The 230,686-nt window shown below is 51.3% G+C and carries 175 protein-coding genes and 1 pseudogene (2 of these 176 running past the window's edge); 107 read left to right on the forward strand and 69 right to left on the reverse strand.

Translation table 11 applies throughout. The annotated features are described in order from the left end of the window. From J2Y43_RS19740 to J2Y43_RS19755, 4 genes are all read right to left on the reverse strand, one after another. Positions 1-1,340: the 5' end (the start) of a carboxypeptidase regulatory-like domain-containing protein gene (locus tag J2Y43_RS19740; protein ID WP_309986104.1), read on the reverse strand. The gene continues 1,894 nt to the left of window position 1, outside the view; the window shows 1,340 of its 3,234 coding nt (coding positions 1-1,340); it begins with the start codon at positions 1,338-1,340; its stop codon lies beyond the left edge, outside the window. 189 nt (positions 1,341-1,529) lie between these two features. After that, positions 1,530-2,423, reverse strand: a complete 894-nt coding sequence (locus J2Y43_RS19745) for an RDD family protein (protein WP_309986107.1) — start codon at positions 2,421-2,423, stop codon at positions 1,530-1,532. Positions 2,424-2,526: 103 nt separating this feature from the next. Beyond that, positions 2,527-3,720: a DNA glycosylase AlkZ-like family protein gene (locus tag J2Y43_RS19750; protein ID WP_309986111.1), complete on the reverse strand. Its 1,194-nt coding sequence runs from the start codon at positions 3,718-3,720 to the stop codon at positions 2,527-2,529. Positions 3,721-3,780: 60 nt separating this feature from the next. After that, complete coding sequence (locus J2Y43_RS19755) at positions 3,781-4,635, reverse strand: hypothetical protein (protein ID WP_309986114.1); 855 nt, start codon at positions 4,633-4,635, stop codon at positions 3,781-3,783. Positions 4,636-4,940: 305 nt separating this feature from the next. On the opposite strand from J2Y43_RS19755, the gene J2Y43_RS19760 reads away from it, so the two are divergent. From J2Y43_RS19760 to J2Y43_RS19795, 8 genes are all read left to right on the forward strand, one after another. Beyond that, the gene (locus tag J2Y43_RS19760; protein ID WP_309986118.1) at positions 4,941-7,661 is read left to right on the forward strand and encodes a GH116 family glycosyl-hydrolase; all 2,721 of its coding nucleotides are present in this window, start codon (positions 4,941-4,943) and stop codon (positions 7,659-7,661) included. 243 nt (positions 7,662-7,904) lie between these two features. Then, entirely contained in the window at positions 7,905-8,531 is a 627-nt protein-coding gene (locus J2Y43_RS19765) for a sigma-70 family RNA polymerase sigma factor (protein ID WP_309986122.1), read from the forward strand. An 88-nt stretch (positions 8,532-8,619) separates the two neighbouring features. Next, a complete protein-coding gene (locus J2Y43_RS19770) occupies positions 8,620-9,705 on the forward strand; it encodes a FecR family protein (protein WP_309986125.1) in 1,086 nt (361 codons plus the stop codon). A gap of 351 nt (positions 9,706-10,056) precedes the next feature. Continuing rightward, positions 10,057-13,614 carry a TonB-dependent receptor gene (locus tag J2Y43_RS19775; protein ID WP_309986128.1) on the forward strand — a complete coding sequence of 1,186 codons (3,558 nt, stop codon included), beginning with the start codon at positions 10,057-10,059 and terminating at the stop codon, positions 13,612-13,614. Positions 13,615-13,624: 10 nt separating this feature from the next. Then, a complete protein-coding gene (locus J2Y43_RS19780; protein ID WP_309986130.1) occupies positions 13,625-15,541 on the forward strand; it encodes a RagB/SusD family nutrient uptake outer membrane protein in 1,917 nt (638 codons plus the stop codon). 12 nt (positions 15,542-15,553) lie between these two features. Further along, entirely contained in the window at positions 15,554-16,744 is a 1,191-nt protein-coding gene (locus J2Y43_RS19785; RefSeq protein ID WP_309986133.1) for a DUF5000 domain-containing lipoprotein, read from the forward strand. A 17-nt stretch (positions 16,745-16,761) separates the two neighbouring features. Next, a complete protein-coding gene (locus tag J2Y43_RS19790) occupies positions 16,762-17,457 on the forward strand; it encodes a DUF4998 domain-containing protein (protein ID WP_309986136.1) in 696 nt (231 codons plus the stop codon). A 484-nt stretch (positions 17,458-17,941) separates the two neighbouring features. Beyond that, positions 17,942-21,097: a GH92 family glycosyl hydrolase gene (locus tag J2Y43_RS19795; RefSeq protein WP_309986138.1), complete on the forward strand. Its 3,156-nt coding sequence runs from the start codon at positions 17,942-17,944 to the stop codon at positions 21,095-21,097. 21 nt (positions 21,098-21,118) lie between these two features. Here the strand turns inward: J2Y43_RS19795 and J2Y43_RS19800 are convergent, their stop codons facing one another. Next, positions 21,119-22,630 carry a succinate CoA transferase gene (locus tag J2Y43_RS19800; RefSeq protein ID WP_309986139.1) on the reverse strand — a complete coding sequence of 504 codons (1,512 nt, stop codon included), beginning with the start codon at positions 22,628-22,630 and terminating at the stop codon, positions 21,119-21,121. 248 nt (positions 22,631-22,878) lie between these two features. Here J2Y43_RS19800 and J2Y43_RS19805 point away from each other — a divergent pair, with 248 nt between their 5' ends. The 8 genes from J2Y43_RS19805 to J2Y43_RS19840 all read left to right on the forward strand — a co-directional run bounded on the left by J2Y43_RS19805 (position 22,879) and on the right by J2Y43_RS19840 (position 32,387). Further along, positions 22,879-23,532 (forward strand): Crp/Fnr family transcriptional regulator, encoded by a 654-nt coding sequence (locus J2Y43_RS19805; RefSeq protein WP_309986142.1) that lies wholly within the window; start codon positions 22,879-22,881, stop codon positions 23,530-23,532. Positions 23,533-23,615: 83 nt separating this feature from the next. Next, positions 23,616-24,413, forward strand: a complete 798-nt coding sequence (locus J2Y43_RS19810; protein WP_309986147.1) for a sulfite exporter TauE/SafE family protein — start codon at positions 23,616-23,618, stop codon at positions 24,411-24,413. A gap of 106 nt (positions 24,414-24,519) precedes the next feature. Continuing rightward, positions 24,520-25,998: an MBL fold metallo-hydrolase gene (locus tag J2Y43_RS19815; protein ID WP_309986151.1), complete on the forward strand. Its 1,479-nt coding sequence runs from the start codon at positions 24,520-24,522 to the stop codon at positions 25,996-25,998. A gap of 2 nt (positions 25,999-26,000) precedes the next feature. Then, the gene (locus J2Y43_RS19820) at positions 26,001-26,564 is read left to right on the forward strand and encodes a YeeE/YedE thiosulfate transporter family protein (RefSeq protein WP_309986153.1); all 564 of its coding nucleotides are present in this window, start codon (positions 26,001-26,003) and stop codon (positions 26,562-26,564) included. A gap of 3 nt (positions 26,565-26,567) precedes the next feature. Then, entirely contained in the window at positions 26,568-27,071 is a 504-nt protein-coding gene (locus tag J2Y43_RS19825; protein ID WP_309986156.1) for a DUF6691 family protein, read from the forward strand. Positions 27,072-27,110: 39 nt separating this feature from the next. Next, positions 27,111-27,749: an NAD(P)H-binding protein gene (locus J2Y43_RS19830; RefSeq protein WP_309986159.1), complete on the forward strand. Its 639-nt coding sequence runs from the start codon at positions 27,111-27,113 to the stop codon at positions 27,747-27,749. Between the two features lie 147 nt (positions 27,750-27,896). After that, positions 27,897-31,001, forward strand: coding sequence for a TonB-dependent receptor (locus J2Y43_RS19835; protein WP_309986162.1), 3,105 nt, complete (start codon positions 27,897-27,899; stop codon positions 30,999-31,001). A gap of 15 nt (positions 31,002-31,016) precedes the next feature. Further along, positions 31,017-32,387: a RagB/SusD family nutrient uptake outer membrane protein gene (locus J2Y43_RS19840; RefSeq protein ID WP_309986163.1), complete on the forward strand. Its 1,371-nt coding sequence runs from the start codon at positions 31,017-31,019 to the stop codon at positions 32,385-32,387. A gap of 121 nt (positions 32,388-32,508) precedes the next feature. Here the strand turns inward: J2Y43_RS19840 and J2Y43_RS19845 are convergent, their stop codons facing one another. From J2Y43_RS19845 to J2Y43_RS19890, 10 genes are all read right to left on the reverse strand, one after another. Continuing rightward, entirely contained in the window at positions 32,509-34,287 is a 1,779-nt protein-coding gene (locus tag J2Y43_RS19845) for a RagB/SusD family nutrient uptake outer membrane protein (protein WP_309986166.1), read from the reverse strand. A gap of 21 nt (positions 34,288-34,308) precedes the next feature. Next, on the reverse strand, positions 34,309-37,824 hold the full coding sequence (locus J2Y43_RS19850; RefSeq protein ID WP_309986168.1) for a TonB-dependent receptor: 3,516 nt from the start codon (positions 37,822-37,824) through the stop codon (positions 34,309-34,311). A gap of 210 nt (positions 37,825-38,034) precedes the next feature. Next, complete coding sequence (locus J2Y43_RS19855) at positions 38,035-39,006, reverse strand: FecR domain-containing protein (RefSeq protein ID WP_309986171.1); 972 nt, start codon at positions 39,004-39,006, stop codon at positions 38,035-38,037. 90 nt (positions 39,007-39,096) lie between these two features. Further along, the gene (locus J2Y43_RS19860) at positions 39,097-39,660 is read right to left on the reverse strand and encodes a sigma-70 family RNA polymerase sigma factor (RefSeq protein WP_309986175.1); all 564 of its coding nucleotides are present in this window, start codon (positions 39,658-39,660) and stop codon (positions 39,097-39,099) included. A 165-nt stretch (positions 39,661-39,825) separates the two neighbouring features. Continuing rightward, positions 39,826-40,935 (reverse strand): serine hydrolase domain-containing protein, encoded by a 1,110-nt coding sequence (locus J2Y43_RS19865; RefSeq protein WP_310226587.1) that lies wholly within the window; start codon positions 40,933-40,935, stop codon positions 39,826-39,828. 96 nt (positions 40,936-41,031) lie between these two features. Then, positions 41,032-41,598 (reverse strand): dihydrofolate reductase family protein, encoded by a 567-nt coding sequence (locus tag J2Y43_RS19870; RefSeq protein WP_309986179.1) that lies wholly within the window; start codon positions 41,596-41,598, stop codon positions 41,032-41,034. A 93-nt stretch (positions 41,599-41,691) separates the two neighbouring features. Further along, the gene (locus J2Y43_RS19875) at positions 41,692-42,201 is read right to left on the reverse strand and encodes an SRPBCC domain-containing protein (RefSeq protein ID WP_309986181.1); all 510 of its coding nucleotides are present in this window, start codon (positions 42,199-42,201) and stop codon (positions 41,692-41,694) included. After that, complete coding sequence (locus tag J2Y43_RS19880; RefSeq protein ID WP_106594777.1) at positions 42,198-42,518, reverse strand: helix-turn-helix transcriptional regulator; 321 nt, start codon at positions 42,516-42,518, stop codon at positions 42,198-42,200. The genes J2Y43_RS19875 and J2Y43_RS19880 overlap by 4 nt, the downstream gene beginning before the upstream one ends. A gap of 48 nt (positions 42,519-42,566) precedes the next feature. Beyond that, positions 42,567-42,947 (reverse strand): MauE/DoxX family redox-associated membrane protein, encoded by a 381-nt coding sequence (locus J2Y43_RS19885; RefSeq protein WP_309986185.1) that lies wholly within the window; start codon positions 42,945-42,947, stop codon positions 42,567-42,569. 326 nt (positions 42,948-43,273) lie between these two features. After that, complete coding sequence (locus J2Y43_RS19890; RefSeq protein ID WP_309986188.1) at positions 43,274-44,197, reverse strand: DUF6454 family protein; 924 nt, start codon at positions 44,195-44,197, stop codon at positions 43,274-43,276. A 156-nt stretch (positions 44,198-44,353) separates the two neighbouring features. Here J2Y43_RS19890 and J2Y43_RS19895 point away from each other — a divergent pair, with 156 nt between their 5' ends. The 9 genes from J2Y43_RS19895 to J2Y43_RS19935 all read left to right on the forward strand — a co-directional run bounded on the left by J2Y43_RS19895 (position 44,354) and on the right by J2Y43_RS19935 (position 60,115). Continuing rightward, on the forward strand, positions 44,354-45,007 hold the full coding sequence (locus J2Y43_RS19895; protein WP_309986191.1) for a DUF5683 domain-containing protein: 654 nt from the start codon (positions 44,354-44,356) through the stop codon (positions 45,005-45,007). 114 nt (positions 45,008-45,121) lie between these two features. Then, complete coding sequence (locus tag J2Y43_RS19900; RefSeq protein WP_309986193.1) at positions 45,122-46,111, forward strand: AraC family transcriptional regulator; 990 nt, start codon at positions 45,122-45,124, stop codon at positions 46,109-46,111. A gap of 101 nt (positions 46,112-46,212) precedes the next feature. Continuing rightward, on the forward strand, positions 46,213-47,814 hold the full coding sequence (locus J2Y43_RS19905; RefSeq protein WP_309986196.1) for a Na+/H+ antiporter: 1,602 nt from the start codon (positions 46,213-46,215) through the stop codon (positions 47,812-47,814). Positions 47,815-47,948: 134 nt separating this feature from the next. Further along, a complete protein-coding gene (locus J2Y43_RS19910; RefSeq protein ID WP_309986199.1) occupies positions 47,949-48,992 on the forward strand; it encodes a sensor histidine kinase in 1,044 nt (347 codons plus the stop codon). Next, positions 48,985-49,662, forward strand: coding sequence for a LytTR family DNA-binding domain-containing protein (locus J2Y43_RS19915; protein ID WP_309986201.1), 678 nt, complete (start codon positions 48,985-48,987; stop codon positions 49,660-49,662). The genes J2Y43_RS19910 and J2Y43_RS19915 overlap by 8 nt, the downstream gene beginning before the upstream one ends. A 117-nt stretch (positions 49,663-49,779) precedes the next feature. Next, positions 49,780-50,697 carry an ATP-binding cassette domain-containing protein gene (locus J2Y43_RS19920; RefSeq protein ID WP_309986204.1) on the forward strand — a complete coding sequence of 306 codons (918 nt, stop codon included), beginning with the start codon at positions 49,780-49,782 and terminating at the stop codon, positions 50,695-50,697. Between the two features lie 2 nt (positions 50,698-50,699). Next, entirely contained in the window at positions 50,700-51,476 is a 777-nt protein-coding gene (locus J2Y43_RS19925) for an ABC transporter permease (protein WP_309986208.1), read from the forward strand. Between the two features lie 96 nt (positions 51,477-51,572). Further along, a complete protein-coding gene (locus J2Y43_RS19930; protein WP_309986210.1) occupies positions 51,573-55,829 on the forward strand; it encodes a T9SS type A sorting domain-containing protein in 4,257 nt (1,418 codons plus the stop codon). A 41-nt stretch (positions 55,830-55,870) separates the two neighbouring features. Further along, positions 55,871-60,115, forward strand: a complete 4,245-nt coding sequence (locus J2Y43_RS19935) for a T9SS type A sorting domain-containing protein (RefSeq protein WP_309986213.1) — start codon at positions 55,871-55,873, stop codon at positions 60,113-60,115. 34 nt (positions 60,116-60,149) lie between these two features. On the opposite strand, the gene J2Y43_RS19940 is transcribed toward J2Y43_RS19935, so the two are convergent. Both J2Y43_RS19940 and J2Y43_RS19945 read right to left on the reverse strand, forming a co-directional pair. Beyond that, complete coding sequence (locus tag J2Y43_RS19940) at positions 60,150-63,227, reverse strand: two-component regulator propeller domain-containing protein (RefSeq protein WP_309986215.1); 3,078 nt, start codon at positions 63,225-63,227, stop codon at positions 60,150-60,152. Beyond that, entirely contained in the window at positions 63,220-63,852 is a 633-nt protein-coding gene (locus J2Y43_RS19945; RefSeq protein WP_309986218.1) for a response regulator transcription factor, read from the reverse strand. Before J2Y43_RS19945 ends, J2Y43_RS19940 begins: the two co-directional genes overlap by 8 nt. Before the next feature lie 431 nt (positions 63,853-64,283). Here J2Y43_RS19945 and J2Y43_RS19950 point away from each other — a divergent pair, with 431 nt between their 5' ends. Together J2Y43_RS19950 and J2Y43_RS19955 are read left to right on the forward strand one after the other, a co-directional pair. Next, positions 64,284-66,527, forward strand: a complete 2,244-nt coding sequence (locus J2Y43_RS19950; RefSeq protein ID WP_309986219.1) for a T9SS type A sorting domain-containing protein — start codon at positions 64,284-64,286, stop codon at positions 66,525-66,527. A gap of 90 nt (positions 66,528-66,617) precedes the next feature. Further along, on the forward strand, positions 66,618-69,251 hold the full coding sequence (locus J2Y43_RS19955; protein WP_309986221.1) for a zinc-dependent metalloprotease: 2,634 nt from the start codon (positions 66,618-66,620) through the stop codon (positions 69,249-69,251). Between the two features lie 315 nt (positions 69,252-69,566). Here J2Y43_RS19955 and J2Y43_RS19960 read toward each other — a convergent pair whose 3' ends face one another. Both J2Y43_RS19960 and J2Y43_RS19965 read right to left on the reverse strand, forming a co-directional pair. Next, positions 69,567-70,142: a DapH/DapD/GlmU-related protein gene (locus J2Y43_RS19960; protein WP_309986225.1), complete on the reverse strand. Its 576-nt coding sequence runs from the start codon at positions 70,140-70,142 to the stop codon at positions 69,567-69,569. 120 nt (positions 70,143-70,262) lie between these two features. Beyond that, complete coding sequence (locus tag J2Y43_RS19965; RefSeq protein ID WP_309986227.1) at positions 70,263-71,141, reverse strand: helix-turn-helix domain-containing protein; 879 nt, start codon at positions 71,139-71,141, stop codon at positions 70,263-70,265. Positions 71,142-71,421: 280 nt separating this feature from the next. Here J2Y43_RS19965 and J2Y43_RS19970 point away from each other — a divergent pair, with 280 nt between their 5' ends. Together J2Y43_RS19970 and J2Y43_RS19975 are read left to right on the forward strand one after the other, a co-directional pair. Then, on the forward strand, positions 71,422-72,249 hold the full coding sequence (locus tag J2Y43_RS19970; RefSeq protein ID WP_309986229.1) for a hypothetical protein: 828 nt from the start codon (positions 71,422-71,424) through the stop codon (positions 72,247-72,249). A gap of 122 nt (positions 72,250-72,371) precedes the next feature. After that, positions 72,372-73,187 carry a universal stress protein gene (locus J2Y43_RS19975; protein WP_309986232.1) on the forward strand — a complete coding sequence of 272 codons (816 nt, stop codon included), beginning with the start codon at positions 72,372-72,374 and terminating at the stop codon, positions 73,185-73,187. Between the two features lie 17 nt (positions 73,188-73,204). Here the strand turns inward: J2Y43_RS19975 and J2Y43_RS19980 are convergent, their stop codons facing one another. The 4 genes from J2Y43_RS19980 to J2Y43_RS19995 form a co-directional block, all read right to left on the reverse strand. After that, on the reverse strand, positions 73,205-74,356 hold the full coding sequence (locus J2Y43_RS19980; protein ID WP_309986234.1) for a hypothetical protein: 1,152 nt from the start codon (positions 74,354-74,356) through the stop codon (positions 73,205-73,207). Further along, positions 74,331-74,837 (reverse strand): hypothetical protein, encoded by a 507-nt coding sequence (locus tag J2Y43_RS19985; RefSeq protein WP_309986236.1) that lies wholly within the window; start codon positions 74,835-74,837, stop codon positions 74,331-74,333. Before J2Y43_RS19985 ends, J2Y43_RS19980 begins: the two co-directional genes overlap by 26 nt. A 385-nt stretch (positions 74,838-75,222) precedes the next feature. Then, positions 75,223-77,454, reverse strand: a complete 2,232-nt coding sequence (locus J2Y43_RS19990; RefSeq protein ID WP_309986238.1) for a hypothetical protein — start codon at positions 77,452-77,454, stop codon at positions 75,223-75,225. A gap of 62 nt (positions 77,455-77,516) precedes the next feature. Then, complete coding sequence (locus tag J2Y43_RS19995; protein ID WP_309986240.1) at positions 77,517-77,741, reverse strand: protease inhibitor Kazal-type; 225 nt, start codon at positions 77,739-77,741, stop codon at positions 77,517-77,519. A 162-nt stretch (positions 77,742-77,903) separates the two neighbouring features. Between J2Y43_RS19995 and J2Y43_RS20000 the strand changes: the two genes are divergently transcribed. Both J2Y43_RS20000 and J2Y43_RS20005 read left to right on the forward strand, forming a co-directional pair. After that, a complete protein-coding gene (locus J2Y43_RS20000; RefSeq protein WP_309986243.1) occupies positions 77,904-78,137 on the forward strand; it encodes a hypothetical protein in 234 nt (77 codons plus the stop codon). Between the two features lie 289 nt (positions 78,138-78,426). Continuing rightward, positions 78,427-78,726, forward strand: a complete 300-nt coding sequence (locus J2Y43_RS20005) for a hypothetical protein (protein WP_223407207.1) — start codon at positions 78,427-78,429, stop codon at positions 78,724-78,726. 34 nt (positions 78,727-78,760) lie between these two features. Here the strand turns inward: J2Y43_RS20005 and J2Y43_RS20010 are convergent, their stop codons facing one another. Further along, positions 78,761-79,390 carry a hypothetical protein gene (locus tag J2Y43_RS20010; protein WP_309986246.1) on the reverse strand — a complete coding sequence of 210 codons (630 nt, stop codon included), beginning with the start codon at positions 79,388-79,390 and terminating at the stop codon, positions 78,761-78,763. 81 nt (positions 79,391-79,471) lie between these two features. Here J2Y43_RS20010 and J2Y43_RS20015 point away from each other — a divergent pair, with 81 nt between their 5' ends. The 5 genes from J2Y43_RS20015 to J2Y43_RS20035 all read left to right on the forward strand — a co-directional run bounded on the left by J2Y43_RS20015 (position 79,472) and on the right by J2Y43_RS20035 (position 85,792). After that, positions 79,472-80,887 carry a PLP-dependent aminotransferase family protein gene (locus J2Y43_RS20015; protein WP_309986248.1) on the forward strand — a complete coding sequence of 472 codons (1,416 nt, stop codon included), beginning with the start codon at positions 79,472-79,474 and terminating at the stop codon, positions 80,885-80,887. A gap of 99 nt (positions 80,888-80,986) precedes the next feature. Next, positions 80,987-81,877 (forward strand): EamA family transporter, encoded by an 891-nt coding sequence (locus J2Y43_RS20020; protein WP_309986251.1) that lies wholly within the window; start codon positions 80,987-80,989, stop codon positions 81,875-81,877. Between the two features lie 34 nt (positions 81,878-81,911). Beyond that, on the forward strand, positions 81,912-82,862 hold the full coding sequence (locus J2Y43_RS20025) for a ketopantoate reductase C-terminal domain-containing protein (RefSeq protein WP_309986254.1): 951 nt from the start codon (positions 81,912-81,914) through the stop codon (positions 82,860-82,862). Between the two features lie 189 nt (positions 82,863-83,051). After that, positions 83,052-83,507: a (2Fe-2S)-binding protein gene (locus J2Y43_RS20030; protein WP_223407197.1), complete on the forward strand. Its 456-nt coding sequence runs from the start codon at positions 83,052-83,054 to the stop codon at positions 83,505-83,507. A 32-nt stretch (positions 83,508-83,539) separates the two neighbouring features. Then, a complete protein-coding gene (locus J2Y43_RS20035; protein WP_309986259.1) occupies positions 83,540-85,792 on the forward strand; it encodes a molybdopterin cofactor-binding domain-containing protein in 2,253 nt (750 codons plus the stop codon). Positions 85,793-85,836: 44 nt separating this feature from the next. On the opposite strand, the gene J2Y43_RS20040 is transcribed toward J2Y43_RS20035, so the two are convergent. Together J2Y43_RS20040 and J2Y43_RS20045 are read right to left on the reverse strand one after the other, a co-directional pair. Continuing rightward, complete coding sequence (locus J2Y43_RS20040) at positions 85,837-86,568, reverse strand: LytTR family DNA-binding domain-containing protein (RefSeq protein WP_309986261.1); 732 nt, start codon at positions 86,566-86,568, stop codon at positions 85,837-85,839. Next, entirely contained in the window at positions 86,568-87,614 is a 1,047-nt protein-coding gene (locus J2Y43_RS20045) for a histidine kinase (protein ID WP_309986263.1), read from the reverse strand. The genes J2Y43_RS20040 and J2Y43_RS20045 overlap by 1 nt, the downstream gene beginning before the upstream one ends. A gap of 269 nt (positions 87,615-87,883) precedes the next feature. Between J2Y43_RS20045 and J2Y43_RS20050 the strand changes: the two genes are divergently transcribed. Then, positions 87,884-88,558: a hypothetical protein gene (locus J2Y43_RS20050; protein WP_309986265.1), complete on the forward strand. Its 675-nt coding sequence runs from the start codon at positions 87,884-87,886 to the stop codon at positions 88,556-88,558. Positions 88,559-88,650: 92 nt separating this feature from the next. After that, the gene (locus tag J2Y43_RS20055) at positions 88,651-89,238 is read left to right on the forward strand and encodes a DUF308 domain-containing protein (RefSeq protein ID WP_309986268.1); all 588 of its coding nucleotides are present in this window, start codon (positions 88,651-88,653) and stop codon (positions 89,236-89,238) included. 22 nt (positions 89,239-89,260) lie between these two features. On the opposite strand, the gene J2Y43_RS20060 is transcribed toward J2Y43_RS20055, so the two are convergent. After that, complete coding sequence (locus J2Y43_RS20060) at positions 89,261-89,848, reverse strand: Crp/Fnr family transcriptional regulator (protein ID WP_309986271.1); 588 nt, start codon at positions 89,846-89,848, stop codon at positions 89,261-89,263. A gap of 314 nt (positions 89,849-90,162) precedes the next feature. On the opposite strand from J2Y43_RS20060, the gene J2Y43_RS20065 reads away from it, so the two are divergent. The 6 genes from J2Y43_RS20065 to J2Y43_RS20090 all read left to right on the forward strand — a co-directional run bounded on the left by J2Y43_RS20065 (position 90,163) and on the right by J2Y43_RS20090 (position 99,715). Continuing rightward, the gene (locus J2Y43_RS20065; protein ID WP_309986274.1) at positions 90,163-90,744 is read left to right on the forward strand and encodes a sigma-70 family RNA polymerase sigma factor; all 582 of its coding nucleotides are present in this window, start codon (positions 90,163-90,165) and stop codon (positions 90,742-90,744) included. A 59-nt stretch (positions 90,745-90,803) separates the two neighbouring features. Next, positions 90,804-91,901 carry a FecR domain-containing protein gene (locus J2Y43_RS20070; protein WP_309986277.1) on the forward strand — a complete coding sequence of 366 codons (1,098 nt, stop codon included), beginning with the start codon at positions 90,804-90,806 and terminating at the stop codon, positions 91,899-91,901. 62 nt (positions 91,902-91,963) lie between these two features. Beyond that, complete coding sequence (locus J2Y43_RS20075) at positions 91,964-95,284, forward strand: TonB-dependent receptor (protein ID WP_309986280.1); 3,321 nt, start codon at positions 91,964-91,966, stop codon at positions 95,282-95,284. Between the two features lie 12 nt (positions 95,285-95,296). Next, positions 95,297-96,997: a RagB/SusD family nutrient uptake outer membrane protein gene (locus tag J2Y43_RS20080; RefSeq protein WP_309986283.1), complete on the forward strand. Its 1,701-nt coding sequence runs from the start codon at positions 95,297-95,299 to the stop codon at positions 96,995-96,997. Positions 96,998-97,151: 154 nt separating this feature from the next. After that, positions 97,152-98,414 (forward strand): polysaccharide pyruvyl transferase family protein, encoded by a 1,263-nt coding sequence (locus tag J2Y43_RS20085; protein ID WP_309986285.1) that lies wholly within the window; start codon positions 97,152-97,154, stop codon positions 98,412-98,414. 32 nt (positions 98,415-98,446) lie between these two features. Continuing rightward, positions 98,447-99,715 carry a polysaccharide pyruvyl transferase family protein gene (locus J2Y43_RS20090; protein WP_309986288.1) on the forward strand — a complete coding sequence of 423 codons (1,269 nt, stop codon included), beginning with the start codon at positions 98,447-98,449 and terminating at the stop codon, positions 99,713-99,715. Positions 99,716-99,855: 140 nt separating this feature from the next. Here the strand turns inward: J2Y43_RS20090 and J2Y43_RS20095 are convergent, their stop codons facing one another. From J2Y43_RS20095 to J2Y43_RS20110, 4 genes are all read right to left on the reverse strand, one after another. Then, positions 99,856-100,701 (reverse strand): SDR family oxidoreductase, encoded by an 846-nt coding sequence (locus J2Y43_RS20095; protein ID WP_309986291.1) that lies wholly within the window; start codon positions 100,699-100,701, stop codon positions 99,856-99,858. A gap of 161 nt (positions 100,702-100,862) precedes the next feature. After that, positions 100,863-101,540 (reverse strand): hypothetical protein, encoded by a 678-nt coding sequence (locus J2Y43_RS20100; RefSeq protein WP_309986294.1) that lies wholly within the window; start codon positions 101,538-101,540, stop codon positions 100,863-100,865. 229 nt (positions 101,541-101,769) lie between these two features. Next, complete coding sequence (locus tag J2Y43_RS20105) at positions 101,770-102,462, reverse strand: LytTR family DNA-binding domain-containing protein (protein ID WP_309986298.1); 693 nt, start codon at positions 102,460-102,462, stop codon at positions 101,770-101,772. After that, positions 102,459-103,499 carry a histidine kinase gene (locus J2Y43_RS20110; protein WP_309986301.1) on the reverse strand — a complete coding sequence of 347 codons (1,041 nt, stop codon included), beginning with the start codon at positions 103,497-103,499 and terminating at the stop codon, positions 102,459-102,461. The genes J2Y43_RS20105 and J2Y43_RS20110 overlap by 4 nt, the downstream gene beginning before the upstream one ends. Before the next feature lie 161 nt (positions 103,500-103,660). On the opposite strand from J2Y43_RS20110, the gene J2Y43_RS20115 reads away from it, so the two are divergent. Beyond that, positions 103,661-104,569 (forward strand): ABC transporter ATP-binding protein, encoded by a 909-nt coding sequence (locus J2Y43_RS20115; protein ID WP_309986303.1) that lies wholly within the window; start codon positions 103,661-103,663, stop codon positions 104,567-104,569. Position 104,570: 1 nt separating this feature from the next. Then, a complete protein-coding gene (locus tag J2Y43_RS20120; protein WP_309986307.1) occupies positions 104,571-105,341 on the forward strand; it encodes an ABC transporter permease in 771 nt (256 codons plus the stop codon). Between the two features lie 5 nt (positions 105,342-105,346). Here J2Y43_RS20120 and J2Y43_RS20125 read toward each other — a convergent pair whose 3' ends face one another. Then, positions 105,347-106,129, reverse strand: a complete 783-nt coding sequence (locus J2Y43_RS20125; protein ID WP_309986310.1) for a TlpA disulfide reductase family protein — start codon at positions 106,127-106,129, stop codon at positions 105,347-105,349. 131 nt (positions 106,130-106,260) lie between these two features. Here J2Y43_RS20125 and J2Y43_RS20130 point away from each other — a divergent pair, with 131 nt between their 5' ends. From J2Y43_RS20130 to J2Y43_RS20145, 4 genes are all read left to right on the forward strand, one after another. Further along, positions 106,261-106,896 carry a TlpA disulfide reductase family protein gene (locus J2Y43_RS20130; RefSeq protein WP_309986313.1) on the forward strand — a complete coding sequence of 212 codons (636 nt, stop codon included), beginning with the start codon at positions 106,261-106,263 and terminating at the stop codon, positions 106,894-106,896. Positions 106,897-107,078: 182 nt separating this feature from the next. After that, the gene (locus J2Y43_RS20135; protein WP_309986317.1) at positions 107,079-107,729 is read left to right on the forward strand and encodes a hypothetical protein; all 651 of its coding nucleotides are present in this window, start codon (positions 107,079-107,081) and stop codon (positions 107,727-107,729) included. Positions 107,730-107,829: 100 nt separating this feature from the next. Next, entirely contained in the window at positions 107,830-108,615 is a 786-nt protein-coding gene (locus J2Y43_RS20140; RefSeq protein ID WP_309986322.1) for a PhzF family phenazine biosynthesis protein, read from the forward strand. Between the two features lie 108 nt (positions 108,616-108,723). Continuing rightward, entirely contained in the window at positions 108,724-109,095 is a 372-nt protein-coding gene (locus J2Y43_RS20145; RefSeq protein WP_309986325.1) for a Rid family detoxifying hydrolase, read from the forward strand. Between the two features lie 63 nt (positions 109,096-109,158). On the opposite strand, the gene J2Y43_RS20150 is transcribed toward J2Y43_RS20145, so the two are convergent. From J2Y43_RS20150 to J2Y43_RS20160, 3 genes are all read right to left on the reverse strand, one after another. After that, positions 109,159-110,154, reverse strand: coding sequence for a GRP family sugar transporter (locus J2Y43_RS20150; RefSeq protein WP_309986328.1), 996 nt, complete (start codon positions 110,152-110,154; stop codon positions 109,159-109,161). A gap of 130 nt (positions 110,155-110,284) precedes the next feature. Next, entirely contained in the window at positions 110,285-110,800 is a 516-nt protein-coding gene (locus tag J2Y43_RS20155) for a hypothetical protein (protein ID WP_309986331.1), read from the reverse strand. Between the two features lie 77 nt (positions 110,801-110,877). Continuing rightward, on the reverse strand, positions 110,878-112,308 hold the full coding sequence (locus J2Y43_RS20160; RefSeq protein WP_309986335.1) for a PLP-dependent aminotransferase family protein: 1,431 nt from the start codon (positions 112,306-112,308) through the stop codon (positions 110,878-110,880). A 184-nt stretch (positions 112,309-112,492) separates the two neighbouring features. Between J2Y43_RS20160 and J2Y43_RS20165 the strand changes: the two genes are divergently transcribed. The 7 genes from J2Y43_RS20165 to J2Y43_RS20195 all read left to right on the forward strand — a co-directional run bounded on the left by J2Y43_RS20165 (position 112,493) and on the right by J2Y43_RS20195 (position 122,609). Beyond that, complete coding sequence (locus J2Y43_RS20165; RefSeq protein WP_309986339.1) at positions 112,493-113,125, forward strand: RNA polymerase sigma-70 factor; 633 nt, start codon at positions 112,493-112,495, stop codon at positions 113,123-113,125. A gap of 94 nt (positions 113,126-113,219) precedes the next feature. Continuing rightward, positions 113,220-114,215: a FecR domain-containing protein gene (locus J2Y43_RS20170; protein ID WP_309986342.1), complete on the forward strand. Its 996-nt coding sequence runs from the start codon at positions 113,220-113,222 to the stop codon at positions 114,213-114,215. Between the two features lie 27 nt (positions 114,216-114,242). Continuing rightward, entirely contained in the window at positions 114,243-117,668 is a 3,426-nt protein-coding gene (locus J2Y43_RS20175; RefSeq protein WP_309986345.1) for a TonB-dependent receptor, read from the forward strand. Between the two features lie 11 nt (positions 117,669-117,679). Further along, positions 117,680-119,518, forward strand: a complete 1,839-nt coding sequence (locus J2Y43_RS20180) for a RagB/SusD family nutrient uptake outer membrane protein (RefSeq protein ID WP_309986347.1) — start codon at positions 117,680-117,682, stop codon at positions 119,516-119,518. Then, positions 119,508-120,428 carry a DUF1735 domain-containing protein gene (locus J2Y43_RS20185; RefSeq protein WP_309986350.1) on the forward strand — a complete coding sequence of 307 codons (921 nt, stop codon included), beginning with the start codon at positions 119,508-119,510 and terminating at the stop codon, positions 120,426-120,428. The genes J2Y43_RS20180 and J2Y43_RS20185 overlap by 11 nt, the downstream gene beginning before the upstream one ends. A 74-nt stretch (positions 120,429-120,502) precedes the next feature. Next, the gene (locus J2Y43_RS20190; protein ID WP_309986353.1) at positions 120,503-121,042 is read left to right on the forward strand and encodes a DUF1080 domain-containing protein; all 540 of its coding nucleotides are present in this window, start codon (positions 120,503-120,505) and stop codon (positions 121,040-121,042) included. Between the two features lie 379 nt (positions 121,043-121,421). Next, a complete protein-coding gene (locus J2Y43_RS20195; RefSeq protein WP_309986357.1) occupies positions 121,422-122,609 on the forward strand; it encodes a HAMP domain-containing sensor histidine kinase in 1,188 nt (395 codons plus the stop codon). A gap of 2 nt (positions 122,610-122,611) precedes the next feature. Here the strand turns inward: J2Y43_RS20195 and J2Y43_RS20200 are convergent, their stop codons facing one another. The 5 genes from J2Y43_RS20200 to J2Y43_RS20220 form a co-directional block, all read right to left on the reverse strand. Further along, positions 122,612-124,111, reverse strand: a complete 1,500-nt coding sequence (locus J2Y43_RS20200; protein ID WP_309986360.1) for a hypothetical protein — start codon at positions 124,109-124,111, stop codon at positions 122,612-122,614. A 96-nt stretch (positions 124,112-124,207) separates the two neighbouring features. Further along, on the reverse strand, positions 124,208-124,792 hold the full coding sequence (locus tag J2Y43_RS20205) for an OmpH family outer membrane protein (RefSeq protein ID WP_309986363.1): 585 nt from the start codon (positions 124,790-124,792) through the stop codon (positions 124,208-124,210). Between the two features lie 8 nt (positions 124,793-124,800). Then, a complete protein-coding gene (locus J2Y43_RS20210) occupies positions 124,801-126,372 on the reverse strand; it encodes a M56 family metallopeptidase (protein WP_309986365.1) in 1,572 nt (523 codons plus the stop codon). Positions 126,373-126,382: 10 nt separating this feature from the next. After that, the gene (locus J2Y43_RS20215) at positions 126,383-126,757 is read right to left on the reverse strand and encodes a BlaI/MecI/CopY family transcriptional regulator (protein WP_309986368.1); all 375 of its coding nucleotides are present in this window, start codon (positions 126,755-126,757) and stop codon (positions 126,383-126,385) included. A 125-nt stretch (positions 126,758-126,882) separates the two neighbouring features. Continuing rightward, positions 126,883-127,944 (reverse strand): polysaccharide deacetylase family protein, encoded by a 1,062-nt coding sequence (locus J2Y43_RS20220; RefSeq protein ID WP_309986370.1) that lies wholly within the window; start codon positions 127,942-127,944, stop codon positions 126,883-126,885. 77 nt (positions 127,945-128,021) lie between these two features. On the opposite strand from J2Y43_RS20220, the gene J2Y43_RS20225 reads away from it, so the two are divergent. Beyond that, positions 128,022-128,354 carry a helix-turn-helix domain-containing protein gene (locus J2Y43_RS20225; RefSeq protein ID WP_309986372.1) on the forward strand — a complete coding sequence of 111 codons (333 nt, stop codon included), beginning with the start codon at positions 128,022-128,024 and terminating at the stop codon, positions 128,352-128,354. A 5-nt stretch (positions 128,355-128,359) separates the two neighbouring features. Here J2Y43_RS20225 and J2Y43_RS20230 read toward each other — a convergent pair whose 3' ends face one another. Beyond that, a complete protein-coding gene (locus J2Y43_RS20230; RefSeq protein WP_309986375.1) occupies positions 128,360-129,931 on the reverse strand; it encodes a tannase/feruloyl esterase family alpha/beta hydrolase in 1,572 nt (523 codons plus the stop codon). A gap of 190 nt (positions 129,932-130,121) precedes the next feature. Here J2Y43_RS20230 and J2Y43_RS20235 point away from each other — a divergent pair, with 190 nt between their 5' ends. The 3 genes from J2Y43_RS20235 to J2Y43_RS20245 all read left to right on the forward strand — a co-directional run bounded on the left by J2Y43_RS20235 (position 130,122) and on the right by J2Y43_RS20245 (position 132,603). Then, the gene (locus tag J2Y43_RS20235; protein WP_309986378.1) at positions 130,122-131,105 is read left to right on the forward strand and encodes a glycoside hydrolase family 43 protein; all 984 of its coding nucleotides are present in this window, start codon (positions 130,122-130,124) and stop codon (positions 131,103-131,105) included. 89 nt (positions 131,106-131,194) lie between these two features. After that, on the forward strand, positions 131,195-132,235 hold the full coding sequence (locus tag J2Y43_RS20240) for a methylated-DNA--[protein]-cysteine S-methyltransferase (protein WP_309986381.1): 1,041 nt from the start codon (positions 131,195-131,197) through the stop codon (positions 132,233-132,235). A gap of 152 nt (positions 132,236-132,387) precedes the next feature. After that, complete coding sequence (locus J2Y43_RS20245) at positions 132,388-132,603, forward strand: hypothetical protein (RefSeq protein ID WP_309986384.1); 216 nt, start codon at positions 132,388-132,390, stop codon at positions 132,601-132,603. 325 nt (positions 132,604-132,928) lie between these two features. Here J2Y43_RS20245 and J2Y43_RS20250 read toward each other — a convergent pair whose 3' ends face one another. The 4 genes from J2Y43_RS20250 to J2Y43_RS20265 all read right to left on the reverse strand — a co-directional run bounded on the left by J2Y43_RS20250 (position 132,929) and on the right by J2Y43_RS20265 (position 137,307). Then, positions 132,929-134,308 (reverse strand): hypothetical protein, encoded by a 1,380-nt coding sequence (locus tag J2Y43_RS20250; protein ID WP_309986386.1) that lies wholly within the window; start codon positions 134,306-134,308, stop codon positions 132,929-132,931. Positions 134,309-134,312: 4 nt separating this feature from the next. Continuing rightward, positions 134,313-135,419: a serine protease gene (locus J2Y43_RS20255; RefSeq protein ID WP_309986390.1), complete on the reverse strand. Its 1,107-nt coding sequence runs from the start codon at positions 135,417-135,419 to the stop codon at positions 134,313-134,315. Beyond that, complete coding sequence (locus tag J2Y43_RS20260) at positions 135,416-136,432, reverse strand: hypothetical protein (RefSeq protein WP_309986392.1); 1,017 nt, start codon at positions 136,430-136,432, stop codon at positions 135,416-135,418. Before J2Y43_RS20260 ends, J2Y43_RS20255 begins: the two co-directional genes overlap by 4 nt. Positions 136,433-136,551: 119 nt before the next feature. Then, positions 136,552-137,307, reverse strand: coding sequence for a hypothetical protein (locus J2Y43_RS20265; RefSeq protein ID WP_309986396.1), 756 nt, complete (start codon positions 137,305-137,307; stop codon positions 136,552-136,554). A 322-nt stretch (positions 137,308-137,629) separates the two neighbouring features. Here J2Y43_RS20265 and J2Y43_RS20270 point away from each other — a divergent pair, with 322 nt between their 5' ends. Beyond that, positions 137,630-139,000 (forward strand): TlpA disulfide reductase family protein, encoded by a 1,371-nt coding sequence (locus J2Y43_RS20270; RefSeq protein WP_309986400.1) that lies wholly within the window; start codon positions 137,630-137,632, stop codon positions 138,998-139,000. 63 nt (positions 139,001-139,063) lie between these two features. Here J2Y43_RS20270 and J2Y43_RS20275 read toward each other — a convergent pair whose 3' ends face one another. Together J2Y43_RS20275 and J2Y43_RS20280 are read right to left on the reverse strand one after the other, a co-directional pair. Then, on the reverse strand, positions 139,064-139,990 hold the full coding sequence (locus tag J2Y43_RS20275; RefSeq protein ID WP_309986404.1) for an alpha/beta hydrolase: 927 nt from the start codon (positions 139,988-139,990) through the stop codon (positions 139,064-139,066). A 1-nt stretch (position 139,991) separates the two neighbouring features. Beyond that, the gene (locus tag J2Y43_RS20280) at positions 139,992-143,915 is read right to left on the reverse strand and encodes a PVC-type heme-binding CxxCH protein (protein WP_309986406.1); all 3,924 of its coding nucleotides are present in this window, start codon (positions 143,913-143,915) and stop codon (positions 139,992-139,994) included. Positions 143,916-144,192: 277 nt separating this feature from the next. On the opposite strand from J2Y43_RS20280, the gene J2Y43_RS20285 reads away from it, so the two are divergent. Next, entirely contained in the window at positions 144,193-145,179 is a 987-nt protein-coding gene (locus J2Y43_RS20285; protein WP_309986409.1) for a DUF1259 domain-containing protein, read from the forward strand. 143 nt (positions 145,180-145,322) lie between these two features. After that, the gene (locus J2Y43_RS20290; protein ID WP_309986412.1) at positions 145,323-147,605 is read left to right on the forward strand and encodes a GH92 family glycosyl hydrolase; all 2,283 of its coding nucleotides are present in this window, start codon (positions 145,323-145,325) and stop codon (positions 147,603-147,605) included. Positions 147,606-147,733: 128 nt separating this feature from the next. On the opposite strand, the gene J2Y43_RS20295 is transcribed toward J2Y43_RS20290, so the two are convergent. The 6 genes from J2Y43_RS20295 to J2Y43_RS20320 all read right to left on the reverse strand — a co-directional run bounded on the left by J2Y43_RS20295 (position 147,734) and on the right by J2Y43_RS20320 (position 153,882). Continuing rightward, positions 147,734-148,639, reverse strand: coding sequence for a prohibitin family protein (locus tag J2Y43_RS20295; RefSeq protein WP_309986414.1), 906 nt, complete (start codon positions 148,637-148,639; stop codon positions 147,734-147,736). A gap of 193 nt (positions 148,640-148,832) precedes the next feature. Further along, the gene (locus tag J2Y43_RS20300) at positions 148,833-149,804 is read right to left on the reverse strand and encodes a UbiA family prenyltransferase (RefSeq protein WP_309986417.1); all 972 of its coding nucleotides are present in this window, start codon (positions 149,802-149,804) and stop codon (positions 148,833-148,835) included. A 9-nt stretch (positions 149,805-149,813) separates the two neighbouring features. Next, positions 149,814-150,746: a diacylglycerol kinase family protein gene (locus J2Y43_RS20305; RefSeq protein WP_309986420.1), complete on the reverse strand. Its 933-nt coding sequence runs from the start codon at positions 150,744-150,746 to the stop codon at positions 149,814-149,816. Positions 150,747-150,757: 11 nt separating this feature from the next. Next, entirely contained in the window at positions 150,758-151,705 is a 948-nt protein-coding gene (locus tag J2Y43_RS20310; protein ID WP_309986423.1) for a hypothetical protein, read from the reverse strand. Then, complete coding sequence (locus J2Y43_RS20315) at positions 151,702-152,757, reverse strand: DUF3419 family protein (RefSeq protein ID WP_309986427.1); 1,056 nt, start codon at positions 152,755-152,757, stop codon at positions 151,702-151,704. Before J2Y43_RS20315 ends, J2Y43_RS20310 begins: the two co-directional genes overlap by 4 nt. A gap of 90 nt (positions 152,758-152,847) precedes the next feature. Further along, positions 152,848-153,882 carry a thiamine-phosphate kinase gene (locus J2Y43_RS20320; protein WP_309986429.1) on the reverse strand — a complete coding sequence of 345 codons (1,035 nt, stop codon included), beginning with the start codon at positions 153,880-153,882 and terminating at the stop codon, positions 152,848-152,850. Between the two features lie 176 nt (positions 153,883-154,058). On the opposite strand from J2Y43_RS20320, the gene J2Y43_RS20325 reads away from it, so the two are divergent. Continuing rightward, a complete protein-coding gene (locus tag J2Y43_RS20325; RefSeq protein ID WP_310226590.1) occupies positions 154,059-154,781 on the forward strand; it encodes a hypothetical protein in 723 nt (240 codons plus the stop codon). Between the two features lie 131 nt (positions 154,782-154,912). Beyond that, positions 154,913-158,995: an FG-GAP-like repeat-containing protein gene (locus tag J2Y43_RS20330; RefSeq protein ID WP_309986432.1), complete on the forward strand. Its 4,083-nt coding sequence runs from the start codon at positions 154,913-154,915 to the stop codon at positions 158,993-158,995. A 66-nt stretch (positions 158,996-159,061) separates the two neighbouring features. Here J2Y43_RS20330 and J2Y43_RS20335 read toward each other — a convergent pair whose 3' ends face one another. Next, positions 159,062-159,901 (reverse strand): alpha/beta hydrolase, encoded by an 840-nt coding sequence (locus J2Y43_RS20335; protein WP_309986437.1) that lies wholly within the window; start codon positions 159,899-159,901, stop codon positions 159,062-159,064. 227 nt (positions 159,902-160,128) lie between these two features. Here J2Y43_RS20335 and J2Y43_RS20340 point away from each other — a divergent pair, with 227 nt between their 5' ends. From J2Y43_RS20340 to J2Y43_RS20350, 3 genes are read left to right on the forward strand one after another with little or no spacing between them, the layout of a single operon-like run. Beyond that, entirely contained in the window at positions 160,129-163,137 is a 3,009-nt protein-coding gene (locus J2Y43_RS20340; protein WP_310226592.1) for a hypothetical protein, read from the forward strand. Positions 163,138-163,167: 30 nt separating this feature from the next. Next, positions 163,168-163,788: a response regulator transcription factor gene (locus J2Y43_RS20345; protein ID WP_309986443.1), complete on the forward strand. Its 621-nt coding sequence runs from the start codon at positions 163,168-163,170 to the stop codon at positions 163,786-163,788. Positions 163,789-163,847: 59 nt separating this feature from the next. Next, positions 163,848-167,876 (forward strand): choice-of-anchor Q domain-containing protein, encoded by a 4,029-nt coding sequence (locus J2Y43_RS20350; RefSeq protein ID WP_309986447.1) that lies wholly within the window; start codon positions 163,848-163,850, stop codon positions 167,874-167,876. A gap of 9 nt (positions 167,877-167,885) precedes the next feature. On the opposite strand, the gene J2Y43_RS20355 is transcribed toward J2Y43_RS20350, so the two are convergent. After that, positions 167,886-168,287, reverse strand: a complete 402-nt coding sequence (locus J2Y43_RS20355; protein WP_309986448.1) for a helix-turn-helix domain-containing protein — start codon at positions 168,285-168,287, stop codon at positions 167,886-167,888. An 80-nt stretch (positions 168,288-168,367) separates the two neighbouring features. On the opposite strand from J2Y43_RS20355, the gene J2Y43_RS20360 reads away from it, so the two are divergent. Then, positions 168,368-169,255: an NAD(P)H-binding protein gene (locus J2Y43_RS20360; protein ID WP_309986451.1), complete on the forward strand. Its 888-nt coding sequence runs from the start codon at positions 168,368-168,370 to the stop codon at positions 169,253-169,255. Here J2Y43_RS20360 and J2Y43_RS20365 read toward each other — a convergent pair. Next, positions 169,252-170,328: a dihydrodipicolinate synthase family protein gene (locus J2Y43_RS20365; RefSeq protein WP_309986454.1), complete on the reverse strand. Its 1,077-nt coding sequence runs from the start codon at positions 170,326-170,328 to the stop codon at positions 169,252-169,254. The genes J2Y43_RS20360 and J2Y43_RS20365 overlap by 4 nt on opposite strands. Positions 170,329-170,618: 290 nt before the next feature. Between J2Y43_RS20365 and J2Y43_RS20370 the strand changes: the two genes are divergently transcribed. The 3 genes from J2Y43_RS20370 (at position 170,619) to J2Y43_RS20380 (ending at position 176,732) form a co-directional block, all read left to right on the forward strand. Continuing rightward, the gene (locus J2Y43_RS20370; protein WP_309986458.1) at positions 170,619-173,801 is read left to right on the forward strand and encodes a SusC/RagA family TonB-linked outer membrane protein; all 3,183 of its coding nucleotides are present in this window, start codon (positions 170,619-170,621) and stop codon (positions 173,799-173,801) included. A 27-nt stretch (positions 173,802-173,828) separates the two neighbouring features. Then, positions 173,829-175,391 (forward strand): SusD/RagB family nutrient-binding outer membrane lipoprotein, encoded by a 1,563-nt coding sequence (locus J2Y43_RS20375; RefSeq protein ID WP_309986461.1) that lies wholly within the window; start codon positions 173,829-173,831, stop codon positions 175,389-175,391. 186 nt (positions 175,392-175,577) lie between these two features. Continuing rightward, positions 175,578-176,732: a TlpA disulfide reductase family protein gene (locus tag J2Y43_RS20380; RefSeq protein WP_309986463.1), complete on the forward strand. Its 1,155-nt coding sequence runs from the start codon at positions 175,578-175,580 to the stop codon at positions 176,730-176,732. A gap of 16 nt (positions 176,733-176,748) precedes the next feature. Here J2Y43_RS20380 and J2Y43_RS20385 read toward each other — a convergent pair whose 3' ends face one another. Beyond that, positions 176,749-177,858: a serine hydrolase domain-containing protein gene (locus tag J2Y43_RS20385; protein ID WP_309986466.1), complete on the reverse strand. Its 1,110-nt coding sequence runs from the start codon at positions 177,856-177,858 to the stop codon at positions 176,749-176,751. Positions 177,859-178,315: 457 nt separating this feature from the next. Between J2Y43_RS20385 and J2Y43_RS20390 the strand changes: the two genes are divergently transcribed. Next, a complete protein-coding gene (locus tag J2Y43_RS20390; RefSeq protein ID WP_309986468.1) occupies positions 178,316-178,720 on the forward strand; it encodes a hypothetical protein in 405 nt (134 codons plus the stop codon). 34 nt (positions 178,721-178,754) lie between these two features. Here the strand turns inward: J2Y43_RS20390 and J2Y43_RS20395 are convergent, their stop codons facing one another. Then, on the reverse strand, positions 178,755-179,939 hold the full coding sequence (locus tag J2Y43_RS20395) for a heparan-alpha-glucosaminide N-acetyltransferase domain-containing protein (protein WP_309986470.1): 1,185 nt from the start codon (positions 179,937-179,939) through the stop codon (positions 178,755-178,757). Positions 179,940-180,294: 355 nt separating this feature from the next. Here J2Y43_RS20395 and J2Y43_RS20400 point away from each other — a divergent pair, with 355 nt between their 5' ends. Further along, positions 180,295-182,037, forward strand: coding sequence for a serine hydrolase domain-containing protein (locus J2Y43_RS20400; RefSeq protein WP_309986473.1), 1,743 nt, complete (start codon positions 180,295-180,297; stop codon positions 182,035-182,037). A gap of 29 nt (positions 182,038-182,066) precedes the next feature. Here J2Y43_RS20400 and J2Y43_RS20405 read toward each other — a convergent pair whose 3' ends face one another. Together J2Y43_RS20405 and J2Y43_RS20410 are read right to left on the reverse strand one after the other, a co-directional pair. After that, positions 182,067-182,690, reverse strand: coding sequence for a hypothetical protein (locus tag J2Y43_RS20405; RefSeq protein WP_309986476.1), 624 nt, complete (start codon positions 182,688-182,690; stop codon positions 182,067-182,069). Between the two features lie 79 nt (positions 182,691-182,769). Further along, complete coding sequence (locus tag J2Y43_RS20410; RefSeq protein WP_309986478.1) at positions 182,770-183,351, reverse strand: Crp/Fnr family transcriptional regulator; 582 nt, start codon at positions 183,349-183,351, stop codon at positions 182,770-182,772. Positions 183,352-183,547: 196 nt separating this feature from the next. On the opposite strand from J2Y43_RS20410, the gene J2Y43_RS20415 reads away from it, so the two are divergent. Continuing rightward, positions 183,548-184,144, forward strand: coding sequence for a YdeI/OmpD-associated family protein (locus tag J2Y43_RS20415; RefSeq protein ID WP_309986483.1), 597 nt, complete (start codon positions 183,548-183,550; stop codon positions 184,142-184,144). A 39-nt stretch (positions 184,145-184,183) separates the two neighbouring features. Here J2Y43_RS20415 and J2Y43_RS20420 read toward each other — a convergent pair whose 3' ends face one another. After that, complete coding sequence (locus tag J2Y43_RS20420) at positions 184,184-184,315, reverse strand: hypothetical protein (RefSeq protein ID WP_309986486.1); 132 nt, start codon at positions 184,313-184,315, stop codon at positions 184,184-184,186. 233 nt (positions 184,316-184,548) lie between these two features. Here J2Y43_RS20420 and J2Y43_RS20425 point away from each other — a divergent pair, with 233 nt between their 5' ends. From J2Y43_RS20425 to J2Y43_RS20535, 23 genes and pseudogenes are all read left to right on the forward strand, one after another. Continuing rightward, positions 184,549-187,521 (forward strand): RICIN domain-containing protein, encoded by a 2,973-nt coding sequence (locus J2Y43_RS20425; protein ID WP_309986489.1) that lies wholly within the window; start codon positions 184,549-184,551, stop codon positions 187,519-187,521. A 1,304-nt stretch (positions 187,522-188,825) separates the two neighbouring features. Further along, positions 188,826-191,984: a TonB-dependent receptor gene (locus tag J2Y43_RS20430; RefSeq protein ID WP_309986492.1), complete on the forward strand. Its 3,159-nt coding sequence runs from the start codon at positions 188,826-188,828 to the stop codon at positions 191,982-191,984. Positions 191,985-191,994: 10 nt separating this feature from the next. Then, positions 191,995-193,782, forward strand: a complete 1,788-nt coding sequence (locus J2Y43_RS20435) for a RagB/SusD family nutrient uptake outer membrane protein (protein WP_309986495.1) — start codon at positions 191,995-191,997, stop codon at positions 193,780-193,782. A gap of 167 nt (positions 193,783-193,949) precedes the next feature. Continuing rightward, entirely contained in the window at positions 193,950-194,546 is a 597-nt protein-coding gene (locus J2Y43_RS20440) for a Crp/Fnr family transcriptional regulator (RefSeq protein ID WP_309986498.1), read from the forward strand. A gap of 69 nt (positions 194,547-194,615) precedes the next feature. Next, entirely contained in the window at positions 194,616-195,320 is a 705-nt protein-coding gene (locus tag J2Y43_RS20445; protein WP_309986501.1) for a CPBP family intramembrane glutamic endopeptidase, read from the forward strand. Between the two features lie 159 nt (positions 195,321-195,479). Further along, the gene (locus J2Y43_RS20450) at positions 195,480-195,908 is read left to right on the forward strand and encodes a nuclear transport factor 2 family protein (RefSeq protein ID WP_309986505.1); all 429 of its coding nucleotides are present in this window, start codon (positions 195,480-195,482) and stop codon (positions 195,906-195,908) included. Between the two features lie 238 nt (positions 195,909-196,146). Next, complete coding sequence (locus J2Y43_RS20455; RefSeq protein WP_309986508.1) at positions 196,147-197,433, forward strand: hypothetical protein; 1,287 nt, start codon at positions 196,147-196,149, stop codon at positions 197,431-197,433. A 71-nt stretch (positions 197,434-197,504) separates the two neighbouring features. Continuing rightward, complete coding sequence (urtA, locus tag J2Y43_RS20460; RefSeq protein WP_309986510.1) at positions 197,505-198,809, forward strand: urea ABC transporter substrate-binding protein; 1,305 nt, start codon at positions 197,505-197,507, stop codon at positions 198,807-198,809. 48 nt (positions 198,810-198,857) lie between these two features. Further along, on the forward strand, positions 198,858-200,495 hold the full coding sequence (gene urtB / locus J2Y43_RS20465) for an urea ABC transporter permease subunit UrtB (protein WP_309986513.1): 1,638 nt from the start codon (positions 198,858-198,860) through the stop codon (positions 200,493-200,495). 43 nt (positions 200,496-200,538) lie between these two features. Beyond that, entirely contained in the window at positions 200,539-201,645 is a 1,107-nt protein-coding gene (gene urtC, locus J2Y43_RS20470) for an urea ABC transporter permease subunit UrtC (RefSeq protein ID WP_309986516.1), read from the forward strand. A 42-nt stretch (positions 201,646-201,687) separates the two neighbouring features. After that, complete coding sequence (gene urtD / locus J2Y43_RS20475; protein WP_309986519.1) at positions 201,688-202,443, forward strand: urea ABC transporter ATP-binding protein UrtD; 756 nt, start codon at positions 201,688-201,690, stop codon at positions 202,441-202,443. Between the two features lie 3 nt (positions 202,444-202,446). Continuing rightward, positions 202,447-203,157, forward strand: a complete 711-nt coding sequence (gene urtE, locus J2Y43_RS20480) for an urea ABC transporter ATP-binding subunit UrtE (protein WP_309986522.1) — start codon at positions 202,447-202,449, stop codon at positions 203,155-203,157. Between the two features lie 83 nt (positions 203,158-203,240). Beyond that, positions 203,241-205,070, forward strand: a complete 1,830-nt coding sequence (locus J2Y43_RS20485; protein ID WP_309986525.1) for a PAS domain-containing protein — start codon at positions 203,241-203,243, stop codon at positions 205,068-205,070. Between the two features lie 34 nt (positions 205,071-205,104). Then, the gene (locus tag J2Y43_RS20490) at positions 205,105-205,773 is read left to right on the forward strand and encodes a response regulator transcription factor (protein ID WP_309986529.1); all 669 of its coding nucleotides are present in this window, start codon (positions 205,105-205,107) and stop codon (positions 205,771-205,773) included. An 81-nt stretch (positions 205,774-205,854) separates the two neighbouring features. Next, positions 205,855-206,157, forward strand: coding sequence for an urease subunit gamma (gene ureA, locus J2Y43_RS20495; RefSeq protein WP_309986531.1), 303 nt, complete (start codon positions 205,855-205,857; stop codon positions 206,155-206,157). Positions 206,158-206,168: 11 nt separating this feature from the next. Then, positions 206,169-206,474: pseudogene (gene ureB, locus J2Y43_RS20500) on the forward strand (urease subunit beta); the annotation flags it as partial. A gap of 59 nt (positions 206,475-206,533) precedes the next feature. Continuing rightward, complete coding sequence (ureC, locus tag J2Y43_RS20505) at positions 206,534-208,270, forward strand: urease subunit alpha (RefSeq protein ID WP_309986537.1); 1,737 nt, start codon at positions 206,534-206,536, stop codon at positions 208,268-208,270. 24 nt (positions 208,271-208,294) lie between these two features. Further along, positions 208,295-208,795 carry an urease accessory protein UreE gene (locus tag J2Y43_RS20510; RefSeq protein WP_309986540.1) on the forward strand — a complete coding sequence of 167 codons (501 nt, stop codon included), beginning with the start codon at positions 208,295-208,297 and terminating at the stop codon, positions 208,793-208,795. A gap of 8 nt (positions 208,796-208,803) precedes the next feature. Further along, positions 208,804-209,484, forward strand: a complete 681-nt coding sequence (locus J2Y43_RS20515; RefSeq protein WP_309986542.1) for an urease accessory protein UreF — start codon at positions 208,804-208,806, stop codon at positions 209,482-209,484. 2 nt (positions 209,485-209,486) lie between these two features. Beyond that, positions 209,487-210,122 (forward strand): urease accessory protein UreG, encoded by a 636-nt coding sequence (ureG, locus tag J2Y43_RS20520; protein ID WP_291206704.1) that lies wholly within the window; start codon positions 209,487-209,489, stop codon positions 210,120-210,122. Next, positions 210,065-210,925 (forward strand): urease accessory protein UreD, encoded by an 861-nt coding sequence (locus J2Y43_RS20525; protein WP_309986547.1) that lies wholly within the window; start codon positions 210,065-210,067, stop codon positions 210,923-210,925. Before ureG ends, J2Y43_RS20525 begins: the two co-directional genes overlap by 58 nt. After that, entirely contained in the window at positions 210,901-211,602 is a 702-nt protein-coding gene (locus tag J2Y43_RS20530) for a hypothetical protein (protein WP_309986550.1), read from the forward strand. Before J2Y43_RS20525 ends, J2Y43_RS20530 begins: the two co-directional genes overlap by 25 nt. 104 nt (positions 211,603-211,706) lie before the next feature. After that, positions 211,707-212,105 (forward strand): VOC family protein, encoded by a 399-nt coding sequence (locus J2Y43_RS20535; RefSeq protein ID WP_309986555.1) that lies wholly within the window; start codon positions 211,707-211,709, stop codon positions 212,103-212,105. 30 nt (positions 212,106-212,135) lie between these two features. On the opposite strand, the gene J2Y43_RS20540 is transcribed toward J2Y43_RS20535, so the two are convergent. The 6 genes from J2Y43_RS20540 to J2Y43_RS20565 form a co-directional block, all read right to left on the reverse strand. Continuing rightward, entirely contained in the window at positions 212,136-212,528 is a 393-nt protein-coding gene (locus J2Y43_RS20540) for a RidA family protein (RefSeq protein WP_309986557.1), read from the reverse strand. 93 nt (positions 212,529-212,621) lie between these two features. Then, positions 212,622-213,188, reverse strand: a complete 567-nt coding sequence (locus J2Y43_RS20545) for a Crp/Fnr family transcriptional regulator (RefSeq protein WP_309986560.1) — start codon at positions 213,186-213,188, stop codon at positions 212,622-212,624. A 30-nt stretch (positions 213,189-213,218) separates the two neighbouring features. Beyond that, positions 213,219-213,572 carry a helix-turn-helix domain-containing protein gene (locus tag J2Y43_RS20550; RefSeq protein WP_309986563.1) on the reverse strand — a complete coding sequence of 118 codons (354 nt, stop codon included), beginning with the start codon at positions 213,570-213,572 and terminating at the stop codon, positions 213,219-213,221. 193 nt (positions 213,573-213,765) lie between these two features. Then, positions 213,766-215,007, reverse strand: a complete 1,242-nt coding sequence (locus J2Y43_RS20555) for a hypothetical protein (RefSeq protein WP_309986567.1) — start codon at positions 215,005-215,007, stop codon at positions 213,766-213,768. Continuing rightward, positions 215,007-215,570, reverse strand: a complete 564-nt coding sequence (locus tag J2Y43_RS20560) for a sigma-70 family RNA polymerase sigma factor (RefSeq protein ID WP_309986569.1) — start codon at positions 215,568-215,570, stop codon at positions 215,007-215,009. Before J2Y43_RS20560 ends, J2Y43_RS20555 begins: the two co-directional genes overlap by 1 nt. Positions 215,571-215,642: 72 nt before the next feature. Further along, complete coding sequence (locus J2Y43_RS20565; protein WP_309986571.1) at positions 215,643-216,143, reverse strand: hypothetical protein; 501 nt, start codon at positions 216,141-216,143, stop codon at positions 215,643-215,645. Positions 216,144-216,704: 561 nt separating this feature from the next. Between J2Y43_RS20565 and J2Y43_RS20570 the strand changes: the two genes are divergently transcribed. From J2Y43_RS20570 to J2Y43_RS20585, 4 genes are all read left to right on the forward strand, one after another. After that, positions 216,705-217,100: a hypothetical protein gene (locus J2Y43_RS20570; RefSeq protein ID WP_309986573.1), complete on the forward strand. Its 396-nt coding sequence runs from the start codon at positions 216,705-216,707 to the stop codon at positions 217,098-217,100. 80 nt (positions 217,101-217,180) lie between these two features. After that, positions 217,181-218,005 carry an MbnP family protein gene (locus J2Y43_RS20575; RefSeq protein WP_309986575.1) on the forward strand — a complete coding sequence of 275 codons (825 nt, stop codon included), beginning with the start codon at positions 217,181-217,183 and terminating at the stop codon, positions 218,003-218,005. 6 nt (positions 218,006-218,011) lie between these two features. Beyond that, on the forward strand, positions 218,012-219,151 hold the full coding sequence (locus tag J2Y43_RS20580) for a cytochrome c peroxidase (protein ID WP_309986578.1): 1,140 nt from the start codon (positions 218,012-218,014) through the stop codon (positions 219,149-219,151). 12 nt (positions 219,152-219,163) lie between these two features. Next, positions 219,164-220,075 carry a hypothetical protein gene (locus J2Y43_RS20585; RefSeq protein WP_309986581.1) on the forward strand — a complete coding sequence of 304 codons (912 nt, stop codon included), beginning with the start codon at positions 219,164-219,166 and terminating at the stop codon, positions 220,073-220,075. An 87-nt stretch (positions 220,076-220,162) separates the two neighbouring features. On the opposite strand, the gene J2Y43_RS20590 is transcribed toward J2Y43_RS20585, so the two are convergent. Continuing rightward, the gene (locus J2Y43_RS20590; RefSeq protein ID WP_309986585.1) at positions 220,163-220,687 is read right to left on the reverse strand and encodes a hypothetical protein; all 525 of its coding nucleotides are present in this window, start codon (positions 220,685-220,687) and stop codon (positions 220,163-220,165) included. Between the two features lie 328 nt (positions 220,688-221,015). Between J2Y43_RS20590 and treZ the strand changes: the two genes are divergently transcribed. Together treZ and treY are read left to right on the forward strand one after the other, a co-directional pair. After that, positions 221,016-222,860, forward strand: a complete 1,845-nt coding sequence (treZ, locus tag J2Y43_RS20595; RefSeq protein ID WP_309986588.1) for a malto-oligosyltrehalose trehalohydrolase — start codon at positions 221,016-221,018, stop codon at positions 222,858-222,860. After that, on the forward strand, positions 222,853-225,591 hold the full coding sequence (gene treY, locus J2Y43_RS20600; protein WP_309986591.1) for a malto-oligosyltrehalose synthase: 2,739 nt from the start codon (positions 222,853-222,855) through the stop codon (positions 225,589-225,591). Before treZ ends, treY begins: the two co-directional genes overlap by 8 nt. A gap of 14 nt (positions 225,592-225,605) precedes the next feature. Here the strand turns inward: treY and J2Y43_RS20605 are convergent, their stop codons facing one another. Beyond that, a complete protein-coding gene (locus J2Y43_RS20605; RefSeq protein ID WP_309986594.1) occupies positions 225,606-226,607 on the reverse strand; it encodes a sialidase family protein in 1,002 nt (333 codons plus the stop codon). A gap of 131 nt (positions 226,608-226,738) precedes the next feature. On the opposite strand from J2Y43_RS20605, the gene J2Y43_RS20610 reads away from it, so the two are divergent. Beyond that, a complete protein-coding gene (locus J2Y43_RS20610; protein WP_309986597.1) occupies positions 226,739-227,878 on the forward strand; it encodes a winged helix-turn-helix domain-containing protein in 1,140 nt (379 codons plus the stop codon). Positions 227,879-228,021: 143 nt separating this feature from the next. Further along, a protein-coding gene (locus J2Y43_RS20615) for a two-component regulator propeller domain-containing protein (RefSeq protein WP_309986600.1) crosses the window boundary here: on the forward strand, positions 228,022-230,686 show its 5' portion. 491 nt of this gene lie beyond the right edge of the window; the window shows 2,665 of its 3,156 coding nt (coding positions 1-2,665); the start codon lies at positions 228,022-228,024; the stop codon falls past the right edge of the window.

Consider the following 230,686-nt stretch of genomic DNA (forward strand, 5'->3'; position numbering starts at 1 on the left):
AAAGTCCGGACGTTGGCCAGCGTGTTGCGGTAGTCGTGAATGACGGAATACCCGGCGATGAGGCTGTTGGAAGAGCGGCCGCCGAACTGGCTTTTCAACTCGGCCACGGTGCTGCTCTGGTTGTTATGCTGCTTGAAATCGATGCTTCCGAAGCGGAAGTTCTGCGAATCGCGTTCGAGGTTGGTCGCTTCCGAAAATACGGTATTGTTGCGCAGTGAAAGCTGGTGTTTTGCATTGATGTTCCAATCGATACGATTGAAGAGCTTGGTACTTTTGGAATAGATGGAGTAGTTGCCGTACGAACCCGCATCGAGCCCGTAATTGGTTTTGACAAAATCACTGATCTTCTCCGCCACACTTGCATCCTTGATGAGAGAAGAAGCAGTACCGGCCTGGAACTGAACAGGATCCTGGCGGCGCGTGATCTCCTCATTGGTGAAGAAAAACAGCTTATCCTTGATGAGCGGCAGCCCGACACGCGCACCGGTCTGGTATTCGTAGAATGTGCTGGGAAGTTTTTCTTTCGCATCCGAAGCACCGTTCCATTTGGTGACGAGCGCCGCATTCCGGCCGAAACCGTATACCGAACCCATGAGTTTGTTGGTGCCGCTTCGGGTAACGGCATTCACCGAGCCCCCTAAAAAGTTGCCCAGGCGCACATCAAACGGTGCAACGGCCACCTGAATGTCCTGGATCGCATCGAGACTGACCGGGTTGGTGCGCGTACTCGATCCCGGCTGGCCGGTGGTACCCGTGGAACCGCCCAGCGACGGGCTGAACCCGATGGCGTCGTTGTTGACGGCGCCGTCGACGGTCACGTTGTTATAGCGGAAGTTGGTACCGGCGAAAGAGTTGCTGTTGTTCACCTGCGGGGAAGTGCGGGTGATATCCGTCATACTTCTGGAAATCGTCGGCAAGCGGCGGATCGTCTCCGCATTGATATTGGACCCGGCCCCTTCCCGTTCACCGCCACGATCGGCTTTCACCGTCACCTCGCGGAGGGTCTGGCTTTCGTCTTTCATCGACACATTCAGGCTGGTTGTCTCGCCCAGTTGCAGCACGATGTCGGAGACCGTAGCGGTTTCGAACCCGATATAGGTAACATCGATCCGGTAGGGCCCGCCTGCATTCATGCTGTTGATGCGGTAACGTCCGTCGGGTTCGGTGACAGTGGCATATTTGACGCCGGTGGGCAGGTAGGTGGCCTGCACCGTGGCACCGATCAGGGCTTCATTTTTGGTATCGCTGACGATCCCGCTGATCCCGCTGGTGGTGATCTGTGCAGAAGCCGCCGAAGCGAAGAGGAGGCATGTAAAAAGTAAAGAAACAAAATGCTTCATAACATGTAACTAGCTAATTTGTACGGAACAAAACTTCCGTAAATATCACCAGCACATGTTACGCCAATATTACGCGGACGCCCCTCAGGAAAGTCTTAATCACCTTTTAATTCCGTTTAAATGCATTTTTAATGCAAATCGGCGCTCGCCGGGGTGGTGGGGAGATCTTTCCTTCGGGGCTCCGGAATGCTAGTTCGCGTGCGGCCAGTTCAGGTGTTCTACCCTTGTCTGCATGCTATTACTCGTTTGATAAACATATTTAACCTGTCCGATAAATGTCTTTTCCGGAAACTTTGAAAGAAGTACGGGCATGGTCGTTGTTTTGATCTTCTCAAAGCCCTGGTCATCTGCGAGGTAATTTTCCTTGAGCTGAAAAATCACGGAAACGTATTTTAATGGCCTGTCCTGAATTTGGTTGTAAGTCTTCACGCTCGCAGTCAGATATTGCCCAAGACTATCCGCAAAAAGTTTTTCGGCTTCCTTGCTTGACTGTTCGTCATACGAGGCTTCCACGTAATTGACCTTCTGGCCTTCGTTTGCAGAAGTAAGCCCGAAAAATGGCAATATCAGCAACAAAATTGCTCCATAAGAGATCAAAACCGGAACGATAACTTGCCCAAAATTGACTTTTGGCTGTGCTGCGGTTTTGTCAAATACTACAAGCTTTGTTCCGGCAATTCTATCACCAAGTCGCCTGCTGGTATTACTCAATGCTGCTACCACTTCGATAGGCCACATGATGAGTAGTAAATTTCGGATAAAACACTTCATGGGACTCGCCGCCTGACCCGTCTCGTTGTCGACGACCTGTAAGTTTAAAATGCGTTTTGCAAAACTTCGTCCGTTGATGCAATCCTTACAGAGGTATAGTGCAAAGCCGAATAAATTGAGGTAGAAGAACGGTCCGCCCATTAAATTGAAACTCTCCTGCTCATGTGTTACTTCAAACGCATTGGAGAAAGTCGAGACCATTCCCGGAACTGAAAAGACCATCGCGATCATCGTCATGAAACAATGGTCCATTAACATCGAGCCGAGCCTTGTACCCGTGGAAATCGTGGAGTCTGTACTGATAGCAGTCATTGGGAGTTTGTAAATAAGGGTTTTGTTTATCACAAACCGGCGCCGCAATCCGCGCGGAACACGGTGGTGTTATTGACAAACATAATGAAGCTCTTCGTAAAATCTACCTGGATAAACTTTCGATAATGGATTCCAGCCAGTTTTGGTTGTTCGATTTTTTGAAGACAATATCGTTGCATTGATTGAACCTGACAAAAGCTTTAAGGCTCTGGGCTAGCTTTTCAATAGTGGTTTCGTCCAGGTCCACGGGTTCAAAATGCAGGTTGTGGACGATCAATATTTTTTTCTTACGGTCGGCTTTGGCATCCATGCGGGCGATGAATGTTTCACCGGCGAGAACCGGCAAGGAAAAATAACCGTATTGACGCTTCGGTGCGGGGACGAAGCATTCGATCTGATAGTCGAAATGGAAGAAATCCTTCAAACGGTGGCGAAAGACGTTCAATATATCAAACGGAGAGAGGATGAAAACTTCACCGGATATTTCGGGATGCATTTCAGTGTCGGGGAGCATGTAGATCGGGCCTTTCAGGTCTTCCACGACCACAGTCCTTATTTCTCCGGAACGGGCCATATGCACCAATTCCTTTTTAACCAGGTTGCCTTTCACATAGCGGGCGCGCCAGGCAATCTCCTTCGCGTAGGCAACACCCAAAGCACCTAATGTGCGCCGGATTACGAAACGGGCGTATTCAACATCGCTGGGCATGGTCAGGTCGGTTTCCGGTGGGACGGTATTAACCGGCAGCACGTAAACCTTGTGAAAGCCTTTCGTCCGGTTGATCATCAGTTCACCGTCGAGGTAAAGTCTTTCGAGCGCCACCTTGGCCGGGCGCCAGTCCCACCAGCCGGTGCTTGCTTCTACACGGTCGTTGTCAAAATCACCGACCATGAGCGACTCCTCCCGTTCAGCACGGTCAAGAACCTCTTTCAGCAGTTTGGTTTCCGCCGGGGTTAGGGGCCGGCGCTGTGTTTTGAAAGCCCTTTTCACCGGCAACGAAAACCGGAAATCGTGCATGGGCAAATAGCCCGCGTCGGAAGCGAAATACTCGAAAATACTGCCGTCTTCACAAAGCTGGCCCAGCCATTCGGTCCGATAGCCGGGGATGCGTGCCGCCATGACGTGATGGTGGGCGCGCTCGACGACGTAATTGGTATCCAGCTGCACGAAACCCAGGTGGTCGATCAACCGGTAAACCGCTTCGATTCCCGTGCCGAACTGCGATCTCCGGGCCAGCCCGGCGGCATTCAGGATAATTTTTCTGGCTTGTGTTTTAGTAAGGGTAACAGGTTCCATGTTTGTTGCTTTCGAAATGTTTTCGAAAGTACAAAATAGCGCAGTGCAATAGAACCCGTTTCAGTATTTGAAGCTGATCTCGGACACATCGTCGGCCTGTACAAGCCCGGGGGAATGGACAGTAACTTTCATGCGCTGTATCTTTTTGTCCACCACCTGGAATTGCTGCGTGGTGATCCGCTCGGCTTTGAATACGCCGTTTTTGTCAGGTATTTCATAAGTGATTTGCAGGGGCAGCCGGCCCTTCATGGCGTGGAGTACCGGGAAGTTGAAAATGGCATAATGCGGATTGCTGAAATCTTCGATAAAGAGCCAGGGATCATGATCGAACTCGGGCGAGAAGCCTTTAATGTGCGTCAATGTCTGGTAACCATCCGATTGCTCCGCGCGGACGCGCACCAGCTCACCGGCTTTGTCGTACTCGTAATGATGCACGACCTCCATCCGTGTGCCCGTCGGCGTGACCTGGTAGCGTTCCAGCTTCTGCACAACGCCTTGGTCATCGTAGAGGAACACGATCATGAGAGAATTGTCGTACGGCCCGGCATTTTTCTTCATCATCCGCATGGTTTTGAGCCTGCCTTTGTCGTCGTATTCATACCGTTTTTTCGATATGGAGCCGGCCACATTGATTTCCGAGAGGGTTTTGCTGTCATATTCATGCGTTTTCAGCTCGGTTTGGCCGCGGGAACCCTTGTAAGCAATTTGGTGAATGCTGCTGTCGGCATTGTAGCTCACGGCCGCTTTGTACTCGAAAGTCTCCCAGTCTATTTCCCGGATCAGTTGGCGGATAGGCGGTGCGGTTTCGTCCGGTATCGGGTCGGGGACTGGCGCCTTGTCTTTTGAGCAGGCATTCAGGAAAAGGAGCATTGCCCACAAAATAGCGGTGAGCGCGCGTTCGTGCACGGTTTTCATGGCTGGTAAAGTTGGTATGGAATACGAAACGGGCGGGGATGCGTAGCGAATGCCCTTGAAGTTGCCGGCAAGTTTACCGGTTTGCCGCATGCGTACCAACTTCCGGCGACAGACAGCACGTTTACGCAGACGAATAGCTACGTGGAGCACGTGAGTGCTCGTGCACACACTTTGTTGAAATAAAAAAATGGAAAAATTTCCTGATTAAGGTGAACTTATATAAGTTCGCCGCCATGTGTCCGCAAAAGCGGGCCGGCACGCTGCAAACCAGGCCGATTTAACCCCTTAACGAAATTTTGTTGACAATGGAATCGAGAAACACATCACGCCGCAACTTCATCAGGCAGGGCAGCCTTCTTACGACCCTGCTCTTCGCCAAACCGTTGCTGGGGAGCTCGCGTGCATGGAGGCCCGCCGGCTACCCGGTGCATAATATCCCGGTGAATAAGGCGTTGGATCCGGCCTGGGTTAAGTCGCTGTACCGCAGGGGAGAGCCTGGCACCTATCTGAAAACAAGGAACGAGTTGTCGTTTATCGGTATGCCGGTAGGAGGGCTGCATGCCGGGACGGTTTACATGGGTGGGGATGGCAGGCTGTGGCTTTGGCAGATTTACAATGAATCGGAGGAAGGCAAGAATGAGGGAATTGATCCTAAGACGGTCTTGTGGGAAGACGGCACGTCCACCAGGAAAATCCGTTCGCGTGACGGCGCCAGCTACGTGGAGCCCGCCATCGCAGAAAACAAAAGGAGGCTGGATCAGGGGTTCGCGCTCCGCATCGCGTACCGCGGGCGCACGATCGTGAAGGAGCTCAACGAAAAAGATTGGGACGAGGTAAGTTTTGAAGCAAAATACCCGGTTGCGACGGTGAAATACACATCGCGGTCACTGCCTGTGGAGGTGACACTGAAAGGCTATTCCCCTTTTGTTCCCCTCGATGCGGAGCGCTCTTCGTTGCCCGCTACTATACTTCGGGTGGCTGTTCACAACAAATCCGAGGAGCCGATGCAGGTTTCGGTGCTGGGCTGGATGGAGAATGCGGCTGGCAAGGTTTCGGCCAAGGAAGGCAGCGGGACGAAAACCAACGTGGCGAAGCGGCAGCAGAACCGGACGGAATTGTATTATGAGTTGTTACCCAAAGATGAGTCGCTCAAACAGGCTACCGACTTCGGCACCACCGCGTTGGCCGTCATGAATGCCCAGGCGAAACCGCTGGCCGGCTTCTCGTCGTGGCCGGTAGTTAGCGCCTCTTTTGACCTTCCTGCAGTGGAAAACAGCCAAGCCGATGCGTCGGAGAAATCCACGGGTGCATTGGTCGTTAGCAGCAGCTTAAAGCCGCGGGCGGTTTTGCAGGAAGACTTCATCATTGCCTGGCATTTCAATAACCCGAACCCGAAACTGCGGGAATTGGTGAAGGACGCTCAGGGCGGATATTATTACGGCAAGCGTTTCAGGAATGCCGGTGAAGTTGCAGGCTATGTGGCCGAAAATTTCACTGCACTAACCCGCGACACCGAGCTTTGGCACCAGACCTGGAACGACACTTCCTTACCCCATTGGTTTATGGAGCGGACCTTCGTGAACATCGGCACGCTTGCCACAGCGAACACGTACCGTTTTGCCTCCGGACGTTTCTGGGGGTGGGAGGGCGTAGGAGCCTGCGCGGGGACGTGTACCCACGTTTACCAGTACGCACACGCGATTGCGCGGATATTCCCCGAACTCGAACGGCGTTTACGCACCGAAGTGGACCTGGGCGCCGGGTTCGTGAAGGATACGGGGGCGATTATTTTCCGGGCCGAAAACGAGAGCCGTCCCGCTATCGATGGGCAGGCTGGTACGATTCTGCGGTTTTACCGGGAGCATCAGATGTCGCCCGATACCACTTTCCTTTCACAAAACTGGCAGGGGATCCGAAAGGCGGTGGAGTTTATGCTTGCGCAGGATAAAAATGGCGACGGCATGACCGACACCCCGATGGAAAACACACTGGATGCTGTTTGGGAAGGAGAAATAGCCTGGATCGTCGGATTATGTATCGCGGCCGCACGGGCCGCCCAGGCGATGGCAGAGGAAGTCGGGGATGGAGAAATGGCACGGATATGCAGCGAATATGTGTCGAAGGGACGGGCCAACATGGAGCAGCATCTTTTTAATGGAGAATATTTCATTCACCGGCCGGACGCCGTTCAGGGCCGGAAGAAGCTCGGCTCGTACAACACCTGCCACATCGACCAGGTGTATGGCCAAAGCTGGGCACACCAGGTGGGGTTGCCGCGCGTGCTCGACCGGGCCAAAACATTGTCCGCGCTCAAAGCCCTGTGGAAATACAATTTTACACCCAACGTCGGCCCTTACATTAAAACACACCTTGGCGGCCGGCCTTATGCGGTATCTGGCGAAGGGGGCCTGGTGATGAACACCAACCCACTGAACGAGGAAAAGCCCTTCGGAGAAAACGTTACCTGGCAGCTCGGGTATTTTCATGAATGCATGAGTGGCTTCGAGCATCAGGTAGCCGCGCACATGATGGCCGAGGGCATGGTGGAGGAAGCACTTGTCCTGACCCGCTTCATCCATGACAGGTACCACGGTGCCCGGCGCAACCCCTACAACGAGATTGAATGCAGCGACCATTATGCCAGGGCTATGGCCAGCTATGGTACTTTCATCACGGCTTGTGGTTTCGAATACCATGGCCCCAAGGGAAACATACAATTCGCGCCCAAGTGGAGTAAAGAGAGTTTCAGGGCGCCATTCACCGTTGCCGAAGGCTGGGGGACTTATTCACAGAAGATCACTGGTAACAGGCAGGAGCACAGGCTCGCGCTGAAATATGGTTCATTGCGCTTACAGCAATGCCGGTTCGAAATAGCAGGCAAACGAAATACGCCGTCTGTCTCGGTCATGCTGGGGGAACAAAAAATACCTGCCACATTTGAGCGGCAAGACGGCATGATCAGCGTCCGTTTCAACCGGGAGCTGACCTTTAAACAGGGCCAGCAACTATCGATCGTATTGGGTTGACACCGGTGGGGCCGTCACGTCCCGCTGGTACAATGCCATGGCGTATAAGGATAATCGTTATGGAAGAATCGCCCGTTTTTCCAGTAGAATTGCCCAGCCGGCGGGAGCGCTCAGGTATTAGTGTTTGAAAGAATTTTGCATATTATTTATTTTTTTTGCAATTAAACAAAGATGCTTTTTTAGGAATTTTCTTTTCTTTGTCAAAAAACATCACAATCACTTACTCAACGGAGGCCAACCGGGATGTCTATTTTTACCAGAGTTGAATCAGATACGAGCAGTGAGCTGCCTATCTGGCATCGTTTCAAGCAAGGAGATATTCAGGCTTTCCAGGCGCTGTATCAGCGTCATATTAAGAGCCTGACCAGCTATGGCCACCGGCTGACGGCCGACAGGCAGCTTCTGGAAGATGCCATCCATGATCTTTTCATTGATCTTTGGAGGCGGAGAGAGCACCTGACCGAAGCGGAGAATGTCAGATTTTACCTGTTCAGGGCGTTACGCAACCGGCTTCTGCGCAATGGCAGAAACGATGTTTTTGAGCAGGCCGAGGATATAGACGGCTTCCTGGATTACCTGGTTTCGCTTTCCACCGAGCAGCAGCATATTGATTCCGAGGAAATCCATGCGCGCACCCAACGTGTGCGCAGTGCGGTCGAAAGCCTTTCCGACCGGCAGAAAGAGGTGATTAACCTGCGTTTTTACCACGGAATGAGCCTTGATGAAATTTCTGAGCTCATGGGATTGTCCAAACAGGGCGTGAGCAATCTGCTTTATAAATCCTATGCGGTGCTGCGCACGAAGCTCAGTAAGCTGACGATCCTGTCGCTGCTGGTACCGTTTGGCGAGCTGCCCGGATGGCTTCCTTAAAATGAATTTGAGAAAAATGCCCGGGCATAGGTTAGTTTTCTCCCATTGTTGTACCTGTTAGTTGTGCGCGTACCATTTATCCCTGACCATGAATGATGAAAGTTTAAATATTGAGAATCTTTTGGGGAATGACTCCTTCATCAGCTGGGTGCTGCAAAACAAGGACGCATTGTGGTGGGAAGAATTTATCCGGTCGAACCCGGACAAGCGCGAAGTGGTGGAGAAAGCCTCGAAAATAGTGCTGGAACTGCACCAGGCCGAGCAGGAATTGATTCCGGCTATCGATGAGCAGAAACTCTGGCAAAGGATCGAGTCGTCGGCGGAGAAGCGGGAGGAAGCCGCAGCCCCGAGGCCGGCCCGGAAGCTGTTTATCACGCTCATTGCCGCTGCCAGTGTGGCGGTGGTGGCGGCATTTGCCGTTTTCCAGGCCATGCATTCGGATCCCAGGCGGGTTACCTATAAAGAATTGCTCACCCACGCGAAAGTGGAAAACCAACTGCTTGAAAAGGAGAACCGGGGCGGAGCGCCTATGGAAGTCCGGCTGGAAGACGGAACGGTCATCACGCTGGGTAAAAACAGCAGGCTGAGCTATCCGGCCCATTTTCAAAAACATAAGCGTGAGGTATTCCTGAGCGGCGAAGCATTTTTTAACGTGACCAAAGACCCCGCCCGGCCATTTCTGGTTTATGCCAATGAAACGGTGACGAAGGTGCTCGGGACGAGTTTCGAGATCAGGGCATTTGAAAACAGCCAGGACGTAACGGTGCACGTCAGGACGGGCCGGGTTTCGGTGTACAAGCAAAGCCGGATCCAGATGGACGACCCGGAGACAACCGGATTGCTGTTGCTGCCCAACCAGAAAGGGACATTCAACCGCGACAGTGAGACACTGGTGAAAAACCTGGTACCGGAGCCTTTGCCCATCGCGCCGATCACCGATACGAAAAAGTTCCGGTTCGACGAGGTGCCCGTTACCGAGGTGTTTGCTGAGATTGAGAAGATATACGGCGTGCAGATCCTCTGTGACCATGAGCTGCTGTCCAAATGCATTATCTCTACCACGGTGCGGAACGAATCGTTGTACGACAACCTGGATGTGATCTGCCGCACAATAGGCGGTAGTTACAAGGAAATAGACGCCCAGATCGTGATCGATTCCAAGGGTTGTTTTTGATGAAATAATGCCCTGAGTGGATGTGTAATTGGCTAAGCGGAGGCTTTTAGGGGATTATTGATAAAAAATCGAAAAATAATTTAATAGGGGAGGTTAGTTTTCGCTGAGTCCTGTACCTGTATAAATAGAGCGGCCGGATGTTTTCCCGCGCCGGCCATTTTGCAAACCATGTTTCATTGCCAAAGCCGGCGATCCGGCACGGGATACCTATGTCTTTTTTCGCAATGGGCTCATTGTGATCACCACCTAACTTAATCCATATTATGAAAAACAAACATGCTACCTGAAAAGAGAATGCGCGACCGGTACCGGAACGGATGCTCCCGGAAGCCCCGGATGTTTATTCAACCAATGAAAATCAAAACAGGTATGGGCATTTTTACGAATGAAAAAAAGGTTTTTCAGCTCCTGTGTATGACAGTGAAACAACTTTTAATAGCCGTGTTGGCAACCGGGCTAAGTTACGCCTCCCCGACATATTCACAGGAGCTACTTAAACAACGTATATCAATAAGCGTTAAGAATGCTTCGCTCAAAACGGTCCTGAAAAATATCGAAGAGCAGGGCGACCTTTCCTTTTCCTATCAAAAGCAGGTGGTGGCTTCCGAGGAGAAAATCAGCCTGGAAGCCAGGAACGAACTGCTCGAAGACCTGCTGAAACGCGTGCTTTCACCGAGGAACATCAGCTATCAGGTGGTGAAGAGCAACCAGATTATCCTTTCCAAAACACCCGAGGAGGGAAAGGGCCCAACCGGCGCATTGCCCGGGACCGTCATGGAACCGTTAATGGAGAAGCAGATCGCCGGTAAAATCACCGACGAAAAAGGCGAAGGCCTGCCGGGGGTGAGCGTCGTATTGAAAGGAACGCAAAAAGGGACGACCTCCGAAGCGGACGGTACCTACCGGCTTGCCATACCGGACAACGACGCGGTCCTGATCTTCTCCTTCGTGGGCTATGTGTCCGAGGAGCGGCAGGTAGGGACGCAGTCGATTATGAATGTGGTACTCAAAGTCGATAACAAGGCGCTGGAAGAGGTGGTTGTGACTGCCTACGGGCAGAAACAGCGCAAGGAAGCAGTGGTAGGGGCCGTCACGACGATCCGCCCCGGCGAACTGAAAATCCCTGCGAGCAATCTCACAACCGCCATAGCCGGGCGCCTTTCGGGGGTGATCGGATACCAGCGCAGCGGCGAGCCGGGGGTGGACAATGCCACTTTTTTTATCCGGGGAATCACCACGTTCGGGTACAACAACTCGCCGCTGATATTGGTCGATAACGTGGAGCTTACCGTTACCGACCTGGCCAGGCTGCAACCCGACGACATTGAGAGCTTCTCGATCCTGAAAGACGCGAGCGCCACGGCTTTGTACGGCGCGCGTGGCGCGAACGGCGTGGTGTACGTGACTACCAAGCAGGGGAAAGCGGGTAAAGCGAAGATCAACTTTCGCGTGGAAAACTCCGTTTCGATGCCCACCCAGAACGTGGAGCTGGCCGATCCGATCACATACATGAAACTGTATAACGAGGCACAGCTGACGCGTGACCCGCTCGCGGCGATCAAATACCCGCAAAATCAGATCGAAAACACAGGCAAGGGCAACAATCCCTACATCTACCCCTCGACGGACTGGCGTGATGTGCTTTTCAAAAAATACACGCAAAACCGCCGCGCGAACCTGAGCGTGTCGGGCGGCGGAGAGGTGGCACAGTACTATGTGGCCACGTCGTTCAGCAACGATAATGGTATGCTGAAAGTGGACAAAATGAACAACTTCAACAACAACGTGAAGCTGAACAGCTATTCGGTTAGGTCTAACGTCAATATCAATCTCAGTCCGCAAACGCAGCTGATTGTGCGGTTGTACGGGAATTTTGATGACTATAACGGCCCGATTGACGGCGGCTCCGGCATTTACCAGAAAGCGTTGAAAACGAGCCCGACTTCGTACCCGGCCTACTATGCTCCCGATAAGGCCAATGAGGCCACGGACCATATTCTCTTCGGGAATTTTGACCAGGGACAGTACCTCAATCCCTATGCCGACATGGTGAAAGGATATAAGCAGTATTCGAGATCCAAAATGCTCACGCAGTTGGAGCTGGCCCAGAAGCTCGACTTCGTCACCAAAGGGCTGAGCGTGCGGGGTATGGCGAATATCAACCGGTCGTCGTACTTCGACGTTACACGGGCCTATAACCCTTATTTCTACCACGCCGGGTCGTACGATAAGCAAAGCGATACTTACACGCTCAACTGGCTGAACCAGCAAGCAAGCAATGAGTTTTTCAACGAGCCGGCCACCGAGTATCTCAATTACAACCCCGGAGCCAAAAACCTGGAAAGCTTCCTGTATTTGCAGGGAACGTTGGACTACTCGCGGGTTTTCAGAGAAGTGCATTCATTGAATGCGACGGTCGTAACCACCTTGCAGCAGATCCTGAAAGACAATTCGAGCGCGGGGCAGGCGCAATCCTTGCAGCAGTCGCTTCCCAGCAGGAACACCGGGGTTTCGGGGCGATTGTCCTACTCGTTCGATAACCGGTATTTTGCGGAGTTCAACTTTGGTTATAATGGATCGGAACGGTTTCACAAGAGCAAGCAATTCGGCTTTTTTCCGACCATCGGCGGGGCGTGGGTGATTTCCAACGAAGGTTTCTGGAAACCCATGGAGCGCATTGTGAACAAGCTGAAAATACGCAGCTCCTACGGCCTGGTGGGTAACGACGCCATCGGAAGGCCCGACCAGCGCTTCTTCTTCCTCTCGGAAGTTAACCTGAACAATTCCCAGAGAGGTTCGTCTTTCGGTTTCAATTCGAATTATACCCGAAATGGTGTGTCGATCAGCCGGTATGAAAACAAAGACATTACCTGGGAAACGTCCTACCAGACAAACCTCGGACTGGAATTTTCGATTATGCAAAAGCTGAATGTGATCGCGGAAATTTACAAGCAGCGGCGTTCCAACATCCTGATGGAGCGGGCTTCGATCCCGAGCACAATGGGGTTGGCGGTTACGCCGTCGGCCAACGTGGGCGAAGCGAAATCGAAAGGATTTGACCTGGCGGTAGATTTCAACCAGAACTTCAAAAACGGGGCCTGGCTGGTAGCAAGAGGTAACCTGACCATGGCGCGCTCGGTTTTCTCCATTTTTGAAGAACCGGATTATAAAGACCGCTATTTGTCCAGGGTAGGTCAGTCGATCAGTCAACCCCGCGGCCTGATCGCCGAGCGGCTTTTTATCGATGATAATGACGTGAAGAATTCGCCCCGCCAGAACTTCGGGGTATATGGCGCCGGGGATATTAAGTACCGCGACATTAACCGGGACGGACAGATTACCAATGCGGATTTTGTGGCGATCGGCCATCCCGAAACGCCCGAGATTACCTACGGGTTTGGCTTGTCGGCCGGAAGCGGGCAGTTCGATCTCTCGGTATTTTTCCAGGGCCTGGGACGCGAGTCGTTTTTTATCAATCCCGTCGCTTCTGCTCCTTTTATCGACTATAATAAAGATAACAACGGAGGCAACGATCTTTTCCCGGCTAATCTGATCGGAGAGAACGCATTGCTGAAAGCATTTGCGGACAGCCACTGGTCGGAAGAGAACCGCAATATCTACGCCGTATGGCCGAGAATGTCGACGGTCGAAAACCAGAATAACTCCCAGCGAAGCACCTGGTTCATGCGCGACGGCTCATTTATCCGCCTGAAAACCCTGGAAGCCGGGTACACGGTGAAGGGTCGCGTGCTGGAAAACCTGAAAGTGACCAATTTCAGGATCTATTTCAATGGGACTAATTTGCTGACATTCAGCAAGTTTAAGTTGTGGGATCCCGAAATGGGAGGGAATGGCCTGGGCTACCCGGTCCAGAAAGTCTTCAACATCGGTTTGAATATGAATTTCTAAGCTTCATACTATGAAATTACTGTACACCAGTTTTTACCTTACTGCCCTGCTCGTACTGACGACCGCGGGTTGCCGGAAGTACCTCGACATTGTGCCGGACAACGTGGCGACCATCGACAATGCCTTCAAAATGCGTGCGGATGCGGAAAAGTACCTTTTTACCTGCTACAACAACCTCCCGCAGTTCGGCAACGAGGGAGCGGACCCCGCCTTTCTCACCGGAGATGAGTTTGCAACGGTGTATCCCGTGCTTGGGAATATCAACGGGAGTCTGTACCGGATCGCACGAGGGGAGCAGAATATCGTTTCGCCGATCGCTAACTACTGGGATGGCAAATATTTCCAGGCACTCCGCGAATGCAATATCTTTTTGGAAAACATCGACAAGGTCCGCGACCTCACCGATTTTGAGAAGAAAAGATGGGTAGCGGAAGTGAAATTCCTGAAAGCCTATTACCATTACACCCTCGTCAGGATGTACGGCCCGATTCCGATCATCAAAAACAACCTGCCCATTTCTGCTTCGGCCGAGCAGGTGAAGGTTAAAAGGCAGCACGTGGATTCGGTTTTCAATTACACCGTAAGCCTGATCGACGAGGCGGCCGCCGATCTCCCGGTTATTCTGCCCAATGAATTTTCAGAGCTGGGAAGGGTTACGAAGCCCATCGCGCTGGCGATCAAAGCGGAGATTCTTACCACCGCAGCCAGCCCGCTTTACAATGGGAACCAGAATTACGCCAATTTCAGAAATAAGGATAACGAGCCCCTGTTCAGCAGCACGGCGAGCCCCGAGAAATGGGAGCGCGCGGCTCAGGCCTGCCGCGAGGCGATTACGGCTTGCGAAGCCAACGGGCACCGGCTTTACGAATTCGTGCCTCGCTCGGTAACCACCAAGGTCTCGGATTCGACGCAGCGCCTGATGTCCATTCGCGCCGCCGTAACCGACAAATGGAATGTCGAGCTCATCTGGGGGGCATCCAATTCGACAGGCGGCGGCAGCCGGGGTTTTCAGTCGTTGTCACAGGCCCGGCTAAGCCCTTTTACCGGCACGATACCCAACGAAAGTATTGGCTCGATGCTGGCCCCGCCGCTGCACATTGCCGAGATGTTTTACAGCAGCAACGGCGTGCCGATCGAAGAGGATAAAACTTACCCATACGGCACCCGCTTCACCGCATTACGGAAAGCGCTGAAAAGCGAACGCTACTATGTTAAGGAAGGTTATACGACCGTCCAGCTAAATTTTGACCGTGAGCCGCGCTTTTATGCAGACCTCGGCTTCGACGGCGGAATATGGTTCGGCCAGGGAAAAAACGACGACGATCATACCTGGGTACTGGAAGGAAAATTAGGGCAAACCGGCGGCAGACAGGGCGCTTCCTTGTATTCGGTGACCGGCTACTGGCCCAAAAAACTCGCTAATTATAACAATACCATCAACGACCCGGCGCAGCAATACAACGTGGAAGGCTACCCGTTCCCGATCATGCGCCTCGCAGACCTGTACCTGTTGTACGCGGAGACATTGAACGAATCGAAGGGGCCATCCGCGGAAGTGTACGGCTGGATCGACAAGGTACGCGCCAGAGCTGGTTTGAAAGGGGTAGCGGAGTCGTGGACGAAGTATTCCAACAAGCCATCCAAATTCAGCAGCAAGGATGGTTTGCGGGAGATTATTCAGCGGGAGCGGCTCATCGAGCTGGTTTTTGAGGGAAAAAGGTTTTGGGATCTCCGCAGATGGCGGGTGGCCGAAAACTACCTGCAAAGGTCGGTGAATGGCTGGGATATTGCCCAGCGTGAGGCTGTCAACTACTATCGGGTGAAGCCGATTTACATGAGCAGTTTCAGCCTGAAAGATTATTTCTGGCCAATCTCCGAAAACTCTCTGATTGTTAACCCGAACCTTGTTCAAAATCCTGGCTGGTAAATGCTGTTGTCTATGAAAAAGATCAAGATACTATTCTCTCTTGTATGGGTGTCGGTTTGGCTTTGTTCCTGCGCCGATACGGACGAGATCCGCAAGCCCCTGGGCGCGGATGCGACGAAGCCTGGTGTGGTGACCAACACTTCGGTCGTCAATTTTGCGGGTGGCGCAACGATCTCTTACTCGCTCCCGGCCGATGAAGATCTGCAATATGTCGTGGCCGAATACGTCATTAACAATACTACCAAACAGGTGAGCGAGGCAAAAGCCTCGCATTATACCAACAAATTGACCGTGGAGGGGTTTTCTGCCGCCGGCGACTACGAAGTGAAGCTGTATGCCGTAGACAAAAGCGATAACAAATCGGAGCCGGTGATTGTAAAGATCGCCCCGCAGGCACCGCCCGTCCAGACTGTTTTCAACTCGCTGCAATTGGGTGTCGATTTTGGCGGATTGAACGTCGCATTCAATAACCCGTCGGAGGCCAAGCTGGCTATTGTGGTGATTACTCCTGACAATAATGGTGATTTCATTCCGACCGAAACGCTGTACACGCAAATGAAAGGCGGCTCATTTGCCGCCCGGGGATTTGATACCCTCAGCAGGAAGTTCGGTGTGTATGTGCGCGACCGTTGGAATAATTATTCCGACACCGTTTTTAAGGAAGTGAAACCATTTTTCGAAAAGAAACTGGACAAAACCAAATTCCGGGAATATGTATTGCCGACCGACGAAGAGAGCGGCTATGGCTGGCGCATACCCTTCGTGTGGGACGACCTTACGAACGAGCCAGGCTTCCATACCATCCCGCTTTCCGACCGCGACATGCCGATCCATTTCACGTTCGACCTCGGGACCGTGGCCAAGCTAAGCCGTTTCAGACTTTGGCAGCGGCAGGGCGACTGGTTTTACAAACACGGTAATCCGCGTAAATGGACCATGTGGGGCAGCGAAAAGGCGCCCAACCCGGATGGCAGTTTCAATGGCTGGACCAAATTGATGGATTGTGAGTCGATTAAACCATCGGGGAGCCCATATGGCGTGAATACCGGCGAGGATATCGCCTACATGTCGGCCGGGGAGGAGTTTGTATTCCCGCTTTCGGCCCCTAAGGTGCGATACATCCGGATGCAGATCCATCAGAACTGGTCCGATACCAAGTTCGTCCATTTTACCGAGATCACTTTTTGGGGTGACACCAAATAATTCTAAACTGACATCTTATGGTTATCAAATATAAAATCACTGTGCTGCTGCTGATTGTCTGCGCCCTGGCGTCCTGTACCGATTGGGACGATTTTAAAAAATACCAGGCAGGCGGGGAAATTGTGTACCCGGGACGCGGCGATACAATGCTGATCGCATCGGGAAGAAACCGCACGCAGTTGCTGTGGGTCCTGAGTGCCGATCCGCGCGTGACGGCCTACAAGTTGTATTGGAATAACAAGGCCGACTCCATGGAGGCCACCGTGCCCGCCGACCTGATCGGCGACACGGTGAAAATCATGATCAACCCGCTGCCCGAGGGCTCGTACAACTTTGAAATGTATTCGCTGGATGCGAAGGGTAACCGCTCGGTGCCGCTGCGTTTCAATGGGAGAACATTTGGCGCAAACTACGAGAATGGCTTGTTGAACCGCACGATCAGCGAGGCATCTTACGATTCGACACTCAAAATGCTGAAAGTGAATTGGAACACCCCCGATACGGTGAACATCAACACAGAACTTAAATACATATCAATCGACTCAAAAACCAAATCGCTGTTGGTAGGCCCGGAAGTTCAGGAAAGTAAAATTCCTGACTGGAAACCCGGCACCTTGCTGAACTACCGCTCTTCATTTAAGCCGGACAAAAAAGCCATCGATGTTTTTACCGTCACCCGGTATGACACGATGTCGGTGAAAAAGCCGGAGTGAGCGGCCGTTAGCGATGGCGAGCTAGGCGGGACTGCAAATTTTCCGCATTGCAAAGGTGGGGCGCTGTTTAACGGTCGCCCCACTTTGCTTTCCTAGCAGGTAGAAACCGGTGGTCTTTTACAAACTGCTCAAAACCAATAGGGCTCTTACGCTTAACGCGGGCGACTGCGTCGGACACTGCGGATGCCTCCTCATGTCTTTCTGAAATTTGATGTACCGGCCGGGGTTCAGGTTGAGGTAATGGTTGAAGTCGCGAATGAGCTGGCTTTGATCATATACCCGGTTCGGGCCGCTTTAACGCAAGTTAGGGGAAGAATACTCGCGCTACTTTGTATATACAAACTTATCCATTATACTTGTGCTGCAATTTCCAAGACACGCTTTTTATTTGAAAAAGCTGATTTTGAGCTGCTTTGTGATGACTTTTCATTTATTAGTTTGTATAAACATATATCCGCTTAAAAACCTGACTCATTCCTAACCCATGAAAAACCGTCTTCTCACAAGGGCAATGGCCATTCTGCTATTGTCCGCATTGGTCATCGCGCCGGGCCTCGCACAGCAAAAGACGATCTGGAAGATCGGCGAGGCGGATAATTCCCCGTCCGGGATGGCGCTGGCTCCCGGCGGGTACAAGCGGTTTCTCGAAAAAGACTTCGGGTATGAGGATAATTTCTTCCTTATCGGCCGTTCGCTGGCGCAAAACGACTGGCCCTATGTGTTGCCGGGGCCGGTGAATGGCTGGGGCGGTACGGGAGGAACGTCGGGAATCCGGTCACATTTCCTTACGGTTTTGTTTGATATTAAAAATAAACCGGCTTCCGGCAAATGGCGGCTAGTGGTGGATGTACTCGAAACGGATTCTCTGCACGCGCCACTTTTGAAGGTGCTTGTGAACGGTAAATCCTGGGAGTTCAAGCTGGAAAAGGGCTCGGGTTTTAAAAATCCCGACCGGCTCACCATGAATCCCAGGGAACAACTTGTAAAAGTAGATATTCCGGCTGCGCTGGTGAAACAGGGCGTGAATGAGGTAGTAATGACCACATTGCAGGGCGGCTGGCTGATGTTCGACCAGGTGAAACTGGAAGGGCCGGCTAAGACCACGCTTGCTACTCCGGGAAAAGCATTGCTCCGAAATGTGGAAGCCGCGGACTACGAGCTGAATGTAGACGGCAAGTCCATTCAGCCATTGCTGATCGACGTTACCCAGCTTCAAGGCGAGCCTGTGATCGACGTGAAGCTTGATGGGCAAACGATATTGTCCCAAAAAATAGAGCAGGAACGCTACCTGCTGGAAGCGCCGATGCCCGCGGTCGGTCAGCCGGGTTCCGGTACATTTCAGGTTTTTGTGGACAAACAGCTGGTGAAGTCCGGGAAAGTGAAACGCGGTAAGCAAAAGCTCAAAACACCCGCCGGATATGTGAACACGATGCTGGGCGCAGGCCACTCCCGTTGGATGATCGCGCCGGGGCCTTGGATGCCGTTCAGCATGGTGAAGCTGAGCCCTGATAACCAGAATAGCGGCTGGCAGGCGGGTTATGACCCTACTTTTGAATCAATCGGCACTTTCAGCCACATTCATGAATGGACGATGACCGGCCTGGGTATTTTCCCTACCGCGGGACCATTGCAAACGAAAATCGGCGATGAGGCAGACCCGGATAGCGGCTACCGCTCCCGGTTCGACAAAAGCAGTGAGCAGGCGCCGTTGGGCTATTACAAAGTAAATCTCACCGACAACGATATCACCGCGGAGCTCACCGCGACTACCCGCGCGTCATTCCAGAAATATACCTGGCAGAAAAGCGAAACCGGTCGTTTGATGGTGGACCTGCAAATTCCGACCGAATACGGCTATCAAATCCGGAAAGTGAAGATCGATAAGGTGAGCGACCGCCGCATCGAGGGGTACAGCGAACAACTTTCGCGCAATGTCTGGTCAGGCGGGATCGACCAGCAGTACACGGTGCATTTTGTGATCGAAATGGACCAGCCCATCGTAAACTACGGCACGTGGCTGAACGACGAGGTACATTTGAAAACGAACCTAGCAGCAGACAGCGCCCAAAACGCCGGGCTGTTCCTGGAATTTGATACCAAAACGAATAAGGTTGTGCAGTTGCGCTCGGGTATTTCCTATGTGAGCGTGGAGAATGCATCGCTGAACTTGAAGACCGAAATTTCTGACCCATTTGGCTGGGATTTTGAAAAGGTAAGAAGCAACCAGGAGAACGTCTGGAACAGTCTGTTGGGCCGGGTAGCGATTTCCAGCAACGACAAGCGCGAAAAAGAACGCTTTTACACCAATATGTACCGGTCGCTAAGCAGGAATGCATTCAGTGATGTGGACGGCAGCTGGCGCGATGCGGATGAGAATGTGAACAAATTTCAGGATAAGGACGACATCGCGCTGGGTTGTGACGCGTTCTGGAACACCTTCTGGAACCTCAATCAGTTTTGGAACCTTGTCACGCCCGAATGGTCGAACCGCTGGGTGAAATCACAGCTGGCGATGTACGACCGTGGTGGCTGGCTGGCGAAAGGGCCTGCGGGAATGGAGTACATTCCGGTGATGGTAGCCGAGCATGAGGTGCCGCTCATTGTGGGCGCCTACCAGATGGGCATTCGGGGCTTCGATGTGGAGAAAGCCTATGAGGCCGTTCGGAAAATGCAGACCGTTTCTGCCGCGCCCGTAGGCGGTGGCCGGGCCGGCAATGAGGATCTGCTGACTTATTTGAAACACCAATATGTGCCCTATGACCAGGGACGGTTTTCCAATACCCTGGAATATAGTTTTGACGACTATTCCGTTTCGCAGTTTGCGAAAGCGTTACATAAAACATCCGATTACGAGGCATTTGCAAAACGGGGCAACTGGTGGAAAAATGTTATCGATCCGGCCACCGGCTTTGCGCGCATGAAAGATTCCACCGGACGCTGGTTACCCGATTTCGATCCCTTTAAGTCCGGTGCCAACCATCATTACGTGGAGGGAAATGCCTGGCAGCTCACTTTTTTTGTGCCGCAGGATGTTCCCGGACTCGCTAAGGCAATCGGGGAAAACGAATTCGTGAAAAGGCTCGACTGGGGCTTTAACGAAAGCGTCAAATGGCGCTATAACGGTCCTAACGACCAGTATTGGGATTATCCTGTGGTACAGGGCAATCAGCAATCGATGCATTTCGCATTCTTGTTCAATTGGGTTAAAAAGCCGTGGCTGACCCAGAAATGGAGCCGGTCGGTGGTGGACAGGTACTACGGGCACGAGGTATCAAACGCCTACCTGGGCGACGAGGACCAGGGCCAAATGAGCGCGTGGTTTGTGATGGCCGCATTGGGCCTTTTCCAAACCGACGGCGGGACGCGCGTCGACCCGATTTACGAAGTAGGTAGCCCCATGTTCGAAAAAGCGGTTATCGACCTGGGGCAGCAGTTTGGAAGGGGTAAAACGTTTACGATTGAAGCTCAAAACACTTCTCGCAAGAATTTGTATGTCCAGCGCGCCACCCTCAATGGCCAGCCGCTGAACAGCTTCTGGTTCAAGGCGTCGGACCTGCTGAAAGGCGGATCGCTCGTACTCGAAATGGGGCCGGAACCTAATGTGCACTGGGGGATTGATCGGCTTCCTGCCAACGAGTAACGAGCGAAAAGCAGGCGCCTGTTAAATGGATGCCAGGAGCGGCGTTTTCATGGAACCGGTTTCGGCCAGGCTGGTATGCAGCCTGAATGCCTCTTCCAACAGGTGCGGCGTATGGCCCCCGCGGCGGCAGGCGCGTTCGAAATAGCCGGAGAGCTCCTCGTGGTAGTCCGGGTGTACGCAATGTTCGAGGATCGTTTCGGCTTTCTGTCTTGGGGAAAGTCCTCTCAAATCGGCTAAACCCTGCTCGGTCACAATCACATCCACGTCGTGTTCGGAATGGTCCACATGGGTGACCATAGGTACGATGCGTGATATTTTACCTCCCTTTGTTACGGATTCCGTTACGAAAATACTCAGGTAGCTGTTTTGTGCGAAGTCGGCGGAGCCTCCGATACCGTTCACGATCTGGCTGCCGGCAATATGCGAAGAGTTGACGTTACCATAAATGTCGCATTCCAGGGCGGTATTAATGGCGATAATGCCGAGTCGCTGGATCACTTCCGCGGCGTTGGTGATATCCTGCGGGCGGAGCACAATTTTGTGCCGGTAGTTCTCGAAATCGGCGAACACACGCTGGTAGCATTCGGTCGATAAGGTCATGGAGCTGCCCGATGCGAAATCCATTTTGCCGCTGTCCATCAATTGGAAAGTGCTGTCCTGCAACACTTCGGAATACATGGTCAGGTGCTGGAAATCCCCCTGCGCAAGCCCGCCGAGCACGGCGTCGGCGATTTTACCGATCCCTGCCTGAATGGGCCTGAGGGCAGGAGTAAGCCGGCCAACGGCGATTTCGCGGTTGAAAAACTGCAATAAATGCCCGGCAATGGCTTCGGCTGCCGCATTGCCCGATGTAGTTTCGGCCGGGCTGTCTTTCTGGTTGGTGAACACGATCGCCGCAATCTTCTGCGGGTCGCAGGTAATCACGTCCTGGCCAATGCGCTGCCAAACGTCCGTTATCGGCAGTATAGCTCGGCCGGTAGGGTCTTCGGGCAAAAATACGTCGTGAATCCCCTGGATTTCGACGGGCACAGCCTGATTGATTTCAACAATCACCTGCCTGGCCTGCTGTACGAAGATCGCCGAGTTGCCTACCGAGGTGGTAGGGACAATGCTGCCATCGGCTTCGACGGACGCCGCCTCGACGATCGCGATGTCGATCGGAGGCAGGAAGCCATTGCGGATATGGGCCGCCGTTTCGCTCAGGTTTTCGTCGATGTAAGCCAGTTTGCCTTCATTAATGATTGTCCGCATCACCGGGTCCGACTGAAAAGGCAGCCGCATGGCAATGGCGCCGGCCGTGGCCAATGCGCCATCCGTGCCTTGTCCGAGTGAAGCGCCGGTCATGAGGGTAATGCGGGTATGGTCGTTTTCGGCTTTTTGGGCAAATGCGGCCAGTACGGCTTTGCTGTCGCCCGAGCGCGTAAACCCGCTGGCGCCTACGACCATACCATCGTGGATGAGCGAGGCTGCCTGCCCGGCGGGCATTACCCTGGCAGCGAGGGATGTATGTTTGATTCTGGATGTGTCGTTCATGGCAATTGCTTTTGAGTTTGACGGCTTCCGACCTGTTTCGTGAAGTAGGGTGGTCGCTGGAATCGAATGCAAGTTATGGATGACCAAAGCGGGTAAAGATGATCAATATTATTTCAAAAGACTGACTTTGGTCATGTCTGCACGCCCGCATCGCATGCCAGGCGCGCGGCAATACGGGCCTGTGTGACCAATATCACAAACAAGAAGTTCGTAAATGCTTAACTTAGCCATTTTTAAATCAACAACTAATGGGCATTACGATACAGCATTCCGGGGTGAAGCAACTGCTGGAATCACATTTCGGGCAATTTGAACCGGAGTTAATCAGCAAACTTGCGGAGCATTGCGTTATCCGTGATTTCGAGGCAGACCAGCAGCTCATGCGTCCGGGGCAATATTTCAAATCGACGATGCTGATTGTCGAGGGCGGTGTGAAAATATACCGGGAAGATCAGGATGGCAACGAGTTTTTTATGTACCAGCTCGGTGCGGGGGACGCGTGCGCGCTGTCGATGATCTGCGCCACACGGAAAGAACAGAGCCAGATTTCCGCCAAGGCCATCGAGCCTTCGAAAGCCCTGCTTGTGCCCATCGCATTGATGGATGAACTGATGACCGGCTATAAGACGTGGTACTATTTCGTGCTGGAAACCTACCGATCCAGGTTCGAGGAACTGCTGGAAGTGGTGGATAACATCGCTTTCAAAAGCATGGACGAGCGCATTGAATTTTACCTTAAAAATCAACGTAAGCTTTCGCACAGCGATGAGCTGGCGCTGACCCACCAGCAAATCGCCACCGATATGAACTCGTCAAGGGAAGTGGTTTCAAGACTGCTCAAAAAAATGGAGCAGCGCGGGATGGTGCGGCTGGGCCGGAACACGATCACCGTCCTTTTTTAAATGACTTTTCCTGCTGTGTAACTTTTGTCACAAATCAGCCGGGATCCGTATGGCAATTTTGCGTTCAGTTAGAGCAAATGCATATGGAAACCATTGGTTATATCGCGTCGGTGTTAATCGGCATTTCTTTGGGGCTGGTCGGAGGGGGCGGATCGATCCTGACCGTCCCGGTCCTGGTCTATATTTTCGGCATCAGCCCGGTTATGTCCACTTCCTATTCGCTGTTCATTGTCGGCTCGACCAGCCTCGTGGGGGCTTATGGCAAATACCGTCGCGGGTTGGTCAATGTCAAAACTGCATTGTTCTTTGGACTGAGCTCCATGGTGACCGTCTACCTGACGCGGATGCTCCTGGTGCCTTTAATTCCTCAAAATCTCTTCCATATCGGTCATTTCCAGGTCACCGAGCCGCTGTTGACGATGGCTTTATTCGCCGTACTGATGCTCGTGGCGTCGATCGGGATGATCAGCGGCGGGCAAACTCAGCCCGGCTGCCTCGAATGCGACCTGGGGCGTAATATCGTAAAATTGGGTCTCAGCGCGGTCGGGATCGGCCTCACGACGGGGCTGCTCGGTGCGGGGGGCGGCTTTTTGCTTATTCCTACACTGGTACTCGTGCTGGGTATGCCTATGCGGGAGGCGGTAGGGACTTCGCTATTGATCATCGCGCTCAACTCGCTGGTAGGCTTTGCCGGGGATCTGGGCCATTTCGTCATCGACTGGTACTTTCTGCTGACGGTCACGCTCGTAGCCGTGGCCGGCATCTTCATCGGCGGCCTGCTCGCACGGAAGCTCGACAGCGGGCAATTGAAAAAGAGCTTCGGTTGGTTTGTGCTCGCCATGGGATGCTTCATTCTCTTCAAGGAGCTGATTTTGTCATAACTCCACCAAAAAGACCTGTGTGACAAAGGTCACAGACAATGGCCGGCTGCCTTGCGAACTTTGTCACATGGTTCTCCTACCTATCACTCAAAACGGTTAACAGAAAATGAAACTCGAACAAATCTATACAGGCTGCCTGGCGCAGGGGGCCTATTATATTGAAAGCGACGGCGAGGCGGCTGTCATCGATCCGCTCCGGGAAACAGGCCCTTACCTCGCTCGTGCGGAAAAGAATGGCGCGAAAATAAAGTACGTGCTGGAAACCCATTTCCATGCCGACTTTGTGAGCGGGCATGTGGACCTTGCCGAAAAGACGGGCGCAACGATCGTGTATGGCCCCACGGCCAATCCCGGTTTCAAGGCGCATATTGCGGAGGATCGTGAGGTGCTCCGGCTGGGCGGGATTTCCATCGAAGTTATCCATACCCCGGGCCACACGCTGGAAAGCACCTGTTACCTGGTAACCGACGAAACCGGGCGTCAGGTGGGGCTTTTTACCGGCGACACGCTGTTTATCGGCGATGTAGGCCGGCCCGACCTTGCGCAGAAAGTCGTCCGCGATCTGACGCAGGATAAGCTCGCGGGCATGCTCTACGATTCACTTCACGACAAAATCCTGCCATTGTCCGATGATATCATTGTGTACCCGGCGCACGGGGCGGGTTCGGCTTGCGGCAAGAATATGAGTAAGGAAACCACGGATAGTCTGGGACACCAAAAAGCTACCAACTACGCTTTGCAGCCCATGGATAAGCAGACGTTCATCCAAAAGGTAACCGACGGCCTGACGCCGCCGCCAGCCTATTTCCCGGCAAATGTGATGATGAATATCCAGGGATATGAGCGCATCGACGACGTGCTGAACCGCGGGATGCAGGCCCTCACGGCTGACGCATTCGAGGCGGCTGCCAACGAAACGGACGCGCTTGTCCTGGACACCCGCGCGGCGCAGGTATTTGCCAAAGGTTTTATTCCTAACTCTATTAACATCGGCATCGACGGCAGCTTCGCTCCGTGGGTAGGCGCCCTCATTGAAGACATCCGGCAGCCGATCCTGCTGGTGACCGAGCCGGGCCGGGAAGAAGAGGTGGTTACGCGGCTGGCGCGGGTTGGTTATGATAATGCCATCGGCCATTTGGCAGGCGGTTTTCAGGCATGGGAGGAAGCCGGAAAAGAAATAGACAGCATTCCTTCGGTGGAAGCCAGCGAATTGCCAGCCCTGCTGAACGCCCATCCCGATTGGCAGATCCTGGATGTGCGGAAGCGCAGCGAATACCTGGCCGAGCACGTGGAAGGAGCGGAAAACCTGCCGTTGGATTACCTGAATGAGCATTTGGGAGATATTGACAGTAACAAAACCTACCTCGTGCACTGCGCAGGCGGTTATCGGTCGATGATCTTCAACTCGATTCTCCGGGCACGCGGCTACCATAAGCTGATCGACGTTGCAGGAGGTTTCAAGGCGATCAGCGAGTGGGGCGGTGTGAAAGTCACGGATTACGTATGCCCGACCACGCAGTCGGCGGCTGACAACGATACTGGCAGCGGCCAGGTATTACAGGCACTAAACGGGGGGACGAAATAAGGATGCTGGAAGTGATTAAACAACCCTGGCCGTGGTATGTGGCCGGTCCGCTGATCGGCCTTACGGTACCGGCCCTGCTGATTTTAGGCAATAAGCATTTCGGTATTTCAGCCAATTTGCGGCATATCTGCGCGAGCTGCTTTCCGAGCAATGTGCCATTCTTTCAATATGATTACAAAAGGGAAATCTGGAACCTGTTCTTTGTGGCGGGTATCGTTTTCGGCGGTGTGCTGGCAGCTTACTTTTTGGCAAGTCCCGCGGCGATTCAAGTCGATCCGCGGCTGGCGGAGGAACTCGCGACCTACGGTATCAACGACTTTTCGGGGATGGTGCCTGTGCAGCTGTATTCATGGGATAGCCTGCTCACAGCCCGCGGGCTGATTATGATGGTCGGCGGTGGTTTCCTGGTCGGATTTGGCTCGCGCTATGCGGGTGGCTGCACGAGCGGGCATTCGATCATGGGGCTTAGCACCCTGCAATGGCCTTCGCTGGTTGCGACAATCTGCTTCATGGCTGGTGGCTTTCTGATGGCCAATTTTATTTTACCCATTATTTTAAACAACTAGTCCATGCAACCTTCCTTCATTGATCATACCGCCGGGTTTGAGTCCCGGGCGCAGGATACGATCTGCATCAACGAGTCGCATTTGCAGCATAAATGGTACCATAATTTCAAATACCTGATCGTCGGCGTGCTGTTCGGCGTCGGGTTCGTCAAGGCGGAAGTGATCAGTTGGTTTCGCATTCAGGAAATGTTCCGGCTGCAATCGTTTCATATGTATGGCATTATCGGTTCTGCGGTATTGACGGGCATCATCTCGGTTTGGCTCATCAGGCGGTTTCACATTAAAACCATCTATGGCGAGCCGATCACATTTGCGCCGAAGAAATTCAACAAAGGCCAGGTGTATGGGGGCCTTCTGTTCGGGCTCGGCTGGGCGCTTACCGGGGCTTGTCCCGGGCCATTGTTCGCACAGGTCGGAACCGGGGCAACCGTAGTGGCTGTGGTGCTGGCCAGCGCAGTGGCGGGTACCTGGGTATACGGCCGTTTCCGCGACTTGCTGCCGCATTGATTAATCATTTAAATTTACCCGTGCAACCAACAAGTCGCTATGAAAGCTTTGATTATCGGCGCTACCGGCGCCACGGGTAAAGACCTGGTAAATACCTTGCTGCGGGATCCGGATTACGCCGGGGTGGTGATATTTGTACGCCGTACGAGCGGCATTCATCATCCCAAACTCACCGAAGTCCTCACCGATTTTGATAAAATGGATCCGATAGAAGGGCAGATCAATGGGGATGTTTGGTTTTCCTGCCTTGGAACTACATTAAAAGCCGCCGGTTCCAAGGAGAAACAGTGGCACATCGACTACGAGATCCCACTGGAATTTGCCCGGATTGCCAGACGCAACGGTGTCGGGCAGATGGTGCTGCTGTCCTCTTATGGCGCTTCGCCGCACAGCAAGGTGTTCTATTCTAAAATGAAAGGTGAACTGGAAGAAAAGATGAAAGGCCTGGGATTTGAAAAACTGATTATTTTCAAGCCCGGCCTGCTGCTCCGCAAAGACACCGATCGCCTGGGCGAAAAGATCAGCGCATCCGTGATAGGCTTTTTGAACAGGCTTGGGATCATCCGAAAGTTCCGTCCCATGCCTACGGAAATATTGGCGGAAAAGCTCGCGAAAGTGCCGAAGGTTTGTGCAAACGGAGTGCATGTGATGGAGCTGGACGGAATTTTTGAAATTTAATGCGCCTCAAAATATTATATTTTTTCTAAGCATAATAACAAAATAAATCGTTATAAAAATTCAATAATATCATAACAAAATTTGGTTATTTCATCTACGGCAATATATTTGTTTGTAGTAACCAAAAATAACCAAACCTAACTTGTTATGAGAAGAATTTTTCCGCTAATGCTTCTGGCATGGCTGGCTTGCTGGCTCCCTGTGGCGGCACAGGGCGTCAGGATTACCGGCAAGGTAACCACCAGTGATGACGCCTCACCTTTGCCGGGCGCGTCGGTGCAGCTCAAAGGCACCAACGTCGGTACCCAGACTGATTCGGAAGGAAGTTATGCGATCGAGGTGCCGTCTGCCAATTCCGTGCTCGTATTCAGTTTCGTGGGAATGGTGGCGCAGGAAATTGCCGTGGCCAACCAGAGTACCATCGACGTGAAACTTTCAAGCGACGTCCGGAGCCTCAGCGAAGTGGTCGTGACCGGCTACGGTTCGCAGATCAAACGCGACGTTACCGGCAATATCGCCCAGGTGAAAGGCACCGAAATCCAGAATATGCCCGTCGCGAGCGTCGATGCGGCCATTCAGGGAAGGGCAGCCGGGGTGTATGTCAACAGCGGCACGGGCAAGCTCGGGCAGGCGATCAACGTGCGCGTGCGGGGCAATTCTTCCATCAGCGCGAGCAGCCAGCCGCTGTATGTGGTCGACGGAATGCCCGTTACCACGGCCGACCTGAGCAACAATGGCGGATCCACCAATCCCTTGTCGGACATCAACTCCAACGACATCGAATCCATCGAAATCCTGAAAGATGCCTCCGCGGGGGCTATTTACGGTTCGCGCGCGGCCAATGGGGTCGTGCTGATCACGACCAAGCGTGGAAAGGCCGGGAAGACCAACGTGAGCCTGAACTACCAGCTGGGTTCCTCGGAAGCGACGCGCCGTGTGAAGTTTCTCAATGCGGATGAATACGTGAAGTTTTACACGATGGCGGCCAATAACCGCGACCGTATAGACGGTACCGATACCCAGGACCCCGATTCCTACACCCAATACATGCTCGGGGCGGGCGGCTTCCTCGAATATTACAGCCTGGGAACCTACAACACACCTCAGCAGCAGAATTATTCCTGGCAGGACCAGGCATTCCAGAAAGGCCCGATGCAGCAGCTCGACCTGCAAGTCAACGGCGGAAGCGAAAAAACGAAGTTTTTCCTTTCGGGGCAATACCTGGATCAGACCGGTACATTGGTAGGGAACAAGCTCGAACGCATTTCCGGGCGGATGAACCTTGATCACCAGGCTTACAAATGGTTGCAGGTGGGATTGTCGATGGGCCTGGCACGTACGGTGAACCGCCGGTTGCCGGGGGATAATGCATTTTCCAACCCGTTGCAAATGGCTGCATTGACCCCGCTGACGCCTTTCACCGATCCTAAAACGGGGCTGCCCACCGGAACACCTCCCGGCGATGTGAATGTGCCGCTGTACTTCAACCCGATGATCTCGATCAACTATGCGAAATTCGAAGCGACCTCGTTCCGTAACCTGACAAATGCCTATGCCCAGATCAACATCCTGCCGGAACTGAAATTTCGCAGCGAACTGGGTATCGACCTTCTGAACCAGAATGAGGAAGGGTATTACCAAAGCCAGAATGTGCGGAATGTGAGCACGGCCAGCAGCGGCTTGGGTAATAACTATGCCACATTTGTGACCAACTACAATACCAACAATTTCTTCTCCTATGACAAGACGCTTGGCCTGCACGGGATCGGGGCTACGTTGGGGATGTCGTACCAGCAATCGCAGCGGAAACTGAGCTTCGTGGAAGGCACGCAGTTCCCGTCCGATTCGTATAAAAAGATCGCGAGCGCGGCTACCAAGTCGGATGGAAGTACTTCGGAAACCAATTTCCGCTTCTTATCCTATTTCCTGCGGATGAACTACAAGTTTGCCGACAAATACCTGTTATCGGCAAGTGCGCGTATCGATGGTTCATCACGTTTCGGGGTCAATTCACGTTATGGTTTCTTCCCTTCGGCGTCGTTGGGCTGGGTGGTTACCGAGGAGGGTTTTCTCAAAAACAACAATGTGCTCAGCTTCCTGAAACTGCGCGGCAGCTACGGCTCGACGGGGAACTCCGAGATCGGGGATTTTCCGCAGTTGGGGCTTTTTGCCGGGGATGCCGGCTATGCAGGCTCGGCAGGGCAGCGCCCGTCGCAGATCGGCAACCCGAACCTGAAATGGGAGACCACCCGCCAGGCTGATTTCGGCATCGATTTCGGTTTGTTCAACAACCGGATCAACGGGGAGATCGATTATTATGTCAAAAAAACGAACGGACTGCTCCTCGAAGTGAATGTGCCTGCGACCTCGGGCTTTTCGGTTCAGTACGCCAACGTAGGCAAGCTGGAAAACAAGGGGTTTGAATTTGTATTGAATACCCAAAATACCGTGGGTGCATTCCGCTGGACAACCTCGCTGAACGTGGCTAACAATAAGAACAAAGTGACGGACATCCAGGGCCAGGTGATCGAAGGCGGTATCCGCAGCATGAGCCGTGTTATGGAAGGTCAGCCTGTGGGTGTGTTTTACACCGTCGAGTATGCCGGTGTAGACCGCGCGAACGGAAATGCATTGTTCTACAAAAATACGCCGAATCCCGACGGGACGGTCGACAGGTCCACGGTTACCAATAGCGGCTATAACAGCGCACAGCGTGTCGTGGCCGGCAACCCGAACCCCAAGTTTGTGGGTGGGATCACCAACACCTTTTCCTACAAAGGGATCGATTTGAGCGTTTTCTTTAATGGCGTTTCCGGTAATAAGATCAACTTCTATGGGGTAGGGCAGTACTCGTCGGCCAACGGGATCTATGAGGACAACCAAACGGCCGATCAGATGAATGCCTGGACGCCCGAGAATCCCGATACCGACGTGCCCGAGGCGCGTTTCTACCGGGGTAATGGTAACCAGGCATCCACGCGCTACATTTTCAATGGTTCGTACCTCCGGCTGCGGTCAATCACGCTGGGTTATAACCTGCCTACCGAACTGGTGCGCCGCATTAAAATGGAAAAAGTGCGGGTGTATGTCTCGGCACTCAACCTGGCTACTTTCACCAACTACAAAGGCTGGGACCCCGAGGTTAACACCGATGACCTGAGCGAGAAGGACAGCAAGTTCGCGCTGGGTAACGACTTTTACACCGCTCCTCAGCCGCGCACATTGCTGGTTGGCATCAATGTCGGATTTTAACATTGCATTCTCATCATGAAAAAGAACAGATATATTATACCGGCCTTGCTGTCAGCCATGCTGATGGCTACGGGCTGCGACAACAGGCTGGACGTACAGCCGACCCAAAGTATCGACGAAAATGTGGCCCTGGGTACTTCCCGCGACGTTGAGGTGACGCTCATCGGGTGTTACGACGGCTTGCAGGATGTGGATGTGTACGGGGGGGCATTCCAATATGCGTCCGAACTGCTCGGCAATTCCGACGAGCTGGGCTTCGGCGGTACGTTTCAGAACCTGCTCGAAATGTACAACAAGGAGATGACCACCAACAATGCGACCGCCACCACTACATGGCGCGATTCGTACGTGGCGATCAATCGTTGCAACAATGTACTTTCGGCGCTCGATATTGTCGACGAAGACAAGCGTGCCCGCATCGAGGGCGAAGCCCGGTTCATTCGCGGTTCGATCTACTTTGACCTGGTAAGATTGTATGCCAAAACCTGGGGGGACGGCGATAATGCTTCGAATCCCGGCGTTCCTTTGGTGTTGAAGCCTACGCGCGGCGTTACCGATGCCGATAAAATACCCCGCAATGCGGTAGCGGAAGTGTATGCGCAGGTATTGGAAGATCTTACCAAAGCCAAATCGCTGTTGCCTGAAAGCAATACCATTTACGCCACCAAATATGCGGCGTCGGCACAGCTCTCGCGTGTGTACCTGATGCAGGGCAACTACGCGGCTGCGCGCGACGAAGCCAACGAGGTGATTACATCGGAGGCATTCTCGCTTAATCCGACATTCGAATCACTCTTTTTTACATTTCTTGACAATGGCGGGGCTAATCCGGAAGAGTACATTTTCTCGATGATCGTCACCCAGCAGGACGGTACCAATGACATGAACACATTCTTTGGAACCACCATTTCGGCAATCCCGGGAACTGCGGGCCGTGGCGATATTCGTGTGCTGGCCAAACACCGGGGCCTGTACGAAACCGGAGACAAAAGAGGGGCATTTTTTGTGACTACCAACAACACATTTACCCGGAAACACCTCGATAAATTCGGTAATGTGCTGCAATTCCGCCTCGCGGAAATGTACCTGACCCGTGCGGAAGCAAACCTGCGGCTCAATAGCCAGACAGGCGCCACACCGCTGGCCGACCTGAACTTGATCCGCACCCGGGCCGGTCTGAAAGCGGCTACCACGGTTACGATAGAATCGGTGCTGAAAGAGCGGCATTTGGAACTCGCATTCGAAGGCCATACGCTGCACGACCTCAAACGCACGCGGCAGAATGTGGGTGCTTTGCCCTATAATTCACCCAAGCTGATCATGCCCATTCCGCAGCGGGAAATGGACGTGAACAAACAGCTGGTGCAAAATCAAGGTTACAATTAACAGATTAGCCGGATTCTGGAATCAGAAGTGGTCCTTTTCTTGAATCAAATAAAATGCCGAACGGTGACAGATATATTCTGCTAGCGTTCGGCATTTTGGCGTTTTTTCAGGGAGACCTTCCTTAGTTATATCCCGGGTTTTGTTTGAGCAACGGCGCCCCGTTCACGACGCTCATATCGATCTGATACTGCGGGATCGGGAAGTAGTTGTTTTTACCGTCCAGGTATTTGCCGCCGGCGAGGTCGGAGGTGATTTTGGATTCGTAGCCGAAATAGGCATTAATGGTCGTATTGGCCTTGCCCCAACGCACGAGGTCGAAAAAGCGGTGACCTTCCATAGCCAGCTCGATGCCCCGTTCGTAATAAATCGCGTCGAGTACGCCGTCCTTGCCTTTGGCCGCCAACGTGCCGGCAGGGTAGGGCTTAATCACATAGTTAGCGGCCGGGGTGCCCGAGAAGCCTCCCAGCGGGTTGGAATCGTTGGTGTATTTGTACAGCCAGCCGGTTTTGTCCGCAGCGCGACTTCTTACTTTGTTTACATACTCCTCCGCTTTGGCCAGGCTTCCTCCATTGGCTTCGGCTTCCGCCGCCAGCAATAGCACATCGGCGAAGCGGATAACCAGTACATTGATCGCGTTCCCCGGCGCCCACGAGCTGAGGTCGGCGTAGAGGTCCTGCGTTTTCTGCCGGTGAATGTTCTTTTTAGGTGCATAGGGGCCGCCGTAGGGTTGGTCGCGCACCCAGTTCATGCCCGGGTAAATGCCCCAGTCGTGGTAAGGGATGCCGCGGCGGCCGACGGTCCAGTCCAGGCGCGGGTCCAGGTTACCGGCGTCGGGCGTGAATGCCGTAGCCGAAGTGAGGCCCATGTCGTTTTTAACGGCGTGACTGTTGAAATCAGTCAGGTAGGGCAGCCCGCCGGCATCGGTGCGGTACATGTTCACGAGCATTTGCGTAGGCTGGAAAAAACCGCAGCAGCTGAACGGCGCTCCGGTTCCGTAAGGGAAGTTGAGCATACCGCCCTGATTGGCGTTGGTAATATCCAGCGTCCCGTCGTTGGCTACCATTTGTATCGCAAATACCGACTCCGCATTGTTTTTAGTGGCCGCATCGAAGTTGTCCTTGAACGAAACGAGGTCGTATTTCAGGCCATTGGTAGTCACGCCATTGGCGATCACGTCGGTAAAAACCTTTACGGCGTCAGCGTATTTTTTCTGATACAAATAGGTTTTACCCAAATAGGCCCCCGCAGCCCATTTGTTGGCCCTTCCCACCAGGGTTTGCGTGGCGGGCAGCTGCTCATAGGCCGCTTTGAAATCCGCTTCGATCAGCGGCCAGATGTCCTTGTCGTTGGGCTGGTTGAAATCGGTGGTGGTTTCGTCGATCCAGGGTACCATATTCCACATTTTCTTCAATTCGAAATAGTAATGTGCCCGCAGGAAACGTGCCTGGGCTTCGATGTTGGTCTTATTCTCCGCCGAAACGTCGGTAGCCAGAGCGAGGACTTTCAGCACGGTGTTGGCCCTCGAAACGCCTTCGTACAATGCCTTCCATTTGCTGTTGAAAAAGCCATTGTCGGCCCCGGTGCTGAACGTAGCAATGGCGCTGATGGGCGTCTGGTCGCCGCCGTCGCTGCCTTTATGCGCATCGCCACCGGGAATGGCACCGTACACCCAGTTGTCGGGCGGTGATTCCCAGCCGCTGCCGCCGGTGAAATCGCCCTGGCCGTCGAGTGCGGCGTAGGCGCCCGTGAGCAGGCCGTCGATGCCTTTTGCATTGGCGAGTACATCGTCACCCAATGCACCTTGCACCGGTTTGTCCAGGAAGTCGTCCTGGCAGGCCTGCAACATTGTCAAACCGCCGATCCAGCAGAGAACGGCTATATATTTCATGAACTTCTTCATATCGCGTTGCTTGGAGATGGGTTAAAAAGTGAGGTTCAGGCCAATGGTGTATTGGCGGGAAGAAGGATAGGAACCTTCGTCGATGCCGAACACGGTAGGATTGCCGCTCGCATTCCGGCTCACTTCCGGGTCAAGTCCCGAATAGCCGGTGATGGTGAACAGGTTGGTCGCTTGCAGGTACACGCGGAACTGCTGTGCGCGGATCTTCTTCATCAGCGGGGCAGGGAATGTATATCCGATTTGCAGGTTCTTCGCACGCAGGTAAGAGCCGTCTTCCACGAAATACGAGTTGGGCACATTAATGGTGCTGAACGAGCTGGAATTCTCCTGGATTGGTGCTTTGGCATTGTGGTTTTCCGGTGTCCAGGAGTCGTACAATGCGGTTTTACTTTTCGCTCCCGAGCGCGATGAGTTGAAATCGCTCCACCAGCGGGTCTGGTTCCAGAGCTGGTTGCCCTGAACGCCATAGAGGAACAGGCTGAAATCGAAGCTTTTGTAATTCAAACCGATATTAAGGCCATAGCTGAAATCCGGGTTGGGGTTGCCGAGCATCTGGCGGTCGGCAGCGGTGATCTGGCTATCGCCATTGATATTCTCATACCGGAACCGTCCCACCGAGGCGCCATCCTGGTACACGGCATTCGGGTCGCCGGTTTGCTTTACAGCCTCCGCATTGGCCGTCGCGATCTCTTCTTGCGAATTCCAGAAGCCGATCACTTTGTAGCCGAAGAACTGGCCGATGGAGTTTCCCACGCGGTTGCGCACAATGGAGGCGCCGTCGAAACCCCGGCCTTCCAAATCGAAATAATTGGTGCTGTTGGTGACCTTTTTGATTTTGTTATTGTAGGTCGTTAAAGTCAGTGTCGCATTCAGTTTCAGGTCGCTCGTCAGATCGAATTTGGAATCGATTTGCAGGTCGATCCCCCGGTTTTTCATCTGACCTATATTCACATACGGTACTGAGCCGCCGCCTGCCGTTCCGATCAGCGCCGGGTTGAAGAGCAAATCCTTGATTTCTTTGACATAATAATCCGCGATCACATCCAGCCTGCCTTTGAAGAACGTAGCGTCGATACCGATGTTGGTACTGATATTCTTTTCCCAAACGGCGTTCGGGTTGCCGATCTGGCTTTTTTCGAAACCTTCCAATGCGCCCGAGCCGCTGGTACCGCCAAGGTCGTAGTAAGAGCTGCGGCGGTTGGAGCTGTAAGTGGTGAATGCGTTACCCGAAGTGACGTTGATCTGGTTACCCATGATCCCGTAGTTGGCCCGGAGTTTCAGGTCGTCTATCCACGTCAGGTTGCGCATGAAATCCTCGCGCGAAATGCGCCAGCCTGCGCTTACGGCCGGGAAGAATCCATAACGCTCATTGATGAACTTGGAAGAACCGTCGCGGCGGATGATGGCCCCGAAGAGGTATTTGTCGTTATAAATGTAATCCAGGCGGCCGATGAGCGAATACAAGGCGTCCGCGGAACGGCTGCTCGAATTGGTACGCGTGCCGGAGCCGGTGCCCAGGTTCATATAGTTAGGGTCAAAAGAGAAATATCCCTGCGTGCTGCCGCCCACTTCGTAATACTTGCCGCTGTAAGCTTCGGTACCTGCGGCTACGGTCAGGTCATGTTTGCCCATCGTTTTGTGGAAAGTCAGCAAATTGGTCCACGTCCAGTTAAAGCCGGAATAGGAGCCTTCTGTGTAGGTGTTGGTGTTGCTGTTTTCCTTGTTTTCGTAGGTGGGGAATGCAAATGAGCTCCATCTGCCCGAATAATTCTCGCCGCCGAAACTGGTACGGAATGTAAAATCTTTGAAAAGGTCGAATTCGGCGAAAACATTACCGAACAGGCGATTGTCCAGCCCTTTGTCGTAGCGGGTGCGGTCGCGCATGGCCACAGGGTTGAACGCGTCGCCCATGCCAGAGGCGCGGCTGCCCGCGTAGTTGCCCATAATGTCGTGTACAGGCACAATAGGCTGCATACGGAAAGAGAATGCAATGGCCGAGCCGCCGTCCGACAGGCTGGATTTAGGGTTGTCGGAAATGGAATAGGCCAGGTTTTCACCAATGCGCACGTGCTTGCCGATGTTGTACTGGCTGTTCGACCGGAGCGTGTAGCGTTTCAGGTAAGTGTTGGTCAGGGCGCCCTGCTGGTTGAAATAATTCAGGGAAAACAGGTAGTTGCCCTGATCGCTGCCCCCGCTGAGTGAGATATTGTGACTTGTGGAAGGCGCCGGTTTAAATATCTCGTGAAACCAGTCGGTGCCGTTTTTGTTGGCCTTTACAATCTGGTTAAACGTATTGAAATCATCTACCGAAGTGTAGTTCGGGTTCACGTAATACAGGTTCGGGTTAGTTCGTGGGTCACCTTCCGATGCGCCTGCGGGCAGAATGTAGTCGGGCAGAACGGGAGAGGTGCCGTAGCCGTACTGGTCGTCGCCCACGGTGAGTCCGGAGTTTTTCTGCACCTGGAATTTGAGCTGGGCCTGTTCCTGTGGCGTCAGGGTATTCCATACATTGCCCCCCGGAGGTGTCTGCACCCCGAACCACGCACTGTAATTAACCTTAACCTTATCTTTTCCTTTTTTAGTAGTTATGATAATCACCCCGTTGGCCGCTCTCGAACCGTAAATGGACGCCGAGCCGGCATCTTTCAGCACCTGCATGGATGCAATGTCGTTCGTGTTCAGGTCGGAAATGGAAGTGGTAGGAACACCGTCGACCACGTACAGCGGCGAGTTGTTACCAAATGTATTCAACCCGCGGATGCGCACCTGCGGTGTTTCACCCGGCTGCCCCGAACTGAGAATGGTAACCCCCGAAGCGCGGCCCTGCAACTGGTTCGCAACCTGCCCGTCGGGTGTTTGTTTCAACTGCTCCACATCCACAACGGACACCGCACCGATCAAATCCTTCTTGCGCTGCGCGCCATAGCCGGTCACGACGAGTTCGCTCAATGTCGAAACGTCGGGTTTCAGGGCTACGTCCACGCTGGTACGCGCGCCTACCATCACTTCCTGCGCCACAAAACCAATAAAGCTGAATATCAGAATGGATTCGTCGCCGGCAATGTCGATGGTATAGTTGCCCTCCACGTCGGTCATGGTGCCTTCGTTGGTCCCTTTTACGCGGATCGCCACCGAAGGCAGCGCCTCGCCCTTTTCGTCGGTTACTTTTCCTTTCACCGGCCGGGCCAGCGTTTGCGTTACCGGCACTATTTCACGCAGGATTTCCGTCTTCGGCCGTTCGGTAATCCCGATCATGTTGCCTACCTGCCTGAATTCCAGGCTTGTCTGCTTCTCGATCATTTTCAGGATCGCCGGAACCGGCTGTCCCAGTGCGTAAATGGTGATTTCGGGTGCTTTGCGCACCAGCTTCTCGTCGAAAGCGAAAGTGAGACCGGTTTGTTGCTCGATCTGCCTCAGGACTGTCTTTACCCGGGTTTGCCGCATATCCATGCTGACGTGCTGGGCCTCCGTAGGCCCGGCCATGAGCAAGGCGGTTGTCAGGACATTAATACCCAGTATTAGCGTAGAAATGCGCATACATTTTTTGAATAAGGGGAGTCCCTTATGGTAATAATTCACCATATTTGTCTGATGTTTAATGGTTAAGCTGTTAAACCGCGTCCACCCGCCATTCATGGTTCCAAGCATTGCCTGGCAGGGGACAACCGATACCGGGGACATTCGCAGTGTTCCCGGTATTCACCAGACCAGCCTTCCTGGAAAGCCAGCCCGTATTTTTTGTTCTTCCTATCTGATTACTATCGTGCTGTCGTTTAGTTGTGAATAATTGAAATTCTTGGAGAAGCCCAGGACTTTCAGCACATCGTTCATAGGCTGGTCGTCGAGGGTAAGCGATATTTTTTCGGCAGAAAGTCCCGGTTTTTCGATGACAATATGCTGGTTATATTTTCTTTCCAATGCGTGCAGTACTTCCACCAGCAGTTCATCCTCGAACACCATCCGGTTGTCCTTCCAAGGCGCGATGGCCGGTTTGCTGATCTCGTTTACCTGGATTTTCTGCGTTTTTTCAGGGACGACGGCCTGTTCGGCGGGTAACAGCATGAGAGCGGGTTGCCCCGGATTGTCGCGTACCTGCACGCCTACCTTGCCTGTCTTCACTGTTACCTTGATGTCCGGATCGTTTTTATAGGCTTTCACGTCGAATGAAGTTCCCAGCACGGTAATGTCCAGTGTTTTGGCGTGTACGATGAAGGGCTTGGCCTTATCGTGGGCGATGTCGAAGAATGCCTGTCCCTCGCGTAACACCACTTCGCGGGTTTTCCCTTTGAATGCGACGGGATAGCTGAGTGCCGAACCTGCATTGAGCCAGATATGCGAACCGTCGGGCAGGTTCACCCGCACGGTCTTGCCCAATGGCGCGGTTACCAGCCTGACGTCGCCTGTGGCGGGCTTACGTTCGTGGGTCCACAGCCAAAATCCGATCAGGACGATTGCCGCAGCAGCCGAAGACCAGGTAGTGAACCTTTGAATCCAGCCGAACCGTTTCGAAGGCTTGTGTTGCTGCTGCCGGCTTCGCAGGTTGGCGTGCATCCGGTCGCGGACTTCGGCGGCATCTTCTGCCTTTGGCGTAGCGACGATCTCCGGGCTCTGGTCGTCGGCGAGCCGGTCGTACCACTCGTGCAATAGCTGTTTTTCTTCTTCCGAGGCGGTTCCTTCGAAGAATTTCCTGGCAAGCAATCTGATGTATTCCTGTGTCATTGCAAAGCGGATTGACCCTTTGCAACACATAGAGGGGAGAAGCGGGGAAAACCCCTTAGTAGGGCGGTAAGTTTTTTTGGCCGCAGGCCCTCAAAGCAGCAATGCCACTACGTTACTCAGGCTTGCGCGGACGATTTTTAATGCTTTGGTCAGATGTGCCTCGGCGGTTTTGGGGGAGATGTTCAGTTCTTCGCAGACGTCGGGCAGGGAGCGGTCGTGTAATTTGTTGTACTGGAATACGAGCCTGCATTTTTCGGGCAGGCGGTTGGTGAGGTTGGTAATGATTTCGAGCAGCAGGCGGTTTTCAATCTCCTGGTCCATTGATACCGAAGGCACAGCCTCGTACCGGATCGATTGTTCGATTTCTTCGGCCTGTTTGGATTTGGCCAGGTAACGGTACACCTCGTAACGGAGCATGGCGGCCAGGTAGGGTGCGAGCGATTGTATTTCAAGTGTTTCCCGCTTCATCCACAGGAGCATGAAGGTGTCCTGCGTGATCTCCTCGGCCACAGCCGCGGATTTGACCATCCGGTGGGCGGTGTAGTAAAGCTTATCCCAATACCGGGTGTAGATTTCATCGAACGCCCGTTCCTCACCCTCTCTCAGCAGCGCGGCGAGCTGATCGTCAGGTAAAGTAGGAGGCAGGGTTCTCATGGCAGGTTAGCAGCAAACCAGTTGTTGTTAACCAAATATATGCATTAATACCTTCATAATATTGCTTGATCCTCTAAAAATGCAGAATTAAAACTATGAAATTGAGGTAAAAATGGGTATTGAAGTTTTTAAATTGTAGAATTTCAACATTTTATTCTGTTGAAATTATTTCACGAATAAAGGGTTCAATGCAGCGGCCAGCGCCGGGTGGAAGAGGACATTGCCGCCCGTGTCGCTGTTGGTGAGCATCACAAAGCCCGATTTGCGCTGCACGGAGCCCATCGTAAGGGACCGAAAGCCGGACTGCCCGCCGGAATGCAATATAATGTCGCCGGTGGGACGTTGCCGGATAGCCCAACCTAATGCCCAGGCGTCTGCATCATCCACCTTTTCGCCTTCTTTCAGCCTGATCTGCGGGGTCAGCATTTCGTCGTGGTCTCTTTTGTTCAGCCGGTAAGCATCGGCCGGTTTGGGAGCGAGTACTTCGATGAGAAACTTCGCGTAATCCGCCGATGTGGTGTGCAGCCCGCCCATGGCCGCATAACGCGCCGCATCCGTGGCTTTGGGCTGACTTTTGGGCAACGGCTTGCCGGATACGTCGTGCGGATGGGCCGCGTGGCGCGCGAGGTCGTCATTCCAGACATACCCGCTGGCTTTCATGCCGAATGGAACCAGCAGATTATGTTTCAGAAATGTGTCGATGTCCGTAGCGCAGATATTGACACCCGCCTCATACTCGCCGCAATCGTTGGGATTTTCGCGGCCCGCCAGACGCGTCAATATCGATTGCAGGTACCAGTACCCTTCGCCCGAATAGTCAAATTGTGAGCCGGGCTGAAAGTGGATTTTTAGCGGATCGTCACCCGACCGGACATTCTGAAAGCCCGTCGTGTGTGAAAGTACATGGCGGGCGGTAATGGTGTCGAATCGCGGATCCGCATGGGTGAGGGGCGAGGGAGCATAGCGGCTAAGCGGAGCGTCGAGCCCGATAACCCCTTTTTCGCATTGTTTCAAAACCGCGTAGGCAAAGATCGTCTTGCTCACCGACGCGGCCTCGAATACCGTGTGCCCGTCGACCGGTTCACGCGAGGTGGCGTCTTTCACGCCAAACCCTTTCTGCCAGCTCAGTTTTCCATTTTGGACAATGGCGACCGAAAGGCCGGGAACCGACGCTTCCTGCATGAGCCGGGGGATCAGTTTGGTGAGGGTGGGTATGAGCTGCTCCCCGTCGTAAACCGTTCGCCGGGCGCTGGCCCCTGTCGGAATTAGGCTCATATAGTGGGCTAACCAGGCGGAAAGGGCGACCTGCCCGCTTCCGTGCAAAAATGCGCGACGATCCATACGCAGTCCCGGTGAGGTTGAATGATAGCCTTATCGCTTTGTATAATGCAGCGTAACGACGCCTGAACCGAGCGTTTTCGATTCCTGCAATACCAGATTGCTCATTGGGGCGTCTCTATCGAACAGGCTGATCCCTTCTCCCAATATCACCGGATGCAAAGTCAGCTTGTATTCGTCTATCAGTCCAAGTTTTGTCAAACTTTTGGCCAGACCGGGGCTGCCGAATATGACGAGGTCTTTGCCCGGCTGCTGTTTCAGTTTGTTCACCTCTTCCACCACGTTGTCCCTGATCAGCGTGGTATTGTTCCAATCGGCGCTTGGCAGGGTCGTCGAAAAAACGATCTTGGGGATTTCCTGCACCCATTTCGCGTGCGAGAGCGCGTGGCCGTTCGCGTTAGGGTCGTTCAGTACGGTTGGCCAGTAGCCTTCCATTAAATGGTAAGTATTTTTGCCATACACCGGCGCGCCTACTGTTTTAACCAGTTCATCCGCGAACCGTTGCAGCTCCTCGTTGTAAGACAAAAAGCCGAGGCCGCCGTTCTTATCGCCGGCAAAACCATCGAGGGACATGTGTGCAAATAGAACCAACTTTCTCATTTCAATCGTGTTTCGTCTGTTTTTGAATTAGGGTTTCAATATACAAAACTATTGGCTGGACAGTGACGCTGCCCAGCCAATAAGCCCTGCGTACTATTCCCTTCCAGTCAGCTTAACCAGCAATTCGTCCAGTTTTTCCAGCGTCGCAAGCATGCCTTGTTCCATACCCATCTGAAGTGTCGCTTCCAGATCTTCCAGGGATTTGTAGGTTACTACCGTTTCTACCACCGCGTTTTCGCCTTTGTCGGTGAACGTAACCACCCATTCGGCGCGCGGCAGCGATTCGTTGATTTCGCCTTCTGCATTTGAAAATGCATCAGTGGAAGTGTAAAAATCAATCGGCTGGATTTTAATGTAATCCGTCCAGCCCCAGTATTCGTTGCCGTTTGGTTCTACCATTGCATAATGCCAGTGGCCGCCTTCGCGGAAGTCCATGGACTTGGTTTTGGTAGTGAGCGGCTTGGGCGCAAACCACTGGTCCAGCAGTTCTTTTTTGGTATAACAATCCCACACCAGCTGGCGGCCGGCAAGGAACTCGCGGCGTATGGTCAATGTGTTTTTTACTTTGTCTGCTTCGAAGTCGAATTGAAGGTTGTGTTTCATTGCTGTTGCTTTTTAAGTGTTTCTAAAAGGTTGTCGAGCTGATCGAAACGGCTTTCCCAGATCTTTCGGAACTGTTCCAGCCAGTGATCGATCTCTTTCATTTTATCGATCTGAAGTTTGTAGTAAATCTCGCGGCCCTGTTGCTGAGGCTGGACGAGTTCGCATTCGGTCAGCACTTTCAAATGCTTCGAAACGGCCTGGCGCGTAGTATCAAAATGTTCCGCAATGGCATTGGGTGTCATAGCCTGCACGGCGATCAGTACGATAATTGCCCTGCGGGTCGGGTCGGCGATGGCCTGGAAAATGTCTCTTCTCATGGGATTATCACGGGTAATTTTGTGCAAGATAACTTCACCGGAAGCGCATTATCTGGATACGATCGGCAAATACTTTCCCCAGTTATCGGCGATCACCCACCCGATGACCGCGACGAATATAGCGACGATGGGCAGGCCCGATGGCGCGGCGGTGATATTCGTCAGCAAAACGCCCGCCAATACAGGCAGCAGCACAATGGCGCCGAGCGCCCGCGTTCTGGGAATGGCGAGCAATACGCCACCAGCCATTTCCACGGCGCCTACCAGCGGCATCAGCCAGCCGATCTGGGCGAATGCCATTCCGGTTTTGATCATTTTCTCCGGCAAATCGGCCGGAATGGGCATGTAATGCAGGAATTTGTCCAGGCCCGCATTGATGAACATCAGCCCCGTCAGGAGGCATAGGACGGACAAGATTTTCTGTTTCATAGCTGTTGATTGTTAAAATGTGAAACTGATTGGTTGCAAATATATGCGCAACCGATTGGTTTCACAAGCAAATCCTGAAAATTTTTTTAGAAAATAGCTCACACCAACCTGAGAAGCTTTCAAAACAACACCCAGATAACCTGACTATTCATGACAATACCTGACAACACCTGACTATTAATGACTATGTCGTCATTTGTAGTCAGGTGTTGTCATGAGTAGTCAGGTGTTGTTAGGTGTTGTCAAGTGTTGTTGGCTGTGGGCGATCATTGCTCCCGGTTCTACCTCAACTTGGTGTGGGCTGCAATTCGTCCTGAAAATGCCGTCTAATGGCCTTCGTAAATGTAAACAACCGTGTGGTCGTCATCCGGTGCGAAGGAAAGCCGGAGTTTGCCGTTTTTTATTTCCGGGAAGAAGGGGTTGTTGCAAATACTCGCACCCCGCGGTGTTTTGATCGTCAGAGGCAGCTGGTAGAGGGTTTGGTACCCGTCGGTTCTCATGAGCTGGATGCCGCCTAATGCAAAGCTCTGGTCACCATGTTTCCACCGGTTGAGTCCGGAGCAGAGCATCATCGTGTCCCCCATATACTTCGCGTCCTGGATCTTGAAAGTGAGCATAGGATTGGATTCTTTTGAAATCAGCTCCCAGCCGTGGTGGGTATCAGCCTTGCGCGCCCATTTATAGAACTGCTCGGCGTCCCAGTTCATACCTATCACTTCTTCATTTCCCACGCACACCACTGCACCGAGCGCGTCGCGAACGTCCCACATTTTTTCGACGCCCATCGTCTGCGGGTCCATCCTGTAAACGGTGGAGTTGCCATGCGGGCGGTATTCGCAAACCGGTATCCATATGTACTTTCCATCGAAGTCGATGCCACCAGGGTGGTAAACGCTTTTTTCGCCGATCGTTATCTGGCCGACCAGCTTTCCGCTTTCGTCGAATTTGAAAACCCGGCCAATGCCCTCACCGGTGTCGCGGTCGAAGCCGTCCACCGGGCTGGCGTATTTTTCGGGCCAGCGCTTCACGTCCACGGCTGTCAGGAAGTAATAGCCGCCGACCTTCGTCAGTCCCTGGGTGTGGAAGGTTTGAAACGGTAAAACGATGGAGTCGATCAACGTGAACTGCTTTTCGGAGGTGTACCCGGGCAGTTTTCGGGCTATTTCACCGTGATCGTTCTGGGCGGCGGTCTTTTGCGCCACCAGTGCCGAAACCGCGGCAAGCAGGACGGCCAAGCATTTAAATTTCATAAACGGAACGTTTCAACAGGGTTAGGGTCCTGACCGGCAAATATAGGATGTTGCTGAAAAGAATATTCAGCGGAAAGGGCGAAGCAATTAACATTTTTTATGTTGCGGAAACGGGGTCGGCGTGGTTGCTTGCGACCATTAATCATTTAGCAAGCCATGACTCACATTTTGAAATTTTCGTGCATCGCCGCATTTTACCTTGCATTGACAACGGCGCCGGCGATATCCGCCAACCCTGCATACCCTGACAACTCCGCTACCGCTGACACCGCCCGCAAACCGGGCACGCACGACGTAAAACCTCGCAGTCCCCGTAAGGCGGCGCTCCTCGCCATTGTACCGGGCTTAGGGCAAGGCTACAATGGGGATTTTTGGAAACTTCCGATCGTATACGCAGCGCTTGGAGGAAGCATTTTTACGGTTCATTTGAACGCCCTTAAATACCATGATTACCTGAAAGCATATTGGTCGTTTTATGACCAGAGTACCGGTACACCTGCGCACGGTATCACCGAGGATACCGAAATGCCGGTCCGGGTGAGAAAGCCCCTCAACACAAAAAGTATGGTGAAGCTGCTTACAAAGGATCAGATCGTGAGGAACAAGGACGTGTGGCGCAGGTACCGAAATGTGTCCATTCTCACTTCCGGACTCATTTACGTGCTTACCATCATTGAAGCCAACGTCGCTGCCCATCTTAAGACTTTTGATGTTTCCGATGATCTGTCGGTCAGGATCGGGCCTGGTGCGATAGAGGTGCCGTTTTCGGCGTTTGCTCCCGGTTTGCAGGTTGTCTTCAACTTCAAGTAGCGGGTGGTTACCCGTGAAGCCGTTTGTCTACGGAATCTGCTTTCCGTCGACGAAATATGGCAGTCTCTCGTTTTGCCGCTATTTTACGTCGTTTATTAAAATAGCACATCATCCATGGCCGCAGCCCTCATCCACTCAGCCGATTTCATCCACGCAGATTCCTTTCCCAACCCGCAATTGCTCCGTCCGCAAATAGGGGTAAGCGCTGGCAGGGAAGGCGGTGCCGGGCAGGGTGCAAAAGTGGGGAGTCTTAAATTCAGAAGCTGGCTTTTCCCGGATATCCACGTAATGAACCTGCATTGGCAGGTTGGCCGGGATGTGAGCATTGTTGAAGAGAGCCGTGCCGACACTGTGAATATCAATTTCCAGCTGTCCGGCCATATGAATACGCGGTTCACGGGTATCGCCAGAGAAGTGGGGATGAAACCTCACCAGCATAACCTGATTTTTTCGCCCGAAGGCAGTTTTCGGAACACCGTCCGGGCGGGCGAGCAGGTGGAGATGTTCCATGTCAGCCTGAGGAAAAAGTATTTTTCGGACCTGATCGGCTGCGATGATCGTTGGAGCGAACGCGCGCAGGAGTCGCTGCTGAAAGACAGGCCTTTTGCAGGTGTGGAATCGAATGCGGCCATGACGCCTTATATGCAAAAGCTGATCGCGGACATCAAACAATGCGGGCAGTCGGGGCCCATGCAAAGGCTGATGCTCCAATCGAAGGTGTTGGAACTGGTCGCATTGCACCTGGGGCAGTTGCAGGCAAGTACTTCCTCCGCGCCGGGCCTGACAATGGCGGAAGTCGGGCGGTTAAATGAGTTGAAAGCTTACCTGGACGTACATTTTCTGGAAGATTTCAGCTTGCCGCAACTTAGCCGGCTATGTTTACTGAATGAATTTAAACTCAAAAAGGGATTCAAGGACCTGTTTGGTACAACGGTATTTGCCTATTTACGCAAGCTAAGAATGGATTTTGCGGTGAACCTCCTCCTGGATTCTTCCAAAAGTATCGATCATATTTCCGAGATGCTGGGCTATGAACATCCCCAACATTTCTCGACGGCATTCAGGCGCTATCACGGATCGCCCCCTTCAAGCTTCCGTGCTTGAAAACCGGGGTGGGCTGATGGTGACGACAATTGTTGAAAGGAGCCTTGCCGATCGCAAATAATTTGGCAACTTTCACGGTAAACCGACCGCGAGAGGCTTTTATGATTGACCTGATACCTTTTATTTTCATTGTAGCGACGCTCGCCGTCGTTTCCGTCCTGTCCGATAAAGTACGCATACCATACCCGATCCTGCTCGTCCTGGTAGGATTGGTCATCGGTTTTATACCCGGCCTTCCGCTTGTCGAACTCGACCCGGAGGTTGTGTTCCTGCTCTTCCTTCCTCCACTGCTTTTCAGGGCCGGCTGGAACACGTCCTGGCCGGCTTTCCGGGCTGCGATACGGCCTATTTCGAGACTTTCCATTGGTTTGGTTTTTCTGACAACCTGCGCGGTGGCGGTGGCAGCCCATTATTTCATCCCGGGCATGCGCTGGCCGGTCGCATTTGTGCTGGGTGCCATCGTTTCGCCGCCGGATGCGGTCTCCGCGACCAGCATTATGAAAGGCACCGGGCTGGATAAGCGTGTAATCACGATCCTGGAAGGGGAAAGCCTGGTGAACGACGCCTCCGCGCTGATTGCCTACAAGTACGCGGTGGCGGCGGTGATGAGCAGCACTTTTGTACTCTGGAAGGCGGGTGTTCAGTTTCTGTTGGTGGCCGCAGGCGGGATTCTGGTGGGTACCGCGGTCGGCTACGGGTTTGCCTACATGATGAAGCGCGTCCGAAGCAACGCCATGCTGGAAGGGACAATGTCGCTGCTCGTGCCGTTTATTTCGTACCCGGTTGCCGAGGCCGTCGGGGTGTCGGGCGTTCTGGCGGTGGTGAGCACGGGGCTTGTGACATCGTGGCTTTCGCACGAAATGTTTTCGCACCAGGGGCGCACCCTCGTGACTTCGGTGTGGGATATGATCGAGTTCCTGCTGAACGGAGCGGTATTTGTGCTGATCGGCTTTCAACTCTCTACGATCGTGCACAACACGGTGGAATACAGCTTCGCAGATTTGATCGGCTACGGGCTCATTGTCAGTGCGGTAGTGGTCATGGTCAGGCTGCTTTTCATCGTGCCCACGGCCTACTTTACGGATATGCTGCCGACGGGCGAATACCGGCAACGGGAGTCCGGTTTTGACTGGAAGATGGCCATTGTCCTGTCGTGGACCGGCATGCGCGGTGTAGTGTCGCTCGCCACGGCCATGGCCATTCCATTGGTGATGGAAAACGGGAAGCATTTCCCGTATCGGAAGCTGATCCTCTTTGTGTCGTTTGTCGTGATCCTCGTCACATTGATCGGCCAGGGGCTATCATTGCCGTATTTGATACGCAAGCTGGGGATCCGGAGCTCGGGGCAGGAAGAGGCGGAAGAGGAAACCAGGTTGCGCCTCCTACTGGCTAACAGTTCACTCGATTTTATCCACGATCATTTCTCCGAAACCAAAATGAACCCGGACGTGGCCGATCAGGTGCGTAAGTTGTATGAGCTGCGAAGCAACTGGATCAAAGACAAAAAGTACGGAACAAATCGGCAGGCGCCGGGAACCGCGGACTTGCTGAGCCAGGTCGTCGATGCCCAGCTGGCCGTTACGCAATTCAAGCGGGACCTGCTGCTGCGGCTTCACCGGGAAGCCTCCTTTTCCGAGTCGGCAATTAAAAAGATGGAACGGGAGCTTGACCTGGACGAGGCCAGACTTCGCTCGCATGTATAGGCGCTACGTGTGTGTGCCGCTCGTTCCGTCACCGCCCGATGAAGCCGGTCGGTGCAATGGGTCTACTGGCCGATAAAAAACGGGCGTTGGCGGTGTTTCTTTTTCAGTAAACCCGGAAATGGGTATTATCGCATATGATTGAGCCGACAAAAGAAGCGTGGCAGCCGATACTGGAAAGAAAACTTCCGGTGTTGCTGCATTTGCTGGGATGGGGTATTTATGCTACCCTGGTCTTCTATGGGAACTTCGCCCGCATTTCTCCCTGGGTTTTCTTTGTACACTATGGCCTGGCTTTCGGCACGCACGCGGGTAGTTTTTATCTCAACTATTTGTATCTGGTACCCAATGGCTTGCCTAAGTACAGCTTAGCGCGTTTTTTATCAGCCAATCTGCTCGCAGCGATATGTATGGCTTCCGCCGCAGTACTGTTGGAAGATCGGCTTTTGCCCGGAAGTAATATGATCGGACGGCTGCAAGGAGGCGATTTGCTGCCGCTGCTGACGAGAATCAGCAATTACGTCGTTTTTGCCCTTCTCGGGCTTTTTGTACGGCTGAGTGTAGATTGGTACCGTAAATTGCGGAAGGACAAGGAAATGGAAAATGAGTATCTCAAATCCGAGTTAGCATTATTGAAGGGGCAGATTAATCCTCATTTCCTCTTTAATTCCCTGAACAACCTTTACGCACTTTCCTTGCGCCAGGCTCCGGAGACGCCCGCGGTGATCCTGCGTATTTCCGAAATGATGCGCTATCTGTTGTATGAAACCAACGCGGGGATAGTACTACTTGAAAAAGAGATCGAGATGATACGTACCTATGTGGCTATGAATGAGATGCGGAGCAAGTCTGGCGAGGGGATCAAATTGGAGATTTCCGGAAACCTCCAAACTATAACAATCCAGCCATTGCTGCTGTTGCCGTTGATAGAGAATGTATTCAAGCATGGTGCGTCGCCGGTGACGATCACCATTCATTGGGCTTTCCCGGTGCTCCGTGTTCATACTGAGAATAAAGTACGTGCGGCAAGCCCGGAGACCAGCGGCGGCCTGGGTATTGCCAATCTGCGCCGAAGGCTCGCATTGCTTTACCCGGCTGTGCACGAACTTGCATTTCACCGGGAGGGTGACACATTCATTGCAGACCTGGCCATTCAACTCAACAGCGAGGCTCATGATTAAATGTATCGCGATCGACGATGAATTCCTTGCATTGGAAATAATTGAAAACTACGTTTCCAAATGTCCGTTCCTCGAACTGACCGCTACCTTTTCGTCGCCGTTGGAGGCATTACCGATGCTGAATCGCGGCGGATGCGACCTGCTTTTCCTGGATATCAACATGCCCGAAGTGAATGGCATGGATTTCCTCTCGGCAATCCCCGCTCCGCCGCTGGTCGTGCTTACCACGGCCTACCCCCAGTATGCACTGGCCGGGTTTGAAGCTGGGGTGGTCGATTACCTGGTCAAACCTTTTTCCTTCGAACGCTTTTTAAAGGCCATACAAAAAGCGCAGTCACGGCTGGTACCGCGAATGGAAAGCGGACCGCAATATCTTTTTGTTCGGTCGGCGCACAAAATGATCCGTGTGGATCTGGACGGTATCCTGATGCTCGAAGGCAAAAAGGACTATGTAGCGGTGCATACCCAAAGCAAGGTGATCGACACGCTTACCACATTGACGGCATTTCAGGATAAGCTGCCGGTAAAGGACTTTGTGCGTGTACACAGGTCTTTTATCGTCGCTCTGAACAAGATCAACGCCATTGAGCGCAACATCATTTATATAGATGAAAAGAAGGTGCCTGTCGGCGAGATGTTCCGCGAAGACTTGCTGCGGCGCATCGGCTGATCCCCACATTTTTTGGTCGTCTGTTTCTGGGCGTTGGAAGGCAAAAAAAGCCTGTTGATGATTTTATTTCCGCTTGTAAAAAGCGCTATGTTCCTTTGATACACCATCAAAGCATTCATGGAAATGGAACAAGCGGTCATCGAAACCGACCACCTGGATTACGCCTTTCAAAAGGGCGACAGAATCCTCAATGACATTAATCTTCGCGTGCCGCAAGGTAGTGTGTATGGCTTTTTGGGTCCTAACGGTGCAGGAAAGACGACGACACTGCGTCTTTTGCTGGGGTTGCTGCGCAGCGAAAATCCGGGGATCCACATTTTTGGAAACCAGATGCCCGGCAACCGGATTGATATTTTAAGACGCACCGGCTCGCTGATCGAGCAACCTTCTCTATACCTGCATTTGACCGGTCGGGAAAACCTTGACGTATTCAGACGAGCGTATGAATGCCCGGCAACGAGGGTTGAAGAAGTATTGCGCATTACCGGGCTTTCCGACGCTGCCCATAAAAAGACAAAGGCATATTCGTTGGGCATGAAACAACGGCTTGCGATTGCGATCGCGTTGCTCCACGATCCTGAGCTGCTGATTATGGACGAGCCCACAAATGGCCTGGACCCCAACGGAATTATCGAGATACGCGAACTGATCCGCGATCTTAATCGGCACCAGGGGAAGACGGTGCTTGTTTCGAGCCATTTGCTGGCGGAGGTAGAGAAGCTCGCGACCCATGTGGGCATTATCCACCAGGGCAAGTTGCTTTTTCAGGGAACATTAGCCGAGTTGCAGAGTTTCCAACACCGGCATTCATTCCTGGAAATCGAAGTAGATAATGTTGTCAGAACCGAGCAAATCCTCTCCGGCCGGTTTCCTGTATTCATCAGAGGTGACTCTACGGTACATGTTGGACATTCCAAACCCGCTGAGGCGGCATTGATCAATCACATGCTGGTAGGTGGCGGGGTAGGTGTGAGCCGGTTGTGTGTGATGGGTAACGACCTGGAAAGACTTTTCTTAGACATTATTTCAGCTTAACGATGAAAACGAAATTTTTCGCAAATACAACGGCCGAGTTTATCAAAGCGAAAAGAAGCTTTGCAATGTGGCTGACGATCCTGGCAGCGCTTTTTATGCCGGCTATCAACGTTGTGATCCTGTTGGAAAGGCCCGACATTTTGCTTGTCAAGTTTGAACAGACTCCGTGGCTCACATTCTTTCGGTTCAATTGGAAAAATGTAGCCGCTGTCATCCTGCCGATGTACATTATATTGATCACAAACCTGATTGTACAGATCGAATTTCGTAACAACACCTGGAAGCAGGTATACGCTTCGCCCCGATCGTTTGCCGATATTTTCTTTTCGAAGTTGGTGGTGATCCAGATGCTGGTACCGGTCTACATTCTTTGTTTTGACGGGTTTGTCATGCTGGCCGGCCTGCTGGTGCACAGCCTGAATCCCGCGTACCGATTAATGGCAAGCAGCATCGATTGGAGCAGTTTGCTACTGATATCCTGCCGTGTGTATCTGGGGTGCCTGGCCGTATCGGTCATCCAGTACTGGCTGAGCCTGCGTTTTCGCAATTTCGTTATTCCGCTTGGCCTGGGTTTGGGCTTGTGGATCACTGGCATTGTATTAATGGATTGGGATAAAATCATCTATTACCCTTACGTGTATTCCGCATTTATGTTTTTTATTGATTTCGATAAGGAGCCGCAGCAGCTTGTGGTTCTTACAATCAGCTCTGTCACGGCACTGGTGTTATCCATAGGCATTGCGTACTACGATATTAAATACCGGCCGGAAAGGCCATAACCGCAGTAAGAAAATTTTCAGTAGTTAACTGGTAGAATTACTTTTGGTTACATCCGGGCATTTTCATTATGTTTGGTATCCAAATTCCACCTCTCTATGAAAAAATTTTGCGTGCTGTTTGCATTGTGTTTCCTTGCCTGCTTTTCTCTTTTGGCCCAATCTCCGTCTATTGCGATTACTTACCCCGAAACGGCCTGCCTGAATGCCGTCCAGAAGATCCAGGTGGCGATCACGGGCAAGTACAATGCGGATAACAAGTTCTCCATACAGATCCGGAAGGGCGACAACCTGCCCGTAATTTCGGAAATCCCGGCGCGCCTGGTGGACGGTAAAATTGAGGTGGTACATTCCGATTCCAGCCTTTCGATTCCCCGGTATATACAATTGCGCATTGTGACCACTTCGCCTAAAACCGAAAGCGATTGGAGGAATGTCGAAATAAACACCAAAGGAAGTGTGAACCTGGCCCTGGCGGCTTCGGACACGATCAATCCCGGGGAGGATCTGACACTCAAATTCACGACATTCAGCAAGAGCTCGGCGTCGGTGACGCTCAACGACAGCTCCGATTTTAGCTTGTCTTCGTTCGCGGAAGGCTATTTTGTGAGCTTCCACAACAAAGGTGTGAATGCGACCACCCCATTTTACATCGCGCACGCCGAGAATGTGTGCGGCCCGATGAAAGTGAGCGGGCAGGTAAAGGCCACCCTGAACCCGACAGCGCTGCGGACACTTTCGGTGTCTCCCGCGGCTGTGTGTGAGGGAAGCGAAATTCGTGTGAACTTCTCCACATCAGGCCCGGCGCTGCCTGCCAATGCAAAGTACAGGTTGCGGATCGGCGTTTTTCAAGGGGATCATTCGAATGTAAAAACAGTGGAGGTGCCGGCGCAACTGAAAGACAATGTGCTGGTGGCTAACTTCCCCACATCGTTCAACCTCACTTCACGGAGCTCATACAGCCTCCGTATCGTCGCCGAAAACCCGGCGATCCTCGGTGCCTATACGGATTTCAACTTTGTGGTTTACCCGCGCGCGGGGGCCATTATTAATACCCCGAGCAAGACCATCGAAATGGGCGAGAAGCTGCCGGTCGGTATCACATTTTCGGGCATCGCGCCCTATTCGGCGACATTGCAGGACGGTACGGTGCTCTGGTCGTCGCAGACCAACGGCCAGATAGACGTGCGGCCTGAAAAAACGACTTCTTACACCATTAAAAGTTTTACAAGTGGTTGCGGCAGCCAGGCGGTAAGTTCGGGCGCTACGATGGTGGTGACCGTCAAGCCCGGCATTGCGATGGAACCGTCGGTAGGGGAGCGTTTCCTTTGTGCCGGTTCGAAGGGCAAAATCAGGATATTTTCGAATATCGCACTCAGCGATGGTACCACGTTCACGGTCAACGGCATTGTGAACGAGCAGAAGGTCCATTCATTTCCTGCTAAAAAATCGGGGGATTACCTGGAATTTGATATCCCGGTATTGCCGAAAGGAACCGACCACGCTTTGAGCTACGACAAGATCGGGGCGTTTTACATTTCGAGCAGCAATCCGGCTTACAAATCAGGCTATTACTATGATTATGCGATTAGAAGCATGCCCGAGATGGTGGTTCTGCCGCATTCGGTTTTGAATTACAAAAATCCGTCCGAAGCGGGGTTTGGATACGAGCTGTACGGAAACGGGCCTTTCAAAATCGAGGATGCCGCTGGTAAAATCTACAACATCGAGGGCTACTCGGCCTGGTATCCCAGTTTTTACGTCAACAAAACGCAGGATTTTAAGCTGAGATCGATCAGTAATGCGTGTTTTAAAAATGAAACTGTTCCGGCTGTCCGCCTCACGCTCGATACGGCCGGTGCTGCTCCCGGGATTTATGTTCAGCCGCTGGATAAGGTTATTTGCAAACAGGATAGCCTGGAAATCACTTTCATCAAAACCGGAACATTCAATCCGGGGAATACATTTAAGATAGAAGGGTATATCGATTGCTGTACGTTCCAGACGCTGGCGACGGTGAGCAAGGATGGTACGCACAAATTCAAGGTGCCGGTGGGTCAGAGACAGATCGGCTACGCGAGTTTCAGGGTTGTTTCATCGAGCCCGGCCATTACCAGCAATCAGTTTGAAATAGAAATGCAAGGTACGCCGACCGATTTCAGCGTCAACCCCTCCGGTACACGGGAAGCGCCTGCGGAGTACCTGCAAGGGCAGGAGGTGGGATTATCGCTTTCCAATCGCGAGGGGGGACTTACCGCATTCACCTATTCGGATGGCGTCGGCGAGCATACACAGGAGTTGAACCCCTCAGTTTCTCATGCGGTCGTGCGGCCGCCTGCCGGCATTGTCAGCGGCTACACCGTCAAATCGGCACAGAATAAATGCGGGACCTTTCCCGTCAATCTGACGACCTACATCCGCGTGGTTCCATATCGCATTGTCATATCGGCAGGGGAGAACGGGTTTCCATTGTCGGCCTGTCGGAACGGAAGCCTGACCGTGCCGTTTGTCATTCTGGACGGAGACGCTTCGAAAGCCACTTTTGCATTGCAAATAGCCCGTGATAAAACCTCTGAGTTTACCGACCTGGCAACCGGCATCACCGCACGCACATTTTCCATTGCCGTCCCCGAATCGGTCAGTCCCGGCAGATACCAGATGCGCGTCGCTTCCTCGGACGGCAGCGTTTCCAACGCGGTGGACCTGGTGATCGGCTCTGCGCCGTCGGCGACGATCAGTTCCTCTGAAAAAGATCCTATTGTGCTCAATCCTGGACAGGGTGTTTACGCTATGGTCAATTTCACGGGAACGGCGCCCTGGACGATGATTTACGAAAACAGCGAAAAGCAGAGTACCGACAATAACCCCTATCAGCGACCGATTTCGGCAACCGCGCAGCAGGAGTTTTCGCTTATCTCGATTTACAACAACTGCGGTTACGGGCCGGTATCGGGCAAAGTTTCCGTGCAAGTGAAACCGTCGCTGAGCGTTTTGCCTCAGCAGGAGGAAGTCTGCGCTGGTGGCACCGTGCGGGTTTGGTACCAGTTGCAGGGCGATGCGTCGCTGGATAAGGATTACATCGTTTTCGAACTCGTGAACACGCGGACCGGGAAAGTCACCGGTGTGGATTCTACGCGTGTGCGGGCAAGTACCCTGCAATTGAAAATGCCAACCGAACTGGGCGATGATTACTACCAGTTCCGGGGTGTGGTAAGGAGCTATAACCTTTCCGCGAACTCGGCGTTGAGGATTAAAACAAAAGTGGACGTGTCGATCATCGGCAACACGACGATCAACGCGGGGGAAAGCACCCAGGTGCAGCTCCGCAGCAACAGGACCGCCAATGAGGCCATTAACTATCGCCTGTCCGACGGGCAGACCGGCACATTCTACGGCGGCAGTGGCAATACGGAGTTTTTCCTGAAAGTGAGCCCAACGAAAACCACCACTTATACGCTGGCATCCGTCGATAATGGCTGCGGCGAGGGTAAAAAGTCGGGTAGTGCAACGGTGGAAGTGAATCCGCCCAGCGAACGGACAGTAACCGTTACAAGCTGGGAGCCGTTCGATAATTCGGCTTTCTGCGTGGGCGAAGCCATCCTTGTTCATTATACCCAAAAAGGCAATTTTTCAGCCGGGAATACAATGACTGTCCAGTTTTCGGATACCACAGGACGGAATTTTAAATCGGTTACGACAACCGGCCAGGCCTCTCCGTTGAAAGCCAGCATTCCCGCCGATTTTGTTCCGGGCAAACAATACAGGGTGCGGGTAGTAGCTTCCGACCCTGGAACGGGCAGCGGAGCTTACGAGTTTCCGCTTTCGCCCGGCACCAGGGCAGGCGCTCGGTTCGCTTCCGAATCGATCATTAAGGATGTTTCCGGTACGCCAAAGCTCGTGGTGCTGCTCACCGGAACCGGGCCGTGGGAATACGCCGTGGGCAGTCCGCTCGGTACGACAACCGAGTTCTCAACCTCACCTACCGATACCCTATTCCTTAATGATCGCCCGCTTGCCGATTACTATAAAATACTGCGGGTGTCAAACCGCTGCGGCACCGGCACGGTGGAGAAACCGGACATTGTTCAGGTGGAGGTGATCACGGGGGAGCCTTCGCCAGCCGTTACGCGGGTGGTCGTCGCACCCAATCCCGCAGACCACCGGTTGCTGATCAGGTTTGCCGATGCTGCCGAAAGGACCATACGGCTCGTCAATGCGGGGGGGATTCCCATGCTCATGAAACATAGCGTGTCGATGGAGGATGAGTTGAATATCAGTCAGCTGCCGTCCGGTATTTATGTATTGCGTATTGAAGGCAAAAATTTTAAATCAACTCACAAAATCATCAAACGGTAGCAGCCCACCTTTTTTGACCAGCCATTGAAAAACATCAACCTATGAAGCATATTTTACGGGGACTGCTGTTCCTGGTCCACCTGTCGCTCCGGGCTAATGCGCAAACGCCATCCGTCACAGCAGGTAACCCCGAACTGGCCTGCCTTGGAAAGGCGCAGCGCATTCCGGTTACGATTGCAGGTAGTTTCAATACTGATAACCAGTTTTCGGTACAGGTACGTGAAAATGATAAACCCACCGTGCTAGCGACATTACCGGCCGTTTTAAAGGGCGAGAATATCGAGGTCGTGTACCACGATTCGACGCTTTCGGCGTTTCCGATGTTGCAATTCCGCATTATTTCCTCTTCGCCCAAAACCGAAAGCAGCTGGTCCTATTTCAGGGTCCATTCCAAAGGCACTGTCCAGCTCGCTTCCGCGATTTCGGATACTGTCAATCTGGGAGAGGAGCTGGTCCTGAAATTCACGGCTTTCAGCAGCACGGAGGTGGACGTAACGCTCAACGACGGCACCCAGCTGGAATTAACCCCGTATTCGCAGCCGAATTTTACCGCATACCACACAATAGGTGCCCACACGACGGAGCCATTCTCGATCCGTACGGCCACCAACGTATGCGGTGCCATGCGTACGAGTGGCGTAGTCAAGCCGGTTGCGAACGCGACGTCCGTACGGACGCTCGCGGCGGATGCATTCGATGTTTGTGAGAATAGCCAGGTCAGGATAGCATTCAACACGATGGGTGCGCCGCTGAAACCCGGTAATAAATACCGCGTCAGGTTCCGGTCGTCCGACGCGTCGCCCTTCGTGACCGTCAAAACCATGGAAGCGCCCGCCGAGTTGAAAGACGGCTGGGTGGTAACCCGCGTACCGGACGGCCTGAACCTGACCGCCAAAACGAATTTCAAGGTGATCATCATCGCCGACGAGCATGGCATTGTAGGCTCGCCGGGTGATTTTATCTTGACAGTCCATCCCAAGCCGCAGGTTAGCTTTTTCACACCGGATACCCGCATAGAGCTGGGTAGTGAGACGAGGGTAGGGGTTGTTTTCAAAGGTGTACCACCTTTTTCGGCACAACTGGGCGACGGGACCGCGATCACCGCCAGTTACTCGGGAGAGGTGTATGTTGATAAAAGTCCGGACAAAACTACCACTTACAGCATTCCTTCGATGTCGTCGGGATGCGGCGTCACCAACCTTCCTGCGCCCGCACGTATGACCGTAACCGTTGGGCAGGGCATTGCGCTGGTTCCCTCGGCTAATCCGCAGATACTATGTGCCGGCACTCGCGTGCGGGTCAGGATCAGGTCGAATGGCAATTTCAGCGCGGCCACGTCCTACACGGTGAATGCCGTCTACGGACCTTCCAAATCCTATTCGTTCCCGGCGACACGCGATGGGGATTACCTCGAATTTCTGATTCCCGAGCTGCCCGCGGGAACGCCGCCCGAGCAGCTCTACGACGGTTTGAATAACATGTACATCAGCACGCAGAACCCGGCGCTGAAATCCAGTCCTTCCTACATTTACCTGATCCAGAGCAAGCCGCAGATCGTATCGGGCACGAGCGATTACACATTCGGAGAGCCGGGGCTCATCACGCTCAACTACAAACTGTACGGCAAATGGCCGTTTACAATCGAAGACGAGGCGGGAAACCGTACCGTTGTCAAAAATGACTGGTGGGCGCCCGAAGTTTATCTGGATAAGACGAAGGACTTTAAGATCAGGTCGATCAGCAATGCTTGTTTCAAAACCGAAAACATCCCTGCTACGCGCCTGACGCTCACGAGCAGCGCGGCACCCGACCTGTACCTGGAACGCATACCCGCACGTGTATGCGCGAACGACAGCCTGGAAGTGAAGATTCTGGCCCCGGGTAAGTTCGGAGCAGACAACGAGTTTCAAATTCAGGTCTATGCCGACTGCTGTAATTTCACGACGCTCAAAACCGTAAAAGCAGGAGGCACTTACAAAGTGAGAATTCCCGCGAGCCAGAACGGTTACACGTATCTGGCGGGTATCAAGGTGGTATCTAAAAACCCTTTCCTGACGACCGAAACCTACCAGTTCGGCGTCGATACGCCGTTGACCGACTTTGTGGTTAATCCGGCGGGTACCAGCGAGCAACCTGCCATGCTGCCCAACAACGGCGAGTGGTCCGTGAATTTCACCGCGAAGGGAGGCGGGGCATCGTCCGCCGTTTATTCCGACGGCACTACCGAGCATACCCTTGCTTTCGGAGAGCCATATCAGGCCATTATCCCGATCACTGCAACGCCGGGTGTTACCACGGTTTATACGCTCAAATCCATGGGCAACAGCTGCGGCGTGCAGCCGGCGAATTTGTCGACATACATTAAAGTCCTTCCTTACGAAATCAAGGTCGCCGGTTTTGATTTTACTGCCAACCGGTTTTGTGCCGGTAACCAGATCCGCGTGCCATTTGGGTTTGCCCATGGAAGCCCTGGTAATGGCGTGACGTTCAGTATGGAGCTGTCGCGTGCAGACGAGGTCACCTACCGGGTGATTGCCAGCGGCGAGCATTCCAATGTCATTAGTGGAGTGCTACCGGCCAATCTGGCGGAGGGAAATTATAAAATCCGCATCGTGTCGTCCGACGGCGTCATTTCAAATACAGCCGATTTTTTGGTGGGTGTTTTACCCGGTGCCACCATTTCGAGCGATTTGCCGCAGCCGATCACCATCCCGGGTAGCGGTTATGTCGAGCTGGATGTGCGGTTTACGGGAACCTACCCGTGGACTGCCGTTTATGAAGATAATACCAGCCAGACTGCTACCCATAACATAAGGCGGAGGATTTATCCGAACCAGGGAGGCACTTTTGAGCTTAAAACTGTATACAATCAATGCGGCTATGGCGCGGTTTCCGGGTCGGTGGTTGTGAAAGTACCTCCCCGGCTGACGGCTTCGGCCGACAATTATGCCGCGTGCAATGGAAAGACTTTCACCGTGAACTACGAGCTGTCCGGGGACGTCGAGGCAGGCGACGGCTACATTGCATTCGAAGTGATCGACCCGCAAACTTCCAGGATTATCCCGCTGGATTCGACAAAGGTTAAAAAGGGTTCCATCGACCTGAAAATTCCATCAAACCTCACCGGTGATTTGTATCAGCTTAAATGTACTTTCAAAAAGGGCGGGCTTTCGACCGATTTCTTCATTTACATTACACGGCCTGTGCAAGTGACGATCAGCGGTAATACGGTGATTAACAATGGCGGGCAAACTGCATTGATCCTCCGCACGGATAATACTGTGCCGGATCGGATATTTTATGAATTGTCGGACGGTACCAAAGGCTCATTTTTGGGCGGTTCGGAGCATTACCTGACGGTCAATCCCGACAAAACGACCACGTACACGCTTAGGTCCGTTTCCAATAGCTGCGGCGCCGGTACAACCGTCGGCAGCGCTACGGTGGAAGTGAACCCTCCGGCTGCGCGCACGGTGAGTGTGACGAGTTACGGATCTGCAAGTATGGGAATGTGCGTGGGAGATTCTATGCTCGCCTATTATACGCAAACCGGCACATTTACGGCGGGTAACATCATGACGGTCCAACTGTCGGACACCACCGGGAAGAACTTCCGGGCTATTCCTACCGCCGGCAAATCATCGCCGCTTCGCGCATTGCTTCCAGCGGATCTCTCGCCGGGCAAACGTTACCGCCTGCGTGTAGCCGCGTCCGATGCCGGTACGGCAGCCGGTGCCTATCCCACGCCATTGACTACCGGAGAAAAGGCTACCGCGCGCTTTGCGGCGGATTTTGTGCCTTACAAGGAAGGCAGCGATCCGGTGGCGGTGGTACTGCTATCAGGGAGCGGGCCCTGGCAATACGACCTTGTCCTGGGCAGCAACCGGCAAACACGCTATGCAACCGCCGCAGTCGACTCCGTTGCATTATCGCAGGCATTGCCGGGGCAGGTTTACACGCTGCGGAATGTATTTGGCCAGTGCGGCACCGGCACAGTCGGTACGCCTTCCAATGTGACGGTGACGTTGGTCACAGCAGAGCCGCGTCCTGTGGGCAGCCAGGTGATTGTTGCACCCAATCCGGCACGGGATTACCTGCAAATCACTTTTGAAACAGCGCTTCCGCGAAGCATTACGCTGTTCGACAGCCGGGGTACCGGCATTCGGGAGAAACAGGCACGGGGTCGGCAGGAAAGTCTCGATATCCGAAGTCTTGCGACCGGCGTTTATCTATTGCAGATTAAGGAAAACGGCAGAAAGCAGGTGTTCCGGGTGGTGAAGTATTGATCGCCGCCGGGAGCTTCCTGGTTATCAACTTGGATTAGCTTACCGCCGCACGCCCGAAATTCAAAGCAATGGACGTCCTGCTCCCGTCGATTACCCGGGCGTTGATTTGAATGCCCAGCAGTACGCAAAGATCCTTCACGATCACCAGACCGATTCCCTTCTGCCCGGGGTTTTGAGAGGCGTGCAGCCAGTCTTCATAGGACTGGTATCTTTGGTTAAGCCATTCGACGAGCTCAGCCGGCATACCGCCTCCGTCATCCTCGATGGTGATTTGCCCCGCAGCAGTTTCGCGGGCAGCTATCGTGATCGTGGACTGGGCCACCTTTAGTGCATTGTCGATCAGGTTGTGTATGATGATGGAAAGCAAGTTAGGATCGCTGAGGAAGGTGAGCCTTGGATCGATCATTGCTTTGATTTCCACCTCCCGGTGCGCGGCAATGCCCGCAAACAACCGGGAGGTAGCAGCAACAAGATCAGCTACACTAACAGGCACGATCTCCCAGCGCTCCGAGGGTGATTTGCTTTGTAATTTGATGTAATCCAGGATGCTCCGCGTGAGGGTGTTCAGCCGCTGGGATGTATCGAGGGTTTCGTCGCTGAGCCGGGTAATCAGCGGATCGACGGCCGGTTGCCTGTGGAAATACGCATTGAACTGTTTGAGCGAAAACCCAATGTAGAGCAGGGGCGTCTGGATATCATGGTTCACTGCCGCGATAATCTGGCTGATCACCCGGTAATGCCGGATCAGGTTGGCTTCACGCTCTTTTTTGATGTGGTATGCCGACCGCGCCCTGACCGATATCACGAACAGACCAAGTAGAACCGCTCCGGCCAGCAACCGGAACCACCAGGTTTCGTACCAGGCGCGCGGAACCCGCATATGCACCGTCTTGTAGGTGTAATCGTGCGTCCCGAAGCCGGTAACCTTCCGGATCCTCAGGACGTAATTGCCGTACCCGAGCCCGGGTAACGATACAACAAAATCCGGGTTCACAGGTATCCAGCCATCCGTTCTGCCCGGGCCTGAAAGGGAATACTGCATCCGGATGTTTTTGGGATTGCCCAGATAGGGCGTGGTAACTTCCAGCCGCAGTTGCTCGAACCCGTGCGACATTTCGAGGGTGTCTGCAACGGGCATCGATTTTCCATCTTCCAGCACAGTGCTGATGAAAATCCCGCGGTTGGGTAAGGCCGGTCTTACGTCCTGTGGTTTAAACCAAACCAGCCCATTGATCGACGGGAGCGACACAATGCCGTTGGCAAGGGTTACGGCACAGGGGTAGCAGCCCCCGTTGAACTCGTTACTCCCGAAACCATTGCTTTTGTCGTAGAACAGGTAGTAAACCAGGCTTCGTTTACGGTCGGCGTAGTCGACCAGGTGCTGTTTGGTGACCTGAAACAGCCCACGGTTGGTGGTTATCCAGAAAAACCCTTTCCGGTCCTCGACAATGCAATGTGCCGTGGCGAGAAAACGGTCGTCATCCAGCGGAAACCGTACCGCTTTGTCCCCTTTCAAAAGAAAAAAGCCGTTTCCGTAAGTCGCAATCCACGTGCCTTCCTGCGTGGTGTAGGCGCTCCGCACGACCATGTCTTTCAGCGCTTTGATCAACTTAAAAGTGCCCGTCCGGGTATTCAGCCGGTAGGTATTGCCCTCGGTGGCCAGAAGTATAGTTTCGTCGTTCTCCCTGCCGACGATCTCGTAGTTGTGAATGCTCAATCTGAACCTGAGCTTTGGCACATATTGCCCATTGACTTCGTCCACCGAATACACGGCATTGGTTTCGCACCCTACCCACAACCTGCCGCGTGAATCTATACTAAGCGATTTTGCTTTTTCGGGCAGTTTGATATTAGCCAGTATTTTGCGACCACCCGGGTCCATTTTATAAATGTCAAATGCATATTGAAACCAGAAACTGCCATCGTTGCATGGAGCCATGTGAAACCTGCTTCCGGTTTTTTCCAGGAAGGGTGCCAGTCGTTCGGGGATCGCTTTTATCGTACCTGGCTGGGCCGTGAAGGCATATCCCTGGGAAGTCAGTATCGAAAGCCCGGGGCCGGGAACCTGTGCATAATATACGTTGTCCGCATTGTCGGTTGGGAGCTTGTTGGCATAGAAGTCCTGTTTTTTAAATTGAAATAACCCATTTGTAGTGCTGCCGAGGAAGAGGGCGCCGGCGGCTTCGTCGAAGTAAAACGAGTGAATTTTGAATTTTTCCAGGTCAAAATCCCGCAGGATCAGCTGGGTAGTAAGCTTGCCCGGAGCCGTTGATTTGGCGAGGTACAGTGCGTGGCCCAGGTATAGAAATGCCTGATGGGAGATGTTGTTCCAGAATATTTGGTAATTGCTTTTGTTATTGGAAAACAGGTTGTTATGCTCGATTTCCCCTTCGATAGTGACGTCACGGATCACAGGACCGATCGCTTTGAGATCGCCTTTTGAATCGACCACATAGGGATTTGCTCCGATCAGCAGGAAATGGTTGAAAGGCCCTTTTGATACAAAAACGCGTTTGCCGTCCTTATAGCAGGTAATGATGGGGTTCTGCCAGATGTAGGCAGTGTCGCTGCCCGAGGTTACGAAATAGGGCTCAGTATCCGGAAACACCGCGTGCAGGGCAGGCATACTGGCCAATGCGCTGTTGTACCTGATCTCGTTTTGTGCCAGGGGCTTAAACAGGTTGTAGTATTTGTAAAAAGAGCTGTCCACTGACACTTGTCCGTTGGCCAGGATACCTACATATTCGTTCTTTTCGGACAATGCGTAAAATTCCGGAGAATTGTCGGCGGCGGTTCCCGGAAGGGGGATAAACCCGCGGAACCGATTATTCGAAATGGGGATCACGGATTTTTCGAAAGTCACAAACCGGCGTCCGTCGAAACGCACCAGGCCGGCTTCGGTGGTCAGCCAGATAAAGCCATTCCTATCCTGGGCAATTGCCTTGACGCTGTTCTGGGGAAGTCCGTTTTCGTCGGTAAACTGCTGCATCAGGTATCCCTCGGGCGCCTGCTGCGCACTCGCATATACAGGTACGAGCAAACACATAGCCGATAATGCGAACGCCAGCGCACTTTTAGAAATATACGACCACTTCAATGGCTGCTTAATCATTAACCTGAAAATACTTGGTGAGCTCGATCACATTGTTTACGCCGAGCTTTTCAAAGATCTTGGACTTGTATATACTGATCGAAGAGGACGAAAGGCTTAATTGTTCCCCGATATTTTTGGTGGATTGCCCTTTGACGAGCAATTGCGCCACGTCCAGTTCCCGCTCCGACAGTTTCTCCGTCACATTTTCCCGCGTCTCTTTGGTGCCCAGCAATTTGGCAAATGCCTGTTGCATTACCTCCGGGCTTGCATAAGTGCGGCCGCTCAGGACATGGTCTACGGCTTTGGTAAAATCGTCGTTGATCGCGGTTTTGGAGATATAGCCATTGGCCCCCGCCTTTAAGAACGGCACTGCATAAAGCTGCTCGTCGTAGCTTGAACAAACCAGGATCGGGAGATCGGGCTGCCGGAGCCTGACGGAATGTACCATGGTAACCTTATCACCACCGGGCAGATTGATGTCCATGATCAGTAAATCAAACTTTCGTTTTTCGAGCATCGCGATGGTTTTGTTGAAATCGCTGGTGCAAGTTATTACCGCCTCGGGTTTGTGTGCCATCAAAAGAAATTGAATACCCGCCAGAATCAACGGATGATCTTCTGCGATGATGATCTGAATACTCATGTGTGAAATGAAATAGCTGTCGCCGGAATCTTGTGACAATTATAAAGAAAATCAATGATAGTAGTTATTCGACATCTCGTTAAATTTTTTAAATAGAATTCACGCATTTGTTTAACAGACGATTAAATTTTTGGCAGTGACCCTCCCGGTTACACGTAATACATTTGTCTGGTTGCTAATCCGGAATGGATACGTCGAGCGGCGCATAACAGACCTGGTAACTAACTACGCTGAGTGGTTTTTCTAACGTTGAGTAATATAATCTTCTCCCGGTAATGCCGGGAGATATGATTCTGAATGACTTGCCTGCCAAGCATGCATGCATTCTGAAAATATAGCCCTCCTCCATATCTATAATTCGACATGCAACGGGAGTCGACAGGCCCTGCGGCATGCCTTCGGTAATTTATCGTTATCAAAACAATTTATTTATGAGCAGAAATTTACTTTGTTCGGCACTAAGCTGGGCGGTACTCGTGGCATTTTCATCCGCGTTTACAGGTCCAAACTCACACAAAACATCGGTACCGGCCACAAGCGGTACAAAAGCGAAACCGATGGCCCTCATGACATCCTGCGATCCGGGCGATCCCGCATTTGTGGATACCGACGGCGACGGGGTCGGCAACGATTGCGACCTCGATGACGACAACGACGGTATACTGGATACGAATGAATGCGCCCCATCTGATTTTTTCTGGTCGGGCAAGCCGACGATCGTCGGAAATACGGCAACCGGTACGATTAACGGAATAGGTTATACTTATCAGTCGTCGCAACCGATTGGTGCCACAGGAGGTGTGTTTGGAATCGGTAACTTCCCTGCCTCATACGGGGTACCCAGTGTCAACCCGACGATTCAGAACACCCAGATCACTAATAACACCTTAACATTCGCAAGCCCGATGACCGACCCGGTTTTGGTATTTGCATCCATTGGAAGCGCTTCCATTTCCGTCGGTATCAACTTCGGTGCACCCGTTGAAATATTGTGGTCACAGTCTGTTGTACAGAATACATCCACGAAGATTACCGGAACAGAGGGATATGCCATTGTCAGGATGACCGGTACATTCAGCAGCGTCACCTTCAACTATACCGTAGCCGAGAACTGGGCAAATTTTGTATTCGGGGCAACTGTTCCGAGGGTATGCGACTTTGACGGGGACGGAATTGCCGATCAACTGGATGCGGACAGCGATAACGACGGATGTCCCGATGCCATCGAAGCAGGCGGTACGGATGGCGACGGCGATGGCAAACTGGGTGTCTCACCCGTACAGGTAGATGTCAATGGCAGGGTCACGGGTCAAGGTGGCTATACCGCCAACTTCCAAAACGCGAAACGTGCAACACGCCTGCTCGTGGACACTGCCCCCGGCAATCAGTCGGTGGAGAGCGGTGGTACTACTTCGTTTTCGGTGGCCGCCAATGCTGCTTCTACCACTGCTTACACCGCATCGGTTCCCAACTATACCGATCCCAGCGCGACCAATGTATCAGGCACGATCCAATACCAATGGCAGGAGGATACCGGCTCAGGGTTTGCGAATATTAGTAACGGGGGTATTTACACCGGGGCTACCACCGCCACACTTACATTAACAGGAGTAGGTTTGGTAAAAAATGGCGCGAAATACCGCGTGGTTGTGAAACATCCGGATAATGCCTGTATCCTGGAACAGCGCGAAGCAACCCTTACGGTGACGGGCTGTTTGACCGATATCGGCGGCACTGTTTACGATGATCCTACCATTCAGGATGGTGTGAATGGATCGCCGGCGAACGGGACGACATTGGGCCTTTATGTGACACTGATTACAACAGGGCCGGGTGCGCCTTCACAAGCGGTCGTGCCGGTGAGCGCCTCGGGTACCTTTTTGTTCAGCAATGTTCCGGCCGGCAGCCACCAGCTGGTGCTGGGTACAACAGCTGGCGGTTCTACGGAAGGCCAGATGCCTACGGGATACTTCGCGATCCGTGAAGGCGCGGCAGTTGCCTCGGGCAGCGGAGAGGGTGACGGCACTGCGGATGGTATCATCGGCTTCACAGCCGACTGTGCCGGTATCCAGTACACGACAGCACGTATTGCCGGGGACGTTAGCTACCTGGACAACAACTTTGCCATATCGATCGAAAACCCATTGCCGGTGACACTGATCTCCTTCTCGGTGACCGCGGAAGAACAAAATGTCCGCCTGAACTGGAATACCTCGGCAGAAACCAATAGCGACCGTTTTGAAATTCAGCGCAGCCGCGACGGGAAAAACTGGGCCGCATTGGCGTCGGTGGATGCAAAAGGCGAGAGCAGGGTTAATGAAGCCTACACTTACCTGGACCGGCAAGCCAGGTCGGGCAACAACTTCTACCGCCTGAAAATGATTGATAATGACGGCACTTTTGCATTCAGCAGCCTCAAAGGCATCCGAATAGAAGGCCAAGAGCTGGTCGTCGCATATCCTAACCCTTCCGACGGAGCGGTACAGCTGACGGTCGCCGACTGGAAACGGGTTGTAAATGTCACAGCGGTGGATATGAATGGGCGGAAAGTGTTTGAGACAGGCCGCCCGAAATCGGAAACTGTACCACTCCCGGCGCTGGGCAAAGGGGTAAGTGTGTTGAAGATCCTGTATGAGGATGGGACAGTGGAAGCAGTCAAAGTGGTAAGACGCTAACCTGAGCTTCTCCCGGCATCGCCGGGAGAAGTTTTTAATTTTTTAGAATCAATCAATTCGTTCGTTTATCAAACTAAATTTTGTGCATTTATGAAGAAACTTCTAACCGTTTTATTTGCGCTGTCCTTTCAATTGGCGAGTGCGCAAAAGGGCTTTTTTACCAGGGTAGCATCGGGCGATAATGCTGCTGCCCGCGAAAACGTCCACCTGAACAAGCATTCGGTTTTTCGCATTCAGACGAAAAACCTGCAAAATTATCTGGCCGGCGCACCGCGTGAGTTCAGTGCGAAAAATGCGGCAGGCCGTACGTTGGAAATCCCGCTGCCGAATGGCAATACGGCACTTTTTGAAATTTTCGAATCGCCCATTCTCTCTCCCGAAGTTGCTGCCCGGCACCCGGAGATCAGGACTTACGCCGGCAAGGGGGTAACGCAAAAGGAATATTCGGTCCGTATCAATTTCACCGCCATCGGTTTTAGCGCAGTCATTCTTGGCGTGGAAAATGATGCCGTGTATTTTGAAAAAATCGACACGGATCTCGCCGACAGCACTTACAGAAGCTATTTCTCGCGGGATGCGGTGAGCCCTAAGAATACCACGGAGAAAACGGCTAACAACCGCTGCGGAACGCTCGACAGCGAAAGCCGCGCGAACCGGCAGAACGCTAATGGGGAGAACAAGAGAACTAGCGCGACGGCGTCCTCCGGCGCCACGTTGAGGACATTCCGTTTAGCGATGGCTGCCGATGCGGAGTTTACCGCCCACAAAGGCGGAACCGCGGCGCTTGCCTATGCGGCACTGACCAACTACGTCAACAACATGAATGCCGTTTACAGAAAAGAGTTAAGCGTTTCATTTGTGCTGGTCAGTGATGAAACGATCGTTTACACCGACGCCGCTACCGATCCATACAACAATGACGATCAGGACGCAATGCTCAATCAAAACCAGGCCCATCTCGACAATGTCATCTCGGGCGGTTACGACGTCGGGCACGTGCTGGGGTACGCGGGAGGCTCGGGCGGGGGAATTGCCGCGCGCGGGTCGGTATGCGATCCTGCCTCGAAGGCCCAGGGAGCTTCGGGTATAGGCAGCGGATCCTTTCCGGATGTGTTCGATCAGCAACTCATTCAGCATGAAATAGGGCATCAGTTTGATATGAGCCACAGCTACAATAGCAACGTGCCGGTTTGTACCACGCGGTCATTGGATACTTCGGTAGAGCCAGGATCGGGTACGACCATTATGAGCTACGGTTACACCTGTAACAACACCGAAGCGGCAGACGGGTTGGTTGGTAATGATGATTACGAAGGAAGTTACGGGCCGATCCTGAATTTCCACGTGGTCAATTACGAACAGGCCAATGCATTTATTGAAACATTGTCGTGCTACACGTCGACGGCTACCAACAATGCTATTCCCGTGATTAACCCCATGCAATCGAGCTGGACGATCCCGAAATCGACCCCGTTTGCACTCAGCGGATCGGCGACGGATGCAGATGCGGCCGATGTTTTGAGCTACTCATGGGAAGGGACCAATATCAGCGATGTAGCCGACAAGGCTGCGCTGACCGCTACCATACTTTCCGATCCTTCGAGGCCGCCGTTTTTCCGGTCATATGCTCCCGTTTCCGCTAACGGTAGTTCCAGCCCGGGTACCCGCTATTTCCCGCGACTGGCGGCAATCCTGGACGGTTCAAATTACGCCATTGGCGACAAATTGCCTTCCGTAGGTGTGGTTACGACGCATAAACTGACAGTTCGCGACAACAACAGCGGAGTTAATTCTGCCGCGGTTACGGTAAACGTCGACGGCGGTTCAGGGCCATTTTTGATTACCAATGACACCCCGGGCAGCTTGCTGGGTCCTGTTGGTTCCTATCCGCTGGCAGGCCCGATCACTATCAACTGGAGCGTCAACGGAACAGCGGGCGCACCTGTTAACTGTACGTTGGTTGACATTTTCCTGTCGACAGACGGCGGGCTGACTTTCCCGACGACTCTGGCCTCTGCCACTCCCAATGTGCTGGGAACGGCCCTTGTGACTTTACCATTGGTCAACACCAATAAGGCCAGAATCAAAATAGCGCCCAGCAGCAGTACAGGGGCAGGTAATGTGCCGAACGTGTTTTTCGATATCTCCAATGTCGATTTCACGATCGGCTCGCCAATGCCTGTAACCCTTGTGTCTTTTGAAGTAAAACAAGGCACAGCAAACTCGGCGTCGCTGACCTGGCAGACTTCGGAAGAGCGCAACAATGCCGGTTTTGAAATAGAAATGAGCCTCGATGCGAGAAGCTACAAGAAAGTAGGTTACGTGGACGGCAATGGAAATACTACCGCAAGCCGGCATTATCAGTATTCGGTGAAAGATCTTCAAAGCGGCAGGTACTATTTCCGTTTGAAGCAGCTGGATTACGATGGCAAATTTGAGTATTCCCAGATTCGGGCGATCGAGCTGAAAAGTGCCGGAGAGGTTGTGGCCGTATACCCGAATCCGACCAGCGGTAAGTTGAAAATCCACCCTTCGCTGCATAACGGTCAGGCTTTCGCGGTAAAAATTGTCGATCAGAGCGGCCGTATAGTGGTATCACTCCCGACCAGCGACCGTTATACCAATGGTTATGAACTAGATGCGTCGGGCTTGCGATCGGGCATATACAGCGTAATCCTGACAGGGGTAAATTTTACTGAAAGTATCAGATTTGTAAAACAATAAGCCGGCAGGCAGCCAGCGAATCCGTCTTACAGACATATTATTGAGAAACAGAGCGGGGAATAATTTCCGCTCTGTTCTTCTTACGATTAGGTAGCTATTATGACATGCAGATGCCTGTGAACAACGAAAAATTTCCGGACTTTCCTTACCGCGCAAGCGAGGTGGTCCGGTTTATTCAATCAAAAGAACTGTTCACATGCATGCTGAGCAATGGCCGCGTAATCCATTTCTGCCCCGGGGATGTAGCGTCGTTCAGGCGCTGGCTAGTCGGAAACGGAGTGAAAGATATCAGTGAGGTTTCCTGATACCCCTGCCTCAGGAGGCTACATTGTCTCTGATAACCTTCGCCGGAATGCCTGCTACCACACTGTTCGGTGGCACATCACGACTTACCACGGCACCGGCAGCCACCACCGCATTTTCTCCTACGGTAACACCTGGCAAAATGGTCGCTCCTGCACCGATCCAGGCATTTCGCTTGATATGCACAGGTTTGGGGATCAATGCCGTGCGGTCGGATGGGGGGAGCGGGTGGTTTTCCGAAGTAATGTTCACGCGCGGGCCGATCAGTACATCGTCCTCAATGATAATGCCGCCGATGTCCAGAAACGAGCACGCGTGGTTGATGAACACGTTTTTACCCAAAGTCGTGAATTGCCCGAAGTTGGTATAAAACGGCGGGAATATGGTGGTCGACTCGTCGATACGGGTGCCGATGATCTCGCTAAGCCGCTCACGCACCTGGTCCGTATCGGTTGCCTGCGCATTCATTTGCGTGCAGAGCCGTATTGTTCTGGCCACTATTTGTCCAAACTCGTCATATCCCGGATCGTCCTTGCGGATTACCTCGCCTGCGCGCATACGATCGAAAATATTTGTGTTGCTTTCCATTGTCTGGTGTTTCATATCCGCGATTGCTTTGTCATAAATTCTCTTGCTGATAATCTACGACAAAGTTAGGCGGGCGAGCACCCTACACATTAAAGACAATCAAACCGATCATTAAGAATTTCAAACGGCTTCCATTCTCAGTGCTCTTGGATTTGTACCGGTCAGGCGTTTGAAAAAGTTATTGAAATAGGTGGGATATTCGAAACCCAGCGCGTAGGCAATCTCGGAGATGTTCCAGTCGGTATGCTGCAAAAGCGCCTTTGCTTCCGTCACAATCCGTTCGGTAATGTGGGTTGTGGTGGGCTTGCCGGTGACCTGCTTTACCGCGCGGTTGAGGTAGTTGACGTGCATGTTCAGGTTGGAGGCATAGTCCTGCGCAGTCTTCAATTGCAGCGGTCGGTCGGCACTTTCGATCGGGAACTGCCTTTCGAGCAATTCCAGAAATACCGAAGTGATACGTCCCGCCGCATTCCTTTGCTGATGGAAGTTTTCGGACGGTTGGAGTTTCAGGGCCTCGTGAATGATCAGGTTAATGTAGTTGCGCATCAGGTCGTCCTTGAATGAGTAGTCGGCTTTTTGCTCTTCTATCATTCTCTTAAATAGGGTGTTAAGGAACTCCCGCTGCTGCTCGGAAATGTGCAGGATGGGTGTGCCGCCGATTTTGAACAGGGGCGACTGTTGAAGACTTTCCGTGCGTTCAGCTGCATTCAGGAATTCCTCGGAAAACAGGCAGGTGTAACCTACATAGCTCGTTGAAAGTGTTTCCCATGAATAGGGGATATGCGGGTTCCCGAAAAAAAGCACGGTGCCGTCAGTTTCGAAGCTCCTGTCGGAATAATGTATTTTGCTTTTTCCGGTGGTCAGGCAGATCTTGTAAAAATCCTTGCGGCTGTACACGCGTGTGGCGTTGCCATCTTCCTCAATCTGAAAGACATTAAATCCTTTTAGCTTCAACTCGTTGTTGAACTCGGATAACCTGCGGTGCTTGATGTTTTCCATATCAGAAAATTAAGAATTGCATGACAAACGGGCCCGGCATTACAAAAATAGTAAACCGTTCAGCAAACTATACCGGCGAAGCTGCCGCAGCGGCGGTTTGGTTTGAAATTCTTAACAGATCGTTTGAAAATCTTTATTTGCCCCCGGGCGCCAGTAGGATCTTGTAAAAAGGTGCGCTTTGAGCGAACTATTCGAGCAGTTACATAGTTGGCTTTTTAGTGCCTGGCAGCCAGAAAGCCCAAAGCTGCTCAGCCTTTTTTTAAAGACCCGATTTTATCAGATGATTAGATTTTTTCTTGCGAGCGTCCTGCTTGCATGCAGCAGCATGGTATATGCGCAGTATTCCCCTGTGAGTTCTCACAATCAAAAAGGTAAGGTTTTTGCTTATTGGGGCTGGAACAGAGCTTCTTACACGCAGTCCAATATTCATTTCAAAGGTCAGGAATATGACTTTACGTTAAAAAGCGTCGTAGCCAAAGACCGCCCGACGCATTTTACCGCACGGTATTTCAATCCCTCCAAGATGACAATACCGCAGTACAACTTCCGGATCGGCTATTTTATCTCACCCGAATTCAGTCTTTCCTTTGGTTTCGATCACATGAAATACGTGATGAAGCAGGACCAGACCGTGAACATTACCGGGCACATTTCGGGCTCAGGTACCGAGTACGACCGGGCTTATCAGAACGAGCCCATCAAGCTCACCGGCGATTTCCTCAAATTCGAGCACACCAACGGGCTTAATTACCTCAATATCGAGCTTCGCAGGATGCATAACTTGCTGGATGAGCGGAAACTGAGGATTAAGAACATCGAGCTCAACATCTTCGAAGGGGCGGGCGTGGGTATTCTTTATCCTAAAACAGATGTGACGCTGCTGAATTTCGACGAGAACGACCAGTGGCATATAGCCGGGTACGGTATGAACCTCGTGGGGGGATTAAATGTGACGTTTTTTAAACACTTCTTTATCCAGGCAGAAATGAAAGGCGGCTATATCAACATGCCCGATATCCTGACGACCAATTTCCCGCAGGACCACGCGAGCCAGCATTTCTTCTTTTTCCAGGGTAATACCAACCTCGGTGTGATATTTAAATTGTAGGGCCTGCGCAAGATCATATTTCGTGCTGCCCGGAGTCATCGCGGCAGGGTCCATTGGAAAGTAATTTCGATATTTGGATTGCCAATAACCCGACCTGCCCACGCCAGGGCAGCCATTGACTTATGACAAGTACCAGTATCCCATTCCGCATTCTGATTCCCTGTGATTACTCCGAATCCTGCCGGCAGGCGCTGGACGCCTGCGCAACGTTCGATTGGAAAATGCCTATTGAAGTCTTTGTCCTGACCGTACAAGATCCTTCACGACCTGATAGCGATGGGCAAGACGTCGAGAAGCAGCTCACCGGATGGCTTGCTGCATTTCCGGCCGGGACTTCAATCCAACGGCTAAATGCAAGTGGCCGGTTCGTAAATGTGGTGCTTGAAGCGCTCACGGCTCATGACATAGAACTGGTTATCGTGGGCACGAGAGGTTCCAGGGGATGGGATGGCGTTTTTGTGGGATCGCATGCCGAGAAAATCGTTCGTATTTCCCCTGTTCCGGTACTGGCCATTCAGCAGCAGCCGCGGCTAGCGGGAATACGCGACATCGTTGTTCCCATCGATCTCGATCATGATCCCGGCGCGCTGAGCGCATGTCTGACGAAAATGCGGACATTGTTCAGCGGACGGTTTCATTTTTTAGTGGTAGAAACAAATCCTGCTCAGAACGAAGAAGCGGCTATCGGGTTGCTCTCGGAATACAGCCGGAAACTAGGCGTCAGTCACTACGAAAATGCCATTGTGGTTGCAGGTGAGGTCGCCGAGGGAATACTCAAATACGCCGCGCAGATCGGCGCGGGTATGATCGCGATCGGAACGATGGGTAATCCTGGCCCCGGACACATGTTCCGGCCGAGCGTCGCCGCGGATGTGGTCAATCATGCCAGAATACCGGTTTTTACATGCCCGCTCCGGGAGGTGTCAATGCCTCAATAGGCGTTGACACCTCGCTTTTAAAGGTTACGATCAAAATGCCCACCGCTCCCATTATGCCGGGAACTACGCATTGCGCGTAGCAACTCGAAGCGAAAATCAAGGATAAATACACAAATCACAACCGCCCACAGCGCCACGCTGAAATACAGAAAGCGTACGATTTCGTCCCTCGGGATAAAAATTACGTCGGCGGGTACCAGCGTCCATATCTGAGTGGCCCGCGCAATCAATGCGATCACTATCCAACCGCCGACTATGTAGAATAGGGGTGTCCGCCTTCGGATCGAGTCAGATACGAACGTGTATACACGTGAGTAATCGACAAATGCAAGGTATACGATAGCATTGCAAACAAAGCTAATGTTGAGTACCATGGTATTGATAAGATGAAAAATACAGGCCGCCAACAACCAAACCTTCCACGATAAACGTGACCGGACCAGGAAGAATATAGGGCTTAATTCAAATGTGACGGCAATGAAGTCGAATATTTTATAAGCCCAGAACGGTAATGTATTGATAACTGCCGATGCCAGCAGGTTCTGTCGCCGGACACCGTAAAAGCAATCATAAAGCCACCTGACCGTTCCGCTTTTATTCATATCGAAGTTCGACCACCAGAATCCTTTTTCGAGACCGGCCGAAAAAAAACCGAAGCAAACAAAAATGGCCAGCAGTGAAAGAGCCTGTTCATTGCGAATTTTTTTTGGGGTTCTATCAGGTATTAACGCAAGTTTTGTTCCCCATTCCGAAAATGAGAAACATGCCAGTGTTGCATACACAAGTATGCTATGATCTATTTTGCTGAATGAGAACTGGAAATTGGTCGCAAATATTCCCAGGAATATAAATGCGAACCCCGCGATACGAGCATATATGCCAAATGTAATTGCAATGCCGCAGGCAACCAATATGAAATCAATGGCGAGCAGCAGGACTTTGTCCGGGAAATCGTCGAAAAGGTTTGCAATACTCAGGATCGGCGGATCGAAGTAGAATTGCGGCATATTGCTCAGCCAACCATAATTCGGTCCCCAAGCGATTAGCAGGAATAACCCGAAAATAATCCTGAAAACGCAGATCGACTCGGCACTTTGGCGGGTAGACGCGACCACACGCGTCCAAAAAGCGGCATTAATCCGCTCAATGTAATTGGATACGTCTTTCATCTGTAACGTCTTTGCTAAGAAGTTCTCGGGTGTCAGTGGCAATTGTTTCGGTATAGGTTACAATCCGAATGGTAGAATCCTGCATTTGATGCGAAGCAAGACGTTTTCGTAGCCAATCTGTTAGCTCCTGCTTATCCTTTGGCCTGTCCTTTTTTTTGAGGCCCAGGAACTTGTACACGCGTTTGGCACGGTGCGATTGCGCAAGTGAATCAAAACCAAAATTGGTTGCCGCCAGAAAAGGGAAATACTGTACCGGAATAGGTTTCATAAACGATACCGGATCGATTTCTTGCCACTGGCCTTGCCGATTGGCAGCATACACAACTTTGTAGGATACGCTAATCTTTTGATCCTGTTGCCGGTAAGATCCTCCTCCGTAGGGCAGGATAATGGCAGGATAGGGTTCGGTTCCCAGTATGGTAAGACATAAGGGAACTACCAGCAAAAAAAGCAGGAGAATTGTTCCTTTGACAGAGATCATGTTGAGTCATTTGTTTTGATTGAGGGTTTGCAAGCAAACTGTCGGGGTAATTAAGAAATATTAAATTAACCAATTCTCAGCAATGATATTAGATTGATTTATTTTAGAACTTGTCTGGAATTTTATTCAAAGACAACAATCCCGCAGGAAACGTTGCGGCGTTAAGTGATTCATTGTTCGATGCATAGCAAAGAACTCAAAACGCAATTAAGTTTGCGTTAGGAATATGGATGGGAAATTTGGGGGTGCTTATTTTATTAGCCGAAATCTATTTGTAAAGCGCTTATCGGGCTGGCTTTTACAAATTAAAATTAGAAATAAATGGGAGATTACAGTGTAGTTCCTTTTTTTATGTGGAGGCGATGTGCCGGCTTCCCGCAGAAAATCATTTTTCCTTACCGTCATCTTGCACGGTAAACCCGAATGTGGCAGCCGCCAGCTTGCCGGTTCCGTCGAGCCCCTCGATGTTGCCGATAAATGTTCCGGTGATGTCCGAACAATAAAATTCCAGCGTGGCTTCTCCCTTTTCATCGGTAACGACAGCCGGGTTCCAAAGCAGCGTATTTCGTTGATCGTCGACCGCGTCAAGAGGAGCATTCTGATAATCGGGCTGGTAAAACTGCTTTTTCACCTGGTATCCCGTCGCGCGGGTGAGGTTGAATTTGGCTAAAAGTTCTTCTTCCGTATAAACAGGATATTTATAGGGCTCTTTCACGACGTCCTCAGACTTGAAGGGCCCGTGCTGCGATGGCCTGCCGTCCCTGAACTTCGAATAGCTAACTCCTTCGACGGGCTTCTTGCCGCTGCCGCATGACAAGCAGTTGAGCCAGTTGCAGGCGCCTACAAAATCGGTATTCCAGCTGAACCTGGCCAGACTATCCAGGCCCTGTATGTACTGGTCCGTATAGGTTTTTCCTTTGCCGGTTACGACAAACTCATCCAGCACAATGCTTCGGGACAATGCCGAACGGTAGGCCGTTTCCGGCGGAAAGGGAGTGAAAAATGGCTCGACGACACGCTTGGCAGCCAGCAGGTCGCGGATTTTAGCAAACGGATCATCCAGCCATATTTTGGCCTTTGCAATCTGCTGCTGATCCCCCAGGGATTTGAGGTACATCCTGCCCAGTAGCATATTGTCGATACTCAATGCAAAGCTCCCGTCCGGCCTGATGGGAATGGGGTTCTGAATGCCGGATCCGTCGGGCGCGAAAGCGAGCAGCATCGGAGGGAAGTCCCGGTGACCGCTCAGGTGGCCCGCCATTCGGTTGGAGAGTACCACCTGGCCGGGGACAATGGTGCCGTTTTCGGCCCAGACGTACGGCCGCCAGCCTTGCGTGAGCAGCAGCAGGTCCAGGGCTTGCTCGCGATCTGCATTGTTTGGGTTAAAATAATAGTCGGGGTCGGCAATCGGGCCGCGGATTTGGGAATGTAAATGTGTGTAGGAGACGATGCTCAGCCGGTCGGCGGGACTTTGGTAGAAGCTATCATAAACACTCGCTCCCAAATGGGCTACCACAGGCATACCTTCCGCGTCGGTCACCTTGACGTGCACTTTGACCCGCTCGCGGGGGCGGAATGCGGCCTGCGAGAGCGTAGCGCGCACGACGAGGTTTTGGCCTGCATGCGCGAAAATGAGCCTTTCCGCGAGTGGCCGCAGCTTTTCGTCGTAAACGGTAACCTGGGCAATCCCGTGAGGAAGTTTGGCGGCAGGCAGGTTGAACCGCAGACTGTCACCGGTCATTTTTCCCTGGAACAAGGCACAAACTATCCCCCTTGCCTGGGCCGCGACGAAAATCTGGCCTAACGGGCTATCGGAGGTTTTCGTCAGCAGGAAAGAAAATTGGGCTTTTGACTGACCCGCAAGGTGCAATACAATGCCTGCCGGCAGCGCATCGGGGAGCTTGTATTCCGCGCGGGATTGGGCTGATCGCACCGTATACTTCGCCGATTGTTGAGGGACAAATTGAAACTTCCCCGTTCCCAGCCGGTTGCTCGATACATTCATGATTGGCTGGCCATTTTCTAAGAGCACCGCATTGATTTGTACCGGCCGACCGCCGGGTTTCCAGGCTTTCCATGCGACGAGGTTGGCCACTCCGCCAACCAGATTTCCGCCCTCCGGAAAAAAATCGATAAATATGGAGTCCGAGGCTGCGACCCGGGGTGTTGCAGGAGCGTTATCAGCAATTTTTAACCGCCTGAATGCTTTGAACTCACTCGTATCCTTTAAGATGGAATGGGGTGTAAATGCGGCTAGCAAGTACTCCACGCCGGGTATGGTATTTCTGGTGGAAAGCTGGCCGCTCGCAAAGCCGTTATCGATCAGGATTTTTTCTTCGGATACGATGCGTGAGCTGTCGGCACTCCGTAGCTGGATAAACAGCGTCGTGTCCAGGGCAATGGGTACCAGCGATTGCGCATCCATTATATACGCCTTAAACCAAATATCCTCTCCGCGCTGAAAGACTCCCTTGCTGGTTTGGAGGTAAACAAGTGTTTTGGGCCTGGTACTTGCGGTTTTGTTGATGTCCTGAACGATCTGGTCGGGTGACGGTGCCTGGCCTTTGGCAGCGCAAAAGCCGAGGCAGCCAAAAAGGATAAAAAGCAGTTTTTGCATGGCTAAGTAGTTGATCGAAGCAAAATAGCAACAACTGCCATACTTTGCCAAAATGGGAAGCGTCACTTCTTGTTGCCGCATGCTCCCTGCGTGTAATGGGTAATTCCGTAGGCGCGGGCCTCGCAGTCGTTGGCATAGGTTTTTCCGTTACAACCACAAACGGGCGCCAAAATGTAGTAGCAGCCAGACGAATCCCGTGCCCGCTCCACGCAATCCGGGTCGGGGCCGTTCGATTTTTTGCAGGTAATCAGCGATAAGGTTAAAAGGAAACCAAGCACAGTTCTCATAGCTTCAAGCTTTTAAATGCCATTAAAACAACACGCCGCAGCGTTGTCCAAGACCCATCTCCGGGACGCATGGTTGCAAGGAATTGCAACATCGAATGATTATTGAAACTATCCTGTTGTTGTATATTATGCCCCTTTGGATAATTCTAACTAATTTTGGGCATGAATGAAACGATTATGCTTCCCGTCGAATATCTGGGAGCTTCCCATGAACTGCCACTGACCATCGTGCCGCTCGGCTATACTTATCAGCTCCATATTGAAGTCGAAGGCAAGACGCTGATTTTCGAAAAGGACGACCAGGGCGAATACCGTGTGATTGATACGGCCAACAATAGCGGCGCCGTCAGCAAGGGCTTTGTGGCGGCAATTGTTGCTACGTTGCAGGCGCTTTAACGGAGGGTCCTTTGGAGCGTTTGAGAAAGATGCTCCGGAAAGGCGACAAAATCGTCGTCAACGCACGCAATGACTTACGACAGGGAATTGAACTGGTAGTAAATTGATTGATTTTAATAGTATCAAAAATAAGATAAAAATAATATCAAAACATAGTGCATTTCTCAAAGCGTGATGTTATTTTTGCTGTACATCATCAGCAGCAAACTTTGATCATTATGAGAAAGCTATCAGAAGAGAATGCCCGGAAATCGTTTCAGGAAGTAGCGGGCAGAAGGGAGGTGGTACTATGAGAGCCAGATTCGAGCAGCGCTATGTGGCAAAGGCGCCCAATCCCGACCAGCTTACCACGCCCTACACGCCCGAGTTCTTCAAGGAGCACGGCGCTATACTCTACCAATTTGTGCCAACCATCAGGGGCAACGAACTGCTGCCGGGCGAGGTAAGGTATGGTTACAAATTTTACCTGCTGGACGATCCCGGCAAGGAAGGCGTGTTTTATCTTTCTTCCCACAAGGACATCGAGACGTTAAAATCACGTTCCAAATTCCTGTCGAGGGTACAAAGAGAGATTATGAAGATTTCGTGATCTGATTCGAATTCAGCTCTGGTTTTTTGTGGCGCTATTTAATTCTCTTGCCAATCGACAGAGATATGTTGGTTAACACATCTCCATTTGTATCTACCTGGAATCCTGTGGATAATCCTGCAAATATCGATTTAAAGATGCTTTGTTGGTAAAACATTTCCGGCCCCACTCCAACGGCATAGGTGCGTTGGGGGCTGGTATGGAGGATAAAAGTTGCAGGGTATGGGCCTATTTTTTGAGGATCATAGGTAATGGCGAGGTAGTCGAAATAGGAGGAAGACTGGTACCGCAATATCCCGCTGACCTTGACACCCAACTCGCTTTTGGTTGTCCGCAGAATGCTCCACCCGACGCCGCCGGTGATTTGGATGGCACCCGACGTGTATCGGTAAGAGTGATCCAATACGGTGCCGTCGTCCCGGGTTGTCATGCTTAAAACTTTTCCGTCGTGGATATCGGCTCCAACAGCGGAAAACCAAAATAGTTTTTTTCTGAAATATTGCCCGTACGTTACCCGTTGAGACACGCCTATCATGTCGCCGGTGCCATGGGTGCTCCGTCCGCCCGTTAAGCTTATAAACTTACTGTTGAGTGCCGGGTTAGCAGTCTGCGCGGCAGCCTCGATGCAAACCGAGCATATAAGTATGCTGATGAATGTTTTCATGGTGTAAATTTTTATCCCAAGTGAAATTAGAGGGTACAGCTTTAATTCCGATACCTTTGTAGGGTACAGGCTGGGCTAAATATGCGAAAAGAAATCCTTTATCGGAAAATTGCAAAGATTATTGAGGATCAGATCCTGTCCGAAACGCTGAGAATCGGGGATAAACTGCCTTCGATCCGATCTATTCAGCAGATTTACGGGGTAAGTTTAAATACGGCGATTCAGGCATTTGCGGAACTGGAAAGCAAATCGCTGGTCGAATCGCGGCCGAAGTCGGGTTACTTCGTGAGCAAAACGTCGCAGAGAAAGCTCGCGCTTCCGTCGGTGAGCAAGCTCATTTCACCCGAAAAGGGGAAAAACTCAGAGGATTTGATCAGCAGCGTTTTTGATATATTGAGAGATAAGAGCATCAGGCAGTTTTCCCTGGGGATTCCGGATAACAAACTGCTGCCGATTGCCAAGCTCAACAAAGGCATCATCAAGGCAATGCGGCAACTCGAAGGCAGCGGAATGGATTTCGAGCCTGCGCAGGGAAGCACGGGTTTGAGAAGGAACATTGCCAAGTGGTCGCTGATCTTCGACGGAAGCCTCACTGAGGATGATATTGTCACGACGACGGGAACCACCAACGCCATTTACCAATGCCTGTTGGCAACCACCAAGCCCGGAGATACGATTGCTACGGAAAGCCCGGTGTACTTTGGAATCCTGCAACTTGCGAAGTCGATGGGCCTGCATGTGATAGAGCTACCAACGCACCCGCTTACGGGCATCGAGATCGATGCATTGAAAAAGGTCGTCCATAAAATAGATGTATGCTGTTTTACGGCCAATTTCAATAATCCTTTGGGTAGCCTTGTGCCGGATGAGAATAAGAAAGAGTTGGTGAAACTTCTCACACATCACCACATTCCGCTGATCGACGACGATCTGTTCGGAAACCTGTTTTTCAGCGGCACGCGGCCGAAACCTTTCAAAGTGTTCGACGAGGAGGGGATTGTTATGTGGTGTGGCGGCGTCTCCAAGACAGTCGCACCCGGTTACAGGGTCGGCTGGATCGCGCCCGGGCAGTTTAAGGACAAGATTATCCGCCAGAAACTGGTGCAAACCGTCACGCTTCCTTCGTTGTTTCAGGAGGTGATAGCCGATTTCATGGAACACGGGGGATATGATCACCATTTGAGGACATTGCGGCATACGCTGCACACCAATTGTCTTAAATTTCAGCAGGCCATAGAGGACTACTTTCCCGAAAACACCAAAATATCCCAGCCCCAGGGCGGATTCTTCCTGTGGCTGGAACTGGATAAGCGTTTGGACGCGACCGAGCTCTATCAGACAGCCCTGAGCCAGAAACTGAGCTTCGCGCCGGGAAGCATGTTTTCGCAAAACAGCAACTTCAACAATTGCATGCGCCTGAACTTCGCGCTCCCCTGGGACGACTCATTGGAGAAGGATATCAAACGCCTCGGCAGCATTGTAAAGCAGGCTTTGTAAATCTGTACCCCTAAAAAAACAAAAAACTATATCTATTATCACTCGGTTCTGTTGTGGTAATTTGCATGTAAAGCAGTAAACACTAACAGCAGTTCGATTTTGAAACCCAAGCATCTATTGCTCGCCCTGGTTACGGTCATAGCCTGGGGCGTGAATTTCATCGCCATCCACATTGGTTTGGAAAAATTGCCGCCGATCCTCTTATGCACCGCGCGGTTTGCATTGACGGCCCTGCCGTGGGTTTTCTTCCTGCCAAGGCCCAAAGCGCCATTTAAGCTTATCGTTGGTTATGGCATCTTCACGTTCGCGATCCAGTTCGGACTGCTCTTTGGCGGAATGTACCTCGGGCTTCCGGCAGGACTGTCGTCACTGGTCATTCAGGTGCAGGTGTTTTTCTCGATGGGGCTGGCTGCGTTCATCTTCGGCGATGTGCCGAGCATCTGGAAGGTGTTCGGTGCGCTGATCTCGTTCATCGGTATCGGAATCGTCGCCAGCCACGTGGATGGGAACGCCACATTCATCGGGCTTGCGTTAACCCTGCTGTCCGCACTTTCGTGGGCCACCGGTAATATTTTTTCAAAGAAAATTGCGGCCGAGTCGCCCGTCGCGCTGGTTGCGTGGGGGAGCCTGGTTGCGACGCCCGTCATGATGGCCGTCTCCTATATTTTTGAGGGGCCCGAGCTGATTATGCATTCCATTCGGGGCCTGTCTGCCGAGACGGTTATTGCGGTTCTATATATCGTTTATCTATCCTCGTTCGTAGGTTACGGCATTTGGGGATTCCTGCTCAATACCTATCCGACGGCCGTAGTGACGCCATTCACATTGCTGGTCCCCGTTGTAGGGCTTTTGAGCGCGGCGTTTTTCCTGGGTGAGGAACTGTCGTCGTGGAAGTTGGTAGCGTGTGTCTTCATTATGGCAGGGCTGGTTTTCAATCTCCTCGAAAAGCAGATCCGCGCATTGCTTTCACGTAGAACATCGGTTGGGTAAATCAGGCAATAATCTGACTCAAAATGACTTAGCTATGCAAGTTGAAAAGGGTGTCGACGCGGCGGCGATTGACAAAACTTATATCATCGGCAATGGCGTCATTGCCAAAGCGCTGGCTGTGGCGTTGGCACGCAACGGCCGGAGCGTAACGATTCTCCGCGGCTCGGTAGACAGCCCGGGAACATCCCATGAACTTATTGAGGTCGATACCGGCGGGGAGCTGCTAAGCGCCCGCATCGAGATCGGCTCGATCAGCAACTACGAAACATTGAGCGGGCTAATCGTTTTGACCAATAAGTCATTTGGAAATCAGCAGATTGCTCAGAAGCTTTACCCCAAGGCAAAACATGCACCCATTGTGTTCCTGCAAAATGGGCTGCATGTCGAGAGCTGTTTTTCAGACATGGGCTTTGAGAGGTTGTACCGATGCGTGCTCATGGCAACCAGTCAGGAGGCGGGAGAAAACAAGGTGCGTTTCAGGCTGGTTACCGCCTCGCCGATAGGGATAATCGCCGGTCCCGAAGATATGCTGGCAAGCATCGTAGCGCGGCTGAATACCAACATTTTCTCGTTCAGGCCAGAGCCGGATATACAGTCCTTCATTTGGAAAAAGGTCATTTCCAATTGCGTATTCAACTCAATTTGCCCACTTTTGGAAGTGGACAATGGTGTGTTCCGGCGTAATGCGGCCGTCCTCGACGTAGGAAAGCAGGTGATCCGTGAATGCCTTGCCGTAGCCAGGGAATCCGGGATCGGTTTGACAGAGGATGAAATTGTTCAAAACATACTGAGCATCAGTGAAATGTCCGATGGGCAAAAGATATCAACCTATCAGGATATTTTAAATAAACGGGAAACAGAAATCGATTCCCTTAATCTCGAAATTTCCCGCCTAGCACAACGGTTGGGAAACCTGCCGGTTCCCACCACTTCTTTGCTGGGCGAGCTGATCAAGCTCAAATCGAATATCCGGCAGGCGCATTAACTACCATAGCGCCGTATTTCCGCCCATTTCGTCCAACAGCCGAATTTCTCGACGAACGGCATATGTTTCTCTCAGGATCCGTTCGGGAGGGATTTGGCGCATCTCGTCGAAAATAGCGGTTCAATGTGTCCTTTTTTGCTTCATTTACATTTTATAGGAAAGCTCTCACCAAAAGGAAACATCAATACTGTGGCGACATTCAATCTGAAAATTAACGGAAAATCCAGGACGGTGGACGTGGATCCTGCCACGCCGATGCTCTGGGTATTGCGCGACCACCTGGACCTCCCCGGCACCAAATATGGCTGCGGCATTGCGCAGTGCGGCGCTTGCACAATCCATTTGGAAGGCAATGCGGTCCGCTCGTGCCAGCTGCCGGTATCGGCAGTGGGAAAATCGTCTATCACGACCATCGAAGGTTTATCGGAAAAAGCAGAACACCCGGTGCAGAAAGCCTGGCTCGAACATGACGTGGCCCAATGCGGATACTGCCAGGCCGGACAGATCATGACCGCGGCGGCACTGCTGAAACGCAATCCGAACCCGAGCGACGAGGAAATCGAAGCCCAGATGAGCGGCAATATCTGTCGCTGCGGCACTTATGTGAAAATTAAGGAAGCCGTTAAGTCGGCGGCTAAGAAGTAAATCACCACCCGAACCTGCAAAAGAAATTGACCATGAACAATGATAAAAATGCGTTGAACAGGCGCTCGTTCCTGAAAGCGTCTTTGTTGTCGGGCGGCGGAATGATGCTGACGGTGAGTTTCCTGCCCAGCTTCAAATCGGCCGGCAAGGCCGAAGCGCTCAACCTGCCCGACCATTGGGCCGAGCTTAACGGCTACATTCAGATCACGGCCGATAACCGGATCAAACTCATTTGCCCTAATCCCGAATTTGGCCAGAACGTGATGACCTCGCTACCGATGATCGTGGCCGAAGAGTTGGATGCGGACTGGAAAAATGTGGCGGTTGAAATGGGGCCGCACGACAATGTGAAGCTGGGCCCGCAGTTCTCCGGCGGCAGCAACTCGGTAAGGATGTACTGGAAGCCACTAAGGGAAGCCGGCGCGGCAGCCCGGCAAATGCTTCGAGAGGCGGCTGCGCAAACGTGGAATGTGCCGGTGGGAGAGGTGACCACCAAAGCGGGGGTACTTTCGCATTCCAGCGGAAAAACGGCCCAATATGGTCAGATGGCCGCCAAGGCTGCCACACTACCTGTTCCGAAAGACCTGGCGCTGAAATCGCCGAAGGATTTTACGTTCGTTCGTAAATCCAGGAAGAATGTAGAGGGGCAGAAGGTCGTCACCGGCAAGCCGCTTTTTGGTTTGGACTACCGCATGGAAGGTATGTTGATCGCGATGATCCAGCACCCGCCGGCATTCGGGATGAAACTGAAATCCTTCGACGCTGCGGAAGCGTTAAAAATGCCCGGTATTAAGGACATTTTCAGTCTGAAATTATACGAAGAGGGTTTTGAGCAGGCGGGTTTCGACACGCGCACGTTCAATGATCTGCTGGTGATTGTAGGCAAAAGCACCTGGGAGGTGATGAACGCCCGCAAAAAACTGGTTGCCCAGTGGGAGCCTGCCGGTGAGGTGAAGGATACCATGGCCGGAAGGGACGGAAAAAGGGTAGTGACGGTTCCCGGTGCGTTGGAAAGCTCGCAAAAGCAAATGACGCAGATGGCCGAATATGCCAAAAAGCCAGCCCAGGAGCTCCGCAAAGATGGTGATCCCGAAACTGCTTTTAAAAATGCCGCGCAGGTGATCGAGCGCACGTACACGGCGCCTTTCCTGGCGCACAACTGCATGGAGCCGATGAATTACTTCGCCCATGTTACCGACGATAAAGCGCTCCTCGTGGGGCCGTTGCAATCGCCGGGCTGGATCGAGCCGACAATCAGCAAGCTGCTGAACCTGCCCCCTGAGAAAATCGAAATACAAATGACCCGCATGGGCGGTGGCTTCGGCCGCAGGGCCTACAACCATTATCTTTCGGAAGCCGCCCTGATTTCGAGGAAGGTGAAGGCGCCGGTGAAATTGATTTATACCCGGGAAGACGACATGACCTACGGCATTTACCGGCCCATGTACACGGCCACCTATCGCGCGGCGCTCGACGCCGACAAGAACCTGATCGGATTTCACGTCAAAGGCGGAGGTATTCCCGAGCACCCGATCCATGCAAACCGTTTCCCGGCTGGCGCGGTGGACAATTACCTGGCGGAAGGCTGGCAGATTCCATCGAATATCACTGTCGGCGCTTTCCGCGCACCGCGATCGAATTTCAATGCGGCGGCCGAGCAATCTTTCCTCGACGAAGTAGCCGAAGCCATGGGTAAGGACCCGATTCAGTTCAGGTTAGAGCTTTTGAAAAGAGCTAAGGAGAACCCGGTGGGCAAAAACAATGATTACGATGCCGACCGCTATGCAGGCGTGCTGGAATTGGTACGCGACAAATCGGGGTGGGGTAAGCCCGGCAGCGAAAAGTACAACCGGGGTGTGGCCGCTTATTTCTGTCACAACTCCTACGCCGCGCACATCGTGGACATGGTTACCCGCGACGGCCAGCCTTACGTGGAGCGCGTTTTCAGCGCGATGGATTGCGGAATTGTGGTAAACCCCGACGCGGCCACGAATATGGTGCAAGGCGCCGTGGTAGACGGTATTGGTAATGCATTTTACGGCGCGCTCACACACAAAGACGGTGCCGCCCAACAAACTAACTTCGATAACTACCGGCTTATCCGCCACAACGAGGCCCCGAAGAAGATCGAAGTGCATTTCGTGCAAAACGACATCGACCCGACCGGCCTGGGAGAGCCGCCATTCCCGCCGGTGTTCGGCGCGGTGGCCAATGCATTGTACAAAAACAAAGGCCGCAGGTTCTACAACCAGCCGTTTAAGCCTGAGTTGGAGAAGGTAATGTAGTAGTGAAAACAGAAGCCGTCCGTAGGCCCCTTGCTTACGGGCGGTTAAACAGAGCCCGGATCGGTGGCATTTTGGAGCTGCTTGTCGAGCCTGGCTTTGTAAATCCGGCCGATCGGGATCTCTTCGTTGTTGATCCGGATATAGTTTGCGCTGATCGCCTGAATGTGGTCGAGCGAAATGATGAATGACTTGTGAATGCGGATAAACCGGTCGGGCGGGAGCTTTTCTTCCAAGTAGCTGATCCGTAAATAAGACACGAGCGGTCCCGAGCGCGTGTGGAGCCGCACGTAGTCTTTCAGGCTTTCAATCCAGAGAATATCATCCAGGAACAGTTTCACCATTTCCTTGTCTACTTTGAAATACTGGTATTCCCGCACCGGGTTAACCGCCTGAGGCTGTTCCTGCTGCACGGCCGGATTGGGTGAAAACCGGTAGATTTTACCCACCGATTGCAGAAATCTCTCAAACGAGATCGGCTTGACCAGAAAATCGAGTACATCAAACTCATAGCTTTCCAATGCATACTCCCGGAATGCCGTGGTGAATATCACCTTCGGCCGGTATCCGAGCGGACGCAGCAGGTCGAAGCCGGTGAGCCGGGGCATTTGGATGTCCAGGAAAACGACGTCGACTTGCAGTTGTTGCAGCATTTGCAAGCCCTTGGTAGGGCTGTTGCAAACACCCACCAGTTCAAGGTCGGGTAGCCTGCCGATGTAATCCTGCATCAGGTCGGTAGCCAGCGGCTCGTCGTCAAGCACAAAACATCGGATCGCCATTAGTTGATATTGAATTTTAAAACTGCTAAAAACTGCCCTTCTTCGGGCATTGTTACGAGCTCGTAGCTTTCGGCAAAAAGGATTTCCAGCCGCTTTTTCAAATTGGTGAGCCCCAATCCCGACCGAAACGGGACCGGAGCGTCCGTCTGCACCGAATTTTCAACCGAAAATACCAGCCGCTTATCGTTGAGCGACAGGTTGATCTGTATCCAGCATTGTCCTTCCGTCTGCGCTGCGCCATGTTTAAATGCATTCTCGACAAAGGGCAGCAGGAGCATCGGTGGTACCATCACATGCGTTGTGCCCGCGAGGTAATTGAAATTCATCTGAATATCGAGCCGGTCGCCGTAGCGGATTTGTTCAAGCGAAATATAATCTTTTAAATAGGCAATTTCTTTCGACAGCGGCACTTTGTCGCGGCGGCTTTCGTGCAATTGATAGCTCAGTAATCCGGCCAGGCGCTGCAACAGGTTCGGCATTTTGTCGGGCTGCTGAATGGAGACGGATGTGAGGTTATTCAGCGTATTAAATAAAAAATGCGGCTGCACCTGGGATTGCAGCAACTGATACTCCGCTGATACCTTTTCGCGCCGGTAAGTTTCGCTCAGCTGTTGCTGCCGGAGCGCATGCCTGATCAGGTCCACCACCACAAAAAGCCCCACTACCAGATGCAGCTGCATGGCTTCGGCCAGGATTTTGGGGGCATACCAGAACGGCTTTTCAAGGGCACCCGGATAGTAGAGCGGATAAATCCATTTGTAATTGATCACGCGACGGAGCGTACCGAATACAAACAAACCGGAAATGAGCGAAATCCAGAATGCGGTCATGCGTCCGTGAAGCAGGAAGCGGCGTACCGTTACCAGCAAATGCCAGTAACCTGCGACGATCAACAAGGGCAACTGCACACTGATCTGGCAGAGGCTTTGCTGGAAATTGTCCAGATAGGCGCCGGTATTGAGCCACTCAAAGAGGAAAAAGCACAGCCAGAAAAGGCATTGTGCCCATAGCTCTTTGGGTAGTTTGATAGAAGAGACGCGGATCATTACTTCGGATTTGGATCTTCGAAACCTAAAAATAAAGATTCAATGGTTTCGACGTCCAATCTTTCGCCCAACGACACGATTTACCTCCTAAACGCATGCCGGACGCAGTTGAGAGCCCGATGTGCTTTCTTCACGTGCTGTTGCGCTGTTCTCCGCGATGTAGGCGCCGGATCGCGTCGTACGTCTAAAATCCGGGTTTGCCAGGAAAATGTTGCGCTTATTCGCTTCCGGAATTCGGTACAAAGTCTAACCAGTTCACTGACAACGCCATGCGTAACTTACTTCTCTCAATTCTGCTTCTCCAATCCCTGCATTTTGGAGCATTTGTACAGGCTCAACCGGCACCTCAGGGTTCTCTGCGCGCAGAGGCCGATTCATCCCGCTCGTATTGGCGGGTACTAACTGACGCCGGATCGCGGAACACGCGCGTGCAGTTTTTCGGCAAAGATCATGCACTGCTGTATCAGGAAGATGTGCCTGAAAAATGGATCAGGCAAAACAAACGAAACCAGCGGCGACTCGACAAACTGCTGGCAGATATTTCAGCTAATCAACTGATTGTAGCGAGGCTGAAAACCGAGGAGCTGCCGGCTGAACCCGTCAGGACGGGCCTGGCCCCGGCAACGGAAATGCACGAGGGTGGCGTAATAAAGACTTCCTATCAGTTTCATGTTACCATCAATTCGGCAGGGAAAGTCCGGCTGGCGGTCAACAACCCCGAAAGTCTGCGGTACAAGATCGAGATAGCCGATTACCGCGACAAGATTGTTTACCAGGAGTTTACGAGCCACGATCAGTACCGGAGGTACTTCGATATTTCTCCGGTGATCGGTGACACTGCCAAGGTAATTCTGACGATTGATGAAAAGCGTTTTGTCTACAATATCCGTAGAGAGCAGCGGGGCAGTGTTTACTCCGTGGATCCTGTCATTGCGAAGCGATAACCAGAAAGTTATCTGCATTTTAACTTAGGTGAAAATTTTACTTCACCGAACCGCGCAATTTTGGAGCAACAAAACATTTAAAGATGAAGATTATGTCAGCTCCAATTCATTCCAGGGTAATTACAGGCGGGCAGTCCAGTGCGACCGTCCGCTCCTTACGCTATCTCTACTTTATTCGCGCGGCCTTTTCGGTCATTTGGGTAACGCTTGTCGTTCTTTTTGCCCGATCATCCGCAGGCATCGCCACTGCCCTGCTGATCGTCTACCCGGCCTGGGACGTGATAGGTACCTTGCTGGATATCCGCGCCAACCGGGGTGGCGGTTCAATGGCACCTCAGTATGTAAACGCTGCAATCAGCGTCATTACCACGATCGCCGTCGGTATTACGCTGCAACGGGGCATTCCCGAAACGTTGGTGGTATTTGGCGTTTGGGCGATCCTCACCGGAGCGATCCAACTTGTGCTCGGGGTACGCCGCCGTAAATCATTGGGCGGGCAATGGCCGATGATTATCAGCGGAGGGCAGTCTGTGGCCGGCGGCATTTCCTTTATCGCGCTCGCATACGATTCCACGATGGGTATCACCAGTCTGGCAGGCTATGCTGCTTTCGGGGCGTTTTACTATTTGCTTTCCGCACTTCGCCTCGCGAAAACGCCCACGCACGTTGCCGCCGAATGAACGGATATTGCATTCCTGTTCGTCACCTTTTTACGCGTTTTCGGATGCGGCTGAGCGACGGGTTGGTAATACCGAGATAGGATGAAATATGGTACGCCGGGATCCGCTCGACGATGTTGGGATGCTCTTCCAATAGCCTCAGGTAGCGCTCTTCATGGGAAAAAAACATAAATTCCTCGGTACGGGTCTGCGCATAGGAAAAAAACAGTTCCGCCAGTAACCTCCCGAATTTTCCCCAATTGGGGTTCGTTTCATAGAGGCCATTGAGATCTTTGTAGGAAATAAATACGATTTCGGAATCTTCCATGGCCTCTATGAAATACCAGCAGGGATTGCGGGAAATGAAGCTTCTGAATGAAACGACAAATTGATTTTCCGAGAAAAAGAAGAGGTTCTTATCCCTGTCGGTCTGCGGATCACGGTAATATATCCTGAAAATTCCTTTCACTACCAGGCCGAGGTCATTGCAAACCATACTTTGCATATTAAAGAAATCGCCTTTCCGGATCTTCCGCGGTTTCCAGAAAGGCTGACTCTCGGCAATATCTTTATCTGTCAATGCATCGAACTTCCTTAAATGGCGTGCGACGATCTCGTTTTTCTCTGACATAACTGGAACAACTGGTTGGGCACTAAATTAACGTTTTGCCATCACCGGATCTCGGCGGGGGCCAAAACGTCACAAATTACGGATAACCTGTTCGACAAGATTTTCACTTTGGTTAAAATTTAAGCCGGCGGAAACCTCGTCGGCGGCTTAGTGCGCAATGCAAAGGCACTATCCGATATGCAACAACTGCCGGGCGGGAAAAGGTCGGTGCCGGTCGGTCAGAGTAAATAGGGGAATCCGCCGTCTCTTAATGCGGAACGGGCAGGCTGGCACCTGGCCGGCCCCAACCCATTAACTAACCCGACCCATCCGCGTTGCCTGAATTAACCGAACAAGAGCTCTGGAAAATGTTTCAGGATGGCGATGAAGAAGCCTATACGAAACTTTATCGTCTCTATATCAAGAATATGTACCGTTACGGATCCAGCCTGGTGGCTGCATCCGATGCATTTGTGATGGACTGTATCCATGATGTTTTTACGGAAATGTGGATCAAACGCGAGCGGCTTTCGGTTCCGGTGCATGTGAAATATTATCTGCTTAAAGCGCTCAAAACCCGCATCATACATTTGTTGGAACGCAAGGAGCGGCCCTTCACCCCTCTGTCGGAAATCGATGCGGAGATCTTCGATCCCGACGATTTTGAAATTTTGGAAGAGCTTGATATGGCCGTGTCGCGGCAGGACAAGCTGAATGTCCTGATCGCCAAGCTGCCGCAGCGCCAGCAGGAGGCGATCAAGCTGCGGTTTATCGAAAACCTGAATTACAGCCAGATCGCCGAGATTCTGCAAATGAACACCCAGTCAGCCAAAAATCTCGTATTTCGGGCCATTGAGAAGCTCCGCGGCTGGATTATCCTTCCTGTTCTTCACTTTTTTAATATTTTTTTGGGTTAAACTGAGTACTATTTGTGGGTTCCGTCATCTATGTATGAACCAGCACAAAGCATTGTACCTTGGACCATTCACTGGATAATTACCTCACTGCCGATTTTCTGCTCTCGGACGAGTTCGTCGGCCATCAGTTGGAGCCTACTCCGGAAACGGCGCAGCTGTGGGAGGCGTGGCTGGCCGGCAACCCGCCCAATCTGGCGGAATGGAACAGGGCGGTATACTTGCTGGAATCCATCCGGCAGGGACTTAGCGAATATGCCGAAAACGTCATTTCCGACGAGGCGATCGAAGCCCTCCTGGCCAGGATCAGGGAAACGAACCACCGGCAGCATGCGCCGGTGCACCGCATCGGTTATACCCGATGGGCTGCGGCAGCGGTACTCTTGCTGGTGAGCGGCCTGTTTGCCTACTGGTGGCTCAGCGGGCAGGGTTCGCAAACCTACTACGCCACCCGCGTGAGCGAGGTGCGCGGCGCGTACACCGAGCGCGCCAACCGAAGTAATGCTGTCGAAACAATCGTACTTCCCGACAGTTCCATGGTGAAACTCGCGCCGGGCAGCAGGATCAGCTTCAAACCCGCGTTCGACGCCGCTGCGAGGGAAGTGTACCTCTCCGGAGAGGCAGACTTCAAAGTTACCCACGACGTTCGGAAGCCTTTTCTGGTGTATGCCAATGAGGTGGTGACCCGCGTGCTGGGTACGCAGTTTACGGTGCGGGCGTTCGATGCCGAGGCGAAGGTGCTGGTAAATGTCTCGTCCGGGCAGGTCTCGGTTTCGAAGGATAATGGGGTGGTTGAAAAGGGAAAGTCGCGGTCGACGAGCGGGTTACTGTTACTACCCAATCAGCAGGCTGTATTCTCACGGCAGGCCGAGGAGTTCAGCAAGTCGATCGTCCCGGAGCCGAAGGTGATCGGCACGACCAGGCAAATGCCTTCCTTCGAATACGACGCTGTGCCGGTTAGCGAGGTGATCCGCGACATGGAAGGGGCGTATGGTATTTCCATTCTTTACAATCAGGAACAATTAAAAAACTGTGAGCTCAGTGCTTCGCTTAAAACCGAAACTTTTGAAGAGAAGCTCCGGGTCATTTGTACGACCATCAATGCGGACTACCAGAAGCTCGACGGCCAGGTAGTCATTCATGGCGGCGAGTGCCGGTAACTGGTGAATCTTAGTGTATTTCAAATCTCCCGCCTTGCTGCGGGACAGCTAAACTATTTCTTATGAAAAAACTTGCCGCACATTATGCATTCAAATGCATGAGGAGCACCGTGGGACCTGTGCTGCTGGTCCTTGGAATGATCCATCTCTCCTGGGCCCGAAGTGCCGCGGGGCAGGAGCTGCTTAATCGAAGTATATCCATTACCGTTCAAGGGAAAAGCCTCAAATCGGTATTGCACCTGATCGAGAAACAGGCCGAGATCAAGTTCTCGTACAGCCCACAGGTGGTGCCCGTGCAGCAGCGGGTCACATTAAGTGCCGACAACCGGAGCCTGGGCGAAGTGCTGGACCTGATCCTGAAACCCGTGCAGGTGCGCTATGTGGTGGCAGGAAGGCAGATTATCCTTTCACGGGCGGAGCCGGAACAAAAATCGGGGAGTATCGCGCCCGCGCACAGTTCCGGGGCCTCGCCCATGCGTGCGCAGGAACGCCGCGTGGAAGGGACGGTGACCGACGAGGCCGGAGCCGGCCTGCCCGGGGTCAGTGTGGTCATAAAAGGTACCCAGTCGGGAACGGTGACTGATGTGGACGGGAAATTTGACCTGGAAATTCCGCAGGAGGCAAGCTTGCTCGTGTTTTCGTTCGTGGGTTACCTGCCGCAAGAGGTAGAAATCGGCCCGCGGACACAACTGAATGTGGTTTTGAAACCCGATACCAAGGCATTGGAGGAAGTGGTGGTGGTAGGTTATGGCACTGTCAAAAAACGTGATCTTACCGGCGCCATCGCGAGCGTGAATGTGGAGCAAACGCGGCTGCAACCCAACACCAATGCATCCCAGATGCTGCGGGGAACGACGGCGGGTGTGCAGGTGACGGACAATGGCCGGCCCGGCCAGGTAGGGGCGATCAAGATTCGGGGTACCAACTCCATCTCGGCAAGCACAGCGCCGCTCATTGTCCTGGACGGTATTATTTACGCCGGTGGAAGCCTCGCCGACATCAATCCGAGCGATATCGAGTCGATCGACGTGCTGAAAGATGCCAGTTCGACGGCCATTTATGGTTCGCTGGCTGCGAACGGGGTAATCGAGATCACCACCAAGCGGGGGAAGTCGGGCAAGCCTGTGTTTTCGTTCAATACCTATGCAGGTGCTTCCGACTATGCATTTTTACCTAAACTCCTGAATGCGGAGCAATACCTGGCCGCACGCAAGGACGCCGAAATCGCCGACGGCGGAGCGGTACCATTTCAGCCGGTGGAGTTGGAGAATATGGCTGCGGGGCGGTCGATCAAACCCTTTGAGGAAATCAAACAATCAGCACCGATGTCGAATTATGAACTGAGCGTGTCGGGCAAAACCGACCGCACGAGCTATTTCTTTTCCGGCGGGTACCTGAAAGCGAAGTCGCCGGTGAAAGGGGATAATTTCAGCCGGATTTCCAGCAGGCTCAACCTTTCGGTAGATGCTACCGACTGGCTGAAACTGGGCGTGAACTCCGGCTTTACCTCGCGCGACGATTCGGGTGTGCGCGCGGACCTCGTGGCGACGACCTACCTGAGCCCTTATGCCAGCCTTTTTCTGGCCGATGGCAAGTCGCCCCGTCCGTTACCCCAGGATATTGGTCTGGTAGCCAATCCGCTGATCGGCTATGCATTGAATGACCGGAAATCGATCACTAATGCATTGTTTGCCAATGGTTTTGCCGACGTGCGCATTTGGAAAGGCCTTTCCTACAAGCTGAATGCGGCCTACACCCGGACCGATTCCAAGGAATTTAAGTACAACCCATCGTACGAGCCTCTGAACCGGCTTGGTTCCGGCTCGAAGCGCCACGGTGAAAAGCAGAACATTACCATCGAAAACATCGTCAGCTACAAACAGCAGATCACACCGCGCCAGAGCCTCGACGTGACGTTACTTTACGGTGCCTATGAGCAGAAGGAAGAGTTCTCGCAGCTTTCCAGCCAGAATATTTTCAACGACGCGTTGGGTTACAATGCATTGGAAATCGGGGAGGGGTTTAATATCGACGCGGGGGCCATTAAAAACCGTCAGCTTTCGAGCATGGCCAGGCTGGGGTACTCCATTGCCGGCAAGTACCTGGCCACGGTGAGCATGCGCCGGGATGGTTTTTCGGCCTTCGGAGCGGGGAACAAGTTTGGGGTGTTTCCGGCGGCTGCATTGAGCTGGAATGTAACGGAGGAGGCGTTTATGCGGGATTTGAAGCAAATAAATTTTCTAAAAATACGGGCTTCCTGGGGCCGGAACGGGAACCGCGGCGTGGCTGAATATTCCTCTCTGAGCCAGGTGGAACAGAAAAACTACGTCTTCGGGGATGGCGGCACCACGTCGGTGGGGTTGAGCCCCAGTAGTCTCGCTAACCCACGCCTGGGTTGGGAGACTTCCGAAAGCACGAATATCGGGGCCGACGTGCAGGCGTTCAACAGCCGGGTCATCGCTTCGGTGAACTACTACTGGACGCGGACTTACGACCTGCTGCTCAAACAGGCCATTCCTAATACCAACGGCTTTGAAGAGTTCCTGCGCAATGTAGGCCAGACCAAAAACCGCGGTTTGGAAATCGACCTGAAAACGACCAATATCCAGCGCGGCGGATTTGCCTGGAATACCAGCATTGCCTTTTCTTTTAACAGGAATAAAATCGTGAAACTAACCGGCCGCGACGTGAACAACGATGGCCGCGAGGACGACGACATTGCCAGCGGCTGGTTCATCGGGCATCCGCTGCTGAGCAACTACGATTATGTTTTCGACGGTATTTTCCAAACTGGCGACGACCTGAGCCTGATTCCGGGTGCAAAACCGGGCGACATTCGTTTCAAGGATATCAGCGGTCCGGACGGCGTACCCGACGGGAAGATCACGCCGCAGGACCGGACGGTAATCAGCAATGCGCAGCCGAAGTTTAATTTGGGCATTACCAATGTGTGGAGCTACAAGGGGCTGAGCTTGTCGGCGGCATTCAATATCCGCCAGGGAGGTTATACCAGAATGGACATGCTGAACCCGGGAACAAACTTCTATGACCAGGCCAATTTCCTGGACGTGCCTTACTGGACGCCGACGAACCCGATCAACACGCGGCCCAGGATCAACTACCGCAATCCCCTCGGCTATGGTTTTTACGAAAGCCGCAGTTTTGCGCGCCTGCAAGATGTTTCGCTATCCTATAATATTCCCGAAAAACTCTTGAAAGCAGTGAAAATAGGCTCGCTGCAAGTGTATGCGAGCGCGAAAAACCTGGCTACCTGGACCAAATGGAAGGGCTGGGACCCCGAGTTCGGCGGCGGCGGCAGAGGCCCGGGGGAGAATGGCCCTTTGCTCAAAACTTTTATTGCCGGGCTCAATATTTCTTTTTAAACCTGACCGATTATGAAAAGATACATTACCTTTTTGCTCACCCTGTGCGCGCTCGGGCTGACGACCGCCTGTGAGGAGTCGTACCTGGACGAAGTACCACTGGACCGTTTCAGTCCGGAAAACCTGCTCGTCAACGAAGCGGGCTATGATGCGGCGGTGGTATCGCTCTACGAAGGCGCCCGGCAGGAGCACAGCATTGCTTCCAACAACTTTGAATACATGACCGTGGGTACCGACCAAAGCCAATGGGGCCGGAACGACTCGCGCGGTAATAAGGATTACAGCCTGCTGAACTCCAACCTGGAAGCGACCGTCATTTACTGGGATTGGGCATTTAAGCAAATGATCGTCCGGGCGAACCTTATCCTGGACAACATCGATGACCCAAGCCTGAAAATCGCCGATGCGGCCCGGGCCAATATCAAGGGACAGGCGTTGTTTTTCAGGGCTTACACCTACAACTTTCTGGCTAATGTGTATGGAGGCGTACCTATTGTAAAAGAGCGGATCGTAGAGCCGAAGTTCGATTTCGTGCGCAACTCACGCCTGGAAGTACTGGAATTTGTTGCGCAGGATCTGGAAGCGGCCTCGGCTTTGCTGGCTATGGAAGTGCCGGACGGGAGAATCCCCCGGGCGGCGGCTTTTCACTTGCTGAGCGAGGTTTATATTTCATTGGGTATGGAAAAGAAAGATGATTCCTACTATGATAAATCCATTGCTGCAGCTACGAAGGTGATCAGTAAGGAGGCAGGTGATTATCAACTGATGACCCAGCGGTTCGGTAAAGCAAGCGCGCGGCCGGGTGATGTGTTCTCCGATGTTTTCGCCGATGGGCAGATCAACAAATCGTCGGGTAATAAGGAGGTAATGTGGGCCTGGCAGTTCGAGAACTTTACGCCCGGCGGCTATTCCACGGCGACGCTGGCCAATATCAGTATCCGTTACTGGGGGCCGGAATACGACAAAATCCAGTCCCCGAATGGCAGCGCCAATCTGCCTTCGGACAGCCTGGGCCGTGGTATCGGCGTAAATTCTCCAACCAATTATATCAAGTACGATATCTGGAAACTAGATCCGAACGATATCCGCAACTCGGCCTACAACATCCGCAGGACCTATTACTACAACAATGCGGCCGATAAGGAATATTTCGGCAAGCCGATCCTCACCAAACGAGGGGCGGACGGCCAGCTCTATACCACCAAAGCTGACGGCACGCCGACCAAATTTGTGCTGGACACATTGCGGCAATACTATCCCTACATCCGGAAAATCGAGGGAACACCGATGGGTAACAACAACCTGAGTGGCAATTCGGTGAAGGATTTCAGCCGGATGCGGGTTGCGGAAACGTACCTGCTGCGTGCCGAAGCTTATTTCAGGAAAGGCGATAAAACCCTGGCCGCCGCGGACCTCAACGTCGTTCGCGCGCGAGCGAAAGCCAAGCCGATCGCCGCAGCCGATGTGACCGAAGACTTTATCCTCGACGAACGTTCCCGCGAACTGGTGGTGGAAGAGCCCCGCCTGCGTACGCTCATCCGCATGGGCAGGCTCGTAGACAGGGTGCGCAAGTACAATTCGGTGCCCTCGGTGCCGAACGGCCCATCGTCGGGCTCGACCATCCAGGACTTCAACCGCTACTGGCCCATTCCGCAGAAGGTGATCGATGCCAATACCGGAGCCAAATTTGAGCAAAATCCCGGCTATCGGTAGAGTTGTGTAGTGTTTTAAATCAATGAATTAGGCTCTAGGTTCTAAGCTTTAAGCTTTAAGCTTTAAGCTCTAAGCTCTAAGCTTTAAGCTCTAAGTTCTAAGCTTTAAGCTCTAAGCTTTAAGCTTTAAGCTCTCAACTCTAAACTCTTAACACATGCAATCCAGAAGATCATTTCTGAAATACAGCGCATTGTTATCGGGCCTTGCGGTGGGGCTGGACGCGTTCGGTCAGGCGGCGCAGCGCAGCATTTTGCTCCGGTCGTCGTGGCAGGTCGAAAATATCGGCGATATCGGACACACACCGGGCGTGATCACGTTGTTGGAGCAGCATTATCCCGACGTGGAAGTGCGCTTATGGCCGGTTGATATCGGCAAAGGCGTGGACCAGATGCTTGCCAAACGCTTTCCCAAATTGAAAATCATTACTTCGGAAGCCGATGTTGGAAAGGCATTTGCCGAATGCGCATTCATGCTCCACGGCTCGGGGCCTTCTCTCGTGCGGGGCAAAGACCTGGCATTGTGGAAAGAGCAGACCGGCAAACCCTACGGCATTTATGGTATTACATTTCCGGGTGTGTACGGCCTGCCAGCCGATCGCTGGAAGTTCAAGCCGGAAGATATTTCGATTATGACTGGCGCGCAATTTGCCCTGTTCCGGGACTCGGCCTCGCTTGCATTTGCCCGGGAAAAGGGGGTAAAATCGCCCATTATGGAATTTTGCCCGGATGGCGCATTCGCCGCGGATTTGAAAGATGATGCGAAAGCGACTGCATTTCTGAAAAACCATGACCTGAAAGACGGCCAGTTTGTGTGCGTGATCCCGCAGCTTCGTTTCACGCCCTGGTGGGAGCTGCCCCGCAAGAACCAGAAGCCTAATGCCGACAAGCACGCCCGCAACGAGGCCATGAAAGAGCACGACAACGCGCCGATCCGCGCGGCTATTACCGCCGTGGCCCGCCAGACACCCTACAAAATCCTGATCGTCCCGGAAAACGAAACGCAGATGCGGATCGGCAAAGAAATGCTTTTTGACCCGCTGCCCGACGATGTGAAGCAAAAAACGGTGCTGCGGACGGAATACTGGCTCACCGACGAGGCAATAAGTACTTATGTACGTTCGGCGGGGCTGTTCGGCATCGAAATGCATTCACCCATTATGTGCATCGGCAACCGCATTCCCGCGATCGTATGCCGCTTTGAGGAGCAAACCAGCAAGGGGATAATGTGGAAAGACATCGGGCTGGGCGAATGGCTTTTCGACCTCGACAAGTCCGATGATATCGATAGGCTGGTACCTGCGGTGCTGGACATGCTGACGAACAAAAAAGCGACCTCGCAGAAGGTCGACAAGGCGCTTGCATTCGTGCATAAGCGCCAGAAGGAGACCATGGCATTAATGAGGCAGTACCTCAGTTAGTTTAATAAAGGAAGTTTAAATTGTTATCAACCATGCATTTGAAAAACAGAAGAGATTTTATAAAAAATGCCGCTGCGCTGGCGGGAGTGATCCTGTTGGGCGAAATGGCGCAAGCCAAGGCCGATCCCACGATCCTGTTTGTTTCGGGCTGGCAGGACGTGAACATCGGCGATATCGCGCATACGCCGGGCCTCATCGCATTGCTCAAAAAGCGGCTGCCGAAAGCGAAGCTGATCCTTTGGAAAAAGAGCAAAAGCGACTTCGCCGAAGGTATGCTCAAAAAGCACTATCCCGATTTACAAATTATTCACGGGCAGGTCAGCAAGGAAGGAGAACCGCAATCCGACGAGGTGAGAAAGGCATTTGCCACCGCCGACTTTTTCCTTCATGGCTCAGGCCCGTCGGTAGTGGCCGCCGACTATCTGGACAGCTGGCAAAAGCAGACCCAAAAGCCATTCGGAATTTTCGGGGTTACCATCCAGGACGTTACGCCCGATTTGAAAAGGATCATTCAAAATGCGTCCTTCATTTTTACCCGCGAAACAGCGTCGATCGCGAAGCTGAAAGAAGCCGGCCTCGAAGGAAAGCATATCGCGTTCGCGCCGGATGCCACATTTGCGATGGACATCCACGACGATGCCGCCGCAGCGAAATTTATCAGCGACAACAAGCTCACCGACCGGAAATTTATCTGCGTCATTCCCCGGCTAAGGCGGACGCCGTACTACAAGATCAGGCCTAACAATGCCGGATGGAGCCCCGAACGCATCCGCGAAGTGGACGAGCTGAACGACAAATGGAAGGAAATCGATCATGCCAAATTACGCGAAGCGATGGTGGCCTGGGTGCGAAAAACCAAAGGGAAAGTGGTAGTATGCCCGGAAATGACCTATCAACTGGACGTTATGGATGAGCTGCTGATCAACCCGCTGCCCGACGATATAAAACCTTATATCGTGAAACACGGCTACTGGCTGCCCGACGAGGCTGCATCCCTTTACAAAAGAGCGCAAGCGGTGCTGAGTTTCGAATGCCATTCACCGATCATCGCCGCCGCCAATGGTACGCCATGCTTCTACCTGCGCCAGCCCGAGGACACCATTAAAGGCCAGATGTACTACGATTTGGGCCTGGCAGACTGGACGTTTGAAATCGAGCAAACAAATGCGAAACAGATCACCGAACGCCTGTTGGAAGTGAATGCGGGCTATAATGCTGCATTGAAAAAGGTCCAGGCGGCCATGAGTAACGTCAGGGAGCGCTATAATGCCGTATTCACGATTGTGGGCGAGAAGGTTTGACAGGTGTCGGACACCTGTCATTTAGCAACCTTTTCCAGCTGCCCTTTTGTTTTCAAGCAATGCACGCTGCTAATCACACTGCTAAATATTCCACGAGCCGGATTTCAGGGATACGCCGCCTCGTATGCGATGTATTGACGTTAAAAACCGCTGTTTTCGGGGCTCGTGAATGGAGGAATAAAGGCGGTATCGTGGCTTGTCTTGTAGTTTAATGCGGAGGTTGTACCGCCCGTCACGTCTATGGTAGTGCCGGTGATCATGGCTGTCCAATCGGAAGCGGCAAAAACGGCGGTGTTGGCGATATCCATCATTCCGGGGAGCTTTTTGAGCATCGTGTCGCCTTCCATCGTCCCGATAATCTGAGAGGCAAGCTCGTTTCCGATACTGGCAAATGCATCGACGAATACGCGTGAGTCGGGCGAGCCTCCCGAACGGATGTTGACTACCCGCACGCCTGACCGCCCCAGCTCGGAAGCCAGGTTTCTGGAAAAGCTTTCGATTGCGCAACAAGCCACCCCAAATCCGCCGGTTCCCGGATAGCCAATGCCGCCGGGCGTTGCGGTAAGTGAGAGTATGACGCCTTTGCCCTGCCTGCTCATCACACGCCCGGCGGCCGTACCGGTTAGAAACTGGCTTTGTATAGCCCTTGAAATGGGTCTTGTAAAATCCTCCACGCTCATTTCCGTCAGGGGCATATCTTGCACATCTTCCAGGCCGATCGCGTTGAAACAGATATCGACGGAGCCATATTGCCCGGCAACCCACGACACGAATGCGTCAACTTCTGTTTTGTCAAGCGCATCCACCTGGCGGGTATGAACGTTTCCGCCCGCTGTGCGGATTTTGACGGCGGTATTTTCAACGCTCTCCAAATGAATGCCGGAGAGAAACACCTGGGCCCCGGCTGCTGCAAAGGCTTGTGCAACAGCACCTCCCAGTGAACCGCCCGCGCCGAATATGATTGCGTTTTTGTTTTGTAATAGCATGTCCGTCTCTGGTTGATGAATGCCAAACTTAGATAATACTTGCAAAGCTATCGCATGGCAAACTGGCCAATTAAAAGGGGGATCCGGGACAGTTAATGGTAGGGTGGAGACCAAAAACCATAAGCGGTTTATATTACAGGTAGTTAACCTGTCTTTTGGCACTAAACATCAAACTCCCCAATAAAACTCTCCGCCTTACCCTCCGCCGGATAATAATAGAATGCGAAAAGTAGCGTGCTTCCCGGTGAAACCTTGTTCCCGTTGGCGTCCAATCCTGGCCGGTCGCTAACCCAGCGCGATTGTTTGAGGATTTCGATGAGTTTGTTGTCTAATGCCGGAGAGAATCCGCTGATAGTCTTTACGGAATCGACAGTTAGATCGCCGTTGAAGGTGATTTCAAAAATTGCATAACGCTTTTTTAATGTTTCGTCACGGAAAGCATCAAGCCTTTTGCCGAGATCAACGCCATAGCGGGTTTTACTGGTTGTGACTATATTGTTCTGCTTCAAAAAACCGAGCATTTCCAGCTCACGTTCCTGGTTGTTGCGCCTTGGGATTGTCAGTATTACATAGCCAGAGCATGAGTCGAAAACGTAACGGTCTTGATCCGCTTTGTGCGCGTAAACCAGCATCTCCGTCCCTTTTTCAAAAAATACATCACAGGAACTCCTTCGTTTCCCGTCACTGCTCCCGTAAATGGATAGGGATTTTACAGGATTACCCTTAAAAAGCTGGTGAATGACGATGTTCGATTCATAGTGCGGTGCTGAACCTTGGTTGGCAAAAGTTTCAGTGATTGTTATTCGGGCTACAAAGTCGGATTGGACGTATTTCTCCATAAACTTTGGGTCCGAGCAATCACATGCACTGGCGTCGAAAGCGATTGCGAAAATGATGAATAAAAGAAGATGCTTCATGAGATTGCAAGAGCGTAATCCAAAGTTCTATAAATATATAAATAAATTACATATGCGCTCTATGCCAGGCGTTTCTCAGTATTAATGCTTGGCTGCGGGTACATAATATAAATGTCTGGTTCAGGTATGCTGAATCAGCGAAGGCTGGCGATTATGTCAATCCAATCGCCTTTATAAAGTCCGATTTGAAGTTTTCGCCGAGCGGGATTGCATTCTTTTTGATAAACACTTTGTTGTGATGAAGGCTGGTTACTTTCGAGGTATTGATGATAAATGAGCGGTGTACGCGCTGAAATCCGTTGCCGGGCAATTTCTTTTCGATATACGACAAAGACATCGTGCTGATCAACATATCGTCTTCGGTCACGACTTTCGTATTGTTCCTGCTGGCTTCGAGGTAGAGTATTTTTTCGGCATCTACGCGGTGGATAGCTCCTTCGTTTTTAATGAATAGAAAATGACTCTGAGGAAGGCGCCGCTTTGTATCGGCGGCGATATTTTTGACTGCCTTTTCCGTTGCAATGATAAACCGGTCCAGCGAAAACGGCTTCACCAAATAATCACACGCCGACAACTCGAATGCTTCGACGGCGAATTCACTGTAAGCGGTCGTGAAAATGACCTGGGGTTGCCTCGGTAAAGTCCTTACCAACTCAATGCCGCTCAAAACAGGCATATTGATGTCGACATAAAGGATATCAATGTCGGACACTGCCATTGTTTCGCGCGCGGCCAGGGCATCGCCCAGGCTGCCTGCTACATTTAGTTTCGGCGAAAATTTACAGTACTCGGATAGGATATCCCGCGCAATCGGGGAATCGTCGACGATCAGACAATTTATCATGGCGTTTTCATTTTTAGCGCTAACTTCATTTTGTATTCGTCCCCTTGTTTTTCAGCGTGGTAGCGGAAGTTATTCCCGTAGATCAGTTCCAATCTCCGAAGTGTGTGGTTGAGCCCCATGCCGGAGGAGTCTGGCAATTCTTTGCTACGCGGAATGGCTGCCGGACAGGTATTACAAACCTCGAAATGCAACCAACTATCCCTGACATTTAATTTAACCCTGATTGCCGGAGAACCGCTTTGCGCATGGCGTGAGTGCTTGAAAGCATTTTCGACAAACACAATCAACAGCATGGGCGCAATCAGCAAATTACTGTCGGCCACCTCTTCGATTTGCTCCTCGAAGCAGATTTTGGCGTCCGTCTGTATCCTTTCAAAATGAATATAGTTTTTAATGTAGGTAATTTCCTTGTAAACGGGGATAAATGGCTGCCTGGTTTGATAGAGCGAGTAACGCAGCAATTCGGAGAGCTTTAACAGCAGGTCGGGTACGCGGCTGTGCTGAGTAATCGAGAGTCCATAGATATTGTTGAGCGTATTGAAAAGAAAATGAGGGCTTAGCTGCGCAATAAGCAGTTCAAGCTCGCTCTGCTTTTGCTGCTGACGTAAGTTGGCATCATTGATCTGTCGTACGAGGCTCCCTCTTACCAATGACACGGAAACTCCCAGGAATGCGAACAGGGCAACCAGCGGGAAGCTGATCGCCAGGTATTGTCCAAAATGGTTACAGTAATCGCCCTTGAAAAGGAGCCCGGCCCCAATGGTCCCCAGCACCGTCCAGGCTGTAAAAACGGCCAGCGCTCCGAGGGCAACTGGCCAATTTACGTTCTGGGAGGCGATTAGTTTGCCCAGCCATCTGCCCAGATAGGTACTGAACAGAATGTAAAGGCAGCAGCAAAGTGCCGCAAAGCCTATTCCTTCGTTGCCGCTTAAAACAACGGGGATCGAAAATATGGCGACAAACGTCAGGCAGAATACGACATGGATGCCGGTTTTTGATGCTATTAATCCGGATGCCAAGACGTCGACAGGCTTCATAGGTGAAAGGGGGGATTAATCGTTGGACTGGCAGATAAGGTTTCGGCATTGAAAAATACGTTCCGGGCACCAATTCTTACCCGTCTGTCCGATCTTTTTTATCGCAGAGGCGAGCAGTGTAACATTGTAGCAGGTTTATTAGCCACTATTGAATACCACAAATGACCGCCATTGTTTCCGCAAACGGATTGCGATTTGGATATACGCCGCAAACTCCAACCGTTAAAAACATCGATTTGAATATTGGGCCGGGGCAAATCTACGGGTTCCTGGGCCCGAATGGCGCCGGAAAAACGACCACGATCCGGTTGCTGCTCGGATTGCTTCCGCCAGACGACGGAATGGTAGAGCTGTTTGGACAACCATTCGCACAGGATCGCAGGCATCTTTTTTCGAGGATCGGCGCGATGATCGAGGCACCTTCCCTTTATGAGCATTTAACAGCCTTTGAAAATCTGGAAATCAACCGGCGCATTCGTAAGCTCTCCAGATCCAGGATCAGCGAGGTATTGCAAACCGTTGACTTGTCGGCGGTTACCGGCGTTAAAGTGCGGGAGTTTTCACTCGGAATGAAGCAGCGCCTGGGGCTGGCAGTTGCCTTGCTTCCGGCGCCGGAGCTACTGATCCTGGACGAACCCACGAATGGTTTGGACCCGCATGGGATCATTCAGATCAGGGAGCTTTTTCAGAGGCTGAACCGGGATTGCGGAACGACGATTCTCGTATCAAGCCACATCCTTACAGAGGTGGAGAAGCTCGCCACGCACATCGGGATTATCAATGAGGGGCAATTTGTTTTTCAAGGCACCATGCAAGCTTTGCAGGATCTGCGTTTTGAAAATTCAACCATCGACCTCGAAACGAATGATAATCAGGCCGCAGCGGCATTGTTAGATGGTAGGTATCATGTTGTGTGCAATACCGGAGGCAGGTTGACGCTGCGCCTGGCGAACAAAGAACAGGCTGCCCAAGTTTGCCGGATGATGTGTGAAGCCGGCCTGGACGTTTACCGGCTTGCCGCGCATGCAGACGATCTTGAGAAAATTTTCCTCCAATTGGTGAAGCGCTGATATGAGAGATCTGACCGACTTCTATCTGACCGAGCTGATCAAGCTTCGCAGGACGTTTGCACTCTGGCTGACAGTCATTGGAGCTGCCATTATTCCGCTCATGTTGATCATCACGTACATTTACAACTGGGAGATGTTTGTTCCCGCGGCGGGTGTGAACCCATGGAGCGAGTTGTTCGCGAGGGCATTCAACGGTATTATTTTGTTCATGCCGCTCTATATTATTTTGCTGATAGGGCTCATTTTCAACATAGAATACAAGGCTAATGCATGGAAGCATGTATTGGTGCTTCCCGTGTCGAAAGCAATCATATTCGCGGGCAAGTACCTGCTTGTATTGACGATGGTTTTTGCTTTCATGGCATTGTTTGTCCTTTTTACTTTCGTTGCCGGAGAAATATTAGGCATCTGTAAACCTGGACTCAATTTCGGCATCCATCGCCCTGAGGTTTTTACGGTGTTAGATTTTTCTATCAAAGTTAAAACAGCCGTATTAGCGATCATTTCCATTCATTTTTGGCTTGGACTCAAAGTCAGGAATCTGATTTCCGCGCTGGGTGTCGGTCTGGCTGGAATAGCGCTTGCCGTATTGATGAATGGCAAAGGAGGCTACGCCGACTTTTTCCCATATGCATATTCGATCATGCTTTTAAACTATAATTCATCACCTGATCATGCGAACCCCGAGCGCTTTCTGCTGGTAAGTATGGCGTACTTTCTGGTATTTTCAGTGCTTGCGTTTTGTCAATTTCAAAGGTCCTTCAAGGGATAGCACTTTCATTCCGCAATGGAATGGTCGCCCAGCATTTCTTTTAAATCTTTCACGTTACTGCAAATGCCCGCCACATTTCCCCGCTTGTCGATTAGCAGGTGGGTAGGAAATGCGTTGATGCCCAGCGTGTCGGCGACGTAATCCTTCTTATCACCCACCACGGCGTAGTCGAACTTCCTGCCGGCCAGGAATTTCCGCAATGCAGGCTGCGGATCCAGCGCGACGCTAAGAAAAACGACGTCTTTCCTTTCGCTATTTTTAGCCACAATGGCATTTAGTTCGGGCATTTCTTCGATGCAGGGCGCGCAGCCGATAAACCAGAATTTCATCACGACGAATTTGTCGCGGGTAGTTTCGCGGTCAAAGGCCTGGCCGTCGATGGATCGGTAACCAAAACCTTCCAGCAGTTTCCCCACTTTAAGAAAATCCCTGAAATCACTGTAAGCCGTAGCGCGAAGCTGATTGCGGATGTTCTCTTCGCTGTTGGCATCCAGTTTTTTGAGCTGGTACTGAATGGTCGTATCGTCGTGCGTGTACTTTAAAACCGCATACTCACCCGTGCGGTATTTTTGCATGAATGAGTCGAGCGGTATAGAACGCGCATCGGTGTCGAACGGCGTGAAATGCTTATAAAATTTGATGTTTTTGGAATGATAGCTCCACCAATGCGCAAAGTCGGAAAGTGCATCTTTGGTGCCGGGAGCAGGCTTTCCGAGCTTAGCCCGGTCATTTGAGCAGGATAGGCCGCATGCTAGCATTACGAGCAGGACGATTTTCGCAGCGTTCATGGAATGTTGTGTTTATATCAATTGCGGTTTCAATATATAAATAAATTATATAAACAAAACAAAGGACTTTGAAGTTGTGAATTGATGCATTGTGTATTTTAAGGTACAGATACGAACATCTCCCGTCACCTATGAAGCATTTGGTATTTTTGATGATTGCCATTTTCGCCCCGCTGCCTAATGCCCAGGGCCAGACAATCCAGGCTTGCGGTTCAAAGTTATATCAGGCGCAAAAAACTATCTATGCAAACGATGAGACCCAAAAATATGGCTTGAAGCATTTGTCGAGCCGTTCCAGCCTGGAGTTGCGAAAGGCTTCGAACGAGTGGTCGGAATGTGTTCGTGGAAAAAAGATCCCGGATTTGGAGTTTATGACGATCAATGGCAAAAGGTATCGTAATGCTGATCTGCGCGGTAAGGTATTGGTGATCAACTTTTGGTTTAGAGGCTGTGGGCCGTGTGTGGCTGAAATGCCATCCCTGAACAAACTGGTGAAAGAGTTCGGGACTAAGAATGTGAACTTTATCGGATTTGCAACCGATGAGGAACAAGCTTTAAAACCATTGTACCTCAATACCGGAAAGTTTCTCTTTGATATCAGCGCAAACTCCGGCAGCATTGCTGAAAAGTTTGTTTTCAGTGGATTTCCGACCACCTACATTGTCGATCAAAAGGGAGTCATTGTGAAGGCGTGGACTGGTAATATGGTCAGTATGGGACAGCCCTATGACATTGTAGCACCCATCATCAGGTCCCTGCTGAGGTAGCGCATTTTGGGCTATTTGTGGGCCATATACCAGGCAACTACAAGGCCGGCTAATTTGCTGTATGTAACTCTAAATAAATTCTTTACGTTTTCTTGTCGCGGTAATTTTCAATGGCTAAATTACGCCCGCAGCAACGCGCTGAATTTCAGTATTATACACTCACCACTTAGCAGCCTAATGAAATGATTCTACGAAAAACGCTTGCAGGTTTCTCCATGCTGGTCATGGTAGTGGCTTTGTCCTGTACGGATCACGTCGGTCCGGTAGATCCCGGGCAATCGAACTGTTTGCGGGTAAACGGAAGTCCAAGACTCTACCCGTGCGAATTTGAGATCGTTCAGATCGACATCATGAGCGGAAGCTCCAACACCGACGTTTACGCCACACTGACGCCCGGCAACCACAATGTGCATCTGCTGACTACCGAGGCTTTTTCCTACAACCGGACAGGTACGACCACCGCTACACTGGAATACAAAATAAGGCTGCATGTCAAGCGGATAGCCAGCCCGGCATTTCCTACTCCGACCGGATACTGGATCAGCGAATCGGTCCCGGGCGGTGAACCGGACGATCCCAGTGTGCTATGGCCAAACCGGTATTACGCAGCCCCGCAACTCAATATGGCGATCGGTGAAACAAGCCTTGTGTTCACGCGCCTGACCTACCAAACGCTGGACGGCCTGTTAACCCTTCAACCATCCATGGTATCGATCCAAAATCCGGTGACCTACCAAACGCTTGCAGATCCACCGAACAACTATGCCCTCGTAAGAGACCGTTCGGAAGCTTACTACCTGCCGATCAACGCTACTTACACTGATGACCGATAGAGAGTTGCTGATGGATGTTTCTTCTGTACTCTAAATAGTAGTTGAAACTGTATCTGTGCCCTTTGTTGCAGGTCGTCTAACTTTGTGAAAAAACAAGGTTATGAGAATTGCTATTTATCAGGTTGATGCTTTTGCGGATGAAGTCTTTCGGGGAAATCCAGCTGCTGTTTGTCCATTACAGGAGTGGCCGGACGATCGGATGTTGTCGAAGATTGCCGGGGAAAACAATCTTTCCGAAACCGCATTCTATGTAGTGAAAGGCGACCGGGTCGAAATCCGCTGGTTTACGCCCGCAGTGGAGGTCGATCTTTGCGGGCACGCGACGCTTGCCACTGCATATGTATTGAAAAAATACGAAAGTTTCCCGGGAACAACAATCCCATTTTATTCCCACAGGAGCGGAGAACTTCCTGTAACGGTCCAGGGTGATCAATTTACTTTAAATTTCCCGGCGGATCAGTTTAGCGAAGTGCCACTGACTCCGGAGCTCCTGGCAGCTACCGACAAGCAGCCCGTCGCTGCCTATCGGAGTAAGGCCCGGACAATGCTGATTTTTGACAATCAGGAAGACGTCGAACATTTGAAGCCAAACCTCAGCGTAATAGCCGATCTGGAAACCGGTGGCCTGATTGTGACTGCCAAAGCTGAAAAGTACGATTTTGTCTCCCGCTATTTCGCCCCTGCGAAAGGGGTAAATGAAGACCCGGTCACAGGTTCCGCCCATACAACGCTTGTGCCTTATTGGGCCGACCAACTTCAGAAGCAAGCGTTTTCGGCCTTTCAAACCTCCGAACGCGGCGGAAAAGTGGGATGCCGTTTGCTGGGAGATCGGGTGGAGCTCACGGGTTCGGCAATTCTTTATTTGAAGGGGGAGATTTATATTTAAACGATCAGATCAAAACCGCTGTGTTACTTTGAAAATACCGTGACAAGGAAGCCTAAATGCGGTATATTGCAGCCATAGGATTAAACTGTAATTATAGCAATCTATCACATGAGTACAATCGAAAAAGCTGCTGCACCGGCAGTGCCGATTTCAAAAGCCTTGGTATCCAATGGGTTCTTGTTCATTTCGGGGCAGATCGGCTCCGCTGGCGGACAACTGGTGACGAGCTCCTTTGAGGACGAGGTAAAACAGGTGTTTACCAATATTGAGACAATACTTGTTGAACATGGGTTAACTTTCAGCCACATTGTGAGTGTTACGGTGTACCTGACGGATATGCGGTATTTCGACCAACTGAACGAGGTATACCAAACCTATTTCACCGATCGCTTCCCCACCCGTACGTGCATAGCCGTAGCAGGCTTGCCCAAACAAGCGCGTGTGGAATTAACCACAATGGCTAGTTTGGAGCTAAAATAGCGCTAAGCGTTTTTTAATACCTCGCCTGCATCGCCGGTGAGGTATTTTAATATTGACTGCATCTTACCTTGCAAAAACGATCATGAGTAAACCGACGAAAAAGCACACCAGCATGACATTGAGCATCGCCTGAGTCCCCTTTGGGGCGTCCTTAAACTCTTTCCAAACGAATATTCCCCAAATAGAAGCCACAACGATTGCTCCAGAGGCCAGGCCATATGAAATAGCGGCACCCGCTTTGTAGGAGGCTATAATGCTGAATAGCATGCCAATGCACCAAACAAGACCTCCAACGACGCCGAAGAAATGATCCTTCCTACTGCCTTCAAAATACGCTGAAAAGCTGACCCGTGGGCCGCTAAATGGTTTGACCATCATCAGCGGATTTAAAACCAGATTGCTCAGTAAAACGCCGCCGGAAAAGAAGCAGATGGCGGTGTAAGGACTAAGCATTCCAGCCAAAGGTGTTAGCGGGTCGGGAAACATGGAATTCGCAACGTATTTATAGTAAAGTCCCATCAGGAGACCGCTGCAAATCGACAATAGCAGGCCTTTGGTCGAAATGGTGGTTGCTCCGGCAGCCATTTTTCTGTAAGCGTGGGCGTTGAGCAATATCGCTATCACAATAAGTGCTACTCCGGGGAAAAGAAGCATGATATTGCCGACGGGGGAATCCAAAAAGTTTACAATGACGCCTAGCACCAACGACAATCCCGCGCCGACTGAGAATGCGACGGACATTCCTGCAAATGATATGGCAGCCGTAAACAGAATGTTCGCAGCATTGAAAAGGACTCCGCCCAGTATGGCGCTCCAAATGCTATTACTATCGGATTGTCGGATGTCCTCTATGAAGCTCCTGCCGTGATCGCCATAACTTCCCAAAGTCAATGCAAAAATGAGGGCAGCCAGTACGATTCCGTTGACGAAGTCCCAACAATAAAGCTCAAACCGCCAATTTGTGCTCACAAGTTTTTGGGTATTCGACCAGGAGCCCCAACAGAGCATGGTGACAATACAAAAGAAAACTGCGATCAGATAACTTTCAATAACAAACATGGGACGGCTTACGTAATACGATATTCCTGATGCGGTTCGCACCGGTTTACAAGAACGTGAATTACAGACAAAGCGAGAAATGAAAGGAGAATTATCGCTCGCGCGGTTTTCAATGCCTCATTCAGCCAGATCACGACGCGATCAAACATACAGATTGCAGCGGCAACCCATCCAACTCACAGGCATCCTGTATCCTGGTGAAGCCATTGCTTTCGAAGAGTCCGATCCATGGGCTTTCGAGGTGTTCGTTGACCCATATTTGAATGCCGTGGTGCGCGCGGCTGACGGCGAGGCACTTTTCGAACAGTGCGTCCCGGATGGCTGGTGCCGTGAAGACGTTGAGAATCCCGAAATCGGCAATGCGCACCGACGGCTTGCCGTCCAGCAGCTGCGGTTTATGGCCGCGGGTGGTGATGCGTGCATATCCGGCCGGGCGGTTGTCGGCATATACCACCAGCCATTGATTGGACATGCTGTTAAGCTCGTCGATCAATGCTTTTTTTGAGAAATTTTCAGCGATGTAGCGATCAAGGAGGGGGGGCTCTACGATCGACGAGTACTTTTCGATGGCCAGTTGCCTGGTGAGCACCAGCAAGGTTTCCACGCCTTGGTCCGTGGCAATGGTGAATTTCGTTGTGACTTTCATGTTACTGTGTAGCTAGTTATGCGCCAAATTTATGAGCTGCCTTTGGGCGATACACAGTACACTTTTTTACAAAATGCTCAGTACAGATTGGACCTGGAACGCTGCCCCGCGAGCCGGATGACGGCAATTCTTTCGGGAGAGAATTTATCAGCGAAAACGATCCGGAAACAGTTGTCGAAAGCTCCGGAGAATGAGAAGGTGTAGCCGGGTGTGAAACGGACCCCGATTTGCTCGCATTGTTTATAAAAGTGATCCATGTCGGTGCCATCCGGCATTTGTGCCCAGGCATTGTACCCGCCTGCGGGTGTGAGAATGGACGTTTTTTCAGGGAAATTTTCGGAAATCAGCTGAATCGCATGATGAGCGTTTCGGGCGAGCTGTATCCTGAATGCGCGGACATGGCGGTCGTAGCTATGGTCGGCGAGGAGCCGGTTCACGGTTTCCTGGTACAATGGGGAAACGGTACTGCCTAATGCAAACCTGATCTGCTCTGCTCGCTGCATAAATTTCCCGGCAGCTAACCAGCCCAGCCTTATTCCGGAAGCGAGCGTTTTAGCATAGGAAGTATAAGTGAGCACGAGACCACTGTCATCGAAACTTCTGATCGTGGAAGGCCTGGTGCCGTGGAAATGCAGGTCGCCGTAGATGTCGTTCTCGATAACCGCGACGTTGAATTCCCGGGCGACAGCAAGCAGGGCAATTTTCTGTTCGTCGCTGAGCAGGATTCCGGTCGGGTTATGGAAATTGGGCGTTACCAACACCGCTTTGATACGGTTACTGCGACAGGCTATACGCAAAAAGTCGATATCGAACCCTGCATAAGGGCTCACGGGAACCTCCACAACTTTCAAATTAAGCACGCGTATCACTTCCAGCACCGAAAACACACACGGGCTTTCGACGGCGATCACATCACCGGCTTCACACACGGACGCCAATGCAATATACAATGCCTGCAATGCGCCGTCGGTGATGAGCAGTTCGTCGGGGTTGATGGCGGTTTTATGGACTGCGGCACGTTGGATGATATGGTCCCTAAGTTCAGGCGAACCGTTCGGCGGGTAATACCGGAGCAGCCCGGCACCCTGCTCCCTGATCACCTGCTGCATGGTGCGTAGCAATAATTTCTGCGGAATCAACAAGTCTCCCGGGGCCGCTACATTGAATTCGGAGACCCTGTGACCGCCGCGCCGGGAAGTTATCAGTTCGAGGTTGCGTGTGAAAACGGGATCTTTCGCAATCGGCTGATGCACGGCATGGGGCTGGTGAGCAGCCGTATCCGGCTTATTGACCACGTAGTAACCCGATTTAGGTATGCTTTCCACCAAACCGCGAATGATCAGATATTCGTATCCGCTCTGGATGGTGCTTATGCTGGTTTGATATTGCTGTTTCAATTCGCGCACTGACGGTAATTTCTGCCCGGGCCTGAAAACGCCTTTGCGGATGTTTTGTTCGAACACATCCGTAAATATTTCAAACTTGTATTTTCTGGTGTTGTGTGCCATAAGCAAGAGATTCACTATCAGTCGGGAAGCTTATAATTTCATGCAGCCCGTCCCAAGTTAATGTAGAAGTTTTTGTAACCCGATAGTTTCTAATTTAAATTATTTAATCGGCCAGGGTAGGGTGTTGTTTTTAAATTTTGTCATTGTGTTAAATGGTACACATAAATTCGTCGAACTGGAAAAGATGCAGAATAAAACTTTGGATCAGGATTATCCGAACAAAAGCTTGATGCAGGCAGAGTCCGGCCCGGATCGGCAAGAGGCTTCGGATGCGGCGATAGATAAGGAATTTTTCATTAGAAGTGTATTTCAAACAGATGTAGAAAAGGGCTATGACCTGTTGTTTTGCCATTACTACACACCGTTGTGCAGCCATGCGGTGAGGTACGTATATTCTAGAGAGGTAGCGGAAGATATCGTCTCGGAAGTGTTTATGGCCTTTTGGAAAAAGGCCGCGCACATCCATATCACCACCTCTTTCCGCGCATATCTTTTTATGTCGGTGCGGAATAAGTGCCTGACCTACCTGAGGTGGGAGTTTAAGAATGAAATCGCCGAGGAATTGTCGGATACCACCCTGGTTTCAATGCATATGGAACCCGACAAGCTGGTTGAGTTCGACGAGCTCTACCAGCGGATTGTGAAAATTGTCGACGGGCTGCCTCCCCAGAATCAGAAGGTTTTTTTGATGAGCCGTTTTAACGGAATGTCCTACCAGCAGATCGCGGACAAGCTGCAAATTTCGAGGAAAGCCGTCGAAGCCCATATCAGCAAGGCTCTTGGAGAGCTGAGGAGAGCGCTCGGCAGTAACCATTGACGGAAGCGGCCTGCGCTATTTGAAAATTGTTTGACTCGAACCTGAGTCTATGCAAGGCCCCTGTGGTCCTGAAACATATTACCAGAACAAAAAAATGAAGCCAGAATTGACGAAGTATATTGTTTTTTCCTATTTCTCGGGCGATGCAACACCGCTTCAAAAGGAAATGGTGCTGAAATGGCTGGAAGACGCGCGAAATGTGGAGTTGTATTTTACGTGGTTGGAGGAATGGGAGAAAATGCACATCCAATTCCAGCCCGACCCTGCCGAAGCATTGATGAAAGTAAAGGCAAAGCTGCGGGACGAGGAGCAGCCCGCATTAACACCGGAGCTTCTGCCAACAAGGAGAATTTCAAGGAAAATGGTGCTGCTTTGGGCCGCAGCGTGCCTGTTTCTGATGAGTTTCGCGGCTTTTTGGCAAAGGGAATTATTGATTTACCGCACCTATCACACTGCTTTCGGCGAGCAAACCCGGTTCCGGCTTGCCGACGGGAGTACCGTGCTGCTGAATGCAAACTCTACATTAAAGGTACCGCGCTGGGGTTTTGGAAAATCGACCCGGCATGTGTTTCTGGATGGAGAGGCAGAGTTTTCCGTGCAGCACACGCATGATCACCAGTATTTCAAAGTTCATAATGCCGATAGAAGCCTGATTACCGTGCTTGGGACTGAATTTGTCGTGTATACCAGGGCCCGGAAGACCAGCGTGGTGCTGAACAAGGGAAAAGTGGAAATTTCCTCGCCGGCCGGGGACCAACCGCTGACCATGCTGCCGGGCGATCGCGCGACCGTCGAAAAAAGCGGCCAGATCATCATCGAGAAACTATCTGATGAAAAGCTTGCCGAGCACTCCGCATGGACGGAGCACCGGCTGGTATTCGACGATACCCCATTGTATGAAGTTGCCCGCAGGATCCACGAGCTTTTCGGTGTGGAAGTGAAAATAAACGGCAAGGAGCTGGCCGCGCGTACCGCAACAGGATCTTTCCCCGCAAAAAATGCCGACGAACTTCTCTCGATCCTCTCTTATATGTACGATTTCGAAATCAAAAAAGCTGAGAATAAGGTCATTTTAATTCCTAACCGTTAATTGTTTTCTATCCTTAATTTGTTGTTTATGAAGCTACGATTACAATTTATGAGGCTTCTGTTCCTCTGTCTGGCGGTTGGCGCGCTTCCCTCACGTTCGCTGGGACAGCTGCTGGCCGACTCCAAGACCATCGTTCGCCAATCGGACACGCGCCCTCAGCTGGTGGACCTTGTGGATGTACTTCTGAAATTGAAGGACAAGTTTCAGGTCGATTTGCTGTTCGAAGAGAAAATCGTGGAAAACATCAGGGTGTCGGTCAGCAGTATCCGGCCATCAGCCTCATTTGAAGATAACCTGGAAACCCTTTTGCGCTCGACCGGCATTCAATATATGAAGGTCAAGAAGGGTACTTATGTGCTAAGGAACGAGAAAATCAGCATCGTGCAAAAGCCGCTTGAACACGTGCCTGCTTTTGCGGTCGACAACCGGCTGAAAGCAGTTGCGATGCTGGAAAGAAAAATGTTGCATACGCCGGCCAAAGCGGCAGATGTAACAGTTACCGGCCGGGTAACGGACGAAAAAGGCGAGGTGCTCCCGGGCGTGAACGTGACCGTGAAAGGCACATTGAGAGGCGTATCGGCCGATGCGTCGGGCAATTACAGCCTGTCGGTGCCATCGGGGCAGGTGACTTTGGTATTTTCCTTTGTGGGGTATGTCAGCCAGGAAGTCCAGCTCGGCGAGAAGAAAACACTGGATGTTATTCTCAGATCGGATAACAAGAATCTGGAAGAAGTAGTAGTGGTAGCTTTCGGAACGCAGCGAAAAGAGAGCATTGTGGGCGCCATTTCGTCGGTGCCTCCCAATGATTTGAAAGTGCCCGTAAGCAAGCTGAGCAATGCATTGGCCGGCCAGATTGCCGGTATTGTGTCCGTCCAGGGAAGTGGTGAGCCGGGCTCGGGATCCAGTTTTTGGATACGTGGTATCAGCAGTTTCGGGGCTAATAATACGCCCCTCATCCTGGTAGACGGGATTCAGCGCTCCATGGATTTGGTAGACCCTGAGGATATAGAGTCGTTTTCGATCCTGAAAGATGCAAGTGCCACGGCCGTGTACGGCGTGAGAGGGGCTAACGGGATCGTGCTTATCACCACCAAAAAGGGTAAGTATTCCGATAAACCGACCATTAATGCCCGTTTCGAACGAGGCTTTCTGGCGCCGATAAGGCTGCCGAAGCTGGCCAATGCGGAGCAATGGATGGACTACTACAACGACATCAGTTACGATGCCAACGGTTCCATTCCATTTCCCGACCATATCAAGCAAAAATACCTGTCGGGCGAAGACCCGGACCTGTATCCGAACGTGGATTGGATGAAAACCATTTACAAAGATGTAACAACGAGCAACCGCCTGAACCTGAATGTGACCGGGGGAGGAAGGATTGCACGGTATTACGTGTCGGGCTCCTATTACAATGAAAACGGGCTGTTTAATCCGGTGGTCACGCAATCCTACAATCCGTCGGTGAAGTACAACAAGTTTACTTTCCGGTCTAATCTGGACGTGGATATTACCAAATCCACTGAGTTAAGCCTTAGCCTTTCGAATACCTACGAGAACAAGAGCCGCCTGGGCGTGGACATGGCTACCATGTACAACATCGTAATGACCACCCCGCCGATTGCCATCGCGCCGTATTACTCCGACGGAAGCCACGCGCAGCCGCTGGTGGGAAGCAATCCGTATTACTCGCTCAACACGACCGGCTTTTCCCAGGATTTCTGGAACACGGCACAGTCGCTGATGAGCCTGACGCAGGATTTGAGCGAGTACGTGGTGCCCGGCCTCAAATTCAATGTGAAGTTTTCGTGGGACGCGACCAATGAGTCGACATTGGACAAGCGGAAAAATCCCGCGACCTATTATGCCACCGGGCGCGATGATGCGGGTAAGCTGATACTGCATAAAAACGCGGATGGCAGCGACTATCTGTCTCTGGCGAGGTCCAACCGCGGCACGAAGACGACCAACCTGGAATCTTCACTCACCTACGACAATGCATTCGGGGACCACCGGGTGGGAGGGTTGTTCCTGTTCACGCGGAGAGAGTTTACCAACAATTTCCCGACGAACTACATTCTGGCATTTCCCTACCGCAACATCGGGATCGCGGGCCGCGTGACATATGCATTCAAAAACAAGCTGTTTTTTGACGGTAACTTCGGTTACAACGGCTCCGAAAACTTTGCGCCGTCCCATCGTTTCGGATTTTTTCCTTCGATCGGCCTGGGGTACAACCTGAGCAAGGAGCGGTTCTTCCATGATCTTTTTCCGGCGGTTAACCTGATGAAATTCCGGGGCTCGCATGGCTACATCGGTAACGACCAGATCGGGGGCGATCGCAGGTTCGCGTACAATTCGGAAATGCAGTATTCGGGTTCGTATACTTTTGGTACCACGGGGCAGAAATACATTTCGGGCATTGCTACCGGTAACCCCGGTAACCCCAACGTCGCCTGGGAGGAGGCTATCAAAACGAACATCGGATTCGAGCTCGGCATATGGGATAAGCTGAAACTGCAAATCGACTATTTCAACGAGCGCCGCGACGGGATTTATATTTTGCAGCAGAGCGTGCCGTCGGTGGTCGGGATTAATGTGGCCCAATATGTGAACCTGGGAAAAATGGCCAACCGGGGAGTTGACGGCTCCATTGAATACAGCTATGTGAAAGGGGACTGGCTGCTCTCTGCCCGTGGGAATTTCTCCTACAACCGCAACAAGGTCATTTACAACGATTCCCCGACGCCGATTTACGGCTACCAGGAAGTCGCCGGACAAGCTTACAACCAGCAGTTCGGACTGGTGTCGATGGGCCTTTTCAAATCCGTAGAGGATATTGAGCGAAGCCCTGTTCAGAAGTTCGGGTCGGTAGTGCCGGGTGATATCAAGTTTAAGGATATCAATGGCGATGGGGTAGTGGACAGCTACGACAGGGTCGCTATCGGACGAAGTACGGTACCCGAACTGTCCTACGGATTCGGATTGAGTGCGAAATACAAGCAATTCGATTTGTCAGCCTTTTTTCAGGGCGTCGGCAACGTGACCCGGATTATCGGCGGGGATCCGTTGCAGGGGCCGCAGGGAAGTATCCTGGTGAATGGTCAAATTCTGGCCGACGCGGCCGAGAAGCGATGGAGCTTGCACAACCAGGACCCGAATGCCGAATATGCCCGGATGTCGTTGGCCTATAATGAAAACAACCGGCAAGCCTCCACTTTCTACCAGCGTGACATGAGTTTCATCCGGCTGAAAAATGCAGAAATAGGCTACACCGTGCCCAAGAGCATTGTAGGTAAAGCGAAGGTATCCAGTTTGCGGTTCTACGCCCAGGGTGTTAACCTGTTTACAATGAGTAAGTTCAAGTTGTGGGATCCGGAGCTCAATGCCAGTTTCGGAAATATTTATCCGCAAATGAAGACGGTTAGTTTAGGGGCAAGTCTCAATTTTTAAAAGCGATTAACATGAGCAAATTTTCTATCATCTCGGGCATTTTACTGTGCCTGTTTGTGACTACCTCTTGTAGTGATTATCTCTCCGTGGAATTGCAGAATGCGCTGACGCTGGAAGAGACCTTCAATAAAAGAGCAACCACCGAGGCGTATCTCGCACAGATTTACGGGTTTCTTCCGGATGATTCCGACATGGTTGGTGGTGAAAGCTCCGTCGTTCCGAGATCCGACGAGGGGATGTTTTCATGGTTGTCGGGTGTGTCGTGGCTGAATATGAATAATGGCTCATGGGGCCCGACTACTGGCTCGTATGCGACGTGGGAAAGTAGTTATACCGGCATCAATCAGGCGACCATTTTCATGAACAATGTGGACCGGAACGTGGAAATCGGCCCGGCGGAAAAGGAAGTGATGAAAGCAGAAGCGCGCTTCATCCGCGCATTCCTCTACTTCAACCTGCTGCGTAAGTACGGTCCGGTTTATATCTGGGGAGATAAAGATTCGGATATTTCCATTCGCCCCGAAACCATCGACCGGCATACCGTAGCCGAGAACTTCGATTTTATATTGTCGGAATTTGATAAATGCATTGCTGCATTGCCTGCCACCATTGCGGAGGAGGCGTGGGCGGGGCGCGCTACCAAAGGAGCGGTCCTTGCGGCAAAGACCCGCGCCACGCTCTACGCGGCAAGGCCTCTTTTTAATGGCGCGGAGTATCTGAGAGGCATGGTGAACAAAGAAGGCAAAAACATTTTTCCGCAAAATACGGACCCTGCCAAATGGGAATTGGCCGCGCAGACGGCCAAGCAGCTGATCGACATGAACCAGTATGCCCTCTATGTAGATAATACGGAAACCGACCCCATGCGGAAGGCGATCAAGTCGTACCAGGGGATATTCTTTAAGTTCTGGAATTCGGAAGTGATCTGGGGACGCTGGCTGGGAGGGGCCTTCGGCTGGGTGGTAAGGGCTAATCCGCCCAGGGCTGTCAAGGAAGGGTACGGAGGATATTCGCCTTCCCTCAAACTGGTGGATACCTATCCAATGGCCGAAAGCGGGCGTTACCCGGTGACTGGGTACGATGGCAACGGGTATCCCATCATAGATCCGAAGTCGGGGTATCGCGAGGAGGGCTTCACGCCCAATTACATCCACCCGATGGATAACTGGGCGCCTATCCGCGCGCACAACAGCACGGTGGGGCGGGACGCGCGCTTTTACGCGTCCATTCTTGCCAATGGTTTCAACTGGTATAACCGCGGCTCCGGCGACAAGGTGATTACTTTCTACACGGGAGGGACGTCGGGCTACCAGGCTTCGGGCGACTGCGTGAAAGCGGGCTACCTGTTCAGGAGGATGAACGACCCCAGCAATAACACCGAGAACGGGCAATGGGGGCAATTTTGTTGGCCGATGTTCAGGCTGGCGGAAATTTACCTGAGCTATGCGGAGGCATGTAACGAAAAGCCGCAGCGCAATGAAGCGGATGCATTGGCTTACATCAACAAAGTGAGGGGCCGCAGCGGGCTTAACAAACTGGAAACGGCCTATCCGGAGGTGATCGGCAACCAGGCGCTGTTGCGGGAGCTGATTCGCAAGGAGCGGATGGTGGAAATGGCATTTGAATCACACCGCTATCACGATGCCCGCATGTGGATGATCGCGGAGAAGGAATTTGTGGGCCCTAACTACACCAGAAACCTGGTAGCGACCAATTACGATGATTCCTGGAAACGTTCGTCGACGCTGTTTCCGGGCACCAGGGTGTTTGAAAAGAAGCACTATTTCTTCCCGATTAACCAGGAACAATTAAACGAAATGAAAAACTTTACACAGAACTATGGCTGGTAAAAATAACAAACGCAGTGCCGCAATGGCCGTTCCATGCAGGCTGGTGCAGGTGTGGGTATGCTTCCTGGCCCTACTCGGATCTGCATGCGAAGATCGCCGTATGAATAATATGGTCGGCGACCAGGTTTATCTGAATAAATACGGTGAAAATGTGCAGAACATTTTCAAGGGCGAGGATTTCACCTATCACCTTCAGGTCATCAAAAGTGGTGTAGGACAACAAGGCGGGGAGGTTTCGATCCATGTGGATGAGTCCATTCTGGCGCAGTACGAGGGCAAGTATGCCTTGTTGCCGGCTGAACTTTATAAAGTGAAGTCTTCACAGGTATCCCTGAAAAGTTCGGATTACAGCGCTCATTTCGAAGTTGAATTTGATGCTGCGGCAATTCAGAAACTGGAAGCCGGTACTGGTTTGCATTACGCGATACCTTTCAGGCTTTCGTCCGGTACGCTTAAACTGGCGCCTGACCAGCAGCTTTTTTCAGTGCTCGTGCCCAAGATTTTGAATCCGTACATTCAATTCAAAACACCCGGACTTGCACCGGCCACTTCATCGGTCAGCGAAGCCAACTCGGCGCCCGAAACCAGGTATTATGCCTTTCTTCAAACCAACTACAACAACCAGTCAGACCTGCAATACAAAGTAGAGGTGAGCGAGGCCGCCCTGGCCGCCTACAACAAGGAACAGGGAACGACGCATCGATTGCTGCCGGCCGCCGCCTATCGCATTGATCAATCCAGTTTTAACATCACCAGCCTGAACAACGAACAAGCCATGTCCTACTACCTCCTGACCGGCAAGGTCCCGGTGGGCGAGTACATGCTGCCATTCGAAATTACGCAGGTTTCCAGGTACGGGATTGACCCCCAGGCGAAAACGATGCTAATTCCCGTCAAAATCACGGAATAGTCCCGAACGGTTTTCCGGTTTCTTTTGCTGTTTTTTTAAGGTTGTTTGAATATGCAAACCAGTTGGTTATCTGTATGAAGTGGAATTGTAAATACGCACTGGGAGCGCTGCTATGGGGTTTTACCTGCGTGGATGTACGCGCACAACAGGCACCTGAGCCTCCGTTTCACCTGTCCAAAAAGGAGAAAAGACAGGGGTATCAAATCCTGTTCGACGGCACATCCATGGAGCATTGGATGGGCAATCTGAACGAGTATGTGCTGGAAGAAGGATTGATTGTGATGCGCCCGAAGTCGGGAGGAGGCGGAAACCTCTATTCCAGGGACACCTACTCTGATTTCATCCTGCGCTTCGAGTTCTCGTTGGAGCCCGCGGGCAATAATGGCCTCGGGCTCCGGCACGATTACGTTGAGCCCCCCGCCGGGTATAGCGGAATGGAGCTGCAAATACTGGATAATGAACATCCCGACTACCGTAGTCTCGAACCGGGGCAATACCATGGTTCTGTTTACAAAATCATCGCTGCCAAACGTGGTTTCCTGAAACCCGCCGGATCATGGAACGTACAGGAAGTGCGTGCAGAAGGAGACCATATTCAGGTCATTTTAAACTGAGAAATGATATTGGATGGTCATTTGAATAAAGCTACGGCCAGGCTAAAACCCGGCAGCTTTCAGAAAGCGGTTTTGAACAAATCGGGACATATTGCCTTTCTCGGCCACGGCTCGGTCGTGAAGTTCAGGAACATCAGGATCCGGGAAAGATAAGCTTGCAGGAAGCGTACGCCCGGTTTTAACTATTTTTGAATGATTGGAATGAAATTCAGAGCTTTGCACTGCATCAATATGTTCAGCCAGCTAATTCAATTCCCTTTTGTATCAAGTAGTCCAGTCTAATATTAAAAAGCTCTGGCGGCGGCTTCAAGGGGCAAGCCAGGTATTTACGCTACAAACCCGTATTTATCATTCTATTTGCATTGCAACAATAGTTGTAATGGTTTACGTGCTGATATTCAGCCTGGTTGTGGGTATGCAAACCTATGCGTGGATAACAGCCGCTCTGATCCCGCTGCAATTGGGGCTGTACTATTTGTCGCGTGTGAAAGGGTTTACCACGCTTTCTCCTACGGTGTATTCATTGGTATTCCATCTCTTTTTTGTGGTAAGTTATCGGGTAAGTGCGGGCATTTCAGGTTCTACGTTGCTGTCATACTGCCTTGTTTATTTTTGTACGCTGGCGATTGCGCCCCCGCGCGCGTACCTGATCCTGACGCTGGGCAACCTGGGAATCGTTGGTACATTGCTCCTGATCGAATACCGGCAGCCGGCTTTTATTATTACAGCTTACGCAGACCGGCAGGAGCATTTCATCGATATTGCTTCCACCTATGCAGTCAATGTAATTATGATCCTGATTGGCCTGGGATTCATTATCCGTAATTATAGTAAGGAGAAAAACAAGGCCGAAGACCGGGCTCGTATGCTCGATGAAATGCACGAGGAAAAAGCAAGATTAATCTCGGTTATTTCCCATGATTTTCAAACCCCATTGATTTCGGTAAGAAAATACCTCGATATTATCAGCAACTACACCCTCAGCACCGATGAAAGGCAAATGCTCGAAATGGAATTGAAGCAATCCATTATTAACACGCAAAACTTGTTAATGAATTTATTGGAAATGACTAAATCGGCGGGCAGACTTAATAATCAGGACGTCGCTTTCAACCCGTTGTATGCTGTGGAGGATACCCTGAAAGTTTACCAGGACATTGCAAAGGCCAAGGGGCTGATTTTCGAGGCGAGTATACCCGGGGAGCTGACGCTGAAAGGTAATCCATTTCTTTTTACGATTGTGGTAAGGAATATCATCAACAATGCCGTGCGGGCTTGCCGCCCGAAGGACACAGTCCGGTTCACGCATGAGTACCACAGCGATTGCCAGGTTTTTTGTGTGGCGGACACCGGCCCCGGCATTTCGGAGTCAGTGCAAAAAGACATTCTGGATGCTTGGGAAAAAACTTCATTACACACAGGACGCACAGGAGGGTTGGGGCTAATGCTCGCAAAGAAGTATTCCGTGGCGCTGGGGGGCGAGTTGACATTTGAAACTACGCCCGGCTCCGGCACGACCTTTTACATCCGGTTTCCGGTCACTCAGCGCCAGGAAATAACGCTGTAAGGCTAATCGTTCCGAGCTCTTCCGCATTCAGGTGCGATGAACCGCTCATAAACGGAGTCCGACTTGCCCAGGTATTGGTCCGCTTCTGTCTGCGACCACCTGGCTCGCAGCACTTCGTAAACATTGGCGTACGCATCATAAGGAACCGGTTCGAAAGAGATGGATGCAGGCAGTAGCTGCGTACTGATCGCATTGACCTTCATTGCTCTCACTACCCGGCCGATGCCGGGGAGCGAAGACCCCAGGATACAGAACGTGACTAAAAGCATGGTTACCGTTATCCGGCTTGAAAAGCGTTTCTTGTGAAAATCAAAAACCGACGCGAAATGGAATGTGCTGAGCCCGGCAGTGATCAGTAACGGCATAAAGCCCCTGATCAGGAGGTCGTTCACTTTGCCAATGCGGACGAGCGGAAGTATGAGAAGCAATATCGCAGCGAGGTAGAAGGCTGCGTCGAGTTTCCGGGTTCTGTCGTTCCGCGAAAAGTACCGGTAAAGGAAAATCATGACTGCAACATTCACGCCCACGTTCAGGCCGTATTCCAGCAGCCGGTAACCAAACCGGCTATTGAAATTCCATATCCAGCCAATCACCGCTGGCCTCTCGTGTGATATAAACAGAAGCAAGACCGGTACGGCAAGTATCAATGGAAGCAGGGCCGCACAGATCTCATCCAAGGTAAAACCCGTAAGACGCCGTTTAAACCATTTGCCGGCGACCATGGCCGCGACAAGGACCAGAGAGGTAAATGCCGGAAATACTGCCCACCACAAGGATAGCACGATCGGAAATACCATTCGCTCAGCCGCTATTCCCTGCCTGACGCCGTAGACCAACATGCCGCCCATCAGCATACTGGGGATGATTTGGTTAGGAACCCAGAACAGGTTCTCAAAATTCGACCACATCTCAATCCCAAAATGTTCGAGCGGGTAACGAACACCAAAAAGCTTTGAAACCGCCGAACTGCAAAAATGGCCGAAGTCGCCAATGGTGAGGACCGGCAGCATGTACCGGATTTTGTGACCCAGCGAAATGTACAGCCAGGCGACCCCGAGCGACATACCGAGCATTGTCCAGCCCAAAATGGCCGCTTCACTTAGCTGGCCGGCGATTTTGGAAATAAATGCAGGAACCACATAGTAACCATAATAGTAGCCGACAACCGGTCCGTGGGTCGGGATCCGAAGCGGCCAGTCATGGGTAAACAGCTCATAGAACTTTGTATTGTGGGCCCAGTAATCGTCGGTTTGGTAGAAGAACCCGCAGACGCCTGCCAACAGGCTAAGTACAGCGCCTGTCAGCAATATCTTGAAAATTTCCGGAAGCCTGAGAGCGGCAGCTCGCGGAAACTGTTGATCGCGAAACTCGGAGTAATATAACCATACGCAAATGCCAAGGCAGAATGCCGCCAGGATGCTGTTGGTCCAGAAGAAAAAGAACAATAAGTTCGGGAGAAGCAAATAAGAAACACTGATGAACCTGAGTTGTCTGATAGTCATTATGGGCGAGATATATTCAATACGCAACGTGTAACCGTTGACTACTAAATATTCTGACCGGGGTTCAGCGAGCTACGCTGTACGTTTCATGACTGCTCATTTAACATAGACTCCATTTTGGCGGGGTTTACCTTTGTTGGGATGGGTATTGACTCCTAATTTGGACAAAACGTGGTCGGTGAGATCGGTATCGGGTTCGCTCGAATAAAGTAGGAACGGGGTAGACTCCCCGGCGTTGTAGTCCGCCTGATTGCGGGCCACGTACGTCACCTGCTGCTGTTTTGCACACTCCGCAATCGCCGTTCTGACGATTTTCTCGATTTCGGGAAACCGGGCGGCATACCTTGTGCGCAAGTCTTTTTCTGCATTGGTCTGAAACTCCTGCATGGCGGCCTGGATGCTTTCCAGTTCAGCGGCTTTATCCTTCAAAACGGGCTCGGGCGTCTGTTTTCCCAGGTTTTGATATGCTTGCAGCTTTTGCTGGTAGGCTGTCAGTTTCTCCTTTTGAACAGCCTGGTACTTGGACGAGGAGCTGTCTATTTCAGCCATCAGTTTTTGATGTGCCGGCAGATTGGCGTAGATGTATTCCAAATCGACCGTGGCGATCTTTACTTTTTGACATAGACCTTCTGCTGATGCGATCAGGGACAGCACCAGGTAAATGGATAAGCAACGTGTCATTATTTGAGCTATTTAATTTTTGAATCAACGGGCTGTTCGGGAAGCGGGCGGTACCTCGTGATCCCCATCTTTCGTAACACCGTAGTGGGCGGAACACTGTCCCGAAGGTCGACTTTTGGACCTTCGAAGAACTCTTTCAGACGTTTGGTGCCGAGGGGCGCTGTGGGCGCGGGAGAATAGACGGACCGGTTTCCCCAAAAATCGGGTGTCTTCTCTTTGACAGCAAGCGGCAGCGTGTCGACTGCTATACTGAATGCAATATTCATCGTATAGCGAACAGCGACCGGCGCATTATTTTTCTGGGCTGGCGTCCACTTCGGCATCAGGCGAACGACCCGCATTGCTTCATTGTCAAGGTCTTTTCTCACCCCTTTCTCGATTTTGGGGTCGCTTATATTTCCATCCGTATCAATGAGGAAAGATACCGATACCTGGCCCTCCACACCATCCAGAAAGGCTTGTTTGGGGTATTTTAGCGTATTGGCGAGGAACTTGCTTTTGCCATATGGAGGGCCTGGCCAGCGGTCCAGCAAAATGCGTCGCCGCTCATCAGGTGCCGCCATTTGGTTTGCGGCCGGGCTGTCTTTTTTTGCCAGAACAGGTTCATTGCCAGAAGAAACGGCAGCGGAATCGGGTACCGGCGCTCCTGATTCGTCCGCGGCGTTTCCAGTTGTCGCTACGGAATCCAGTGCTTCTGCATTTTGCGGAGTATCGTTTCTTTCTTCGTAAACATACTTTCTGGCCGCCATGAGAGCGATAGCCAATGCGAGCAGCGGACAAAGCAGCAGGTATTTACTTCTCAGCCAGGCCGCTGTCCGGTTCTGGTACATCATATGAATCCGCCTTTTGAGCAGCGAGGAATTAAAGAACTGATTCGTGACGGAAGTGACAACGGCGTTTTTGGCATAAGCAACAAGAAAAGTCGCATACCGGTCTTTGTCGAGTGCTTGCTCGTCGGCTAAATATTCGTGTGTATCCTGTAAGGCCCGTTTGTAAAGCCAGAGTGCCGGATTAAACCAGAAAAGCGCCTTTAAGAGCTCGATCAGCAAGATATCCAGCGTGTGCCATTGCCGGACGTGAACCATTTCATGCATGAATATGGGCTCAAAATTCCGCTCGTAGTCCTCATTCGAGATGATCATCCATTTCAGAAATGAAAACGATCCGCTTCGACTGTGCCGGCGCTGGCTTATCACAAGATGATAGCCTTCCATCGGGACCGATATTCCGCCTCGAATGATACTATGAATTTGCCATAGAGATCTAATGAGGCCAATCAGCATTGCGATAACGGCCGCACCATAACACGTAAGGAGTAGATACCGGGTGGAATCAACACCGGAACGTGCGGGAGCAACAATAATCGAATCGACGGTGGGTGTGACAGTGGTTGCAATTTCGGCCACGGCGACAGTTTCGTGAAGTTCGATGGCCGGAATTGCAAAGCTGATCAACAATGAAAAGAGTAAATAGAAGCGGTTGAGCATAAAGAAGGTATGCTTGCGAAACAGCGCCCAGTAGCAACCGTAGAACACCGCCCAGCAAATGTTGACTTTCAGCAAATAAGGGAGCGCTTCCATATTCTGATTTTTATTGTTTACCCTTGTTCTTTTCGATGAATGCTGCTAAGTCGTCCAGGTCGCTTTTCTTCAATGTATCGTCGTTCATGAAGAACGAAACCAGATTAGTGACGGAATTGTCAAAGTAATTTTCAACGAGTTGCTGGACCTCATACTTGCGGTATTCCTGCTCACTGATCAGCGGAAAGTACTCGTGGGTGTTGCCGTAAGTAGTATGCGCAACCACTCCCTTCTTTTCCAGTATGCGCACGAACGTGGCAACGGTGGTGTATGCCGGCCTGGGCTCATCCATTTGTGCCAGAATGTCTTTGATAAATGCCTTCCCGAGCTGCCACAGGATTTTCATAATCTCGGCTTCGGCGCGGGTCAACGAACGGGGCTCCATATTTGATTGCTTGAATGTATGAATGCAAACATACTACTAAATATTTAGTAGGCAAGCTAACGAGTTAGATTATTTACTAAATATTTAGTAGTATGAAATTCAAGCCTGAAATCAAGTTAAGTTATTCAGGGTTTTAACCGGTCCCTCCGCTGCTGCAACTCCCGCCAGTTTGTAGTAATGAAGCCCTGTTGGGCTACAAAGGCTTTTAATTCCCGATTTTTCATGGCCAGCAGATCCGCACGGCGCGAATTCCCCGAATCACTGATGGCATCGAAATGTCCGCCGGCGTCGGTGCAATGGATGAGAATGACGGTGATCCCGGGTTTGATCGATTGGAGTAACTGCTTGAACTGATCGGTTTTGTAATCCTTTAAATGAATGTCGGCTGGCTGGGAGCCGGAAGGTGGTTGCCAGTCGTAGCTAAGCAAATGAAGGTCGTCGACCACCGGCAGGCCCGCAGCCCAGAGCCTTTTCCCGGTTGTTCTTAACCGCTCCAATGTTACGGAATCCGGCGAGCCCGCCGGGGCCAGCGATTGAAGCCCTGCCAGCGGGCTGTTATGCAGACTTTGGGCTACCCAATGCAAATGCCCGGCCGGCAGCAGTATGGGAATATGCTCGTTTATAGCCGTACGTAAGTAAACTTCGAGGTAGTCCGGGCATGCCCACAATGTGCCCATATGCGTATCCAGGTGCGTAGGTTCGAGGCCCATCATGCGTGCTTTCCTGATTTGCGCGCCTATCTCGATGGCTATCTCTCCCGGTTCGGCGTGGGTGAGCACGTCGGGGACATTATTCCATAAATTGCCATGGTGGTCCGACAGCCCCGGGACTACCGAAGTTCCGCTCACCGGCCCCCACCGGTATCCTTTCCATTCCGAAGTGTGGGTGAGGTGCAAGCCGATGTCGAGTCCGGGATTCTGGCGCAGGTAATTGGCAAAATCGCTCGTCCAGGGGCAGGGCATCATCACACTGGCCGACGTTGCCAATCCGTATGCGAGGGCTTGCGCAGTTCCTTCGTTCGATTCCGCCGACATTCCTACATCATCGATGTGGAACATAATGACCCGGTCGTCTTTCTTCCAGCCCAGGCGTTCGGCATAGGTAGTATCGTTTTGGGCGTCGGCAGCAGGGGATAACATTGTGAGGCCGATGGCCAACTTTCCGAGTAATGGTAGGGGCGTTCTCATAGCGTAATAAGCTGGTAATTATTAGTTTTGTGCAAAGAACGATTCATTGTCCCATCCCTACAATTAGTCAAAAAAGTATGACTACCGAAAAACACGAAGAACTTTTGAATTGCCCGAAAGAGTTTCTGATCAGGATGCTGACGGGGAAATGGAAGCCTTGTATCTTTCGCTACGCCACACAGGGGCCTGTTAGGTTCGGGCAGATCATGAAACTCTTACCGGAAGCCTCTAAGCAGGCGCTTACGACGGCGCTCCGGGAAATGGAGGCCAGCGGGATTCTTGAAAGAAATGTTATCGCGGAAAAACCTTTGAATGTACAATACAGCCTCACCGACCTGGGCCTGGAATTTATCCCTATTTTCAAAGCCATCGATGAATTGGGAATGCTACCGGTCCGGGCAGCTGTATAGGCGGGCTATCTTATTACCGGAACCGCCTCAAAGCGCTCTGGGAACGCCGCATCGCCGCCCTTGTATCCGGGCAGCAGAGGATAGGGGAACACCGGCCTCCTGAATTTTACGGCCTTCGCGGGGTTTCCCTGCTCATAAGCCGTACCGATCAGTTTTTGCGGAGCAACGCCGTTTTCTCTCCATTCGATCAGCGCGCCGAGCATGTCGCCGCCGTCGTTGAGGCCGGGGCCGCCTGCGCAATGGCCCATTCCGGGAATTAGAAAGAAGCGGAAAAAGTCCTGAGTTTGCGGGAGCCCGCCCTGCACACCTACGACGCGCTCATAGTAACTCTGCGCGTCCTGGTAGGGTACCAGTGGGTCGGCGTTGCCGGAATACATCAAAAGTTTGGCGCCGCGATTTTTGAATGCGGCAAGATCCGTGTCGTTGGCATTCAGTGTGCTGCCCAGCAAGGAGTCCAGTTTGGCCTGGTCGCGATCGAAATCGAAGGTTTTATAGTCGAAACTATCACCGAATGCCCATTTGTATTGGTAAAAAAACGCTTTCGGCGACAGGTCCGGATTTTGTTGCAGCTCGATGCCGGCAGCTACGTTTTCGCTTCCGAACGGAATGGGAGTGTAGATCCTTTCGCCCGTCCGCGGGTTTGTCGGGCCCTGGTAGATCTTTTGCAGCGCTGCCAGTTGCGGCCTCGTGAGGCAGGTACTGTCGTCGGTGCCATCAGGGCAGACGGGGATAGTAGCCGGGTCAAATTTGCAGGCAGCCGGATTGGTCAGGAACAGGTCGCCGGGCGCACCGCCGTCCTTGCCCGCACAGGCGCTCACCACGGCACGGGTAACCAGATCGATCTTGGGCTTAGGCAGTTGGCTGCCGGGGATGTCGTTGGTGGCGCGCAGGTTCCATATGAATCCCGTATGCAAATGCGTGCGGTTGTTGGCCGGTGCACCGGCAAGTATGCCGTCGTAATCCTGCGGGTAGCGCTGTGACTCCATTAATGCCTGCTGACCGCCGGTTGAGCACCCTGAAAAATAGGCCATCCGGGCAGCTTTGCGATAGTAAGCCTCGGTAATAGCCTTGCCGGCAACGGTCATTTCGTGCGTGGCGCGGTGCCCGAAATCGGTCCATTTCTCCGGATGGCCGGCGAGCCGGTTGGCGTCGGGAGAAGTACCCATGTCGGTGTTGGCCGTAGCAAAGCCCTTCCGCAGGCCCATTGAAAGCGAGCCATAGTTAATGTACCCTGCGCCGCCGCCCGTGCCGGTGCCCAGGAACCGCTCGTTCCAGCCCGTTTCCGGTAGCCACAGCTCAACGCGGATGTGCGAGTCGGGAGATGGTTTCAATACAACTGCCACACGACAGAATGCCGGCAGGCCCGTGATGGGCTGGACGCCGCCGGGCGGCGTGAATTGGCCGGCGGGAATGCATTCGGCCGCGGTGATGGTCGCCTGCGGGATCGCCAGTTTAGCCAGCTTGGCGCACGCGCACGCCAGGGTATCCGTGCGGATAACAGCGGTGCGTGCGATGGAACCGGTGGGCGTCAGGCACAACGCGGCGGCAAGCAATAAGGGTGAAAGCTTGGTGATCATGGTGTTTTAAATGGCCTCTTGAATCCGTTGATATACCTAAAAGCACTTGACCCGTTCAATATCCCGGTTCTGCATTCAGTTTGTCGGTATTGTCGCACGACCGGGAAATGCCCGGTATGTAAATGATTAGTCCAAACGGATGCTATCTTTAACGGATTTATCCATTCAAAAGCAGTTCCGGCTCCCCAAGATGAAATTTATCCTAACCTATCTGATCCTTTTATTCATGGCCGCGCTGGCCTCCGCACAGCCAAAACAAGAGATTTTCTTTGCCGACGTGACCATCGTCGTTGAAAATGGCAGGTATTACCTCACCGGGTCAAAAGGTGGCGGAAACGGACCGCAGGGATTTGCCCTTTTAGAATCCAAAGACCTGAAAACATGGTCAGTACCTGCCGAATCCAAAGATTCGCTCGGTACGATCCTCACCAGGGGCGACCATACTTTTGGTACCAAGGGCTTCTGGGCACCACAGATATTCAAGGAGAAGGGGATCTACTACATGACCTACACGGCCGATGAACAAACCGTTTTGGCTGAGTCAAAATCGCTTTTCGGGCCCTATCGGCAGAAGGAAGTCGGGCCCATTGACGTGTCGGAGAAAAATATCGACTCCTACATTTTTAAGGATACCGATGGCAAACATTACCTCTATTGTGTGCGGTTTGACAAAGGTAATTACCTGTATGCAGCCGAGTTTGACCTGAAAACCGGAAAGATAAAGCCTGAGACGCTGAAACAGTGTTTTGGCCAGACGGAGCCCTGGGAGGCAACGCCCAATTATAAATCAGTACCCATAATGGAGGGTCCCACGGTGATCAAGTTGAAGAACAAGTACTACCTGTTTTATTCGGCTAACCATTTCGAAAACATCGACTATGCCATCGGTTATGCCGTGGCCGATTCGCCCTACGGACCCTGGGTGAAAAGCAAGAATAACCCCATCGTTCATCGCTCGATCGTTGGCGAGAACGGGTCGGGGCATGGCGATCTGTTTGAGGGGCTGGACAAGCAGTTGTACTATGTATACCACATTCATAATTCCGCAGACAAAGTAGGCCCCCGCAGGACGCGGATAGTGCCCGTAGTGAGGCAATGGGACGACAAAGCCGGGGTTTATACTTTTAGCGTAAAAGGGAATGAGGTTATTGTTCCTGTAATGGCCGGGAGATAGCCGTCTATTCCAAAAATACTTGTCAATTTTCCGGTTGCCGGCCTGTTGTAGCCGTCCTAATTTTGGCTATCAATTCAACAAACGGCTCTATGAATCTTTCAAAGGAAAGGATGTATCAGGCTATTATAGAAAAGGATAGCCAATTTGAAGGTGTTTTCTTCACCGCTGTAAAAACCACGGGTATTTTCTGCCGCCCGACCTGTACCGCCCGCAAACCGAGAATGGAGAATGTCGAATTTGTCTTCTCCACCAAAGAGGCATTTCAAAGAGGGTACCGACCGTGCAAGGTTTGCAAACCGTTGGAACATTCGCATCAGACACCGGCAGAGATTCGCTCGCTTCTGGATGAACTGACCAGTGATCCGGCCTTGAAATTCAGGGATGCGGACCTGCTTGACCGCGGGCTTGAACCGAATTGGGTGCGGCGTTGGTTTCTGAAAAACCATCAGATGACCTTCCATGCCTACCAGCGAATGTACCGGATCAATTCCGCTTTCAAACACATTCAGCAGGGGCAGTCGGTCACTACCGCGGCATTTGATGCCGGTTTTGACTCACTCAGCGGTTTCGGCGATTCGTTTAAGAATATTTTCGGGTTTTCACCGGCGAAAGGAAAATCCCGGCAGGTGATAGACCTGACGAGGCTGGAAACGCCATTGGGCACCATGTTTGCCTGTGCAACGAAGCAAGGTTTGTGCCTGCTGGAATTCACAGACCGGAAAATGCTGGAAACAGAGTTCAGGCTGCTTTCAAAATCCCTGAATGCGATTATCGTTCAGGGACGAAATGAGCACTTTGCATTACTGGAAAAGGAGCTCGGGGAGTATTTCGCAGGGGCAAGGAAGACGTTTTCTGTTCCGGTTCACACGGTGGGTTCGGACTTTCAGAACAAGGTCTGGCAGGCATTGCAGGCTGTACCGTACGGCGAAACCCGGAGCTATCAGCAGCAAGCCGAGATGATCACCAGCCCTACGGCCATACGGGCGGTCGCCAATGCCAATGGCATGAACAAAATATCCATTCTCGTACCCTGTCACAGGGTGATAGGCGCAGACGGCAGCCTCACCGGTTACGGCGGCGGCATCTGGCGTAAACAATGGCTGCTCGATATGGAGAGGGCCAACAAGTAGCTGCTTTTACCAGCATGTCCCTGCAAATCAACAGGCGCAAAGTGACAATGGTATGACAGAAGCGGTCGAAAAGTGGCAGCAATCCGCGGGACAAATGAAGCAGAATGTTTAAATTGGGACAAACGCTTTGAGAATTACCAAAACGAGAGCCTATGTGGAGTGATAAAACATTGTACGGCTTGCTCGCCGTGGTTTACGCTTTTCTGGTATTGACACATTTATGGCCCTATTTTAGCCAGGCCTGGACGGCTTACAGCGAGGGGCGGCCACTTCGTGATGTTCCCAGGCCCGCGAAAAATAAGCTGATCGCCGGCAGCCTGGCCTTTTTGACCGGGGTATTATGGGTTTGGCAGTATTTCAGACACTAAACAGCATATGGAGCAAACGCAACAAAAAGAACAGAAATGGAGATTTTGGCTTTATATGCTGAACTTTTTCACTCTTGATTCGCTAGGCCGGTTGCTGATACGAAAGGCCCTGCATACAAATGACATCCAGTTCACGCACCATCTGCTATCGTTTGGCATCGCTCTTACGTTGACAATCGGAATTTCTTCCGCACTTCGGCCTCGTCCCTGGAAATACAGCGTTTGGACGACGGTAGCGATCGTAAACTGCTGGTTGCTGGTACATATTCTGTTTGCTGTTAGCATCAAATAGAACCTCGCAGAGTGCTGCTGCTTGGGTAGAGTGTTATTCCGGTACCGACTTCATGCCCCATTTACCGTTGATCCTGAACGATAGTTCGAGGCCAATCGTCCATATGTGTCGCTGCATGCCCTCGAAAGGGTTCACATCCGTCTTGGCGATCCGGTATATCTGCGATTTATTCCAGTCGCTGAGCTGATACCAAAAGAACAGGTCAAGTCTCAAACGCCCTCCTTCAATGCCAATCTCTGCGGTTGGTTTTTGAACAAAACCGGCCGTGCCAACGGCCTTGTTGACCAGATTGCCCCTGTATCCGCTGTAACTGAATTCGTAGTCGATGTCTGTTTGATAGCCGAGGGTGTAACCTAAGCCGAAATACCCGGTTGAATGCACCATCCGGCTAAAAACAAATTCGGCGAATATCGGGACATCGACATTGTACCAGCTGAATTTCTTTGCCTGAAAGCCGATGGGGGAAGACGAAGTTACGTTTTCCCCCGGTTTGATTTCGGTGAAGAGAGTCCTGGGTTTAATGGCGAACCGCACCCGGCCTGCGTCTGGATTGGTGATCAGGTTTACGCCCAACGCATAGCCTTTTGCCCCCGATGTTGAGTTTCCGGCATTGTCTTCATACGAGGCCGAAAGACCTACCGACACCACGGGAGCGATCGCTATTCCCCGCATTCTATTATCGCGTTGGATCCTTTCTTTCAGTTGTTTGTCTTTTTGAGCAACCTGCCGTTCGGTGTCACATCGGTTGGCCGGCTGACCAAATTCCACCAGTTGAAAGTATTTGCAGTCCGAGGCGGATATCAGCTCATCGGCAATCTGGCTGATATCAATCATGGTGGTTAGCGGCGTAAACTCCTCTCCCGCCATTGAGGTTGATATGATTCCGACGATTGAATTGAAATTATCAATAACCGGCATTCCCTGTGCATAAACGTTTCCCCTGACCGTTGCGAGTTGTATTTCCGCTTTGCTCAGCAATTGATTTCTGGTGAATTCACGGCTGTTGGGATACCATGTCGAGTTTTGTTTGGAATCCCCGATATAAGAATAAAACGGTGCCGACGCTTTGGAATAGGACTGGTAATAAGCCTTACGCCAATCAACGGCTGTATTCGCTTTCACGGCATACAAATACAGCCTTGATCCTTTGAAATTGAAAGTACGAACCTGCATGGCGAGGTAGATCGTATTGTTTTTATAGAAATAGGTATTCAAATTATTAGGCAGCTCCTCGGGTTTTGATTGATCCGCCGTGATGAAATAATAGGTATTCCCTTCCTGTCCAACGATCAACCCGTAGATTTGGCCTTCCAGGTATACGATGTTGGGCAAATAAACTTCATGCTTGACGGATTGGGCCGGTGAGCACGTTGAAATAAGTACGAAAATGAGGCAGGGTAGAAATTGTTTCATAGGTTCAATTATTGTTAGGGCCACGGAATTGTATTTCATAAAAAGTGAATGGAAAGACGGTTCCATCCGAATATTTGGCAAGCGCAAATTCGAAGTGTACTTTTTCTTCAAAGAAGACCTGGCGGAGATTGAAGATAATCCAATGACCGTTGATATTACTTTCTATAACCGGCGCTTTGTAGGCCTTTAATTTGATCCGTTTGTTGATACTTGGAAAAAACAGGGTAGCAAACGAAGGTAAATCGCCATCAATGTGCGCAGGATAATACAAGCGAACCTGATCGATCATACGTTTCTCTCCGAAAGAAATGATGTACGAGTAAGCACCGCCATCCACGATTTTCTTTTCGGACGAGCCGTCGTTGTCATACAGCGGTGTGATCAGTTCCTGCGTTTTGGAATCCCGGATCGAGCGGATCGGAATGATCGGGTCCTTTGTTGTCCGTGTCGGCGGTATGGGTGGTGGTAAATCGGGCGACGCCTCCGGTAAGCCCCATGGAATCCCCCAGCTTTCAAGCATACTTTTCAGCATCATGGCCGGGCGTGCCAGGCCTGGGCTTTTGAAAACCATCCCTACCAGTGCATCCCCGGAAAACAGGGGTGTACCCGAGTCGCCATGCTGGGCGCCGACGTTCGACAGCAGCTGCTCCTTGTCCACGCTGGTTAGTATTGCGGCTCCCCCGCGGTCGACCACGCTCCGCTCGCTCCTGACGGACAAAATATAGACCGCTTTTCCGCCTTTGGGCTCCCGAACATAGCGAAAGGGCCTCCAAGAACGGCCCGGGCAAACGATGCGTAACACCGCGACATCTAAAAACATGCTTTGTTTTAACACATCAGCCTCGCCATCGTATCGGTTCTGAGAAAAACGAACCTTTACTTCACTGGTTTTTTCAACCACATGTGCAGCGGTGATGATATAAATGGTATCGCCGCTGCGACCTGCCACGAACCCGCTGCCTATTTCATTGAATGTACGATCGACATTGGTAGCCCGGATCTCAACCACATTGTCGCTGAGCAATTCGCGCGCAGATGCGCTGATTGTCTGGGCAAAGGAGTAAGTTAATCCCAGATATAAAAAGACGGCGACGGAGATAACCAATTTCATAATTGTCGTTTTGAGCGGACTAAATAGGGTATTACAAACGTCAATGCGCCCCAGAGAATAGTGAGTATCCATGAGTTGGTATCAAGCAGAACACGGAAACGCGACGGCCTTTTGTCATTGGTAGCACCACTTTCCTCAATGCCCACTTTAAGGGTAGAGACTTTTCCATGAAACTTAATTTCGAAGCCTTCAGGATCGGACTTAATATCGATTCGCAAGGTATCCGTCGGCCCAAGGGTCACCATATCTCCGGCTCTTACGGGCACGGAGTCCTCCTTAATCTCCACCAGCCTTACCAAACCTCCCGTAACCGCGGTATGCGCCTCTCTGTTAATAGGGGATTTGGATTCGAATGCCAGCCGGGTAACTTTTAAATTGCTGATCCGGAATTTGTCAACTTTGTGCAGGTCAATTTTGATGGGTGCCGTGTTGGACTGATTGACAAAGTTCAAAGGTTCCTCCCTTAAATTGACGACGGTACTGTCGGCGGACGAGAACTCGCGCAGTATTCCGCGCCCGGTTGACCCCACTTTCATCCCGGAAGTCAAATCGGGACGTGATTGCCTTATTTCCAGCCCTACATTATCTGTGCGCTGCTGATAAATGTCTATCAGGCTGTTTTCGGGCAGGTACATCGACTCGAATTTCAGCATTGAGTCTTTTTCGGAGGTAAGCAGAAAATTCCCGTTTTTTTGCCGCTGTTCGGGTCTTACGTTCTCGAATATCGCCGCGCCACCCCAGGAAACACCTGTATTTTCCGACCTATCGCTTTTCAACAACTCTTCATCCGCATTCACAAATGAGAGCGCGGTGGTATGTATCGTTCCTGTCACCGCGATGCTTGGCGCACCTTGCATAAGCCATATCGAGAGCCCGGCTACACACAGTATGATAACCAGTCGCGCAAACCAATATACATGCTCGAGAAAGTGGTCCTTCAAGTCCCGGAGCGCATTTAGCCGGGTCATGTTGGTTTCAACCCGCGGAAGGTTACGGGCAGTCTGTTCAAGCATTTGGTTGTAGCGCCTATTGACACGCCGATACAGGCATATACGACGATAGGCGGTTGCAAAACCGAATCCGCCGCGAACAACGTCCCTGATCGCCGGCGGAAATTTTTTAAAGGGATGGTTCATCCCGGCAGCTCGATCATCCTGGCTGGCAGGTCTGACTTATAGCCATCAAAAGACTCGACCGTCACTTCCAGTTTAAACAGCCCTTTCCCGATTGACCTGTTGATGTCTATTTCGATGAGGCGGGGGCCTAACACCCGGGCTCGACCTGCGTAAGACGCATTCGCTTCGTTTCCACCGCTTTCGCCATTTTTGACCCTCAGGAGCTTGTAAGTCGCCGCCTTTATTGAAACATTACCGGCCAAACGCAACTTATAATTTCGATCGGCAGGCCTCGTATTAATCCGAAGTGAAGACACCGTGACAGGAATGAGATACTGCTCTCCGCCGGAAGCGTAGTAAGCATGAAATCCGAGATTTTCCTTCTTGATATGTCTTTTGGCGATGACGTTTCTCGCTGTTATTTGAATAACACTTCCGGATGTCGTGCTAACGTCCAGGCGATATTCATCAGAAAGATTATAGGAAACGCCGATAATATCTACCTCCGTCGCCTTTTCGGGAGATACTCCCAGCGATATTACTTCGTCTTCCGCATCAAAAAAATTAACCGGCCCGCTGGTAAAAGAGGCAATATCAAATACGGCTCCATTTACTTTGCTTTCGGTAATTAATCCTTCACAGTACTTGCCGCGGGGTTTATAACCCAGATCGCCGGCTATTGCGACGCTTCCGCGCGGCAAATTTGGGCACTTTTGTGCATAACACACTGAGGCTGCAAACAGCATAAGGCTGAAAGTCCAAAACAATTTCATGAGTAAGGATTTACGTAGGGGACGGTCAATATATTAACCGCTACTAAATATATAAACAGGAATTTAAATACCAAACAATCCTCTTTTCTTCTTATTAACCAAACGAAATGAAGTGGCGCCAATCCGGTGGGATTTATGATCACAAATCTGATACTCGATGGTTAATGCATGATGTTTTGTATGTTTGGATTGATAACTCTAATCACATGCTATTCCAATAAAATTGTGTATTCGCTTTGGCGGTAGGGTGTGAAAAAAACTGAATCGGGAAAACCGGCGGTGCTGGAACGACTGGTTTTACGAAGTTGTAAACTGTACCGATATGCAAACGAGTGCATTCAAAATGCTGGCCTTTGTTACCTTGCTTATTTCCTGCGGGGAACGAACGCAGCAGACGGAAGAAATCTTCGAGATACCTGTTGAATTCAAGGAGGGTTTCGGCCCATTCGCTGCCAGTTACGGATCGCTTTCACCGGAGCACACAGCAGTTGATCCGGAGGCAGCTGCCTGGGTGCCGACTTACCGACCGGTCAAAGGCATACCAAAAGATCTGAAAAATGTAACTAAAAGCATGGTATGGCTTAATGCGCGCCAGTTTGTTTATCAGAATTTCCATGAGGGTAAGATCAGTCGGGAAATGTATGAACAGTTACAAAAGTCCTGGGAATGGGTGCCGGATGAACTTTGGCTATCGAAAAAGCCCATAAAAAGTTTCGTGTATGTAATTCGCGGGACCGACAAGGCAGGCGCTGTGGTAGTGATGATCGACACAAATAATAATCTGGATTTCAGCGATGAGATAAGATTTACGCCAGCAGAGATCGCCGGCAGAGACAACGGATTGAATGCCGATTCTCTCAGATCCTACGACAAGTCCTGGATGGTGCAATATGAGCATGTTATAAATGGAAGCATTGTCAGAGATAACGTGCCAATAATTGTTAAGCGGGCTGTCGATTATGAATTCCCTCATGATTACTGGTACACTATACCACTCTATGGGCAGGCTGCTTTAAAATGGAAGGGTAGGAAATATCAGATCTGGCTTAGTAATATGTTCGATGGCCCGGAATTTCACCATGGGCGGATTTTCACAGATAGTGAGCTGAGTCCTGAAAAATATGCGGGTTTTAATAAGGGAATTGAGGAAGGAGAGATTATCATGGTAGGCTCTGCGTTTGACAGTCAGAAATTTAAATATTTGGGGATAAAGCCAGGGTCGGGCTCTTTGCTGCTGCAAACCGTGTCGGGGGATTCCGAAAAATATTCATTGCAAAAAGGCTATTCTTTCAGACCTTTCAAAGCGAAGGATTTTCGCACCGGGAAATCGCTTGTACTGAGCGATTTTACAGGCAAATATGTTTTCATTGACTTTTGGGGAACGTGGTGCGGGCCGTGCGTAGAAGACCTTCCCGAACTTCGGAAAATTTACTACGAGACCGACAAAGCACATATCCAGTTCCTGGGAATCGTGGGGAAGGATTCCAAAGAGCGATTGACCCGCTTCCTGGCTAAAAACAACCTGGAATGGCCACAAATATTATCAGATAGTACCAACAGACTAGTAGAAACCTACGGCATTCAGGCGTACCCGACCACTGTTTTGATCGGACCTGACGGCAAGGTAGTTGAAAAGAACCTCCGTGGCGATGCATTGCGGAACAAGCTAAGAGAGATTTCGAAAAGCTTATGACTACTTCCGCGCCCGGAATGTGGGCTGTCCAAATGGAATAGTCCACCACCACTAACCCGCAGGTTAATTCCCCGTACCAATCAAACATTCCGATCGCATCCATTCGATTACATCGTCGAACCAGACCTGGAACGGCGGATAGGTAAGGAAGCCGTGCTCTCCTCTGGAATAAATGTGCAGGGCGCCTTTCACGCCGTTGTGCTGCATGGCATTGTAAAAAGAAATACTGTTGGAAACGGGAACGACCACGTCGGCGCCGGAATGCGTGAGAAATGCGGGCGGTGTGGCGGCATTTACTTGCAGTTCGGTTGAAAACAAACGGATCATTTCCGGGCTGGCATTTTTGCCGAGCAGGTTGTCGCGCGAGCCGGTGTGCCCGGTACTGTCGTTGAAGCTGATCACGGGGTTGATCAGGATCATGAAATCAGGCCGCAGGCTGGTTTTGCCGTCCTTGTCAATGTATCGTTTTTCGAAGTGCGTCCCGGCGGTGGAGGCGAGGTGGCCTCCTGCCGAAAAGCCCATAATGCCGATCCGGTCGGGTTTAATGCCGAATTCTTTCGCTCGTTCTCTCACGGTTTTAATGGCCTGCTGGGCATCCTGGATAGGGCCGAAAGCAGGGTTTTTCATGATCTGCGCGTCGGGTAACCGGTATTTGAGCACAAATGCCGTAATGCCCAGTTGATTGAATGCCCGCGCGACATCGCTTCCTTCTCGCTTGGTCAGCAATGTGCCGTAGCCGCCACCCGGACAAATAATGACCGCCGTTCCGTTCGGACGGGTTTGTTTGGGTAAAAAAACAGTCAGACCAGGGATTGAGACGTGCGACGTGAGTGAATCGACAGTCGCGTTAGCGGTTAAAGTTTCCTTATCGGGCACATCAATGGCGTCGGGGATTGCTCCGGGATACAGGCGCATGTAGCGTTGCGCGACGCTGCATGCGCCCGGGAACAACATTCCGGCAATGAGGAAATACGGCGTTAATTTGTGCATTTCAGGGGATTTTAGCGTCTGTGACTGTCAGTATACCCTGCATGACGCGCCAATGCCCGGGGAATGAACAGATGAACGGATATTCACCCGGCTGTGCGGGCGCTTTGAACTCCAATCGGAAGGATTTGCCCGAATTGACCAGCGGGGTTGCGAACAAAACGTCCGGTGTGGAAGGTACGAAGTGCTTTTCGAAGCCATCTTTCAGACTTGCCATGGCATCGGCTGCCTCGCCGACTTTTTCGGTAGTTCCGGGTTTGACGATGACTACATTATGCGGCATAAGGTCGGGGTTTTCGAAAATCAGCGTCACCGCTCTGCCCGCCGGGACGGTGAGTGCTTTTTTATCAAAAGCCATTTTGGCCTCTACCGCTACCAGCCTGATTTCGATCGTACCCATGTTTTCGAGCATGGCCAGCACTTCTTTCCGGTCGTTTTCCGGCACAGCATTCACCATCCCCTTCATCGCTCTCATTGCCGCCGCAAATGCCGCCGAATTCTGAACCGTTTCGGGTACATTTTTGAGCGATGCCACCAGTTCTTTTGTCGGCTCCGTTTTGGCTTCGCTTTCGAGCGTCATTTTCATGAGCAGGGGATAGGCCACCACCGGGGCGCGCGGTGCCAGTTCTTTTACTTTTTCGAAATAGGAAGCCTTCAAATCAGCATCCGGAAGCATCGAAATCCCCGTCAGATACGCGGCTGGTTTTTCCTGGATGGCTGCTTGCAACGCTTGCTCCGGCAGCCTGGCACGGATCCATGCGGCAAAGCCCGTGGCCTGCATGACCTGGCTGGTGTCGGTGTTGATCAGCCGTGTGAATGCTTGCTCATTACCCTTCAATTCGGCGGGTTTGCAGGATAGCAGGAGTTTGATAAGTTCCTGTTGGGCGATAGTCGGTTGGTATGATTTTCTGGTTTTTTCTTCTGCATAAATACCATTCAGGAGCACCTTTGCCTTCCCGGTTTGCTGATTTTCTGCAAGGCGGTTTGCAGCTTCGGCCTTTTTAGAGGCATCAATATCCGGACGCGTCAGCATAGCGCTAAGCACCTCGGAGGTTTGCGGTAATGCAGCGAGCTCCTGCGTATTGGCGAGTGTGAGCAAATACCGATGTGCTTGCTTCGGGTTTTTTCCAAAACTCTTGCCCTGTTTAATGCCAGCCAGCCAGATCGGTTTCAGGAACCGGAAAGTTTCGTGCATGGCGTAATCCATGTAATAGTCGCTTGGATACTGGAAAATGTCCGCGGCAGCGGCAACTGCCTGTTCGGAATTGAAATAGCTCAGCGCAACCATCGCCTCGATCCTAACGCGGGCTGACGGATCATTCAGTTGTGCACGCATCAGTTCCAGTGAGCCAGGAATGCGATCGCGCCAGTAGAGCAGCACTTTGGTTGCTGCGGCACGCGCCTGCGGTTCTTTTGCGTGGAGCAGAGATTTTAATATGTCGGGCTGCACCACGTCGAAATCCTGGTAAAGCCAGAGTCCTTCGAGGAGGTTATGCTCGTATTGCGGGTCTTTTTTATCCAATGCAGCTACCCATTTCTTCAATTCCGGCAGTACTTCTGACGCTTGCTTTGCCCGGATTTGCGCACGCGAACGGTACCTGAACCGGTCCTCATATTCTTTGAGGTTTTCCAGTAATTGCGGCACGCCCTGGCCCGACACGTCGATTACTTTCAGCGCAGGTTTGCCTTTATAGGTGATACGCCATACCCGGCCGTGCGATTTGTCGCGGGCGGGGTCGCGCGGCGGATTTTCGCCGTGGGAAATCAGCGGATTATACCAGTCGACAATGTAAAGCCCGCCATCCGGTCCGAATTCAATGTCGATCGGGCGGAAGTTGGGGTCTTCCGATTGCAGGATCGCCTCCACCTCCTTGCTTCCAATGCCCGAGCCGCGCGGGATGATCCTATGCTGCTTCGTGCCTTGGAAGCCGATGTTGTTATTGACCAAAAAGTTGCCTTGTACATCGTCGGGAAATTGCCTGCTTGAAACAATCTCAATGCCGGCGGTCGGCCTGACGCGCGTCTCGGTGAACATGTCAATGCGCGGATGCTTGTCGGGATAGGTGACATTGCCGGTCATGGGCGGGGCAAAATAGTTGGAGCCGTCGGATGCATCGCCGATGAGGTGGGTGCCCCATTTATCGAAAATACTGCCCCATGGATTATAATAGGGATAGGAAATGTAATGCGTGAGTTTGGCCGTGCGCGGCTCGTAACGGTAGGTCGCGCCCGCGTAGGAGCGTATGGGGCCGTAAGGCGTTTCTACCTGCGAGTTCAGAAATGTACCCTCGTTGAAATACAATGCACCATCCTGCCCGAATGTGAATGCGTGCGTAGCATGGTGGCTGTCCTCCGAGCCGAAACCGGTCAGGACAACTTCGCGTAAATCGGCCTTGTCGTCCCCGTCCGTATCTTTTAGCAACAGGATGTCCGGTTCCTGCGACACATACACGCCGCCGTCGCCAAATTCGAAGCCCAGCGGAAGATACAGGTCGTCGGCAAACACGGTGTGCTTGTCGGCCTTACCGTCGGCATCGGTGTCTTCGAGGATCACAATTTTATCGTGTACCGGAATACCCGGGAAGTACTGCGGGTAAGTAGGCATTGTAGCCACCCAGAGCCTCCCGCGTGCGTCGAAGTTCATCGCCACCGGTTTTTCAATCGGGAAATCCTTTTCAGAAGCAAACAGGTTGATCTGGTAACCCTCGGGCAGCTTAAATTTATCGGTCGTGGCAGGCCACATTTTCTCGTGGTTGGCGTGCGCCGCTGCTTTGGCGGCTTCGCCCTGGCGGCCCGTCATCGGTACGTCGGTCATCAGCATCGGGTCAATGGGCTTTCCGCGACGGTCCACTATTTCAACGGCTTTCCCGAAGGCGGCAGCATCATTGCTTTTCCCCATTTCCCAAATCACGGAATCGAGCGACGCGGTCATCTGGTTCAGTTTGCGCAGCTCCGGCGGGAACGCGATCACACCGAATGGCTCTCTTCTGCGCCCGTAAATGTACTCGCCATTCACGGCGCGCCAGCGGTAAAAGAAATGGTCGTCTTTCATTTTGATGACGGCCAGCAGCTTCTTGGTGTTTTCCGTGTACCAGTCAGGCATTTTTCCGAAACCCAGCGACCGGCCCATCCATTCGGCGGCCTGTTTGTAACCCGCGTCCGTCAGGTGAATGCCGTTGATGGTCAGCTTGGGCCGGCTGTTGTGCTGCATCAGGGCGAGCGATGGCGTATAGAGGTCGATAAAGTAAAGTCCTTTCGCCGATGCGGCTTTCTGCATGGCTTTGGTATACAAGGCCAGGTTTCTGTTATGTTCGGCAGGGTTAGGGAAATGCTCCCCCATGGCCTCGTGCGCAATCGGAGACACGAGCACGAGGGCAGGGGTGGAGCTTCCATTGTAGTGGTTCTTTTGCAGATTTTGGATAAAAATACCAAGGTCTTTTTCAAACTGAGGCAAACCCGCAGGGCCTTTGAAGGCCTCATTCATTCCAAAACACAAGAAAATAATGTCGGCCTGCTGATCGTACAGGTCCTGGTTCAAACCTTCAAAATTCAGCGCGACAGGCATCACAATCCGTTCGCCCTCGTGCGTGAAGCCCTGGAACTTCACTTCTTTCTGGCCCTCGGTAAGTCGTTTCGTCTTTTCTCCGAAGCCCGGGAAATTCAGCGGCCGCGGCTGCAAGCCCACTTCGTCGGCACTCCATCCCATATTACGCAGGGTTAGCTGCCGGTCGGGGAAGTTCTTTTGAAGTAATGTTTCAAAATAGCCGTAATGCCGCATCCGATCGGCGAAGGTATTGCCTAGCAGAATGATCCGATCTCCGGTTTTCGGCACAAAGCCGGGATTGGGCGCCTGCCCTGCGGACGGTTTTACAAAAATGACCGACAACATGAACATGGCCGGAAGGAAGTGCTGGAATATCGATTTCATAGGATATGAGGTAATCGCCTGATGCGCCTCACCTATGGGTACAGGCGTTGATTTCGTGGAAGCTTCTGTCAACCGAAGCCGGCGAGCGGGGTTTTCTACTGCATGACAAAGAAACCTGGTTATCTTTAAGTTACTTAACGATCCCAATTTATTACCGGGCAGACCAGGTGCTAATCCTGGCCCCAAAAAGTAAACTTTGTGCAAAAGGGTTATTTATGTTCTATTTTCCCGATAATGCGTTGTGTAGTATTGCATTGTCAACCACATTATTTCAAAAATGGAAAACCAACCACTCATTTCCAGAAGAGCATGGCTCGGCTCAGCGTCGATGGCCGCCACAGCGGGACTAACAGGACTTTATGCCACCACGGCAAGCAGCGCACCTTTAAAGACACCGGCGCTGTCGGCCGAGGAAATAGCTGCAATTGAAGGCGCAATCGGCAAAAAGGGTACTTATAATGAAGCGCAGGCCGTTCATACGATTGCATTGCCTCGAAATGACCTGAAAATCGCGATTAAAACGGAGAGTGTTCCTATTTCTTTTGGTTTCGGCGGCTGGGTGTCCATTAAAAAGACCCTAGACGGCAAGTCGGCGGTACTGATGAGTGATACGGTATTGCTTCAAGAGGAAGTGAACCCACTGATTTCAGCAGCACAGGCCGCGGGTCTGGAAGTCGGAGCCATGCACAATCACTTTTTCTATGAGGAGCCCCGCATTTTTTACATGCATTTACATGGAATGGGAAGTCCGGAGGAACTGGCCAAAAAGTTTGCAATGGCCATCAGGGATGCTAAAATAGCTCCGGCCAACCAGCCTGCTCCGACTGCACCTCCCGCCCAAACCGCCAAAGATATTTTTGACATAAGTGCCCTGGACGCGATTGTCAAATATACCGGAGTGGTGAACGGTCCGACCTACAAGTACACCGTCGGTCGCCAGGATCTGACCGTCATGTCGATGGGTGCTGAAATGACTGCGGCGATTGGCTTGAACTCCTGGGCAAGCTTTGCCGGTACCAAAACCAATGCACACATTGCTGGCGACATTGCCATGCTCGGCCACGAAGTGAACAATGTGATCAAAGTATTGCGAGACCATCGGTTAGAAGTGGTGGCAGTACACAACCATATGCTCGACGAAGATCCCAGGATGATTTTTCTGCATTACTACGGAAAAGGTGCTGTGGAAGAGCTGGCGAAGGGGTTTCGGGCTGCGCTTGACGTGCTGGGTAAAACGCCTCACGGATCCCACTCCGGCCATTAGCCGTAAAGCAAACAGCCCGCCAACGTCCCTAAAAAGACTGGTTTATCCGCCTATGCCAATCTCGCTTTGAGATTGGCAAACTCGATGATTTGGAGTATTTTTAAAAAATCATTCAAAATGAGTGTGATTTCTTTAAATACTTTATGAATATATCGAAAATAGTAAAGAATGGCGTCGCGGCGGGCTTTCTGACTCTTTTGGTCGGCCACATCGCTGACGCGCAAACCAAACCTTTAACCGGATATGTGAACCCGTTCATCGGCTCGGAGGAACATGGGCATGTTTTTGTGGGTGCTAATGTGCCTTTCGGGGCTGTGCAGCTGGGGCCGACGCAGATTGGACGGAGCTGGGATGAGTTTCATGGCTGGGACTGGTGCTCGGGCTACAATTATATCAGCCGGGAAATCCTCGGTTTCACGCACACGCATTTGAGCGGGACGGGCATCGGCGACCTGAACGACCTGATGATCGTCCCGGCAAACGGCCCTTTGCAATTACGCCCGATGAAATTTGAAAAGCCGGAAACGGGTTATGGATCGCTGTTTTCAAAGCAATCTGAGCAATGTCATCCGGGATTCTACCAGGTACATCTGGATAAATATGACGTGGATGTGAAACTGACTGCCACCGAGCGGGTGGGTATTCACCAATACCATTACAATAAGACCGGGAATGCCCATATTCTGGTGGACCTTGGCTTCGCCATGAACTGGGACAGTCCCGTGAAGACGTTTATCCAACAGGTGAATGACTCCACTTTCACGGGTTACCGCTTTTCCACCGGCTGGTCGAAAGATCAACGCCTGTACTTTGCCATCCGCACGTCCCAACCCATTCTGAAAGCCGAATTTTACAGTGACAGCACGCTTCAAAACGGTAAGCAGGTGGAGGGTAAGCAAGCCAAAGCTGCCTTGTTTTTCGACGCCGCACGCAATCCGAATATGATCCTGAAAGTAGCATTGTCGCCTGTAAGTGAGGATAATGCACTGGCGAATATGGCGGCTGAGGCACCGTCGGCCAATTTTGAAGTTTACCGGACCAAGGCTGATCAGGTATGGGAGAAATCACTCGGCGCGATCCAGGTAGAAACCCGGAACGATACAAACAAGGAGCTGTTTTACACCGCCCTTTACCATATGTTCCTCGGACCCACACTCTTCAACGACGCCAACAACGACTACCGCGGCACCGACAAGCAGGTTTATAAAAATGCCGCATTCAAAAACCTGACCACGATGTCGCTCTGGGACATTTACCGGGGCTGGGGCCCATTTATGTCGATCGTGAAGCCGAGCCTGGTCAAAGATATTGCCGGATCGATGCTCGCCATTCACCAGCAGCAGGGCCGGCTGCCCGTGTGGCCACTGGTGGGCAGCGAAACAGATTGCATGGTAGGTAGCCCGGCCATTATTATCCTCGCGGACGCGTTCGGGAAGGGGCTCATCCCCGTTGGCCAGCGCGAGCAGGTGTATGAAGCCATGAAGCATACCGCGCAACGCGACTCGATGGGCCTGCAATACCTGAACAAGCTCAGCTATATTCCGGCCGATAAAATGCATGAATCCGTAGCCTGGGCTATGGAATACGCCATCGCCGACGCCGGTATCGCAAAGGTGGCCGCCGCATTGGGAAAGAAAGCCGACGCGGCCTATTTCACGAAAAGGAGCCAGCTTTACAAGTTGTACTATGACAAACAGACTGCCTTTTTCAACGGCCGTTTCGAAAACGGCCAGTTCCGCCGCCCGTTCGATCCGTTCTATTCGGTGCCGGTAACTTCCGACTATACCGAGGGTAATGCGTGGCAATATCTTTTCCTGGTGCCCCAGGATGTGCATGGGTTGATTGGGCTGCTAGGTGGGGAAAAAACTTTCAAATCGCGCCTGGATAGCCTGTTTACCGTTTCCTCGGAGCTAAGGGAAGGTGCTGCGCCGGACATTTCGGGGCTGATCGGGCAATACGCGCACGGCAACGAGCCGAGCCATCATATTACCTACCTGTACAACTACCTGGGCGAGCCGTGGAAAACGGCCGACCTGGTACGCGAGGTGATGCAGAAGTTCTACAAACCTACGCCGAACGGTCTCAGCGGCAACGAGGACGTGGGGCAGATGAGCGCCTGGTACGCATTCAGTGCGTTGGGGATGTATTCGGTAAACCCGATGGAAGGAAAATACGTCTTCGGCTCTCCGCTGTTCGATTCGGCGACACTCCGGCTGGAAAACGGCAAGACATTCACCATCAAATCAAAGGATAACAGCGATCAGAACAAGTATATCCAAAAAATCGAGTTTAATGGCAAGCCCTACCCGTATACCTACATTCGTCACAAAGACTTGATGGAGGGTGGTGAGCTCGTGTTTTTACATGGGCTCCAAGCCGGGCAAGACTTACGGTGTAAGCGCAGCGAGCCGACCGTGAGGGGATAGAATGCGTTGGTTGTCCGGTTGTAATGTCCGGGCAACCAACGCATTTCGGGCTGTTCTGGTAAGCAGCGGCTAACAGTGATTTTACACCTGGTTGTCACGGACGGCCAGGTTTTTTTATTTCGGATAGCTTATTTGTCAGTCAGCAGTAGCGGCATATTCCCTTTTGCGGGAATGATGACGATTTTCGCATTGGGGGATGCAGCCAGTTCTTTCTGCGCTTTGATGTTTTCGTATTGCAGCTGTTTGTCTGTTAGGCTCAAAGAAATGATGGTTTGATAATCGGCTATACCTTTGGCTTCAACGCGCTTCCTTTCAGCCTCCTGTTTTTCTTTTTGCAATACAAATTCCATTTTCTGCGCCTCCTGCTCTGCATTGATTTTCGACTCAATGGTCTTTTTGACCGATTCAGGAAGCGTGATATTTCGGATCAGGAGTTGTTCCAGGATCAGACCGCGGCTTTTGAAATCCTTGTCGATCGACTGGTAAATGCGGTTCTGAAATTCATCACGTCGCTTCGAGTAAAGCGCTACGGCGTCGTAATAGACGGCATTATCCCGGATGCGGGTTCGGGTCACCGGCCTTACGACCTTGTCTTTGTAATCCGTTCCAATCCCTTTGTAGATGCCGGGTGCCTTGCCGGGCATGATCCTGTACAGGACGGTCAGGTCAATGACCACTTCCAGCCCATCTGCCGAAAGCGCCCTAATGGCGTCGTCGCCGTTCACTTCGCCTTCACTGGTCACGGCCGACATGGTATAGTTCTGTGTTTTGGTGTCGAAAATGGCTACTTGGGCCAATGGGTTGACAAAATTGAGCCCGTTTTCCAAAACTGTCGGACTTACCTTCCCGAAAAGTGATTGCACGCCTATCGTTCCGGCGTCGATCTGCCGGATGCTGGCAGAGACGAGGCCCAGGACAGCTACCGCCATGCCGGCAATTTTTAATGTACGCGCATATCGGGCAATTGAATAGCCTGCATTCGAAATGAATACCCCCGCCAACAGCAGCAGTATTCCTAATGTTACAAGAAACATAATCGGATGGTTTAACTAGTTGTTTTTTAAAACGTACTAGTCTATACGATCCAAATACATGCCATTTTTCCTGTTATGTGTAAATGATTGATTTACAATGTTTTTTTGGTTGATGGGAGGGGATCTAAATCCTTAGGTTTATCAAAATGATAAACCACCCTATCAATTTGAAAGGCTCGATCACACGAGCGTGCTAAACCTGGTATTTCGAAGGCCGCTTCCAAAGCGCCCATTCAAATAATGCGTAGTTAATCAACGCAAGCAGATACCAGTCTGGCTGGAAGCTGAGTATCACAGCCGTATGCAGTAAAATAAAGCCCCTTACCGTTGACGCGATAGGTACTAATGCTCCGCGTTCGTTTTTTTCTTTGGCCAGGTGGCCTGCAATTTGCCCTGTGATAATAACGATACTTCCGGCAAGGCCAAAGGCTAGGGACCATGCATTTGCTTCTATCTGTTGCCAGAATAAAAAGAGTGTGATAAGTGCAAAAATGTCGCCCGTCAGCATCGTTTTGTTCCAGCCGAGGACAACGGGAAAGGTTTGATAATTTGTTGCCCTGTCTGCCTCTATGTCTTTTAAATACCCAATCAATACGAAGTTGGCGTAGCTGAAAAAGGTAAGGAGAATATAACCGTAATTATCGGCCGGAAATTGCCATTCATTGTTGGGTTGTGTGATGAAATAACCCATCACAGGCAACAGCGCCACGATCCAGGCATTGTAAAACGGGCCGGCGATCCAAAAACGCTTTTTTACAAATGAATAGGTGGCTAACCCGAATACCGCGGCAAGACTGAGTGCAAAACTCAGCGGGCGTAACCACAGCATCACAAGGCCGGAGGCCAGCAGGCCGGAAATACTCACCATCAATACGGACCTGATGGAAATGATATCCTGCGACAAAGGGCGGTAAGGCGCGGAGAGCTTATCGGTGTCGGTTTGAAAACAGTCTGTCAGGGCCTGGCCGAAACCATATCCGAGGAAAAAAGGAATGAAAGCAAGCCAGCATTTCCATTCAGGGGTAGCTGTCGTTTTACCCATTGCAATTCCCATAGCGCCCGCCGCTCCGGAAATAAATAGCAAGTAAGGACGCATGTGGATGGCATAGGCCCTGCAAAATGCGCCTGAAAATATGGGATAGAAATTTTTAGGTTGACGTTCCATTGCAGCTGTTTAAGCATTGAGCACATTGATGGCCTGTTGCCTGATACTGACTTCTATATGAGTTGATTCGGTTGTCTCTCCATCGCATTCGAAAACAATCGGGACAGGAGAAGTTATCCGGATGTTTTGAGTGAATGCGGCGATCCTTTTTTCACCCATTACAAATTCTCCCTTTTCCAGCTGCATTAATGTCTGGATGAGCTCCATTCGTTTCATATCCCTGCAAATGTTGAGGCCGAACTGCCCATCGCCGGGCAGGATATTTTGCCGGTAATGCAGACTGCCGGAAACAAATGGGATTTTCAAAATATTCATATTGGAGATGTCCATTGTAGTTTCCTCGTTGTTAAATCGAAGTGTAACCGGCTTGTTCCGATAGGTGAATATAGTTGAAAGCGCAGTATAGGTAATGGCAGCACTAGTGTTCATTTTTTTTAGCCATTTCAATATTCTTCCCGGGTTGTTGAAATTCCAGTTGCCCTCGGCGGTTACGCCAATGCTCGCGTTGATGATGAAGTATTTATGTTGCCTCGCATCATTTTTATCAATGTAGCTCACTTCTCCGACGTCATGAAGGATGTGAGAATTTGTATTGATCCGCACCGGCACCTTTTGGATAAAGGACTGGAACGGCTTCAAAAAATCGTTGCTGGATCCGAGCCCGATAGCCCCGAGCGCATGTTTCGAGGGGTGTTCGAGCTGTAAAATTGCATTGGCGATCAGATGAACGCTGCCATCGCCGCCCGCAGATACAATGGAGGCGGCTTCATTTTGGTCAAAAATACCGGCCAGTTGCAGGCTAAGGTCTGTCGTGCTTTCGGTAACAACTTCCTTTGCGGAAGGCAGCCGCTCCAACACATGGCTGCGGATGTGTTTCCATCGTTTCCATCCTTCTCCCTGATGGCAGTATGGATTGATGATAATGAATACCGGTGCTTTCATGGATTGGAGATTTACAAACACCGTACATCTAAATTTACAGCGTCGTTTTCGTTCAAATGAAAATCCGTAACAATATTGTAGTCATAACTATTGATGGAAATGCTTTTCAAAGATCGATAAATTGCTCCCCGCTTTTTACAGCAAACCAGCAAATAGCCGATCCCTTTCCTTTGCAGGTCTTCCAATACCACATTAATGCCCGCCAGGTTATCGATGCGATGGTTGTAAAGTACCGAGAACGACATTGTTTCTCCTTCTTTCGGAATATTTTGGTATTTGGATGGGTAGTATTTTCTCAAAAGACCAAGCGCAGTTCGATAAATGAATTTTACTTTTTTAATTTTCAGCAGATACATTTTGTGGGAATGAAAGCACCCAAGGCCATTTTCGAAACATGTATAGTAGTTGTTGTCCACGCTTTGCGGATCAAACAACCGTACGCCGAAATTATCCGGTGTTGGTTCGGAAATGTCTGAGGGTTTCATTCTCGCGGAGGTCGGAATGGTGAGATAAGTGAAGTTATAAACCCACACATTGGAAAGCATGCCTGAAATCATTTTTAACACGGCCGCATTATTTAGCTTGGCTGTCATGTAGTTTCCCGACAGGCCATGGGGCTTGAAGAATTGCCTGTACATTTCTTTGGCAAGCTTTCTGCCCAAGCCTTTGCGCCTCTGATGCGGAGATACTTTGGCATCAAAACCAAAGCCCGCCTGTATCTTTTCCCCGTTGATTTCGATCGTCGTTTGTGCGCCAATAGCGGTGCCCACGATATCGTTTTGCGCATTAATGGCGATGAGTACCCGGTAATTCCTAAAAACCGCAGCGCGACTTAAAAAATGTTCTTTTACGATTTCCAACTGTATTTGCCCACCCTGTACAATGCCTTTCTCGAATTGTAAAAGAGAACGGTTTTGCGCTTCCGAATAGGATATTATCTCGCATACGGGATCGTTCATACCTTATTTCTTGAAGAAAATACCTGGTACATTCCCGTGCATTCGTCCACGGAATGATCGTCGATGTCGTTGTGATCCAGGAAATTGTGAATGCGATCTTTCTCAATCCTGTTGCGCAGGAAGGTACGCCATACCAGCGTGTGTCCCTGCGTATTAATTTGCTCGGATACCTGTTTCAAATAACCGGCGTTTTCAAAGCTCAATATATCCGACAGGGAATAGAATACAGGTTCTTGCAATGTGCCTTTATTGGCCTGGATGAAACTCAGCACATCAGCATGGTGGTAGTGAATGGTCAGGGAAGAGGACGCTATCCGCGATTTTATTTTTTCCAGGACCTCTTTCTGGAGTGATGGTGGAATGTCCGACTGGGCCATTTCGCGCATATGGCCCTTGAAAATCAAATGGGCCATAAAGCAGGACTGTAAAGTCCCGTCCCCGACCAACTGATTCAGCGCCAGGGGGATTTGTTTCACTATGGCGTCGGGACTTACAAAGGCGATGTCCTTGTTTCCCCACAATTGGTATATAAAGCGGAATGAGAAAATGCGAAGCAGGAAATTCCATCTTTTGCTCGAAAAAGCTGTCCATGTGCCGCCGCCGCGGAAGCTATTTTTGAAGTTTTTGCCAAGAAAGAGGTTTATGGAAGGTCTTACCCGGCTGAGAAACTTTTCGAAATGCCCTGTGTTGACAATCCCTTTTTCAACGGATGTCAGGTTGTTTTGACAGTAGTTTTTGGCGGCAGGCGTAAGCTCACTTTTGCATTGATCAAACCAGGTCTTTCGCTGGCCGGCTTTTGCCGGACGGTGCCCGCAAAAGCTGAGGTAGTTTTCAGTACTCAGCACCTTCAATGCGCTCAATTTCAACTGCAAGAGAAACAGGGCTTCTTCATTTACATCTACCACGTGCACCTGCCTGACGCCTTCATCGTCCAACAATGCAAGTACCCGCTCTCCACTGCCGGCGACGACGACAACGGTGTTGTAATCCGTTGCCCGCAGCAGGTTTCTTTCCACCCGACTGTCTTCATTGATGTGAGAATAGTACAGCATGTCAGGATGTTCGCTCTGATCGTTTCTTCCTGCTTATTGGCAGGTGTATTGTGCGCAGATTGCCCGGTCCGGGGTTCATGGTTACATGCGTTAATTGTTTGCAACCCACTTTTCGTGTTGTTGTTTCAGCAACTGCAAGTAAGCTAAAATATCTCCGTTTGATTCATAAAACAAATTGGCAATCGTATGCCGATGGCACTGTATTTTCAATGAGCCAGTAATGAAATCGAGCTTGGGGAGGGCGATAACCTTGCCCAGATAAACCGGGTTCCAGCCTTCGGATTCACATTCCTTTTCGAATTCATTTTGCTTTTCACCGGCAACCGTAAAGAGTAATTCGTATTCACCATGCGGGCCGGCGAGCAGCATCCAGTCGGGGAGGCCTTCCTGACGATGCACAGATCCGGCATCTTCCGACAATAATTTCAGTAGTGGTGTTTCGAGATGGAAACCCACGTTATTCAGCTCCGACAAGACAGCGAGTGCGGGAAACAGGCCATCGCTCGTGTCTATGCACGAGGTTGCGTACGTGCGTAAGACCCTGCTTTCAACTAATCGGGCCACCGGGCGAAATTGGACATCAAGTGCCTGATTGAAAAACCGGGAATAGGCAAATGCATTGCCGGTGCCCAATAACGATGTAGCATATAAGCGTTCCCCCGGCTTCATGCCTGTGCGTAGGAGCGGCCTGCCGGCTTTGATGTGCGCAACTGCCGTTGTGCTGATGGAAACTGAATCGGAGAAATTGGTGTCACCACCGAGCACATAACTATGGTAATGGAGACAGGCGTCGTTGATGCCTGCCTGAATTTGCTTCAACCAATCCTCATTCTCATGCAGGGACATTTGAAGCGAAAGTAAAATGCCCTCTGGAACCGCTCCGACTGCGGCAATATCACTGATCGGCGCTGTTACCGCCATCCAGCCGATGAGGTAGGGATCTTCATAAAGCTTGGTTTTTATTTCTTCATGAATTCCATCGGTTTTAAGTACAAGGTATTCGCCATTGCGCCAAATAATTTCCGCGTCGGCTTCCATCAATTGATTCACCTGGGACGGGTGCCTGGCAAAATTTCCCGCCACCTTGCGAATAATATCGGTTTCCTTGTTACTGTTTGAGATCATGTTCGGTTTTTTTTCCGGTTGTGATAATTCTCCTCGCCGAATGTCGTCGTAAAATAGCGATTTTGTCGTTAAATGGGCTTTGTAACCATTTTTTATAAAATAGAGCTAAATGGCAGGTATCTTTCCGGGTACATATACTTTTTTGTATTTAACGAACAAGGTATATCGCCAAGATTATGAGAACTTTACTTAAAATAATGTCATTGTCTTCCGTGGTTTTGACGGCAATGGCATTTTCATGTCAGGACCACCACATTCCTGATCCGGATCCTGTTGCTAATTGCGAGCTGGTTGATGGAAGTTCCCGTGCTTTTCCGTGTGAATTTCAGATTACCAAACTCGAATTCCTGAGAAACAAGACCGACAAGGTCGTCAGGACGTTTATGCCGGGCGATAGCACAGTTGCTTTGCCCATTAATGCTTCGGAACGCTACGTGTGGGGTTCGATGCACGCATATATTCAAATGATTTACCGAGTGCGCGTGCATGTAAAGCGGATCGCCGCGGCCTCTATTCAACCCCAGGGCGGATATGAACTTATACCTTACCGGTTATCGCCGGATGTCCCTCCGGGATTTCCTTTTCCGCCGCTCTGGGACGATTACATAGGAGGACCTTATGGTTTAAACCCACCTTCCGCCACGGCAGCCCATCCGCTCGATATGAGTATGCCCATTGGTGAAACGCGCAGCTATGTGGTGACGCTGGAATTGATGTTCGATACCGAATCTCAGGGCGGTCAGTATTTTGGCGACCACCTCATTGGCGTTACCAATAACACCACGGCCCTGACTTTACTCGGCGCTCCATACAATTACCACAGATTAAGGGATATACACGAGGCAAAGATCAGGTTTAAGCCCCAATTGGATTGCGAGGCCGGGGCACAATGTTACTGATGCATTTATTTTTATATTCTTATTAGTTATACAATAGGTCAATAACTAGTTACAATAATTATATTCGTCGCATCAATGACTTACTACCCATTAATGATTGCCATTTCTTTATTGTACATTAAAAATTGCCAATGAAAAAAATCTACAAGTATCTCTTTCTCCCTCTTTTCGCATTTTGCATTTGGGCAGTTCAAAAAAATGACATTTTTGTTACTCCCGGGAAAACATCAAACAAACTTTCGTTTCAGACAACAACTGCAAAAAAGAATGTCCTCGTCCCTGATAGTGCTGCCATTCGGAACATCAAAAATGTAATTGCCAGCAGGGAATACCACATTACTTACGACGATCAGACGCGTAGTTTCCAAAGTCCCAACCGCAGACAAAACCTGCGCGCTACCTATGAGCCCGGTGCTCTGACGATCCGGAAGCGCGTCGATTCGACGCATTCAGGATTTACGGTAAAGCTCCTGAATAAAGGGGTATTTGCGGACGACAAACTACTCTATGCGGTGGCGCCTGAAAGTGACATCACGCATTCGGAAAATAAGGTTGTGATCGATCACGGGCATTTCACGGAAGAATTTATCAATAACGAAGAGGGCATTCGCCAAAACTTCATTGTTGACCAGGCACCCAAGGGCGTAAAGTCGCTGGAAGTAAAACTGGCGGTTGCAGGCGCAACTGTGCGTGATTTGGGGCATAATGAGCTTCATTTTGTAACTGGTACCGGGGCAGCCGGCCAGGAAGGTGAGCTTGTGTACAACGGACTAAAGTGCTGGGATGCCGATGGTAAAATACTCGACGCAACACTCGCTTACGCCAACAATCAGATTGAAATTAAAGTCGGGGTAGCAAACGCGAACTTCCCCGTAACGATCGACCCATTGACCAATAGTGGGCCCGTTGGCGCGAACAAGATGCTTGAAATACACCAGTTTTACGCGTGGATGGGCTATTCCGTTTCTACTGCCGGCGATGTGAACGGAGACGGATATAGCGACGTGATCGTGGGCGCACCGATGTATGACAATGGTCAGACCGACGAAGGTGCTGCATTTGTGTTTCCGGGAACGGCAGCGGGGATCAGCCTTGCGGCAAAGGTGCTGCAAAGCAACCAGGTGAATGCACAAGCGGGTACGTCGGTGTCGAGCGCAGGGGATGTAAACGGCGATGGTTACAGCGACGTGCTCGTGGGCGCCCCTTATTATGATGGCGGACAAACCGACGAAGGCGCCGTATTCCTGTACCTGGGCAGTGCTGCGGGCTTGAATACCAATCCTGCCAAAATTCTCGAAATTAACCAAATCGAGGCCAATTTCGGTATTTCCGTGGCGATGGCCGGGGATGTCAATGGTGACGGGCGTAGCGATATCCTCGTTGGGGCGCACCGGTACGACAATGGCCAGTTGAACGAGGGGGCGGCTTTCCTTTATTACGGCAATGCAGCCAGTGTGGGCGCAGGTGCGGTGACGCTGGAAGCCAATCAGGCGGGTGCCATGATGGGCTACTCGGTGGCGTCGGCCGGTGATGTAACCGGCGACGGTTATTCGGATGTGATGGTCGGCGCTCGGTTGTACTCGAACGGGCAGGCATATGAAGGTGCCGTTTTTATTTATAAAGGAAGCGCTTCGGGGTTGATTAAAGACAATCCCCTGCGGCTGGAATCCAACCAGGTCGACGCACGCTTCGGGCACTCGCTTGCTGCGGCAGGGGACGTCAACGGCGATCAGGTCGCCGATATCATCGTAGGTGCATACTTATATGATAGCACGCAAGTGAACCAGGGTGCAGCGTTTCTGTATTTCGGGACAGCGTCTTCGCAAATGCCTGTATCAGGTAGAATGATGATCACGCTGCCACAGCGGGAAGCTCAGTTTGGATGGGCTGTGGCAGGAGCTGGCGACGTGAACGGCGACGGATTCTCCGATTTTATGGTCGGCGCGCGATATTACGACAACGAGAAAGCCAACGAAGGTGGAGCATTTATCTATTATGGTGGTATATCCGAGAACTTCAACTGGTCCGATGTAATGATTACAGGCCAGCAGCAAGATGCCTGGCTGGGCTCAGCGCTTGCTCCGGCAGGTGACGTGAACGGTGACGGTTATAGCGATTTGATCATAGGCTCGTATACGTACGACAACGGACAAACCGACGAAGGTGTCGCTCTGATTTACCATGGAGGTGGTTTGCCTGGCATTGAGACTGCCGGAAACTGGCTGGCAGATTCGGCGGCTTCGAGGCGATTCGGGTCGGTAGTGGCGGACGCCGGTGATATCAATGGCGACGGATTCGACGATGTACTTATCAGCGCACCGGGGACCGATCCAGCTGCACCGGGCAGAACCTGGATTGTTTACGGTTCAATATACGGAATTCATGAGGCATGGTTTTCAGAAAAAACGATCATCGCGTTTGGCCGCACCGTTGCAGGCGCCGGCGATATCAATGGAGACGGCTACGCGGATATCATCATTGGTAATCCCAACTATACCAACACTGGAAACGGAGGTGAAGCGAGGATTTATTACGGCAGTCCCACAGGCCTCAACACCATCAATTACGTGACGCTGACAGAACCGTCCAATGGTTCATTATTTGGCGCCGCGGTTTCCAGCGCCACCGATCTGAATGGCGACCATTATGCAGATATTGTGATCGGCGCACCAAAATACAAGGTCGACAATGAAGTACGAGGGGCCGCATTCGTGTATTACGGTGCTCCGACAGGTGTGATTACTACCCCCAAAATCCTGCCGGGTAAGAGCAATAATGCCAGCATGGGCGCCGCAGTAGCGGGCTTGGGTGATACCAACGGCGACGGATTCGACGACCTGATCGTAGGGGCACCCACAACGAATACTCCGGCGGTGGAAGCGGGTGCTGCCTGGGTCTATTACGGATCTGCCAGCGGCGTCGACAATTCTACTACCTTCCTTAAATCTGAGTATAGCAACACTCGTTTCGGCACTTCTGTGGCAGCTGCAGGTGATGTTAACGGAGATGGTTTTTTAGATGCCGTGGTGGGTATCCCGGGTTGGGAAATTTCAAAATCGGGTGCTATCGCGGTGTACTACGGTCAAGCGGCCGGGTTACAAGAGTCATTAAAGCAATTCCACTACGGCTCACCAAGTGATACGGGTTTTGGAACATCGGTATCCGGCGCAGGGGATCTCAACGGCGATGGTTACAGTGACCTGATCGTAGGTTCGCCAGACTACTCTTCCATGCAGTTAAAGATTGGCCGTTTTACTGTCATCCCCGGCAACTATCCCGGAGCGAACGGCCCCGGCACCGTTACCGGCTGGGTAGCAGCCGGCGCCGCCACAATGGACCAAATGGGCACTTCGGTATCGGGCGCGGGTGATGTGAACGGCGACGGATTTTCGGATATTATTGTCGGCATACCCGGATACGATACGCCGACTGCCCAGGAAGCCGGACGCATTCGCACCTATTTCGGTGGTGGAGAATTCACTGCGCAGAATGAATCGTTGTTGGCGAGACGGGCTAACCTTACCCTTTACAATGCCGGCACACTCACACCCTACGCACCAGCAAACCCTGGTCAGGATGCGGAAACGACTTTCGATTTGAATCTTATCTTTCACTCTTTTCTGGGAAGGAACAAGGGCAAGGTCGTTTGGGAAACCAAAATGCCTGCACAGCCTTTTTCGAAGGTTGGGAACACATCCATCGCGAACAGCGTGCAGTACACCGGATCAATGCCGGCCTATGAAGATTTCGGGCCCGCGGGTATGTCAGAAAAGAAATTTATCGTGTCGGTAACCAAACTTTCGGCAGGGACCAAAGTAAGGGCGCGGGTGAAATTCGATCCGGTGCTAGCAATCACCGGCCAGATGTATGGCCCGTGGCGTTACCCTTCCACATTGGTATCCGGAAAAAGCGTCTCTCCGGCACCACAGGAAATGGCATCCAGCCTGCGTATGGCTGCTGAAATGACTGAAAATGTCGGAGAGAGTGTTTCTATCTATCCGAATCCTGCGAGCGAGCGACTGTTCATCCGCTCCAACTCGCAAAACGCGATCACCGGCATCAGATTGGTAACCGCCAGCGGAACGGCCATTTACAGTTCAGGCAAGGCGCAAACAGAAATCGATCTGAGAAACATAGCTCCGGGCATGTACGTGCTCGTGACAAAGCATGCCGACGGTTCCGAGTTGTCACATAAAGTGGCGGTCAGAAAGTAAAGAGCCACAATCCCGATATAAGATTAGTGTAAGCGAGGCTGTCTCATTGAGGCAGCCTCGTTTGCATTAATGCTTGTTCTTAGCTACAAACTTTTCACAAGTCGTAGCGAAGCGCTCAGGAGCACTCATCCAGGGATCATGGCATGCCTCTTCGATCGTGCATAATTCGGCGTGGGGGAAGATAGCCATGAGTTCTTCTGAATAGTCGATCCGGCAATGCGCACCGCCGCCGAAAAGCAGGATAGGGACATGCATATTACGCAGGCTATCTATTGTTGGTGCGGAGATAACACTGGCCCTGGTTTCGAAAGCAGGCGCTTCTGTAAACATTTCGATTTCTTTCCAGATCGTGATGGGGACTTCTGAAACAGACCCATCTACATTGGTTCTTTGCAGAATACCTGTTTCCCTAAGGGACTGTTTGTGGGAGCGAACGGTAGGTGGAAAAGCAATTCTGGTATATTTTGTATTTTTCCCTTCCCACTTGTACGTTCCGGTGAGTATGATCCCCTTCACGTCTTCCGGATGCATGTAGGCGTAGATTATCGCAAGCGTACTTCCCCAGGAAGATCCTGCCAGAAAGACCTTTTTCTTTGGAGAAAGTGCCCGTTTGACGCGCTGCAAGTCACGGACATGTTCTTGCCATTCATAGGATGCCGCTTGTTGACTGCGCCCGCAGCCGCGTTGGTCATAGTAAATTACCGAACAAAATTTGTTGAGCAAGTCGAACTCCGGGCGGAGGTATTCATGCTGTACCGCCGGGCCGCCGTGCAATACGATTACGGTTTCCAAATGACCGCCAAGCTTCCAGTAGGCCAATTTGGGATTTCCGGCCACAAATCCGTCCTGTCCCAATACGGATGGCGCCAAGCCGGTCATAATCAGAAGGGTAATAATGGCTCGCATACAATCTACTTTACTCGAAACACGGTCTTCTTGTTGAAATTAGGAATTTCCTTTTGAGAATTTCAATGTCCTGTTGCGATCAATTGGTGAGTGTTATGTGGCCGAAAAGATGCCGTGGATCTCGCGAAAAGCTGGATCAATCGTCACTGAATATCCTTACCAATACTTGAAAGTTGCCGGAATTTTATAGATTAACCGTGGGTTACAATTACACGCTTAATCTTGTTATGAATACTTTCTGCGTAAAGTGGCTACGTTTGGCTGTATTTTTTCTCGGATTGTCGCTGGAAAGTTTGTCTAAACCGGCCATCGCGCAGGACTACGTGATTACCAAACTTAAACTTTTTCCAGACCGGGACGAAGTGCTGATCAAAGATGTAACGACGGATAGCAAAGGGTTCGTGTGGTTTCTGACCAATGGTGAGATATACCGGTACGATGGCTATCGGTCGCTCGATGTCCTGAAAACCATTGCAGACCAGGTGCATACGAATGATATGCCTCAACACATCCTTATCGACCGCCACGACAGGCTGTGGATGACCGGCAATGCCAACCTTAGCTATCTCGATCTGAGGACCTGGAAGGTGCATTCCGTCGCTTCGGCCCAGCTTCCGCCAGTTCAGGATCGCGCGGTGTATTCGATTACGGAACTGGCAGATTCGACCATTGTGATAGCGTACGAAAACGGCCATTTGCTACTGGTGAGAGAGAATCAGTTTTTTCGGGTGAATGATCTGTTTGAGCTGGGCAAAAAGTCCAGCAACAAATTGTCACCGCGGGGTATCACTGTCTGGAAAAATAAAATATGGATTGGCACCACCGGCGGTAGCCTGCTGTCTATCGACCCTGCCCGGGGTTACAGCACGCAAATCAGGAAACTGCCGGGCGAGGATAGCTACGTAAGAACGCTGGTTGGCTACGCGGATACGTTGTTTGTGGATGTTCCCCGCACTGTGAATATCCGGTTGGATGAAGGCATCGGGCGTCAGATGCGGCCCCGGGGCTTTGAACTGTCGGCCGACAAATATTTTGTTCTGAAAGAAGGCAGAGATATGCACGTTTACGCGGAGGACGATGCTTTGTGTGTAATGGATACTGCGTTACGCTTGCGACAGAGGTTGAAAATCCCGACGCAACGCAAGTTCAGGACCGTAGCTGTGCAGATCACAAAAACTGAAATTTTGCTCGGAACGGAAGAAGGGATATTTGTCGCTTATCGCAAAACAAAAGGGCTCTCCGAGCTGAATATGGTTAATGCCGGACCTAATACAAGCGTGCGGGGCATTTACGCTTACCCGGACGGCTCGCTCTTCTATGGCACGTACAGCGGGGCCGGGTATGTGGAGACTGGCGGAAAGGCCTTTGTCTTTCCCGAGTTGAAACATGCGTACACAATGTTACCCATGAATGCTAACGAACTGCTGGTGGGGACGGAAGGAGGTTTTTTAAAAGTGTTCAACAGGCGGGAGAGAAGGATTGAACCATTGAAATACAGCCTTTCCTCCAATGCAAAGGCCAAGTATATGGCACACCTCCCGATTTACGTCATGTGCCTGGCCGAGACCGCAAGCAATTTCCTCATCGGCGGAATGAACGGGCTCTGGCTGCTGAATAAAAAGAGCCGTGAACTCGACCGCTACGAGCTGGCCAGCGGTTCCCCACACGCACTCGACTTGCAGATCAGGCATATACAGGTGCTGTCGGAAGAACGCTTGCTGCTGAGTACCAATCTGGGGCTTTTTGAATTAAACCATGGAGAACTATCGAAAAAGTACCCGAAGACTGGCAATACGGGTGTTTACAAAGTCATTGTCGATGGCGATAAGCTGTGGGTCGCTACGCAGGGGGCAGGGTTGGTGAGGATGGATAGAAATGGCCGCGAGATACAGCATCTGACCACCGAAAATGGTCTCAGTAACAATCTGATTTACAGCCTTGAACGGGTAGGTGGCGTGATGATTCTCGGCACCGCCGACGGACTGAACCTCGTGGATGCGCAGCAACGCGTCCGACGCATTGGTATGGAAGAGGGGCTGAGCCAGTCGGAATTCAATTCGGGCGCGTCCTTTGTGGACAAGGCGCGTAAGCGCGTATATGTGGGAGGGTTAACGGGGTATACCGTTTTGGACATGAACCAGGATTGGTTCAATAAGAATGATCACCTGGAAAGCTATGTGACCGAAATCCATACTTCTACGGGTAAAGCGGGGCAGAGGGCCAGGGACTATACCTGGCCCTATTGCGGGCAAAAGCAGCTGTCGCTCGATCACAACCAAAGCCTGACCGCCTTGTATGTAGGTACGCCCGGCAACTACCGCGCCAATAGTCGGGTGACATACTCCCTGAATGAAGGCGATTGGGAACCGCTTATCCGCGGGCAGTTTATTTCACTCATTGAGCCGTCGCCGGGGGAGTACAAACTTAATTTGCGGACCCGGAGCTTCGGCTTGGAGAGCAAGCAGAATATAGTGACAGTTATCAAAAAACCGCATTTTTCGCAGACATGGTGGTTCCGGGGGCTGCTTGGCTTGTGCGCCGTTGCAATCGTAGTGCTATGGTACCGCAGCCGTATCGCCAAGATTCGCCGCGAGCAGGATATTCGTAACCGCATTGCGGCCGACCTGCACGATGAGGTGGGTAGCTCGCTGACGAGGATATTTTTTCAGGCAAGCTCGTTGGCCGGCAGTCCGGTGACCGGCAGTCCGGTGGCCGGTAGTCCGGAAGGAGGAGAGCGGCAGGGCAGGCAATTGGAGCTGATCGCCAATACGAGCAAGCAGGCCCTTTTGACGATGAGCGATATGGTATGGTCTATCGATTCGCGATTTGATACCATGAAAGATCTGGTGATCCGGATGAAAGATTACCTGTACCGGCTCAGGGAAGAACTGGATTTTACCTACCGTTTCGAAGAAGGCGCGGAGGTCGCGTCAGGCAAAGTTTCCCAGGCTGTCAGGCAGAACCTTTTCCTGATTTTTAAGGAAGCCCTGATCAATGCTATCAAATATAGCGACGGAACCGAAATCCTGATTTTATTGCATACTGAGCCATTTATCAGGCTGGTTGTCTCCAATGGATATGTCCGGAAGCCGGCCACTCCGGGTGACCGACAAGGAGGGAGAGGGCTGGAAAATATGGAATTGCGTGCAGGGAAAATCGGGGGAAAGCTTTCGGTGGGTGATACGGAAGGCATTTTCTGCATTGTTTTCGAGATACCACCCAAAAGGGGGATGTAAACTGAAAAGGGCACGGCCTAAATTTGTGTAATGATACGACTGGGCATTATTGAAGACGACGATGAGATCAGGTGCATGCTGGACCGATATTTGGGAAACCAGCCGGGTATTTCCGTTTTGTTATCGGAACCGTCGATAGAGTCATTTTTTGAACATTGGGGCGAGGCGGTGTTCCTCGACATCGTTTTGTCCGATATCGGCTTGCCGGGCGAGTCGGGCATTAAGGGTATTCCGCGGATCAAACGGCGGGCGCCGAAATGCGCTGTTATGATGCTCACCGTGTATGACGATGCCAGCCGGATTTTCCAGGCATTGTGTAATGGAGCAACAGGTTATTTACTGAAACAAACTCCGCTACCACAGATTAAGGAGGCGGTAACATCTCTTTATGAGGGAGGCGCACCAATGTCGCCCGGCATAGCGCGGAAGGTGGTCGAATATTTCAATCCCAAAAATGCAAGTCAGCTGTCGGACAATCTGACGCCCCGCGAATCACAGATCGTCCTGGCGATTGAAGAAGGCCTTACCAACAAGGAAGTAGCCATTCGGATGGACATTTCCCTGGAAACGGTTAAGTACCACATTAAGAATATTTATGAAAAACTTCAGGTAAGCAGCCGACACGCACTTATTAGCAGGAAATACAGATAACCCACCCCCCCAAAAGAGGGATACCCTGGTAACCGCGAATTGATTCACTTTGCGGTGCTATGGAAAAACTTCTACAAATTATATCGATAGGCTGTGATCGTTCGTCAAACGGTCGCCGGGCCTTATGGGCTATTCTTCTGAGTTTGCAGGGAATAACTTTTCTTCTTACAACTGCGGCGGCGCAGGGGATCTCGCCCGACGGCAACAACATTCTGTATGTCGATATCAACGTGAACACCGGGGCGGGAGGCTACACCGGCGCAGGGGATTCCTGGGCCAATGCAGTTCCGGAACTGGCAGATGTGCTCAAATGGGCCCGGGAAGAATATGCTGCCGGCGACCACGGTTGGAGCAGCGCAAACCCCCTTCGTATTTTCGTTGCCAAAGGGAGATATCTGCCGGCATATCATATAGACGACCGGTATTACACCGCCGATGGCGGCCGAAATAACGGGTTCGTTATGGTACGCGACGTGCAGCTTTATGGCGGGTTTGACCCGGCTGCCGGAATTGAAGATCTCGACGATGAGCGCATACTTCCCAACATAGCGACGCCGGGCCAGGGCACCCTGCTGAGTGGCGATCTGTCCGGAAATGATAGTCCCGACAATTTCGAAAATCATGCAGAAAATGTCCATCATGTGGTACTGGCGGGTGGGATAGTCGGGATGGGAAGCATTGATGGTTTTACGATTTCCGGCGGCAATGCCGATGAAAGTATGGCGGACCCATTTGGTGTAAACGGGCAGTTCGTCATGTCGTCGGCAGGAGGCGGAATGTACTTGGCTAACTCGTCACTGTCGGTGAAAAACAGCTTATTTTACCGGAACACGGGAGTTTTGGGTGGGGGAACGCTGGTTTTTGGCTCAGCTTCGGAGCCGGTGTTCACCCATTGCACATTCCATTCCAATACGGCCGAAACCGGTGGCGGTGCGGGCAGTTATACGGCGGGTCCCAAGTTCAATGACTGTGTGTTTTCGGAAAATACCTCGTCCTCTTTCGGCGGAGGAATGGGCAACGTTCAGTCCAATTCCTCCTTCGTGGACTGCGGGTTCACCGGTAATATCTCTGATGCAGGAGGAGGAATGGCAAACCAGGGAAGTAATCCGACCATCACCAACACCAACTTCATCGAAAACAAGGCCCGAAATGGCGGGGGCATGTTCAATGGCGGAGGGTTAATCACGGTGAACGGATGCGGGTTTTTACGAAATTCGGCCGAGGCAGACGGCGGCGGGCTAATCAATGGGCAAACCCAGGTGTTTTTCTCAAAATGCATTTTCGAGGGGAACAGCGCCGACCAGCGGGGAGGGGCCATGCGAAACGACCGGGCTACGGTGGCGATAAGGAACAGCCGGATCATCGCTAACAATTCCCCCCAGGGCGGTGGAATCATCAATGAAGGGTGCCCTTCTATTTTATTGGTCAACAGCATCGTGTCGGAAAACACGGCACAAATGGCGGGAGGCATGATGAGCGGGGTGGGCGAATCCGTTGTTGTAGCCAACTGCACATTCTGGGGGAACGCCTCTGAACAGTTCGGAGGCGGAGCATTGTTGAATTTTCAAGCGCCGCTGACCCTGGCTAACACGGTTATCTGGGGCAATGAGGCAATCGGCATCAGCAACAGTCCCGAAGCGTCCATTTTGAGCTCTGGGGATCAATTGCCGGTCGTTACGAACAGTCTGGTGGCCAACTGGGGTGGAAGCGACAACTGGGACGACCTCCGGGGGGTAGATGGCGGTGGCAACATTGACATCGATCCCGCGTTTACATCAGTTACCCCCACAGACGCGAACTTTCTGGATCTGACCGATTCAAGCCCGGCCCGCGACGCCGGGAGCAATGCGGCCTATATCACAGCCGGAGGGAATTTAGCGAACGACAAAGACCTGTCTGGCAATCCGCGATCCTTTGGCCCCTCCATCGATATGGGTGCTTATGAAAATCAGCACGCGCAAGCCGTTATGCGGGTTTTGTATGTCGATGCAGCAGCGGGAGACGACAGTGCTGAGGGTATTTCGTGGCCGACGGCATTCAAAACCTTGTCCCAAGCATTATCAGTCGCCAATGCGGATACCGCCGTGGACACCATTCTGGTGGCAAAAGGCATGTATTATCCCACCGGAACTGCTTCGGGTACCAGCCGGACAGAGGCGTTTCATATCGCGCGGGGCGGCATCAAAATCTTTGGCGGATACGATGCCGCTACCGGTCAGCGAAACCTGGCGGCCAATCGCACGGTATTGAGCGGGGCAATAGGCGACGCCGGTACGCCGAACGACAATAGCTACCATATACTGGTGATCGCGGGAATTCCGGCTGATGCGGATAGTATCGAGGTCGATGGTTTTGTGGTCTCGGATAGCTATACCGACGGTGGCGGCGGCACCAGTTACAATGGGGTAAACGTGGCGCAGAACTACGGTGGCGGTATTTATAGTAAACAAAATGGTTTAGGATTGAAACTCCGGTTTGCCAATCTGATCATTCGGAATAACTACGCAAACTACGCCGCCGGGATATTCAATGATGACCAGTCGTCGCCGCTGGTAGTCAACTGCCAGATAACCGGCAATGCGGCAGCTTACAATGGCGGCGGCATGCTCAACAGAAACGGATCTTCGCCTCAAATCATCAACTGTACCATCGCGGGAAATGAGGCCGATGACGGAGCTGGGATATTTAACAATACCAATGCTTCACCAGGTATTCATAATACTATTGTTTATGGCAACCGCTCGGGCATCAGCAGCTATGCAGGTAGCAGTCCGACGCTCACTTACAGCCTGGTTCAAGGCCAGCCGGTGGGATCGGGCAACCTGGCAGGGACGCTTAATCCCGGTTTTATGGCCCCGGCAGGATTCGATCTTGCGCCCACCAGCCAAGGCGACTATCGTTTACAAGCATGCAGCCCGGCATTGAACAAGGGCAACAATTCCCTATTCCCTGCCATTGCGGCGCATGACGCGAACGGCGACATACGGACAGCGCATCAACTGGTCGACCTGGGGGCATTCGAATACCAGGGCACGCTTCCGACGGCAGCCGACGCATTGGCGAAAAATGGCGATCAGAGCGCCCGGACAGTTACCACGGTCACTGACTTCTGGGCTAACGACGAAGCCTGCCGGTTGGTTGCCCGCTTGGAACCGTTTGGCAACACCCCGTTGTCAGGCAACGTAACGGCCCGGGTAGAGATCGACGCCCAGCTCGCATTTCACAAAGGTTCACCCTACGTCCAGCGACATTATCTCTTCAATGGGCCAGCCGGTGGATCAGCCAGAATGACGCTCTATTTTACACAAGCAGAGTTCGACCGGTTCAATATGGAGCTACCTTCCGGCCCGCTTCCCGGTCATGCGACGGACGAAGCCAACAAAAGTAATTTGCGCGTGTTCCAATATGAGGGCACGGCAGGGAGCAAGCCAGGCGATTTTCAGGGCGCTCCATCCGTAATCGACCCGGACGACGCCAATATCCGCTGGCATGAAGCGACGCAGCGGTGGGAGGTCACTTTCACGGTGAACGGTTTCAGCGGTTTCTTCATCGGGTCGGTAGCCAGCCCACTGCCTGTGAAGCTGGTGTCATTTGCCGGGGCGATAGATTCAGAAAATATCGTCACGCTGGACTGGCGGGTTACAGAGCAGGAGAATATTATGGCCTATGACGTTCAATACAGCATGAACGGACGGGACTTTCAGCACGCCGGAACGGTGTCAGCTAACCAGGAGCCCGAAACCAGCTACACATTCAGTCATCGCCCGCCATTAAGCGGTGCATCGCTTTTCTACCGTTTGCTGATTTCGGAAGGGGATGGCAGTCAGAGTTTTAGCAAAATTGTCAGTTTGAAAATTCAGGGCTTGAAACCTGCGTACGCCTATCCCAACCCGGCCGGCGAGGGTTTCCGGATCAGAAGGCAGGGAGTCGTGGGGACCACGGCGAGCCTGGTTAACATGGTGGGAGTACATTTGAAAACATGGAAATTCAGGTCGGACGAGGAGTACGTCGACATCAGTTCTCTCCCAGCCGGCGTTTACTTTGTCCGGTTCAACGACGGAACTTCGATGAAGGTTGTTAAAAATTAATGTTTGAAGCTATTCCTCTCCCGGGAAATCGGCGAGTTGCTTTTCGAATTGGGCGGATTGTTCGCCCCCGTGACCGACGGCCCATTCAGCCATGGCCAGTAGTACCGGGCGTAGTGCTTTGCCCTGAGAAGAAAGCTCATAGGTAACATATGGCGGAACGACCGGTTTGGATATCCTGGTAACAAGGTGGTCGGCTTCCAGTTGCTTCAACTGCTGAATCAGTACTTTTTCTGTAATACCTGGTACCGACTTTCGCAGCTCGTGATAACGCTTCGTTCCGGTCAGGAGGTTGAATAGGATAATGGGTTTCCAATACCCGCCGATCCGTTCCACAACGAACGTCACGGGGCACGCTGCAAAGGCATTGCTTTTGTTTTCCTGGATCACCGAGGTCTCTTTGATGTTTGCCATAGTTGAACATACCATTGGGTAAGTACTTGTACAAAAGTAAGTTCAAATCTAGTTTTGGCAAACTTTAAAACAGACAAAAAATGATCGTAACAGTAACAGGCTCCCTGGGAAACGTAGGACGTACCCTGACCGAGAAATTGATAGCAAAAGGACACACCGTAAAGGTTGTTACATCCAATCCGGGGCGGTCGGAAGAAATTCGCGCCTTGGGTGCGGTACCGTTGGTAGGATCGGTACACGACTACGAATTTGTAAAGCAATCCTTTGAAGGCAGCGATGCCGTGTATCTGATGATACCTCCGGATTATAATGCACCGGATATCAAGCAATACATAATGACCATCGGCCGGCAATACGCCAATGCGCTCAGGGAAACGGGTGCAAAGCTCGCGGTTAATCTGAGCAGTGTCGGCGCGCACCTGGAAGACGGCCTTGGGCCGACCGGCGCGAATTTTTATGTTGAACAGCGGCTCAACGGGTTGGAACAAGTGCATGTCCTGCACCTGCGCCCGGGCATGTTTATGACCAATTTTTACGGAGCTATGCCCATGATCCAATACCAGGGCATTGTCGGTAACAATTTTAACGGAGCAGCAGATCTCCCGCTCACGCATCCGAGGGATATTGCCGAAGCTGCATTCAGGGCGATCGATGACTTTTCGGTTTCTGGAAAACAGGTTCAATACGTGGTCAGTGACGTAAAGAACGGCGACCAGGTGGCCAGGACGCTTGGCGCCGCGGTCGGGAAAGCGGATGCGCATTGGGTGGAGTTTTCCGATGAGCAGCTTTTGCAGGCCCTCATGCGCGACGGATTTTCCCGGGCCATGGCGCAGGTTTACATCATCGAAATCGGGATGGCCATTCGCGATGGAAGCTTTGCGGAGGATTACCAAAAACAGCGGCCCGTCGGCGGGATTACACTGGATGAGTTTGCACGGGAGTTTTCCGCCGCCAGCCTGCCAGCCTAGGTTTTTGCCGGCTCTATCCCCAGTCGATCGCACCAGCCGATAAATGTCTTGTACGCTGTGTCCAGAACCTGTTGTTGCTCAGGCGTTATTACTTTGCTCTTGGCCCTGCATGTAAGCTCAATGGGCAGGCCCCGTTTTTTCAGGAAGTACTTTGAACTTAGCGGATAGGATTTTGAGATCAGCGGCTCCATTCGGGTAATCTCCGCCTGTATCCAGTTTGCATCTTCCGATTTGGCAGGGTTATCGGCATTCTGGCAAAGCCATGTATGTATTTCGGGATAGAAATTCCCGGAAATGGGCGACATACCTTTCGCTCCCTTTTGCAGCGATCGCAGGGCAGTAGCGGAATGGGCGTTGTAGAGCTCCATTTGGGTGCCTTTCGCCACAGCCAGTTTTTCTTCGATTTTCCCGATATCTTCGGTCGTATCCTTGTGGTAAATCAGGTTCCTGTTAGAAACCAGGAACCTGAATACCTCGGGCGAAAGGATCCGTTTATAGGGCGACGGGCATTCGTATGTGCCTAACTTCATATTTCCGGTAAGCGCGAAAAACTGCTCGAAATTCTCCATCAGCACCGCATCACTATCGTTTTGCCGGGCAAAGTGGCTGGATATCAGGATGACGCCGTCTGCGCCGGTATCTTCAATCTTTTTAGCAAACAAGGCTTTATCCGCAAGGGAATCGCCAAAAGAGCCGGTTGATACGACCGGCACTTTGCCTTTTACACGCATCACCACATGCCTGGTGAGGTCGATGCGTTCCTGGTCGTTCAGAAAATACATTTCGCTGCTCAGGCAATTGGCGAAGAAACCTTTTGCACCTGCGGCGAGGTAAAAGTCGACGACCCTGGAAACATTGTCATAATCGATTTTTAGATCGGTACCGAACGGGGTGATCATCACCGGGACGAATTTCTTCTCGTCCGTCGCGGAAACCTTGGGCGACATTGCCCCCGTAGCCTGGTCATATGCCCATGCGGAATGCATCATGCCGCTGCCAGCCACGATTCCTAACGTTGCCGGTGCCAATTTTTCCAGGAAATCCCTTCTACTCACTTTATGCTCGGTTTTCATTGGTTGTTAAGGGTTAAGATGAATCTGCGATGTAAAGAGTACTTGAAAATGTCACAATGGGTAGTCTTTTCATCCAATTATTTTTTAAAACCGCTCCTTTCAGAGGGTGACTTTTTCGTGTGGATGTACTTCGGTACGCCTTGTTGAAATTATTTTGGAATTTATTTCTAAAAAATTGGACTGGTCGGAGGCCTGATTGTAATGTGAAACCGTACATGTAGTTGTATCCACCTATGACTTAGTTGCTAAGCGTCTTGTGGATCCCTTCAAAACTCAACCCAATTAAGTCCATGGAACAAAAAGTTTTACCAGAACATGGCACACGCTTTACAAGTGGTTGTAAGCGGTGCTGCCTGTTAGCCGCCCTTGTAGGCCTGTCGATATCCGCCCGTGCGGCCGGGCCTTTTGCATCCGCGGGAGGCAATGTAGTTAGCAACAGGAGTATCGGCAGGCCGGTACTGCAAACCGTGAAGGGGAGAGTCACCGACGAGAAGGGGGACGGGCTGCCGGGGGTAAATGTTTTGGTGAAGGGAACCCAGCAGGGTACGAGCAGTGATTCGAATGGAAGCTTCACGATTGAAGTGCCGGGGCCGGATGCCGTGTTGGTATTTTCATTTGTGGGGTATCAGCCCAGGGAAATCACGGTCGGTAACAGCTCCGTGCTGGAAGTGAAACTGGCTGTCGACACAAAATCACTCGACGAGGTGGTAGTGACGGCGCTGGGTATCAAGAAAGAGGTTAAGTCTGTTGGATATTCCGTCACCAAGGTGGAGGGAAGTGCATTTACAAAAACGCGGGAAACCAACATTGGCAACTCGCTGGCCGGCAAGGTCGCAGGGGTAAACGTTTCGGCGGCAGCGACAGGACCGGCGGGTTCAAGCCGGATCACGATTCGGGGCAATACCTCGCTTACAGGCGATAATGCGCCCCTTTTTATCATCAACGGTATTCCGATGAACAATACAAAGTTCGGGAAGACCCAGGGCGACAATCCCGATTGGGGCGATAACATATCCAGCATCAACCCGGACGACGTGGAAGACATGACGGTTCTTAAAGGAGCAGCAGCCGCGGCATTGTACGGGTCGCGGGCCAAAAACGGTGCCATCATTATCACCACCAAATCAGGGAAGGGGAATAAGGGCATCGGGATCGAATTCAACTCCAACAATACGGTGGAAGTGCCGTATTTTATATGGGACCTGCAAAAGGAATACGGCCAGGGCTACAATGGTGTGAAACCTTCGGGTGTTGGCGTTGCTGCCGCACACGGGCAAAATCACTGGGGCGCGCCATATGACGGGTCGATGGTGGTGCAGCTGGATGGCGTGGAAAGGCCCTATTCGTACGTCAAGGACCAGGTTTTGAAGGATTTTTATGGCAACGGGTACACTTCTTCCAACAACATAGCCTTCACGGGAGGAGGGGATAAGGGGAATTTCAGGCTCGCCGTGACCGATATGCGCAACAAAGGCATTATTCCGAACGCCAAAATGCGCCGGGATAATGTCAGCCTCAGCATCAATCAGAATGCTACCAAAAACATCGCTATCAGCGCCAATGTCGACTACATCAACGAAAAGGTGGATAACCGCTACGTGCTGGAAACGAACAATGCGAACAGTGCAGGAACTATCTTGTTTGTAAACAGTAATATGCCCACCAGCGCGCTCGCTCCCGGGTACGACCCCGTTACATTCAAAGAGAAAGTGCTGGGCACCGACCTGGGCGCCACCAACCCCTACTATGCCCTCAATCAGATCAAAAACAACACTCAGAAGGACCGTTTCATTGCGGCGATCAATGCACGTTGGAATATTACTGATTGGCTGTTTGTGCAGGGGAAGGTCGGACAGGATATGTTTTCCTATCAAATCAACAAAATTGTCCCCGAGGGCACCGGGTATCGTCCCAATGGACAGATCGACCAGATCACGACCAACTTTTACGAGCGAAATTTTGAAGGAATGATCGGGTTCAACAAGGCGCTGAACAAGAATTTCAATTTGGTGGTCAATGCGGGCGGTAACCTGATGGCACAGCACAGCAATGGTACCAATATCAGCGGCTCGGGCATTATCACGCCGCGCCTGGAAGTGATCAACAATACCTCGGTCCGGAACACAACAACGAGTATTTTGGATAACAAGATCAACTCCCTGTTCGGTACGGCGGAGCTGGCCTACAAAAACTACCTGTTTCTGAACGTAACCGGCAGGAACGACTGGTTCTCCACACTGAGCCCCGAGTCGAACAACTACTTTTATCCGTCCGCCAGCCTTAGTTACGTATTCTCGGATGCGTTCGAAATGCCCAGGGCCATTAGTTTTGGCAAATTCAGGGTGTCGTATGCATCGGTAGGTGGCGCCACAGACCCTTACCAGCTCAACCTGACCTACGGGGTGCTTCCTTACAGCTACGACGGCAAACCATTGGGGACGATCAATCAGGCTGTGGTTCCCAATAAAAACCTCCGCCCGTTGAGTGTGAACGAATTGGAGGCGGGTTTGGACTTGCGTTTGTTCAATGGTAAGGTGGGAATCGACGTGGCAGCCTACAACAGGTCTACCAAAAATGATATTACGACTGAAACCGTATCCTCGGTTACCGGTTATAACGGGGCTGTGGTGACGGTCGGCGAGCTTCGTAACCGGGGTGTGGAAATGCTGTTTACTGTGCGGCCTGTTACAACAAAGAATTTCAGCTGGGATGTGTCGCTCAATGTGGCTTATAATAAGAGCAAGATCCTGAAAATCTCCAATTCGACCAACGAGTTCCTGCTGGGGACGGCCACGAAGGTTTTTCTGAAACAAGTAGTAGGAGAGGAGTACTCGCAGATCGTCGGACGTACCATTAAACGGGACGCAAATGGCCGGGATGTGATGGACGCTAAAGGCTTGCCGATCGTACCTACGGACGTGAAGGCATTCGGGTCGGGTATTCAGCGGTATACATCCGGCATTACCAACACATTGAGCTACAAATCATTTACGTTGTCGGCCCAGGTAGATGGCAAATTCGGAGGATTGATCTATTCAAATACCAACTACAACCTGGAACACCGCGGTATGTCACCGCGCTCATTGCTCGGCAGGGCGAATGGTGTGGTGCTGCCCGGCGTGACCGAGACCGGCGAGGAAAATAAAGTGCTGGTGACCGCTGCCCAGGTCAACAACCGCGATATTATCGTACGGCGCCGCGACGCGCTGGACGACTACCTGTACAATGCCAGTTTTATCAAACTCCGCTACGTATCGCTGACCTACAACCTGCCGCGTGCATTGTATGAAAAAATCGGTTTCGTGAAGGGCGCGAGTGTTTCGCTCGTGGGCAGAAACCTTCAGACCCTGCTGAAACATACGCCGGGGATCGACCCGGAAACGAATTTGTCGGCCGGTAACGATCAGGGGATTGAATCGACACAACTTCCTCCAACGAGAAGCTACGGCTTTAACGTGAATTTGAAATTCTAAATCGGGAACGGATCAAACCTGTTTAAAATGAAAAAAACATTAAGCGTACTATTGGCTGTCGGCGCGATACTGGTGTCGGGCTGCGACGGCGACTTTGAACAACTCAATAAGGACCCCAATGCAGCTACGGCCGAGGGATTCAGCCCGGCATATCTTTTCACTTCCGCACAGCTATTTTCATCAAGAGGCGACGACGGGGCGTCCCTGCATTATACCGAGCCGTTCGTCCAGCATTTCGCGACGCTGAGCGACGCAGGAACATTCGATTTCTTTGGTGATAAATATGTGTATAACAAAGGCGGAAGCGAGAGCCTGTGGAAGAACACATTCAATGCGGTGAACGGTGGAAGCAAGCTGCTGGAAGACGCCATTCAACTCTCGAAGGACAAGCCGGAGCTGAGCAACCTGCATAATATGGCGAGGATCTGGAAAACGGTGATATACCATCGCCTGACGGACCTGTACGGGGATGTGCCTTATTCGGAGGCCAACCAGGGCTTTTCTGCCCAGAACTACAAGCCGAAGTACGATACGCAGAAGGATATCTACTACCATATGCTCAGCGAGCTGGAAGATGCGACGGCCAAGCTGGATGCATCGAAAGGGGGCGTCACAGCCGACATTGTTTATGGGGGAGATGTGGCTAAATGGAAAAAGTTCGGTTATTCTCTGATGCTCCGCCTCGCGATGCGGTTGCAGAAAGTAGAACCGGCAACTGCCGAAGCCTGGGTAAAAAGGGCCGTTGCGGGCGGCGTGTTTACATCCGTCGACGACAATATGTACGTCAGGTTTCCGGACAAGACCGGCGCTAATCAATCCCTTGTGAACGGGGAAAGCTGGACGTTGTCGGTGTCGGGCGTATCGCCGGGAAAGATCAGCGCCACGATCTTCAACTTCATGAAAAGCCGTAACGACCCCCGCCTGAAATACATGGTTGCCGTTTACTCCGATCCTTCCAAGGCATCTACCAAAAATACGGACCCCGCTGTGCAGAAAGGGATGCCTAACGGTTTCAACCTGGTAACGATCAAAAGTGATGCAAGCTGGGATAATACGAAAGATCAGCACCAGTATTCGGGCATTAACCGTGACGTTTACGCTAAACTCGACGGCCCTCGGATGTGCATTACCTACGGTGAAGTTCAGCTAATGCTGGCAGAGGCGGTGATTCGCGGATGGATAAGCGGCGACGCCGAGGCGCTTTACAAAAACGGTGTTGCCGGTGCGATGAAAAACCTGGCAAAATACGACGCGTCAGCGGTCATCACGGATGCGGAAATCAATGCTTACCTGACCGCCAACCCTTTTGTGGGTGTAGCCGATAAGGAAAAAGCCTATGAACAAATCAACACCCAGTACTGGGCAGCCTGCTTCATGAATGGCCTTGAAGCCTACGCGAATGTTCGTCGCTCGGGCTACCCCAAGCTCACGCCCATCAATTATCCGAGCAACGAAACCGACGGCACCTATCCGCGCAGGCTGCGCTATCCGGAGGACGAGCCGGTATTGAATGCGGCCAATTACAATGCGGCGGTGGCGCGCCAGGGGACAGACAATTTCAAAACAAGGGTTTGGTGGGACAAACAGTAGTGTTAAAGCAGGATAATGGATAATAAACAATTGCGCCGGAGGTGATCCGGCGCAATTGTATGAAATGGTAATACTGGTTAATTTGTAACTGTTGGATAATTACTAAACAGTCTGTACCTTAAAGATCTTGTCATATGTTGCTTATCTGATTGACATTCCTCAAAACCTGATTAACCTTTTATAGCCATGAGAAATCTTAATTATTGCTGCCGGTCGTTTATTGCAATTGTATTAGTCATTGTTTTATCGCAACAGTTAGTGTGCGGCCAAGTTAGTTCATTTGTTGTACGGGGTAAAATTGATCCATTAAAAAAACAGGAGACGGTTCACATTTGGTATCCGGATCCGACCAACCTGGTTGGCGTGAAGGATTCAACGGTGCTTCACGATGGGAATTTTGTATTCAAAGGCAGTATTAAGGCCCCCGGCAAAGCCATTATGTATACCAAACCCGATTACAGCAATATCGAATTCTATGTGGAGCCAGACACAATTTTGGTGAACAGTACCGGCACATTGAGTGAGGCAGTGGTTACGGGAGGTCAGGCAAATAAGGATTTTGCCATACTTGCCGAAATGCTGCGGCCTGTCACTCAGAAGCTTTCGGAAACATATCAGGCGTACGGCGCAGCTAAAAAGGCATTACCTGCTGATGCAGACAAAGAAGCATTCGAGCAAACTTGGGAGAAGAAAAAGGAAGCGGCGCGTGCCGAAAGGACCAATGTTTACAAGCAATTTATTCAGAAAATGCCTGCGAGTATTGTCAGCATTGGAGCAATCAAATCCGTGGGTGGTTTTACACCGGATGCGAAAGAATTAACCGGCTTGTTTGAGAGCCTGGATGAATCTGTTAAAAATAGTCCTTCCGGTATCTATTATAAAGATGCGCTCGCCAAGCTTTCGAGAACGAGCATTGGTGCAATAGCTCCGCATTTCGTTCAGGCCGACACTGCCGGAAAACAGGTTGCTTTAAAAGATTTTCGGGGGAAATATGTATTTGTCGATTTTTGGGCCAGCTGGTGTGGTCCATGCCGCGCTGAACATCCCGACCTGGTGAAAGTATATGGTAAATACAAGGATCACAATTTCACCATTCTCGGAATTTCTCTTGATCAATCCAAGAATAGAGAGGCATGGCTGAAAGCGATAAGGGCGGATAAATTGGCGTGGCCGCAACTTTCAGATTTAAAGGGTTGGTCCAACGAGGTATCAACATTATACGGCGTGGAAGCCATTCCAAAAAACTTTTTAATCGGCCCGGACGGCACCATACTAGCCGTAGATTTAAAACCGAATGCATTGGGCGAGAAATTGGCTGTATTTTTTTCAAACGCCCGGTGAAAATTCTGCTGTCTGTTTAGGAATCCCAAAGTAAACCAATTAGTTTTCTCCATTCCAAGTAACCTGAAAGCTCCCCATTCATTAAAATAATCAACCCTTTTTTTGAAAACGGGTCGTAAAGCATGTAAGTGGACACACCGGGGCCATGCCCATTGTGGCTGTACAATGGCGTCTCAGTGTTGAGCAAATACATAAACCAGGTGTGAAAGCCGAGACTCATGTCCTTGGGTGTCAGGCGCTGGACTGAGGCGGCCCCTATAATACGCTTACCATCATACGCTCCGTCATTTGACCAGCAAGCTAGAAACCTTGCAAGATCATTTACCGTGCAGCTGAGCTGGCCTGCGGGATAGTCCGGATATTTGCCCTGGGGCAACTTTTCATACCGGTCGAGTGAGTCGGAATACTGATAGGGCACTGCCAAGCGGTCTGATTGTAATGGTTCTAAAAACCAACTGGTACTGCGCATTGCGAGCGGGCTGAAAACGTGCATTTTGCAGTACTGGTCGAATGGCATTTTTGCAATCCGCTGGACAAGGTATCCTAGCAACGCAAAGCCCATATTGGAATATGCGAATTCGCTACCGGGTTCGGCATGGACGAAATTTTTATCTGCCCGATAGCGCTTGCCTGTCGTAGATAGATAGTCTCGAAGAAATGTCTCCAGCGGGATATCGGGGCCCTTGTATTCGTTTTCCCAAAATGGGAGCAGATAGTCCATATTATCTGCTATCGAGGAGCGATGCCGTAGCAGTTGCCTGAATGTGATCGGAGTACTTTGGAACGATGGATTGGCAACACGAAATGGGAGGAAACGGTTAATATCATCATCCAGCTTGAAGTATCCCTTCGCTTCGAGCTGCATAATCGCGGCGGCCGTTACGGTCTTCGAAATAGAGGCTATATGAAATACCGTCGAATCTGTTACCGGAATTTGTCGCGCGATATCCTGGTAGCCGTAATAGCGCGTCCATGAAATATTGCCATTTTCAACCTTTGCGGCAGCAAGGCCAGGGATATGCAGCTCTTTTAATTTCCCGGTAACCAGCGAATCAGTCCTTAATGTCTGAGCATTAGCCAGGCGAATCAATAGGGAAAACGCAACGAACAGTAAAGGACATTTCATAAGCCGCGGAAAGCATGATCTTTGAATGGAAGCCTAATTTAGCACCTATTTAATGACAAGATTGCAAGTATTAGAGGGAACGATGCATACCGGCGATACTTTTCCCGAAAATCCCTGTCATATTCTTCATCGGTAATTACACCCTCGATGACGACTTTTGTTTCGCCTTTTGTGCCAGCCCAAAAAGTTACTTTTCGGAAAGCCGCTCGGCGGGTAAGGTGTCACGGGAGATGGCCGTTGGGTTCATGGTATCCAGTTAATCCAGGTTCAATGATAGCAGACTTGTAATCAGACGCAGAGCATTTATCGAACAGGTACACTTGAAGTCTTAACGCCCATTTGTTTTTAGGGAAAGTTCGTCGGAAATTGATGAAACATCTTTTGCTGGCCCTGCTGGCGGCTAAGGATCATGGTAATCATAAAGGACCTTCAACAAAAGACAAATTCCGGAAGCATTATGGATGGGAGACTTAAAGATAATGCGGTCGGGCATACTGTGTTTTGCATGGTTGCGCTGGCTGCGAGTGTACTGACAATGTATACGGGATTGTCGCCCAATAGGCCCGGGATGGCAATTTTTACCTTTATCACTGTGATAGTGAATGTTTATACCGGAAGGTGGGTATATATTCAGTCGTTAAAAGGCAACCGGCTGGATTTGTTTAGAATGTCTTTTCTTTCATTTTTCTTTTCATCATTGGCCGGCGTTGTTGTATTCGTCCGATACGTTGAACCTGAGCAGGGCTTCCTGCATTATCTGGAAACATGGATCAACGTGTCCGTATTCGCCGTGCTGTGCCTGCTGTTCGGCTTTTTTGCATCCAGACCACGCAGCAAGAGGCGCCGCAAGGCCATAAGCTAACGAGTCGCTCATGCCGGGCGCTCGGCTGACGGGCCTACAAATAGCTCAGCCACCATTTGTCTTTGTGCGCTTGTTTATAAGCATCGTATCGTTTGCACAAAGGATATAGACCGATTACCACAAATATCCAGATCAGATAGGCAGTGGGCAGGGAGAAACCATAACCCTTTAAGTCTTCGGTGAACCAGATCGGCTTGGTCAGTATCCATCGCCGCCAGTCTTGTCCGGTTGTTAGTGCCGATGCGAGCATCGCCATCGCATGGATTACGTAGATGTGAACCAGGTAATAGAACATGGGGACTCTGCCGAACACCGAGATCACCCTTACAGCAGGCCCTTTTAATCGCTCCGTAACAGAGAGGAACAGGCTCGCAGCGCCCAATGTGAGCAGTAGGTACGAAAGCGACGGAGGGTATTTGTTGACGTTAATGAATGATAAAAAGGTGAAGAAGGTATCTTTTTGCGGGGTCCATGGTATGGGATCGCCATAAGCGTTGAGCAGGCGTATCAGTAAGAAAGCGGTCAAAGCGATGAGGCCTGTCCACTTTAGATGGCGTTGTCTTTTGGTAACATCATACCCGGCCGTGTACCAGGTGCCCAGGCAATAGCCCAGCGGCATGACCGCCAGAAGCGGAACGATCGGATAACCGACCAGAAACATCCTATCGTTCCAGGTAAAAAAACGTTGATCATGCAACAATGACCAAAGGAAGGAGGGAAACGAATTACCGTCGAAATGAACGCCGTCGAGCAAGTCGTGCCCGGCGATGATCACCAGGCAAACCGGCAGGATTACCTTAACCGGCAAATAGATAAACGCAGCGAGAATTATCATGCTCAGGCCGAGCGCCCAGATGGTGATGAAAAAGAACATAGGAAATGCCAGGTTAAAATTCCATCCGAGGTTGATCACGGTCAGTTCCAGCACAATCAGCCAAATGCCTCTTTTCAGCAGAAACCCGCTTAGTTCTTGCTTGCTCTTTCGCTGACCGATCAGGAAAGCAGATGTGCCGGCCAGCAGCATGAATATCGGCGCGCAGAAATGAGTGATCCAACGGGTGAAAAATACGGCGCCGCTCGTCCTGGCCAGATCTAAGGGATCGTAGAAAAAAGAGTCTGTGAACAAGTAGTCCCTGACATGGTCAAGCGCCATGATGATCATGACCGTGCCGCGAAGCAGATCAATGGAGGTTATTCTGTTCTTAGCGAGATTGTCCATCGGTTTGATTTGGATGAATGCTTCAAATCTATCGCAATGAGCACTTATGAGGAACAAAGTTATTTCAGTGATTCAATAATCGTCGCCTATATCCAAAAAATATCTCTGTCCTGAGAACCATGTATCAAAATCTTTCTTTTCTCTTTACCATCTTACGCCTGATCAGATCTCGCGATAGCAACATTTACATTTTATTAACCTTCTTTTACAGACTGTTAACAGAAGCGAGGTTGAAAGCTTTTTAGATTTGCGGCCCAGCGCAATGGCGGCCACCGCAGTGGCGGCCCAGCGCAGTGGCGGCCCACCGCTGTGGCGAAGTCTTTGAGAACAAATAACCATTCTTACCAAACCATCCATGAAAAACCAACGCCTTTTTCTGATTCTTTCCTTTCTATTGGTAGTATTTCACGTTCAGGCGGATGATCTGGACGATTTTATCCGGAACCAGATGCGAAAGCGCGGTATTCCCGGTTTGTCCCTGGCTATCATTCAGGATGGGAAAATATTGAAGGCGCAGGCATATGGATTTATTGATAAGGAGGGAAAGGTGCCTGTCACGACGAACACCTTGTTTCAGGCGGGCTCGGTTAGTAAATCGGTTGCAGCAATGGGAGCCCTGTGTCTTGTTGAGAAGAGTAAACTTTCTCTGGATGAGGATGTTAATTTGAAGCTCAAAAGTTGGAAAGTGCCTGATAATGAATTTACAAATGATAAAAAAGTAACGCTACGTGGGCTCCTTAGCCATACTACGGGTCTTACCGTGCACGGATTCCCTGGGTACGCCGTGGGCGCAAAAATCCCCTCGGTAGTTCAGATTCTCGATGGGACAGCCCCGGCCAATACACCGCCGGTCCGGGTTGACTTTGTTCCGGGCTCCCGTTGGAGGTATTCGGGGGGCGGTTATACCGTCATGCAGCAACTAATGGTGGATGTGACGGGTGCTGATTTTCCCGAATTCATGAAAAATACTGTGCTTTCGCCATTGGGTATGAGAAACAGTACCTATCAACAGCCCTTACCTCCCGAACTGGCCAAAATGACGGCAATCGGCCACTACAACAATCGAAGTGCAGTGGAAGGTCGCTGGCACATCTATCCTGAGATGGCGGCAGCAGGACTGTGGACTACCTCTTCCGATCTGGCCCGATTCGCAATCGCTGTCCAGAATGCCTATGCTGGAAAATCAGGGAATGTATTGTCCCAGGCCATGACCCGCCAAATGTTGACAGATCAGAAAAACAGGGATGGGCTCGGTGTCTTTTTGCAGGGTGACAGTGCCACGCTCCGCTTCGGCCATAATGGGCGCGACGAGGGTTTTGATGCGCTACTTACTGCCAGTGTAGGCAAAGGCCAAGGCGTTGCGATCATGATCAATGCGAATGATAACTCGCATATGATGAACAGGATTGTTGATTTTATCGCTGACTATTACCACTGGAACGGATTTCCTGTAAAGACCGCAAAACCGGTCACGGTGGATGTGGATCCCAACACTTTGAAGGCATTCGAAGGCCGGTATGAATTATTTAACAATCGAATGGTCACTTTTCAGGCTGAAAATCAGCGGCTCTTTACTTTGGAGGATGGTTTTGTCGATGAAGAATTTGTGCCCGTCGCTCATAACAAGTTTACATCTACTGACCGCAATGTTTCGGTGATCTTCAATTCCGATGGCGCCGGAAATGTGATTGGCTTCACGCTTGAAGACAATGATCAAAACTACCAGCGAAAAGTACCGCGCATCGGACCGCTCGCCGCTGGCCAGAAAACCACTGCCGATCCCGATCCGTCACGCACACCCAAAATCATGGCGGCTTTGCAGGCCATGGTAAAAGGAGGTAAAATATTGGAAGAAGCGACCGGCTTCACCCCAGGCGCCAAACGTGATTTTGCAGGAGGCATGCGGGAGCCGGAAACTTTGAAATCATTGACTTTTATACATTCAGAAAACGTTGCAGGTCGGGGAATTCAGCGCCACGAAAGCGAGGTAAGCGAAATAGTGACGTACCAATTGAAATCCAATCAGCCGGACACCTATATACTCGTCCACCTGACCGCCGACGGCTTGGTTACGGATTGTGATCTCGTCGAAAAATAACAGCTGTTCGGAGCGGCCGGGCCTTGGTTTTAAAAATTCACCCCAAAATGAAGGCCCGGCTGCAAGAAGAAGACTCTCGGCCATCGATCATCAACCTGTTTGAACGAAGCAGGCATTGTTGATTGATAGGGGCGATGGGTCATTGCTATGGAAGGCTGAAAAAAAAGCCTGTCCTTAAAGAGTTTAATGTGATAACCAATGGAATAAGTGTTGAAGATTTGAAAGCCTTTGTCAATCTTCTTGCCGTCGTCATTTACAAAAGTCTGAAAGGCGGGCATCACATCCACTTGCGCAAAAAGACCCTTCCATAAAAACCTTTGATAATTAAGTGAAACACCGTGCTCGCGGATATAACCCGGAAACCCTTCTCCCTCTGCTTCATATGATTTTCCATAAGGAATACCAATGGGCCAGGCATATCTCCAAGTTTTGAATTCAAGCGAAATTACATCCTTCCCCGTAATGCGATAACCGAAGTTGAGGTAAACCATTTGAGGTGGATTGTTATCGGGCACTACATTCGCTAACATAAATAGGGTGCTGCCAATAAAAAACTTTCGGTAAGTACTGTCTTGCTTGGAATACTGAGCTTTAATTTGAAGAGGGAGGGCCATCATTAAAATCAAGGCTAAACGTAAACTTTTCTTTTGCATGTTTCAGCTTGTTAAGTGATACTGCAAAAGTAGATTGGCTGGGAGCTCAAAAACGTTCACCTAAGTTAAGAAATGACTCCTAACCCTTGTTTTTCTCCAAAATTCTGGCCCTTACCCTGCTTAATGACTGTGGCTTTATCCCAAGATAACTGGCCAGCTGGTGCTGCGGAACGCGTTGAACCAGATCGGGCCTGTTTTGTAACAGGTTCAAATACCGCTGTTCGGGTGAAGAGGTCTTAAACTCGTCGAAGTCTGTTTGTTGTTTGGCTAACAATTCCTCCGACAGCATTCTGCACATGATTTCAAACTTTGGAAATTTGCTGTTGATTTCTGCTTCCATATCAGAGTTGGAAATCAGGAGAATACTGTCTTCAACACAACTGATGAAATAATCGGAAGGAGTTTTATTGATAACACAATGGGGCGTGAAGGCATCCATTTCTGTGTAGAAAGCTGTTGTCTTCTCTTCTCCGGATTTGACGTAGTAAACTCGAATACAGCCTTTTAAGACAAAATAGCTCTCTTGTGATTTCTGCCCTTCTTTGAGCAAAATCGTCCCTTTCTTTACTGAGTGAAATATATCCAGAGAAACGATGGCGTCCTTTTCCTCGTCTGTCAACGAAATGTATTTTGATATAAAGTCGAATAGTAAATCGTGCATTGTTTTAGGTTGTTACTGTCGATTTTCGGGCTTGCCACCAACTCCTAAATATACGAACGTTTGGCGGCTGTATCCACTCAGGAAAACCGGCTTCGCGCTTTTATTTCGGTAATCTGCTGCAATGCAGCTCAATTGTAACTTCAAATTGGAAACAAATGCTTTTCTTGAACAGCGATTCATTTCAACCGATGCTACTATGCCAGCGAAAGACACAAAAGTTTTCACCCCCGCTAACCGACAGGAATGGCGGAAATGGTTGGAGGAAAATCATTTGGATGAAAGTGCGGTATGGCTGATTTACCATAAAAAATCTTCACAACTAACTACCCTCACTTGGAGCGAAGCCGTGGACGAGGCGCTTTGCTTTGGCTGGATCGACAGCATTGCCAGGCCCCTGGACGCTGAACGGTATATGCAGTTTTTCAGTAAAAGAAAGCCCCGCGGCGGCTGGTCGAAGATCAATAAGGAAAAAATCCGAAAGCTGACGGAGGAAGGGCGGATGTGCCAGGCCGGGTTGGATGCCATTGCCGCTGCTAAACAGAACGGTTCCTGGACCTTACTGGATGAGATCGAAGAACTGATCGTTCCCGGCGACCTCGCCAACGCATTGGCAAAAAATGAGGTGGCACTGTCTTTCTTTCAAAAACTAAGCAAATCGGATAAACGCCACCTGCTGTATTGGGTTTCTTCCGCTAAGCGGGACGACACGCGTCGGAAGCGGATCGACGAAATCGTTGAATTTGCCGGCCAGAATTTGAAGCCAAAGATACTGACCTGGACAAAAAAGAGCTAGTGCATGCGCGATTCACAAACCACCCTTCTCTCGCGCTGGTTACCCCTGTTTATTTTGCTGCAAACGAAACCTGCCATCGCCGTTCTTATCTGAGACGGCGCGGCGGGCGGATGCTTTCGCCACGCCGTTTTTTGAAGGCAACTCAGCCGGAGTAGGTTGATTTTTTGCCATTTTTTGGCTATTTAATACTATTCTGGACTTTTTGCCCCCTTCATTTGGACTATTTCGTACCCATGCATAGTCCGTTGGCGATCTACCTTTGATGCAATGAATCCCTGTTATTGTGCTAATCTATCTGAGTGCGAGCAAGCCGACCTCCTGACTTTGTGACTTGGGAGCGGAGATATGAAGCCAAAGCGGCGGTTCATCTGAGCAATTTCAGCAATCACTTAAACACATGCAATATGGACAAAACCTACGCAATGAAACCAACACACAGCTACCAGCCGATCCCAAATCACGGCCCGTACGGGAAATTCCCGCGGTCACCAAAATGGGGGCGCGATGTGAATCAAAATAATGTTGGAAAAGGAGCAACCGGATTGGATATGAAATGGATATTATTGGTCTGCTGCTGGCTGACATTCCTTTCGGCAAGCACGTCGCTTGCTCAGACCTACAAATGGAAAAACGTTCAGATGCTGGGCGGCGGGTTTGTGACGGGTATTATTTATAGCCCTACACAGCAGAACCTGGTGTACGCACGCACAGACATAGGAGGGGCCTATCGATGGGATGCCGCCAACAAAGTCTGGATCCCGCTTTCCGACAGCTTCGCTTCGGGGGACGAATTCGGCGTGGTTAGTATGGCTACCGATCCCTCCAATCCGAATCGGGTGTATATGGCAACGGGCCTTTACACGCAGTCGTGGGGCGCAGCAGGTGCCGTCTATGCCTCTACCGACAAAGGTGCGACTTGGACACGCAATAGCCTATCAATTAAGCTCGGAGGGAACGAAAACGGGCGCTCGGCCGGTGAACGCCTGCAAGTAGACCCGAACCTGGGGAGCACCCTTTTCCTGGGTTCCAGCACAGACGGGCTCTGGAAGAGCACCAACTATGGATCTACATGGAGTAAAGTCAGCAGCTTTCCGGTCAGTTCCAGTCCGGTTGGTTCCGGGGGAATTGCATTCGTACTTTTTGATAAAAGCAGTAGTTCATCCGGTACAGCTACGAAAACGATTTACGTGGGCGTCATGCAGACAGGCACGAACCTGTACAAGAGCACGGACGGCGGAGCTACCTGGGCGGCAGTATCAGGCCAGCCGACCAATCTGATGCCTCATCAGGCGGCGCGGGCTTCTAATGGCATTATTTACCTGTCCTATTCCGACGCCAATGGCCCGAATAACGTGGGCGCCGGGGCCGTATGGAAGCTGAATCCAGCCGGGAATACCTGGACAAACATATCCCCACCGTCCGGGCAGGGCGGCTACGGGGGCATTTCCGTCGACGCTCAGAATGCCAATCACGTAATCGTAAGTACTTTGGACCGCTGGTGGCCGCGCGATGAGGTTTACCGCACGACAGATGGTGGCAGCAACTGGACCGCCCTGTTGACCAATGCGACTTGGGATCATTCTTTGGCTCCGTATGCAGCTACCATGAATCCTCACTGGTTGGGTGATGTGGAGATCGATCCATTCAACGCCGCTAATGCCTGGTTTGTAACCGGTTATGGGGTCTACAATTCGAATAATCTCGGTGCAAGCCCGACCAACTGGATATTTCAAAACAAGGGCTTGGAAGAAACCGCGGCCCTGGAACTGATCAGCCCGCCTGCCGGTGCTCCGCTTTTGAGCGCGCTGGGTGACATTGACGGTTTCAAACACGACAACCTGGATGCTTCGCCGTCGGCCGGTCGTTTATCGCCTCAGTATGGCACCAGCCTCAGTATCGATTTTGCGCAGGGCGTTCCCGGTTTTATGGCTCGTACCTATAACAATGCCGGCGGCAAATACGGCTCCTATTCTACCGACGGCGGCAGTACCTGGACGTCCTTTGCCAGCGTACCTGCCGGAGTGACCGGTGGTGGCAATATCGCAGTTTCCGCCGACGGCAACAGGCTTGTGTGGGCCCCCGAAGGCGCCTCCGCTATGTATTTTTCTACCAACCGCGGAACGTCATGGACGGCCTGCGGCGGTGTGCCAGCCAACTTAAAGCCCATATCCGACCGGGTGAATTCTCAGAAATTCTATGCATACGACCCTGTGAATGGCAGGATTTGGGTGAGTACCAACGGGGGATCTTCCTTTTCGATACAAGCCACCGGACTACCGGCTGTCCCGGATTATCAGGCATGGTTAACCAGGATCCGGACCGTTTTCGGTTCGGAAGGCGACATCTGGCTTGCCAATCCGAATGGGGTGTATCGTTCTACCAACTCAGGCACCAGTTTTACCCAGGTGGGCAGCGCACAAAATGCTACGGCAGTTTCATTCGGAAAAGCAGCTCCGGGGAAAACCTATCCGGCGGTCTTTATCGTCGGTACCGTGAGCGGCACCTCCGGCTTCTACCGTTCGGACGACGGCGGGGCGAGCTGGACGCGTATAAACGATGCCCAGCACCAGTACGGCACGGTTACTACCATTACGGGTGATCCGCGCGTGTACGGCAGGTTGTACCTGGGAGGGACCGGCCGGGGAATTATTTACGGAGATATACAAAATTCGGCCTCGGTTATTTCCGGAGCAACTTACCGGGTTATCGCAAGACACAGCAATCTGCTGGTGGACGTCGTCGGCGCGTCAACCGCCGATGGCGCGCAGGTAGATCAGTGGCCTGGCAATGGCGGCTCCAACCAGCATTGGGTAGTAACGGCCGACGGAAGCGGGTACTATACTTTGAAGGCGGTTCATAGTGGCAAGAATCTGGACATCAGTGGGTTTTCCCAGGATGACGGCGCGAAAGTGCAGCAGTGGACAGCCGGCGCAGGCACCAACCAGCAGTTTCAGTTGATTGATTCAGGAGACGGTTACTACCAGGTCAAGGCGCGGCATAGCGGTAAATGTCTCGACGTAGCAGCTGCTTCCACAGCTGATGGCGCCCTTATCCAGCAATGGGCCTGTAACAATGCAACCAACCAGCAATTCCGGCTCGAACAGGTAAGTACCGGAAGCGCTTCCCGGTTGGCAAGTCCGGAATCGGTAGAATTTGAGCCAAGTGCAACGGCTTATCCCAATCCTTCTTCCCGACTTTTCCAGATCAGAGCATCTTCCGATTTCAATTATGAAATCTATGATTCGGTAGGCAGGAAAGTAGAAAGCGGCGAGGGAAAAGACGGAGCCCTTGTCGGTCACGCGCTGAGACCTGGCCTGCATGTAATCAGGCTGCGCATGGAAGGCGCAAGCAAGGTTATCAAGCTATTTAAACAGTAAATGAAAAGTAAGAAGGTTTGAATGGTTTGCATTCAGCTCGACCACGGGAAGTGCGTGACCCATAGACGTGAATCGCGTATAAGATAACCTGGGATTTCGGCTATTATCCGAGCTCCATTTTTAGATGTAGTAGTTAATCTTGGCCGGGGATTTACTCCGGCCAATTTATTTCTCCGGGCAACCGTTTTCTGTTTGGGATGACAAAAAAATCATCCCCCCGATAGTCGGGAGGGGATTAAGCAATATCTTACTACAACGCTTAATCTATACGATTAATCGCCCTCAATTATAGCAATTTCATATTGACCCTGAAAGTTTAGATCAGATTATTGAATTCATTTTCGACCAATAGCCAAATTATTTAGATGAATGAGGGCAATTGTGAAGACGAATGCGGTATTCGTCGATTGATAGGTGTACGTATGTAAATATCAAATGGTTATGTTTTTTCCTTCGTTCTGGTTGAAAATAGGGAAATAGTTGAAAAAATGATCGACGTATTTTAAGAACAGGTTGGAAAACGGGGATTGCTTTCTTACGCCTATGTTATCCTATGGATATTTTATATCACAAGCTTTTCCAAGTAGTTTAATAAACCATTGCTTATACCTCATTTCGGTATTTAGAATTCTAGGATGCTGGAAATATCTGGTTGCTGCATTATGAGAAATAACAAATTATCATTGAATATTATGTTTGGTAATATTTTTCTATATAATTGTCTTTAATTGTTTAAAATATCAAAATGCAGTCAGAATAAATCAAATATTGAAACATTATTGGTGCTATTTCACTTTAAAATTGTGCTGAAAAATCAGTTATTCTGTGCACTTGCTCCACTTGTCGGCGGAAAAGATTGAGAACGTTAATTTATGTCTATCCGATAAGCCAATATCTCCGACAAGAAACAGGGAAGATATTTTTTTGAATCCCTTAAACTGCTTGAAGAGGCCGTAATATGAGTCTTAAAGCGGTGTTTTGGATGATTTTAATTCCTTCGATGGTGGGAGTAGCTTCAATATATCCCGTATCATGGTTTTGAATTTTTAGTAAAAATTTTTCACTTCTGATGATGTTGCTTACCCATTTCAATTATCCACTAATCTCTCACATTCCTCCCTATCACCATGATTTGTTTTCCATCGTATTTATCTATCCCTGTTTCATAAATCTTCGCCTATGACTAAAAAAAGCTAACAGTATCTAAACTCCATTTAAGGCAACGACCGATTTTTTTGGTCGGGAAGACTTCCTATGCCCCAATTGAAATGACGGTATTCTAAACCATGTATTAATTGAAATTTATGACCAAAACGCTTTACCTAAAACGGCTATACCCACCCGCAGGTGTGTGCCTGGCTATGATGGCGCTCGGCGTAAGCCAGCCCCTGCCGCTTATGGCATCCGGCCTGCCCGGAGTGAAAACAGCCCTTTTGCAAGCAGACGTTACTGTGAAGGGAAAGGTTACCGAGGAAAACGGAACCCCGCTGCCAGGTGTAAGTATCCTTGTAAAAGGGACAAACACAGGTACAACCACGGATGCCTCCGGAGAATATACGATCGCAGTTCCCAATGCAGAAGCCATCCTCGTATATAGTTACGTGGGTTTTGTTAAGCAGGAAGTCGCGGTAGGCACAAGGACCTCCATTGATGTGACGCTGGTGGGTGATTCGCAGGCGCTCAGTGAGGTGATTGTAGTGGGATATGGAGAGCAGAAGAAGGAGACATTGACCGGGTCCGTCACAACGGTGAAAGGGTCCGAGGTCGTAAAATCTCCGGCGGTCAACGTGAGCAACAGCCTTGCCGGACGTCTGCCGGGGGTAACATTGGTTTCACGAAGCGGCGAGCCCGGACAAGATGGATCTACGATCCGTATCCGTGGGATGAACACACTGGGTAACAACGATGCCCTTGTGGTGGTGGATGGTATTCCAGGTCGTTCACTGGATCGCATTGACCCCAATAGCATCGAAACGATTTCCGTTTTGAAAGATGCTTCTGCTGCGATTTATGGCGCTCAGGCCGCAAACGGAGTTATTCTGATCACCACCAAACGCGGTAAAACAGGAAAACCTACCATTACCTTCAATGCCAACCAGGGTTTCAGCCAGCCTACCATTCTACCTAAAATGACGAACGCATCGGAGTATGCGCAAGCGTTGAACGAGGTGGATCTGTATAGAAATCGCCCGCCGCGGTATACTTCCGAGGATATTGCCAAGTTTGCCGATGGTTCGGACCCATGGAAATATCCGAATACGGACTGGTTCGATGAAATCTACAAAAATTGGTCGGGTCAGCACTTTTATAACGCTACTGTATCAGGCGGCGGCGAGGCTGTGCGCTATTTTGTTTCCCTGGGCACCAAAACCCAGGACGGATATTACAAGAACAGTGCGACCAAGTACACGCAGCATGATTTCAGAACGAACCTGGATGCGACCATCACCAAGAATATCAGTCTGCGTTTCGACGTATCGGGCCGCATGGAAGATAAAAACTATCCTACGCGCTCAGCGGGAGATATACTGTGGATGGTGATGAGGGGTAAGCCGAATATGCCCGCCTACTGGCCAAACGGCGCTACCGGGCCGGATATCGAGTACGGAAATAACCCTGTTGTGGTGAGTACCAACCAAACCGGATACGACCGTGATAAATGGTATGTTCTGAACAGTACATTACAATTGAATGTCAAAATTCCATGGATTGAAGGACTTTCATTCACCGGTAACGCCGGGGTCGATAAAGGGTTCAATTTCAGAAAGCGTTTTCAGACTCCCTGGTATCTCAATTCCTGGGACGGGACCAGCCGCGATGCGAGCGGACAGCCCATACTGGTGCGCGGAAAGAAAGGGGTAGGTGATCCTAACCTTACCCAATATACGGAAGACAAGCAGGATATTTTGCTGAATGGCTATCTTAATTACGATAAAGCCATAGGTACCAATCACATGGTGAAGTTCCTGGTGGGTACTGAAAAGAGAACCGGTAATGGCGACAAGTTCAATGCCTTCCGCCGTTATTTCGTATCGACTTCCCTCGATCAGCTCAATGCAGGCGGGGATGCCGAGAAGGACAATGCCGGAACGGCCTACCAAAGTGCAAGGCTGAACTACTTCGGACGTGTCAATTACAGCTACAAGGAGAAATACCTGATGGAGTTTGTATGGAGGGTCGATGGGTCCTACATCTTCCCCAAAGCAAAACGTTTCGGGTTTTTCCCGGGCGTGTCCGCGGGATGGCGCGTTTCGGAAGAGGGCTTCTGGAAAAACAATGTGAGCTTTATCAATCAGTTCAAACTTCGCGCTTCGTGGGGACAAACCGGTAACGACCGTATCGAAGAATGGCAATATCTTGGGACCTATGGTTTCCAGAACCAAAACATGGTGTTCGGTACCAATATTGAAAATAAAACATTGGGAGAAACCCGTATCCCCAACCCGAACGTGACATGGGAAGTAGCCAGCCAGGGAGATATCGGTTTCGATGCAAGCTTGTTGAATGACCGGATCAATATTACTTTCGACGTATTTGATTACCGTCGTTCGGGATTGCTCTGGAAAAGGAATGCTTCCGTGCCTACTTCAACGGGTTTGACCCTTCCAAGCGAAAACATCGGAAAGACGTCGAACAAAGGGTTTGATTTCAATGTGTCGTATCGCGGCGATGTGAAGGACCTGAAATACACGGTGTTTGTGAACGGCGGGTATGCGATCAATAAGGTAAACTTCATTGACGAAACACCGGGACGCCCCGACTACCAACAGGTTACCGGGCATCCGCTCCCCACCAAGCCCAGCGATCCCAATGCGCCATTCGATCCGGACCGTGACCTGTACTATCAGGCAATCGGAATCTTCAAAGACCAGGCTGCCGTGGATGCGTATCCGCACTGGGGAGGTGCGCGTCCGGGAGACGTAATTTTTCAGGACGTGAACAACGATGGCAAAATCGATGCGAGTGACCGTGTCCGCAACTACAAAACGGATGTGCCCCGCTTTCAGGGCGGCATTGGTGCCAACCTGAGCTACAAGGGCTTCGACCTTTCTATCCTGTTTCAGGCCGCTACCGGTGCACTTCGTTACCTCTCTCTGGAAAGCGGTGATTTCGGAAACTACTGGAAAGAAGATTTTGATGATCGCTGGACTCCCGAAAACATCAACGGTTCCAAACCGCGTGCGAGTAACAGAAGTGATGAGTATTGGAGATCACAGCGGAACACGCACCTGCTTTTCAATACCAACTACATCAGGCTGAAAAACCTGGAATTTGGTTACACCCTCCCGATGGGACTTGCCAACCGTCTTGGCTTGCAGAACGTTCGCTTGTATGTGAATGGAAACAACCTGGCTACCTACTGCCCGGGCCTGAAAGGATTCGATCCTGAGGATAACAACACGGGCGGTATCAACTACCCGCTTTCCAGGGTCGTAAATGGCGGTTTATCGTTGACTTTTTAAGACATTATATATGAAAAAGATTGTAGCTTTTTTAACAGTTGCGTTCAGCTTTGGCAATTTGACTTCCTGTAACCAGGATTTTCTTGACAAGCAGCCGCAGGACCAGTTTTCGGAGACCGCGGTTTGGAGTGATCCGGCGCTGATCCAAACGTTCATCAATAACACCTACCGGGGGCTGGGCCACGGCTTCAACAACGTGATGTTCTCTACTTACAGCGATGAGTCCATGGCTGTTTGGGGACCTGTTGTAAACGTAACCAAAGGCCTTATTAATGCCAGTGATATCAACGACTGGGCTTACGACCGGGCCGGATATTTCGTGTGGGACAATGTTTATAAAAATATCCGTGCAACCAACCTGTTTTTCAGTAAAATTGAAAGCGCTACCATGCTGGATGCTGCTACCAAGAACATGTATATGGGTGAGGAGCATTTTGTACGGGCTTACCTGTATCACAATCTGGTATCCGTTTATGGTGGCGTGCCGCTGGTGACCCAGGCATACGGCCTCGGCGAAGAATATTCCATGCCTCGGAATACCTATGAAGAGTGTATCAAATTCATTGCGGATGAATGTGATAAAGCCGCTGCGCTGCTCCCTCTGACGCAGTCTGCCGCCAACGCGGGCCGCGCCACCAAGGGAGCTGCCCTGGCACTTAAAGCACGTACGCTTTTGTATGCAGCCAGTGATTTGTACGCCAATCCGACCTGGGCGGCCGGATATGCCAATCCGGAGCTAATCGGTTACAAAGGCGGTGACAGGGCTGCGAGGTGGAGAGCGGCCAAGGCCGCTGCAAAGGCCGTTATGGACCTGAACATTTATAGCCTCAACGCGCCGAACCCGGCTACATTGGCCGAAGCCTCCAAAAACAGGGCAGATATGTTTGTATCGAAACAATCACCGGAGGACATTCACGTGCGTTTCTTCCTGGCGAAACTGGATAACGACGGCGCATGGCCGGGACGTTCCAATGGCCCTAATGGCTATCACAACTGGGGAGGAAATACGCCGCTTGGCCAGCTGGCGGATGACTACGAAATGAAGGACGGTACCAAATTCTCGTGGTCGAACCCGGCGCATGCCGCAGATCCGTACGTAGGGCGCGATTCACGTTTCTATTCCGATATTTTATACGAAGGCGCACCATGGAGACAACGCCCGGCCGACGTGATCGACAAAGATCCGAAAGGGATTATTCAAACAGGCTATTGGGAAAAATGGAACCCGACTACTTCAAAAGTGGAAGTAGTGGCCGGGCTTGATACCCGGAAAGGCCCTATCGAAGACTGGAACGGGACCTATTCAGGGTATTATCTGAAAAAGTTTATGGATCCGGCAGTGGATGCCCAGTTTTTCAGGTCTGAGGTGCCCTGGAGATTTATCAGGTATACAGAGATTTTGCTGAACTATGCGGAAGCATGCCTCAACCTGGGCGAAGAAGCCGAGGCTAAAAAGTACCTGAACATGATCCGCAAACGTGCCGCCATGCCTGATATTACCGAAACCGGCGCAGCGCTGATGAAACGTTACCAGAATGAGCGCCGCATTGAAATGGCTTACGAAGAGCAGCGGTTTTTCGATGTCCGTCGTTGGATGATCGCTTCCCAGGTTTATTCGAATGCACGGGGCGTCGAACCAACCTACAAGCTAAATCCCGACAAAACAACCGCTGCAAAACCAACTTACAAGATCATTGAAGTGCAGGAACGTAAATGGGTGGACAGAAATTACTTCCTGCCCATTAAGCTGGATGAAATGAATAAGAATAGCAAGCTGATTCAGAATCCAGGGTATTGATAAAGTGCGTAAAATGAACGCCGGACTCTCAGTTCGGCGTTCATTTTTTATGACAGTCGGATCTGCTTTGGTACGCAGCCACTGCTTTCATGTTCTTATTGTGGATTGGGGTGTCTTGGCATTTCCTTACTTTTACGACGCTACCAAATTCACAGCGTGTTTTTCGAATGAATGCCGACTATCATCCATCTGCTGACGCCATCGAAAAAGTATTTGCGCCTTACTATAAGGCGGATATGAAAATATGGAAGGGGTTTTCGGAGAAAATCCAGGTTCGAAAATTCTCCAAATCGGAGATCATCAAGGATTACAATGCGATAGAGAAATACCTGAATATCATTGTGAAGGGCTCTGCTGGCCTGTTTGTGTGGAACGGCAACAGGGATGTATGCATCAACCTGCTATACGAGCATAATTTTATGAGCGACTATCTTTCGTTTTTGAACCAGCAGCCCACTGTGATTAAAACCGAGGCATTGGAAGACACTGTCCTATGGTCTGTCTGCCATGCCGATTTAAATGCGCTTTATGCGGCAAATAAAACCGGGCTACGGATCGGTAAGGCAGTCGCCGAAATTTTATTTGTAAGAAAGCAGCGAGAGCAGATCAACCTTTTGACCCAGGATCCCGAAGAACGTTATCTCCGGCTGGTCGCGGAGCGCCCGGAAATATTTCAACGCACCCCGCTTAAGGTCATCGCCTCTTACCTGGGCCTGACGGCAGAAAGTTTAAGCCGCATCAGGAAAAGGGTTACAGAACGTTAGAACTTACCCAAAGTCAATTTTATTCTCCTTTCTTTCTCATAGCTTCGGGGATTCATTTCGGACTATTTTATGAAAGGCAAGATCAATATCCGGGCGATTGTTTTATTCTACGTTATTGCGGTTGCTTTCAGGTTTGCGGCCGTCAAGACCGCCTTATTGGAACAGGTAAACGACGAGTACCTGAAAATCCTGTTACGCGGTATCGGACCGGCGGTTGGCGCCGTTGTGTCTTTCGCCGTATTTCAAATTCCTTCCCGCCTTTCTTTGAAGGGAATTTACAACAGCTTTATGCTGCCTTTTGCCCTATACTGGGCCTTGCCGGCCGCATTCACCGCTTCCGTTTATTACTTGCATAATGGCCGGTTTCCTATTGTATTAATGTTCACCGTTTTAGTATATGGATTGTTGGAAGAGATCGGGTGGCGCGGATTTTTGCAGCAGCAACTAAAACTGCTGCCGAAGATTTATTCTATCACCCTCATCGCAATTCTTTGGTTTAGCTGGCATTTGAATTTTGATTTAAACACAAGTAACCTCATTTTCTTCGGGATCATTTTCCTTGGAAGTTGGGGCATCGGAAAAGTATATGATAAAACGGCTTCCCTTCTGGCTGTCGCCGGCGTCCATTCCCTCAACAACTTTTTCAGAAACGGCCTGCATGAAGCAGAGCTCTTCGCAATTGCGATATTACTGGCGATGTGGATAATGTTTATTGTCTGGTATGACAAAAAGAATGGGTTTACGGCTACCGCGAAACATAGCCGGTTGAAGTGATTTTAAAAGCAGGAAAATCATAAAAGCTGACACCATAAACACCGGCAAGCTTGCCGAGTCGGAAGTCGGCGGAAACTCCGTCAAAGCCTTATCTGATCCACTTGATGACAAAGGAACATTAACTCAATACAAGGAACATTAACTCAATACATGGATACTATGAAAAACACGTTTTTTACATTTTGTTTGATTGCAGTTTCGGGCACTCTTTTCGCACAAGAAAAACGGGCAGACGAAGGATTGATCCGTATTACCCTTAATAACTATATCGAAGGAAGAAATAATGGGGATACGGCTCGGCTGGCGAGCGCATTTCACAGGCAGGCCGATCTCCGGTTCCGTAATGACGAAACAGGGAACCTTGTTATCTGGACTCTCCCTGAATATATAGGCAAATTCACGCCCGGGAAAAAAATGAACTGCACAGGCAAAATCATTTACGTCGATATTGCGGGAAGTGCTGCGCAGGCAAAAATTGAACTCTACTACCCCGACAGGACTTACGCCGACTACATCAATCTGCTCAGAATAGGCGATAAATGGGTGATTGCAAGCAAGGTGTACTCGCTTTATTCCAATGGCAAATGATAATATGGTTCACTTTCGCACATAGCTCGGTTCGGCGTCCCATATCTTGTTGTACGTAGGTAATGTCCAGCAGGGTAATATGTACAATGTGCAGCTTTTGGTCGAGGTTTTGCTCTATTTTATTAAAATTCAACAGTATACTATGAACTTTTCAAGAAATTAGGTTGAAGATTTGTACGTACGTAATACTATCGTAAATTTGAATTAAATTACTTACGTAACTAAATCGACGACCATCATGAAAAGACTTTTCCTGAATGCAGGTTTGTTGCTGATGCTTTGCCAGGGCATCGCGCTGGCCGATGGCGGTCCGGATGCCCGGGACCGGAAGACTGCCCGTAAAGTGCGCGTCCTGCGCGAGCTTCCCGGTTATCTGGCGCCAAAGGATTCGGTGAGGACGGCCGAAAAAGCAGAGGACAATTTCAAGCCGTCTATCCACGTGGGTGCGATCGTGCATATGTTCGCTTCTGCCGAGCAATCGGGTTTTGGAGGCAATGTTGCCGACAAGGCAAGTGACTGGAACAAAGGGTTTTCGCTTTACCGGGCGCGGGTGCTCGTGGGCGGGCAGCTTTCCAGGAAAGGGAGCTTTTTCATGGAGACGGACCTCCCGTCGCCGATCGGAATCCAGCTCGGCGATAGCACCAAGAATGTAAAAGTGGCGCCGATCCTGCTCGACTGCCAGTACGAGTACGCTTTCTCAAATGCATTCCAGCTCATTGCCGGTATGCAGCTGGTTTCGAGCAACCGCAACGGCTTGCAAGGCGCAGCAGGGTTGATGGCCAACGATTTCACGTATTTTCAATATCCCTATAACCTTTTCGCCAACAGCCCGCTACAAGGCAACTTCGGCCGCGATCTGGGTGTGAATGCGAGAGGGTTTCTTTTAAAAGACAAGCTGGAATACCGGCTGGGTTTGTTTACGGGCAGGAATCTCGACGGTCAGGCGCCGTTACGTATAGTGGGGCGCGTTGCTTATAACTTCCTGGATCCCGAAAAAGATTACTACTATGCCGGTACCAAGCTCGGCGCAGGCAATACCATCGCCTGGGGCGCAGGTTTCGATACGCAGGGCTCTTATTATAACGTAGGTACAGACCTTTTCATCGATAAAAAGGCCGGAGAAGCGGGCTCTGTGACCCTGAATGCCGCATTTCAATACATGACGGGCGGTACCAATGTCAATTCGAAATACACTTTTGCCCGCCAGATCCCCAAGCAAACCGTGCAGTTCCTCGAACTGGGCTATTATTTCAAAAAATCACGAATCCAGCCCTGGGTGCGTTACGAGAATCAGAATATCTCGGCAACCAAAGAACAGGTGGGCTCGGAGCTGATCGACAATTTCGACAAAGCCAAATCAAGCAGCGTTTACGGCGGCGGGGTGAACTATTTCTTTAATGGAAGCGCCACCAATCTTCGTCTTTCCTATGTAGCGCGCAAGCATAACGTGGCCGACGCGGGTGGTGCGTACAGCTCGAAGACCTACGGCCAGGTTTGGTTGCAAGTACAGTTTTTCCTATTTTGATCCGTTTCGGCGTATTTGGAAGGGTTTCTCTTGATCTTAATTTTCACTCATATCACTATTAAAATTGACCGATGAAAACATTCAAAATGTATTGCCAGGTAGTATGGATGGTTGTGCTGGTGCTCGCACTGGCGGCTTGCGGCGGCTCTGGTTCAGGAAGTAACCAGGAAAGCAAAAAGGAGACCGTGAAGGTGGGTATCCTGCATTCGCTGAGCGGAACGATGGCGATTTCGGAAGTTTCTCTGAAAGACGTCGTGCAAATGGCTATCGACGAAATCAATGCAAAAGGCGGCGTGCTCGGTAAGCAGATCGAGCCGGTAATCGTGGACCCGGCGTCGGACTGGGACCTTTTTGCGGAAAAATCGAAAGAATTGTTGCTGGATAAAAAGGTATCCGCGGTTTTCGGCTGCTGGACGTCCGTTTCGCGCAAATCGGTACTGCCGGTTTTCGAGGAAAATAACGGCCTGCTTTTCTATCCCGTGCAATACGAGGGCGAGGAATGCTCTACCAGCGTGATTTACACGGGCGCTACCCCGAACCAGCAACTGATCCCGGCCGCGGAATACATGATGAGCGAAGAAGGGGGAGGGTACAAGAAGTTTTATTTGCTGGGTACCGACTATGTTTTCCCCAGAACAGCCAACAAAATCTTGAAAGCGTTTTTGCTCTCGAAAGGCGTTCCCAAGGAGAATATTGTGGAGGAATACACGCCATTTCACCACCAAGATTACCAAACGATCGTTTCCAAAGTGAAACAGTTCGCGGCAGGTGGCAAGGCATGCGTACTTTCGACGATCAACGGCGACTCGAATGTGCCTTTCTACAAAGAATTCGCCAATCAGGGACTTTCGGCAGCCACTTGCCCCATTATGGCATTCTCGGTGGCGGAAGACGAGCTGCGCGCAACGGATACCGAATTCCTGGTGGGGCACCTTGCCGCATGGAATTATTTCCAATCTAAGGAATCGCCTGAAAACAAGAAGTTTGTCGAAGATTTCCGTGCATTCTGCAAGAAAAACAATCTCCCCGGCGGCGATAAAAGGGTGACCGACGATCCGATCTGCTGGGCTTACACAGGCGTGTATCTGTGGGCGAAGGCGGCCGAAAAAGCAGGTTCGTTTGAGGTGTCCAAAGTGCGCCCCGCATTGTACGGACTTGAATTTGCTTCGCCGGATGGTCTGGTTAAAATGGATATGAAAAACCACCACCTGGCCAAGCCGGTAATGATCGGAGAGATCAAGCCCGACGGCCAATTCGATATCATCTGGCAATCTACCGGCCTGGTGAATCCGGAGCCCTGGTCCAAGTTGACTTCCCCTGACAAAGACTGCGATCACGTGGGTCACGGTGGAACGTATACCGTAGCAAGTAAGTAGGCATCTGTCCCACAGCGGCCATCGCGGCCGCATTTAACATCCATGGTTATGAACTGCATTCAAAAGGTGTGGCTGGTGATCCTTTTGTCCATCGGAATCGGCGGCGGAGCGTTCGCACAGCAGGCAGACAGCATTTCCATTCAGGTTGCGGCTGTGCTGAGCCCGCCGAATGACACGGCCCGCAGCCAGGCACTCCGGTACCTGGCCGCGCAGAAGGACCCGGCAACTTTCCCGCTGCTCGCGGCGATTAATGACAAGAAGCTTTATATGCTGGACGGCAAACCCGTAACCACGGGCGAGGCGGAAAATTCCGGCGGAAAAGAGGTTTTTACGGTCTTTTACCTCTATCCGCAAAACAAGGAGGCGGCGGACAAGCTGCCGGCCGACCGGCTGCAAAAAGTGGAGATCAGCAGATCCGAAAGACTTATACTCAACGTTGTTTTGCCCTATCTGAATTTGACCAGCCATGATCCCCAAAAGCGGATCATGGCGTACGGTCAGCTCGTAAGCGCGCAGGACACGGGGAAAATCGCGATCCTTGCAAAAGCATTGCGGCAGGAGGCCGACGCCGGTGCGCTTACGGCCGGAAAAGAAGTGCTTTTTCAGCTGAAATTGGATGAAGCATTTTCCGAACCCGAGGCAAAGGCATACATCGACAGCCTGGATCAAAACTGGGGAGAAAACGTAGGGTTAATCCTCAAAAAATATGCGGAAGAAGGGAATGTCGTGTCGGCGCGGGCATATGCTGCGGAGAAGGTAAAGTCCCTTGAAAGCCTTCAAGGGCGTATCGAGAAGGCGCAAAACCTGTTTAGCGGCATTAGTCTCGGTAGTATTCTCATCCTGATCGCGCTCGGCCTGGCGATTGTTTACGGACTGGCGGGGATTATCAATATGGCGCACGGCGAGTTTCTGATGATCGGGGCCTATACGACCTATTGCATGCAATCGCTTGTTATCGATACCCTCGGCGTTAACTCCGACCTGTATTTCTGGGTTTCGATCCCGGCGTCATTTATCGTGGCGGGCGCATTTGGACTGGTGCTGGAAAGGCTGGTGATCAGGCATTTGTATGCCCGGCCGCTGGAAAGCCTGCTGGCTACCTGGGGCGTCAGCCTGATCATGGTACAAGCTGCCCGAAGCATTTTCGGGGACCTCACGGCGGTAAAAGCACCCGCATTTCTGGCAGGCGGATGGCAACTGATGCCGCATTTGGTGTTGCCGTATAACCGGTTGTTTATCATTGGATTAACAGCAGTGGTGGTGTCGCTTACCTACCTGATGCTCTACCGCAGCCGCCTGGGTATCCGCATTCGTGCGGTCACGCAGAACCGCACCATGAGCGCGTGCCTGGGTGTGGAGACGCGCCGTGTGGACGCGATCACATTCTTTTTGGGCTCCGGATTGGCAGGTCTTGCCGGGTGCGCGATGACGCTGATCGGCAACGTCGTGCCGGATATGGGTCAGACCTACATTGTCGATTCGTTTCTCGTAGTGGTAACGGGTGGCGTGGGCAAGATCGCCGGGGCTATTGTGTCGGGCCTGGGGATCGGTTTTCTGACCAAGGTCCTGGAATCGTTCTACGAGGCTGTTTATGGAAAAGTGCTCATTTTGGCGCTCATCGTGGTCTTCCTGCAATTCAAACCCCGCGGGCTCTTCCCCGACAAGGGGCGGATCGCCGAGGATTGACCTGTCAATTTTGAAGGGAAACCAATATTATCTCACATCGATTATGGGAAATAAAAAGGATTTCGGGTTGTATGCATGCGGTATCGCATTGTTCCTGATCATTTTGCCGCTGGGAAATGTGTTGGGTTTCGTATCGGGCAATACCATTTCGCTCTGGGGACGCTACTTCTGTTTTGCCATCGTCGCGCTGGGCGTGGACCTCATTTGGGGCTATACCGGCATTCTTTCTATGTGCCAGGCCTTTTTCTTCTGCCTGGGAGGGTATAGCATAGCCATGCACATTGTGCTCAAAGGCGCGACGGCCTCGGGTGCCAACGGCATTCCGATGCCCGACTTCATGGCCTGGAACCAGGTGGAAACGCTGCCGTTTTTCTGGGTGCCATTTCAGTCTTTTGGGCTCTCGCTTGCACTGGGACTGCTCATTCCCGCCGCATTCGCATTGGTTTTCGGGTATTTCATTTTCCGGAGCCGCATCCGCGGGGTGTACATGGCTATCATTACGCAGGCGCTGGCACTGGCAATGTGGCTCATTTTCCTGCGCAACGAAACCATGCTGGGCGGGACCAACGGCCTGACGGATTTCAAAACGCTGCTGGGGCTAAGTCTTTCCACGCCAGGTGTGAAACTGGGATTATACGTGGTCTCGCTGCTCACGCTGGGCATCGCTTTCTGGTTCAGCAGAAAACTCGTCGACTCCAAGTTTGGCAAGGTATTGCAAGCTATCCGCGACAGCGAATCCCGGACGAGCTACACGGCCTACCGCGTCATGCATTACAAACTGGCGATATTCATCGTAGCGGCGCTGCTTGCAGCCGTTGCCGGGATGCTCTATGTGCCGCAAACAGGCATTATCACGCCGGGAAGAATGGATGTGAGAGCATCCGTTGAAATGGTGATGTGGGTGGCGATCGGCGGTAGGGGGAAATTAAAGGGGGCTATCTTAGGCTCGCTGATCGTGAATTTCCTGTACAGCATTTGCACGAGTCTTTTCCCCGACTCCTGGCTGTTTATACTCGGTTTCCTGTTCGTTACCACGGTATTGTATTTTGATAAAGGACTGCTCGGGATGCTGGAAACGGTGGTAGCAAAGCTTGGAAGCAAACGTAAGCCCAGCCCTCAGCCAGCAGGTCACGAAGTAATGCAGTCGTAAGCCGGCTGGTGTATTAGTTGTTAAACCAAAACTGCCATTATCATGCTGTTGACAGTGAAGAACTTATCCGTCTCTTTCGGGGGCGTGCATGCATTGAACCTGAGCCGGTTCAATTTGCTGGACCGTGAACTGCGGGTGATCATCGGTCCCAATGGCGCGGGCAAATCGACGTACCTGGACATTCTGTGCGGCAAAACCAAAGCGGACACCGGCGAAGTCCATTTCGATGGCCATTCGGTATTGGGCAAAAGCGAGGTGCGGATCGCCGACATGGGCATTGGCCGGAAGTTTCAGAAGCCTTCTATATTCCCCAGCCTGACGGTGTACGACAATATGCTGCTCGCTTTCAAAATGAACAAGGGCATTTTCGCGTCGCTGTTTTTCAAGCCTAATCAGGAAATGGACGACCGCATTCATGAAGTGGCATTGAAAGTGGGTTTGCAGAAATCCCTGGGAAAAGTTGCGGGGGAGCTTTCACACGGCCAGAAACAGTGGCTGGAAATCGCGATCGTCGTATTGCAAGATCCGAAGCTGATGCTGATCGACGAGCCGGCGGCCGGGATGTCGGACGAAGAAACGGAGAAGACCGGCGAACTGCTGCTGCAATTGGCCCGGCAGCACGCCATTATCGTGATAGAGCACGATATGAAATTCGTAGAGCAGATCGCGCAGGACCTGGTGACTGTGCTCGTGCGCGGGAAGTTGCTCATGGAAGGCACTTTTGACGAGGTACGTAACGACCAACGCGTAATCGACAGCTACCTGGGCAGGGCAAATGTTCAACTTGAAAATTTCTGAAAAATGAACGCACCGATCCTGAAAGTCAGTTCGCTGACATCCGCTTACGGGCAAAGCACGATCCTTTGGGGCACGTCGCTGGAAGTGAAAAAGGGAACCGTCACCACGGTAATGGGCCGTAATGGGGTTGGAAAGACCACTTTGCTCAAAACCATCATGGGCATTGTGCCGCCGAAAGACGGAACGATCGAATACAATGGCGAAGCGGTCACGAAACTGCCTGTATTCAAAAAGTCGAGAATGGGCATTGCCTACGTGCCGCAGGGAAGGGAGATAATTCCGAAGCTAACCGTCTACGAAAATCTCAAACTAGGCCTGGAAGCGGTATCCGACAGGAAAGCTAAGATTCCCGAAGACGAGATTTATACCTTATTTCCGATCCTGAAAGATTTCCGTAACCGCCTGGGGGGCAACCTCAGCGGCGGTCAGCAGCAGCAACTCGCCATTGCCCGTGCGCTCACAGGAAGGCCGTCGTTACTGCTGCTCGACGAGCCTACGGAAGGCATTCAGCCCTCCATTTCGCAGGAGATCGGGCAGATTTTGAGGACTTTGGCTCGGGAGAGGGGTATTTCGGTGTTGCTCGTCGAACAAAAGATCGATTTCGCCAGCCCTGTCACGGATTACTACTATTTCATGAGCCGCGGGGCGGTGGTTTCCGAGGGAAGCGCGGAAGAAATGAGCTTGGAAGAGCTGCAAAACCACATTTCGCTTTAAGTTTTACTGGTTTACATAACGCGTATACTCGTGTACCTACGTATCTTTACGCGTAGGTACATGAGATTTTCCAGTTTCAGCCCATGCTAAAAAAACAAGTTGTCCAGGACGAAACCCAGGAGCGGAAGACATTTCTGTACTTCACCTGGCTCTATGTATCGGCATTGCTTATCGTGGCAGTGATATCGATCCTCAGCCAGATCCTGATCCAGCGCTACCTCACTGCCCAGCGCGACGATTCCCACATTATCAACTATGCCGGGCGGCTACGTACTTACAGCCAGACGCTAAGTAAGACGGCGTTGCTCATCGAATCGGGCAGGGATGTGGAATCCAATCAAAAGGAATTTGTCAACACCCTCAAACAATGGCAGAAGGCACACGTGTCGCTGATCAGCGGGAATTCATTCTTAAACCTTCCTCCCAATAACCGCAAGGAAATCGCCATGATGTACGACATGGTGAAAGATCCTTACCAGGAGATATTGGCGGCCTCCAACAGAATGGTGGCCGCAATGGAAAGCCGCAAGGCCGGTGATTCGCTCAATATCGGGCCTTACGTAAAGAAAATACTCGAATATGAGAAGTCGTACCTGCTGGGTATGGAGCTGATCGTGTTCGACTATGACCGCTTCTGGCGGCAGAAGGTACGTACGTTGAAGGAAATCGAATATATCCTGCTGGGTGTGGTGCTTTTTACGCTGCTGCTGGAAGCGGGGCTGATCTTTTTCCCGCTTTCGATCAGGATCCGGCAGACCATGACCGGGTTGATCGATTCCGAAAACCGTTCCAAGCAGCTGGCCAGGCAGTTGCAGGAAAGCAGTATTTCCATTGAAAAATCGCACAAGGAGCTCCGGGAGACGACTTATGCCTTGGAAAAAGCCACTTACCTGGTTAAAACCGACCAGGATGGCAGGATCATTTATGCCAACGACAAGTACTGCCACGTGACCAAGTACAGCAGCTCGGAGCTGCGCGACCGGCCGCTTTTTTACAATAACCAGGGCGGAAGCGAGAGCATCATTTACAGCCACATCCGTGACCCGCGGCGGCGCACCGAGGTATGGCAGGGAGAAGTGTACGATACAGCCTCCGACGGTTCGGGTTTCTGGCTGGATGTGACATTGATGCCCATTATCAACAATCAGGGCGAGTTATACCAATATCTGGTCGTTTGCAACGACATCACCAAGCGGAAAAATACCGAAAAAGAGCTCTGGCTGCTGACCGAGGAGAAAATGCGGCGGCAGGAAACAGAGCAGCACATCCGGTCGCTGTCGATCATTACCGGCCAGGAAAAAGAACGCGAGCGCGTGGCGGCCGAAATTCACGACGGGATCGGGCAGATGCTGACCAGCCTGCGTATGAAGCTCGAACAGGTCGACGACCGGATGGAGCATAAGGACCCGGAAATCCACCGCGTCAACGAACTGCTGGCGGCTATCATATTTGAGACCAAACGCATTTGCGCGGACTTGCTGCCGAGTGTACTGGAAGATTTCGGGTTGCGGTCGGCGATCAGGGAGCTGGTCAAAATGTGCCGGGAGGCGTCGGATCAGGTAACTTTTTACCTGGAAGAGAACATTAAAGCCGAGGCACTACCGCGCGAGCTGGAAGTAGGGGTGTTCCGGATCTTGCAGGAATCGTTGAATAATGTGATCAAGCATTCGGGCGCGACGATGGTGGAAATCCACGTGGACAGCGACGGCGAGTTCCTGAATATGATCATTCAGGACAATGGAAAAGGATTTTATTTTGATAACCAATATATTTATTCGCGGGAGAAGTTTCCAAAGGCGCATGGCCTGCGGGGGATGAAAGAGCGGGCCGATCTGCTGAGAGGTACGCTCAATATCAGTTCCGAGCCCGGAAAAGGTACCACCGTCCAACTCGAACTGCCCTTGCATTTGTAAACCAACTTCTTACAACAGACAAACGACCCGAAATATGAAAAAAATCGCTGTATTCTTAGTCGACGACCACGAAATATTCAGACACGGTCTCAAACAGCTCATCAATAATGAACCGGATATGGAAGTGACAGGCGAAGCGTCTTCCGGTGAAGAGGCGATCACGTCACTCGCGCATATTCCCGCGGACGTGATCATTATGGACATCCGTATGCAAGGCATCAGCGGGCTGGATACGGGTAAATCGGTCATTAAAGCCAATTCCAATGCGAAACTGCTGTTTTTTAGCCTATTTGATAATCCCGATTACGTAAGCACGGCGCTCGATATGGGGGCCAGCGGTTATATTTTGAAGGATACCAGCAACAAGATTTTCCTGAACGCGATCCGCTCCGTGCACGCGGGGCATTTCTACTTCATCGGCGATGTTACCGACACCGTAGTGCGTAAATATCACGAGCAGCGCAATGCGACCGGCGGAGACGCGCCGGCTGCTGCGGGAGCTGCCGAAATCGCGCTTTCCAAGCGGGAGCAGCAGATTATCCGCATGATTCACCAGGGCGTAAGCAATAAGGATATCGCCGAAACGCTCGGCATCAGTATCCGCACCATCGAGGCCCATCGTTTGAACATCCTGCGTAAGTTTCAGGTCAATACGATCGAGGAAGCGATGGAAAACGCCCGCGCCGCTTCATTATTGGTTTAAATAATACTTCAAAAACTTGCAGCGCTTGGAATAGGTACTTATATTTACGTACGTAATAATACCTAAGTAAATCTGAGCGCTATGCATTTATCTCCCAGAGAACAGGAAAAGCTCATGTTGTTTCTGGCCGGCGAGCTGGCCGAAAGGCGGAAGGCACGGGGACTCAAACTAAACTATCCCGAATCGATTGCGCTGATCAGCAGCCGGTTGCAGGAGGCGGCCCGTGACGGACAGTCGGTGGCGCAGCTCATGCAGTTTGGCGCTACCATTCTGGCCCGTGAGGATGTCATGGAAGGCATTCCTGAAATGATCCATGATATTCAGATCGAAGCCACGTTTCCCGACGGTACCAAGCTGGTGACCGTTCACAATCCGATACGTTAAAACGCGACAATATGGTACCAGGTGAATACTTTCTGGCGGAAGGCGATATTATAGCCAATTCCGGCCGCCGGACCGAGCAGCTAACGGTCGTCAATACCGGCGACAGGCCCGTTCAGGTCGGTTCGCATTTTCATTTTTTTGAAGCCAACAAGCAGCTCGCATTCGAGCGCATGAAGGCATACGGTATGCGCCTGAACATTCCGGCGGGAACGGCGGTCCGTTTCGAACCGGGCGAGGAGAAAGACGTATGGCTGGTAGCGTTAGCGGGTAGCGGCCATGTTTTCGGGTTTAATAACCTGGTCGATGGCCAGGTGGAAAGGAGCGGGGACGCGGCGCTATCCGAAGCATTAAAGAGAGGTTTTAAAAACGAACTGCCATGAGCCTTTATATTAACCGCATTAAATACGCCAATATGTACGGCCCAACGACGGGTGACCGCGTACGCCTGGGCGATACCGACCTGATCATCGAGATCGAGCGGGACCTTTCCATCGGCGGACCGGAGGGTTACGGCGAGGAGTCGAAATTCGGCGGCGGCAAAACGATCCGCGACGGCATGGCGCAATCGGGCACGGCAGTTCGCGACGATGGCGTGCTGGATATGGTCATTACCAGCGTGATGATCGTCGATCATTGGGGCATTGTGAAAGCCGATATCGGCATACGCGACGGGCGCATTGTCGCCGTGGGCAAGGCTGGCAACCCGGATACCACCGACGGCATTACACCCGGTATGGTGATCGGGGCGGCTACCGAAGTACACGGCGGCGCAGGACTGATCGCGACGGCGGGAGGCATCGACACGCATATTCATTTCATATGCCCCCAGCAAATAGACCACGCGCTGTTCAGCGGCATTACGACAATGATTGGCGGCGGCACGGGGCCTGCCGACGGTACGAATGCCACCACCGTTACGCCCGGTGCCTGGAATATCCGTAAAATGCTGGAAGCCGCGGAAGCTTTTCCGATGAACCTGGGATTTACCGGCAAGGGAAACTGCGCAACGGAGGCACCGCTGGAAGAGCAGGTGAGGGCAGGGGCCATCGGGTTGAAGATCCATGAGGACTGGGGCGCTACGCCCGCCGTGATCCACGCGTCGCTCCGTGTTGCCGACCGGCTTGACATTCAAGTAGCTATACACACCGATACACTCAACGAGGCTGGTTTCCTGGAAAGTACCATGGAGGCCATAGGCGGCCGCGTGATCCACACTTACCATACCGAAGGAGCCGGTGGCGGGCATGCGCCGGACATTATCAAGGCGGCTATGTATCCCAATATCCTTCCTTCGTCGACCAATCCGACCCGGCCATTTACCGTCAATACCATCGACGAACACCTGGACATGCTCATGGTTTGTCATCATCTCGACAAATCGGTGCCGGAGGATGTATCGTTCGCCGACTCGCGGATCCGTCCCGAGACCATCGCAGCCGAGGACATTCTGCATGATATGGGCGTTTTCAGCATGATGAGCTCCGATTCGCAGGCAATGGGCCGGGTGGGGGAGGTGATCACGAGGACGTGGCAAACCGCCGATAAAATGAAAAAGCAACGTGGCTTTCTGCCCGAGGATAGCCAGGCCGGAAATGATAATTTCCGGGCCAAACGCTACGTGGCCAAATACACGATCAACCCGGCCATTACCCACGGTATTTCCGAATATGTAGGTTCCATTGAACCCGGCAAGCTGGCCGATTTGGTGCTGTGGAAGCCTGCCTTTTTCGGGGTGAAACCGGAGATGATCATCAAGGGCGGTATGATCATCGGCAGTAGAATGGGCGATCCGAACGCGTCTATCCCCACGCCGCAGCCTGTCATATACCGGCACATGTTCGGTGCTTACGGCAAAGCGCTGATGGGTACCTGCATGAGCTTTGTCTCGCAATGCTCGCTGGATGAGGGTATTGTGCAGCAGTATGGTCTTCAAAAGCTGCTGCGTCCGGTCAGGAACTGCCGCAGCATTTCCAAAAAAGACCTGATCCACAACGACGCGACCCCGCAGATCGATGTGAACCCGGAGAACTACGAAGTGAAAGTAGACGGAGCGCACATTACCTGTGAGCCTGTATCGGTAGTGCCGTTGGCGCAGCGCTATTTTCTATTTTAAAAAGGATTCTCAACGCATTTGAATATGATTATCAGGGAAAAAGCAGGACGCATTACCGACTATGCTGGCCTCGATATTGAGCCCGACTGGCTGGACCTGGAATGGTTTGAAACCCGGAAAAGGATCTTGCATAAGAAAACCTGCCGGGGACTGGCCGTGTCTATGAAATTCCTTGCCGAAGCGCCGGAGATTACGGAAGGCGACGTACTGTATGCCGATGCGGACCGGCTGGTTGTCGCGCGCATTCTTCCTTGCGATTGCATCGTCGTCAAGCCCGACAGCCTGTTTGAAACCGCTTCGCTCTGTTACGAAATCGGTAACAAGCACCTGCCGCTTTTCTTCGAGGACAATGCATTGCTGGTTCCGTTCGAGATGCCGCTTTACCGGCTGCTTACTGCGCAGGGATATGCCGTGTTGCGGGAGGAGCGGAAGCTGCTTCAACCGCTTAAAACGACTGTTTCGCCGCATGCTTCGGGCAGTAGCGGCAGTTTGTTTTCGAAAATCATGCAATTGACCAACTCCTGAAAATGGAAATGCGCCTGCTAAACCTGCTGCAACTGAGCGATCCGACACTGCCGATCGGCGGATATGCGCATTCGGGTGGGCTGGAAACCTACGTGCAGTCGGGTATCGTGTGCAGCAGGGACACAGCTTGCGACTATATCCGGCAGATGCTCACCGAGAATATCCACTACGGCGACGCCGCATTTGCCTCGCTGGCTTATGACGCGGTTTGCCAAAATGATATCGATGAATGCATTAATCTGGATACCGAATGTACCGCGCTCAAACTGCCCAGGGAAATCCGCGATGCGAGCGTGAAACTGGGAAACCGGCTATTGAAAGTATTCCAACCGGTTTTGCAAAATCTGGTGCTCGATCAATACGTAAAAGCCATCCGCGGAAAGGCCGCTTCGGGGCATTACTGCCTGGCATTCGGGATATGTGCCGCAGCAATGGGTATTTCCAAGGAAGATATGCTCACCGGATTTTACTACAACGCAAGTGTGGGGATGGTTACCAATAGTGTCAAAATGATCCCGTTAGGCCAGCAGCAGGGACAGGAGCTTTTATTTTCACTACAACCATTAATAGCGGAGTTGGTTGAAAAGACCATGCAGCCCAACCGCGACTTGCTTGGGCTCTGCTGCACCGGGTTCGATATCCGCTGCATGCAGCATGAAACTTTGTATTCAAGACTTTATATGTCCTAAATATGACCCGTAACTACATTAAAATTGGCGTGGCCGGGCCGGTAGGTTCCGGTAAAACAGCCCTCATCGAACGCCTTACCAGGCAAATGGCTTCGGTTTACAGCGTGGCGGTCATCACCAACGATATTTACACCCGGGAAGACGCCGCATTTCTCACCGTCAACAGTCTGCTGCCGCCCGAGCGCATTATTGGCGTCGAAACAGGCGGCTGCCCGCATACGGCCATCCGCGAGGACGCGAGTATGAACCTGGAAGCCGTCGAGGAAATGGCCGACCGCTTTCCCGATCTGGAAATTATATTTATCGAAAGCGGCGGCGATAACCTGTCAGCCACATTCAGCCCCGACCTGGCCGACCTGAGCATTTTTGTGATCGACGTCGCAGAAGGAGACAAGATACCACGGAAGGGCGGGCCGGGAATCACCCGCAGTGATTTACTCGTCATCAACAAGATAGACCTCGCGCCTTACGTGCACGCGGACCTGGGCGTGATGGAGCGCGACGCGCGCAGGATGCGGAACGGCGCCCCCTTTGTTTTCACTAACCTGATGTCGCTCCAAGGCCTCGACCAGGTGATCGGATGGATACGCAGGTATGCCTTAATGGAGGAAATCGCCGAGCCCGAGCTGGTGCGATGATCGCCGCCCTGGATATCACAGCGGCCCTGCGCGACGGACGCACCTATCTGAAAGAAAGTTTTTGGCAACCCCCGTTCAAAATTGCGGACGTTACCGAGGACCGGCGTCGTCCCACCTTACATTTAATGCAAATGAGCGCATCGCCGGGCGTGCTGGCCGGGGACCATTACCAGATCGGCATCCGGCTGGAAGAGGGGGCTGCCGTGCATTGGCATACCCAATCTTACCAACGCCTGTTCAGTATGGCATCGCCGGCGCGGCAGCAGGTGCGGGTGGAGCTGGCTCCGGGAGCGTCGCTGACCTACCTGCCACATCCATGTGTACCGCAAGCCGGTGCCGATTTCCGGGGTGAAAACCGGATATTTCTTTCTGCGGACTGCCGGCTGATATGGGGCGAGATCGTAACCTGCGGGCGTAAGTTGAATGGGGAGGTATTTCGATTCTCCAATTATCGCTCGGTAACAGAGGTGTTTCTGGAAGGAAAGCTCATTTTAAAGGAAAATTTGCGGTTGGTACCGCAGCGCGTCAGCCCGGCCGGGATAGGGCATCTGGAAGGGTTCACGCACCAGGGCGGGTTAATATGCATTAATCCCCGGCTGGATATAACGAGCCTCGTCCCGCATCTCTCGGAAAGCCTGGCGGCGATTCCGGGGATCGATTTCGGTATTACCTCTTTGCCCGTGAACGGGTTCGCGCTGAGGGTGCTGGGCAACCATTCGGAGCGCCTGGTGCAGGCGCTGAAAATCACATCGGAAATCATTACAAAAAGCGAAATATTATGCAAACTGAGTTTCAGGTATTGATGGCCGCGGCCATTAGCATTGCTTGTCTGCACACACTCAGCGGGCCAGACCATTACATTCCATTTATCGCATTGTCGCGCAGCAGAAACTGGTCGCTTGCCCGCACCATCGGCTGGACGGTCCTGTGCGGTTGCGCGCACGTGTGGAGTTCGGTATTGCTAGGGCTTGGCGGGGCTGCGGCGGGCTGGTCGCTGAGCCGGATCGAATGGCTGGAAGGCGTCCGGGGAGGTATTGCAGGCTGGATGCTACTCGGTTTCGGGATCGTTTACGGGATATGGGGCCTGTGGAAAATGCGCCGCGGCTATTCGCACAAGCATTTCGATGCCGGTGATAACGGGGAATTGTATGTATATGAGCATAACCATGGCCAGGCGGTAGCACCCGGCGATCGTCACAAGGTCACGCCTTGGGTGATGTTCATCATATTCCTGCTGGGGCCGTGTGAGCCGATGATCCCGCTGCTTTATTTCCCGGCGGCAAAAAGTTCGTGGACGACCATGGCCACGATGATCGCCGTTTACACGGTATGCACGCTGGCCATGATGCTGCTGATGGTCGTGCTCGGATTTTTCGGTATTTCAATGTTCCGTCCGTCCTCGCTCGAAAAGTATATGCACGCGCTGGGCGGCCTTACCATCACGATCTGCGGGGCCGGAATGGTGTTTCTGGATTGGTAGACGCGTTTCGACGGGGGATTTCAATGTTTTTTGGAGCTACTGACATAGGGCTGTCAACCGGCGGGTATTTCTTTGGGAATCCAAAAACTGAACGATTCCTTTTTATGACATTTGTCTCGACCCGTATCATCACCGCCAACCTCGGCGGCCTTGTCGATTTTTACGAGCAGGTTACCGGCTACCCTGCTGTCCGCTACACGGAGGATTTTGCAGAGCTGCGCACTCCGCTAGCTGTACTGGCGATCGGAAGCACGCGAACTCTGCAGTTGTTTGGTGGCGACAGCGTCGCGTCACCGGCCACAAACCGTTCGCTCATTCTTGAATTCCGCGTCGACGACGTGGATTCGCATTTCAAACGAATTGCAGGCTACCTGGGACCAGCGCTCGTGCAGGAGCCGACCACCATGCCCTGGGGCAACCGGTCGCTGCTTTTTCGCGATCCGGATGGTAACCTGGTCAATTTCTTCACCCCTGTTACTCCCGAGGCAAAAGAACGTCAGTAAACGGTTCGGATTACCAATCCCTTGGCGGGGCTATCTGACAACGGTGGCTTCCAGCTCGACATTGAGTGTTTCGTTCAGTGCGACTACTTGCAGAAGCGTAACGGCCTGTTTCATTCCATGTCTTGCGACGAACTGCTGGAATATGTCAAAACAGTTGTTGATAAATTCCTCCGAAGAGGTCGTATAAACTGTCAACCTCACGATGTTACCGGATTCGTAACCCGCTTCGCTGATCACGGTTTCCAGGTTTTGAATCGCTATTCCGAGCTGGGTCCGCATATCGGCATTGCTGGATGTGCCGTCGGCATGTACGGCGGCCTGTCCGGCAACGTACAATGTGCCCGTGGGATTTTTTACTTCCACTGCCTGTACATAGCTGAGCTCGTCCTGCCAGGTCCACGGGTTGATGATTCTCTTTTCCATTTTGCTTTAATTTGATTTTCAATGCAAAACTAGGTTAGCCGCTGAAAATCATCACGTGTGCTATCTCACGTCTTTGGTGTGAGGTAGATCACACTATACATTCGGCCTGCTGAGTGTCTCCCTGGAAACACCCAGATAGGCAGCCAGTTGTGTCTTGGGCAGACGCTGTGCAAGGGTGGGGTGCTGTGCCAATAGCTGCTCATAGCGCTCCTGTGCGCTGGATGTCATCAGCGAAAGAATGCGGCGCTGGGCGGCCAGAAAGCCCGACATCACTTTTTCGAGGAAGAAATGCTCGATTTTAGGCATGCCCGTGCGCAATGCATTGAAATCATCCAGGGACAGACACAGCACCTGGGTGTCTTCCAGGCAGATCATCGAAAACGAGGCCCTGGTTTTGGTGTAATAGGCCTGAAAATCGTTGTCCCACCAGTCTTCCATGGCAAATGCGAGAATATATTCCTTATCCGTGTCCGGATCGGTGTAGACTAGTTTTGTCAGCCCGGACAACAGAAAATAGTTGTATGGCACCAGTTCGCCCTGCTGGACCATAAACTGGTGCTTTTTGAATTTTTTGAAAGTGAAGTGCTTCGCGACAAAGGCGAACTCGTCGTCTGTCAGGGGCATAATCTTTTGGATGTGTTCCCGCAACTTTGTATGCATATCCCGTAAAGGTTTAGGCTCAAAATGAGATTATTCCCCGATGATCTTCTTGCGGTGCTCCATGCCCCAATCGGTCAGGTTATTGATGATCGTTTTCAATGTAAGGCCATGCTCCGTCAGTTCGTACTGGACGGTTACCGGCTGGGTATCCAGTACTGTTCGCTTAACCAGCTGATTAATTTCCAGTTCTTTCAGCTCCTTGCTCAGCATTCTGTTCGAAATGCCCTCGACATCGCCCAGGATGTCGGAAAATCGCCTTTTGTTATAGTAGCAGATGGAGGAAATGATCGAAATCTTCCATTTGCCGCTAAGCACGTCCATCGAATCCTGGACGGCCATCATTTCCTTTTTATGTTTGTCGTTCGGACGGGGCTCGCACTGCATATGTTACCTGGACATTACCGTTACTTTTTGCTACGAAGTTACGAAAAGTAACTGGCCCATCCGAACTTTGCATGCCAAACTTAAATGGATTGACAAACGGGATAGGCTAGCACGAGTAGCAGGTAGTGAGGGAAAGAACGGTCGCGGCGATGAATGTGGGCAATAAGCTGTACATCATTTTAACCACAAATTATCAAAGTGAATTTCTGGTTGCTGGAATTGGCTTTTTTAGTGGGCCCGTCAGACGCAACTGAATGCCCATCGTGGTAAGTTGAAGCCTGTCTGCCGTACTTGCACCGAACGGGTATTTGACAAACGGCTCTAATTCGACGACTGTGTGCTGCCACTTGTAACTGATTCCGATCCCGAAGTACAGCGGGCTGCCAACCGTCCAGATGCGTTTTTTGTCGCGCTCACTAACTGAAGTCAGCTCTTCAACAGTCTGGGAGGAAACAAGTACCGGTCCGCCGGCAGTTTCTGCAAAAGTTGCGATTGTTCGGGTGGTCTTGTAGTGGTAGTCAGCAGTTTGCCCCATGCTGGTTTGCAAGGCCACCCCTGCGTTGGCAGTGAAGCTGATATCTTTAAAAGTTCTTAGTTTGTACTGGATCTGAACGGGGACTTCAAGATTAACCCAATGATAACGAACGCGCTGTAAATTCGGGAGCCCTTCGGCGGCCGACAAGCGCGCAGGCTGCTCTATATTTAATGACTGCCTGCTCCCTGAAATACCCGTTACCAGTGCAATCCTACGGGACAATGGCACAAGTAACGCGCCGCCTACCCCGTAATTCGATTCAGGAACAATGTGTGCAGCCCGGTTCGATTGCTGCAAAACGCTAACGCCCCAGCGAACTGCCTGATCGCGGTACTGAGGTGGGTGAATCCGTGGCTGCGGCAGAGGAATATCACGTTTGACGAACCGGGCAACCGGGGAATTGAAAGCCCGGGGGATCAGGAATTCGGGAGCGAAGGTGTCCCTTATCCCGTCGTTGGAAGTCGCCGGGAGGGGTGCAGCCGGATCACGCATTGTATTCTCCGAACGAACGCGGTTAAGTTCCAAACTTTTCCGTCTGGATAGTGCTTTCGTGTGCCTTGATGCCTGTATACCGCTCGCTGAGGGTGCAGAAGGCAAGTCTGGTGATGCTGCCGGCTCCTCAGATCGCGTGGCTCGAAGCTTGTCTTGCTGAACGGCCCGCACCGGCTTTTCGGCAACGTGGAGGCGGGCCGGTGCGTCCGGGATGCTCGTTATCAGCAAAGCTATCGCTATAAATACCAGCAAAGCCGCAGCACCCAGCCAATAAAGCGCGATGCGCTTTTTTCGGCTTTGTGCGGCCCGGAAAAGCTCGAAAGATTCCCAGGCATCGGGCAGGTACGGCTCGGTATGATCGCGGAGGCGGCCGAGCATCCGTTTGTCTACGGGTTGCTGATCCGACATTAGTGGCTACCGTTTTGAATGGTTATCATTTTTCGCAGCACTTCCTTCCCTCTGGTCAGGTACACTCTCGACGATGATGCCGGGATGTCCAGCATTTTTCCAATTTCTTCATGGCTGAAACCTTCGATCTCGTACAGATTAAAGACCACTTTCCATAATGGCGGAAGTTTGTCGAGCAGTCGCAGAATTTCTTCTACCGAGTGGTTGTCCGTAATGTCTTCGGACATCATGTAGCGATCGTCGCAGCCTTCCAGGCTTGCCGTCGCCGAAATTTTTCGTTCTTTTCTGAAATAGTCAATGGCCGTCCGCACAACGAGTGACCGCATCCATCCCTTAAAGGAATTCAAGCCTGCCAGCTGCCTGGGCAACTGGTTGAATATTTTGAGAAAGGAGTCATTAACGGCTTCCTGTGCGATGGCATGACTGGGGAGGTACCGAATGCTTATACCCATGGCCAAACCAAAATAATGCTTGAAGACCCATTGTTGTGCCTTGGGCTCCCGCTTCGCACAGCGTTCAATCCAGTGTTTTTCATTCGTCGTACAATCTGATAGCCATTCCACAATTAGAGATAACGTAGCCAGCCCCGGACGCGCCGGGGCCAGCAGGGATGAAGTGATTGAAAGGACGCGGAATTATTTTGGATTGGAAGTGCTTCCGTTGGGATCAACCACCTTATCTTGCTTTTTGGAGCCATTGGCCAGGTGTACGATCACCTCAGATGCGTTGGCCGAGTTGCCGAACAATTTTTGCAGGTCCACTTCGAGCGTGTAATCGTGCATAGCCGCGTCCTGCGCGCCGTCGGGCGTATCGTAGGCCACCACGAGGCGGGCCTGCATCGGGTACGACAGCATGAGCTGACCATCCCAAACGACTTTATAATTTTCAATGCCGCCACCGCCGGTCACGTCGATTTTCAGCGAGTTACCTTCCCGGGTCACTTTAGTTATCTCAAACGGGGTGCCGTCAAAGTCTTCACGGCCCGCCAGTAGTTTGCTATACTCCGTACCATTCGTTTGTACCAATGGCCCGTTATCCGGATCAGGCGAAATGTTGTTTTCCCGGTTGCAGGAAAACGATATGGATAGTACAATCAAAAACAGGAACGCGACGCATTTTGAAAGATGTGTTTTCATTTTTGCTAACAGATTAAGTTGTTTTTTTATGAAGTCGTAAAAAGGAATTGAAACGCTACTACTTTGATCGAGAAAATATTAAGGTAATGAGAAGGACGGCAGCGCGAAGGTTGGAGCCACCTGGCGGAAAAGAATGTGAGCGGGCAAACCAGCGGATGAAACGACCGGTACGAGGGATGAACACTGGGCATGAAGGTGGGCCCCGGTGTAACTTTGTCGAGGAATTTTTTTGTACCATTGAATAAAAATGTTAGCTATGAAAATGATGTTGTCAATGCTGCTTTGGGCTCTTGTCGCTCGGGTAGCCTATCCCCAGGCGAATACACAGCAAGCGAAAGGCGGACCGGAAAAGGTACCGCCAGCGAGATCATTGGGCAGAGGGAGGTGCCGCTGAGCAAAGGGTACCGCGATGCCTTTATGCAACTGGTCCAGAAAAACCGGCCGTTTTAAGTTTCGCCAGATTGTTGGTGTTTATTTCAAATGAAAAATTAGGCGGCATCGCATTCGTATGTTACTTTTGGTGCCGTCTTCAACTACTTGTTTGCAACCTGTATCGTTATCTTGAAATCACTTCTGAACCATGTATCGGGACTTTTGCTACTGGCCGTCATGCTGGTAAAAGTGCTGGTTGTGCCTGTGATTTACCTCGATTACGAGCTGCGGAAAGATTACATCATTGCAACCCACTGTGAAAACAAATCGCGTCCGCAGCTGCATTGCGACGGGAAGTGCTACCTGGCCAAGCGCGTCGCGCAAGCGGCAAGGCAGGAGCAACGGCAGGCCGAGAACGAACTGATGAGCAAAATACTTTCGGCACAGGCTCCGGTTCATGAAAGCTTCACGCGGCTGCAACAGACTACTTTTGTAGTCATTCCGCAGGTGGTCGCGTTCAACTTCAATACCTCACTGAATGGGCAGAACCTTGTCCACGAAATCTTCCGCCCGCCCATCTGCTGACATTGTAAACCACACTTTGTCATAACAGCAATCCGGCCTTCGGTATCCGTTACCGTAAGGCTGCTAATCCATTATCTATCATGAAACTTTCCAGGGCTTTGCCGGCGATGCTGGCTGCCGTGGTGGGAATGCTCATGCTTGCTTCCTGCGAAAGCGAAGCACAGGGGCCTGTACCTTCCACTGGCGATAAAGGTGCACTTACCATTGAATTCGATAACATTGTCGGGGATAAAAATCTGGTGCTCGGCGGCGGCGCGAGCACGAATGGAGCGGGCGAGGATTTCGTCATCACGAAGTTCAACTACTATGTATCCAACATCAAACTGCTGCGTGCAGACGGCACGTCATATGTCGTGCCGCAGGATTCGAGCTATTTTTTGATTATGGAAAATAAAAAAGAATCCCAGTTCGTACGCCTCAAAAATATTCCGGCCGGCACCTATACCGGCCTTGAATTTATGCTGGGCGTCGATAGCCTGCGCAATACCATGCCCATCGAACGGCGGACCGGCGTATTGGACCCCGGCGGCTCCATGATGGAGGACGGAATGTACTGGGCATGGAATTCGGGCTATATTTTTCTGAAAATGGAAGGTACTTCTTCCAAGGGAAATCCGGTCAACAGCAAGTTTTACTACCATATCGGCTTGTTCGGCGGTTACAGCACCCGCACCGTCAACAACACGCGCATTGTGAAACTCGGATTCGGCGGGTTGAAGGCAGATGTGACCACCTCGAAAACGCCCGAAGTACATTTGTTTGCAGACGTACAGAAGGTGTTCAAAGGGCCGGGCATTAACTTGTCGATCGGGCAGTATAACAGTGTGATGAGCCAGCAGCCGCAGGTGACCGCGCAGATTGCCGACAATTACACGCAGATGTTCTCGGTCGACCATATCCATTGACGAGCCATGCAATTCACTCTTAAACCTGGCCGGGTAACCGGCCAGGTACCATTCGCATGCGCGATACTGGCGGTTATGTTCGCGGCTGTAAGTGTTGCTTGTAAGAAGAACGACGGTCCCGGCGTAAAGCCAGGTGATACCGCCCCGACGCCCATTCAGTGGAAAAAGCCCGCGCATTTCCCCGATCCGGTCTACGATGTCGGTCGCAACCCGCTTACCCGCGAAGGCGTGGAGCTGGGGCGGTTCCTGTTTTATGACGGCATTCTCTCGCGTACCAATCAGATCGGCTGCGGTACGTGTCACCAGCAGGAGGCCGCATTTACGCACCATGGGCACGAGCTGAGCCACGGCGTCGACGATTTGCTGGGTACCCGCAATTCGCCCTCGATCCAGAACCTGGCCTGGAATCCGTCGTTCTTCTGGGACGGCGGCGTGCATGACCTGGACCTTGTACCGTTCAACCCGATTGAAAATCCGGTTGAGATGGACGAGACGGTGAAAAATGTGATCGCCAAACTGCAAAGCACGCCATTGGCCACCGCTAAAATGCCGGTCGATTATCCGCTGATGTTCAAAAAAGCATTTGGCGACGAGCAAATCACCAGCGAGCGGATGATGAAAGCGCTTTCCCAATTCATGGTGAGTTTGGTATCGGCTGAATCGCGGTACGACTATTATCGCATGGGCGACCAATCGGCGCTCTCGGTGGACGAACAGCGGGGAATGACGATTTTTCGGTCCAAATGCGGCAGCTGCCACGCGGGTGAGCTATTTACCGATTACAGTTTCCGCAACAATGGACTGATCCCTTCCGGCGCCAACGACCAGGGGCGGTTCGGAATTACGGCCAATCCGGCCGATCGCTACAAGTTCAAGGTGCCGAGTCTTCGCAATGTAGGGCTCACGGCGCCCTATATGCACGATGGCCGCTACCACAGCCTTCAAGAAGTGCTCGACCACTACTCGGACAGCATTCACCCGTCGACCACCCTTGACAGTGCGCTGATCCGGCCGGGTCAAAAACCGGGTATCAGCCTGACTGCTACTGAAAAGCAATCCATTATTGCCTTTCTTTCGACGCTCAGCGATGAGCAGTTTATCCGTAATAAGCAGTTCTCCGATCCCGGAGTCGGGACTAACTTTTAAACAAAATCTGAAATGAGAACTTTGTCTTTATTGATCATATTGCTGCTGATGGTACCACTGCCGCAGGCAGTCGCGTGCGACATATGCGGCTGCGCGAACAGCGGCGCCTACTTCGGCTTGCTCCCGCAATCACACAAATCGCTGATAGGAGTGCGGTATCAGCGAATGCGCTTTGTCACGCACGGCGACAGCAAAGTGCTACGTACCGAGGAACATTTCAATATCGGTGAATTTTACACGCGCTTCTTTCCCGTCAAACGGGTGCAGGTGATGGCGTTTGTGCCCTTTCGCGCCGATAAACAGGTTACTTCCGCCGATATGAAAAAGCAGACCGGCCTGGGCGACATTACCGTGCTGGCCAACTATAACCTGTTCAATACGTTCATGGATAGCGAAAGCGACCGGATTTTTAACCACACGCTGCTGGTAGGCGGGGGCGTGAAGCTGCCGACAGGCAAGTTCCGGTTTGACGAGAATAACGCGCTACAAGTCGCCAATGCCAACTTTCAGCTAGGCACCGGCAGCACCGATTTTATCGTGAACGCCTTTTATACCATCAACAAGGACCAGTGGGGCCTGGCAGCCAACATATCCCGAAAGTTCAATACGACCAATTCCGAAGACTATCGTTTTGGGAACCAGTTCTACGGCACCGTGGATATTTACCGGTCCATCGAACTGGGAAAGCTGACTGTCACGCCGGCAATGGGCGTCTACGCTGAGCACGCCGGACATGGCACCCGGCACGGGGAAGCTCTTGAAATCACAGGCGGCAAGTTGGCAAATGCCACCGCCGGGATTACGCTATTTTCTGACAAATGGACGATTGGTATTACCGGCCAGAAGCCCATCGCCCAGCGAAGCGCATCCGGGCACGTGTTGGCGAAGGAGCGCCTGTTGGTACAGCTAGGCTTCCTTTTCTGACCATGGAGATCACTCAGCCAGGCTGCGACAGGTTTGCGGCCTGGCTGAAAACCTGCCCGCAATCGCCAACTGTCTTGCGCTGGTCATTCACACGCCAGGCAAATTCAGCAATCTTTGTATTCTCAGTCGATTATATTGTTGAAGAAGGATCGGGTATACATTGTAAATGACGTTCGCCATAGAGATGAGCAATGCCATTTCTATTTTCCCGCCAGCTACGGCACTGAGCGCACTGAGGGTAAAAAAGACAAAACAGCTGTAATGGTACCTTTCCTGTACCGCGATCTTGCTCAGGTATTGACGGGCATTCGCCAGGTTGGAGATCACCCTGCGTCTTTTGCCCAAATGCTGATGGACCCGATTGACCAGCGTGCCATCCTGGACGAACCAACGCATGACTCTAATGCCCATTAACTCATAAGTCCGGGGATTTTTGCTAATGCTAAGAGCGGAAATCAACCTGGCGGGAATATGGAACACGAGCACACTGACTGCCACAATACCACAGAGAAGCCATACGCCCCGCTTTTCTGCAAAAAAATCACCCCAGTACCATCCAACCACGCTGAATGACAGAACAGTCCACAATACATTGATCAGTTGATTGAGCATGAGGCGATCAATTACGAAGATGGGTAGGGGCACGCATTAACTTTATCCCTGTGTTTGCTGTAAATATGCACAAATCTCTCATTCGAGTGACACATGCACAAATGCTGGCTTCCCTAATTCGCTTCACTTCCCCACCTTGTGGATCAACCACCTCGCCGCTACTGCTCTTTTTTACAGGCGCGAGCCGAACGGTTGTCAGCACGCGAAAGTTCGACTATTTACAGCGCTGTTTTTTATGGCCTTCCCCCGTAGGGCATTGTCAATGTGCCGCTGGCATAATATTTAATGGCAATGCCGGCGACAAAACGCAACACACAAAGCCGGATTAATGATTAGTATAAATACGAACAAACGGGTAATTGGAGTAACTTTCGACGCTTCGGGTACGGCATCTGCGGTGTTGTGGGCGCCGAAAGCCAAGCAGGTGGAGTTACTTATTCCGGGCAAAGACAAAATCGTTTCATTGGTTTGCAAAGAACTGGGCTACTGGACTGTGGAAACCAGTGACCTGCAACCGGGTGATCTTTACTATTTTGAACTGGATGGCAAGAAGCAACTGCCGGATCCCGCATCACTTTCGCAGCCCGACGATGTGCACGGCGCTTCGCAGGCACTCGACCTCAGTTCGTTTGCGTGGAACGATGCCAGCTGGCAGCAATTCCCTTTAAAGGACTATATTATTTATGAAATCCATATAGGCACTTTCACGCCTGAGGGTACGTTCGCTGCTGCCGAGGAAAAGCTGGATTACCTGATTGAACTTGGCATTACGGCCATTGAGATTATGCCCGTAGCGCAGTTTCCGGGTAACCGGAACTGGGGGTACGATGGCGTTTATCCGTTCTGTGTTCAACATTCCTATGGAGGTGCAAGGGGCTTACAAAGCCTGGTAAATGCGTGTCACAACAAAGGCCTGGCGGTTATTCTGGATGTGGTGTACAATCATGTAGGCCCAGAGGGAAATCACCTGGAAGCTTTCGGCCCGTATTTCACCGAAAAATACCATACTCCCTGGGGAAATGCCATCAATTTCGACGATGCCTGGTGTGACGGAGTACGCCGGTTCTTTATTGAAAATGCCTTAATGTGGTTCCGCGATTTTCACATCGATGCACTTCGCATGGACGCCGTTCACGCCATAAAGGACTTTAATCCCACGCATATTTTGCAGGAGATCAGGCAGAACGTCGATCTGTTAATGCAACAAACAGGCCGCAAGCATTATCTGATTGTAGAGTTGGACCTCAATGATACCCGTTTCATCAATCCCATAAACAAGGCAGGTTATGGGATGGATGCGCAATGGATCGATGAATTCCATCACGCATTGCGTGTTGCTTCCGGACAGGAAAGAACCGGTTATTATTCCGACTTCGATGGCGTCCGATCGCTGGCCAAATCCTATCGGGATGCTTACGTATATGATGGGGCGTTCTCTGAGCATCGCAAGAAGTTTTTCGGCATGAAAACTGAAAATGCAGGGGAGCAGTTTGTCGTTTTTTCGCAGAACCATGACCACATAGGAAACCGGATGCTCGGCGAACGTACCAGCCAGCTGGTCAGTTTTGAGATGCAGAAACTGCTCGCAGGGGCGGTAATGGTGAGTCCGTATTTGCCCATGCTTTTTATGGGAGAAGAGTATGGGGAGAAAAGCCCGTTCCTGTATTTTGTCAGCCACACTGACCCCGAACTCGCCGAGGAGGTGAGAAAAGGACGGAAGCAGGAGTTCGAAGCGTTTCATATGGAAGGGGAGGCACCCGACCCCTTATCGGAGGAAACATTTGACCGTTCCAAACTTCAATGGGAATCGGTTGAGCAAGAGCCTCATCAAACGCTGCTCAATTACTATAAGGAGTTGATATCCATCCGCAAAAGCCAGCCGCCGCTGTGCGCACTCAACCGCGAAGAACTTTCGGTAGAGCACGACACAGAAAGTCAGGTTGTTGTGCTTCGCCGCCGGCATGGAGCACAAGAAATCATTTGTCTGATGAATTTTTCCAGCCAGGAACAGCCTGTGGACATATCGGTGGATGCATCGCCTTGGTACAAGCTACTTGGATCGTCTGATCCGAAATGGGGAGGTGCGCAAGAGATGCCTGCCCAGGTTACAAGAGGATCGGCATTGGCCTTATCTCCGGAATCAATCACACTTTATGCAAATCAGTATGAATAATCCCATTGCCACCTATCGTTTGCAATTCCATAAGGAGTTCACTTTCAAAAACCTGGAAACACTGATCCCTTATTTGCGGCAGCTGGGAGTGAGTACTATATATGCTTCGCCTGTGTTTAAATCGACGCCGGGAAGCATGCATGGCTACGACGGAGTAGATCCCAATCAAATCGATCCCGAAATCGGGAGTATGGAAGAGTTGAAAACGCTCAGTACTATCCTGAAAGAAAATCATATGCAATGGTTACAGGATATTGTGCCCAACCATATGGCCTTTCACTCAGAGAATCCGTGGCTGATGGATGTGCTTGAAAAAGGTACACAGTCGATGTATGCCGGCTTTTTTGACATTGCATGGAACAGTCGTCTTTTTCATGGCAAACTGATGGTGCCATTTCTCGGGTCGGATCTTGATGAGGAAATCGAAAGCGGGAATGTGCTCATTTCGTACGAGTCTAACCGGTTGATGCTGACGTATGAAGGTGCGAATTTTCCTCTTAATCCCCGATCATATTCCACACTATTCGAATCGGAGCTGGTTAGTCATAATCAGGCGCTTGTGCAGATCGGAACACAATGCAAAGAAATCAACGAGGTGGAAGAACCGGCGGTTTTTTCCGAACAATGGAATGAGCTTCTCTTGCAGCTCTCCTCGTTGATGAAAAATCAGGATGAGCAAGAGCTGGTTACGGAGCTGCTGAAAGAGGTCAATAGTAACCCGGAAAAATTGAAACAAATCATTGATCAGCAAACGTATGTTTTATGTAATTGGCAGGATACAGACCAGCATATCAATTTTCGGCGGTTTTTTACTGTGAACGGGCTGATCTGTCTCAATATTCAGGATGAAAATGTCTTTCTGACTTATCACGCATTGATAAAGCAACTGGTTGACGAAGGCATTTTCCAGGGGTTAAGGATTGACCATATCGACGGCCTATACGATCCGGCCCGGTATCTGGAAGATATTCGCCGGCTGGCGGGAGACGACACCTATGTGGTTGTGGAAAAAATCCTGGGTCAGGATGAGGACATGCCGGAAAACTGGCCGGTTCAGGGTACAACAGGCTACGAATTTCTGGCGAAGGTCAATAATGTATTTACCAATGTGAATGCGGAGAAAACCTTTACGAACTTTTACCAGGAATTGGCACGAGAAAGCGCAACGATACAAGAGCATTTGCTGAAAAAGAAGGCTTATATACTCTTTGAACATATGGGCGGCGAGCTGGAAAATCTGTACGGGTTGCTGGCAGAACTGAATTTGGCAGACGCGCAAGATCTGAAACGGATCGGTAAAGAGCAGCTCAGGCAGGCGATAGGGGAGTTTCTGATCCATTGCCCGGTATACCGGTATTATGGCAATCAAATGCCTTTGAAATCATCCGAAATGGCCTCGGTTCAAAAGATATTCGATGATGTAAAAAACTTTCATCCGGAATTGGTGCAGGCCGTTGCACTGCTCGAAAATGCGTTGCTGACAAAGCCTTCCGAAGGTGATCAGGATTACAACGCCAGGGCGCTCGAGTTTTACCAGAGGGCCATGCAGTTTACGGGCCCGTTGATGGCCAAGGGAGGAGAAGATACGCTGATGTACACCTATGGCCGCTTCATCGGGCATAATGATGTCGGCGACTCCGTGGAATGCTTTGGAATAACGCTGGACGAGTTTCATAGCAAAATGAAAAAGCGCCTTAAAAACTGGCCGCTTTCTTTGAATACCACATCCACGCACGATACGAAAAGGGGAGAGGATGTTCGGGCGCGCCTGAACGTACTTACCGACCTTCCAGAAGAATGGATTTCCCGGGTAAAACACTGGCGGGAACTCAATGCACCGCTCAGACAGAAATTTTCGGCGCCCGATGTGAACGACGAATACCTGATTTATCAGACATTGACCGGCGCTTACCCAATGCCGGGAAAGGATGAGGATGATTTCCCGGCACGATTGGATGAATATCTCCAAAAAGCTTTGCGGGAGGCAAAAAGGAAGACAAGCTGGGCCGAGCCTAACGAAGCGTATGAAAGGGGAGTGCAACAGTTTGCACAGGAGCTGTTGAATCAGCAAGGGCCTTTCTGGAAGGATTTTGCATCGTTCCAAAAGAAAATCGTGGACTTCGGCATGGTCAATTCTCTTTCACAGCTCATTTTGAAATTCACTTGTCCGGGTGTTCCGGATGTGTATCAGGGTTGCGAGTTGTGGGACCTGAGCCTCGTAGACCCCGATAACCGGAGGGAAGTGGATTACGAAAAAAGGCAAAGCTGGCTCCGGGAGTTTGCCGGAGCGGAACGGGGTGTGCTGCTGGAAAAGCTGTGGAACGACCGCAGTAATGCCCAGATCAAACTCTGGCTCACACAGCAATTGTTTGAACTACGAAAACAAAATCCGGCGCTTTTCTCCGAAGGAGCGTATATGCCCTTACCGACGAAAGGCAGATTCAAAGATCACCTTCTTGCCTATGCACGTATTCACAAGAAGGACGTCATCGTCGTGGCCGTTCCGTTGCACCTGGCTATGATGTGCAAAACGGAAGAGCTGCCTTCTATTGCCTGGAAGGATACCGCGATCGAGGTTCCGCCTGTATTTACATTGGAATGGGAACATCTTCTCACAGGCAATAAAACCGAATACGACAGCAAAATCTCCGTAGCAGAGCTATTTGATAAACTGCCATTTGCGATTTTAAAAGGAGCCAGGATTGATAGCGAGCGAACTGCTGATCTTTGATACACTCTGAATTTTCAACATCCTCCACTTATTGGCAAGGCATAGATCACGTTGCCCGAAACAGATAAATTGAAGACTTTATCCTGTACAGCAGGCAACACAAGTTGCCACGTTTTCCCTTTGTCCGGGGATCTGTAAATGCCTGCCGGGTGGCCACAGAACATATATTGCCCAACTTCGGTAATTGAGGCGATATAGAGGCTTGCCGGAAGGCCGGCATCGATAGGCTGCCAGGTTTTTCCGCCGTCATAGGACGTCCGTACCCTCCGTGTCTCCGTCTCTGTATTGCAGGTGATGGCCGCAAATCCACCTTTGATGCGTTCGATAGCAATGCCCACTCCGCCTTCACTAATCACATCAACCCAATTTTCACCATCATCTGTCGATCGAATGATGCCTCTCTGGCTGGTCGCTAACAGCACTCCGTTTGACTCTGCCAATTTCATTACCCAGCCTCCGTCGTAAACCCGCTTCCAGCTTTTACCATTGTCATCAGACTTTAAAAGCCCCTTATCGTAACCGATGAAAACAGTAGGGCCAGTTTCAAAGATGGTACGAACGCTTTTCCCCGGGAAATCCGTATAGGCCGGCAGCCATAAACTCGTGCCGTTTATCTTTTGCAAAAACTGGCCGCCATAGTTGAATGCAAGCATTCCGGTCTTGCCAGGAACAATGCTGCCAAGGTTGGCCGGTGTAATCTCTTTTTCCCAAAAAGGGGCGGTCGAATTTGGTTTACTGTAATACATCTCATTGCCGGCGCGCAAATAAATTCCATTATCATTCGCCAAGAAACCATCTCTCGGGATACCGTCCGGCAAACTTTCGGGCAGCCCTGCACTAATGTCCTGCCAGGTTTGTCCGCCATCGGCAGATTTAAAAATGATGTTTGCAGCGACTGCCTTACCTTGCTTTGGCTCGCTATCGGAAAGCGGGGACGCACGGGGATATTCTAGCGTCGTATCAAAGACAATTGAAAATTGAAAAAGGAGTAAAAAAGCGATGTGATACATTTTCATGACTAAAATCGTTTGGTGAATGAATGGCGTTAAATTGTTTTAACTTCACACATCCAAATGTAGGCACGTGCCTGTCCGCTATGGTAAATCGACTGTAAATTCTCGTTCTTCAATTGTAAAAAGAAATGTAAATGCTTGTAAATTCTGCTTTTACCGGCTTTTTTACCGCCCGGCTTGTGGTGAGGTCTGGGATTTCCATTATGCTGCTTGCGCTCTTTTTTACCTTCTGTTCTTTCAGAGAGCAACCGGACCGGGACTTACATGCGAAACAAGTGAACCTGTTGGTCCGTCAAATCGGTCATCGGTTGCTGTTGCAGGCGGGCGATTCAAGCTCACGTGTATTGCCCGTTACTGAGGTTAAAGAAGGCACGTTTATGCTCAGGTTCGAAAATCAATTCGCTTTTAACCACGACTCGCTCATGGCGCTGTCCCGTAACTTCTTTCCCGAGAAGCAAGCCCCTGCCGGGTACACCGTCACGGTACATGATTGCGTGAAAGGCGACATTGTCTATGGTTTCCAGATAAATAATACCTCGCCGGACATCCTGGCTTGCACCGGCAGAAGTCAGCCCACAGGTTGCTACGTAATCGAATTTGCCTTTCCAAATTTGTATGGGAATGTAAAACATCAGAAGGCTGACGGCGACCAGCTGACAGAATCAGTTGAAGCGGCTAATCAGAAAGTCAACCCAATACTTGAAGAATTAAAAACGCCAACCTTCGGCCATGACATCGCCCGGCGGACCGACAAGCTCGAATCAGTTAAAGCGGAAGCCCGGCAAGTCAATCCCACAATTGAAGAATCCCAGACGACCACCTTTGGCTACCCGTCAATCAAGCTTGTTTATGGTATTCTGGTGCTACTGGGCATGATCGTGTTAATCAGGCATTTTGGAAAATTTTTAATACAGTTGCCCGGGCAGAAGCAGAGTCATGCTATAATAAATGAGTCCGTTCCGGAATTGGCTGCACTCGGGAAGTTCTTGTTTAATGTGAAGGATCAGCGCTTGGTTTTGGATAGCGAGGTAGTTAGTCTCACAGACAAAGAATGCAAGGTCCTCAATGTGCTCCACAAAAATTTTGGAGAACTGATCCCCCGCGAAACGCTGATGCAGGAAGTCTGGATCAACGACGGGGTCATCACCGGCCGCAGTCTGGACGTATTTGTATCGAAACTTCGAAAGAAATTAAGCCTTGATCCCGAGCTGCGAATAACGAATGTTCATGGGAAGGGGTATAAGCTGGAAATGCCTGAAAAACAGATTATTTGAGAGCTAGATTAACCCAAAGCGCTTGTTGCGGTTTGGAGATAGCCTTGTCACTGAATTCAGTCAGGCCGTTTGCAGGATGTAAGTCCAGCTTCTTTCAGATTCCCTCCATGAAGGTCCATTCAACGTAATTATCAGCAGTAAAAATGCACTTCTTCCACCTGTCTTCTTTGCACTTTTTCTTTTGTTTTTTCTGCATCTTCAACACTTCTTCCGGTCAGCAAGCACTCGACTGGCCAGATACCGCTCCCGGTTACGACATCAGGCACTTCACAGATGAAAACGGGCTGCCACAGAACAGCGTTAGATCCATTGTGCGCGATACACGCGGAAACATCTGGTTGGCGACAGAAAGAGGGCTCGTTCGATTCGATGGAAACCGGTTTGTGAATTTTGATAATCTGGGGAATTCCTTTGCTGCCAGGAGCATTTCAGGTTTCAACCTGGATCCCAAAAGTCGCAATGGCGAGTTGCTTGCGATGTCCAGCAACGAGACTTGGATCCGGATGGCGAATGGCAAAGCGGCGATAGACACTTCATTGAAAGGGTATCCTCTGTACTGGTCGGCTGATGTTTCAAAAATGCGGGACCTCCACTTGGTTGAAGCGTTGCCTGACCTCAATGAGGCAGCATTAAAACACTACCTTCACGGCATTGCTACGATATATCCTGCACCGGCGGGAAGACATTTCGTGTATGACGAACAAAACGTCGGCTACTATGTGAATAACAAAAAGACAAAGGTCTGCTCTTTCCCCGGCAAGAGCTTTTTTCGTTTTTTTCGTTTGGGGGAGAGCCTTTATTACCTGGACGAACGGCTCAAACTGACCCGTTTTTCGGGAACTGCGAGCGGCTTCTGCCAGGAAGAATCAAAGCTGGTGGGGCCTCTCGCATCGGACCCTGGCTATCAATCAACCGGGCAGTATCAGATTTTTTGGAATAACTGCACCAACCAGGTTTTTATTTATACGAGCGGGCGCCTGTATGATCTGCGACTGGCCAAAGACGGCTCACTTGTCAGCAAGCTGATCCTGGCCGGTTTCGATTTTCAAAGCAGAGACATTAAAACCGTTCTTATGGACGAAGAGCACGGTAGGTTTTTTCTGGGAAGCCAGCTTTATGGCTTATATATCGTTACCAAAAAGAAGTTTGTTGCCGTAACAGACTCGTCGGCGGGTAACGATAATGTGTACTACGGCCAAGCGCTGCTCGATAACGGGAAAATTGTAACCGCCAGCGGCGTAGTTTTCTCCCCGGAGAGTAAAAGTCCCGCAGCGGCTGCCACGTCTCTGAGAACGATTAAAAAGTATGTCGATTGGGACAAATACAGCGTAATGAAAGACCATACGGGTAGCATATGGTGTAAGCGGAGGGAAACCTTATTCAGATTCGAAAGGAATGGAAAACAGCTCATTTCTAGCTGGACGATCGGTGACGAAATAAAGCAACTTTATGAGGGCCTTAACGGTAGGATCTGGATTGGGACCAATTCGCTCGGCCTGTATTACATTGATCCTTCCCGGCCCGGTGCAAAGCCGCTCTTTTTTGCCGGTAGATATTTTTCCAACATTTCATGGATTCAACAACAAAATAACGAGACACTCTGGATTGGAACAGGTAAAGGACTTTACAAAATAGATTTGTCGTCCAAGAGAATATCCCATATTACAAAGCTTACCGATATCTACATACGCAGCCTTTATATCCCCGATGGTCGAAACGAAATATGGATTACGACTTACTCCAACGGACTATATCTTTTGAAGGATCAAAAGCTGACGCATTTTCCGATCGACAAAGAGCAATATCTGGCCAGTGCGCATTGTGTGATCGAGGATCGCAACGGCTTCTTCTGGATCACGACCAATAAGGGGCTTTTTCAGATCAGTAGGAGAGATCTGCTGGCCTATGCGGATAAGCCCTTCGAGTTGTATTACCATTACTATTCAAAAACCGAGGGCTTTAACACCAATGAATTCAACGGCGGTTGCCAGCCTTGCGCGTTGCGGACGCCGGGAGGAATGGTATCATTTCCGTCGATTAACGGGCTTGTCTGGTTTTTTCCCGAACGGACACGCCCGGAGCTTCCCGGTCAGCAGATTTTCATCGATCAAACAGACGGGGGCGATAGCCTGTCGGCATTTGAAGGAAATAGGGTCGTGGTAAAGGCCGGCGTACCGCAAATCGTTGTTAAAGTTAGCACACCTTACTTTGGCGACCCTTACAACCTGAGAATGTCCTACCGGATCGTCAAAGGCCATCAAGTTTTGACCGGTTGGAAAGCACTGGACGAGAGCAAGAGCATTCCTATCCCATTTCAGGGTGGAGGAAATTACACGCTCTCTGTACGGAAAGTAAGCGGGTTTGGAGTGAACAACTACAAGGAAGTGCATCTCAACATCACGGTGGGAAAGGAGTGGTATGAAACATGGTTGTTTAGAGGTGTTGTTGCGGGGACAGTTCTACTACTGTTCTACGGGATATTGAGACGGCGTCTGAGAGCTATCAAACTGCAAAACCTGGCATTGGAAATCAAGGTCAGGGAAAGAACAGAGCACTTGGAAAAAACACTTGTCGTTTTGAGTGACTCTGAAAAACAGCTCGAAAAGCAGGTCAGGCTGCACCTACATTTGATTGCTTCGATCTCACACGATATCCGCACGCCGGTAAGGCACATGTCGTATGCTCTGGAATATAGCCAGGCGCTCATCGAAGACAACAAGCCGGACAATGCCGTCGCATTTATTAAACAGTTAAAACAGGCTGTCGAAAACATGTATCATATGGTAGATAACCTGGTTAATTTCATTA

The sequence above is a fragment of the Dyadobacter sp. BE31 genome, assembly GCF_031457695.1.
Lineage (GTDB): Bacteria > Bacteroidota > Bacteroidia > Cytophagales > Spirosomataceae > Dyadobacter.

What these genes read in the sequence shown, in the direction of transcription:
- J2Y43_RS19745 (WP_309986107.1), bottom strand. Translation starts at nt 2,423, where the DNA reads ATGACTGCTATCAGTACAGACTCCACGATTTCCACGGGTACAAGGCTC.
- J2Y43_RS19750 (WP_309986111.1), bottom strand. Translation starts at nt 3,720, where the DNA reads ATGGAACCTGTTACCCTTACTAAAACACAAGCCAGAAAAATTATCCTG.
- J2Y43_RS19755 (WP_309986114.1), bottom strand. Translation starts at nt 4,635, where the DNA reads ATGAAAACCGTGCACGAACGCGCGCTCACCGCTATTTTGTGGGCAATG.
- J2Y43_RS19760 (WP_309986118.1), top strand. Translation starts at nt 4,941, where the DNA reads ATGGAATCGAGAAACACATCACGCCGCAACTTCATCAGGCAGGGCAGC.
- J2Y43_RS19765 (WP_309986122.1), top strand. Translation starts at nt 7,905, where the DNA reads ATGTCTATTTTTACCAGAGTTGAATCAGATACGAGCAGTGAGCTGCCT.
- J2Y43_RS19770 (WP_309986125.1), top strand. Translation starts at nt 8,620, where the DNA reads ATGAATGATGAAAGTTTAAATATTGAGAATCTTTTGGGGAATGACTCC.
- J2Y43_RS19775 (WP_309986128.1), top strand. Translation starts at nt 10,057, where the DNA reads ATGAAAATCAAAACAGGTATGGGCATTTTTACGAATGAAAAAAAGGTT.
- J2Y43_RS19780 (WP_309986130.1), top strand. Translation starts at nt 13,625, where the DNA reads ATGAAATTACTGTACACCAGTTTTTACCTTACTGCCCTGCTCGTACTG.
- J2Y43_RS19785 (WP_309986133.1), top strand. Translation starts at nt 15,554, where the DNA reads ATGAAAAAGATCAAGATACTATTCTCTCTTGTATGGGTGTCGGTTTGG.
- J2Y43_RS19790 (WP_309986136.1), top strand. Translation starts at nt 16,762, where the DNA reads ATGGTTATCAAATATAAAATCACTGTGCTGCTGCTGATTGTCTGCGCC.
- J2Y43_RS19795 (WP_309986138.1), top strand. Translation starts at nt 17,942, where the DNA reads ATGAAAAACCGTCTTCTCACAAGGGCAATGGCCATTCTGCTATTGTCC.
- J2Y43_RS19800 (WP_309986139.1), bottom strand. Translation starts at nt 22,630, where the DNA reads ATGAACGACACATCCAGAATCAAACATACATCCCTCGCTGCCAGGGTA.
- J2Y43_RS19805 (WP_309986142.1), top strand. Translation starts at nt 22,879, where the DNA reads ATGGGCATTACGATACAGCATTCCGGGGTGAAGCAACTGCTGGAATCA.
- J2Y43_RS19810 (WP_309986147.1), top strand. Translation starts at nt 23,616, where the DNA reads ATGGAAACCATTGGTTATATCGCGTCGGTGTTAATCGGCATTTCTTTG.
- J2Y43_RS19815 (WP_309986151.1), top strand. Translation starts at nt 24,520, where the DNA reads ATGAAACTCGAACAAATCTATACAGGCTGCCTGGCGCAGGGGGCCTAT.
- J2Y43_RS19820 (WP_309986153.1), top strand. Translation starts at nt 26,001, where the DNA reads ATGCTGGAAGTGATTAAACAACCCTGGCCGTGGTATGTGGCCGGTCCG.
- J2Y43_RS19825 (WP_309986156.1), top strand. Translation starts at nt 26,568, where the DNA reads ATGCAACCTTCCTTCATTGATCATACCGCCGGGTTTGAGTCCCGGGCG.
- J2Y43_RS19830 (WP_309986159.1), top strand. Translation starts at nt 27,111, where the DNA reads ATGAAAGCTTTGATTATCGGCGCTACCGGCGCCACGGGTAAAGACCTG.
- J2Y43_RS19835 (WP_309986162.1), top strand. Translation starts at nt 27,897, where the DNA reads ATGAGAAGAATTTTTCCGCTAATGCTTCTGGCATGGCTGGCTTGCTGG.
- J2Y43_RS19840 (WP_309986163.1), top strand. Translation starts at nt 31,017, where the DNA reads ATGAAAAAGAACAGATATATTATACCGGCCTTGCTGTCAGCCATGCTG.
- J2Y43_RS19845 (WP_309986166.1), bottom strand. Translation starts at nt 34,287, where the DNA reads ATGAAGAAGTTCATGAAATATATAGCCGTTCTCTGCTGGATCGGCGGT.
- J2Y43_RS19850 (WP_309986168.1), bottom strand. Translation starts at nt 37,824, where the DNA reads ATGCGCATTTCTACGCTAATACTGGGTATTAATGTCCTGACAACCGCC.
- J2Y43_RS19855 (WP_309986171.1), bottom strand. Translation starts at nt 39,006, where the DNA reads ATGACACAGGAATACATCAGATTGCTTGCCAGGAAATTCTTCGAAGGA.
- J2Y43_RS19860 (WP_309986175.1), bottom strand. Translation starts at nt 39,660, where the DNA reads ATGAGAACCCTGCCTCCTACTTTACCTGACGATCAGCTCGCCGCGCTG.
- J2Y43_RS19865 (WP_310226587.1), bottom strand. Translation starts at nt 40,935, where the DNA reads ATGAGCCTAATTCCGACAGGGGCCAGCGCCCGGCGAACGGTTTACGAC.
- J2Y43_RS19870 (WP_309986179.1), bottom strand. Translation starts at nt 41,598, where the DNA reads ATGAGAAAGTTGGTTCTATTTGCACACATGTCCCTCGATGGTTTTGCC.
- J2Y43_RS19875 (WP_309986181.1), bottom strand. Translation starts at nt 42,201, where the DNA reads ATGAAACACAACCTTCAATTCGACTTCGAAGCAGACAAAGTAAAAAAC.
- J2Y43_RS19880 (WP_106594777.1), bottom strand. Translation starts at nt 42,518, where the DNA reads ATGAGAAGAGACATTTTCCAGGCCATCGCCGACCCGACCCGCAGGGCA.
- J2Y43_RS19885 (WP_309986185.1), bottom strand. Translation starts at nt 42,947, where the DNA reads ATGAAACAGAAAATCTTGTCCGTCCTATGCCTCCTGACGGGGCTGATG.
- J2Y43_RS19890 (WP_309986188.1), bottom strand. Translation starts at nt 44,197, where the DNA reads ATGAAATTTAAATGCTTGGCCGTCCTGCTTGCCGCGGTTTCGGCACTG.
- J2Y43_RS19895 (WP_309986191.1), top strand. Translation starts at nt 44,354, where the DNA reads ATGACTCACATTTTGAAATTTTCGTGCATCGCCGCATTTTACCTTGCA.
- J2Y43_RS19900 (WP_309986193.1), top strand. Translation starts at nt 45,122, where the DNA reads ATGGCCGCAGCCCTCATCCACTCAGCCGATTTCATCCACGCAGATTCC.
- J2Y43_RS19905 (WP_309986196.1), top strand. Translation starts at nt 46,213, where the DNA reads ATGATTGACCTGATACCTTTTATTTTCATTGTAGCGACGCTCGCCGTC.
- J2Y43_RS19910 (WP_309986199.1), top strand. Translation starts at nt 47,949, where the DNA reads ATGATTGAGCCGACAAAAGAAGCGTGGCAGCCGATACTGGAAAGAAAA.
- J2Y43_RS19915 (WP_309986201.1), top strand. Translation starts at nt 48,985, where the DNA reads ATGATTAAATGTATCGCGATCGACGATGAATTCCTTGCATTGGAAATA.
- J2Y43_RS19920 (WP_309986204.1), top strand. Translation starts at nt 49,780, where the DNA reads ATGGAAATGGAACAAGCGGTCATCGAAACCGACCACCTGGATTACGCC.
- J2Y43_RS19925 (WP_309986208.1), top strand. Translation starts at nt 50,700, where the DNA reads ATGAAAACGAAATTTTTCGCAAATACAACGGCCGAGTTTATCAAAGCG.
- J2Y43_RS19930 (WP_309986210.1), top strand. Translation starts at nt 51,573, where the DNA reads ATGAAAAAATTTTGCGTGCTGTTTGCATTGTGTTTCCTTGCCTGCTTT.
- J2Y43_RS19935 (WP_309986213.1), top strand. Translation starts at nt 55,871, where the DNA reads ATGAAGCATATTTTACGGGGACTGCTGTTCCTGGTCCACCTGTCGCTC.
- J2Y43_RS19940 (WP_309986215.1), bottom strand. Translation starts at nt 63,227, where the DNA reads ATGATTAAGCAGCCATTGAAGTGGTCGTATATTTCTAAAAGTGCGCTG.
- J2Y43_RS19945 (WP_309986218.1), bottom strand. Translation starts at nt 63,852, where the DNA reads ATGAGTATTCAGATCATCATCGCAGAAGATCATCCGTTGATTCTGGCG.
- J2Y43_RS19950 (WP_309986219.1), top strand. Translation starts at nt 64,284, where the DNA reads ATGAGCAGAAATTTACTTTGTTCGGCACTAAGCTGGGCGGTACTCGTG.
- J2Y43_RS19955 (WP_309986221.1), top strand. Translation starts at nt 66,618, where the DNA reads ATGAAGAAACTTCTAACCGTTTTATTTGCGCTGTCCTTTCAATTGGCG.
- J2Y43_RS19960 (WP_309986225.1), bottom strand. Translation starts at nt 70,142, where the DNA reads ATGGAAAGCAACACAAATATTTTCGATCGTATGCGCGCAGGCGAGGTA.
- J2Y43_RS19965 (WP_309986227.1), bottom strand. Translation starts at nt 71,141, where the DNA reads ATGGAAAACATCAAGCACCGCAGGTTATCCGAGTTCAACAACGAGTTG.
- J2Y43_RS19970 (WP_309986229.1), top strand. Translation starts at nt 71,422, where the DNA reads ATGATTAGATTTTTTCTTGCGAGCGTCCTGCTTGCATGCAGCAGCATG.
- J2Y43_RS19975 (WP_309986232.1), top strand. Translation starts at nt 72,372, where the DNA reads ATGACAAGTACCAGTATCCCATTCCGCATTCTGATTCCCTGTGATTAC.
- J2Y43_RS19980 (WP_309986234.1), bottom strand. Translation starts at nt 74,356, where the DNA reads ATGAAAGACGTATCCAATTACATTGAGCGGATTAATGCCGCTTTTTGG.
- J2Y43_RS19985 (WP_309986236.1), bottom strand. Translation starts at nt 74,837, where the DNA reads ATGATCTCTGTCAAAGGAACAATTCTCCTGCTTTTTTTGCTGGTAGTT.
- J2Y43_RS19990 (WP_309986238.1), bottom strand. Translation starts at nt 77,454, where the DNA reads ATGCAAAAACTGCTTTTTATCCTTTTTGGCTGCCTCGGCTTTTGCGCT.
- J2Y43_RS19995 (WP_309986240.1), bottom strand. Translation starts at nt 77,741, where the DNA reads ATGAGAACTGTGCTTGGTTTCCTTTTAACCTTATCGCTGATTACCTGC.
- J2Y43_RS20000 (WP_309986243.1), top strand. Translation starts at nt 77,904, where the DNA reads ATGAATGAAACGATTATGCTTCCCGTCGAATATCTGGGAGCTTCCCAT.
- J2Y43_RS20005 (WP_223407207.1), top strand. Translation starts at nt 78,427, where the DNA reads ATGAGAGCCAGATTCGAGCAGCGCTATGTGGCAAAGGCGCCCAATCCC.
- J2Y43_RS20010 (WP_309986246.1), bottom strand. Translation starts at nt 79,390, where the DNA reads ATGAAAACATTCATCAGCATACTTATATGCTCGGTTTGCATCGAGGCT.
- J2Y43_RS20015 (WP_309986248.1), top strand. Translation starts at nt 79,472, where the DNA reads ATGCGAAAAGAAATCCTTTATCGGAAAATTGCAAAGATTATTGAGGAT.
- J2Y43_RS20025 (WP_309986254.1), top strand. Translation starts at nt 81,912, where the DNA reads ATGCAAGTTGAAAAGGGTGTCGACGCGGCGGCGATTGACAAAACTTAT.
- J2Y43_RS20035 (WP_309986259.1), top strand. Translation starts at nt 83,540, where the DNA reads ATGAACAATGATAAAAATGCGTTGAACAGGCGCTCGTTCCTGAAAGCG.
- J2Y43_RS20040 (WP_309986261.1), bottom strand. Translation starts at nt 86,568, where the DNA reads ATGGCGATCCGATGTTTTGTGCTTGACGACGAGCCGCTGGCTACCGAC.
- J2Y43_RS20045 (WP_309986263.1), bottom strand. Translation starts at nt 87,614, where the DNA reads ATGATCCGCGTCTCTTCTATCAAACTACCCAAAGAGCTATGGGCACAA.
- J2Y43_RS20050 (WP_309986265.1), top strand. Translation starts at nt 87,884, where the DNA reads ATGCGTAACTTACTTCTCTCAATTCTGCTTCTCCAATCCCTGCATTTT.
- J2Y43_RS20055 (WP_309986268.1), top strand. Translation starts at nt 88,651, where the DNA reads ATGTCAGCTCCAATTCATTCCAGGGTAATTACAGGCGGGCAGTCCAGT.
- J2Y43_RS20060 (WP_309986271.1), bottom strand. Translation starts at nt 89,848, where the DNA reads ATGTCAGAGAAAAACGAGATCGTCGCACGCCATTTAAGGAAGTTCGAT.
- J2Y43_RS20075 (WP_309986280.1), top strand. Translation starts at nt 91,964, where the DNA reads ATGAAAAAACTTGCCGCACATTATGCATTCAAATGCATGAGGAGCACC.
- J2Y43_RS20080 (WP_309986283.1), top strand. Translation starts at nt 95,297, where the DNA reads ATGAAAAGATACATTACCTTTTTGCTCACCCTGTGCGCGCTCGGGCTG.
- J2Y43_RS20085 (WP_309986285.1), top strand. Translation starts at nt 97,152, where the DNA reads ATGCAATCCAGAAGATCATTTCTGAAATACAGCGCATTGTTATCGGGC.
- J2Y43_RS20090 (WP_309986288.1), top strand. Translation starts at nt 98,447, where the DNA reads ATGCATTTGAAAAACAGAAGAGATTTTATAAAAAATGCCGCTGCGCTG.
- J2Y43_RS20095 (WP_309986291.1), bottom strand. Translation starts at nt 100,701, where the DNA reads ATGCTATTACAAAACAAAAACGCAATCATATTCGGCGCGGGCGGTTCA.
- J2Y43_RS20100 (WP_309986294.1), bottom strand. Translation starts at nt 101,540, where the DNA reads ATGGAGAAATACGTCCAATCCGACTTTGTAGCCCGAATAACAATCACT.
- J2Y43_RS20105 (WP_309986298.1), bottom strand. Translation starts at nt 102,462, where the DNA reads ATGATAAATTGTCTGATCGTCGACGATTCCCCGATTGCGCGGGATATC.
- J2Y43_RS20110 (WP_309986301.1), bottom strand. Translation starts at nt 103,499, where the DNA reads ATGAAGCCTGTCGACGTCTTGGCATCCGGATTAATAGCATCAAAAACC.
- J2Y43_RS20115 (WP_309986303.1), top strand. Translation starts at nt 103,661, where the DNA reads ATGACCGCCATTGTTTCCGCAAACGGATTGCGATTTGGATATACGCCG.
- J2Y43_RS20120 (WP_309986307.1), top strand. Translation starts at nt 104,571, where the DNA reads ATGAGAGATCTGACCGACTTCTATCTGACCGAGCTGATCAAGCTTCGC.
- J2Y43_RS20125 (WP_309986310.1), bottom strand. Translation starts at nt 106,129, where the DNA reads ATGAACGCTGCGAAAATCGTCCTGCTCGTAATGCTAGCATGCGGCCTA.
- J2Y43_RS20130 (WP_309986313.1), top strand. Translation starts at nt 106,261, where the DNA reads ATGAAGCATTTGGTATTTTTGATGATTGCCATTTTCGCCCCGCTGCCT.
- J2Y43_RS20135 (WP_309986317.1), top strand. Translation starts at nt 107,079, where the DNA reads ATGATTCTACGAAAAACGCTTGCAGGTTTCTCCATGCTGGTCATGGTA.
- J2Y43_RS20140 (WP_309986322.1), top strand. Translation starts at nt 107,830, where the DNA reads ATGAGAATTGCTATTTATCAGGTTGATGCTTTTGCGGATGAAGTCTTT.
- J2Y43_RS20145 (WP_309986325.1), top strand. Translation starts at nt 108,724, where the DNA reads ATGAGTACAATCGAAAAAGCTGCTGCACCGGCAGTGCCGATTTCAAAA.
- J2Y43_RS20150 (WP_309986328.1), bottom strand. Translation starts at nt 110,154, where the DNA reads ATGTTTGTTATTGAAAGTTATCTGATCGCAGTTTTCTTTTGTATTGTC.
- J2Y43_RS20155 (WP_309986331.1), bottom strand. Translation starts at nt 110,800, where the DNA reads ATGAAAGTCACAACGAAATTCACCATTGCCACGGACCAAGGCGTGGAA.
- J2Y43_RS20160 (WP_309986335.1), bottom strand. Translation starts at nt 112,308, where the DNA reads ATGGCACACAACACCAGAAAATACAAGTTTGAAATATTTACGGATGTG.
- J2Y43_RS20165 (WP_309986339.1), top strand. Translation starts at nt 112,493, where the DNA reads ATGCAGAATAAAACTTTGGATCAGGATTATCCGAACAAAAGCTTGATG.
- J2Y43_RS20170 (WP_309986342.1), top strand. Translation starts at nt 113,220, where the DNA reads ATGAAGCCAGAATTGACGAAGTATATTGTTTTTTCCTATTTCTCGGGC.
- J2Y43_RS20175 (WP_309986345.1), top strand. Translation starts at nt 114,243, where the DNA reads ATGAAGCTACGATTACAATTTATGAGGCTTCTGTTCCTCTGTCTGGCG.
- J2Y43_RS20180 (WP_309986347.1), top strand. Translation starts at nt 117,680, where the DNA reads ATGAGCAAATTTTCTATCATCTCGGGCATTTTACTGTGCCTGTTTGTG.
- J2Y43_RS20185 (WP_309986350.1), top strand. Translation starts at nt 119,508, where the DNA reads ATGGCTGGTAAAAATAACAAACGCAGTGCCGCAATGGCCGTTCCATGC.
- J2Y43_RS20190 (WP_309986353.1), top strand. Translation starts at nt 120,503, where the DNA reads ATGAAGTGGAATTGTAAATACGCACTGGGAGCGCTGCTATGGGGTTTT.
- J2Y43_RS20195 (WP_309986357.1), top strand. Translation starts at nt 121,422, where the DNA reads ATGGTTTACGTGCTGATATTCAGCCTGGTTGTGGGTATGCAAACCTAT.
- J2Y43_RS20200 (WP_309986360.1), bottom strand. Translation starts at nt 124,111, where the DNA reads ATGACTATCAGACAACTCAGGTTCATCAGTGTTTCTTATTTGCTTCTC.
- J2Y43_RS20205 (WP_309986363.1), bottom strand. Translation starts at nt 124,792, where the DNA reads ATGACACGTTGCTTATCCATTTACCTGGTGCTGTCCCTGATCGCATCA.
- J2Y43_RS20210 (WP_309986365.1), bottom strand. Translation starts at nt 126,372, where the DNA reads ATGGAAGCGCTCCCTTATTTGCTGAAAGTCAACATTTGCTGGGCGGTG.
- J2Y43_RS20215 (WP_309986368.1), bottom strand. Translation starts at nt 126,757, where the DNA reads ATGGAGCCCCGTTCGTTGACCCGCGCCGAAGCCGAGATTATGAAAATC.
- J2Y43_RS20220 (WP_309986370.1), bottom strand. Translation starts at nt 127,944, where the DNA reads ATGAGAACGCCCCTACCATTACTCGGAAAGTTGGCCATCGGCCTCACA.
- J2Y43_RS20225 (WP_309986372.1), top strand. Translation starts at nt 128,022, where the DNA reads ATGACTACCGAAAAACACGAAGAACTTTTGAATTGCCCGAAAGAGTTT.
- J2Y43_RS20230 (WP_309986375.1), bottom strand. Translation starts at nt 129,931, where the DNA reads ATGATCACCAAGCTTTCACCCTTATTGCTTGCCGCCGCGTTGTGCCTG.
- J2Y43_RS20235 (WP_309986378.1), top strand. Translation starts at nt 130,122, where the DNA reads ATGAAATTTATCCTAACCTATCTGATCCTTTTATTCATGGCCGCGCTG.
- J2Y43_RS20240 (WP_309986381.1), top strand. Translation starts at nt 131,195, where the DNA reads ATGAATCTTTCAAAGGAAAGGATGTATCAGGCTATTATAGAAAAGGAT.
- J2Y43_RS20245 (WP_309986384.1), top strand. Translation starts at nt 132,388, where the DNA reads ATGTGGAGTGATAAAACATTGTACGGCTTGCTCGCCGTGGTTTACGCT.
- J2Y43_RS20250 (WP_309986386.1), bottom strand. Translation starts at nt 134,308, where the DNA reads ATGAAACAATTTCTACCCTGCCTCATTTTCGTACTTATTTCAACGTGC.
- J2Y43_RS20255 (WP_309986390.1), bottom strand. Translation starts at nt 135,419, where the DNA reads ATGAAATTGGTTATCTCCGTCGCCGTCTTTTTATATCTGGGATTAACT.
- J2Y43_RS20260 (WP_309986392.1), bottom strand. Translation starts at nt 136,432, where the DNA reads ATGCTTGAACAGACTGCCCGTAACCTTCCGCGGGTTGAAACCAACATG.
- J2Y43_RS20265 (WP_309986396.1), bottom strand. Translation starts at nt 137,307, where the DNA reads ATGAAATTGTTTTGGACTTTCAGCCTTATGCTGTTTGCAGCCTCAGTG.
- J2Y43_RS20270 (WP_309986400.1), top strand. Translation starts at nt 137,630, where the DNA reads ATGCAAACGAGTGCATTCAAAATGCTGGCCTTTGTTACCTTGCTTATT.
- J2Y43_RS20275 (WP_309986404.1), bottom strand. Translation starts at nt 139,990, where the DNA reads ATGCACAAATTAACGCCGTATTTCCTCATTGCCGGAATGTTGTTCCCG.
- J2Y43_RS20280 (WP_309986406.1), bottom strand. Translation starts at nt 143,915, where the DNA reads ATGAAATCGATATTCCAGCACTTCCTTCCGGCCATGTTCATGTTGTCG.
- J2Y43_RS20285 (WP_309986409.1), top strand. Translation starts at nt 144,193, where the DNA reads ATGGAAAACCAACCACTCATTTCCAGAAGAGCATGGCTCGGCTCAGCG.
- J2Y43_RS20290 (WP_309986412.1), top strand. Translation starts at nt 145,323, where the DNA reads ATGAATATATCGAAAATAGTAAAGAATGGCGTCGCGGCGGGCTTTCTG.
- J2Y43_RS20295 (WP_309986414.1), bottom strand. Translation starts at nt 148,639, where the DNA reads ATGTTTCTTGTAACATTAGGAATACTGCTGCTGTTGGCGGGGGTATTC.
- J2Y43_RS20300 (WP_309986417.1), bottom strand. Translation starts at nt 149,804, where the DNA reads ATGGAACGTCAACCTAAAAATTTCTATCCCATATTTTCAGGCGCATTT.
- J2Y43_RS20305 (WP_309986420.1), bottom strand. Translation starts at nt 150,746, where the DNA reads ATGAAAGCACCGGTATTCATTATCATCAATCCATACTGCCATCAGGGA.
- J2Y43_RS20310 (WP_309986423.1), bottom strand. Translation starts at nt 151,705, where the DNA reads ATGAACGATCCCGTATGCGAGATAATATCCTATTCGGAAGCGCAAAAC.
- J2Y43_RS20315 (WP_309986427.1), bottom strand. Translation starts at nt 152,757, where the DNA reads ATGCTGTACTATTCTCACATCAATGAAGACAGTCGGGTGGAAAGAAAC.
- J2Y43_RS20320 (WP_309986429.1), bottom strand. Translation starts at nt 153,882, where the DNA reads ATGATCTCAAACAGTAACAAGGAAACCGATATTATTCGCAAGGTGGCG.
- J2Y43_RS20325 (WP_310226590.1), top strand. Translation starts at nt 154,059, where the DNA reads ATGAGAACTTTACTTAAAATAATGTCATTGTCTTCCGTGGTTTTGACG.
- J2Y43_RS20330 (WP_309986432.1), top strand. Translation starts at nt 154,913, where the DNA reads ATGAAAAAAATCTACAAGTATCTCTTTCTCCCTCTTTTCGCATTTTGC.
- J2Y43_RS20335 (WP_309986437.1), bottom strand. Translation starts at nt 159,901, where the DNA reads ATGCGAGCCATTATTACCCTTCTGATTATGACCGGCTTGGCGCCATCC.
- J2Y43_RS20340 (WP_310226592.1), top strand. Translation starts at nt 160,129, where the DNA reads ATGAATACTTTCTGCGTAAAGTGGCTACGTTTGGCTGTATTTTTTCTC.
- J2Y43_RS20345 (WP_309986443.1), top strand. Translation starts at nt 163,168, where the DNA reads ATGATACGACTGGGCATTATTGAAGACGACGATGAGATCAGGTGCATG.
- J2Y43_RS20350 (WP_309986447.1), top strand. Translation starts at nt 163,848, where the DNA reads ATGGAAAAACTTCTACAAATTATATCGATAGGCTGTGATCGTTCGTCA.
- J2Y43_RS20355 (WP_309986448.1), bottom strand. Translation starts at nt 168,287, where the DNA reads ATGGCAAACATCAAAGAGACCTCGGTGATCCAGGAAAACAAAAGCAAT.
- J2Y43_RS20360 (WP_309986451.1), top strand. Translation starts at nt 168,368, where the DNA reads ATGATCGTAACAGTAACAGGCTCCCTGGGAAACGTAGGACGTACCCTG.
- J2Y43_RS20365 (WP_309986454.1), bottom strand. Translation starts at nt 170,328, where the DNA reads ATGAAAACCGAGCATAAAGTGAGTAGAAGGGATTTCCTGGAAAAATTG.
- J2Y43_RS20370 (WP_309986458.1), top strand. Translation starts at nt 170,619, where the DNA reads ATGGAACAAAAAGTTTTACCAGAACATGGCACACGCTTTACAAGTGGT.
- J2Y43_RS20375 (WP_309986461.1), top strand. Translation starts at nt 173,829, where the DNA reads ATGAAAAAAACATTAAGCGTACTATTGGCTGTCGGCGCGATACTGGTG.
- J2Y43_RS20380 (WP_309986463.1), top strand. Translation starts at nt 175,578, where the DNA reads ATGAGAAATCTTAATTATTGCTGCCGGTCGTTTATTGCAATTGTATTA.
- J2Y43_RS20385 (WP_309986466.1), bottom strand. Translation starts at nt 177,858, where the DNA reads ATGAAATGTCCTTTACTGTTCGTTGCGTTTTCCCTATTGATTCGCCTG.
- J2Y43_RS20390 (WP_309986468.1), top strand. Translation starts at nt 178,316, where the DNA reads ATGGATGGGAGACTTAAAGATAATGCGGTCGGGCATACTGTGTTTTGC.
- J2Y43_RS20395 (WP_309986470.1), bottom strand. Translation starts at nt 179,939, where the DNA reads ATGGACAATCTCGCTAAGAACAGAATAACCTCCATTGATCTGCTTCGC.
- J2Y43_RS20400 (WP_309986473.1), top strand. Translation starts at nt 180,295, where the DNA reads ATGAAAAACCAACGCCTTTTTCTGATTCTTTCCTTTCTATTGGTAGTA.
- J2Y43_RS20405 (WP_309986476.1), bottom strand. Translation starts at nt 182,690, where the DNA reads ATGCAAAAGAAAAGTTTACGTTTAGCCTTGATTTTAATGATGGCCCTC.
- J2Y43_RS20410 (WP_309986478.1), bottom strand. Translation starts at nt 183,351, where the DNA reads ATGCACGATTTACTATTCGACTTTATATCAAAATACATTTCGTTGACA.
- J2Y43_RS20415 (WP_309986483.1), top strand. Translation starts at nt 183,548, where the DNA reads ATGCCAGCGAAAGACACAAAAGTTTTCACCCCCGCTAACCGACAGGAA.
- J2Y43_RS20420 (WP_309986486.1), bottom strand. Translation starts at nt 184,315, where the DNA reads ATGGCAAAAAATCAACCTACTCCGGCTGAGTTGCCTTCAAAAAACGGC.
- J2Y43_RS20425 (WP_309986489.1), top strand. Translation starts at nt 184,549, where the DNA reads ATGGACAAAACCTACGCAATGAAACCAACACACAGCTACCAGCCGATC.
- J2Y43_RS20430 (WP_309986492.1), top strand. Translation starts at nt 188,826, where the DNA reads ATGACCAAAACGCTTTACCTAAAACGGCTATACCCACCCGCAGGTGTG.
- J2Y43_RS20435 (WP_309986495.1), top strand. Translation starts at nt 191,995, where the DNA reads ATGAAAAAGATTGTAGCTTTTTTAACAGTTGCGTTCAGCTTTGGCAAT.
- J2Y43_RS20440 (WP_309986498.1), top strand. Translation starts at nt 193,950, where the DNA reads ATGAATGCCGACTATCATCCATCTGCTGACGCCATCGAAAAAGTATTT.
- J2Y43_RS20445 (WP_309986501.1), top strand. Translation starts at nt 194,616, where the DNA reads ATGAAAGGCAAGATCAATATCCGGGCGATTGTTTTATTCTACGTTATT.
- J2Y43_RS20450 (WP_309986505.1), top strand. Translation starts at nt 195,480, where the DNA reads ATGAAAAACACGTTTTTTACATTTTGTTTGATTGCAGTTTCGGGCACT.
- J2Y43_RS20455 (WP_309986508.1), top strand. Translation starts at nt 196,147, where the DNA reads ATGAAAAGACTTTTCCTGAATGCAGGTTTGTTGCTGATGCTTTGCCAG.
- urtA (WP_309986510.1), top strand. Translation starts at nt 197,505, where the DNA reads ATGAAAACATTCAAAATGTATTGCCAGGTAGTATGGATGGTTGTGCTG.
- urtB (WP_309986513.1), top strand. Translation starts at nt 198,858, where the DNA reads ATGAACTGCATTCAAAAGGTGTGGCTGGTGATCCTTTTGTCCATCGGA.
- urtC (WP_309986516.1), top strand. Translation starts at nt 200,539, where the DNA reads ATGGGAAATAAAAAGGATTTCGGGTTGTATGCATGCGGTATCGCATTG.
- urtD (WP_309986519.1), top strand. Translation starts at nt 201,688, where the DNA reads ATGCTGTTGACAGTGAAGAACTTATCCGTCTCTTTCGGGGGCGTGCAT.
- urtE (WP_309986522.1), top strand. Translation starts at nt 202,447, where the DNA reads ATGAACGCACCGATCCTGAAAGTCAGTTCGCTGACATCCGCTTACGGG.
- J2Y43_RS20485 (WP_309986525.1), top strand. Translation starts at nt 203,241, where the DNA reads ATGCTAAAAAAACAAGTTGTCCAGGACGAAACCCAGGAGCGGAAGACA.
- J2Y43_RS20490 (WP_309986529.1), top strand. Translation starts at nt 205,105, where the DNA reads ATGAAAAAAATCGCTGTATTCTTAGTCGACGACCACGAAATATTCAGA.
- ureA (WP_309986531.1), top strand. Translation starts at nt 205,855, where the DNA reads ATGCATTTATCTCCCAGAGAACAGGAAAAGCTCATGTTGTTTCTGGCC.
- ureC (WP_309986537.1), top strand. Translation starts at nt 206,534, where the DNA reads ATGAGCCTTTATATTAACCGCATTAAATACGCCAATATGTACGGCCCA.
- J2Y43_RS20510 (WP_309986540.1), top strand. Translation starts at nt 208,295, where the DNA reads ATGATTATCAGGGAAAAAGCAGGACGCATTACCGACTATGCTGGCCTC.
- J2Y43_RS20515 (WP_309986542.1), top strand. Translation starts at nt 208,804, where the DNA reads ATGCGCCTGCTAAACCTGCTGCAACTGAGCGATCCGACACTGCCGATC.
- ureG (WP_291206704.1), top strand. Translation starts at nt 209,487, where the DNA reads ATGACCCGTAACTACATTAAAATTGGCGTGGCCGGGCCGGTAGGTTCC.
- J2Y43_RS20525 (WP_309986547.1), top strand. Translation starts at nt 210,065, where the DNA reads ATGGATACGCAGGTATGCCTTAATGGAGGAAATCGCCGAGCCCGAGCT.
- J2Y43_RS20530 (WP_309986550.1), top strand. Translation starts at nt 210,901, where the DNA reads ATGCAAACTGAGTTTCAGGTATTGATGGCCGCGGCCATTAGCATTGCT.
- J2Y43_RS20535 (WP_309986555.1), top strand. Translation starts at nt 211,707, where the DNA reads ATGACATTTGTCTCGACCCGTATCATCACCGCCAACCTCGGCGGCCTT.
- J2Y43_RS20540 (WP_309986557.1), bottom strand. Translation starts at nt 212,528, where the DNA reads ATGGAAAAGAGAATCATCAACCCGTGGACCTGGCAGGACGAGCTCAGC.
- J2Y43_RS20545 (WP_309986560.1), bottom strand. Translation starts at nt 213,188, where the DNA reads ATGCATACAAAGTTGCGGGAACACATCCAAAAGATTATGCCCCTGACA.
- J2Y43_RS20550 (WP_309986563.1), bottom strand. Translation starts at nt 213,572, where the DNA reads ATGCAGTGCGAGCCCCGTCCGAACGACAAACATAAAAAGGAAATGATG.
- J2Y43_RS20555 (WP_309986567.1), bottom strand. Translation starts at nt 215,007, where the DNA reads ATGTCGGATCAGCAACCCGTAGACAAACGGATGCTCGGCCGCCTCCGC.
- J2Y43_RS20565 (WP_309986571.1), bottom strand. Translation starts at nt 216,143, where the DNA reads ATGAAAACACATCTTTCAAAATGCGTCGCGTTCCTGTTTTTGATTGTA.
- J2Y43_RS20575 (WP_309986575.1), top strand. Translation starts at nt 217,181, where the DNA reads ATGAAACTTTCCAGGGCTTTGCCGGCGATGCTGGCTGCCGTGGTGGGA.
- J2Y43_RS20580 (WP_309986578.1), top strand. Translation starts at nt 218,012, where the DNA reads ATGCAATTCACTCTTAAACCTGGCCGGGTAACCGGCCAGGTACCATTC.
- J2Y43_RS20585 (WP_309986581.1), top strand. Translation starts at nt 219,164, where the DNA reads ATGAGAACTTTGTCTTTATTGATCATATTGCTGCTGATGGTACCACTG.
- J2Y43_RS20590 (WP_309986585.1), bottom strand. Translation starts at nt 220,687, where the DNA reads ATGCTCAATCAACTGATCAATGTATTGTGGACTGTTCTGTCATTCAGC.
- treZ (WP_309986588.1), top strand. Translation starts at nt 221,016, where the DNA reads ATGATTAGTATAAATACGAACAAACGGGTAATTGGAGTAACTTTCGAC.
- treY (WP_309986591.1), top strand. Translation starts at nt 222,853, where the DNA reads ATGAATAATCCCATTGCCACCTATCGTTTGCAATTCCATAAGGAGTTC.
- J2Y43_RS20605 (WP_309986594.1), bottom strand. Translation starts at nt 226,607, where the DNA reads ATGAAAATGTATCACATCGCTTTTTTACTCCTTTTTCAATTTTCAATT.
- J2Y43_RS20610 (WP_309986597.1), top strand. Translation starts at nt 226,739, where the DNA reads ATGCTTGTAAATTCTGCTTTTACCGGCTTTTTTACCGCCCGGCTTGTG.